This window comes from Paraburkholderia strydomiana (assembly GCF_046030495.1).
Classification (GTDB): domain Bacteria; phylum Pseudomonadota; class Gammaproteobacteria; order Burkholderiales; family Burkholderiaceae; genus Paraburkholderia; species Paraburkholderia strydomiana_A.
The window spans coordinates 1-224467 of the sequence record NZ_JAQQCJ010000013.1 but is presented as its reverse complement, the minus strand read 5'-3'; the positions used below and the strand labels follow the sequence as shown (position 1 = coordinate 224467).

The following is a 224467-nucleotide window of genomic DNA, read 5'->3' as shown; positions in this document are numbered from 1 at the left end:
CCCCGCCTGTTGGGGTGCCTGGCCTGGTTCCCCGCCTCCCGCCCGGCTTTTGCCGGGGCCGTCCCGCTTTGGTGGGAAAGTCGGGAGTTCAATCGTGCGGTTGATTCGAGCAGAGGTGGTCGGCGCGAAGCTTTTAATGCCTGTTGCCATTACACCCAGAGTTGCCGCTGCGCACCATGTTGCGGTTGAATGTCGCGTTCCAGCTTACGCTCCCCACGCGTCGATTCACAGCTTGCGGGTATGAGCCCGTCACGCGTGGCTGCGCATAAGGATAGCGTCGCCTGCGCATTCGTTGGCGACGCCTCGTGCGCATGCATGCCTTCACGAATCTGCATGACGGTGGCCGACGAGACGATCGCCACGACGGCGAGAAATCGCGCGCTTCTGATCTTCTTCATGTAATGCTCCCTGTCGTTATTGCCTGCCCATTGTTTTCAATGCCTTCGGCAAGTCTTGCCCGGCGTCGATGCGTGCACTGCACGACGCGGGCCGAGCCTTGAATGAGCAACCGTCATGCCATCGCGTAAGACCCCTGTCGTATGGGGCTTTCGCGCTCTCGCAGGGGCAGTGTGCCGCGCAACATTTACGCGCGCCTGGCAAGTTTGGCGGCGTGTGATCGTGCACCGCGCCATACGTCGCGTGAACGCAGCGCCGGGCACGGCGCATGCGAGCAGATGGATGAACCCCGTTGCCTGAAGGCCTTTGTGTGGCCCGTGTGCGATCGATGCGTCGCACACGGGCCTCGCGCAAGGCCGGCAGCGGATTCTGCGATCAACGAAACCCGGAGGTATTGAATGGCTACGAACGTTGTTTCCGTGCTGAACGATCTGGTCGAAACGTCGAAGGATGGCGAGAAGGGCTTTCGCAAGGCAGCCGAGGATGCACACGACGCGCAACTGAAGACGATGTTCCTGTCGCGTGCCGACGACTGCACGCGCGGCGCGCGCGAGTTGCAGGATGCGGTGCAAAGCCTGGGCGGCAAGCCCGAAACGGGCGGCAGCATGAGCGGTGCCCTGCATCGCGGCTGGGTCGATGTGAAATCGGCGGTCACTGATCGCAGCGACCACGAAATCCTGGCTGAATGCGAAAAGGGCGAGGACGTCGCGAAGAAGCGCTATCACGACGCGCTCGAAAAGGATTTGCCGGTTGACGTGCGCGCGATCGTCGAACGGCAGTATCAGGGCGTGTTGCAAAATCATGATCGCGTGCGGGATTTGCGCGATCAATATGCGGGCCGTCGTTAAAAGCCAGTAGGCGGCCGGCGTCTGCGGGGGCGCCGGTCTCTATCCCTGAGCACGAACTAGCACGGACTACGCGTGCAAAAAGCAGGCAAACGAAGGCCAAACGAAGCAGCCCAATAAATTAAGCCGTCCGCGATCTGAATCGCGGACGGCTTTTTCATGCTGCGTGGTGACGCCACTGCAAGGAGCTGCCGGCCGCAACCGGCATGCTCCAGGCGACCGGTCTTATTCGGCAGCGACCTTCAGATGGTTCTTCACGCTCGACACGCCCTTCACGGCCTGCACAACTTCTTCGGCTGCGGCCTTGTCGTCAGCCGAGGGCACGGAACCCGTCAGCGACACGACACCCTTGCGGGTTTTCACATGAATGTGGGTCGACTTGACGTTTTTCGCAGCCAGCAGATCTGCCTTGGCCTTGGTGGTGATAGCGGTGTCGTCCACGTGCTGGCCCATCGATTCGGATGCGGCAGCCGGCGCCGGCGCGGCGGTTTGCGCGGTGGCGTTCAGTGCGAATGCGACACAAGCAATGCTGCCGGCGGTCTTCAGAAACTGGATCGTCTTCATGGTTTCTCCTTCGGGTGTTGATGAAAATTGCGGTCTTGTTGCCTGCGGTCGATCGCGGCCGGAACCGCCGATGACTCGCGTGGGGTCGTTGCCGCTACGGTTCCGTCAGGGCCCCGTTATCGACACCGGGCGAAGGTCCGTGCAGTGCGTTGCGAGAGTGCGTTTGCGTGCAAAGAGCCGACGTCCGTCCACACAGGCTGATTCGCAAGTGATGTGCCCGGGGCCCGAGGCGAACGGCTCCCGCGCCGGAAAGCCGTTACCGCACATACATTTAGGCTGATGAATAGGGAGGACGACAGGCGTGGCCGGTGCTTGGGCGAGGTCACGGGAGGGGAACCGGAATTTGCCGGGTATTTGTAAAAAGCGCGCGCCACCACTGCGCAATTGGCGGGCCTGAAAAAACAAAGGGTATAAGAAACAGGGTGTTGGAGGATCTGGTACGACAGTTGCTCTATTGAGGCCACAGTCATTTTCCAGCTCAATTACGGGACCTCACTACAATGCCTTCAATTGAACTACGCACAAGGCAGTCTCTCGCACTCACGCCGCGTCTGCAGCAATCAGTGCGTTTGTTGCAGTTGTCGTCTCTGGAGTTTCAACAGGAGTTGCGCACCGCGCTCGACACCAATCCATTCCTCGAATATGACTCGTCGGAAACGGAAGATGTCGCGCTCGCCACCGCATCGACGGGCGAGGAAACCGGCGAGGCGGTCGCGACGGACACGGTCGCCGCCGCCGAACCCGAGGCGCTGCAGTCAGAAACCGCCGGTAACGACACGCTGGAAAGCGCAGGCCAGGACGACATGCCCGGCGACTTTTCGGGCGACTACAGCACGCGCAGTTCGGCGCGCCAGAACGGCGACTCCGATAGTAGCGATCCCGCCGAATGGGCCCGTTCGCAACCGACCTTGCGCGAGCAGTTGCACGACTCGCTGCGCCTTTACCGTCTCGACGATCGCGACCGCGCGGTGGCCCGCTTTATCATCGAAGCGCTCGACGAGGACGGCTATCTGCGCCAGGAGCTCTCCGATCTCGCCGATAGCGTCGATCTCGAACCGGAACTGACCGAAGAAGAGTTGCTGGTCGCGCTGCGTCTCGTGCAATCGCTCGATCGTCCGGGGCTGGGTGCGCGGTCGTTGTCGGAGTGTCTGTTGCTGCAGGTCCATGCATTGCCTGCCGACACGCCGGGGCGCCACGTCGCACAGCAGATCGTCGAACATCATCTGGAACGTCTCGCGCGCCGCGAGCAGGCTGAATTGCAAAAGCAGATCGGCTGCAGCGCCGATGAATTGCGCGTGGCCTGTGCGCTCGTGCGCAAGCTCGATCCGAAGCCGGGCAACTGCTACGGCCGCACGGAAGACAACTACGTCGTGCCGGACGTGATCGTGCGTCAGGTGCGCAACAAGTGGGTGGTGTCGATCAATCCGGCGGTGCAGCCGCGCGCGCGGATTCATCGCATGTACGCTGAGTTGTTTGCGCAGTCGGCCGGCGCGAGCCGCTCGCCGCTCGCCCAGCAGCTGCAGGAAGCGCGCTGGCTGATCCGCAACGCGCAGCAACGCTTCGACACGATTCAACGCGTCGCCGAGTGCATCGTCGCGCATCAGAAGGCCTTCTTCCAATACGGCGAAATCGCACTGAAGCCGATGGTACTGCGTGACGTGGCCGAAGAACTCGGCCTGCACGAATCGACGATTTCGCGCGCGACCGGCAACAAATATATGGCGACCCCGCGCGGCATCTTCGAGTTCAAACACTTCTTCCCGCGCGAGCTGGGCACTGAAAGCGGCGGCACGTGTTCGGCGGCGGCGGTGCGCGCGCTGCTCAAGGAAATGATCGCCGCCGAAAACACGCGTGACCCGCTCTCCGACGTGACGCTCGCGAAGATGCTCGCGGACCAGGGTGTGCTCGTGGCGCGGCGCACCGTCGCGAAGTACCGGCATCTGATGAAGGTGCCGCCGGCGGAATTGCGCCGCCAGATTTAAGCGCGCCGCGCCCTGTCGGAAAGGGCCGCGCACGAGGGCCACGCGAGGCTGTCCGCTCGCGTGGCCCTTTTTCGTATCTGGACGTTTCGTGCGCGCGCCATTACATTGGCGGCTCAAATCGAAACGGGTGAGCGCAATGAAGTACTCGAATCTGGTCGGGCGCCTGCAAGGCAGACGCACGTCGGCGTGGGAAATCCATCGTGTCGCACAACTGGCCGCCGCCGCGGGCGATGACGTCATCGTGCTGAGCGTGGGCGACCCGGACTTCGCGACGCCCGCGCCGATCGTCGAGCGCGCGATCGACGCATTGCGCGGCGGCGATACGCATTACAGCGCGGTGTCGGGCCGCGAGCCGCTGCGCGAGGCGATTGCCGTCGAACATGCGCGCACGACCGGAAGCGCCGCGAGCGCCGCCAACGTGATTCTGACCGCGGGCGCGCAGAACGGCGTGTTTGCCGTGTCGCTGTGTCTGCTCGAAGCGGGCGACGAAGTGATCGTCCCCGAGCCGATGTATCTCACCTATGAGGCTTGCGTGCGCGCGGCGGGCGCCACGCTCGTGCCGGTGCCGGTCGATCCGGCGCGGGCGTTTCACGTCGACTGCGATGCGCTCGAAGCGGCGCTCACGCCGCGCACCAAGGCGATTTTCTTCGCCACGCCATGCAATCCGACCGGCGTGGTGATGCCGCGTGCCGATCTCGAACGCATTGCGCAGCTCGCCTGTCAGCACGACTTGTGGGTGCTATCCGACGAGGTCTATGCGGAGCTCACATTCGAGCGCGAACACGTGAGCATCGTGTCGCTACCCGGCATGGCGGAGCGCACGGTGACGCTCGGCAGTCTGTCGAAGTCGCATGCGATGGCAGGTTGGCGCGTCGGCTGGGCGGTCGGGCCCACGGAACTGATCGAGCATATGGGGCGCCTCGCGCTGGCAATGCTCTACGGTCTGCCCGGCTTCATCCAGCAGGCCGCGTTGACGGCCGTGCAGAACAAGGCGGCGATCGTCGCCGAAATGCGCGAGATCTACCGGCGCCGCCGCAACGTCGTATTCGAGCGGCTACATCGCGTGCCGGGCCTGCGCTGCCTGTTGCCCGAGGCAGGCATGTTCATGATGGTCGACGTCAGCGGCACGGGGCTCGAAACGGTCGATTTCACCTGGCAACTGTTTCGCGCGAAGGGCGTGTCGGTGCTCGACGCGAGCGCTTTCGGCGAGACTGCGAACGGATTCGTGCGCCTCGGCTTCGTGGTGGATGAAGCGCGGCTGATCGATGCGTGCGAGCGGATCGCCGCGTTCGTGGACGGGTTGCGGGTGCGGTGAGGGGGAGTTGACGTTGCGGCATGTGCCGCGCCTGGAGATTGAGGCGCGTGGCCCGTCGTGCCGCGTGTCGTCCCCGCCGCGCACATTCGGCGCAAACCGTTGAACGGTATAATTCACGCACTGCGAGGTAGTGCTTCGACGTTGCGTGTAGAACGTTGGTGGTCCGCTGCCTGCCAGGCTGTCTTTCGAACCGGCTTCCCTCATCGCTGCCCATGCCATTCCTCCCGATCCAGTCCTTCACGCGCAAACGACTCTCCGACGTGGTGTCCGACCAGATCAAGCAGCTGATCTCCGAGGGCACCTTGATGCCGGGCGACCGGCTGCCGGCCGAGCGTGATCTGGCAACGCAGCTCGGCGTGTCGCGCCCTTCGTTGCGCGAAGCGCTGATCCGGCTCGAGGCGGACGGGTATATCGAAACCTCGGGGCGCGGCGGCTTTACGGTGGTCGACGTGACCGCACCGATCATCTCCAGGCCGCTCGCCGAGTTGCTGCTGCAAAATCCGCGCACCAGTGCCGATATTCTCGAGTTGCGCCAGGGACTCGAATCGATTTCGACGGTGTATGCCGCGCAACGCGCCACCGCCGCGGACCTCAAGAAGATCAGCGCGGCGTTCGACGCATTGAAGGCGGGCTCCTTGTCAGGAGATCGCGTGAATCTCGCTGAACTGGACGCCGCGTTTCACCTCGCGATTGCCGACTCGACGCACAACGTCGCGCTGGCGCACGTGATGCACGGCATCCACACGCTGATTCGCGAGGGTATGCGTCAGTATCATCGGTTGATCGACTACGATGACGCGATGGAAAAGCAGTTGATGAACCAGCATCAGGCTATCTACGACGCCGTGATGGCGCGCGACGCGCAGAAGGCGCGCAAGGCGGCCGAGCGTCATCTTACCTACGTGCGCGAGATGTATAAGGACGATGCGGCGAAACCTTCGGCAAGCGCGATCTCGTGATTGCCTGATTGAGTGAGCGCGCGGCACGGGCCAGTCCGCTCACTCCTGCTTTTCCAGTTCCTGTTCCCCGCTTTCCCCGGATTGACACCCACCGGCGACTTCCTTATATTCTTGGTCAGACCAACATGACCAGTCTTACAAATCACCCCAGTACCGCTCCACCGAACGCAAACCGAGCCGCCATGGCTTCGCAGCCCGATTCCACGGTAGAGTAGGCGAGTCCCCGCCGCCGCTTCGTCATTCCAAAGAGAGTATGAAAGTCGCCCTGTTCATCCCCTGCTTCATCGACGCGTTCTATCCCGAAGTGGGCATCGCCACGCTCGAACTGCTCGAACGCTTCGGCATCGAGGTCGACTATCCGCAGGAGCAAACCTGCTGCGGCCAACCGATGGCCAACAGCGGCGCGCACGCCGAGGCAGCCGGCGCAGAGCGTGTGTTCGCGCGTAACTTCGCGGGCTACGACTACATCGTCGGGCCGTCGGCGAGCTGCATTCATCATGTGCGCGAGCATCTGAGCGCGATCGAGCAGACCGGCGACGTGAAGAAGGTCCGCGCGAATGCCTATGAACTGGTGGAGTTTCTGCATGACGTGGTCGGCGCGCGTGAATTCCCGTGGGCCGAGTTTCCGCATCGCGTCGGCTTGCACAACAGTTGCAGCGCGTTGCGCCATCTGAAGGAAGCGTCGGTGTCGGAAATCGCGGCCACGCCATTTTCGAAGCCGCGCGCGTTGCTCGAAGGCGTGAAGGGCATCGAGTTCGTCAAGCCGGCAAGGCCTGACGAATGCTGCGGGTTCGGCGGCACGTTCTCGGTCACCGAGGAACCGGTGTCGGTGCGCATGGGACAGGACAAGGTGCGCGACCATCTGCAGGCGGGCGCCGAATACATCGTATCCGGCGACATGTCGTGCCTGATGCACCAACAAGGCTGCGCGGAACGCATGAAAGCCGATGCGCGCTTCATCCATATCGCGCAGGTTCTCAACGGAGCACGCGCATGAGTCGGATCGATCACGCGAAAGCGGCGGGCGCTTTCATCAAGAAGACCGAGCACGTTGCGTTTCACGACAAGCGTCTGTGGGATTTGCGTGAGAAGCGCGACGCGCAGGCGCACGGCATCGCCGAATGGGAGACGCTGCGCGAACTGGCATCGGGCATCAAGGAACACGCGTTGTCGCATCTGTCCGACTATCTCGAACAGTTTGCGGCGGCGGCTGAGGCCAACGGCGTGGTGGTGCATTGGGCCGCCACCGCCGAGGAGCACAACGCGCTGGTGCACAAGATCATGTCGGAGCGCGGCATGACCACGCTCGTCAAAAGCAAGTCGATGCTCACCGACGAATGCAAGATGCGCGAGTATCTCGAACCGCGCGGCATCACGGTGATGGAGACGGATCTCGGTGAACGCATCCAGCAGCTCGATCATCAGGACCCGAGTCATATGGTGGTGCCCGCGGTTCATAAACTGCGCGCCGACGTCGCCGAACTGTTCGGCCGCACCATCGGCACCGATCCGAAGAACAGCGACATTCACTATCTCGCTGAAAGCCAGCGGATGAACACGCGTCCTTACTTCGTGCGCGAGAAAACCGCCGGCATGACCGGCTGCAATTTCGCGGTGGCGGAGACGGGCACGGTCGTCGTGTGTACTAACGAAGGCAATGCGGATCTGTCGGCGAACGTCCCGCCGCTGCATATCGCGTCGATCGGTATCGAGAAGATCATTCCCAGGGTGTCGGACCTCGGCGTGTTCGTGCGCATGCTGTCGCGCAGCGCGCTCGGTTCGCCGATCACGCAGTACACGTCGCATTTCCGTGCGCCGCGGCCGGGTACCGAGATGCATTACATCCTCGTCGATCACGGCCGCTCGGAGCGCCTGGCGATGGAGGACTTCTGGTACTCGCTCAAATGCATCCGCTGCGGCGCGTGCATGAATACCTGTCCGGTGTATCGGCGCAGCGGGGGGCTGTCGTATGGCGGCACTTACTCCGGGCCCATCGGCGCGATCATCAATCCGACGTTCGATCTGAAGCGCTATAGCGCGCTGCCGTTCGCGTCGACGCTCAACGGCAGTTGCACGAACGTGTGTCCGGTGAAGATCAACATTCACGAGCAGATTTACAAATGGCGCACGGTGATCGCCGAGCGTCATGAAGTGCCGTTCGTGAAGCAGGAGGTGTTGAAGATGGCGGGGCGTCTGCTCGCGAGTCCGACTCTGTATCGCGCAACGGTGTCGTCGATGGGCGGCGCATTGCGGCATCTGCCGAATTTCATGCTGTACAACCCGCTCAATATCTGGGGCAAACAGCGCGAGTTGCCGGAGGCGCCGAAGCTCACCTTCCATGCCTGGTACAAAAAGAATCGTGGAGGCGGCGATGGCAACGCGTGAGGCTTTTCTGGCGAAAGTACGGCAGGCGCAACCAGCGGCGCGGCCGCGTCCCGACGTGCCGTTGTTCGACGCGCCGGGCGGCGATTTGCGCGCCCGGTTTACAGCGGCATTGCAGATGATGGGCGGCGCCTGCGTCGACGTGGCGGCTGCCGGCGACGTGAGCGTGCTGATTCGCGAGCGCTTCGGCGCCGACGCATCGATTGCATCGGCAACGCCCGAGGTGCAGGGCACGCGCGTGCTCGCGGCGGACACGGAGCCCGCTTCGTTGCAGGACATCGACGTCGGCGTGGTGCGGGCGCGCTTTGGGGTCGCCGAAACGGGCTCGGTGTGGTTCAGCGAGCGCGAGTATGTCGTCAACGCGCTGGGCTATATCGTCCAGCACCTGGTCGTGCTGCTCGATCCGGCGCAATTGATCGACGGCTTGCAGGACGTTTACCGGCGCGACGACTTCCGTGCCGCGCGTTATGCGGCGCTCGTCACGGGACCGTCGGCGACGGCCGATATCGAAGGTGTGCTGATTCGCGGCGCGCAGGGCGTGCGCTCGCTGACTGTGGTGTGGGTCGCGCCCTGACGGGACGATCCATCGAACGCGATCGACTCGGTTCCGTCGAATATTCGTTGGCGAGGGGACGTGCAGCCCAAGCGGGGCGGCGTGCGTGTTTCATTGCTCGGGCGCGCCTACGCGCAGAACCCGCCACGGACTTTGCTATCATCACTGTATAAACATACAGGTTATGCAAAAACCCGTGGCAACCGATGCTCGATCAGAACTCCGCTCTGACGTCCCTTACTACCTGCTGAACTTCGAGCGCGCCCTGGCGTGGCTCGCCGCGCGTTACGACGATCTGATGGACGCGCACGAACTGGCGTTCCTCACCGCGTTCGCCGGCTTGCCGCAAGCATCGCGCGCGCTGCTGGTGCGCATGCTGATGCGCAAAGGCGCGCTGTTTCGCGCGAGCCGTCTGGCGTATGACGAGATCGGCTGCCCGTTGCAGGCGGCCGCGCCAATGGCGGCGCTCGGCTGGGTCGACACCGAACCGCAGCTTTCACTCGACGATCTGTTCGCGCTCAGCACGCGCCCCCAGTTGCAGGACATATTCGCCGAAGCCATCGCTTTGATTCCCGGCGCAAAGAGCTTGCGCAAATCCGATCTGCTGGACACGCTGGGGCCGTTTCATGAAACCGGCGGCGGCGCGGAAAATCCCGCACGTCGCCCGCTTGCCGCGTGGCACAGCGGCGCCACGGACACCGTTCTTCACGTCACGATCGCACCGCTGTGCGAGCGGCTTCGTCTGATGTTCTTCGGCAATTTGCAGCAGGACTGGTCGGAGTTCGTGCTCGCCGATCTCGGCGTGTTCCAGTACGAAAAGGTGGCGTTCGGCCCCTCGTCGCGCGCATTCCGGCAACGCGCGGACGTCGATGTTTATCTGGCGCTGCATGCATGCCGTGAGGCGCTGGAGTGGCTGCCCATCGTCGACAGCGCGAGCGCGATCGACGAACTCGTCGCCACGGTGATCGCGATCGAAACGGGAAACCCGTGGCTCGACATGCGTCGCGCGAAACTGCTGTTCCGTATCGGCTACGAGTGCGAGCGGCAGCAGAACTGGACTGCCGCGCTCGCGGTGTATGAGCGTTGCGCGTGGCCTGGCGCGCGTCATCGGCGTATGCGCGTGCTCGAACGCAGCGAGCGTTTCGACGCAGCGTTCGCGCTGGCCTCGCATGCCGCGGCCGCGCCGGAAAGCGAAGAGGAGGCGCAGCGCATCGCGCGCATGTTGCCGCGTTTGCGGCGCAAGCGTGGCGAGCCGGCGCCGCGCACGCCGGCAGCGCGCCCGGTCGAGCGCAATACGCTGGTGTTGCCGAAGCCCGAGACGCCGCAAGCGGTCGAATACGTCGCGCGCGATCATCTGACGTGCGATACCGCGCCGGTGCATTACGTCGAGAACGCCCTGATCAATTCGCTATTCGGTTTGCTGTGCTGGGAGCCGGTGTTCGCGGCGCTGCCCGGCGCGTTTTTTCATCCGTTCCAGCGCGGCCCGGCCGATCTGTATGCGCCGGATTTCCATGCGCGCCGCGCGGACCAGTTTGCCGCGTGTCTCGCGCAACTCGATAGCGAGGCCTATCGCAAGACGATTCTGCGGCATCTGCACAGTAAGGCGGGGCTGCAATCGCCGTTCGTGTTCTGGGGCCTGCTGACGCCGGAGCTTGTCGCGCTCGCGCTCGACTGTCTGCCCGCCGCGCATCTGAAGCTGTGGTTCGAGCGCCTGCTGCGCGATATTCGCGGCAACCGTTCGGGCCTGCCGGACCTGATCCGCTTCTGGCCGGCCGAGCGCCGCTATGAACTGATCGAGGTGAAGGGGCCCGGCGATCGCTTGCAGGACAACCAGATTCGCTGGCTCGCGTATTGCGCGCAGCACGGCATGCCGGTGCGCGTGCTCGACGTACGTTGGGCTGAAGATTGGCACGATGATGCGCAGATGCACGGCGCAGCCGCGTCGGAGACCGTCGCGACGTTCGACAACGGAGCCGCCACATGAGTTACGTGGTGGCCGTGCGCGCAATGTGCGAATTCACCGCGCGGCGCGGCGATCTGGACCTGCGCTTCACACCCGCACCCACCTCGCTCGAAGGCATGGCCGGTCACGCGACGGTGGCAGGGCGGCGCGCAAGCGGCTACGAAACCGAGATCACGCTGACGGGTGCGCATCGCAGCCTCACCGTGCGCGGCCGCGCCGACGGTTACGATCCGGCGGCGAATCGTCTGGAGGAGGTCAAGACGCATCGCGGCGATCTGGAGCGCATGCCCGCCAATCACCGCACACTGCATTGGGCGCAGGCACTCGTGTACGGGCATCTGCTGTGCCGTGCGCGCGGATTGGCCGAGTTGACGGTTGCGCTGGTGTACTTCGACATCGGCAGTCAGAAGGAGACGCTGCTCGCGCAAACGCATACGGCGCGCGAGCTGGAGATATTCTTCGTCGAGCAGTGCGAGTGTTTTCTCGATTGGGCCGTGCAGGAAGAGGCGCATCGCGCGGCACGCAACGCCGCGCTCGGCGTGCTGCAGTTTCCGCACGAGCAGTTTCGCAGCGGGCAGCGCGAGCTGGCAGTGTCGGTATATCGCGCGGCGCGAGACGGTAAGCCCTTGATGGCGCAGGCGCCCACCGGCATCGGCAAGACGCTGGCGACGATTTTTCCATTGCTCAAGGCGTGTGCCTCGGAGCAGATCGACCGCGTGTTCTTTCTGACCGCGAAGACACCGGGCCGGGCACTCGCACTCGGTGCGATCGACACGCTGCAGCAGAGCGCCGCGTCGTCCGGTGCGCGATTGCCGTTGCGAACGCTCGAACTGGTCGCGCGCGACAAAGCCTGCGAGCATCCCGACAAAGCGTGCAACGGCGAATCGTGTCCGCTCGCACGCGGCTTCTACGACCGGCTCGACGCGGCCCGCGATACGGCACTCAACAGCGCACTCGACCCGGCACTCGCGGGCCCGCGCCTCGATCGCGCGGCGGTGCGCGCAGCCGCGCTCGCGCACGAAGTCTGCCCGTACTATCTGGCGCAGGAACTGGCGCGCTGGGCCGACGTCGTGGTCGGCGATTACAACTACTACTACGACAGCAACGCGATGCTGTATGCGCTCACACAGATCAATCAGTGGCGCGTCGGCGTGCTGGTGGACGAGGCGCACAATCTGCTCGACCGCGCGCGGCGCATGTACACGGCATCGCTCGATCAGGCGGCGTTGCGCAACGCGCGCAAAACCGCGCCGGCCAGTTTGCGCAAGCCGCTCGAACGCTTGCAGCGCGAGTGGAGCGCTGTCAAACGCGCGCAGAGCGGCACGTATCAGGTCTATACCGGGATTCCGGGCAAACTGCTGTCGGCCGCGCAGAATCTGATCGGCGCGGTCACGGATCAGCTTGCCGATGCGCCGCTTTCAATCGACGACACCGCGCTGCGTTTTTTCTTCGACGCGATGCACTTCGTCGCGCTGGCCGAGCAATTCGGCGAGCACTCGATTTTCGACGTGACGTTCAGCGCGGACCGTTACGCGCCGCGCGGCAAAACCGGCGCCACGCTCTGCGTGCGCAACGTGATTCCCGCGCCGTTCCTCGCGCCGCGCTACGCGGCCGCGCGCACCACCGTGATGTTCTCCGGCACGCTTGATCCGCAGCGTTTCTATCGCGACACGCTGGGATTGCCGCAGCAGACTCAATGGCTCGACGTCGAAGGGCCGTTTCGCGCGGAGCAATTGCAGGTGCACGTGGCGGGTAATGTGTCGACGCGCTGGCGCGACCGCGAGCGCTCGCTCGTGCCGATCGTCGATCTGATCGCGCGGCAGTATGCGGCGCAGCCGGGCAATTACCTGGGCTTCCTGAGCAGTTTCGAGTACCTGCAGCGGGTGGTCGAACTGATGCGCGAGCGGCATCCGGGCTTGCCGGTCTGGGCGCAGGAACCAGGCATGGACGAAGCCGCCCGCGACGCGTTTCTCGCGCGCTTTCGCACCATGAATCAGGGGGTGGGTTTCGCCGTGCTCGGCGGGGCGTTTTCAGAAGGCGTCGATCTGACCGGTCAGCAGTTGATCGGCGCATTCATCGCGACGCTCGGCTTGCCGCAAATGAACGAGGTCAACGAGCAGATGCGCCGCACGATGGACGCGAGGTTCGGCAACGGCTACGACTACACGTATCTGTATCCGGGTTTGCGGAAGGTGGTGCAGGCCGCCGGTCGCGTGATTCGCACGGAACAGGATCAGGGCGTCGTGCATCTGATCGACGACCGGTATCGCCGGCCCGAAGTGCGCCGCCTGTTGCCGCGTTGGTGGCAGGTGCGGTAGGGGCGATCGGGCGTCGCGGCGCACGGTGTTGTGTGAGCCGCCTGGCGGGTTGGCATCGGGCAGCAGCCCGCGCTGGGCGCATCACAGCGGCCCGGCGCCGGGGCGAACCCGCGTTGGCCCCAAACACCAGGCGCCGTTCACACGTGCTGGATCATGCATGCGGCGACGGCGTCCCCGGATTGCCGGGCGTTCCCGGACCACCTGCCGGTTTCGGATCGACGGGAATCTGGTCCTCGACCGGCGCATCGCCTTTTCGGGTCGCCGCGCTCGACGCCGCATCGTCAACCGGTCCATCCTTCAACGCCGGCCCGGACGAGCCGCCCCCTTCAACCTTCGCCGCCACGCTCTGTGCATCCCACGTCAGCAGATTGCGCTGCGGATTCGCGATCTCGATGCCGCGTTCGCGGAAGCGCTCGACGATGCGCCGGTTGAATTCGCGCTGCACGCCCCAGCGCGCGGTGTCGCGGCACTGCATCTGACCGGCCAGCGTGACCGCGGAGCCGTCCACCGCATCGACGCCCCAGAACGCGAAGTCCGACAGGATGCCGGCCTGAAATTTCTCGTCCTCGCGCAGCGCGGCGCCGATTTCCTTGAGCGTGTTGATCGCCAGATCGACGTCCTGGCCGAACACGATGTTCACGCGCACCGCCGCATTGCCGAGTCCCCGATTCGTGTTGTTCACCGTCGACACCGAACTGAACGGCACGGTGAAGAGCGAGCCGTCGCTGCCGCGCAGCCGCACGGTGCGGATCGACAGATATTCGACCGTGCCGGACACGCCCGCGAGCGTGACCCAGTCGCCGACCTGCATCGCGTTCTCCATCAACAGGAAAATGCCGGTGATGAAATCCTGCACCAGCTTTTGCGAGCCGAAGCCGAGCGCGACGCCGAAGATGCTCGCGCCCGCGAGCAGCGGCCCGATGTTTACGCCGAGTTCGCTCAGGCCGGTCAGCACCACCACTAGCGCGATCACGCAGAAGAGCGCGCTGCGCAGCATCGGCAGCAGCGTGCGCAGGCGCGCGGCGCGCACGAGGTCGCCGCTGGTGGTCCAGCGCTCGAGCCGCCGTTCGACCGAGACGTTGACGATTTCCCACACGATCAGCGCGATGATCGCAGCTACGCCGATAGTGACGAGCGCCGACGCGAACCGATGGCCGATCGTGCCGGCGCGGAACAGATCGACGACGTCGGCGCCCCACACCTGCAACAGCCCCAACGCGGTGACGACGCCGATGACCCAGCTGATCATCCGCCGCAGCAGCGGGTAATAGCGGTAAGCGTGCTGATGCACGAGTGATTTCGCCGACTCGTCCTGCGCCTGGAAGAGCCGCGCCAGCGCGCCGAAGATCACGATCGACGCGAGCCGCGCGCCGACCAGAATCGCCACGGTCCAGCCGCCGACGTGAAGCAGCGCGTGATAGCCGTTCTGCACGTCGAACGCCCACACGAACCACAGCGCCATCACTACGGCGGCCGTGAACCAGGCCCAGGCATCCGCGAACGCATTGGCGAACATTTCCAGCGAGTCGTGCGTGGCCAAGCGCTGGCGGATCAGATCGCCGACCGGTCTTGCGCATTGCAGGATCAGGATCGAGATCATCACGTGACCGGCGAGCGCCACCATCTTCAACAGCGCGAGATGCGCGGCGTCGTTCAGGCCGAGCGACTGCCCGACCTCGGCGAGCGCCACGCCCGCGCCCACCACGCCGACAATCCGCACGATCCAGCGTTGCACGAAGACGGCCCACGCGTCGCCCATGCGCAGCAGCCGCAGACGCGGCGCGGTGGGTTGCAGAAAGAAGTCGCCGATGATCACGATTACACGGCACAGCGCATAGATGTCGATCAACGAATCGAGCGCGCGGTCCTGCGCGGTGCCATCGCTGGTAAATACCGAGATCAGCGCGCTCGCCGCGCCGACGAACACCACGAGCGGCAGCAGGCGCAGCGCCGTGATCAACAGCGCGCGCGGCAGACGCTGCAGCAGCGTCCAGTGGTGAGTGGCTTTGCGTTTGCCCTGGGCTTCGATGACGCGGTCTTCGGCGGAAGCCGGATCGGCCACCGCGGCAGTGCTGACCGCCTGCACTTCGGCTTCGAGCACCGGCGGCACGGGCCCCGTGGGCAGCGGTAAAGGCAGGGTCGGCGCGGCGCCGGGCGTTTGGGCTGCGGGTGGCGCGGCGTCGGTGGGCGTCGTGGCTTGTGTGGCTTGTGCGTCGTCGTCGTCTTCGTCGTTGAATTCGTCCTGCTCGTTGCGTTCGCGGCGCGCGGCGATCGCATGGTATGCGCGGCGCAGCAGACGCCGCGCGAGCCATTCGACCACCAGTGCGGGCACGAGCGCGGCCAGCAGCGTCCACAGGACGTTGACCAGCAAGGCGCGCGCATGCGGGCTCGTCAACTGCCAGTTCCACCACGCGCGCACCGACGTGACGTCGAGCAGCGCGGCGAGCGAGCCGCGCAGGGACTTGCCGAGGTGCATCGCCCAATGCGCGCCCTGACGGGCCATTTGCGACGCGAGTCCGTTGGATTTGAACGCGTCCGGGACGAGGGTGGCGGGACCGCTGGCCGCAGTCGGGGCCGACGCGGCGGCGGGTGCCGAGGCGGCCACGGGCGGCGCGCTCAGCGCGCCGGCTGCGGCGATCGCTTGCAGCGTATCGGCGACTTGCGCGCGGCGTTTCGGGTCGTTGAGCACGGCGAGGGCGTCGCGCGCCTGCTCGGGCGTCAGGCTGACCGCGCTGCCGGAGACCGGTGTCGCGGGCACGGCTTGCGCGGCGGCGGCAACAGCCGGCGCCGCGCCGATAACGAAGAAAAGGAGAAGCCAGACGTGAAATAGTTTGCGCATAGGGTGTAAGGCGGGATACCGGGTGCGGACATTGTGCCGAAACACGGGATAGGTTCGGCGGCGTGACTATGAACCGACACCGGCCGGGGCGTACAAGTTCCGCGGGGGAATCGTGGTTGGGTAAAGGCGGTCGGCTGGGCCTGGGGCGCAACGCGTGCCCTGCGTGAGGTGCATGACAGGCGTAACGATAGCCGATGACAGCATCCATGCCCGGCGGACGGGCGCGAACGGCCCTGCCGATAGGGGTAGCACGAAGCTTGCCCGCTAGACGGAGCCGGTGTCTTCACGGTGTCTTCAGATTGGGCTTGCGTCGCGAAGTGGAGGGATTTCCGGGGATGCGGCAAGCGGGGAGGCGGGGCAAATGGGGAAATGAGGAAATGGGCCAAACGCGGCGGCAAGCACCGGTTAGCGATCTGGCGCCCGACCCTGAAACAGCCGCGTGATCTTTATCACACGGCGCGCGTCGCTCAAACCGGCGCGAGGCCGAACGTCCCGTCGACCACTTCGGTGAAACTGCGCTCTTCGCGCAGAATGAAGCGCCGCGTCTGCGCGAAGCGGAAGTTCTCGAGCGCTTCGGCGTCGCTTCGCAGTCGCGCCCGATAGGTTTCGTAGGCGGCGAGACTATCGAACGTGATCAAGCCCCACGCAATGTCGTTGGTGCCTTCGTGCGGCAGAAAGTAGCCAGTCAGATGACCGCCGCAGCGCGGAATAATACGCCCCCAGTTGCGGGCGTATTCGTCGAAAGCGGCGCGCTGGAAAGGGTCGATCTGATAGCGGATGAAGCAGGTGATCGCCATAGTGAAGCTCCGGATGATGTGCGGCGGGATGAAACCGCATGGAGATCAGTATGGCGGGCGCCGGCCCGCGATGTTTCACGGCACGATGAAGTGTCGAGCGCAAAGGTCCAGCGCCGCAAGCGTCACGGCTCAAGCCACCGAAGACGTTTGCCGCTCGGCTTCGTCGTCGGCGTCCGGGCCGCCGGTCGCGTTCGACGCGCGGCCCGCCGCGGGCTCCTGATGCAGCCGGTTCGCATGCATCAGCCGGTACAGCGTCGCGCGCGAAATGCCCAGCTCGGCCGCCGCTTCGGACAACTTGTAGCCATGCCGCTGCAGCGCATGTTCGACCGCGTCCCTTTCGGCTTTGCTGCGGATTTCAGCAAGCGTCACCGCCGGGCCGTTGTCCGCTTCCGGCAGACCGAGGTCGCTCGCGGTGATGAAGCGGCCCTCGCTCATCACCACCGCGCGCCGCACGCAGTTGATCAACTCGCGCACATTGCCCGGCCACGGATAGTTCGACATCGCGACGATCGCGTCGCTCGACAGCCCGCGCAGTTTGCGCGCGCCGTCCTGCCGGTACATGCTGAGCGCATAGTTGGCGAGCAGCTTGATGTCGCCGCCGCGCTCGCGCAACGGCGGCTCGACGAGGCGCAGCACACACAGCCGGTGATACAGGTCGGAGCGGAAGCGCCCGTCTTCGACCGCCTTGTCCAGATCGACGTGGGTCGCCGAAATGACCCGCGCGTCGACCTTGATCGGCCCGTTGCCGCCAAGCCGCTCGATCGTGCCTTCCTGCAGAAAGCGCAGCAGGACGGCCTGGCATTCGTGCGGCATGTCGCCGATTTCGTCGAGAAAGAGCGTGCCCTCGTGCGCGCTTTCGATCCGGCCGATCTTGCGTTGCAGCGCGCCGGTGAACGCGCCGCGCTCGTGGCCGAACAGCTCGGCTTGCAGCAGGCTCGGCGGAATCGCCGCGCAATTGATCGCGACGAACGCGCGGCCGGCGCGCGGCGAGCGCTCGTGAATCGCACGAGCGGTCAATTCCTTGCCGGTGCCCGATTCGCCTGCGACGAACACCGGCGCGTCGGTCACGCCGCATTTGTCGATGCGTCGATAGAGCTGCTGCATGGCCTCGCATTGTCCGACCATGCCGTGCCGCCCGAGCGAAGGCTCCGGCGCGTCGGGCGCGTGACGCAGGCTCGACAGCCCGTGCGCATGGCCGAGCGCGAACACGAGCCGGTCGTTCAGCCACGGCCGCGTGACGAAGTCGAAGCAGTAATCGAGGATGAAGCGGCTGACCAGTTCGTCTTCAGCCTGGCCGGGGACGATTTGCGCGACCCAATTGGTTTCGACGCGCCGCATGCACGACGCGAGCGCGGACAGATGCTGCGACGTGCACTCGTCGGGCAGTTGCACGAGGCCGACCTTGATATTGCCGCGCTCGATCATGCGCTCGGCGATGGCCGTGCTCTTGGCGTGCACGGCTTGCCAGCCAGACGCCGCCAGAAAATCGACGAGTTGCTGATCGGGCAAGTTCGACACGTACAGAACGGTGCGTTCCGCGTCGACAGGCGTGCAAGTCGTAGTCATGTTACCCCCGGTTCGATGCTGCTCTCAGGACTGCTGTTCAACACATTGGATACACCGGCGGGCGGCGCCGGCCTTCAGTCAACTAAGCCAGCCCGGTCCGCTTGCGCGGATCGGGCTGGCTTGCGTTCAACGTTCAGGACCGGCCGCAGCAGTCCGGCGACGACGCATACGGCAGTGGCAATGATGGGGCATGAAGCGGGCGGCATAAACCGCGAAATGCTGCATGGTGGACCGATAGCGTGAGCGTTCATTGCTGAAACCGCAGCACGCCTTCATCCCCGAATCACAAAACCGTTTTTTGCCTTGATGACCTGAAAACGGCGCTCTAATTGGCGCATGGCTTAAAGATAAGCGAAAGCGCCTGATAGCGCCATACAAACAAATCTGGATTAAGAAATGATTTTCGTGCAATTGGTGCGCTGAGGACGATTAAACAAATCCGGTCAAGCCCTGTTATGAGAGGATTCCCACATAACCGTGCAATCGCGCCGCGCTAAATCGCGATGTGAATTGCATGTCGGCAACGCGGTTCGTCTCATGGTTGCGACATATCGGGCAGGCCTTTGCCAGCGTGAAGCGACGCTTCGGGCGGTGGGTGCTGCTTACCGGGTACGCCGCGCAAACCATGGCCAGTCATGGCCCGCGCGGGTTTGGCGAAATCGCTGGCGAGCGCCAGTTTTCTTCGCGGCGCGGCGGAACTTGGCGCATGGGCGTGTCACGAACGAATCAACCCCCGGCACGGACGAATCCATACAGGGTTGCCATGCAGTGAGATTCACGGCGGCATAAGGCTTCCGGTGGTCATGGCATAGCCATTGCAATAAGCACCGCACGACAAATACGAATGCGTTGCCGACCGGTCCACAGCACGGGGAAAGCTGAGATTGGAAAAACGCCGGCGGCAACACGGACTTCACAAGCCCGGCCGGGGAAGCCAGGTTTGCGAGGTAGCGGCGGGGCCAACTGAACGGAAGTCGATTAAAACGGCTGAATGACCGATACACAGATTTATCTGCATTCCGAACCGGACGACGTGAAATTGACTCGCTATCAGGTCTCTTTACCGACGGACCTGAAGGGGGACATCAATAACGACGAGTGCCGCATTCGCGCCGTTGGCGAGTGACGCACCACCGAACAAGGGCAGGGGCAGCGCCGGCCAGGACCAGCCGGTGCGAAGAAGCGAGGAGAGGCCACAGTCTCCACAGAGAGACACATGTTACGAGGTGGACTGGGTGCCGTGTCCGTGCAGTTGCACGGACACGGACATCTGGACAAGGAAACCTGACAAAGAGGCTCATCTTTCGGGGGCTGTCATGAAGAAAACGATTTGCGAGCCGGACGCCGTCGCGCGGCCGGACCCTTTCGCCGGCGCGGGCGCAACCGGGCTCTCCTATCGCCGGCGTGTCGCGGCGCGACGGCGCGCGCTGTTCGCCGCGTCGCCCGTCGATGTCATGGCGCTGGTGGTTGCCGAGGCGCTCAGGCGCAAGGCCCAGGCCGAAATCCGGCGCGACGCGTTGCGCGACGCGCTCTATGAAATGCCGGCGTCGCCCGAATGGAATACCGACCACGAGCGCGACGCGCAAATCCGGCCAACAGAGTTCGACGAATAACGACGTACAACAACGAATAACAACGAATGAGTCCGCACGCCGACGGGGAGGTCGGCGTGGCCTCCCCAACTGGCGGCCTCAGACCGATGGAGACCCGACATGATCGACATCTTCCTGATGGCCGCCAGCATCGACCACGCGCAGCAGATCGTCGCGCGGCTCGAGGGAAGCGGCGTGCGTTACCGGTTGCGCACGGCCTACGGCTCGGCCCGGCAACTGCGCGCGCACGCGCGCCTGATCCGCAACGCCGATCTGCTGATCGTCGACGACGCCAGTCTGAACACGCGTGAAATGGATGGTGTCGAGGAGGCGCTCGCCTGCTGGCCGGCGCTCGAATGCATGCTGGTGGTGCGCTCGCCGGCCACCGCGTTGCTCGGCGCGGCGATGCGCGTCGGCGTGCAGCACCTGCTGTCGTGGCCGCTCGATCCGCTGGCGATCGCCGCCGCGCTCACCCGGATCGACGCGAGGAAAACCGCGGCCGGGCGGCGCGCGGGGCGAGTGGTGTCGCTGGCATCGAGCAAGGGCGGCAGCGGCACGACGCTGATCGCGGTCAATCTCGCTTGTTCGCTCGCCGCACAGCGTGACCGGCGCGTGCTGCTGATCGACCTCAGCCAGCAATTCGCCGATGCCAGCCTGCTGATGGCCGACAGACCCCCGCCGACCACGCTCGCCGATCTATGTTCGCAGATCGATCATCTCGACGCCGCGTTGTTCGATTCGTGCGTGATGCACGTGCATGCGAACCTCGACGTACTGGCCGGCGCGGGCGACCCGCTCAAGGCCGCCGAGTTGCAGCCCGCGCAGCTGCAGCGGATTCTCGCGCTGGTGCGCGAACGCTACGATGCCGTGCTGATCGACATCGGCCAGAGCCTGAACCCGTTGACGATCCACGCGTTCGATCATAGCGACGCGATCTGCATGGTGGTGCGGCAGACGCCGCTGTACCTGCATGGCGGGCGCCGCATGCTCGACATCTTCAGGGAACTCGGCTATCCGGCCGCGAAGGTGCGGGTGGTGGTCAATCAATACGACAAGAACGCGCAGATCAATCTGCCGACGCTCGAAAACATGCACCCGCCGCATTCGTAAGCGATCAGCACGTTCTCGCCGATCGGCGTATTGAACAGCTCGTGCCACGAGAACGTCACGACATACCCGTCCTGCCCGCGCGCGACGAACACCGTGCGCTTGAACTCGCCCGGCACCTCGTTCGGCAAACCGGCCTCCGCGATCAAAGTCGTCAGGCGCACGCCACGGTACGCGTCGACGCTGCGGATGAAACGGTTCGTCGTATAGCAACGCAGATCGAAAGCCGTGGCCGTCACGCTGTCGTAACGCCGAAGCGCTTCGAGGCTGAGCGATAGCGGACGCTGAAACCGTCCGCTCAGCACGAGCGCACCGTCGACGGCGGGCGCGGTAATCACATTCACACTATCCATACGCGGTTATCTCCAGCATCGACGCCCTGGCGGCCTGTTCATTCGCTATGTCCGTGTGTATATTACGCTGCGATGGCGGCAGCCGTGTGCATCAACGCGTCAATACGCGGTATACCGCCACGCATATCGGCCGTTTCACCGTCGCCGGCGTGACGCCTGGCATTCGTGCAAACGACGGCATGCGGTCCGCTAAACCGGCCATGTCACGGCAGAACGCAAGGCACCGTAATGGCGTCGTAATGTGACGCTTTCAAATAACGCATCGGGGTTATCGCATGATTCGCAAGCTGCTCGCTTCTCTCGTGGTCGTCACCGGCATCGTGACGGCTGCGCCCACCTTCGCGCAGAACTCGGGGAACAACACGGTCAACGTGCTGTACGCCGGTTCGCTCGTCAACCTGATGGAGCGCAGCATTGGCCCCGCGTTCGAAAAAGCCACCGGTCAGCAGTTCCGCGGCTATGCGGCGGGCTCGAACAAGATCGCCAACGAGATCAAGGGCAAGCTGCGGCGCGGCGACGTATTCATCAGCGCGAGCCCGAAGGTAAACGGCAGCCTGATGGGCGAGGCGAACGGCGATCACGTCACGTGGTACGTGAATTTCGCCGAATCGCCGTTGATGATCGGCTATAAGCCGCAGAGCAAATTCGCGTCGCAATTCAAGAGCAAGCGTTGGGACCAGGTACTGCAACAGCCGGGTATTCGCATCGGCCGGACCGATCCGAAGCTCGATCCCAAAGGCGCATTCACAGTCGAAATGATGACGAAGGCGGCCGAGCTCTACCATCAGCCGGACCTGGTCGAGAAGACGCTCGGCGCGCCGGAAAATCCCGCGCAGGTGCTGCCCGAGGAAACGCTGGTGGGCCGTCTGCAATCGGGCCAGCTCGATGCAGGCTTTTTCTATTCGACCGAGACGTCCGACCTGAAGATTCCGGCGATCCACCCGGCGCCTGAATTGCAGGCCAAAGCCAGCTACACACTGACGATCCTCAACGACGCGCCGAACCGCCCCGGCGCGGTCAGCTTCGTCGACTTCCTGCTGAGCGAGCAAGGCCGCGCCCTGCTCAAGCAGCATGGCGTGGACGTCGTCAAACCCGTCGTGAGCGGCAACGTGCAGTCTATGCCGCCATCGGTGCAAGCCGTCATCGACGCCGCCACGCACTGACGCGGTGAAGCGCGCCGCTGCGCGACCGCTGCTGTGGCTGGCGGCGCTGCTCGCTATCTATCTGTGCGCTCCGTTCGTCGCGAGCGTGCCGCAACTCGGCGCCGCGGATTGGGCGAACGTCGACTGGCGCGCGACGTGGTCGGCGGTCGGCGTGTCGGCGGCGAGCGCCACGGCGGCCTCGTTCGCGATCCTGTTGGGCGGCGTGCCGCTCGGCTATTTCCTCGCGCGGTCGAGTTCGCGCAAGATGGCGCTGCTCGGCTTCGTCGTGCAGTTGCCGCTGGCGCTGCCGCCGCTCACGAGCGGCGTGCTGCTGCTGTTTCTGCTTGGGCCCTATAGCGGCATCGGCCGCCTCACCGGCGGCGGGCTGACGGATTCGTTCGCCGGGATCGTGCTGGCGGAAATCTTCGTGGCCGCGCCGTTTCTGATCATCGCCGCGAAGTCCGCATTCGCCTCGGTCGATCCGGTGCTCGACGACGTCGCCGCCACGCTCGGCCATCATGCCGGCGGCCGTTTTTTCCGCGTGATGCTGCCGGTGGCCTGGCCGGCGATTCGCGCGGGACTCGCGCTCGCCTGGCTGCGCGCATTCGGCGAGTTCGGCGCGACCGTGATGGTCGCCTATCACCCGTATTCACTGCCGGTCTACACGTACGTGGTGTTCGGCGGCCAGGGGCTTCCGGCGATGATGCCATTGCTGCTGCCCACGCTCGCGATCGCGATACTCTGCGCCGCGTTGTCGATCTACAGCCTTCGGCAAAAGCCCGCGCCCGACCAGACCGAAAACGGCGACGACACGCTCGAACCCGGCACGGATCTCACCGCGAGCCGCGGCGACGCCGACGATCGCCGCCTCACGTTCCATCTGCGCCGTCAGTTGGGCGCCTTCGATCTCGACATCGCGTGGACGCCGGCCACCCGGCGTCTCGCGATCATCGGGCCGTCGGGTTCGGGCAAATCATTGGCGCTGCGTCTGATCGCGGGGCTCGAATCGAACGCGTCGAGCACCGTGCGGCTCGGCGCGACCGAGTTGCATACGCTGCCGCCCGAGCGCCGCCAGATCGGCTACATGCCGCAGGATTACGGCCTGTTTCCACACATGAGCGTGGCGCGCCAGCTCAGCTTTCCCGTCGATGCCGACGCCGCCAGCGCACGCTACTGGCTCGATCATCTCGGCCTCGCGCCGCTGGTCGGACGGCTGCCGCATCAGTTGTCGTTCGGTCAGCGGCAACGGGTGGCGCTCGCGCGCGCGCTCACGCGGCATAGCGAACTGCTGCTGTTCGACGAGCCGTTCGCCGCGCTGGATACGCCGCGGCGGCGCCGCCTGCAACAATCCTTGCGGGCCTTGCAGCGCGAGATCGCCGCGGTGACGATCATCGTCACGCACGATCCCGATGAAGCCGCGCTGCTGGCCGACGAGGTGCTGGTGGTCGAACAGGGGCGCGTGTTGCAGGCGGGCGCGATCGCCGACGTGTTCGAGCGGCCGGCTTCGATGCGGGTGGCCGCCCTGCTCGGCTTGCACAACGTCGGCGAAGGTTCGGTGAGCGCGGCGGGCGAGGTGCAGATCGCTCCGGGCTTGACGGTGGCAACGGCCAACCTGCCCTCCCTTGCCGCCGCAGGCCAGCGTGTCATGTGGCGCGTGTCGTCGCATGCGCTGGCCGTGACGCCGCAAGGCGCGCATGCCGGGGTCGTCCAGTCGGTCGAATTGCGGCGCGGCGAGCGCTATGTTCGCGTGAATATCGCCGGGGTGCGCTTCGACCTTGCCAGCGAAGACGCCGGTTTGCGCGAGGGTGCGGCATGCCGGCTCGACATCCGCGCGGCGGGTGTGAACATCTGGGTCGCGGCGTGCGGCTCGCGTCAGGCTTCGTCCGCGTGAGCGCGGTTCCTGATTTCGGCGAGCGAGGCATCGACCAGTAGCTTGCCGGACTCGAACACCGTCACGAGCGCTTCGTCCCACTCGCCCGCGACGGTGTGTTCGTCCCACGCGACGGGCAGCGTGAGCGTCCGGTACTCGCCCGTGCGGCGATGTCTCAGCAACGTCAGGCGTCCTTTCATCGAACGCTTCGCGGCATCCGTGACCGGGTCCTTGCGCACGTCGTGCCACTCGCCGCCAAGACGGATTGCGGAACACTTCATCGCGAAGCGCTGCGTGTCGCGGTTGATCTGCTGCAACAGCGCCCCGCCCATGCCGAATACGATGTTATCGGCCGCGAAGCCGGCCTCGTCCATTGCGGCGAGGATCGTCGCGATCGAATCGGGGTTCACGCCGTCGCCCTGAATCACGCGCACGTTGTTGAGCACGCGCCGGCCCTTGCTGTTCACCACGGAGCCGAACGACGCGTCGAGCGCGCGCAGCGTCTGCAACACGATCGCGCGCGGATCGCCGGAGTCGGGGCGGATCACGAGGGTGGCGCCGGAATCGAGCACGGCCTGTTTCAGCTGCGTGCCCCATACGTCGAGCGCGGCAAACAGATCGTAGGAATCGGACACCACCGAGACGATCGCGCCCGGCTTGCCGAAGCGCGCGATCATGTTGCGGAACGCGTCGGTCTCGCGCTCGCGGCCCCACGACGTGATGGTGCTATGCTCGGCGGCCGGCACGGAAAACGCGGCCATCGTTTCGTTGTAGTAGTGGTTCGCCGCCGCCACGCCGAGCACCGTGTCCGAACCCATGAAACTGACCAGATGCGCGGCGCCGCCGATCGCCGCCGACTCCGCGCTCGACACCCCACGCGCGCCGAAATCGTGCAGCTTGAACGGCAATTGCGTGAGGTCGTCGCTGCTCTTTTGCAGGTAGGCACGGATCGTTTTGCGCAGATGCCAGCTTTGCGTCGCCACCGTGATCGGATACCACACGCGCAGCAGCATCGTCTCCAGATAGGAAGCGAGCCAGAACACCTGCGGGTCGTCGCATTCGACCGTGACCAGCACGTTGTGCGTCGGCACCACCGAGCCTTCCGGCACCGCGCGAATCCGCACCGGCAGATAGCCGCCGCACTGCTCGACGACGTAGCGCCAACCCGCTTCGTTGAACGGCTCGCCATGCGCGCTGAAAAACGCTTTGGCCTGCTCGATCATGGCCGGCGTGACCGGCCGGCACAGGTATTCCTTCAGCAGCATTTGCAGACCGAAGAACAGCGTGCGCTCATAGCGCCCGCCGCGCGACTCGATGTACGAGAACATCGCCGACGCTTCGGGTGGATATTGCAGATAGTGCGAGGCCTTGTACGAATCCGTGTTGAGAATCGGATTGGACAGGATCGACGCGATGTCGCCAGCGCTCACGTGAGTTCCCCGGGGTAATCGAACGGATGCGGTTCTTTTACCATACACCGTCAAAATACCCCTGCAACCGGCCGCTCAAAGCACCGCTTCAAAGCCCCGGCTTCAATTGCGGCGGCAGATTCGGCCACGTGGCCAGCAGCCGGCCGATCACGCCCTTCCGGCGTTCGGCGATAGCCGGCAACAGCATGTCGGCAAGCAGGCCGATGCCGTGGGCGAGCGCGCTGTCGCGCGCCAGCGTGACGAGCGGCACGCCACGGCACAGCGCCTCGTTGACCTGACGGTCGTCGCGCGGAAGCTGATGCGCGACTTTCGCGCCGAGGGTCTCGATGCCGAAGACGGCGCGCCGATTCTGTTCTCCGGCTCGGACCTCCTGCCCGCACCGCGTCACGTCAAACGGCTCGCGCGGATCGAAGCGCGGGTTTTGAGCTGATACGTTGGACCTGACGCGTGTGCGCGGGAGGCTGGCGTAATATGGTCGGCTCTTCATCATCGCGTTGCCGCCATGTCTGACGATCCGCTTGCACGCGCTGCTCGTGCCGCACCGCCTTCGGGGGTTGGCGCGTGCGATGCCGAACCGCTGTCGTTGCCGCTCGACCCGCTGGGCGCCGCGTGCATGGGCAAATGGCTGGATGCAGCGACGGATGCGGCCAGCGCCGACACGCGGCTTTTCGCCAAGCTGATCGCCGCGCGCGACGCGCATGACGAACTCGCCTTGCTCGGGCTACAGCCACGCGAGTGGCATACGCTGTTGGCGCGGCATTTCACGCATGCGGCCGAGGCGGCATTGCCGCGCAACGTTGGCATGAATGCCAACGCCAACGAACACATCGCCTTCGTCCACTCGCTCCACGCACTCCTGCTCACCCACGCACGCCCCACCGTCCACGCCGACGATGCGCACTGGCTCGCCACGATCATCGCCCACGCCTGCCTGCGCCCCGACCACCTATGGCGCGACCTCGGCCTCGCCGGCCGCACCGAGGTCACGTGGATGCTGACGCGCTACTTCCCCACGCTCGTCGTGCTGAATGTCGCTGACCTGCGCTGGAAAAAATTCCTCGCCGCCCAGCGCGCGCTTTCGTTGGGCTTGCAGCCCGGCCCCGCGCCGGGTTGCCCTGGCTGCGAAGCCTACGGATATTGCTTCCCGCCACCACGTTGAAAGCCGTTCGGCCAGGGTGGCAGCGCGAAGCGGTTCGTGTATGCTTTCGCGCATGGCTGACACAGCAAAAACCAAACCCGCAGCGGCTAAGAAATCCCTGCATAAATCCGCGAAGCCGCGCCCCGAAGTGCGCTTCCGGATGCGCATTCGCAGCGCGGATGCCGTCGCACTCGGGCCGGGCAAAGTCGATCTGCTCGAAGCGGTGCGCGAATACGGGTCGATCTCAGCGGCGGCGCGCAGCCTCGACATGTCGTACCGGCGCGCCTGGCTGCTGATCGACGAATTGAACCGTTCGCTCAAGTCGCCGGCCACGCATTCGGAGCAGGGCGGTCAGAGCGGCGGCGGCTGCACGCTCACGCCGGTCGGCGAGTCCATCATTCGCCTGTACCGCGATGTCGAAGAAGAGGCGCAGCGAAGTTGCGCGAAGCAGATCGCCGAGTTGACGCGGCTGATCCGTTCCTGAGCGGCGGCCCTTGGCGGCCCTCGCGATTCTTGACTCAGCGCGCCTCGCGCTCAGCCGTGCCGCAGGCAAAACGCCGACGGCGCAGGGTTGCCGAGTTGAGCGAGATGGTCGGGATGCAGCCGCGCCATCAATTCGACGAAGCTCGCCACGCTCGCGGTACGCACCGGGTGATAATCGATTCGATGGCGCTCGCAGACCCGTTTGAGCGTGTTCATCGAATCGTGATCGATGCAGTCCACCGGGAACACGACGATATCCGCACCGGGCAACGCGGCGGCAAGCAGTCCCTTGCGATCCTCGACGCCGCCGTCGTGCACTACCAGATCGCCGCCGGCCGCTTCCACCAGCCGCTTGAGCGCGGCATTCGAGCCGGGCCGGCCGCCCACATACACGATCCGCTTGCCGTGCACGCTATCGAGGCTCGCGCGGCGCGTACCGGCTCCGCTCGCGGTGTCGGCCGCGTCGACGGTGGCGCGCTCGAGCGCATCACATTCGCTTTGCACCAGCTTGAGCTGCGCCAGCGCCTTGTCGCGGCTCTTGCGTAGTGCAAGCGCCGCGTCCTGTTCCTGAAGCGTGCGCTGTTCCGCCGCTTCGCGGCGGCTGGTGTGCAATGCGACGCGTTGATCGGCGTCGGCCAGCTTGTTGCGCAGCTGCTGGACTTCGGCTTCCAGCCCGGCGGCATCGGCGGCCATGGGGCGGCAGGCTTGCGCGGTGAGTTGCGCGAGCTGGGCGTTCAGCGCGGCGATCGATGCATCGCGCTCCATGCCGAGTTCGTGCAGACGGCCCTGTTGCCGCTCGATTTTCTCCTTCAACGCGGCATTCTCTTCCTCCAGCGCAACCAGCCGGCGAATATCCGCGCGATTGGCCGCGCCCACCAGATGCGACAGCATGTGCAAGTCACCGAACGCCTTCTGGCGCACCGGCATGGTCGTAAGGGGATGCGTCATCAACGCCCAGTAAGCGGGCGGTATGTCGCCGCTTTTCAACGCTTCGCCCCAGAGTTCGAGCAGATCGACGTCGTCGGCGGCTTTGTCGAAGCGGCGGATCGCCGCCGCATAGCGCTCGTCGAGCAGCTTGTGCAGGGCTTTGGCGGCGGGGCCGCCTTCGATCGCGAGTTCGACTGCCGAGTGATGAATCTCGAGATCGCTCGCGTTGCGCCGGTCGAGACCGGTGAATTTGGGCACCAGCTTGCGCAGCTCGTGCGTGCTCAAACAGGTGCCGATGATCGAACAATGCAGATGACTGTCGAGTTCGGTGAGGCGCGCGCGCCGTCTCGTGTTCGGAGGCGAGACGTTGGCGGGCGTGCAGCAAGGATCGACGGCGCGGATGCCGGCGCCGGCAAGCTCGTCGCCGGACAGTTTCAGACGCGAGGGCTGGGCAAGGCGAAACGGGGGCGTGTTCATGGGCATCTCGAATCCGGTTCGGTGTCAGGCAGGCTCGACGCGCACAGATGGCGCGTGGCGCACGCTCCGCTCGCTGCGCGAGCGCGCGTCGCGATATATTCACGAAGATATAACGGTCGACAAAAAAAAGCGCTCATGGGCGGCACCGGCGGATCAATCGTTTGCACGCGCGACGCTCCGCTCCGCGTTCGCTTTGCCTGGAGTGGACGCGGCCGCCGCCGTATTTCGCGCGATACGGCGCCTGCCGGCGATGGCTGGGCCCGTACCGCTGTCAGCACGTGCATGCTGTTCCAGCACATGGCCCACGCACAGACCGATAAAGGCCGCGTCGAGCCGTTCGAGTTCCGCCACCACCTTGCGCAACGCGGCCACGTCGTTGCTGAACACATCGGAGAAAATGGCGTCGCGCAACTGTTCCGCCGGGCGCGCGTCCTCGATGGTCGCCTTCAGTTCGCGCAGACGGGCGAAGCCTGCGGCGCGTGCCTGCTCGGCGAGGATCGACAGCAACTGGTTCAGCGAGTGCGAGCCCGACGTGCCCACCGACGCGAAATTCAGGCGGTCGTCGGTGAGCATCAGGACGAAGCGCTGCACGCTGCCATACAGTCGCCGATAGGCATCGACGACATCACGGATCGATTCGGCCCGGCCGCGCTCGGACGCCGAGCGCACCGCAACGAGGGTCGACGAAATCTCGTTCGCAAAGGGTTGACCACGCTCCGCGAGGTCGGACAAAGGGGATCGGCTGCGCACCGCTGCTGGCTCCTGCTGGTTCGTTGTGCTTCGTCGCATGCGGACGGAAGGCCCGAAAGACGCTTCTCACGCATGTTGCAAAGCCTACCGTGATATTCGACAGGATATAACGAAAGAAGGCCAGCGTGTTGGAACCGGGACCCGCGTCGTGGCTTTATGCGCGGCCTTTGGCGGCTTTGACGTTGCGCGCGAAGGCGAGAAACGCGTTGACCGCGGGCGCCCGTTCATACTTGCGGGACGCGATGGCGATCTCCGAGGCGATCGGCTTCCCGGCGATCTCGCGGTACACGACCCCGGGCAACGCGATGCAGTCGGCGAGCGTATGCGGCACGACGGCCACGTTGCCGCCGAGCGACACGCACGCGAGCACCGCCGCGAGCGTGCCGGGACGCGGTCCGAGCCGGGGCGCGAAGTGTCCGCGCCGCGCCACTTCGAAGGTCCCGGCTTCCTGCTCCGGCAGCACGAAACACTGGTCGCGTAGTTGCGCGGGGCGGATGCTGGCCGCGCCCGCGAGCGGACAATCGGCGGGCAGCGCGAGGACGAAGCGGTCGCGGTGCACGGTGGTGGCCTGAATGCCGTCGGCGAGCGGCATGGGCGGGCGCACATAGGCGGCGTCGAGCTGGCCGTCGCGCAGCATCGCGGCGACGCCGTCCATCGGCACCTCACGGATCGACACGTCGACACCCGGATGCGTACCGCGAAATCCGCCGACCGCTTGTTGCAACACGCCCGCATACGCGGCCGACGCCACATAGCCGACCTCAATCCGCCCGAGTTCGCCGCGCTCGGCCAGCACCGCGCGCTCCTCGCCGCGCGCGAGATGGTCGAGCGCGACGAGCGCTTCGGCGAGATAGGCGCTGCCCGCCGCGCTCAACGCCACCGAGCGCTTCGTGCGATGAAAGAGCCGCACGCCAAGCAACCGTTCGGCATCCTGAATCAATTTGGTGAGCGACGGCGCGGCGATGCCGAGCTCGTCTGCGGCGCGCGAGAAGTGGAGCTGCCTGGCGACACAGACGAAGGCATGTATATGACGGAGTTCGAGTTGCCTCATGTTTTTCTGTCTTGCAAATAACGTTAATTATTTTGTGATTCTATGCCAATGACAGGAAATAGACGCATCGCTACCATGACGTGACTTCGATCCGTCAATGCCTACCCGTACGTCTACCCGTATGTCATCTGTTTCCACTCAACCTGCTACGCCTGCGCAACCGCCTGCCGCCAATCCCGCATTCGTCCTGGCCACCGCGTCGGCCACTTGCGCGTTGATCGTGCTCGATACCAACGTCGTGGCCGTCTCGTTGCCGTCGATTGCACGCTCGTTCCACGCGAGTTTCGCCGACGTCGAATGGGTGGTCAGCGCATATATGGTTGCCTTCGCCGCCTGTCTGCTGCCCGCGGGCGCGCTGGCCGACCGCGTTGGCCGCAAGAAGATGCTGCTGCTCGGGCTCGCGGTGTTTTTCGGCGCGTCGCTCGGATGTGGGCTCGCGCCTTCGGCGGCTGTGCTGAACATCGCGCGCGCGGTCAAGGGCGTGGGCGCCGCGATGTTGCTCACCGCGGCGCTCGCGGTGATCGCCAACACTTTTCACGGCGGGCCCGCACGCGTGCGCGCGTGGGCCGTGTGGGGCGCGTGCATGGGCGTCGCGACCACGGTGGCGCCGCCGCTGGTCGGCGGCGTGGTCACGCAATGGCTCGGCTGGCGCTGGATCTTCCTGCTCAATCTTCCCGTGTGCGCGGTGCTCGCGTGGTGCGCGTCGCGCGTGCTTCGTGAGTCGCGCAATCCCGCGCCCGGTCCGCTCGATGCCGCCGGCAGCCTGCTGTTCGGTCTCGCGCTGGCGCTCGGCATCTGGGCGCTGATCGAAGTGCCGGCCGACGGCCTCGCGAGTTGGGCCACCGGCGCGCGGCTCGTGGCGTGCGCGCTGCTGTTCGGCGCGTTCATCCAGGTCCAGCGGGTGCGCGCGCACGCGATGGTCGACCTCGCGTTGTTCCGCCAGCCGCGCTTCGTCGCCGCCGTGCTTGCGATGTTCGGCTACGCCGCCTGCGCGCAGGTGATGATGACCTTCCTGCCGCTGTATTTGCAGAACGCGTTCGGTCTGTCGGCGGTGGCGGCAGGCGTCGGCATGCTGCCGTTCGCGCTGGCGATGGTGGTGGGGCCATACGTCGGCGCGGCCCTCGGCAAGCGGATTCCGGCGATGACGCTGCTCTCGGCGGGCTTGCTGCTGATCGGCCTCGGCAACCTGCTGACGGCATCGGTGGCGAGCCGCGAACGTTATGCATGGGTCGCGCTCGGGATGATCGTCACGGGGCTCGGCGCCGGCATGCTGAACGGCGACACACAGAAGGCCATCATGGCGTGCGTGCCGCCGGAGCGCACCGGCATGGCGTCGGGCATCAGCACGACAACGCGTTTTACGGCGATCGTCACGTCGGTCGGCGTGCTCGGCGCGGTGCTCGCGGCGCGCACGCATGCGGCCTTCGTCGGCGCCACGCCGCTGACGCCGGGCGTGAAAGCCGCACTCGACGCCGGTTTCATGTCGCGCATGCTGGCCGGCGACACCGCAAAGGCCACCGCGAATCTGCCGCCCGGCCTGCGGGCCGCGCTTATTTCGGCCGCGCACGCAAGCTTCGCCGATGGTTTCGCGGCCGCGCTGTGCGTGGCGGGTCTGCTTGCCGCGGCACTCGCCGCGGGCGTCTGGCTGCTGGCGGGCAGGGCGGAATCGGTGCGGGCAGCAGAGATGGCGTCGAACGGCTAGGGAAATACCGTCGCCCCATTCGCGTCGTTTTCCGCTATCGTGTGCGGCACGCTTGCCGAGGCATCCTCGCGGGCGCTTCTTCGAACGCACGACACGTAAAACAATGAGCCATCCGAACACCGAACTGATCGAACGTTTCTACACCGCGTTTCAGCGACGCGACGCCGAAACGATGATCGCCTGCTATGCCGATGACGTCGTCTTCAGCGATCCCGCCTTCGGCGAGCTGTATGGCGACGAAGTCCGCGACATGTGGCGCATGCTGGTGGCGGGCGCGCAGGAGTTCTCGCTGACATTCGGCAGCATCGAGGCGGACGACCATAAGGGCAGCGCGCATTGGGAAGCCGGCTATCTGTTCAGTCAGACGGGCCGCCCGGTGGTCAACCGGATCGACGCGCGCTTCGTGTTCCGCGACGGGCTCATCACCGAACATCGCGACAGTTTCGATCTGTGGCTATGGATGCGTCAGGCGATGGGCGTGCGGGGCACGCTGCTCGGCTGGTCGCCGCTCGTGCGGCGCATGCTCAGGGCACAGGCGCGCCGTGGCCTCACCTCGTATCGGAACCACCATAGCCGCTCCTGAGGCCGGATCGGGCGCGATGTGCCGCATGGCGCGCTTGCTATGATTCGTTCGGTTGAACCCGTATTTTTCAGGCCGAAGAACAGGCAGTGAGAGGGAGTGCTATGCCAGTAGTGGATGCCGCATGGGAAGAGTGGCTGAACAGCAATGTGGCGCGCGGTTGCAGTCCGGATTCGATGATCGAGGCGATGGTGCAGGCCGGGTTCGCCAGCGAAGCGGCGCACGTTGCCGTGCATCACGCGTTTGGGCAGAAGCCGACGGATTCCGCTTCCATGGCCGCAGCCGTAGCCGCGACCGAGGCCGCGCTCGCCAAAGCCGAACCGCACACGTACCTGTACGACGCGTCGCCGGTCGCGCGCGGCAACGTGATCCGCGCGTACGATCGCGACGTTCGCGTGCTGATGCGCTGCGAACGGCCGCAGGTGATCGTGTTCGCCGATGTGCTTTCGCCCGATGAGTGCGGCGAGATGATCGAGCGCTCGCGTCATCGGTTGAAGCGTTCCACCACGGTCAATCCCGACACCGGCAAGGAAGACGTGATCCGCAACCGCACCAGCGAAGGCATCTGGTATCAGCGGGCCGAAGATCCGTTCATCGAGAAGCTCGACCGGCGCATCGCGAGCCTGATGAACTGGCCGGTCGAAAACGGCGAGGGTCTGCAGATCCTGCACTACGGCATGACCGGCGAATACCGCGCGCATTTCGACTACTTCCCGCCCGATCAACCGGGCAGCGCGGTGCATACCGCACAAGGCGGCCAACGCGTGGCGACGCTGGTGGTCTATCTGAATGACGTCCCTGACGGCGGCGAGACGACGTTTCCTGAAGCGGGCTTGTCGGTCGCGGCGCGGCAGGGTGGCGCGGTGTATTTCCGCTATATGAACGCTCAGCGGCAACTCGATCCGCTGACGCTGCACGCCGGTGCGCCAGTGGTCGATGGCGACAAATGGATCATGACGAAATGGGTGCGCGAGCGGGCTTACGGTTGATGCCGCGCCAGTAGGCCACCGCAGTCAATCAACTCAGTCGATCAACTCAGTCGATCAACTCAGTCGGCCGCCTGACGGCCGGCGGCATTGGCGCTCGAGCCGGCGAACAGTTGCCTGAACGCGTCGCGGCCGGATGCGTAACCCATGCGCAGGATCATCAATCCGATCGCCGCGCCGGCGATGTGATCCAGCATCGGCAGACCGGCCAGGCTGCCTGCGAGACCCAGCGTCGCGACGAGCGCCGACACCGCGTCGACGCGAGCATGCCATGCGCTCGCCTGCAGAAGCGCCGAGCCGGTGCGTCGGCTTTGCGCGCGCAGGTAGCGGAACAGCGTTTCCTTGGCGACCATCACGAAGCCGCTGACAGCGAGCGCGCCGGCATTCATCGCGTCGTTGCCGCTCAGTGTCGCGGTCTGCGCGACGCTGCCCCAGAGCATTTGCACCGCGGTGAAGATCAGGATGACGGCGATAAAAAGCGAGGCCAGCGCCTGCTCGGTGCTGCTGTCGGTGTTGTGAGTGTGTGCGTGATCTGCGTTGCGCGCCCGGGCGCCGAGGTGTTTCGCGCTGAGGTACAGCACCAGCAGCACGATGGCGTCGGAGGCCAGGTCACTCAGTGTGTGGATGCCGTCGGCGAAGAGCCCGTCCGAGTGCGCGGTGATGCCGAGGGTGATCTGCATCGTCGAGAGGAACGCATTGAGCAGCGCGCTGGCGGAGGCGGCCTTAAACAAGACGGCCGCCGTTCAGGATGGAATCGCGATCGTGGCTGTTGCGCTCGATGGGGTGCATGGTCTTTGACGGGTTCTGTTTGTCGCAGCAAGGTAACCGTCGAGCGTGGCACGCACATGACAGCGCCGAAACCGTGGGATTGCCAGGCGAGGCAGGTGCGTGGTGGCGTTGCGTTGCGCGTTGCCAATGAGACAGCGGCGAGGCGTGCTTGCCTGCGCCGCGCTCACGCCGCCTTCAGACCCGCTCAGCTTGTCTCAGGCACTCGTCCTGTAGACGTCCGGGTTATGCAGCTCCATATAGCGCTCTGGATTCGCCAGTGGCGTAAAGCCGTGGGGCTCGTAGACATGATGCGCGTCGGACGTCACCAGCACGATTCTTCGCAGACCCTTCAGCGACGGACTTGCGAACACGTATTTCAGCAACGCGGACGCATAGCCGTTGCCGCGATGCTCGGGCAAGACGAACACATCGCACAGGTAGGCGAACGTCGCTTCGTCGGTGATCAGGCGCGCGAACGCGATCTGCTTGCCGTCGATATAGCCGCCGAAACATAGCGAGCCCGCGACGGCCCGCTTGAACGTTTCGCGTGGCATCCCCTGCGCCCACGCTGTTTGCTGCGAGAGGAACGCATAGACCATCTCGATGTCGAGATCCCCCTTGTTGCTGGAGATCGTCAGTTCGTCTGCTTGCACCGGATGTCTCCTTGTGGGATTGATCGAGAGGTCGAAGGAAGTGGCAATGCGGGAGGGTGCCCGGGCTTCGTCCAGTGTTACCGGCATGGCTATGCCGACGCTTGCATGAGCCGCTCACGCAGTCTTTGCCGCGCAGTCCAGAACTCGTCACTAGCCAACCCTTCAGCCTTTCGCCGGCCCCTCGCTGCCGCGCGAGCCGCCGCCGATGCTCTGCCCGGCGTCGCGTGCCAAACCCATATAACCGAACACGGACACCAGCGTCAGCACACCCGCAAACAGAAACGCGAGACGGAAATCGTCGAGCGTGAAGACGTGGCCGCTCGTCTCGCCGCTCAAGTGCGCCGCCACCCGCAGCGAGACCGCGCCGAATGCGATGCCCAGACCGATCGTCATCTGCGCCGCGGCGCTCCATAGGGTGCTCGCCGCGCTCATCTGCGCCTGCGCGACGTCGGCGTAGGCCAGCGTGGCGAGCGTCGAGAATTGCATCGAGCGCGCGACGCCGTACACGAACACGACGAACAGCACCAGCGCGAGCGGCACGTCCGGCGTCAACAGTCCGCACGCGATGATGAACACGCCGGCCACCGTGACGTCGACGATCGACACCATGCGGAAACCGTAACGCCGCAAAATCCGCGTGGTGAGCGCCTTCATGCCGAGGTTGCCGAGCGCGCTCGCGAGCAGCAGGAGCCCGGATCTGAACGCCGACAGGCCGAAGCCCACCTGGAACAGCAGCGGCATCAGGTACGGCACCGCGCCGATGCCGATACGCGTGAACGAACCCGTCACCACCGTCACGGAGAAGGTCGGGATTTTGAGCGTCGATACGTCGATCAGCGGGTAGGGGTGGCGCTTCGCATGCTGGAACGCGACCACGCCCATCAGCAAGCCGCCGAGCACGACCGCCCCGGCGAGCCACGGATTGGTGCCGGGCTGGCTCGCCAGTTCCGCGCCGTACAGAACCGCCGTCAGTGTGAGGCCGCTCAGCAGCAGGCCGACCACGTCGAGCGGCTTGCGTTCGGCGCCGCGCAGGTTCGGCACCAGCGCGAGCGCGACGGCCATCGCCGCGAGACCGAACGGCACGTTCAGCAGGAAGATCCAGCGCCACGACGCGTAGGTCGTGATGAAGCCGCCCACCGGCGGGCCGACCACCGGCGCGGCGATCGCCGGCCAGGTGATGGTCGAGATGGCCTGCATCATGCGGCTCTTCTCGGTGCTGCGGACCACGATCAGGCGGCCCACCGGCACCATCATCGCGCCGCCCAAGCCTTGCAAAACCCGTGCCGCGGTGAACTCGACGACGTTCTGCGACAACCCGCACAACACCGAGGCCGCCGTGAACACGGCGATCGCGCTGAAGAACACCGTGCGCGCGCCGCAGCGATCGGCGACCCAGCCGCTCGCCGGGATGAAGATCGCCAACGCGAGCATGTACGCCGTCATGCCGAGACTGAGGCTGTTTGGACCAACGCCGAACGAGTGCGCCATTTGCGGCAGCGCGGTGGCGATCACCGTGGTGTCGAGATACTCCATGAAGAAGGTGGCCGCGACGAGGTACGGCAGCCAGCCGACGTGCGCATGGTGAGTGCTGGCGCCGGTCATTGCGCGGTCCTCGCGGCAAGGCGTGGGCGGGCGTCGATGCCGCGGGCGGGCTGGCGCATGGCGCGCGAGGGGTTGGCCTTCATGGTTGTTGCGACTACCTTTCGATTATGTGTTTCCGGCGGTGGGGGATGTCCGGGCGTCTGCAAGAGGCGGACGAGCGACCGGATAGCGAGGGTCGGCGGTGCACGCATGAAGCCGTGATGGATCGCGCGCGCGTCGCCAGCCCTGAATCCTAACGCAATAAATGGCGCCATACCGTTGGGGAGCGCAGCGGGTGGCGTGTCCGGCGAGGCGGGCGCGGGGTGTTGCCGGTGTGCCGATCAGCGGGTGTTGGGCGCATGCGGCGGTGGCACGCGAGACCGACCGGCGCGGGGTGTTGCCAGTGTGCCGATCAGCGGGCGTTGGGCGCATGCGCCGGTGACACGCAAGACCGGCGCGGGCGCCACCGGTCTCCCAATCGGCGGGCGCCGGGCGCTGCCGCCAGCGCGGCGCCCGGGCACTCGCCGTTCAGGCTTTCGCGGCGTACTCGCGATCGAGCTGGTCGTACAGCGGCTTGTTGACAAGCCGCTGGCGCTCGCTGAACGGCGCGACGAGCGTCGCGTCCTCGTCGAGGCGGCCGTTGCTCTTCAGGCTGCCGAGCGCGCGCTGCATACCTAGCACCGCCCCCTGCAGCGCCGCGTTCGCATACAGCACGATGCCGTAGCCGAGCGTCGCGAGCGCCTCGCGCGACTGTACCGGCGTCTTGCCGCCGATCACGATGTTGATCAGCTGCGGCTTGTCGAACAGCCCCGGCAGACGTTCGATGTCGGCGAGCGATTCGGTCGCTTCGATAAACAGGATGTCGGCGCCGGCTTCGATGAAGCGATGGCCGCGCTCGATCGCATCCTCGATGCCATGGACCGCCGCCGAGTCGGTGCGCGCCATGATCTGCAGATTGCCGTCTTCGCGGGCATCGACGGCCGCGCGGATCTTGCCGACCATCTCGCTCGTCGCGACCACTTCCTTGCCGGAAAAGTGGCCACATTTCTTCGGCATCACCTGGTCTTCGAACTGGATCACGTCGGCGCCGCTGCGCTCGAGCACGCGTACGGTCTGGCGCACGTTCAGCGCGTTGCCGAAGCCGGTGTCGGCGTCGACGATCAGCGGCAGCGCGACCGCGTCGCGAATCCGCGCCGTGTGTTCGGCGACTTCGGCAAGGCCGATGAAGCCGAGATCGGGCAACCCGAGCGACATGTTGGTGACGCCCGCGCCTGTGATGTAGAGCGCTTCGAAGCCGGCGTCCTCGATCACGCGGGCGCTCATCGCGTTGAAGGCGCCGGGCACGAGCAGGCCCTGGCGCTGGTTGACTTTGGCGCGGAAGGCGGCGCGGCGAGTGGTGGAAGTGATCATGTGAGTGTCTCCGGGAGGAAGGGGGCGGTATACGATGTGGGCAGTATTTTGCAGGAAGCGTGCCATCGGGGGTGAGGTGCGGGTTGTCCTGAGTAATCAACGGGTTGGGCGATGGTGGTGGTTTCGGTTGTTCGTGGCAGAATACGGTGAGCGTTTCCTGAAACGTTTCATGGAACGTTTCAGGACGCCAGCATCCCAACGTCAGGCAGGAGCGCCGCCGTGTCCACTTTCACCTCATCCCTCGTGAATGCCAATCCCGGCCGCCCCGGCGTCGCACTCGTCAGTATCAGCCGGCTGCAGTCGCTTTGCGAGGCAGTCGCGCCGCGCTACGCCGAACGCGCGCGATTCTTCCCGGTCCGCGAAGGCTACGGCGAGGCCGTCACCGCGTTGCAGGCGTACGTGGACGCCGGCTCGGTCGATGTCGTACTGGCCGCCGGATCGAACGGCGCGTATCTGCGCGAGCACCTGAGCGTGCCGGTCGTCATGGTCAAGGTGAACGGTTTCGACGTGTTCAGCGCGATCACCCGCGCCGCCACCACGTGGCCCGGCGCGCGGATCGGGCTCGTGCTGCATGAAACGATCTCGCACGAACTCGCCGACCTGAGCCCGTGGCTGAATGTCGGCCTGAAACAGCGAGCGTACCGCTCGGTCGACGAAGTGCGTTTCGCGGTCGACACCCTCGCCGCTGAAGGTTGCAGCGTGATCATCGGCCCAGGCATGGCTTGCGATCTGGCGCAGCGGGCCGGGATGGAGAGCGTTTTCCTGTACTCGCTCGGCGCGGTCGAAGAGGCGTTCGAGCGCTCCGTCGAGCTGGCGCGCGTGAGCCGGCAGAAGGAATCGAAGCGCGTGCGGCTGAACACGATCGTCGCCCATCTGCGCGACGGCGTCGCCGCCTTCGACGAAGCTGGCCAGCTCGAGGCCGTCAACCCGGCGATGCTCGAACTGCTCGGCCTTGGTACGACGAAGGACGTCTCCTTGGGCGGCGCCCTGAAGCAGATTTCCCGGGGAGGCACCCCGACTGCCGCAAGACATCCCCGCGGTGAAGAAACCCTCCCGGGCGCCTACCCCGACGACCTTCCCGCGCAGATAACCCGCGCCGTCGGCCCGCTGCTGCGCGAAACGCTCGCGCACGACCGGCCGATCGAGGAACGTATCGAGCAGATCGGCGGCCGCGCGCTGATCGTCAACTGCGTGCCGATCGTCGAGCACGGCGTGCGCTCCGGCTCCGTGGTGACGATGCAGGACGCGCTGGTCGCACAGCGGATCGATCGCTCGCTGCGCACCAGTCAGCGGCCGAGCCATCTGGTCGCGCGGCATCAGCTGGACGATCTGATCGGCGGCTCGCCGGCGCTCGAGCGGGTGCGCCGGCTCGCCCGCGCCGGCGCGGCGCACGACGCGACCGTGCTGCTCACCGGCGCGAGCGGCACCGGCAAGGAACTGGTCGCCCAAGGCATCCACAACGCCAGCCGGCGCCGCGGCAATCCGTTCGTCGCGTTCAATTGCGCGGCGCTGCCGGAGGGGCTGATCGAGAGCGAACTGTTCGGCCACGAGGAGGGCGCGTTCACCGGCGCGCGCCGCGGCGGTAAGCCGGGGCTGTTCGAAATCGCCCACACCGGCACGATCTTTCTCGACGAGATCGGCGAAATGCCGGCCGCGCTGCAGAGCCGGCTGTTGCGCGTGTTGCAGGAGCGCGAAGTGATGAAGCTCGGCTCGGGCCGCGCCACGCCGGTCGACGTGCGGGTCATTGCGGCCACCCACCGCGACCTGCACGCGCTGGTCGAGCAGGGCCTGTTTCGGGCGGATTTGTATTTTCGTCTGAACCTGCTTCAGATAGAATTGCCGCCGCTGCGCGAACGGCGCGCCGACATCGCGCAACTGGCGCGGCACTTGTTGAGCCGCAGCGCGCTCCAGTATGGTTTGACGGAGGCGGCGCAGGCGCGGGTGCTGGCGTTTCTCGCGCCGCTTTTCGAGCACTATGCGTGGCCGGGCAATGTGCGGGAGCTGGAGAATCTGCTGGCGCGTGCGGCAATCTATTCCGGCGATACAACCGCGGGCGCGTCGCAGGATTGGCAGGCGGCGTTCCCCGAGTTGGGTAGGATGAAGCCGGCGACGACGGTCCACGCCACCCTGAATGCGCCCCATGTCGCCATTGGAAACAGTTCCGCCCGTGTCACGCCCACTCGCGAGGACGTCCTGAGCGCCCTCGAACGCTCCGGCGGCAATCGCGCCGCGGCAAGCCGGGCGCTCGGAATCGGCCGAACCACCCTTTGGCGACTACTGAAAACTTAGGCCGATAGTCGGTGGTAGAAAAACAAATAGTGTATGACTATCAACATCATTAAAACAATCCGCTTTACCTATTAAGCGTCGTCTGACATACTGACTCTACTTTCCAACCACTCAGAAAGAGGACTCAGCAAATGCCGATCATCAACAGTCAAGTCAAACCGTTCAAGGCTCAGGCTTATCACAACGGCGAATTCAAGACCGTCACTGAAGAAAGCCTGAAGGGCAAGTGGTCGGTTTTCGTTTTCTATCCGGCCGACTTCACGTTTGTTTGCCCGACCGAACTGGGTGACCTGGCCGATCGCTACGCCGATTTCCAGAAGCTCGGCGTCGAAATCTACAGCGTGTCGACCGATACGCACTTCACGCACAAGGCATGGCACGACACGTCGGACACGATCCAGAAGATCAAGTACCCGATGCTCGCCGACCCGACCCTGGCTATCTCGCGCAACTTCGACGTGCTGATCGAAGAAGAAGGTCTGGCACTGCGTGGCACGTTCGTGGTCAACCCGGAAGGCGAGATCAAGCTGTGCGAAATCCATGACAACGGTATCGGCCGTGACGCAAGCGAACTGCTGCGCAAGGTGCAGGCTGCGCAATACATCGCGGCTCACCCGGGTGAAGTTTGCCCCGCCAAGTGGACGCCGGGCGCAGAAACGCTGACCCCGTCGCTCGACCTGATCGGCAAGATCTAAGAAGGTCGCAAGACCTTCCGCAGTCGGCGCCTCGCGGCGCCTGAGCAGCACCTCGGCAGTACCGTGCGAGCCGTTTCATACAGCGGCTCGCGCGTCCCCGGTCCGCACCGGTCCTATCCGGACAGCGTGCGGCACCGGGACACCAACACCCCTCGTCACGGAATCGAATCGCCATGCTTGACGCCAATCTCAAGACTCAGTTGAAAACGTACCTCGAAAAGGTTAGCAGGCCTATCGAGATCGTCGCCTCTCTGGACGACAGCGCAAAATCGCAAGAGCTGCTGGCTTTGCTGAACGATATCGCGACGTTGTCGGAACGCGTGAGCGTGGTCGAACGCCGCGGCGACAGCGAACGCAAGCCGTCGTTTTCGATCGGCGAACCGGGCAAGGAAACGGGTATCCGTTTCGCCGGTATTCCGATGGGGCATGAATTCACGTCGCTCGTCCTCGCACTGCTGCAGGTGGGCGGCCATCCGGTCAAACTCGACGACGCGGTGATCGAACAGATCCGCAATCTCGACGGCGACTATCAATTCGAAACGTATTTCTCGCTGTCATGCCAGAACTGCCCGGAAGTCGTGCAGGCGCTGAATGTGATGGCGCTGATCAACCCGCGCATCCGCCACGTGGCGATCGACGGCGCGCTGTTCCAGAACGAAGTCGAAGCGCGCCAGATCATGGCGGTACCGACCATGTTCATGAACGGTGAAGTGTTCGGCCAGGGTCGCAGCGGCGTGAAGGAAATTCTCGCAAAGCTCGACACCAACGCTGGCGCCCGTGCCGCGAAGGAACTGGAAAAGAAGCCCGTGTTCGACACGCTGATCGTCGGCGGCGGCCCGGCGGGTGCGGCGGCGGCGATTTACTCGGCGCGCAAGGGCATTGCGACGGGTGTCGTGGCGGAACGCTTCGGCGGGCAGGTGCTCGACACGCTCGCGATCGAAAACTTCGTGTCGGTGACCGAAACCGAAGGACCGAAGTTCGCGATGGCGCTCGAACAGCACGTGAAAGCGTATGAAGTGGACATCATGGACGTGCAGCGCGCCGAAGCGCTGATTCCGGGGCGCATCAGCGAAGTGCGTCTGGCCAACGGCGCGGTGCTGAAGGCGAGGACCATCATTCTGGCGACCGGTGCGCGCTGGCGCGAAATCAACGTGCCGGGCGAACGCGAGTATCGCAACCACGGCGTGGCGTATTGCCCGCACTGCGATGGCCCGTTGTTCAAGGGTAAGCGCGTCGCGGTGATCGGCGGCGGCAATTCGGGCGTCGAAGCGGCAATCGACCTCGCGGGCATCGTGCGCGAAGTGACGCTGTTCGAATTCGGCGCGACGCTGCGTGCCGATGAAGTGCTGCAACGCAAGCTGCGCAGCCTCGCCAACGTGACCATCGTCACGCAGGCACAGACGACTGAAATCACCGGCGACGGCAAGAAGGTCAACGGTCTGGTCTACAAGGACCTGAAATCGGGCGAAGTGAAGACGGTCGAACTGGAAGGCGTGTTCGTGCAGATCGGCCTTGTGCCGAACACCGAGTGGCTCAAGGGCACGGTGGAGTTGTCGAAGCACGGCGAGATTGTCGTCGATGCACGCGGTGCGACCTCGGTGCCGGGCGTGTTTGCCGCGGGCGACGTGACCACGGTGCCGTTCAAACAGATCGTGATCGCGGTGGGTGAGGGCGCGAAGGCATCGCTGTCTGCCTTCGATCACCTGATCCGCAACAGCGAAGAAGTCGAAGCGGTCAGCGAGACGGAAGCCGAAGCAACGGTTTGATGCAGTCAGTGTGAGTGGTGAGCGGCGGCCTGCGGGCCGCCGTTTTCGTTTGTGCATGCGGCGTGGCTCGCGCGAATACGCAGCTTGCAGTTTGCCTCGAACGTATGGCAAAGAAAAGCCGCCCGACATTCTGTCGGGCGGCTTTTTCAGCGGCGTACAGGAAGGCCTTGCGTTACTATCGCCGGTCGATCGAATACTTGCCGGCGCCGGTCACGCACAACAAAAGCAGCCCACCGATGATGCTGATGTTCTTATAGAAGTGAATCATGTTGTCGTACTGCATCGCGCCGGTCATGTTCCAGTAGTGATGGCCGATGATGGCGGCGCCCAGGGTGTAAACCGCGAGCAGCAGGGCGAGCGGTCGCGTAAAAAATCCGACTAGCAGCGCGATGCCAACGCCAAGCTCCATCACCACCGCGATGATCGCCGACAGCTCGGGCACGGGCGCGCCGCTCGACGTCATATAAGCGACGGTGCCGGAGAAGCCCGTGAGCTTCGACCAGCCGAACATCACGAACAGCACCATCAACAGGATGCGGGCGACGAGAATGATCGCGTCTTTCTGGTTTTCAAATAAGGTATAGCGCATGATTTTCCCGAGAGGGTAGAGAAGTCTGGTTCGCCGCCTGTCGTTGTGCGGCGAACCACGTTCAAACGGCCGGGCAGTCCACGCTTCAGGCCCACAACGCCGATGTTTCGATGTTCCGCAGATCGAACACCAGTACTTCCGCGTCATGACCTTGTGCAAAGGTCAGCGCTTCTTCGCCGCGCACTCGCGCGCCGTCACCTTCACCGAGCTCGACTCCGTTCACCGTGACACTGCCGCGCGCCACGTGGATGTACGCGTATCGATCGCTGGCCAGTTCGAGCCGCGCCGTTTCCGCGCCGTCGAACAGTCCGGCGTACACCCGCGCATCCTGCTGCAGCGCCAGCGAACCGTCCGCGCCGTCCGGCGACATCACGAGGCGCAACACACCGCGCTTCTCGTCCGCATTGAAATGCCGCTGCTGATAACGCGGCGCCGTGCCCTTGTCGGCGGGGGCGATCCAGATTTGCAGGAAGTGCACCGGCTCGCTCTTCGAATGGTTGTATTCGCTGTGCGCCACGCCGGTTCCCGCGCTCATCACCTGGATATCACCGGGGACGATTACCGAGCCGGTGCCCATCGTGTCCTTATGCTCGAGCGCGCCTTCCAGTACGTACGAAAAGATCTCCATGTCGCGGTGCGGATGCTTGCCGAAGCCTTGGGCCGGGGCGACACGGTCATCGTTGATCACGAGCAGGTCGGAAAAGCCATTCTGCTTCGGATCGTGATAGTGCGCGAAGGAAAATGTGTGCCGCGAGCTGAGCCAGCCATGTTCTGCACGGCCACGCTGATTGGCTTGTCTGATTTCGAGCATCTTTTTCTCCTTTGGGTTGTGCGATCCGGGCCAGTTGTTTGTCCGCGATCCATGAATGAGAGTGTAGGTCAAGCTGGATAGTTATAATCGTCTAGAAATCGGAAACACTGTCACCACGGAGTGGACAATAGAATGCAACTCGACGACATGCGAATCTTCGTCGCCACGGTCGACGCGCGTAACTTCACCGCCGCTGCCAGCCGGCTGTCGCTGTCGAAGCAGTTCGTCAGCCGCCGGGTAATGGCGCTGGAAGAGGCGCTCGGCGTTCCATTGCTGATCCGCAATACGCGCAAGCTGGCCGTGACCGAACTAGGGCAGGAGTTTTACGAACGCGCCAGACGCATCCTCGGTGAAGTGGAGGACGCCGAGCAGGCCATGTCGCTGCGCCGCGCCGGGCCGCGCGGACTGCTGCGCGTGAGCGCGCCGATGTCGTTCGGCATGATGCATCTGTCGCCGCTGGTGGCGATGTTCCTGCGCGAGCACGGCGAGGTGCGCTTCGACATGGAGTTGAGCGACCGCACCGTCGACGTGGTGGGCGAGGGCTTCGACATGGCGATCCGCATCGGCACACTGGCCGATTCCACGCTGGTCGCGCAAAAGCTCGTCGACGTCCGGCTGGTGGCGTGTTGCAGTCCCGGGTACGTGCGCCGGCGCGGCGCGCCCGCCGTGCCGGCGGATCTGCAACGCCATGCATGCCTGTTATACGGTCATGGCGGCGTGGTCAGTTGGGACTTCGTGGTCGACGGCGTGGTGAAGGGCGTCGAAGTGCGTGGACCTTTGCGGGCCAACAATGGCGATCTGATTCGCGACGCGGCGGTGGCCGGCCTGGGAATTGTTCGGCTTCCTGATTTTATCGTCGCCGATGCGCTCAGGAGCGGTCAGCTCGTGCCGGTCCTCGAAGCGTTCCTGCCTGCTGCGACCAGCGTGTATGCGGTGTATCCGCAGCATCGGCAAAGCTCGGTCACGATTCGGGCTTTCGTGGAATTCCTGCGCAAGCATTTGCAGAAGACGCTGGCGGCGTGACGGGGGGGACATGGGGCTCCGCGCTTGCCGCCCCCAGCCGTTCGCCGCAACACGCCCCCGTCCCGCGCTCCTGCCCGCTTACCCGTTGCGGAAAATAAAGCTATACCCGTTCAACGCCGGCACACCGCCCAAATGCGCGTACAACACGCGTGAGCCTTCCGGAAATTCCCCATTGCGCACCATGTCGATCATGCCGTGCATCGACTTGCCCTCATACACCGGATCGGTCAGCACACCTTCGAGCCGCGCGCACAAGCGAATTGCCTCCAGCGTGCCCTCATTCGGTAAGCCGTATTCCGGACCGCCGAAGCGCTCGTCGAGCACCACGTCCTTCGCGGTGATGTCCCGGCCGAGGTCGACCTGTTCCGCGGTCTGTTTCGCGATCCGCATGATCTGCTCGCGGGTCTGCGCGGGTTTCGCCGACGCATCGATGCCGATCACGCGCTCGGCGCGGCCGTCGGCGGCAAAGCCCACCACCATGCCGGCCTGCGTGCTGCCCGTCACCGAGCACACGACGATGTAGTCGAACCTGAACCCCAGTTCGGCTTCCTGCTGCCGCACTTCTTCCGCGAAGCCGACGAAACCGAGGCCGCCCAGCGGATGATCGGAGCAGCCGGCCGGAATCGCGTACGGCTTGCCGCCGGCGGCGCGCACGCTTTCCAGCGCGTCCTCCCAGCTTTTGCGAAAGCCGATGTCGAAACCGTCGCTCACCAGCCGGACGTCGGCGCCCAGAATGCGCGACATCTGGATGTTGCCGACGCGGTCATAGACCGCATCCGAGTAGTTGACCCAGTTCTCCTGCACGAGCACGCATTTCATACCCAGATGCGCGGCGACCGCGGCCACCTGGCGGGTCTGGTTCGACTGGATCCCGCCGATCGACACCAGCGTGTCGCAACCCTGCGCCAGCGCCTCGGGAATCAGGTATTCGAGCTTGCGCGTCTTGTTGCCGCCGAACGCAAAGCCGCTGTTGCAGTCCTCGCGCTTCGCGTACAGATGCACCTTGCCGCCGAGGTGCTCGCTCAGGCGTTTGAGCGGCTGGATCGGCGTCGGTCCAAAGGTGAGCGGGTAGCGGGGAAATCGTTGCAGGTTCATGGCAGCTCCGTGGTCATTGGGTTGTCGACGCGACCGGCAGGCCGCGTCGCGTTGAATCAATGGTAGGGAAAAGCGGATGAAATGAGCTTGCGAAAAAATTCGCCTCGACGTAATTTTGAAAATATCAGATCCGAAGTTGGATAATAAAAATTCGTACAGGACGCTATGAACGCAACAAAAATTCGCACGGCATCGAAGCCGGCCAGCGCCTCCGCTGGGTACACCGATCCGCTTCAGGCGCTCGACCGCATCGATCGCGCGATCCTGCGGCAGTTGCAAACCGACGCGTCCATTTCCAACGTCGCGCTGGCCGCGAAGGTCAAGCTGAGTGCGCCGGCCTGCTTGCGGCGCGTCGAGCGGCTGAAGGAGTCGGGGCTGATTCGCGGGGTGGTCGCGTTGATCGACCCGAAGGCGGCCGGTGCGGGGATGCTGGTGATCATCGGCGTGGTGCTGGATCGCTCCACGCCGGAATCGTTTGCCGCGTTCGAGAAAGCCGCGCAGAAGGTGCCCGGCTGCATGGAGTGCCACGTCGTGACCGGCGAATTCGACTATTTCATGACGGTGCGCACGCGCGACAGCGACAGCTTCAATCGCCTGCACGCGGAGCAATTGCTTTATCTGCCGGGCGTGAGGCAAATCCGCTCTTTCATGGTGCTCAAGGAAATCCTCTCGACCACCCGATTTCCGCTGTGACGCGAGCCGTTGCGTCCACGCTGGTCCGGTTTCCGGTTTCCGGTTTCCGGTTTCCGGTTTCCGGTTTCCGGGCGGCGACGGCGGCCGGTGCGGGAAGACTTCGCCGGCATGATCGTCCGCATTGAGATTGCCGGACCCACCTCGTCGCCGACTGTCCCTCAGCTGATTCGAGTCCGCTTCCTACCGATGTGGCGCGTATTTTGCACATCTGTGTCGGTCGGCATATCTTTCTCATGAACCGGTTCATACACAAGCCCGCGTGGGCGGCTTTCGGGCCGCACGGGCCGTGAAGCCTGGCCGGGTAGTGCGTGCCGATCCTGGAAAAATTACATGCCGTAAAGTCATTGCGCGGCAGTCGCCCGTTGCTTTTATCCATTGTGGACCTCGGGCGAGAACATAACCCCTTTCGCTATACGCGTGATCGGAGGCTCCTGGTGTTGAACAGCCGTAGAAAGCGGAGCGGCAAGCTTCGCAATAAACACATAAGCATCGCGGCAACGTCTGTGGTCGCCGTGACACTCGGCGGCATTGCCTTCCTGCCGGGCTCGGCGTCGGCGCAGACGCCCTCACCATTGGGCGAGTGGCAGTACTCGGTCGGCATTCCATTGCAGAAGATGTACCAGCCGAACATTCCCGACTGGCAGGTGCGTGTCGGTGTGGCGACTTCGTTCCAGCCGCGCTTCGAGGGCTCGGCCCGCTATCACGTCGTGGCCGGACCGAGTATCGACGTGCGTTACAAGGACCTGTTCTTCCTGTCGAGCGGCGAAGGGTTCGGGGTCAACGTCGCACAGGGCGAGAACTGGCGCGTGAGTCTGGCCGCCGTCTACGACCTCGGACGTCGCGGGCGCGACGATCCCCAGGAGCTGAACGGACTCGGCAACATCAACTTCGCGCCCGGCGTCAAACTGGCGGGCGAATACGTGGTGTCGAAGGACTTCCCGCTCGTATTGCGCGCGGACATCCGGCGCTATTTCGGCGGCTCGAATGGCTGGATCGGCGACTTCGGCGCCTATATGCCGATGCCGGGCAGTTCGAAGACGTTCTTCTGGTTCGCCGGTCCGAACGTGTCGGTCGCAGACTCCACGTACATGAACAGCTGGTTCGGGGTCAACCAGCAGCAGGCGGCGAACTCGCAGTTTTCGCAATACCACGCGAGTGCGGGCGTCAAGTCGGTGGGCTTCGGCGTGAGCGCGGTGTGGCTGTTCAACAAGCACTGGTTCGCGACGGCGGACGGCGCATTCCAGCAACTGGTCGGCAGCGCCGGCAACAGCCCGGTCACGCGCAGCAGGGCCAATGGCGTGGCCGACATTTCGATCAACTACCGCTTCTGACGCAACGTTTCGACGCTCGCGGGAAGGGACGGCGGCGCGGGTTCGCCGTTGCCGTTCCTTCCTCGCTGCGAAAGATTGAAGATGCTCTCGGGTACATCGATTGCTGCTTGCTTGTTTGCGCGTGAGACCGGCCTTTCGCCGGCGCGCCCGAACACAAGGAGCACATCCCCATGGCAGGTAAAACGAACACGCGGACGGCGGCGGCGGCAAGCGCACAGGCGAACGATCCGAAATCGAAAGACCTCGAACAGTTTCGAGTGAGTCCGGACGGCCAGGCGCTGCGAACCAATCAGGGCGTCAAGATCGCCGACAATCAGAACACGCTGCGAGCCGGCCCGCGCGGCCCCTCGCTGCTGGAAGACTTCATCATGCGTGAGAAGATCACGCACTTCGACCACGAACGCATTCCCGAGCGCATCGTGCATGCACGCGGCTCCGCCGCGCACGGCGTGTTTCAGGTGTACGAGTCGCTGAGCGAGTACACCAAGGCCGCGTTCCTGCAGGACCCGTCCGTGAAAACGCCGGTCTATGTGCGCTTTTCGACGGTGCAGGGTCCGCGCGGTTCAGCCGACACCGTGCGCGACGTGCGCGGCTTCGCGGTGAAGTTCTACACGCAGGAAGGTAATTACGATCTGGTCGGCAACAACATGCCGGTGTTTTTCATCCAGGACGCGATCAAGTTTCCGGACTTCGTGCACGCGGTGAAACCGGAAGCACCGAACGAGATGCCGACCGGCGGTTCCGCGCACGATACCTTCTGGGACTTCGTGTCGCTCGTGCCCGAGTCCGCGCACATGGTGCTGTGGACCATGTCGGATCGTGCGATTCCGCGCAGCCTGCGCACGATGGAGGGCTTCGGCATCCACACGTTCCGCTTCGTCAATGCGCAGGGCAAGGGGCGCTTCGTCAAATTCCACTGGCGCCCGGTGCTGGGCTCGTACTCGCTGTTGTGGGACGAGGCGCAGAAACTCGCGGGCAAGGACCCGGATTTTCATCGGCGCGATTTGTGGGAAGCAATCGGGCGGGGCGATTTCCCCGAGTTCGAACTCGGCGTGCAGATCGTCGAGGAAGAAGACGAACACAAGTTCGACTTCGATCTGCTCGATCCGACCAAGCTGATTCCGGAAGAACTGGTACCGGTGAAGATCGTCGGCAAGATGACGCTCAATCGCAATCCCGACAACTTCTTCGCCGAGACCGAACAGGTCGCGTTCCATCCGGGCCATGTCGTGCCGGGCATCGATTTCTCCAACGATCCGCTGCTGCAAGGCCGCCTGTTCTCGTACACGGATACGCAGATCAGCCGCCTCGGCGGTCCGAACTTCCACGAGATTCCGATCAACCGGCCGGTGTGCCCGTTCAACAACAACCAGCGCGATGCGATGCACCGCCAGGCGATCAATGTCGGACAGGCGTCGTACGAGCCGAACTCGGTGAGCGGCGGCTGGCCGAAGGAAACCGATCCGGCGCCCTCGGACGGCGGATTCGAAAGCTATCAGGAGCGCGTGGAAGGCACCAAGATCCGCGTGCGCAGCGAATCGTTCGCCGATCATTTCTCGCAGGCTGCGCTGTTTTACAACAGCATGTCCCAGCCCGAGAAAGACCATATCGCCGCCGCGTATCAGTTCGAACTCGGCAAGGTGACGAAGCCGGAGATTCGCGCGCGCGTGGTCAACGAGATTCTCGCCAACTTCGATGCGGGGCTGGCGGCGACGGTCGCCGAAGGTCTGGGTCTGCCCGCGCCGAAAAAGGGCACGGCGAAGCTTTCCGGTCCTAAGGAATCGCCGGCGCTGAGTCTGCTCAATCGCGTGAAGCCGGGTATCAAGACACGCAAGATCGCGTTGCTGGCCGCGCCGGGTTCCGATGGCGGCGCGATCAGGAAGCTTCAGCAGGCGCTGCAAGGCGAGGGCGCGGCGCCCATGTTGATAGCGCCGACGCTTGCTGCGATCGACGGTCTCGCGCCGGACGCGACGATCGCCGGTTTGCCGTCGATCATGTTCGATGCGGTGATCGTCGTGGGTGGCGACGCGGGCGCGAAGGCGCTGGCACAATCGGGCGATGCGCGGCATTTCGTGCTCGAAGCGTTCAAGCACCTGAAGGCGATCGCGGCGCTCGGCGCGGGGCGTGACGTGCTGGCCGCGGCGCATTTGCCCGACCACGCGGACGGCGTCGTGACCGGGGACGACAAGCAGGTCGCCGACGTGCTGAAGGCTTTCATCAAGGCGGCCGAGCAGCATCGCGTGTGGTCGCGTGCGGCGCAGGCGGAGACGGTGCCTGCGTAGGAGGGGCGGCGAGTGATCATCCGAGGCCCGCGTGAGCGGACTGCTCATCGAGGTATCAGCAAAAATGGCCGGTTAACACCGGCCATTTTTTGCGCGTGTAGCAATGCGTATGCAGTCATTGCAGCACCGGGGCAGCGGCGCGAAGTCTACGGGCTCACCCGCGTGCCATGCAACCGATGCGTGTTCTTCGGCGCCGCCGCAGCGGACGCGGCCGCCGCCGACACACCGGCCGGTCCTTCGGGAATATCGCTCGGGCGGGAGGCCTGAACGGTCTGCGGATAGAGCACGAGTAACGCGCGCAATACACCGTTGGTCCAGCCGAAACCATCCTGCAACGGATATTCACCGCCGCCCGCGGCGACGCCCGGCGTAGCCGCATCGACATCGTATTTCTCGACGAGCTTGCCGGTGTGCTGGTAGTACGCGACGTTGGTTCTGATCCAGCGCGTCGCGATGGTCTGCGCGAGCGCCGGTTCGCTATAGCGCCGCAGGCCGATCACCGCCAGATACTGCAACGGCGCCCAGCCATTGGGCGCGTCCCATTGCTGGCCGCTATTCACCTGGGTGGTCGCGAGGCCGCCCGGCCGCAGCAGTTCCCGCTGCATGGTCGCGGCGACGGTCTTCGCCTGCTGGCGGCTGGCTACACCCGTATATAACGGATACACCGTCGCGGCGGTGAGCCTGTGCGTCAGCGTGCGATGCTCGAAGTCGTAATCGCCGAACGCTTGCAACTGCGGGTCCCACAACACGCGGCGAATCGTGTCGGCGCGCGTCGCGGCGCGCCGCTCCATGTTCTCCGCATGCGTGACGTCGCCGCGCAGCCGGTATGCCTTCGCGAGCGTGCGCTCCAGATCGACGAGCAGACAGTTCAGATCGACCGGCACGAGCGACGTCACGTCCACGGTGGCGAGCGTCTTGCCGTCGGCGAACCAGCGCGAGCTGAAATCCCAGCCTGTTTCGCCGCCCGCGCGCAGATTGCGCCACAACTGCGCGGAGTCTCGCTGCGGCGTCTGCTGCGCGGTAAGCACGTCTTCACGATACGATTCGTCGCGCGGCGCCGCGCGTTCGTCCCAATAGCGGTTGAGCAACGTGCCATCCACAAGCCGCACCACGTGCCGGTTGGCCTGACCTGCGGGCAGGCCGTCGCTGCCGTTCATCCAGTACGCGTATTCGCGCTGCAACTCGGGCAGGTATTGCACGTAGACGCCGTCGCCGTCCTTGTCCGCGACGAGCCGCACCATCTGCGCGAAGAACGGCGGTTGCGAGCGGCTCAGGTAATACGTGCGGTTGCCGTTCGGGATATGCCCGTACCGGTCGATCAGCGTGGCGAAGTTCTTCAGTTCGTCGACAACCAGTTCATGCTGGCCGCTCTGTTCGAGCCCGAGCATGATGAAGTACGAGTCCCAGTAATAGATCTCGTCGAAGCGGTCGCCCGGCACAATGTACGCATGCGGCAACGGCAGTAGCGACGACCACGGACTCGCGGTCGCGTCCGGTTCGCGGCGCAACACGTTCCACAGCGTATCGATATGGCCGACCACATCCTGATTCGGATCGGAGACGTACGTCTTCGCGGTGCGGGAGGGCAGCGTGAAGTTGCGCTTCACGAAGTCGGCGAGACTGAAGTTCGGCTGCTGCTTCGCGGTGTCGTACGTGGCGGCGATCTGCGCGGGCGCCACGAGCGGCACCATGTCCGCGAAAGTCTTGCTGTCGGGAAAGAGATGCGCGAGTTGCACGTCGCGATATAACGCGGCGTACTGCTCGGAGGGCGGCACTGGATCCACAGGCGACGCCTGGCTAGGCGGCTCGACATGCACCGCAACCGTGGCCACGCTGACGGGTGCCGCTTCCACGGAAGCCGGGGTCGGAGCCGACGCGGCGAGCGAGGCATGCCACACGAGCGACGCGGCGAGAGCGCAACGCAGCGAAGCGAGGGGAAGAGCGAGGTGGGCAGAGGGCATCGGCGAATGAATGAAAAAGTGGCAGGCCTTGAACGGTCGTGATAAAGCGGCCTTCATCGCACGATTGACCCGCGCGCGCCACGCAAAGTTGCGTTCGTCGTCAGGAGCCCCGTCCAGCAGGCCTGAGCGAGCCTATGAGCATCTCAAAAACAGTCGTCGTCCTGTATGATGACTGCCGTTGTATCGCTGCAAAACCACCGCGCAAAAAACCCGAAAAAAATTCCGGATCACGTCGATTCGTTATGCCGAAGACAGAAAAAATGACCGCATCGCAGGCCGTCGACCAGAACCGTTTTCGCAACATCATCCGCCGCAATATCGCATTGCCTTTGGGTGTCGGCCTCGTCACGATGGCGGTCTTCGCTGGGCTGATCGCGTATCTCGTCTCCACGATGAACTGGGCCGAGCACTCCGAGCGCGTGATCGGGCAGGCCAACGACATCTTGCGCCTCGCGGTCGATCGCGAATCGTCGATGCGAGGCTTCCTGATCACGGGCGACGAAGCCTTTCTCTCGCCCTACGAAACCGGCGGCCCCAAGTTCAAGACGCAGGTCGAAGCGCTGCAGCAACTGGTGGCCGACAATCCCGCGCAAGTCGAAAGACTCAAGCAGATCCAGGCGATCCAGCAGCGCTGGAGCCGCTTTGCCGAAGACATGATCGATGCGCGCCGGCGCAATCAGGATTATGAAGCCGCGGTGGCAAGCGGGCGCGGCAAGATCGAGTTCGACGAAACACGCCGTGAATTCAGCGATTTTCTCGATGTCGAATTGCGCCTGCGCCAGGAGCGCGCCGACGCGACGCGCCGCGTCACGACCACACTGGTAAGCGTGTTCCTGCTGTTCAGCCTGAGCGTGAGCGCGCTGCTCGCCTGGATGGGCCGGCGCGAACTGATGGGCCTGTCCGCCACTTACGACGGCGCGCTGCGTCAGCAGGCCGAGCAGACCGAAGAATTGCAGGAACAGGTGTGGCTGCGTTCCGGGCAGCGTTTGCTCGCGGAAAAAGTCGTCGGCCAGGCGAGCCCGCCGCTGGTGGGCCGCGCGGTGCTCGATTTCCTCGCGCAGTATCTGGACGCCGTCGTCGGCGCGCTCTATGTGCGCGACAAACAGCACGGCACGCTGCGCCGCATCGCCGCGTATGGCTTCAGCCGCGAAAGCGAGCAGGGCGCCGCGCGCAATTTCGAGGAAGGCGAAACGCTGGTCGGCCAGGCGTCGCTCGCGCGCCGCACGCTCATTCTGCGCGACGTGCCCGCGAATTACGTGCAGGTAGTGTCCGCCACCGGCAAGAGCGCGCCGAAGAACCTGCTGATCATGCCGGTCGTCAACGACGGCCAGGTCAACGGCGTGATCGAACTCGGCTTCATCCGCGAACTGACGCAGCGCGACCAGAGCTTCATGGAGCTGGTCGGCAACAGCATCGGCGACTTCGTCGAAGCCGCGTTGTACCGCGAACGGCTGCAGGACGCGCTCGTCGAGACGCAGCAGTTGAACGAAGAGTTGCAGGTGCAGCAGGAAGAACTGCGCGTCTCCAACGAAGGACTCGAAGAGCGCGGCCGCGCGTTGATGGAATCGCAAACGCGCCTCGAAGCGCAGCAGGCCGAACTCGAGCAGACCAATGTGCAACTCGAGGAATATGCGCAGCGTCTGGAGCGGCAGAAGTCGGACCTGCTGCGCGCGCAGGACGATCTCGCGGCCAACGCGGAACGCCTCGAACAGTCGAGCCGCTACAAGTCCGAGTTTCTCGCCAACATGTCGCACGAGTTGCGCACGCCGCTGAACAGTTCGCTGATCCTCGCCAAGCTGCTGCAGCAGAACCGCACCGGCAATCTGACCGAGGAGCAGGTGCGTTACGCAGAGACCATTCATGCGTCCAACAGCGATCTGCTGGTGCTGATCAACGACATCCTCGACCTGTCGAAGGTCGAAGCGGGTCAGGTGACGGTCGAACTCGAAACGGTCTCGATCGACGCGACGCTGCAGTCGCTCGAAGAAATGTTCAAGCCGCTGGCCGGCGCGAAGCATCTGCACCTCGTGTTCGACCGCTTGCCGGGCACGCCGGACACGTTCATCACGGACGGCCAGCGCGTCACGCAGATTCTGCGCAACCTGCTGTCGAACGCGGTGAAGTTCACCGAGCGCGGCGAGGTGGCGCTCTCGGTGGCGCCGGCCGAAGGCGAGCGGTTGCGCATCGACGTGCGCGATTCCGGTATCGGCATCGCGGGCGACAAGCTGGACATGATCTTCGAAGCGTTCCAGCAGGCCGACGGATCGACCAGCCGTCAATATGGCGGAAGCGGGCTGGGCCTGTCGATCTCGCGCGAGTTTGCGCAGTTGCTCGGCGGCCGTGTCACCGTCGCGAGCGAAGTGGGCAAGGGCAGTGTGTTCACGCTGTGGCTGCCGCTCGATGCGCAAGCGGCGTTGGCGGAAGGCCACGGGGCGGGGGCGTTCGCTTCGGCTCAGACACATGGACATGCATCCACACGTGCGGCCGAAGCGGCAAGCACCACAGCCACTGCGGCCACCGCGGCGGAGCCGCTACCGGTCCATACGCCGTCGAGCAGCGTTCAAACGGCAGTGATCTCGCCGGCCAACGGCCTCTTCGCAGGCAACACGCCGGAGACCGCCGGCGGCTCGATCGCCGACGATCGAGATAACCGCACGCGCCCCGGCCGGCTGATCGTCGGCGTCGAGGACGATCTCGCGTTCGCCGAAATCCTGCGCGATCTCACGCATGAACTCGACTTCGATTTCGTCCACGCGAGCGATGCGGCGAGCGGCCTCGCGCTGGTGCGCGACATGCTCCCGGCTGCGGTGCTGCTCGACGTCGGCCTGCCGGACCGTTCCGGCCTGACCGTGCTGGAGTGGCTGAAGAACGATCCGCTCACGCGCCATATTCCGATTCATATCGTCTCGGCCACCGACCACGCCGACAAGGCGCTGCACCTCGGCGCGATCGGCTATACGCTCAAGCCGACTGCGCGCACCACGATGGAAGCCGCGATCCGCCGTCTCGAAGCGCGTTTGCAGCAGCGCCTCAAACGCGTGCTGGTGATCGAAGACGACGCGCCGATGCGCGAGAGCATCCGCGCGCTGCTGCAAAGCGAGAACACCGAAATCGTCGCGGTTGCGACGCTCGCGGAGGCGCTCGACTATCTGGCGAAGTTCACGTTCGACTGCGTCGTGACCGATCTCGCGCTGCCCGACGGCACCGGCTACGACCTGCTCGAGCGGCTTGCCGCGAACACCGCGCATGCGACGCTGCCGGTCATCGTCTACACGGGCCGCATGCTGTCCGACGACGAAGAGCACCGTCTGCGCCGCTATTCGAAGTCGATCATCATCAAGGGTGCGAAGTCGCCCGAGCGTCTGCTCGATGAAGTCACGCTGTTCCTGCACAGCGTCGAGTCATCGCTCGCGCCCGAGCAGCAGCGCATGCTGCGCACGGTGCGCCAGCGCGATAACGCGTTCGAAGGCCGCACGATCCTGCTGGCCGAAGACGACGTGCGCAATATCTTCGCGCTTTCACACGTGCTGGAGCCGCTTGGCGCGAAGCTGCAGATCGCGCGCAACGGACGCGAAGCGCTCGACGCGCTCGAAAACGGCCCCGAAGTGCATCTGATCCTGATGGATGTCATGATGCCCGAGATGGATGGTTTGACCGCGATGGGCGAGATTCGCCGTAATCCGCGTTTCGCGCATCTGCCGATCATCGCGCTGACCGCGAAGGCAATGGCCAACGATCGCACGCGCTGCCTCGAAGCCGGCGCTGACGACTACGTGTCCAAGCCGATCGACGTCGACAAGCTGGTCGCGCTATGCCGCGTCTGGTTGCGGCAACGGTAGTGGAGGAGAGCCAGTGGACAGCGGGATCACGATGAGCCAGCCGGAATTCGGCGCGCCGCACCGCATGAGCGACTTCGACATCGAGTTGAAGCTGCTGCTGGAGGCCATTTATCTGAAGTATCAGCATGACTTCCGGCACTATGCGATGTCGTCGCTGCGGCGCCGTCTGTCGCAGGCGCTGGAAGAGTTCGGCCTGAAGACGCTCTCGCAGTTGCAGGACCGCATCATGCGCGACGGCGACGAATTCTCGCGGCTGTTCCAGTATCTGACGGTGCAGGTCAGCGACATGTTTCGCGATCCTGCCTATTTTCTCGCGCTGCGCGAGCACGTGCTGCCGCGGCTGCGCACGTATCCGTCGATCAAGGTGTGGGTGGCGGGCTGCAGCACGGGCGAGGAACTCTGGTCGCTGAAAATCCTGTTCGACGAAGAAGGCCTGACCGAGCGCACACTGTTCTACGCGACCGACATCAACCCGGATGCGCTCGCGCGCGCCGAGGCCGGCATCTATGCGCTCGACCGGATCCAGGGCTTCACGCAGAACTACCTGGCAGCGGGCGGCAAGCGTTCGCTGTCGGACTACTACCATGCCGCGTACAACGGCGCGCGTTTCGCCGGTTCGCTCAAGGAGCGCGTGGTGTTCGCCGATCACAGCCTGTCCACCGACGAGGTCTTTCTCGAAGCGCACCTGGTGTCGTGCCGCAACGTGCTGATCTATTTCGATCGCGGCCTGCAGGATCGCGCGCTGGGTCTGTTCGAAAACGCGCTGGTGCGGCGCGGGTTCCTCGGTCTGGGCAGCAAGGAAAGCCTGCGTTTTTCCCGTCACTACGAAGCGTTCGACGAATTCCGTCCAGGCGAACGCATTTACCAGAAGCGCTAGCACGCTCATCATGCCACGCTCAACCGACAAGCCAGCCGTCGATTCCCAAGCCGATGCCGCCACCGCGCGCGGCTACGATCTCGTTGTGATCGGCGGCTCGGCGGGCGGCATCGAAGTGCTGAACATCCTGCTCGGCGCGCTGCCCGTGGGCTTTGCGCCGGCCGTGATGATCGTCACGCATCTGCCGCCCGGATCGCCGAGCTATCTCGTGCACGCGTTCACGCATCGCTGCGCGTTGCCGGTGCTGGAGCCCGACGCCGGTGAACGGATCATGCCGGGCCGCGTGCATGTCGCGCCGCCGGGTTATCACATGCTCGTGGAAGTGGACCGCACCGTTGCCTTGTCGACCGATGCCGCCGTGCGCTTTTCGCGGCCGTCGATCGACGTGCTGTTCGAGTCGGCGGCCACGGTGTACGGCGAGCGTTTGCTGGCGATCCTGCTGTCCGGCGCCAACGACGACGGCGCACAGGGGCTCGCGCAGGTGCGCGCGCAGGGCGGCACCGCCTGGGTGCAGGCGCCCGACACTGCCGTCTCGCCCGAAATGCCGCGCGCCGCGATCGAACGCGGCGCCGCCGACTCCATCTACAATCCCGCAACTATGGCCCGGCGGCTTGCCGCATTGCCGGCCTCTCTCTGATCCGATGCCATGACGAACTCACCTGTGAACATCCTGATCGTCGACGACATCGTCCACAACATCACCGCGCTCGAAGCGTTGCTCGCGCGGCCGGACATTGCCGTGCTGGTGGCCGATTCGGGAACCGCGGCGCTCGACCTGCTGCTCAAACACGAAGTCGCGCTGGCGATTCTCGACGTCAACATGCCCGCCATGAACGGCTTCGAACTCGCCGCGCTGATGCGTGGCAGCCCGCGCACGTCGCACGTGCCGATCATCTTCCTGACGGCGACCGCGCAGGACGCCTCGCGCACGTTCCGCGGCTACGAAGCCGGCGCGGTCGACTTCCTGTACAAGCCGTTCGATCCACGCATTCTGCAATCGAAGGTCGACGTATTCGTTCAGCTCGAACAGCAGAAGCGCCAGCTCGCCGCGCAACTCGTGACCACGCGGCAGATGCTGGAAGCGAACGAGATGCTGATGGCGGTGCTGAGTCACGATTTGCGCACGCCGCTCGGCGCGGTGCTGGCGTCGGCGGAATACCTGATGCGCACGGCCGCCGACGAACAGTCGCTCACGGTAGCCGCGCGCGTGAAGAACAGTTCGCTGCGCATGGCGCGCATGGTCGATCAGTTGCTCAACCTCGCGCGCTTGCAGGGCGGCCGTTTGCCGTTGCAGCCGCGCTCGATCGAACTGGCGACGCTGTGCCGTTCGGTGATCGACGAGTTTGCCTCGCAAAAGAGCGGCAAGCGGATCGTGTTCGAAAGCCGTGGCAACACGGCGGGCGCGTGGGATACGGATCTGGTCTGGCAAGCCGTGTCGAATCTGGTCAGCAACGCGCTGCACCACGGCACGCCGGATGGCGACATCGGTGTCGAGGTGGACGGCGATGCGGTCGAGTCGGTACGACTGAAGGTCTCCAATCGCGGCACGATTCCGGCCGAGGTGTTTCCGCATCTGTTCAAGGCGTTCGGGTCGAACAGCAGCGGGCGTTCGCGCGAAGGCCTCGGGCTCGGGCTGCATATCGTGCAGGAGATCGCGCGGATGCATGGCGGCAACGTCAGCGTCGATTCGAACGAAGCGACGGGGACCATGTTCACGATCGAATTGCCGAGGATGGTGACGTTGCAGCGCGGCTCGTTCACGCGTAAATAAAGGCGCGCTTCGGCGCGCGAGCCGCTGCGGCGCGCGGGCCGCCGGCTGCCGGTCCCGCTGTGCTACGCTTGCCGGACCCGAATCCACGCAGCGCAACCCGAATCCCATCATGCGTTCCTGGCGCATCGCTTCACCTCACCGAAGTGCACAGATCAGCACCGCGCGCGCGACCGACCTCGTCATGTCGATCTCGCACTCCGACGCGGATGCGCTCGCCGCGAGCATGCTGAAAACCGTTGGCGATGCGCTGCCGGTTTCGCAGTGCACCATCTTTGCCTACGAATTCGACGCGCGTCCGCGCACCGTGTCGGCCGCGGATCATCGCGGCGGCCGCTTCCTGCGCGACGTCGCCGACCGCTACGCGACGCATTTCTACGCGCTCGACGGCAATCGCGCGATCATCGGCCGCGCGCCGCGTGCTCAGGCTCGCGACGCGTTGGTGCTGCATCAGCAGCGCAGCGAAGAGATCGAAAACGAAGCCTACCGCGCGGCCTGTTATGCGCAGCCCAACGTGTCCGACCGTTTGTCGTTGTTGCTGCAGCCGGTGGACAGCGTCTGGCTGTCGATCAATCTGTATCGCGACAGCGCGTACGGCAGTTTCGCGGCGGGCGAGCTGGAGTACGTCGAGAGCGTCGCACATCTGTTCGCCCACGCGGCGACAAGCCATTACGCGCTTAACGGACAGCATCAGCAAGGCCCGGCCGCCGCGATGCTGGCGCGCGTCCGGCGCGCATGTCCGCAACTCACCCCGCGTGAACTCGACGTGCTGCGCGGCACGCTCGACGGCGCGAGCGCAGTGGAAATCGCCGCGCAGATGGGCGTGAAGCCCGCGAGCGTCGTCACGTATCAGAAGCGCGCTTATGCACGGCTCGGTATCTCCAGCCAGCGGCAGTTGTTTGCGCTGTGCATGCAGCCGGAACGGGCCTGATCCGCCCGCGGTTCGTCTTGCGTCGGCGCCGTGTCGGCGATCACATCACTGGCCACGCAAAGCGCGCTACGTGCGCTTTGCCCTTGCCTCGGCCTGAGTCTCGCGGTCCCAGCGTTTCAGCCACGGCATGACGAAGTCCGCGAAACCGTCGGCGGGCGGCGATAGCGCGCGTTCCGTCGACCGGTACACGCAAACCTCGCGAATCGTTTCCGGATCGACGATGCGCTTCATGACCAGTCCGAACGTGCGCGCGAGCGGTGCGACGTAAGCCGGCGCGAGCGTGACGGCGAGCCCTTGCGACGCGAGGCCGAATGCGGTGGTGACGTTGTCCACCACGTCCACCGGAATGATGCGGGCTTCGACCGGCAGGTTGGCGAGCATCTGCCCGACAGCGCGCTCGTGGTCGCGGCCGGTGGCAACGATCGGCACGTCGCGCAGATGTTGCCACTGCACGCGGCGCCGCGTGCTCAACGGATGGCTCGGCGCGCACCACATCACCCACGGGCTCGCGAACGCGGGCTCGCAGCGCACGCGCGTGCCGCTTTGCCGGTCCGGGCCGATCGCGAGATCCACGTCGCCGCTCTCGACGCGCTCCACCAGTTGCTCGACCACGGTGTCGAAAATCCGCACGACCACCTTCGGCTTGTCGCGCGCATAGTCGGCGATGGCCGCGGGCAACGCGGTGGCCGCCAGCACGAGCGGCGCGCCCACTCTGACGATGCCGGCGGCGCGGTTGCGGATGTCGTCGGCGGATTGCGCGGCGGCGCGCACGTGGCGCAGCACCGATTCGGCCGACGACAGAAAATCCTGCCCCGCGCTCGACAGGTTGACGCGCCGCGTGGTGCGGTCGAACAGCCGGAAGCCGAGTTCCGTTTCGAGTTCGGCGAGCAACTGGCTGACCGCCGAAGACGTGAGCCCGAGCCGTTCCGCCGCCGCGCCGATGCTATGCAGGTCGACGATGGCGAGAAACGCTTCGAATTGCCGGAGAGTGACGCGCGTGAGTGGCATCTGACGATTCTAAAGAAAAACTTACGAATCGTGAAAAATCGATTGATTGTGCGCGGCGGGCTCGTGGCCGACACTTGCCGGATCGACGCATGAACCGAAACCCGCTTAGACTTCCGCTTGAGCCTGTCGTGCCCACGCGGCGCATCATCCGCACCGGATCAGGCCACATCGAGGCGCCATTCGAGGCCGCATTCAAGGACTTGCCATGTTCGACCACATTCCCGCCTACCCAGGCGACCCGATTCTCAGCCTGAACGAAGATTTTCAACTGGACCCCCGTCCGAACAAGGTCAATCTGAGTATCGGCATCTATTTCGACGACACCGGCAAGCTGCCGGTGATGGACGCCGTGCGCCGCGCCGAAACCGCGCTGCTCGACGCGATCGGGCCGCGTTCCTACCTGCCGATGGCGGGCCTGCCGCAGTATCGCGAGGCGGCGCAGGCGCTGGTGTTCGGCACGCGGAGCGAGGCGCGCGCGGCGGGCCGGATCGCGACGTTGCAGACCATCGGCGGTTCGGGCGCGCTGAAGGTCGGCGCCGATTTTCTGAAGCGCTATTTCCCCGGCTCGCAGATCTGGATCAGCGACCCCAGCTGGGAAAACCATCGCGTGGTGTTCGAGGGCGCGGGGCTGACCGTCAACACCTATCCGTACTACGACGAGCAAACGGGCGGCTTGCGTTTCGCCGACATGATCGACACGATCGAGCGCCTGCCCGAGCGCAGCGTCGTGCTGCTGCACGCGTGCTGCCACAATCCGACCGGCGTCGATCTGAACCCTGCGCAATGGGCTGAACTGGTGCCGGTATTGCTGCGCCGCAAGCTGATCGCGTTCGTGGACATGGCCTACCAGGGTTTCGGCGCGGGTCTCGAAGAAGACGCCGCATGCGTGCGTTTGCTGGCCGACGCGGGCGTGCCGTTGATCGCCGCGAATTCGTTCTCGAAGAATTTCTCGCTGTATGGCGAGCGCTGCGGCGCGTTGAGCGTGGTGTGCAAGAGCGCGGAAGAGGCGGCGCGCGTGCTGGGGCAACTGATGTCGGCGGTGCGCGCGAACTACAGCAATCCGCCCACGCACGGGGCGCGGCTGGTGGCCAATGTGCTCGGCGATGCGTCGTTGCGCGCGTCGTGGGAGGCCGAACTCGCCACCATGCGCGAGCGGATTCTCGCGATGCGCGGCACGATCCACGCGGGACTCGCGGGCCGCGTCGATGAAGTGATGCGCGCGCGTTATGTCGCGCAGCGCGGCATGTTCACCTATACGGGCTTGAGCGAAAGCCAGGTCGAACGTCTGCGCGGCGAATACGCGGTCTATGTGCTGCGCTCGGGACGCATGTGCGTGGCGGGCCTGAATGAACGCAACGCCGGTTATGTGGCGTCGTCGATCGCGGCGGTGGTGGCGGGCGCATAACGGCGACGGCATCACGGCAATTGCATCACGGTATGACCGCACGCACCGGCAGAACGATAACCATGGAGACCCTGATGACGACCGTTGAACAGCAGCCGGCCAGTCCGTCGAAGACCCCCGTCATGCATCCGGACGAATGGCACGCGCGGGTGCAACTCGCCGCGTGCTACCGGATCTTCGACATGCTCGGCTGGACCGAGATGATCTACAACCACATCACGCTGCGGGTGCCCGGGAGCGTGAGCGGCGGCGAGCGGCAGTTCCTGATCAATCCGTTCGGGCTGCACTACAGCGAAGTGACGGCAAGCAATCTCGTGAAGATCGATGCACAGGGGCGCGTACTAGACCGCTCGCCGTATCCGGTGAACCCGGCCGGGTTCGTCGTGCATGCGGCGATTCACGAGGGCTTGCCCGACGCGCACTGCGTGATGCACACGCACACCACGGCGGGCGTCGCGGTAGCGTGTCTGGAAGATGGCTTGCAGCAAACCAACTTCTACAGCGCGCAGTTGCATGAGCGCATTGCGTATCACGACTTCGAGGGCATCACGGTGCATGCGGAAGAAGGTCCGCGCCTCATCGAACATATCGGCGATAAACAGGCGGTGATCCTGCGCAATCACGGCCTGCTTGCGTGGGGCCACACCTTGCCGCAAACTTTCGCGATTCTGTGGACGCTCAATCGCGCGTGCGAAATCCAGATGGCGACGTTTGCGATGGGTCGCGCGCGGCCCGTGCCGGAAGCGGTGGCGATCCGCTGCTCGCGCGACGCGTTGCAGTTCGACCCGAAGCATGGCGCGGGGCAGGATGTGTTCGACGCACTGGTGCGACGGGTGGATCGCATCGATGCGAGCTACAAGGATTGATGCGGGACTAGCCACGAACTCATGCACGAATAACCAGGGATCGAAGCAATGAAAGTTGTTATCTACGGCGCAGGCGCGATCGGCGGCTGGATGGGCGTCAAGCTCGCACAGGCCGGCCACGATGTCGGTGTGGTGGCGCGGGGCTCGACGCTCGCTGCGTTGCGCGAACAAGGCCTGCGTCTGATCGAAGGGGGCGTCACGCATACGGTGAAGGTCGACGCGAGCGACACGCCAGCCGAGCTCGGCGCGCAGGATCTCGTCGTGGTCGCCGTCAAGGGGCCGGCGATGGCGTCGGTGGCCGCGCAGATCGCGCCGCTGCTGGGCCCGCAAACGATCGTGCTGACGGCGATGAACGGCGTGCCGTGGTGGTTCTGCGCAGGCCTCGGCGCCGATTTCACCGGCCGTCGGCTCGAGTCGATCGATCCGGACGGCGCGATCGCCGCCGCGATTCCGACCGCGCAGACCGTGGGTTGCGTGGTGCATGCGAGCTGCCTCGTCGAGGCGCCGGGCCTGATCCGGCATCACCAGGGCAATGGCTTGATTGTCGGCGAGGCGAGCGGCCAGGCGAGCGAGCGCGTCGCGGCGCTCACCGAAGCGCTGGTCGCGGCGGGTTTCAACGCATCGATGTCGGCGCAGATTCAGCGCGACGTCTGGTACAAGCTGTGGGGCAACATGACGATGAATCCGGTCAGCGCAATTACCGGCGCGACGACCGACCGGATTCTCAGTGACGAACTGGTGCGCGGCTTCGTCACGAGCATCATGCTGGAGGCGAAGGAGATCGGCGCGCGTTTCGGCATTCCGATCGACCAGGCGCCGGCGGACCGCCACGAAGTCACGCTGAAGCTGGGCGCGATGAAAACATCGATGCTGCAGGACGTGCAGGCGGGCAAGGCGGTCGAACTCGACGCGCTGGTCGGCGCCGTGCGTGAACTGGGACAACTGACGCAGGTGCCGACGCCGTACACGGATGCACTGCTCGGTCTCGCGCGCCTGCATGCAAGCACGTTGGGGCTGTATCCGCGGCAGTGACGCAAAGCGTTCGACAATCAAGCCGCGGTGCGTTTGGCGCACGGCGGCTTTTTTTACGTCTTCTCGCGTGCGTTATGCGGCGACAGTGGAAGAGACCGGCAGCCGCGCCGCTTCGATCAACGACAACGCGCGCCGCGGGTCGTCGAGTTCGGTCATGCACAGCAACACGAGGCGCGCCAGATAGAGCGGCGTCTGCGCTTCGCCTTCGGCGGTGAGGGTTTTGCAGAGCGTCGTGTAGACGAGGTCGAGATCGCTATCGGTCATGATGATGTCGCTCCTTGTTCGTTAGATCGCCAATACCGCGGCCAGCGCACGCTGCGTGGCCGCCGCGCTGCCGTCGCGCCAGCGCGCCAGCACGTGGCCGTCGGGGCGGATCAGATAGACGGTGCCGGGCCGCGCGTCGAGCATGTCGTGCAGATGGCCGGTTGGATCGATTGCGTACGGCGTGGCTGGGCACGGCGCGTCGCTCATGACCAGCGTGATCGTTCCGAACGGAATACGGCGTTCAGCGAGCGTGCGTTGCAACTGCTGCCACGCCTCGTCCTGCGCCGGGTCCGCGCCGAAGCGCAACGCGGTGAAGCCGGGTTCGAGCAGATCGGTCAGATGAATCGCCACGCTTGCCCCGTCGACGGTGCGCTTGAGCAGGCGGCATTCGGGCAGCACCGTACCGGGCGCAGGGCCACGGCTGAACGAGTCTGACGCGGCGTTGCCTGCGGCCTCATTGAGCGGCGAGCGCAGATACGCAATCGCGTGCGTCTGCCGTGGATTGATCAGGGGCCGCACGGCCGCGTGCTGATGTGCAAGACCGAGCACGGCCGTGCGCATCAGATCGAATGCGAACGACGGCGGTGCCATGAATTCGGTGCTTTTCATCCCATAGCTGAGATTCTCGCGCGCGGCGAATACGCGTTCGTCGCTATAGCTGTCGAGCAGACCAGGCGACGCGATGCCGTTGACCACGCAGCCGAGTTTCCAGCCCAGATTGTCGGCGTCGTCGATGCCGGAATTGGCGCCGCGCACGCCGAAGATCGGCACGAGATGCGCGGCGTCGCCCGCGAACAGCACCGAGCCGTGCCGATAGCATTCAAGCGTCAGCGCGTTGGCCTTGTACACGGTGATCCAGATCGGCGACCACGCGCCCGTTTCAGCCATCGCGTCGAGCACGCTCTGCACGCGCGGCATCACGTTCTCGGGCCGCACGGCGGCATCCGGGTCTTCATCGTCGCGCAACTGATAGTCGATGCGCCAGACGTTATCCGGCTGCTTGTGGACGAGCACCGTCGAACCCGGATTGGATGGCGGGTCGAAATAAGCGAGACGCTCGGTGGCGCGCGCGCTGTCCAGCTCGATATCGACGATGACGTAGCGGCCTTCGTACGTGGTGCCGGTGAGCTTCAGTCCGAGCGCCTCGCGAATCGTGCTGCGCCCGCCGTCGCAGGCGGCGACCCAGTCGGCGCGCATTTGCCAGGCCGTGCCGCTGTCGCCCGTCTCGCCGGTCCTGCCGGTCTCGCCGGTCCCGCCCGTCTCGCCGGTGCGCAGCGCGAGCAGGGCGCCGCCGTCCGGCAACTGTTCGATAGCCGTCACGCGGGTTTGCCAGCGAACCTCGATCAGATCGGGGTGCCGTTCGATCTCGTCGAGCAGCAATTGCTCGATCTGATATTGCGCGATGTTGATCATCGGCGGCAGGGACTGTTCGTCGTCCTGGTGCATCGTGAAGCGGAATACTTCGGTGTCGCGGTAGAAGCTGCGGCCGCCGGTCCACGGCAAGCCTTTTTGCAGGAAGCCGTCGACGACCCCGAGGCGCTTGAAAATCTCCAGGCTGCGCCGCGAAATACAGATCGCCCGGCTGCCGGTGCATACCCTGTCATCGGCTTCGATCAGCACCGAGCGTACGCCCTGTCGCGCGAGCGCTAACGCCAGCGTCATGCCGACCGGCCCGCCCCCGACGATGGCCACGGCTTTCGTTGCGGGGTCGCGTCCGTCGACGAGCGCGGGCACTTCGCCTGGGTAGTGGCGAGGCGAGAACGGATAGGGGGTGAAAGGGCGGGTCATGCGTGTCTCCTTACTCGGGTCCCATGCAAGCGGGCTGCCGGGGCTTCAATGCCGGTAGATTGCCCGCCGCGGCTGGTTGGCTCTGCAAAGGCGGTGCGAATCGATAGGGAAGTATGCAGGAGGGCGCGCGCGAGGCTGTCCTCATTTTGGGTACACGCCGTGCGGGCTGACGACCCCGGCCGCGCCGCAAACAATCCGGCGCAAGAAAAGCCGCGAGGCACTCACGCGCCCCACGGCTTCATTCATTCGCTCATGTGCTCACGCACCTGTTCCACCCGCCCCGGTATGCCTCCCCCTCACTCCGCCCGCGCCACATGCGCTGGCTGCCGCAGATGCTGCGTGCTCAACGCGGCCTGGCATTCCTCGATCATCGCGCGGAAGGTTGGCGACGTGTGCGACGCGCCGGTCGCACCCAGTTCCGTGGCGCCCTCCGGCGGGCCGCCGACGCCCAGCACGAGCGTCGCCCGTGGTCGCCATTCGCGCGTGCGCCGCAACATATTGCGCAAGTACGGCGGCGACTCCGGCGCATCGAGCGAGACGATGCAAATGATCGGCGCGTCCTTGAAGCTCGGCTCGTCGGCGCGCGCGCTGCGGTAGCCCGAATGCGTCGCCATCATCGGCGCGAAGCCGTGGCGGCCGAGCAATTGCACGGCGATCGCCGTCGTCACTTCGTCGAACGCACCGCGTCCGGGCACGCACAGCACGGACGTTCTGTCGATCTCCTGCGTCTCCCGCTGACGGGTCGAAACGTGGCTGTCATGGCGCTCCGACAGATCCGCCGATGCCGACGCCAGCAACGCGCTGGCGCTGTCGGCTGGTTCAGCGCGCGACAGACGGTCCGGCAGGCCGTCCGCGATTTCGAGGTTCTCGACGATATCGACCAGCGCTTCGTTGACCCGCTGCAACTGCTCCGGCATCAGCACGCCGCGCATCGCGTCGTTGCGCGCGAGCTTGAGGCCTTCCAGCGCGACCTTGTCGTAATAGTCGATCAGCGACATCTCGCGCAGCAGGCGCTCCGCCTGCACGATGGCCTCATGCGGATCGTCCGCGAGCAGCCGCTGATAGAAAGTCTGCGCGGGGGTGAGTGCGGGCTGGTCGCCGAGCAGCACGGTCAGGAAGTTCAGCCGGTCGGCGTAGCGCCCGAGCGTGACGACGCACAACGTGAGCGGCGTCGACAGCACGAGGCCGACCGGTCCCCACAGCCAACTCCAGAAGATCGCCGCGACCACCACCGCGAGCGGCGACAGACCCGAGCGATGACCGTACAGCAGCGGCTCGGCAATCTGCCCGGCCACCACGTCGACGACGATGAAGAGGATCAGCGTATAGACCGCCATGGTCCATTGAGGCTGGATCGCGGCGGCGAGGAACACCGCAAGGATCGCGGCGATCCAGATGCCGATGTACGGCACGAAGCGCAGCAACGCCGCGATCACGCCGAACAGCAGCGCACCCGGCACGCCAATGATCGCGAGCCCGATCGCGATGACGCCGCCCGCGCTCAGATTCACGCCCAGTTGCGCGACGAAATAGCGGCTCAGCCGCACGGCCGCGTCGTTGATCGCGGTGGTGGTGCGGTGCAGATCGCGCGAGCCGAACAGACTGATCAAACGGTCGCGCAAATCCTCGCGCTGCAGAAGAATGAAGATCGTCACCACCAGCACGATGAAGGTGGTCTCGATCGGCGCGATGGCCGGCGACAGCGCGCGCTGTGCCAGTTGCATCGGCGTGGGCGACGGCTCGTGCACCTCGACCGGTTGCGGCACGGCGGGCGCGTTGCGCGCCGCGCGCCCGGTCGGGCGCGGCGGGTTCGGCTTGGACGGCGCGACCCGCTGCAGCGTCGCGGCGGCGCGGCTCATCAGCGAGTCCGCGCGGCCGACGGTCTTTTGCTGGACCGTTTCGATCTTCTGCTCGATCGCCTCCTGATACTGCGGCAGGTCGCCGGCCAGTTGCACCAGTTGCGCGCCGATCAGCGCGCCGATCGCAAGCAACGAAGCGAGCGCGAACAGCACGGCGATGAAGATCGACGGCAGTTGTCCCATATGCAGCCGCCGCAGCATCTGCACGAGCGGGGCGAGCAGGAAGCTCAGCAGCACCGAGAGCGTAATCGGGATCAGCACCGCGCGCCCGAAGTACAGCGCGCACACCACCACGACACCGGTAATCACCGAGGCGAGACCATGCAGACTCGGCGTGCCCGGCGGGTAGACGCGGTTCGGCCGCCCAGTCGGCGGTAACGATATTTTCATGAACAGACTTTCCGAGTGAGAAGCGCTGTCTTTTTTTGCTGGCCGCGCGATGACGCCAATCGTGTTGAGTGACGTTGGATTGCGTCGACGGGGCACAGCGCTTCAGCAAGACACATGCCCGAATTGTAGGCGTTTTGGCGGGCCGCGACCCGATTCTCTAGCCGATGTGCAGCCGCAGCAACTCGAACAGCCGCGAACTCGCAAAGAGCAGCAGGCCGATGAAGCCGCCGACGATCGTTCCGTTGATGCGGATGTACTGCAGGTCCTTGCCGATGTTCAGCTCGATCTGCCGCGACATCTCGCGCGAGTCCCAGTTCTTGACGGTATCGCTGATATGACGTGTGAGGAATCGCGCGAAGTCCGGCGCCATGCTGCGGGCCGCGTCTTCGAGGTGATCGTTCAGCGATTGACGCAGCGCCGGATCGTTCGCGAGTTCGCGGCCCACCCATTGGCCCATGGCGGCGACGCGCGCATGCAACGCGGAATCGGCGCGCTGCAGATCGCGCTTGAGCCACGCGCGCAGTTCGCCCCACATGTCCTTCACATAGTTGCTGAACGCGTCGCCTTCGACCAGATAGCGTTTGAGTTCCTCGCCCTGCTGGAGGAACGCGGGGTCGCTCTTGAGTTTGGCGATCAGCTTCTGCGCGGCTTCGTCGAATTTGTGGCGCAGCTGATGCGTCGGGTTCTCGCTGATCTGTTCGAGCATGCGGTTCACCGCGCTGGCGATGGCGTCGGCGCCTTTCTCGCCGAGCCAGGCGGACGGCAGGATCTTTTCCATCTTCGGATACTCGCTCTTCACCCATTCGACGATGCGCTCGGCGATGAACTCGCGCGCGGGCGGCTCGCGCAGCAGCGTCACCACCTGATGAATGCCCGCATCGAGCAATTCCTGATGACGGCCGTCGCGTGTGAGCGTGTCGAGAATGGCGCCGAGCGATTGCGACAGATCCACTTTCGCGAGCATGTCGCGCAGCGCGTCCTTGATGAAGACCTGGATACGCACGTCGTCGGTCAGTTCGAGAATGCCGCTCGTCAGCCTGACGACGTAGTCGCCCAGACGCGCGGTATTGGCCGGCTCGCTCAGCCAGCCGGTGATGCTGCGCGCCGGGTCGTGCTTCTGGATCAGACCGACCAGCGACGGCACGTCGAGGAACTTGTCCTGTACGAACACGGCGAGGTTGTCGGCGATCTTGTGCTTGTTCTTCGGAATGATTGCGGTGTGCGCGGAGACGAGCGGGATCGGCACCCGGCGAAACAGCGCCGCCACCGCGAACCAGTCGGCGAGCGCGCCGACCATCGCGGCCTCGGCGACCGCCTTGATGCCGTCGACCCAGAGGCCGCGCGGCATGAACGCGGTGATCACGAAAACGCAGGCGGCGGCGAGCAGCAATAGCAAGGGCGTGCGCTTGGCCTTCTTCAGTTCGACGGTCTTGTTCATCGGGAACGGGCAATGGGTCCGGTTCGATTGAAATGATGCGGTGCGCTCAAGACACTTAGGGCGCTTTGGGCGCGCGATCGGCAACCGCGAGTGTAGCGCCGCTGACCGGGCGGCGCGCCGTGCAGATGAGGCTCGCTTTGGCGCGCCCGCGCGGTAACATCTGCGGTTAGACTGCGTAGCCGCGCTTGTCGCGCACGCAGTGGCAATGACCCGCAACGCAATGGTAATGAACGCAATGAACACAATGGAGGCGCAGTGATCAGGTTTCTGCACACAGCGGACTGGCAGATCGGCACGCAATTCGGCCAGTTCGAGCCGGACGAGGCGGCACATCTCGCGCAGGCGCGCTTCGACACCGTGCGCCGCATCGCCGACGAAGCGGCCGCGCGCAAGGTCGACGCCGTGCTGGTCGCGGGCGACGTGTTCGATCTGCAAACCGTGTCCGACACGGTGATCCGCCGTTTGTTCGCCGCGTTGCAGGCGTTCTCCGGGCCGTGGATCATGTTGCCGGGCAATCACGACGCCGCGCTGGTGGAAAGCGTGTGGACCCGGGCGCAGCGCCTGAACTGTATCGGCCCGAACGTACGGGTCGTGCTCGAACCCGGCGTGGTGCTGCTCGACGCGTGCCGCACGGCGCTGCTGTGCGCGCCGCTCACGCAACGCATCACCTACGACGACACCACCGGCTTCTTCGATAGCGCCGACACGCCGCCGGGCTATCACCGCATCGGCCTCGCGCACGGCAGCGTCAGCGGGATTCTGCAGGAGGGCATCGACTCGTCGAATCCGATCGCGCCGACGCGTGCGCTCAGCGCGCGTCTCGACTACCTCGCGCTGGGCGACTGGCACGGCCACCTGCGCGTCGACGAACGCACGTGGTACGCCGGCACACACGAGCAGGACCGCTTCCGCGCGAACGATCCGGGTTTCATGCTCGACGTCACGCTCGGTGAGCCGGGCGCGTTGCCGCAAGTCGAAGCGGTGCGGGTCGGTCAATATCAATGGCATCGCTGGGACGAAACGATCTCGGTGCCGACCGATGTGGATGCGCTCAAGGCGCGGCTCGCGGCACTGAGCCATCACGACGTGCTGCGTGTGAACGTGACCGGTACGGCCGCGTTGGCCGATGCCGAAGCGCTGCACGTCGCGCTCGAGGAAACCCGTGCGCGCGTGCGGGCGCTGCGCGCCGACCTGAGCGGCCTGCAGGTGCTGCCCACCGCCGACGACCTCGCCGAACTCGGCGCGCAAAGCGGCTACCTCGCGAAAGTGGTGGCGCGGCTGCGCGGCTTGCAGGAAGACCCGCAAGCCGACCCGCAGCAGGTCAAGCGCGCGGCCGAGGCGCTTTTGCTTCTGGCGCGTTTTCAGCGTGAATTGCCGCGCGAAGCGAGGTCCGCATGAAGTTGCAAAGCATTGCGATTCAGGAATTCAAACAGTTCAGCGGACGGCTTGTTATCGACGATCTGCAGCCAGGGCTCAATCTGTTCACCGGACCGAACGAGGCGGGCAAGAGCACGATCGCCGAAGCGGTGCGCGCTGTGTTTCTCGAACGCTACAAGGCCTCGCATCTGAAGGACTTGCTGCCTTGGGGCAAGGCGAGCGGGCAGCCGTCGGTCGAGGTGAGCTTCGAGCTGGACGGCGCCCAATGCAGGCTGTCGAAGCAGTTCGTCACCCGTCAGCGCTGCGAATTGCGCATCGGCCAGGCCGTCTTCGGCGAAGATGAAGCCGAGGACAAGCTCGCGGCCCTGCTCGGTTTTTCGCGCGCCGCACGCGGACCGTTGAAGGCCGAGAACGCGGGCGTGCCGGGGCTTTTGTGGGTGCAGCAAGGCAGCACGCAGGAGGTGCGCGATTCGACGGGGCACGCCGCGCAGTATCTGCGTGATGCGCTGTCGCAATTGTCGGGCGGCAACGAGTCGGCCGGCGAGGATGCGCTGATCGCCGCCGTGCAGCGTGAGTTGCGGCAACTGCTGACGGCGCGCACGCAGAAGTCGACCGGACCCCTCGCCGAAGCCGAAACGACGCTGGCCGCGTTGATTGCGGAGCGCGACGAACTCGAACAGCAGCGCCAGCAGTTCGATGAAAACATCGAACGGCTCGCCACGCAGCAGGAGGCGTTCGACGATACGCAGCGCAAGCGTCCCTGGGAGCTTCACGAACAGAAGGCCGTGCTCGCGCAGCAGCGCGCCGATGCCGCGGCGGAACTCGAACGCAGTCTGCAGGGACTCGCGCAGTCCTTGCAGGTGAGCGAAGCGGAACTCGCGCTGTCGCTGCAACAGGAGCAGGGTGCAGCCGAACTGGAAGCGGCCGTCGCGCGCGAGCGTCAGCAACTCGATGCGGCGCGGGCCAATGTGTCGGCGGCGCAAACCGAGCATGCGCAAGCATCGGGCGGCGTCGCGCAGTTCGAGCAGGCGTTCGCGGAGGCGAGCCGTGCGCTCGAACTGGCGAACGCAGCGGTGACGGTCGCCGATTTGCGCAGCCAGATCGGCTTCTATCGCACCGAGAGCGAGCGGCTCGAAGCGGCGATCGCCGCCGCGGGCAAGGCGAACGACGCGGTGCTCGAAGCCGCGCGCGAGGCGGCCGCGGTTGAAATCGACGAGGCGAAGCGCAAGCGCCTCGCCACGCTCGATGGCGAGTTGACTCTGTTGCGCGCGCGTACCGAAGCGGCGATGACGCGCATCGAGTATCGGTTGAACGGTGCGCTGACGGTCGACGGCGAGCAGCTCACGGGCGAGGGCGTGCTGCGCGTCGACGACGAGAGGTTGATCGGTCTCGGCGAACTCGGTGAATTGCGCGTGATTCCGGGCGTGTCCGATCTGTCCGCGCAGTTGGCCGAACTCGCGTCGCTCGAAGCGCAGCATGCGCAGTTGTTGCAGGCGCTGGGCGTCGCGTCGCTCGGCGAGGCCGAAGCCCGCTATGAAAAGTGGAAGACGCTGGTCGCGCAGCAGAAGAGCCAGGCGAAGATTCTCGACGTGCACGCGCCGCAAGGCATCGACGCGTTGCGTGCCGCGTTGGCGTCAGCGGCGGCGCGCTTGCAGGCATCGAACGAACGGCTCGCGGGCTTGCCCGATGTGTCCGCCGCGCCGCCGCTCGACGAAGCGCGGCGCAACGCGGACATCGCGCGCGATGCGCTGGAGGCCGCGAGAAAAGTGCTGACCCAGGCCGCCGAGAAACGATCGACCGGCATGGCGACCACCGACTCGCTCGCCGCGCAGTTGCAGCGCAAGGAAGCGCAATTGAACGACGACGCCTACCGCCGCAACCGCGCGCGGTGGCAGACGAAAATCGTCGAACAGCGCGTGCAGGTCGACGCGTTGAGGAAGCAGCGCGAGGGCCGCGAGCGCGAACTGGAGGCGGCGCGTCTCGACGATCCGGCGGCGGAGGCGAAGCGTTATCACGCGTCGGCGGAACTCGCGCGCAGCGAGCAGCATGAGCGGCAGGTGCGGATCACGCACCTGCGCAGCCAGCTGGAGACGGTCGGCGCGTCAGGGCTCGGCGAACGTCTCGCGGCGCTCGACGCGCGGGTCGAGCAGGCGACGCGCCGCAAGGACGAACTCGGCTTGCGGGCGAGCGCGTTGAGTCTGCTCGACGAAGTGCTGGTCGACGAACGCGACGCGGCGGTGGCGCAATTGCGCGCGCCGCTCACCGAGCGGCTCGGGCACTATCTGAAGCGGATTTTCCCGCAGTCGACGATTGAGCTCGGCGACGATCTGAGTCCTGCGACGCTGGATCGTCATGGCCGTGCCGATACGCTCGATGCGCTGAGTTTCGGCACGCGCGAGCAGCTCGGCATTCTGACGCGGCTCGCTTATGCCGACTTGCTGAAGGCGTCGGGGCGGCCGACGTTACTGATGCTCGACGACGCTGCCGTGCATACCGATGCGGCGCGGCGTGATGCGATCAAGCGCGCGTTGATCGATGCGGCGACGCGGCATCAGATTCTGGTGTTCACATGTCATCCGGAGTTGTGGGATGACCTGGGGGTGAGGCAGAGGGCGATTGGGGATTTGAGGGTGGGGGGGTAGACGGTGCTGCGAGAGTAAATCCCTTATTGGCTGTTTTTCTTATTTGCTGACTTGGCGTCGGCTTTCGGACTTGTTTTGCCGGACCGGAAGCGACACCTGAAGAGTTCATCGATGAACTTGAATCGTGGTCATCTATTGATACTTCAGCATGCGCGAGCGCACCGCAAAGGGGGGCGGGGCGTAAGCTCGCGCCTCTATCGCGGCGCCTGATCGGCGGCACGTTCGTGAATGCTCAGGCATTGAACGGCGTTGCTGCTGGAAGCTCGGCACTGGGCATCACTTCATCGGCGCCGTATGGCACAGCGTCCTTGCTCATTCTGATTGCGGCAAGCTGCCGCGACATCCTCCTTCTTGATTTGCAGGGTGTGCCCAAACTATTAATTGTTTCACTGGTTCCGTATCAATTTCGTGAGGCTGAGGCTAATCGATAATTCCAATGTTGTCGGATGCCAGTGAATTTGTGACGTGCTTGGCCTGATGAAATTTCAATCAACTCTGGTGCGCCTATAATGCCTGAATATCTGTTTAATTTTTGATTTGGTAATTTTTATATAAAAAGATTGCGGAGTATTTCAACGAACTTGTTACCATGGAAATTTCATCTCGAAATATTCGAATTGGAAAATTTTGTGAAGTTGTTCGAAAAGGATGATGTGCTATTCACAACCGGGTTGAAAGCGTTTACCTTTGTTCGTGAACATACATGCCGGGTTGTTATTGAAGGCCCCTTAGGTATGCGCGTGCTGCTTCTTATGCAAAGGGAATAAAGAGACAATGGCCGATCTGTCTGAAAGCGTGAAAGAGCTCGCAAATAGCCTGACAGCGCTGACGGGTCGGCAGTCGTATTTTCTGGAAGTGACGGGGCCGGGTAATGGGCGGGAGCTGTCGGTGGTTTCGTTCACTGCAGTTGAGCGCTTGGGTGAGCCGTATCGCGTGACCATCGAGCTCACGCATCCGGAGAGTCTCGCGCGGGGCGACTATCTCGGGCGTGACGCGACGTTCACGATCGATGCTTCTGATGGCAGCGAGCCGCGTGTGTTTGCAGGCTGCATCACGCGCTTTTCGAAGACAAAGACGACGAAGGACTTCAGCAGCTACCGGATGGTGGTCGAGGCGCATATCGCGCGGCTGAGGCTCACGCGTACGAGCCGCATTTACCAGCAGCAGAGCGCGCCGCAGATCATCGAAGCGATCCTGCGGCGTCATGCTTTTACAGGGAACCAGTTCGTTTTCAGGCTGCGGCGTCAGTATCCGCAGCACCCGTTCCGGTTCCAGTATCAGGTTTCCGATCTCGCGTATATCCAGATCCTGATGCAGAAGGAAGGGATCTACAGTTACTTCGTGCAGGGCAAACACGGCGATGTGATCGTGTTCGCCGACGACGTGGATCACTACGTCTATACGCCGGAACTGAAGGTGCCGTACCGCGAGAAGGCAGGGCTGGAATCCGGCATCGAATCGGTCTTCGCGCTGGAGATGCACGCAGAGACGGTGCCGCAGGCGGTGCTGGTGGCCGACTACAACCCGGATCAGGCATGGGAGCGGTTCAGGGCTGATGCGAATGTCGCGAAGAAGGACACGACGACGTACGGGCAGTCGTACGTCTATGGCACGCATCATCTTGACCAGGATGGCGCGCAGTGGGAAGCACAGTTGCGTCATGAGGCGGCGATTGCCTGGCAGGTGATCTACGAAGGCGGGAGCAATGTGCTTGATCTGCGCCCGGCGCGGGTGCTGCGCATGGACGAGGATTTGCCGGATGCGCCCAACGGACAGGTAATCATCGAGGTCACGCATAACGGTGCACGCGACCAGGCCTACCGCAACAGCTACAAAGCAATGCCGGCCGACCGGCGCTTCCGCCTGAAGCTCGAAGAAGACACGTGGCCGAAGATCACCGGCACGCTGAGCGCGCGGGTCACGTCGCCGGGCAGCTACGAGTACGCATACCTGACCCGGCAGGGCTACTACACGGTGCGCTTCGACCTGGACTTCGACGAATGGAATCCGGGTGGTGAAAGCGTGCCGCTACGTCTGGCCAAACCCTTCGCGGGCAGGTTACAGACCGGCTTCCACTTCCCGGCGCTGGACGGTGACGAAGCGGTGCTGGAGTTCCGCGACGGCAATCCGGACAAGCCATATATCTCGCAGTTCCACCATCACAGCCAGGCGGTGGATCTGATCACGAATCAGGACCGCTGGCTCTCGCGCAACGTGATCCGTACGCAGAGCAACAACAAGCTGCGCATGGAGGACTGGAAGGGCTACGAGAGTATCAAGCTGTCAACGGAACACTCAGGCAAGAGCCAGCTGAATCTGGGTTATCTGGTCGGTTCGGGGAAGCAGCGGCGCGGTGAAGGCTTCGAGTTGCGCACGTCCGGGTGGGGGGCGATCCGCGGTGGCAGGGGTCTGTTCATTTCGGCGGACGACCAGCCCAAAGCAGGTGGCCAGCAACTCGACATGCAGGCGGCGCTCACGGAACTGCAATCGGCCCTGAGCCGCGTGACGGCGCTGGTGAATGCCACCACGCAGGCGAAGGCCGTACCGGCCGACAAGGCGACCCAGTCCAGCCTGATGGATGCGCTGGATCAGCTCAGGGGCGCGGGCCTGATCGCCAGCGCACCGGCCGGCATTGCGCTGGTGACGTCACGCTCCATCCAGCAGGCGGCGAGCGAGAACGTGATGCTCAGCGCCGGCAGGCATATCGACCTGGGCGCCGTAAAGCGCCTGACGATGGCCGCAGGCGATCTGATCTCGATGTGCGCACACAAGCTCGGGATAAAGCTGTTTGCGGCGAAGGGCAAGGTCGAGATCCAGGCGCAGAACGATGCATTGGATCTCTTCGCAGAGCAACAGTTGCGCGTGGCAAGCGCGAGCGAGGATGTGCAGGTGGCAGGTAAGACCAAAGTCGTCATGGCTAGCGGCGGAGCATGCGTGAAGATCGAGAACGGTGGAGTGGAAATCATCTGTCCGGGGGACTTCAGGATCAAGGCGGCTTCGTTCAGTTTTGAGGGGCCGGCCAGCCTGAATTCTTCGTTACCTGCGCTCCCGAAGAGCGAGCTGGAGATATCTAATTTTTATCCTGTTTCACGCTAAAACATGATAATCAGCCCCCCATTTCTTCCTACCGCAGGCCTGACGTCCACCAACGACACGCAAACTGATCCGATGATGGCTGCGGTAGCAGAATTTGAACTGGCACACGGTATCTTTCCGATTGCGTTCGACCGGCGCTGGCACTGCGGAGTCCATTTGATGCCGAACGAACAGCACGAGCCTGTGCGAGCCATCGCAGACGGCGAGGTCGTCGCATACCGGATTGCGAAAACGGCGATTTCTGACGGACGAATCGACTCGACTACCGGCTCGCCGGCTCTGAACTCGAATACTGGTTTTGTGCTGCTGAAGCATACAAGCGAAACTGGCGATGGTCGTACGCTCACGTTCTATTCGTTGTATATGCATCTGCTGGACCTGGTTACCCAGAACGGCCTTGCGGCACAGCTTAACAATCCTGACGCTGATAGCTCACCGATAGCGCTGGCAGCGTGGTTGCTGCAGGCATCTAATCCCGATCCCGATGGGAATTACCCGGTACGACCTGGCAACAACCTCAGGGTCTATCGGAAGGATGTGCTTGGTTACTACGGTGCCTGTCACGGCCAGCCGCACCTGCATTTCGAGATTTTCATGACGGAGGCAGACTTCAATGAATACTTCGTGAAGGACAATAGGACCCAGTTGGGGGCAACATCCGCGTTGACTCCAGAATCGAAGGACTACTGGGGGTGCAGCTACTATGTGATTTCGAACGGCCAGATGTTTCACAGTATGCCGCCCGGCCAGACCGACTCGGACTATTTCCCGCGATTGACAGACGGCCAGTTGGCCAGTCAGAGCATCCTGTATGTCCAGGCATACTTTCATAAGGGCGAGCGCTACACACGTTCGTGGATTGACGCAGGCAATGGGCAAATGACGCTCCTCACGCCGACGCCCGTGAAAGACGGTTTCAAACACTATGAGTATCAGTTGTACCGCCGCGCGCTGGAGCTGTATCCAAACTGTCCGAGCGAGGGTTACGAATTGCTGCGCTTTGGTCGTATTCTGAGTACGGACCTGCCAACGCTGCCTGCAGGCGCTGCGCAAAGTACGTGGGTCGCCGTGACTTTCAACGAAAGCGGAAAACAAGGCTATGTCGACATTAGCCAGGAGAGTGTCCAGAAACTTTCCGACGCGGATTTTCCATTTTTTATGGGATGGCAGAAGATCGGTGACGATAACACGCCGTTCGATGCGGATGGCCTGTGCAACTTTGACGAACTCAAGAAGATCCTGCATGACGTTGAACCTGCTGGCGCGCCGGCAAAGGATGAGCCGGAATACAAGCAGGAAGATGTGTTGAGTGCATACGTTAAGGATAAGCAGGCGATCAGGCAAAAATTGCAGGGCTTTGTATGCAAGGCTCCCAGTGAATGGAACAGCAATCACAACGCAACGCGTTATGCCGCGCTGAACGAGGCGGGCGGGTTTTACGCAGAGCAGAAAGACACGAATCCGAACGGCTACGGCGATTTCATAAAGTTTGTTGAGAAGTTTCAATTCTGGGACAAAACGCCGCTTCCATCCAATGAAAAGCTTTGGTTTTTCCATCCTCTCGAATTCCTCCGACATTTCAGGAAGTGCGGATGGTTGAGCGTCAAAGAACTCGCCCAATGCATTCCTCGGAAGGTAATTGATCAGACGAAGAGCGCCGCGTATCAGACTGTTTATCCAACCGGCATTGTCCAATGGAGTACGGCTTTCAACAGAGCCAACAAGTATTGTCGGTATCTGAACTATGCCTTTCGTCTATATGGCATATCTAATTCCGCGGTTCGGCTTTCAAGCTTTCTCGGTAATGCCATTCAGGAGACTACATACCTGTCTCGGACCTCTGAGGCAAATGGTGCCAACCTCAGCTACGCTCCCTGGTATGGTCGAGGCGTAATTCAGCTTACACACGAAGAAAATTACTCCCGTTATGGAAAGTTTCGCGGATGGGTAGGATCGGCTGCGTCGTATAGGGATTCGCTGGAGACTGATCTGGCTCGTGCCTGCGATTCTGCAGGATTCTATTGGGTAAGTTGCGCCAAACCAACCGGTCGCGAACACAATATAAATTCCGATGCTGACGCCGTTCCCGTAATTTTGCAGGCTACGCTTTCTAATGTCTGTGGTGTTTATAATTACCACGCGAAAACATGCAGTATCGCGCTGTCCTCAATGAAATTCAGGGTTTGCAAGCAATTTGAGCGCACTGCGCGAGCTGTAAATAACGGAAATCCAGATTCAACGAATGCGATGTACGGGATTGTTCCGCGTACCAACGTATTTCTGGCATCAATGGCCAAACTATCAGATTTTATTGTTGATTTTAATGAGTCTTATATGCAAAAGGAGTCATAAGGTGGCATGGGCGAACGCGGGTGTGTGTATTTTTGCATTTTTTGTTTCATGCGGTTCGCTGGCGCAGGTTGTGCATGCAGCAGCGCCGGAGATATCAATATATAAAAACAAGGTATATGTTAATTCTCCTTCCGGGGCTAAGCAAGTCATCCTGCTTGACCATGACATTAAACGTGAAGATGTAAGAGTCGAAGATTTGACATTTAATGGCTATCATGATCTGAAGATATTAAATGAACGCGGGGCGGCGCAGGAATTCTATAATGTATACTTATACTCTTCTAGTTTGGGGAAATACGTTTTTAATAAGAAATTGAGTGACATTCCATGTCTTCAGGTTGATGCTGAAAAAAAGCAACTCGTGGGTGCTTGCTTTCATATAAGTGCATGCGAAAACTGGTCAGAGCATTACGCGGTTACCCGCCTCGGCAGAGTGTCTCTCGTAGCGCGGGCCGGCGCGTATTGTGACGCAACCGGGCAAGTTTATTCCTATGTCGATCATTTCAAAAACGGGAAACAAATTTCATCCAAGGTAATTCCTGTTCTGAATGTGCCGCAGCGGTCCCCGGACTGAGTCGCTACATTATTGTCTCTGCCGATCACATCTCTTGGGCAACGCATCGAGAACGGTTTTCGAGATACGGGACAGCAATCATCGGTGTGTGAGCCTTGCCCTCCCTCTCGTAGCGCCCTTTGTATCCGCAGTCCGAAGGAGCACCGGCTCCAGACCGTTACAGCGGGTGGCTCTCACGCAAGCCTCACCAGGATACCCCGAGACAGAGGTAATCCATATTGGAGCGAACCGGAAGCGATTTACGTTTTTGCGTGTTGCTACCTGATATTTGGTGGAAGGGGAAAGGAAATCAACTGCGCGGATGCATATAAGTGCTTTCGGCGGAGAACATCGTTTTAACCAGCGGCGACACGATCGCAGTTGTGAAATGCTTCTTGGCGCTGACAACTGTAGAGGAGGCGATGATCCTACCTTTGCAGCCTCACTCATACCACCGGGGCGTATAAACCCACCCCGCACCTCCGCCCTCACTTCCAAACCTCCGCGTCATCGACGACCCCACGATCACCATCGTCCGCATATCCACATCGGACGAACGCAGTTCACCCAGCGTGAGCGTGCGCAGCGTCCCACCAGGCCGGCCGATATCCCGCCCCAGCACCACCTGGGTCGAGGCCGTGCGATATTCCCGCACGATGTCCAGCGCTTTGTCCAGTTGCCACGGACGCGCGCGGGAAATCGGGTTATAGAACGCCATCACCAGATCGGCTTCGGCCGCGTGCCGCAGACGTGTTTCGATGATCGTCCACGGCTTCAGGTTATCGGACAGCGACAGCATGCAGAAATCGTGACCGAGCGGTGCTCCCGCTTGCGCGGCGGTCGCGAGTGCTGCCGATACGCCCGGCACGATCGCCAGTTCGACCGCAGCCCATGCTGCGTCTTGCGATGCTTCGAGCGCTTCGAGCACCGCGGCCGCCATCGCGAACACGCCAGGATCACCCGACGACACCATCACCACCGACCGTCCTTCGCTCGCCAGTTCGAACGCGTGCTGCGCGCGTTGCATTTCCTCGCGATTGTCGGTGCCGTGCACGCGTTGACCGGCGCGCAACGGACCGGCCATTTTCACGTAGGTGTCGTAGCCGAGAATATCGGTGGCTTCGTCGAGCGCCGCGCGGGCGGCGGGCACCATCAGATCGGCGCGGCCAGGGCCGAGGCCGATCACCGTCAGACGGCCGCGTGCGCGGCCAATCGCGGCGGGGTCGATGGCGAGGGGCGCCAATGCCAGCGCAACGCCTGAGGCAATGTCGTCGTGCAGCGTTTCGTGGGGGATGCGCAATGCGGCGTTTAACAGGTTGGCTGGCGGCTCGCCAACTTCGGGACGGGTTTGCGCGAAGCGCAACGGTACGTTGAAACTGGCGGCGGCTTCGGCAAGCGACGGGTCCGTCATGTCGTCCGGTGAGGCGAGCAACGCGGCAAGCGACAGCGGCGCGAGACCGTGTGCATCGAGCGCCTTACGCACACAGGCGACGATCTCGGCACCCGCGCCCGCGCCCGCACCCGCACCCCTCACCGCCGCGACCACACAACGCGGATGAATCACCAGTTCATCCTCACGCCCATCCCACGCGCGCGGCGTCACGCGAATCGCGAGCCGCGCCGAAGCGGAGCGGGGCAATTGCACATCATCGAGCCAAGGCGCGTCGCCTTCGATGCGCGTGCTTTCCCCCGCCAGCAGATCCGAGACGAAACGCTTGCCTTGCCCGATATCGGCCAGCATGTAGCCCTCGGGCGGATTGAGTACGCAGGTGCCGAAGCGCAACTCGCCGCTCGTCGTAATCGCAGGCGGCACGGCCAATGCGGCGGCGATCTCGCGCGCCATCACGTTGGCGCCGGTCAGTCCGCCGAGCAACGGCACGACCGCGCTGCCGTCCTCGGCGACGGCGAGCACCGGCGGCTCGACGCCCTTGTTCGACAGCAACGGCGCGACGCAGCGAATCACGATACCGGCCGCGCACAACGCGACGATCGGCGTGCCACGCGCATACAGATCACGCAGATGCGCGCCGAGTTCGGTGTAGGACACGTCGGCTTCGACGCGTCCCTGCAAGCCGTGCACCTGGCAGCCTGCGTCAGCGGGGCGATCCACACCGGCCGCACCCTCGGCATACAACGCCTGAATCCTTCGCGCCGTGTCCAACGCCCCCGCGCCGAGAATCACGATCGCGGGCGCGCTCATCCTTGCCATTTTTCCCCCGGCACGACCAGCAGTGAAAAATACGGCGATGCCATCGGATCGACTTCGGCGAGCGGCACGATGCGTTGATTGCCCATCGTCGCGCGTTCGACGTACAGCGCGCGCTGCGCGAGGCCGAGTTCGCCGAGCACGCGCCGCACCTTGTCGAAATTGCGGCCGAGTTTCATCACGACGGCGGCGTCGGCATCGGCGAGACGGCGGCGCAATTCGTCCTCGGGCAGCACGCCCGAGAGCACCGACAGACTTTGATTGCGATACACGAGCGGCGCGCCGAGCACTGCCGCGCCGCCGAGCATCGAGCACACGCCGGGCACCACTTCGCTCTCGTAGCGCGCCGCGAGCCGGTCGTGCAGATACATGTACGAGCCGTAAAAGAACGGATCGCCTTCGCAGATCACGGCGACGTCGCGGCCCGCATCGAGATGACCGGCGACGATCTCGGCGGCGGTGTCGTAGAAGTCGGCGATGATCGCCTCGTACGAGAGCGGTGGTTCGAGCGCTTCGGTCGTGACCGGATAGATGAGCGGCAGATGGGCCTGAGCCTCATGCAAATGCGCCTCGATAATGCCGAACGCGTTGCCTTTCTTCCCCTTCGCGACGAAGTACGCGACCACCGGCGCGGCCTTCAGCAAGCGCAGCGCCTTCAGCGTGATGAGTTCCGGGTCGCCGGGGCCGACGCCGAGTCCGAACAGTCGTCCTTGCGCGCTCATTTATTCGACCTCCGTCGCCAGTGCGTTGACGGCGGCAGCGGCCATCGCGCTGCCGCCGCGCCGGCCATGCACCACCACGTAGGGCACGCCGCGGCTGTCCCCGGCGAGCATCGCTTTCGATTCGGCCGCGCCGACGAAGCCCACCGGAAAGCCGAGAATCAACGCGGGTTTCGGCGCGCCGGCATCGAGCATGTCGAGCAGATGGAACAGCGCGGTCGGCGCATTGCCGATCACGACGACACTACCGGCGAGTTGCGGACGCCACAATTCGAGCGCGGCGGCCGAACGCGTATTGCCGAGTTCGCGCGCGAGCGCCGGCACGTCCGGATGCGTGAGCGTGCAGATCACGTTGTTGTTTGCGGGCAGTCGCGCGCGCGTGATGCCCTGCGCGACCATGCCGGCGTCGCACAGAATCGGCGCGCCTTGCGCGAGCGCCGTGCGGCCCGCGGTGCCCGCGTGCGCGGAAAACTGCAGCGCGTCGATCACGTCGACCATCCCGCACGCGTGGATCACGCGCACCGCGAGTTTTTCGAGGTCGGCGGGGATGCGCGACAGGTCGGCTTCCGCGCGGATCGTCGCGAAAGATTGGCGATAGATCTCCTGACCGTCGCGAATGTAATCAAGCATCTGTGTTACTCCGGGCGAGGCGTTCGAGCGTATCGGCGGCCTGTGCGATCGTCAGTTGGTGCGCGACGCAGTGGCCGAAGCCGGCTCGGCCGTCGCGTCGATAAAGGTCATAGAGGCCGGGGGCGGCGGCCAGCAGCGTGTACGGCGCGCAATGCGCGGCGGCGCACGAGCGCGTGCAGCCGCTCAGGTGCACGTCGACGTCGGCGGGCAGCAGGGCGGCGAGGCGCAGCGCGTCGGCTTTGGTGTCGGCGAGGCCTTTGGCGCAACCGCTCGAACCGGCGCACGCGATCAAACGCGTGATGGGTTGTGCGGCATCGCAGGCGAGGCCCAGGGCGTTCAGTTCGGCCAGCGCGACGGGCAGTGCGTGCGTCGGAATGTCGGGCAGCAGCACGCTTTGCCAGGGCGTCGCGCGCAGCGTGCCGTTGCCGTGGCGTTGCGCGAGCGCGGCGAGGCCGTGCAGCGTGGCGGCGTCGAGGCGGCCGAGCGGCGGCTGGCCGCCCACGTGCCACATGCCGGTTTCGCGTTGAGCGTGGGCGCCGAGACGGAGCGCGGCATCGGCTGTGGTGCTGCGGCGCCATTCGGTGAGCGAGGCGTCGCGTGACAGCGGGAAGTCGACGTAGCGTTGGGCGTGCTGCAACAGTGCGTCGGCGGAATGCGTGGCGAGCAGGTCGCGCATGCGGAGGGCGTCGGCTGGTGCGAGGTCGAGGAACGTATGCAGCAGCGCGCGCACGAGCGCGGGGACTTGCGAGGGGAGGACGGCGGCCAGGGGCTGGTGGCTGTGAGTGTGCGCGGAGGAGTCGGCGCGTGAGATGCGCGTGGTCGTGTTGCCGGTCGGCGTGGCCGGGAGCGGAGGGACAGTAACGACAACACCCGCGGCCGCATGGGTTCGCGCGTTCGTAGCCGCGTCAGCTTTTGCACCTGCACCTGCATCGTCGCACGTAACCGCGTTTGCGTTCTCCTGCGCCTCGACACCCGGACACCCGGCGAAACCGAACACGAACCGCACACCATCATGGCTCAAAGTCGCCGCGAGCCACACATCGTGTGGATGATCGACCCTCGCCAGACGCTCGCCGCCATCCAGCAGCAGCGCGAATTTCGGCGACAGCGCCGCAAAGCGCATTTCGCTTTGCAGCAGCGTGAGCAACTCCGCGCATAGCGGTGTGGTGTCGATCAACGCAAACGGATCGCGTCCCGCAGCGGGGCTGATCATCACGTTGCGCACGTCGTCCGCGGCGCTCATGACGACGGCATTCGAAGCGTGGTTTGCGTGCTTTGCACCTGCTGGGTCCGCGCCACTCGCCGTAGCGGTGTTCGCCACGTCGGCCGCGTTCGCGCCTGGCCGAGGCATCGTCATCGGCCCAAGCCCGGCCTCGACCAGCGCCGCGATCAACGCCGCTTCGTGCCCCGCGCGCACGCCACGCACCTGCAGGTTCGCCCGATTGGTCAACTCGATCACGCCCGCCGCGTGCCGCGTGCTCGCATCGGCAATCACTTGCGCCTCGTCCGCATTCAACTCGCCGCCCGGCAGCTTGATCCGGCAGATGCCACCATCACGCGCGGCGACGATGCGCAGCAGCCCCGGACATGCCGATGGCCGCGGCGTCGAAGCCGCGTGGAGCAAGGCAGTGGAGGGCGAAGCTTGAGTCAAGACGGACACCGGTTTAGCGTCGCGCGACGGCCCGAGCAAGCCGCAAGGCGGATTGCTGCGGCATCGGTACACCCCGCCCGATGTTGGCTGGCACGAACAGTCTCGCCGGCAGGTCTCCTGGCTGGCAGGTCATCGTCCACCGCAGCCTTCCCGGTCAAACCAGTGGCGCGTAGCGCAGGCGGACTCGCTGCATACAGTTGCGGGGGCAGCCACAGTGGCACTGTGTTCCCTCTTCGGCCCCGAAGGGCACCGGCGGCTGTATTATGCCTTTTTTCGAACCGCGCAACGAGGCTGGACGCTTTGACCGGCGTGGCGCGGCGCATTGATTGAAGACACAGAATGAGGATGGTGGCATGCCGGCGTGGCTGACCGTGGTGGGCATTGGCGATGACGGCTTCGCCGGTTTGGGGCGGCCCGCGCGGCGTGCGTTGCTGACGGCGTCGGTGGTGTACGGCGGCGAGCGTCATCTGGCGATGCTGCCCGCGCGCCTCGCCGCGCGCCGCGCCGCGTGGCCGCGTCCGTTCGATCTCGCGCCGCTGCTCGCCGAACGCGACGGCGCCGTGTGCGTGCTGGCGAGCGGCGATCCGATGCTGTTCGGCGTCGGCGCGATGCTGGCCCGGCAGTTGCCTGCGCAAGAGTTGCGCGTGCTGCCTGCGCCGTCGTCGTTGTCGCTCGCGGCCGCGCGGCTCGGCTGGCCGTTGCAGGACGTCGCGACAGTGTCGCTGGTGGGCCGTCCGTTGGCGACGCTGAATGCGTATCTGCACGACGGCGCGCGCGTGTTCGTGCTGAGCGCGGACGGGCACACGCCCGCGACGCTCGCCGGCGTGCTGAACGCACGCGGCTTCGGCGCGACGCGGATGAGCGTGCTCGAACATCTTGGCGGCGAACGCGAGCGCCGCATCGACGCTCGTGCGGATCAGTGGAGCGCGGGCGAGTTGGCCGCGCTGAATCTGATCGCGCTCGAATGCCGGGCGACGGTGGGCGCGCCGCGTTTGCCGCTGACCTGCGGCTTGCCCGACGAGGCATTCCGTCACGACGGCCAGTTGACCAAGCGCGACGTGCGCGCGATCACGCTCGCGCGCCTCGCGCCGACGCCCGGCGAATTGCTGTGGGACGTGGGCGCGGGCAGCGGTTCGATCGGTATCGAATGGATGCGCGCACATCCCGCTTGCCGCGCGATCGCGATCGAAGCGCATGTGGAGCGGCAGGGCTTCATCGAACACAATCGCGACGCGCTGGGCGTGCCGGGGCTGCAACTCGTCGCGGGCCGCGCGCCTGCTGCGCTGGACGGCTTGCCGGTGCCGGATGCGGTGTTCATCGGCGGCGGGGTGACGGTGCCGGGTGTGCTGGACGCGTGTTGGGCGCGTTTGCGCGACGGTGGACGGCTGGTGGCCAATGCAGTCACGTTGCAGGGCGAGGCGGCGCTGGTTGCGTGGCGCGAGCGGTATGGCGGCACGCTCACGCGTATCGCGCTCGCGGACGCGCAACCGCTCGGCGGCTTCGATACGTGGCGGCAGGCGTTGCCGATCACGTTGCTCGAAGTGACCAAAGCGGCTCGCGGCAACGGCGAGGCAAACGGCGTGCGGGCAACGGAGAGTGGCGGCGGTGAAATTGCCATGAATGATGCGAACGCCGGAGACGGCACGAGCAATGCGAACAGCACGAACAGCACTACCGCCCATCACTCCGCTTCACCCCGCCAACCGTAATGCGCGAAGAATCCCCCGAACACGCCGCGCCGCTGCGTAGCGGCTACACGACCGGCAGTTGCGCCACGGCGACGTCGCTCGCGGCGGCGCGTCTGCTGCTCGCGGGCGTGGTCAGCGAGGTCGCGGAGATCGTGTTGCCGAAAGGCCAGCATGTGCCGATGCCGCTCGTGTTCTGCCGCCTGCTCGCCGCTGGCGCCGACGGCGCCGAAGCAGGCACCATCAAGGATGCCGGCGACGACCCCGACGTGACCCACGGCGCGCTCGTGTTCGCTCGCGTGCGCCTGATCCCCGAGCCGGAGGTCGTTTTTCGCGCCGGACCGGGCGTCGGCACGGTGACGCGCGCGGGCCTCACGCTGCCGGTCGGCGAGCCGGCGATCAATCCCGTCCCGCGCAAAATGATGACCGACCATCTGACCGACCTCGCGGCCGAGCACGCGTATCGCGGCGGCTTCGAGGTGACGATTGGCGTTGAAGGCGGCGAAGAGCTCGCGCTGAAAACGATGAACCCGCGCTTAGGCATACTCGGCGGCCTGTCGATTCTCGGCACGACGGGCATCGTGCGGCCGTTCTCGTGCTCGGCGTATATCGCGTCGATCCATCAGGGGATCGACGTCGCGCGCGCCAACGGCTACACGCATCTGGCCGCCTGCACCGGCAACGCGAGCGAAGACGCGATGCGCGCGCGTTATGCTCTTCCGGATATCGCGCTGATCGAGATGGGCGACTTCGTCGGCGCGGTGCTCAAGCATATGAAACGCGCGCCCGTCGACCGGCTCAGCATTTGCGGCGGGTTCGGCAAACTCAGCAAGCTGGCGGCGGGCCATCTCGACTTGCATAGCCGCCATTCGAGCATCGATCTCGAACGGCTCGCGACGTGGGCCGCGGAGCAGGGCGCCGATCCCGCCTTGCAGACGGCGATTCGCGCGGCCAACACGAGTCAGCAGGCAGTGGCGCTCGCGCACGCGCAGCAGGTGCCGCTCGGCGATATCGTCTGCGGGCACGCGTTGGCGGTGGCGCGCGCGATCGTGCCGCCGCAGGTGAATGTCGAGATGTTCGCGATCGACCGCCAGGGCGTTGTGATTGGAGCGGCGCGATGATGCGGGTCCTGTTGCTCGGCGGCACCGGCGACGCGTTGAAGATCGCGCGCCAACTTGGCGCCGCGCACGTGTACAGTCTCGCGGGTCTCGGCAAGGTGCCGGACGATCTCGCGTGCACGGTGCGTGTCGGCGGCTTCGGCGGCAGCGAGGGCCTCGCACGTTATATCGCAAGCGAACGGATCGGCCTCGTGATCGACGCGACGCATCCCTACGCCGCGCGCATCAGCGCAAACGCGTTCGGCGCGTGCCGCGCGGCGCGCGTGCCATGCTGGGCGCTGCGTCGTCCGGGCTGGCAGCCGCAAGCCGGCGACGACTGGCGCATGGTCGGCGACTGGAACGAGCTGATCGCCGCGCTAACGCCGTTCAGGCGACCGCTCTTCACACTCGGCCGTGAGCCGCTTGCACATCTCGACGAGATTCCGCCGCGGCAGTTCTGGACGGTGCGCTGCCTCGATTCGCAGCCGGACACCGCGCGCTCGCGCATCCTCGCGGCGCGCGGCCCGTTCAGCCTCGAAGGGGAGCGCGCGCTTTTCGCACTGCAAGCGTTCGACGTGGTGGTCAGCAAGAACAGCGGCGGCAGCGCGACCGAAGCGAAGCTGGAGGTCGCGCGTGAACGCGGCTTGCCGGTCATCATGTTGCGTCGTCCGGCGTTGCCGCAGGTCGATCGGGAATTCGACGGCATCGCCGGTTTGCTGGATGCGTTACGCGCTCATCGGGTGCCGCTGCGAGCCGAACAGCGCGCCCCCGGCGCCACGGGCAATTGAATCATTGGAGTCTTGAATGACGGTGTTTTTTATCGGTGCGGGTCCTGGCGACCCGGAACTGATCACGGTGAAAGGGCAGCGCCTCGTGCGCAATTGTCCGGTGATCCTGTACGCGGGTTCGCTGGTGCCGGCCGCGGTACTCGAAGGTCACAGCGCGGAGCAGGTCGTCAACACGGCCGAGCTCGACCTCGATCAGATCGTCGCGTTGCTGAGGGCCGCGCATGACAAAGGGCGGGACGTGGCGCGCGTGCATTCCGGCGATCCGTCGCTGTACGGCGCGATCGGCGAACAGATTCGCCGCTTGCGCGAGTTGCGCATTCCATACGAGATCGTGCCTGGCGTGACTGCAACGGCCGCGTGCGCGGCGGCGCTCGGTTGCGAACTCACGCTGCCGGATGTGTCGCAGACGCTGATTCTCACGCGCTACGCGAGCAAAACGACAATGCCCGAGGGCGAACAGCTCGCCGACCTCGCCCGGCACCGCGCGACGATGGCGATTCATCTCGGTGTGCGGCATCTCGCGCGCATCGTCGATGAATTGCGCGCGCATTACGGCGGCGCGTGTCCGATCGCGGTGATCTATCGCGCGAGCTGGCCGGATGAAGAGAAGATCACCGGCACGCTCGACGACATCGTGAGCAAAGTGCAATCGAGCGCGATCGAGCGGACCGCGCTGATTCTGGTCGGCGAGGTGCTGGCCGCCGAAGGTTTCGCGGACTCGACGTTGTACGCGAAGGGCGGTTGAACGGCATGCGTGCGCCAAGCCCATCCGTGAAGGTTTGCATCACGGACAGGCTTGCGAAGATAGTCGAACTAGTGAGCCAATTCGGGCTGCCGCGTCGCCAGCTTCGCACGCAAGGCCTTCGCCGCCCGCACCATATTCGTCAACGCCGCTTCGGTCTCGGGCCAGCCGCGCGTCTTCAGGCCGCAATCCGGATTGACCCACAGGCGCTCGGCCGGGATCACTTCGCACGCGCGCTCCAGGAGCCGCAGCATCGCGTCCGCGCCCGGCACGCGCGGCGAGTGGATGTCGTAGACGCCCGGGCCGATTTCGTTCGGATACGCGAACTCGCCGAAACCGTCGAGCAGTTCCATCGCCGAGCGCGAGGTTTCGATGGTGATCACGTCGGCGTCCATCGCGGCGATCGAGGGCAGGATGTCGTTGAATTCCGAATAGCACATATGTGTGTGAATCTGCGTCCGGTCGCCGACGCCGGCCGCCGAGATCCTGAACACACGCGTCGCCCAGTCGAGGTACGCGGCCCAATCGCTTTTGCGCAATGGCAGGCCTTCACGAAACGCCGGTTCGTCGATCTGGATGATGCGGATGCCGGCCTTCTCCAGATCCACTACCTCGTCGCGGATCGCCAGGGCGAGTTGCAACGCGGTAGCCGAGCGCGGCTGGTCGTCGCGCACGAACGACCACTGCAGCATCGTCACCGGGCCGGTCAGCATGCCTTTCATCACGCGCGGCGTGAGCGATTGCGCGTAACGGGTGGTGTCGACGGTAATCGGTTCCGGACGATAGACGTCGCCGTAAATGATCGGCGGCTTCACGCAGCGTGAGCCGTAGCTCTGCACCCAGCCGTTTTCCGTGAATGCGTAGCCCCACAACTGCTCGCCGAAATATTCGACCATGTCGTTACGTTCGGCCTCGCCATGCACGAGTACGTCGAGTCCCAACGCTTCCTGCCTGCGCACGGCGAATTCGATCTCGGCGCGCATGCGCTGCAGGTAGTCGAGTGCGCGCAATTCGCCGCGCTTGTAGGCCGCGCGCGCCTGACGGATCGACGCCGTTTGCGGAAACGAGCCGATCGTGGTGGTCGGCAGCAACGGCAGGTCGAGCGCTTCGCGCTGCAGGCGATTGCGATCGGCGAACGGGCTATGGCGTTGCGCCATCGCGTCACTCACGGCGGCCACGCGTTTTTGCACCAGCGCATTGACGACCGCGCTCGAATGACGCCGTGCGTCGAGCACGAGGTCGGCGGCGGCGAGCGCCGGCTCGGCCGCTGCGGAGTCGCGTAATGCAAGCGCGAGCGTGCTGACTTCGTCGAGTTTTTCAGTGGCGAACGCGAGCCAGGATTTCAGATCGGCGTCGAGCTTGTTCTCGGCGGCGAGCGAGACGGGCACGTGCAGCAACGAGCATGACGGTGCGATCCACAAACGATCGCCCCATTCGGCATGCAGCTCACGCAACGATTCGACAATGGCGCGCAGATCGGCGCGCCAGATATTGCGTCCGTCGATCACCCCCGCCGACAACACCGCATGCGAGGGTAACGCCGCGCGCCACACGTCGAGCTGTTGCGGCGCACGCACGAGGTCGAGATGCACGCCCGCAATGGGCAAGCGTGCTACACGCTGGGCGTGTTCCGCTGCGGTGTCGAAGCAGGTGGCCAGCAGCACTTTCACTTCCGACGTGCCGAGCACGTCATACACGGCAGAGAATGCTTCGAGCCACGCTGCGGGCAGATCGGCGCACAAGGCCGGCTCGTCAAGCTGGACCCATTCGATGCCGCGCTGCTTGAGCTTCTCCAGAATGCGGCTGTAGCGGTTGACGAGCTTCGGCAGCAACGACAGGCGGTCAAAACCCGGCACATGACTCTTCGACAGCCACAGGTACGTGATCGGCCCGATCAACACCGGCTTGACCGGCACGTTCAGTGCGAGCGCTTCGTCGAGTTCGTCGAACAGCCACTCGACGCCGCCGTCGAACGAGGTCTGCGCGCTGAGTTCGGGGACCAGGTAGTGGTAGTTCGTGTCGAACCACTTGGTCATTTCCATCGCCGGCTGCGCGGCGTTGCCGCGGGCGAGTTCGTAGTACTGCGCGAGCGATAGCCTGCCCGCGTCAAAGCCGAAACGCTCCGGCAATGCGCCAAGCAGTGCGCTCAACGTGAGCATCTGGTCGTAATAGGCGAAGTCGCCGACGGTGATGAAATCCAATCCGGCGTCCTGCTGCAGGCGCCAATGGCGCGCGCGCAACTGACGCGCGAGCTCACGCAATTCGGATTCGCCGGTTTCGCCGCGCCAGAACGATTCCTGCGCGAATTTGAGTTCCCGCTGCGCGCCGATGCGCGGAAAGCCGGAGATGTGCGTGCGGGCCATGTGAAGTCCTCTTGTGCGTGATGTGCGTTGTGATGAATTGGCGCTCAGTGTGAAAGTCGCGCTATGATTCATCAAGCGACATGTTTTCACCAATGTATGAGCCATATTCATATCCGGAAAAATTCTTCCCGCACGGAGCCCCAGCATGCTTGAGCTTCGTCACCTGCGTTCGCTCATCGCGATCGCCGATTCCGGCAAGCTGGTTGCCGCTGCCGAACGCGTTCATCTGAGCCAGTCCGCGCTGTCGCATCAGATCCGCGATATCGAGGCGCACTACGAGGTGTCGCTATTCGAGCGCACCCGGCAAGGCCTGCGCTTCACGGCGGCGGGCGAGCGGCTGCTGGCGCTCGGCCGTGAGACGATCGCGGCGCTCAGCGCGGCGGAGCGTGATCTCGTGCGCCTGAAGGGCGACACGCGCGGCGAATTGCGCATCGTGCTCGAATGCCATACCTGTTTCGACTGGCTGATGCCGGTGATGGACGAATTCCGCCGGCGCTGGCCCGAGGTCGAGGTTGACCTCGTCGCGGGTTTTCATGCGGACCCGCTGCGTCTGCTGAGCGACGCGCGCGCCGACGTGGTGATCGGCTCGAAGCCGGCCACGCGGCGCAGCCTGCATATCGCGCCGCTATTCCGTTTCGAGATTCTGGTGGTGATGGCCAACGAGCACCGGCTGCGCAACAAGCGCCGCGTAGTCGCGGACGATCTGCGCGACGAGACGCTGATTACCTATCCCGTGCCCGAGGCGCGCATCGACCTGATCCGCGAAGTGCTCGAGCCCGCCGGCATCAAGCTCGAACGACGCACGGCCGAGCTGACCATCGCGATCATGCAACTGGTGGCGAGCCGCCGCGGCATCGCGGCGCTGCCGAATTGGGGCGTGAAGAATTACGTCGATCACGACTACGTGCAGGCCAAGCGGGTCGGCAAGCAGGGCTTGTGGAGCGAACTGTACGCGGTGGCCGCGAAGGGCTTCGCGAGCCGGCCTTACTTCGGCGATTTCGTCTCGATCGTGCGGGACACGTGCGCGGCGCAACTGGATGGCATCGAGTTGCTGACGCCCGAAGGGGCGGCGGGCTAAGGGGGCGTTGCACGCACGGCGGCGTGCAATCGGGCTGGCGCGGCAAGCTTGCACCCGCCGCGCGCACCATCCATCCGTGCTGTCAATCCTCGAGCGGCGACAACGCCTCGAGCGGCATCTTCTTCTCCGAACCGATGTGAATCGCCGGCACGAACGCGAGCAGCGCCACCACGAAGATCGCGATCACGAAGATCGAAACGAACGTCAGATGCAGCGACTGGTGCAACACCAGACGGATCATGTCGCTATCGCCGAGGCTCGCCACCTGATTCTGCAGCAGCGCTTTCAACTGGTCCGAGGTGACCACCGCCGTGCCCTGCGAATGACTGAGCCCGAAGTTGAGCACCGCGCCGAACAGCGTCGCGCCGAGCGTGCTGCCGAGATTGCGCGAAAAGATATTCGACGCGGTGGCGCTGCCGCGTTCATCCGTCTTGACGATTTCCTGGATCAGCACCAGCGAACTGACGCTCGACGTACCCATGCCGAAGCCCATGATCAGCGAGCCGAATGCGGCGATCAGCGGCGAGCCGCCCGGCGACAGGAACAGTAGCAGGGCAGCGCCGAGCGGCACGAACGCGCTGCCGCCGATCAGGATGCGCCGCAAGCCGAGGCGGTGGAACGACTTCGCCGCGAGCGTCGCGCCGGTGGGCCAGCCGACCATCATCATCGTGAGCGCGAGACCGGCGACCACCGGCGAGCGATGCAGCACACCCTGCACGTACATCGGCAGGAAGGTGGTCGCGCCCATCAGGATCATGCCGGACAACAGGGTCGAGCCGTTGCACGCGGCAATCGGCCGGCGGCTCCAGAGCGCGAACGAGATCATCGGCTCGGCGGCGCGACGCTCCTGCCGCACGAAGAACAGCACGCACAGCAGGAAGGCGCCGCCCGCGAGCGATGCCTTGGCGAGTTCGTCGTCGCCCGCGTAAGTCAGCGCCATCATCAACGCGGCGATCGCGGCCATGAACAATGCCGCGCCGCCGAAATCGATCGACGGCCGCGCGTGCCGCTCCGATTCGCGCAGGAACGCAATGAAACCCGCAGCCGATGCGAGGCCGATCGGCACGTTCATCCAGAAGATCCACGCCCACGACAGGTTGTGAATGATGAAGCCGCCGACCATCGGCCCGACCACCGCCGACACCGCCCATACGCTGGCGAGATAGCCTTGCACCTTGCCGCGTTCGCGCGCCGGATAGAGATCGGCAACGATGGTCAGCGTGACCGGCTGGATCGCGCCCGCGCCGATGCCTTGTATCAGGCGGAACACGATCATGGCCGGCATCGACCACGCGAAGCCGGCGAGCACCGAGCCGAGCAGGAAGATCGCGATGCCGGCGAGCATCACCGGTTTGCGGCCGTACAGGTCGGCGAGCTTGCCGAACACCACGGTCATCGCGGTTTGCGTGAGCAGGAACGACGAGAAGACCCAACTGTACAGATGCAGGTCGCCGAGTTGCGTGACGATCTGCGGCATCGCGGTGGAGACGATGGTGGCTTCGATGGCGACCATCGCCATGGAAGCCATGACGGCGGCAATGACTAAAGCGCGCGACGATTGAGGGTTGCGGGACATGGAGGCGTTAGTATCGGGGTGTTGGGCGCGTCTGACGGCTTTGCAGGAGGCTTGCCGCGACGCATCAGCGCGGCCGCACGTGGCGGCCGATGTGGAGTATGCACCTTACGGAGAATGCGCGCTCGCCGCGGCACGCTGCGTGAAGACGCCAGCGGCTTGGCACAGGGTTTGCGCGTTCGAAGTTCACTTTCGACACATGGAGGATCATTATGAGGATCGAATTCACCGGACGCCGCGAAGTGGTGGCGGCGGCGCGCGTCGCCTTCGAGGCCAATGTGGACGGGGCGGACGTCTGGTGCAGCGTGTCGCTGGATGCGCTGAACGACCATTTCGGCAACGGCGGCCCGTCGGCCCACGATCTGGTGGGCACTTTCGAGGCAAACCGTGCGCGGATTGAAAATGCTACGCGGCGGGTCCTCGAAAAGAACGGCGGTCGTTCGGTCGAACTCGAAACCGGCGATTTTAATTAGGTTTCGATGATGTTTCTATCGAGGCCGCGTCGGTTGCGGAAATCCGGATAGCAAAAAGCCCGGCGCTTGCGCGCCGGGCTTTGTTTTCCGGTGAGCCGGCAAGTCGTGCGCGGGGCTGTGGTGGGCGCGCATGCCTACGGCGCAGCGGCACATCTTCGATCAACGATCCTATCGGCGACTTCTCCAGATCCGACAACAATCCCTTCGACACCTGGCCATTATTCTATGAAGAAGCGGCGCCTATATTGAGTTCAGCGGTCGCGCAACATGTCATTCGCAACACCGCGGACCATCAATTACTGGAGCTTGTTTTTATCATGAAGTCCTTGATCAAGGCTGTTGTCGTCGTCGCGTCCATCGCCGCATCGGCCACCGTTTTTGCGCAATCGAATACCCGCATCACGCGCGAACAGGTACGTGCGGAACTGGTTCAGCTCGAACAGGCCGGCTACCGCGTCGGCGACGGCGATCAGACCCATTACCCCGAAGCGGTTCAGGCGGCGCAAGCCCGCATTGCCGCGCGGAACAGCAGCGCGAGCGCTTATGGCGGCAGCGTCGCGGGTTCGTCGCAAAGCGGCCGGCCAGCGGTGTCGGCGGCTGACTGGAATGCGATGTATAGCCGTTGATTCAATGCGCCGCACGCTGCCGCGCGGTACGCGATGAAGCGCATCGGCGACTGGCGCCACGTGTCCTGGATTCGCGCCGCGGTGTAACGGACCCTTCCAGCGCCACGTATATATCCGCTGCGTCGACGCAGGTACAGTAGTCATGCACGCACGACTTCCGGTGTGCGAGCGAGAGAGTTGGCCCCGGCTGGAAACAGCCGGGGTTTTTTTCTGATGCCGCGAACGGTGCGCAGGGTTCATCATGAAGGCGCGCCAGTTCGGATTCTTTTTTCTGTTCCTCACTTTGGATATCCGGCACAGGCGTACACGTCGGTTGGACGCAGCCCGCCTTGGGCGGCTACGGTATAGTCACGCCAATCGATAGCACACATGCGGCGGCTCGCCCGCGCATGCACGGCGAACGCAATCCCCGATTGTCTGGAGAACATCGTGCAGGAAATCATCAAAGGGTTCATCCGCTTTCAACGCGACGTCTTTCCGCAGCAGATCGCGTTGTTCAAGCGTTTGTCGGCGGCGCAAAGTCCGAGCACGCTTTTCGTGACCTGCTCGGACAGCCGCGTGGTTCCCGAGTTGCTCACCCAGGTGGAGCCGGGCGCGCTGTTCGTGATTCGAAACGCCGGCAACATCGTGCCGTCCTACGGTCCGGAACCGGGCGGGGTGTCGGCCACCGTCGAGTACGCGGTAGCGGTGCTGGGCGTGCGCGATATCGTGATTTGCGGCCACTCCAACTGCGGCGCGATGACCGCGATCTCGACCTGCATGAATCTCGATCATCTGCCGGCGGTGGCAGGCTGGCTGCGTCACGCGGATGCAGCCAAGGCGGTGAACGCGTCACGCACCTATGATTCGGACGCCGAACGCCTCGATGCGCTGGTCAAGGACAACGTGATCGCGCAGCTCGGCAATATCCGCACGCATCCTTCGGTGGCCGTCGGACTCGCCAATAAGACCTTGCAATTGCATGGCTGGATTTTCCAGATCGAAACCGGTGTGATGCTAGCGCTCGATGGGCGCACCGGCGAATTCCTGCCGCTTGTCGATAACCCGGAAATTTACGCGGGCTAAGGCGTGGGTGGCGTGTGATGTTCCGATGCCGGGTCGGCGCCGTGGGTGCGGAGACAAAGGCGGCTATGACGTCGCATCGAAAACCCTTTAGTGCCCTGTAGCGTCGCGGGAATTCATCCCGGTTGCAACCGCGTCTGCCTGTTGCCGATGTTGGCACAGGCGGCACGCCCCTAATCCCTTCACGCGGCGAAGCACCGAAACGCCAGGCTGATGCGCGGCTCGCTCACGCCCGGCCGCTTGGGAATGCCGTGCTCATGCGTGAACTGGGCCGCATAACTCATGACGAGACAACTGCCCGCCTCCAGATCGACATGGAGCACCCGGCCTGCGCCCACCTTCGGACGGATCGACATCCGGCGGCTCGCGCCGAGCGAGATGATCGCGATCGGCTGCGCAGGCACGAGCCGCTCGGTCTTGTCGCTGTGGAGCGCGACGCTGTCGCTGCCGTCGCGATACAGATTGAGGCCGACGCGATTGAACGGCGCGCCGACGAGTGCGCGCACGGCCTCGAATGCCTCGCCCAACGGCGCTGGCAGGTCGGCGGATTCGCGCAAAAACGTGGCGAGCAGACGCGGTACGGCGACTTCGCGCTCGTACATCATGCGTTGCTGGCTGATCCAGCCGATGTTCTGAAGCGCCTCGTCGAACCACCGCTGCGCGATGGCGGCTGGCACTGCGGCGGGCAGGTAGCGGATGCCGCCTTCCTGATCGTGGAGAACGGACACGGGCTCGGGGGCGAACAGGCTTGGCTGGGACACCATGGCGAGGTTGGGTGGGCGGGGCGGTCAGGGCATTTCATTATACTGTGTTTTTATACAGTGTTTTGGGGCTGCCTTGCCGAACGGCTTATCCGCACGGGTCGCTCACGCGGGCGCGGGCATGGCTCGACGACCACAAATGGCAGCGTCTGCCCGCTTCATGGCCACCGCAGCACACGTGCCACACGCATTTCTTCAAATGGCGCCGTGACGGCGTGCTTACGTGGATTGCCGAAGAACTCGATATTCCCGACGAATCGCTTTGCGCGGTTCCGGCGTCGTCAAAATAACAGGGGTTGTGGCAATGGGCCGTGCCGACAACCGATCCCGCTGAGTGTTCGATTAGCCTTGACTCGCGGCCAGCGCATGCAGCTTCTGCAGTTCCGAACGGCGCCAGTCCGCCGGCGTCATGCCCATGTGCTGAGTAAAAGCGCGCCTGAATGCAGCCACGGATTTGTAGCCGACGGTCTCGGCCACGACCTCGGTGGAAACGCCGGTTTTTTTCAGTTCATTCGCAGCCAACGCCATGCGGACATCGGTCAACAATTCATTCGGCGAGCGTCCTACCTTTTCCTGAAAGTGGCGAATCAGCGTCGCGCGCGACATGCTGCAAAGGTCGGCCAACGTCGACAGCGTCCACGCACCGGCCGGGTCGCCGAATAGGGCCGCCAGTGCGGGGACGAGGCGCGGATGTCCAGCGAGAGCCAGCAGTCCGGTCGGCGCTTCGTCGGACTCGCTGGCCATGCGCAGGGCGAGCGCGAAAAGAGCCGCGGATAGCGCGTTCATCATCGCGTAGCCCCCAAGATTGCCTACGTTCGATTCCCCTCGCATCAGCGCCACGAGACCGTTCAGTTGCGCAGACGTGCCGTCGGCATCCTCGACGCTCGACGTTCGGATCACGAGCCGCGTCGGCAGATAGGCACGAATAAACCGGTCATGAGGCGGCGCCAGAACGATGCGGCCGCAAAGCATGTCGAGACGCTCGCCGGTCCCTGTGTTTTCGCTAATGGTCAGGTTCAAGCCTTCGTGCTGACGCGCACGCTTCGGCCGCGCGCCGCTGCCGTCATGAAGAATGTGCGCGGAGCCGTGCGGAAACATCACGATGTCGCCGGCGCGAAGATCTTGCGGCTTGCCAATGCCGGGCGTCTCCAGGATACCGGAGCCGCTGAGCACGATGTGATAGGGCATCTCGCCGGCATCCGAGTCGCCGTAGATGACTTGCCAGGGAGCGCCATACAGGCAGCGCAGTTCCAGCTGACCGCGCACGGTCATCATGCCGAGCAGACGGCTGAGCCAATCCAGGGGAGGTGACATGTTTTGCCTCGATTGATACTTTCGAGCATGATATTGACAATTTACGGACTCAACAAGCTCACGGGACGTCCCTAAAGTGGAGGCTCCTAACCACCACTGAGTGAGGTCCATCATGAGCCGCATCGCCATCCCTGCTGTGACGAACGCCACTGGCGCGACCGCCGAGGTCTACGCACAAGTCCGCAAAATCGCGGGAGGAAGTGTGCCTAATCTGTTCGCGGCGCTCGGTCATCTCGCGCCCGCAACCTTGAGCGCCGCGTTGAATGCCGAAGGCGCACTGGCAGCCGGCAGTCTGAGCAAGGCGGATCTGGAAACGATCAAGCTGCTGGTCAGCGAGCAGACAGGTTGTGACTACTGTGTGGCCGCACACGCCATGCTGGGGAAGATGGCTGGCCTTTCGCCCGAAGCGCTGAAGCAGATTCGCGCAGGCGAGGCGACCGGCGATGCGAGGCGCGATGCGCTTATCCACTTCGTGCTGAATCTGCAGACGACGCGAGGCACGATCAGCGAAAGCGAATTCGCCGCGATTCGCGCGGCCGGCTATAGCGACACGCAACTGGCCGAAATCTCGCTGGCGATCGCCATGACGATTTTCACCAACACGTTCAACCGCATCAACGACACCGACGTCGATTTTCCGCCGGTGAAGTGACATCGGCGTTGGCGGGCGGTACATCGCGCAGCGACGTGCCGCCCGCTACGTCTAAGTCCTCAGACCGCGGCCCGGATCGCTGCTGCGCTGTACTAACTAACCTGTAGATGAATGGGAGAATGTGATGTCCCAAGTCGAACATGTCGATACGTTGATTCTCGGCAGTGGCCAGGGTGGCAAGCTGCTGGCGTGGCATCTGGCCCGATCGGGGCAACGCGTGGTCGTGGTCGAACGGCAGTGGGTAGGTGGCTCCTGTCCGGCCGTCGCCTGTCTGCCGAGCAAGAACGAAATCTGGAGCGCGCGTGTTGCGCATCTGACGCGACATGCCGGTCAGTTCGGTACGACGACCGGTCCTGTGTCGATCGATATGGCGAGGGTGCGCGAGCGCAAGCGCGGCATGATCGAAAGAGAAGCGGCGTTTCACGTAGAGGCGTATGCATCGAGCGGTGCCGAATTGATCATGGGCCGTGGCCGTTTTGTCGGACCGAAGACGATCGAGGTCCAGCTCAACGACGGCGGCACGCGTACGCTCAGCGGTGACCAGGTGGTGGTGAACGTCGGCACGCACGCCGCGATTCCCGATCTGCCGGGGCTACGCGCGTCAGAGCCGTTGACCCATATCGGCGCGTTGGACCTCGACTATGCGCCGGCGCATCTCGTCGTGCTCGGCGGCGGCTATATCGGCATCGAGATGGCGCAGGCGTATCGCCGCTTTGGCAGCCGCGTGACCATCGTCGAGCGTGGTTCCCGGCTGATGGGTCGTGAGGACCCGGACGTTAGCGAGGAGATGTATCGCATTCTCCGCGCGGAGGGGATCGATATTGTGCTGGGCGCCGAAACGATCAGCGTCGAAGGCCGATCGGGAACGCACGTGCACATTGTCGTGCGCACGGGTTCGGGAGACCGGACGATCGACGGCAGTGACATTCTCGTTGCGGCAGGCCGCGTGCCGAACACGGCGGACATCGGCCTCGTGCAGGCGGGCATCGAACTCGACGAGCGCGGTTACATCCGCGTGAACGACCGGTTGCAGGCGTCGGCGCCCGACGTGTGGGCGATCGGCGAAGTCGCGGGCAGTCCGCAGTTCACGCACGTATCGGTCGATGACTTCAGGATCGTGCGCGACAACCTGGCCGGCGGAAATCGCAGAACGACCGACCGTCTGGTTCCATACACGCTATTCACCGATCCGCCGCTTGCGCGCGTGGGCTTGAGCGAAAGCGATGCGCAGCGTCACGGCGTCGCTGTGCGCGTCGCGACACTGCCGATGAGCAATGTGCTGCGAACCGAAGCCACCGACGAAACGCAGGGCTTCATGAAGGTTCTCGTCGGTGCGAACGATGACCGCATCCTGGGCTTCACGATGATCGGCTCGGAAGCGGGAGAGGTGATGGCGGCGATGCAAACTGCGATGCTCGCTGGGCTTCCGTATCAGACGCTCCGTGATGCGGTCATCTCGCATCTGACTTTTGCCGAGGGGTTTGGGCCGCTGCTGTCGAAAGTGCCTGCGAGAGCGGTGGAATAGGGGCTATTTAGCGGTTGGGGAAAAGCCTTTGTTTTGCGAAGCCCGTCGAAGATCGAGGGGCTTCGCGCCGGACGGCTGTTCAACCCGTTCCATTGCGCCTAACATTTCCGCGAGAGCAAGATGGAGGCGTTATGGACAGCTCAGGTACCGACACTCGCTTCGCCGGCTCGATCCCCGAGCTGTATGACAGTCATCTCGTTGCGCTGATCTTCGAACCGTACGCCGCCGCTCTCGCGAAGCGGGTAGCGGCGCGCCATCCGTCACGCGTGCTCGAGACCGCGGCCGGCACCGGCGTAGTGACCCGCGCAATGGCGGCTGCGTTGCCAACACAGGTCGAGATGATTGCGACCGACCTGAATCAGCCAATGCTCGATCGTGCCGCAGCAATCGGCGCTCCGAGGCCGGTGACGTGGCAGCAGGCGGACGCGACCCGCCTGCCGTTCGACGACGCGAGTTTCGACATCGTCGTCTGCCAGTTCGGCGTCATGTTCTTCGCGGACAAAGCGCGAGCGTTTTCCGAAGCTCGGCGCGTACTTCGGCGCGGTGGCGCGTTGCTGTTCAACGTCTGGGATCGCATCGAGGAAAACGAATTCGCCGATACGGTCACGGCGGCACTTGGGGGTCTCTTTCCCACCGACCCGCCACGTTTCATGGCGCGCACGCCGCATGGCTATTTCGACAGGCAAGTGATTTCACGCGATCTCGCGGAGGCGGGCTTCAGTGCGGCGCCGCGCTTCGAGACGATTGCGGCGCGCAGCCGCGCGGCATCGGCTCGGGTGCCGGCCGTCGCCTACTGCCAGGGAACGCCCTTGCGCAATAAGATTGAGGCCCGTTCGGGCGGAGGTGTCGAGAAGGCTACGTCAGCGTGCGCGACGGCGATTGCCGAGCGATTCGGCACCGGGCCGGTTGAGGGGAAGATTCAGGCGCACGTGGTTGTTGTGGAGCACCGATAGCGGCCGGGGAAGGGCGGCAATGGCACATGCAATCGGCCGCCAGCCTCTGCGGGATTCACGAGATCGTGTACCTGCTCTGTGTGCCGCCGTTATAGAGGTTTCTGGCGAATTCCAGAATCTGGACGCGGCTGCTGTCGAACGCAGCCAGCAGCGCAAGCTCATCCGCAAGTATGTGAGGATTAAGCTTCTTCAGCATCCTGTCGTCGACCAGAAAGGCAATCTCGCGCGAATTGTCGTAGCCCCAGAAGCACACACCGTGTCTGGAAGCGTCGTAGACTCGACTGGGATTAGGAAAGTTGAGCATCACGCCGTCTTTCCGTGCTAATCAACGATGCGGGTATATCGCCACTTGCTTGCGTTGACGTCGATGCGAGCGTCGTTATCGCACCGCTTCTGGGCTCGCTCGCTTTCCGCCTTCGCAAGTGCGGCGGCGCGCTCTTTCTGAGTCGCGATGAAGTCGCTTTGCCTGGCCGGCGACGATGAATAGGCTTTGGTTCGGTTTTGCATGCTGGTTCCAATCGGTTATTCAGAGCGCGCCGCGACGGCGACGACGGCGTCTTGTGATAGGCCTCTCCATGAGACGCGTGAATGACATGATTGAAATCGCTCCATCTCAGACGTCGCTCACACTTCCGAAGCCATTGCGATGAGGCCGCCGTGTAAATTTAACGACCGCGCACATCGAACTCTATGACAATGCGCTCTTTGCCACAGCGATGCAAGGACAATCGCGAAGCACGCTTTCGTGCGTGTCGCCGTTCACCGCATCGACACGGTGCACGCACGATCCGTCATGTCATGCGAGGAATGCTCCGGTATGGGCCGACGCGTACGCACGAGGCTCGCCGTGTTTGATAAGAAACCGAAAAATAAGGACGTTTAAGGTTTTTTCGCCAGTGTATGCTGGGGCACGATATCTGCCAAATCGCACACCCGGGCCGAAACGTTCGGTTGAAACGCTGTGCAGTTCCTTCCTGAAGCGAAGGCCTGATTACCCTGTCACAGCAGTTTTCGGCACCACCAGTGACGCTTTGATCAGGTGAAACCACATGAGTGGGCCGCGATGTCTCACTGTTCGCCATAAGAGTACCTATCGCTATTCGGAGCCAGTGAGTTTTGGCGAGCATCGAATGATGTTTCGGCCGCGCTCCAGCCATGACATGCGCCTCGTGACATCACAATTGTGCATTACGCCCACACCGTCCCGTCTGCATTGGCTGCATGATGTATTCGACAATTCAGTCGCCATAGCCACATTCTCGGGCGAGGCATCGCAACTGCTGTTCGATAGTGCGGTCACCCTCGAACATTACGAGGCCCCATCGCCCGACTATGCTATCGAGCCCTACGCCGCGACCTGGCCGTTCGCATACACGAACGAGGAGGCCACAGACCTCGTGAATGCGCGCAGCCGACGATATCCCGATGCGGGCGTCGACAGTTGGGCGCACGGTTTCATTGCGCGAGCTGGCAACAGATCGACCATGGCGATCCTGCGCGCCATGACGACGGAGATCAAAGACGGGTTTCTGTACGTCCGGCGCGCGGAGAAAGGCGTCTACCGGCCGGCAGATACGTTGTCCCGTCGTAGTGGCAGTTGCCGCGATTTCGCCGTGCTCATGATCGACGCGGCCCGCTCGCTTGGCTTTGCCGCACGCTTCGTCAGCGGCTACATCTTTGTCCCCGATCACGACACCACGCACGGAGGCGGCGCCACACACGCATGGTTGCAGATCTTTCTACCGGGGGCGGGCTGGGTGGATTTCGATCCGACTAACAGCATCATCGGAAACCGGCACCTGATCCGGGTAGCCGTCGCGTGGGACCAGCATCAGGCCTTGCCGCTGTGGGGAACCTGGACAGGGGCGCAAAACTCGTTTCTCGGTCTGGATGTCGAAGTGAGCGTCACCGAGGACCGCTGTTGAATCTTTATAGGGAAGGCCGCCGCAATGAAACTTCGTGTTGGTTATGAACTGATTTACGAGTGCGAGCAGTACACCCCGATGATGCTGATGCTCAATACGCACTTCTCGCGGGCGCAAGATATGTTGCAGGCGGATCTGCTTGTCGTCGATCCGGCGGTGACCATCCTGCAGTATCGGGATGGTTTCGGCAATCTCTGCAGCCGCCTCGTCGCCCCGCCGGGGCGAATCGAAATGTCGACGACCGCGTTACTCGAAATCTCCGGCCAACCCGAAGAACGGGAGCCTTATGGTCACCAGCATCCAGTCGAGGAATTGCCCAACGAATGCATGGTGTTTCTACTAGGTAGCCGCTACTGCGAGACCGATCTGCTGTCCGACGTTGCATGGCAGCTTTTCGGGCAATCGTTGCCCGGGCGCGACCGGGTGCAAGCGATCTGTGACTTCGTTCATCGCCAGATTGTGTTCGGCTACGAGTTTGCCCGACCGACCAAAACAGCGTGGCAGGTCTATCACGAGCGACAGGGCGTGTGCCGCGATTTCGCTCATCTGGCAGTGGCGTTGTGTCGAGCCATGAACATTCCTGCCCGTTACTGCACGGGATACATCAGTGACATCGGTGTGCCTCCGCCCTACAGTGCCATGGACTTCGCGGCCTGGTTCGAAGCCTATGTCGGCGGCTGCTGGCAAACATTCGATCCGCGCAACAACGTGCCGCGCACCGGACGCGTATTGATGGCCCGTGGGCGCGATGCCGCCGATGTCGCGATAAGCAACACTTTCGGGGCGGCAAAGCTCGTGAAATTTGCCGTGCATTGCACGCCGGAGGAGGGGTGAGCGGCGCGGCGGACTTTCGGTAGGCCTCACATGGGCTCGCCAGGTTGGACAGCATGCACCCCTGATTGCCGTGTCGGCGAGCGTGCGACGCAAGCCACGAAGAGCAATAGTAGATACGCCCGGCAAACTCGCACCTAACTGGCCGTCTCCGTTAGCGAACCCATCCCCTCGCGCTCAAGCCACGAGCGGAACAGCACGACCAGTTCATCGTCTGACTTCCCGTCCGCAACGTAAGTGCAATAGCTCCGCGACGGCAGACGGGGACCAGCGAACGGAGCGACAAGCCGGCCGGCCGCGAGATCGTCGGCGACGAGCGCAGTCGGTCCCATCGCGATTCCTATTCCGTCGATGGCGGCTTGCAAGGTCAGATAGAAGTGGTCGAAGGTCAGCGTGGCAGCCGGCCTCAGGGCAGGCATCCTGGCCCGCGCCAGCCAGTCTGGCCAGAGTCGCGGCAGACTCGACGTGTGCAAAAACGTATGCTCCCGCATATCGTCCGGCGTCCGAAGCGGTAGTCGCTGCAGGAGCGCAGGACTACAGACCGGCAGCCTTTCCTCGGCCAGGAAGAGCCGCATCGTGTAGCCATAGAACGTGTCCGGACCGCCCCGGATGATGACGTCGAAGGTCTGCTCCAGGCTCTCCACCGGGTCGTTCGACGTTTCCACCTTGACATCCACGTCCGGATGCTCCGCGCGGAATTGCGCCAGTCTCGGCACCAGCCAACGCAACGTGAATGTCGCGGGAGCGTTGACGGACAGGGTCCGCGAGACCGGTTCCGGGAAACCATATCGGGCGGTGGCCCGCGAGAGCTGCTCGAACAGAGGACCCACTTCCGCGAGGTAGGCCTTTGCCGCCGGAGTCAGCAGCACGCGCCGGTTGTGCCGTTCGAATAACGTTGCACCGAGCCACGCTTCGAGCAGCCGCACGTGCTGACTCACCGCACCCTGCGTGACGTTCAGTTCCGCAGCGGCTTCCTTGAAGCTGCCGAGTCGGCCTGCGGCCTCGAAAGCGCGCAATGCATTCAGTGGCGGCAATACCCGTTTCATTCGAAATAGTTTCTCTAACGCGAACGGTCAATTTATCTGGTTTGCCGGCGGGCCACAAGATAGATATTCTCCCTGAAAACGTGTTTTCCGGGGTCCGTATGCTCAGTTATACCGGCGGTTTCGTCCTCCTCGCCGCCGTGCTCCACGCGAGCTGGAACGCGATGCTCCACGGCAACGACGACCGGTTCCTGTCCATGACGTGGATGAGCATCGCCATCGCGGCCGTCTCCACCCTCGTGATCCTGTTCACGCCGTTACCGGCCAGCGCGGCGTGGCCGTACATCGTCGCATCGGGGCTCGTGCATATCGTCTACAACGCGACCCTCGTGCGGTCGTACCGCCGCAACGATCTCGCGCAGGCGTATCCGATCGCGCGCGGCTCATCGCCGTTGCTCGTCACGCTGGGCGCGGCGCTCTTCACGCATGAGGCGATTGGCCCGTTGCACGTGCTCGGGATCGTGATGATATCGGGTGGCATTATCGCGATTGCGCTCGAGAGGCGTCATGTCTCGCGTGCGGGTTTGCTGGCCGCGCTGACGACCGGTGTGACGATCGCCGTCTACACCGTGATCGATGGCATCGGCGTGCGCTTGTCCGACGGTCAGGCGCTCGCCTATACCGCGTGGATGTTTCTGTTTTATTGGCTGATGCCCGTCCTGTTCGTCGCAACGCGTGGGCTCACGGCGCTGTGGGCGCCGGCAGGGTCGGCGCCAGGGGCAATCGGTTGGTCGCTCATTGGCGGCCTGGTGTCGATCGCGGCGTACGGCATCGTGATATGGGCGCTGCAGTCGGGTGCGATGGGCACGGTATCGGCGTTGCGCGAGACCAGCGTGGTGTTCGCGGTGCTGATCGGGCGAGTGTTCCTGGGCGAAACGGTAAGTGGAAAGCGCTGGCTCGCCTGCCTGGTCGTCGCGGCCGGTGCGGCTTGTCTGGGGTTTTGACATGGCCTGAAGCGCGTCACGTCTCTCCGGTGCCCCCTCACTTGACCGGGCCGGGCGGCTGAATGCAGTGAGCGCACAGCTTGCAACCGCGCGTGGCGAACGCAACGCGCCGTCTAACTGCTCGCCGACGCCAACTCGACGCGCTTGCGCTGCAGGAACCGGCGCACGGCCGGATCGCGTTCGAGCCCGATTGCGAGCTCGTACGCGCCGAGCGCTTCGGCCGTTGCACCGGTGCGCGCGAGCAGATCGGCGCGCGCGGCCCAGTACGGCTGGTAGTCGGCCAGCCGCGGATCGTCCGCGTACGGTTCGAGCGCGTCGAGCGCCGCCTGCGGGCCGTCCCGTTCCGCCAGCGCGAGCGCGCGGTTCACCGCGACCACCGGCGACGCGGCGATCGCGAGCAATGCATCGTAAAGCTGCACGACTTCGTCCCAGTTCGGACAATGGGTCTGGCAGCGGTGCACGTGCGCGGACTGCAGCGCGGCCTCCAACTGAAAGCGTCCGATTGCGTTGAAAGTGTTCGCGCGCCGCAGCAGTCTGTCGGCGGCCTCGAGCATCGGCGCGTTCCATTTCGCCGGATCCTGAGCCGACAGCGGCACGTAGTCGCCCGCCGCATCGCGTCGCGCGTCGCAACGCGCCTGCGCGTACAGCATCAGCGCGTGCAGACCAAGCGTTTCCGGCTCCTCGGGCAGCAGTTCGACGAGCAATTGAGCAAGAAACAGCGCCTCGCCGGTGAGATCGCGCCGTCCGCTATCGCAGCTGACCGGGTCGGTCCACCCCTCCGCATACACGGCATAGACGGCTTCCAGCACCGCAGCCAGCCGGGCGGGCAACTCCTCGCGCTCGGGCACGCTGAACGGAATGCCGGCTTCGCGGATCTTGTTCTTCGCCCGCACGAGCCGCTTGCTCATTGCAGCGGGCGACATCAGGAACGCGGAGGCAATCGTCTTCGCTTCGAGCCCTAGCACCACCTGCAGCATCAGCGGCGTGCGAATCGCGGCTTCGAGCGCAGGGTGGGTACACGCGAACAGCAGCGCCAGCCGCCGGTCGGGCAACGCGCCCGCTTCACGCTCGTCGATCTCGTCGGCGAGGATCGTGAGCTGGTTGACCACGTCGTCGCCGACGCGGCGATGGCGCGCGCCGTCGATCGCCCGGCGGCGCGCCACCGTCATCAGCCATGCTTCGGGATTCGCGGGACAGCCACGCTCCGGCCAGTCGGCGAGGGCGGCCGCAAACGCGTCGGCGAGTGCGTCCTCGGCTGCCGCGACGTCGCGCGTGCGCATTGCCAGTAGCGCGACGAGCTTGCCGTAGCTGCGACGGGCGACCGCCTCGGCAATCGAACGCGCGGCGCCGTCAGCGTCACGGCCGCAGCCGGACGAACTCATGCAGATGGCGCGTCGTAGGGGGCCGTCCAGACCGGGCGCACTTCCATGAGGCCGTGCGCCGCGCCGGGACAGCGCGACGCCCACGCGATCGCCGAGTCCAGGTTGGGCACGTCGATGAGGTAGTAGCCGGCGAGCTGCTCCTTCGAATCGGAATACGGTCCGTCGAGCACCTGCGGCTTGCCGTCGACGAGCCGCACCGTGGTCGCCGCGTTGGTGTTCTGCAGCCGGTTGGCGCCCAGCAGAACCTCCGCTTTTTTCAACGATTCGGTATACGCCTTATATGCGGCGACGCCTTGCTGCCGCTCGCTGTCGGTCATCTGGTTCCAGCCGTTTTCTTCGGAATAAATCATCAGCAGGTATTGCATATGAGCCTCCGTCATGGGTTGAGGCGGGTGAATGACATCGAGCCGCCATCACAATGACGCGCGGGCGGCATGCCGATGGACAGGCGGCTGCGAAAAATCGAGGTCCGCGCGCCGCGTTATTCGTTTGCCTGCGTCGAGGACCGTGCGCGAGGTCGGGTCGGGGGCGCTCACCATCGGCTCCGCGCGGCCTTTAATTTCAGTGGGCCGCTGCAGACTGCATTAAAGCCCGGTTACCGCAGGTATCGCAACCATCCCGGCGAGGATGTCTGACTTGCAACTGTCGTGGCCTCGACTCCCACGCGGCGACGGCAGCGAGCGACCCGCCGGCCGTGCGCTTCGTCGTGCCGCCGGATTGGCGACCGGCCGCCGTCGACCGCCAGTTCGGCGCCCGTCGCATACGACGTGTCGTCGCCGGCGAGGAAAAGGGCGGCTTTAGCCACTTCCATCGCGTTCCCAATCCGCTGAACGGCACCGTCGCGGCAAGGGCTTCACCGGACTGGCGCAGTGCGTCTTCGGGCAGGCCCAGCTTGCTCGCGAAAGGTGTACCGATCGGGCCGGGGCCGACCGCATTGACGCGAATGCCGCGCGGCGCGCCTTCACGATCCGGAAGAGCGCGCTGCATCTGCGCGAGCGCGGCAGCATCGTCGGGTATGCCGCCATCCAGGCCCAAAGAAAAAATATTTCAAACCAGCCACAATATCCGCGCCCCTGAAACGTCTTCAGACGCATGGAACCGCCACCCACCTCGGACACGATGACCGAACGAGACAGCGACATCACCGCGACCGTGGTGCGTGAGCGCACGAGGCTCGTCAACTTCATCCGGCGCCGCATACGCGACCCGAACGATGCCGAGGACATCCTGCAGGATGTTTTCCACGAATTCGTGCGGGCTTACCGGCTTCCCGCTCCGATCGAACAGGCGAGCGCGTGGCTTTTCCGTGCCGCGCGCAACCGAATCGTCGACCGTTTTCGGAAGAAGAAGGAAGAGCCGTTGGCGGATCTCTTCGAGGAGGATGACGCCGACGGTGAGTACCGCCTCGACCTTTCGCTACCGGCGCACGATGCGGGCCCCGACGCCCTCTACGCGCGCGCCGTATTGCTCGACGCATTGCAGGCGGCGCTCGATGAGTTGCCGCCGGATCAACGCGAGGTGTTTATCGCCCACGAACTGGAAGGACGCTCTTTCAAAGACATGGCGGCGGAAAGCGGCGTCACGCTCAATACGCTGCTCGCGCGCAAACGCTATGCGGTCTTGCATCTGCGCGCGAGGCTGCAGGCCATTTATGACGAACTGGATATTTAGAGGAGTCGACGGATGAACTTTCGAATCAGATGTGCAGGTAAGGCGCTGCTCGTGGTGGTCGGGATAGGTGTGCTCGGATGGGCCGTCATGATGCTATGGAACTGGGTCGTTCCCGGCCTGTTCGTGGGCGCCCGTACGATCGATTTTGCGCATGCGCTTGGCTTGCTGGTTTTGAGCCGCATCCTGTTCGGCGGATTTCGCGGACGCGGCGGTTGGCGCGAGCGTCGGCACTGGCGCAAATGGGACGCCATGACGCCGGAAGAGCGGGAACGATTCCAGTCGGCATGGTGCTCGCGGTCGGCGCATCCGGCGCATCCGGCACGGCGAGCGGAAGATTGAACGTGTGCAAAAAAAACCGAATAAAAACCAGCTGATCCGGGAGAACGTATGACGTCAACTGCCACCACGCTTTTGCATCGGCTTCACGAACAGAGCCAGACCGAGGTGATGGCCCGCGCCCAGGCGCAGTTTCGTGGATCGAGTGAAGAGTTTCTGACGCTCGCGGAGGAATACGACACGCTCGCCCCTCGTCTGCGCGGACGGTTCCTCGAAACGCTCGGGCTCTCCAGCGAAGATTTCGACTCCTCGCAAGGCACGGCGCTGTCGTTGGCAGTGTCCGCGGAAACGGGGCGATTTTTACGCAACATGGCGCTCGCGCACAAGCCGGCGCGAATTCTCGAACTCGGCAGTTCCTGCGGCGTATCCACGCTGTATTTCGCCGAGGCGCTTCGTACGCTGGGCAGCGGCGTGGTTGTGGCGACTGAACGCGATCTTGCGAAGTGCGCCCAGCTTCGCGCTCATGTTCGAACGGCGGGCGTAGATGCGTACGTCGATCTTCGGGAGGGCGATGTCTTCCAGACCGTTTCCGAACTGCACGGCACGTTCGACATGGTGTTCATCGACGTTTGGGCCGACACGTATCTGGATCTGTTCAGGCAGACCGAGCGGCTTCTACGCCCAGGAACGATCGTTCTTGCCGACAACATGTACACCGCCGAAGACGCCGTTCGCCCCTACAAGCAGTACCTCGACGGCAATCCGCGCTTTTCGACCACGACGCTGGACTTTGAATCGGGCATCGAGTTTACGGTCGTCGTTTCGTAGGTCGATCAGCAGGGCGCTCTTCTTCGGACAACGACAGCGCTGCGCTCTCAAGCGCCCACGCCCGACCCAGCCGGACAACACTCGCCCGACAAACGAAAACGCGGCGCATCGAACCCGATGCGCCGCACGCCGCGACCGACGGTCCCGAAAGACCGCCGCTCGCGTACCTTCACCCCTCCGTCAATTCGACGTCACGAGCGAATCGGACGGCACGATTCGAAGTGCGCCCGGATTATCCGCCGCCGGGTTCGACCAGCGCAGATGCATGCTGGCCGGCCCCGTGCCGTGCACGTACTCGACCTTGATCGACGCGCGCTGCTTCGCCGCGAGCCAGGCCTTGCCGCTGACGGTCGATTGCGACCCGCTCTTCTTGTCGATCACCTTCACGCCATCGATCCACAGACGCGCCACATTGTCGCTGTCGATCGAGAACGTGTAGTTGCCGTCCTTTGCCGCCTGGATCGCGCCGGTCCACCGCACGCCGTAGCCGGTCGCGTTCACGCCCGCGGAGGCGTCAGGCGAGTCGGTGCCGCGCTCGGTGTTCAGATTGAAATCGATCATCGGCGTAATCGACGTCTTCACCGGGGCGCTCGCGAAGGTCGGATCGTTGTAGTAGCCGACCTGCAGCACCGGCAGCTTCACGCTGAAACCGCCCGTCAACGCCTGGGTCTCCGACGTTTGCCACGGATGGCCGTCCGGGTAGATCGTCCCCTGGAACGGCGTCGCCGGTTCGACCGAGGCGGGCGCGCCCGGCACCTCGCCCCAGTGGAAGCGCGTGTTGGTGCGGCCGATCATCAGTTCCCACACGATGAAGCCCGTCGTTCCGCCATAGTTCGCGACGATGCCCGGCATGGTTTGACCCGCGGTGCCCGTGAAGCCGCGTTGCAGCGTCTCCGAGTTCAACGCGCTGACGTTGCTGCCGTTGGCCGGCGCGCCATACGGATTGCCGTACGGATGGAACGCGTAGAAGTCCGAGAAGTACGTGCCTTCATCCTCCTGCACCTGAGGCGAATTGATCGGCTGCGTCGCGCCCGCATTCAGGATCGCGATGCGCGCGTCGTTCATCATGACCGCGCGGGTGTTCTGCAGCGAGCCGTTGCCGCTGCAGCCCGGCTCGTTCATCGGCTCCCAGAAGATGATGCGCGGGTCGTTGCGGTGCGGCCCCACGAAGTCGGTGATGTAGCTCGCGAGACTCTGCTTGTACGTGACGGCGGAGTTCGATGCGCTCGGCTGGAAATACGCCTGTTCGACCGGCGTGCCCGGCGACTGCACCCATCGGCTGTTATGCACGCCCCAGACCGGCGCCGGCTGCGGACCGTATTGGGGCGTCGCGTTCCAGCAGTCGTCGTAGAAGATCGGCGAGACCTTGATGCCGTGGCGCGCCGCGATCTTCAGCAGGTTTTCGAACTTGCTCAGGAATGCCACGCGATCGTTGGCCCACACGAGGTAGTGCAGGTACACGGCAATCGTGTTCATGCCGTAGGTCTGCGCGTACGTCAGCTCGCGATTGATGATCTCGGGGTCGTAGTTCTCCCAGAAGTCGATCGCGTTCACCGCGTTCGACGGCGTGTAGACCGCGCCGACCACCTTCGAAAAATCGAAGCTCGGCGAGGTCACGGTCGGATACGTGTGGATCGTGATGTTGCTGAACGTCGCGCCGACGCCGAAGCGCCGCAGCCCGAAGCTGCCCGAGCTGAACACGGCGGGCAGGGCGTTGGTGGCGTCGTTGACGCTGATCACGCGCTGGTTGTCGAGGTCGACGGTAATCGCCGTGCCGCTCGTCGTCACTTTCAGATGGTGCGTGCTGCCGCCGACGACCGTGCTCACCGGGTACGAGATGAAGTTCGTCCAGTTGTTGTTCTGGCGTCCCACGACGACCGAGTGCGTGCCCGTATCGAGGCCGATGAAATAGCCGGTCAGGCTGTCGGGGCCGCCGGCCGTCGGGTTGGTGGTGCGCACGATGAAGCCGGCGTTCGCCGCGCCGCTGCCGACCGGCGCGCTGACCGTCACGTCCGCTTCGTACGACGCGGTGGCGTAGGTGCGGGCGAGCGCGACTGTCTTGTCGCCGGCGCCGGTGCCGTTGGTGGCCGGCGCGGGGATCGTGATGCTCGCGTTGCTCGTGCCGGGACCCCAGCCCTCGGTCGAGCCGGGCGCGAGGTAGTTCGTGAAGTCGCCGAACGAGAGGGTGGTCGTGGAGACTGGCGTGGGCGGTGCTGGCGGGGTGTAGGGCGGCAGGTTGAGAGTGGGGTCGGCGAACACGAGCGGCGGTGTCGTCGTTTTCATCCCGAGCGGAACGGTCTTCGCGGCCTTGAATTCGCTCTGGACATTGGCCGCGTCGGCCTGCGCCGCGGCGGAGGCCGCGGCTGCCGCCGAAGCCGATGAATCGACTGCGTTGACCTGCTTGTCCGCCGACGCGGACACGTTCGGCGAACCGTCATTACCGCCGCAAGCGCCCAGCATGGCGAGCGTCGCCAGCACAAAGTAATTGCGCACCTTTATCTCCTGATGTCCCCGCTTAATTGATGGTCATAATTATTATTAACTCTGCATGCGTCCATGGAAGGTGGTCCTGGCCGCATCGATGCGGAAATCGATATGAATAATATTATTAGTTTTGCCGGGCTGTATCAGTACATACCCGCAATTGTCGGATGAAGGCAGCCGGGTTACGCGCGAGAGGCAAGGGCGGTAGATCATGCGCAATGGATCAACTGCGCTTGCCGCTGTCGATCGGTCACGAGGCAGCGGGCATAATCCGTTTTCCAGCCGCTCGCGCGAGCGTTGCGATGTGGTGCTCGCGCGATCCGGCGATGCACTGCTTCGCGCCCCCCAAGGACAACCGTATGCCGCCCTCCGTCGCCATTCGCCCGAGCGCCGTGCCGCTGCGCAGCGTGGCGCTGATCCTCGTGTCGATGTTCTGCTTTGCGGTGGTCGACGCGCTGGCCAAATCGGTGGCGCTCGCGTATCCGGCCAACGAGGTGACGTTCTTCCGCATGCTGTTCGGCCTGTTTCCGGCTGTGGCGGTGTGCCTGCGCGGCAAGCCGCTCGCCGCCCGCCTGAAGCACATGAATGTGCGCGGGCAGACCATCCGTTCGCTGACCTTGCTCGGCGCATCGGGTCTGTTCTTCGCGGGCCTGCCGTACATGCCGCTCAGCGAGGCGGTGGCGATTGTCTATTCGGAGACCTTGCTGGTCATCGTGCTCGCGCCGCTGCTGTTGAAGGAGGCGCTCAAGCCGCGCGATGCGCTTGCGGCCGCGGCCGGTTTTGTCGGCGTGCTGTTTGTGGTGCGCCCGGACGGTGCGCATTCGAGCTGGCTCGGTCCCGTTCTGCTGATCGCGAGCGCGTTGTTCGGCGCGCTGTCGATCATTCAGATCAAGCGCATTCGCGCGACAGACGATTCGGCCACCACCGTGCTGTACTTCACCGTGGTCGGCACGCTCGTCACGGGCGCGTCGCTGTTTTTCGCGTGGCGCACGCCGTCGTTCAACGCGCTCGCGGTGATGGCGCTGCTCGGCGCGTTCGCCACCGCCGGCCAGCTGCTGATGACGATGGCGTTCCGTCAGGCCGATGCCGGCGCGCTCGCGCCGTACAACTACACGAGCATCGTGTGGGCCGCGCTATTTGGCTACCTTGCGTGGGGCGAGACGATCGGCGCCATGTCGCTGCTCGGCATCGCGCTGATCGTCGGCAGTTCGATTGCGGTCGCCATGCGCCGCAAACCGGAAGAGGGGCCGCTGGTGTAGGTGTGCGCGGTTCTGCTTAGCCTCTGGCCGACAATCATCGCGGTTTAGTTCGGAGTCCAACATTCAATCGTCGTAAGAGAACTGGCTTTTCCCGCCATACGGCCTGCCTGATCCGCCGATTCGACATCCGCCAAACATAAACAGAAAATCGGATGCATCCAGTGCGCGTGCGCTTTCGTACGTGGATTGATCGGTCGGAACTTGCAGGCCGTGACGGCGGCATCCATCGTATCGATCGTCGCTAACCCTCTGATCAATCCGGGCGCGTTGCGCACGCCGTCATATGGCATGCGCGGCGTCATGTCCATTATTGGAAGGGGATACGTCTTGTATAGCGAACCTGGAAAGGTGGTGTTCACGGGCATCGTCATCGGCGTCCTGGCGATCGGCGCTCTGTTGTGCGTGTCGGAGTTTGAAGACGACGGGGCGCCGGCGGATGAACTCGAGCTCGCAAGTCGCGACGCGCCGGCGTATTCCGCGCGTGGCGACATCACGAACGGAGCGGTCACGTACGGCGCCGTCAAATCTCGCAGCGATTCGGCCGCGAGCGTAACGGATCGATTGCATGCGGCGCGCAAAAGTCTGCTGCGCGACGATGTCGCCGCTGCGCGCGCGCAACCGGATGCGATACGTGCGGCGCGCCAGAATGACGACCAGACGGTCGAGTTGAAGAAGCAGGTGCAGGCGGATCAGGAGCGGCGTGCGCTTGCGGTGTCGCAAGCAGAGAAGGCTGCGCGGCCGATGGGCAAAGCGGCGCGAACGCCGTCGTCGTCGCAGGTGAAAAGCGCTCACTCGCGCGATAGCCGCATTGCGACGCGCGCGCATTCGAATCATGTGCCGAGCTATACGAAGAACCCGCGCGCGGCCGAAATCGTGACGGCGGTTCCTGGCGGTTATAGCGCACGGAGTGGCAGCCTGTCGGCGGCAAGCACGCTGCCTCATGAAAGTGAGGCGGCCGATGTGCCGCGTGCGGTGAAAGCGGTGGAGAACGCGCCCGCGCCGCGCGATGCGCCCATTGTGCCCATCGTGCCGCTTGCGCAGGCGCCGTTGCAACAGCCGCAGCCTGACGCGCAACCCGCGCTGTCGGGACCGCAGACCGAACCGGTCGCGCAAGCCCTGGTGTCGCCACCGCTGGTTCAGACCATGCCGTCAGGCGGTGCACTGCCGAAACTGGACGGCGGACCGAAATCGCGTGCACAGGTGCGCGCGGAGATCGTTCACGCACGAGAGGACGGCAGCCTTCCCGCGTTCGGCAATCCCGACCCCGCCGGCCCGGGGGGCGCGCCAAGCCTGACGGGCGCGCCGAGTCCCTGAGTGCGCGCGCTGCGCAGTGCAGCGTTTCGCATCGCGATGCCCGCATCGCTGCGCCGACGTACGTCACGGCACATATCGCCCCCACACGATCGCAAGCGCCGAACCGCCGACGCTCAGCGCAGTGACTCGGCCAACCGCGCGAAGGTCGGTTCGTCGGTGCGATCGAACGCGAGCGGGGTGACCGACACGCGGCCCGAGGCGACCACGGCGGTTTCGCTATCGTGATCGTTCGCACGCGTGCCGCGCTGAAAACGTAGCCAGTGATAAGCCATGCCGCGAGGGTCGACTTGCGGCAGCACGTCGATATCCTCGACGAGACCGACGCCTTGGCGGGTTGGCGTGAGCGGGCCTGCGGCGGCCGCGTCGACATCGGGGAAATTGATGTTCAGGCAGGTCGGCGCGGCATGCTCGATGGCGAGCAACTGACGGATCACCCCGGGGGCGAGGGCACGTGCGGTATCCCAGCGCACGTTGTCGCGATTGCTGAAGGTCTGGCTCAGCGCGAACGACGGCAGCCCGAGCAGCAGGCCGGTCATTGCCGCGCCGACGGTGCCCGAGAACATCGTCTCGACGCCGAGGTTGCCGCCGCGATTGATGCCGGAAAGCACCAGCGTGGGCGGCGCGTCGCGCATCAGATGGCGCACGCCCATCACGACGCAGTCGCCCGGCGTGCCCGTCACGCCGAAACGCCGCTCGCCCTGACGGCTGACGCGCAGCGGCGAATGCAGGCTGATCGAATGCGAGGTGCCGCTCTGATCGTGCTCGGGCGCGACCACCCAGACTTCGTGCGCGAGTTCGGCGGCAACGGCTTCGAGCACGGCGAGGCCGGGCGCGTCGATACCGTCGTCGTTCGTCAAAAGCACTCGCGGCACTTTGGATTCGTAGGTGGACATCGCGGCAAACTCCTCTTGGTGGATAAGGAAACGGAACGCTCATTATCGGGCTATCGGGGCTCGCGTGGCGCGAGCGGCGAGGCGGCGCACATTCGCTACGGATGTCTGGCGGCTATGCAAAGGTTTATTGGCGGATTTTAAAATTAGCAAAGACTATTTGCTGTTAATGAAATAATGGTGGAATTGATTGATGAGTCTGACATTTCAATTACGACTGGTTTCGATGGAAAGCTAATGGAATGAAAAGTGGTTGCGTGGCGTTGTGTCACGCAAGACAGTGTATGGTTTTGCGCCGCGCCTGAACCCATGAAAGGCCAATAAAATCAGATGCTTTTGGAAAATCATGAAGGGCGGGGCAGCTATTTTTGATTCCTGCTCTATCCAGAAATGCATGTCCTGGTCAACGAAATAAACGGAAAGCAAAAAACCATCGAAGTCGCAAAAACACAACGCCGTAATTAACTGAAAAATAGTTTTTCAATTTGTCGGCTATTCTCCGCCGCTCGATGGCATCCGCCATTCGAATCTGGAGAGAAATCAATGAAAAAATTCGTACTGTCGAGCCTCTCGCTCGCGCTCGTCGGCGCTGCGGGCGCCGCTCACGCACAAAACTCCGTCACGCTGTACGGGCTGATCGATACCGGTCTCGCCTACACGAACAACTCCGGCGGCAGCAACAACTTCCAGCAGGCGAGCGGCCTGCTCAACGGTAACCGCTGGGGCCTGCGCGGTTCGGAAGATCTGGGCAACGGCCTGAAGGCGATCTTCGTGCTCGAAAACGGCTTCAACCTGTCGACCGGCAAGTTGGGCCAGAACAGCCGTATGTTCGGCCGCCAGTCGTTTGTCGGTCTGTCGAGCGATCAATACGGCGCGGTGACGCTCGGCCGTCAGTACGACAGCGTGGTCGATTATCTCGGCCCGCTCGCGCTGAACGGCACGCAATACGGCGGCACGCTCGCCTCGCACCCGTACGACAACGACAACCTGAACAACTCGGTGCGTATCAACAACTCGGTCAAGTACCAGAGTGTCGATTACGGCGGCTTCAAGCTCGGCGCGCTGTACGGTTTTTCGAACGCGGCGGGCAGCTTCGCCGACAGCCGCGCTTACAGCGTCGGCGCGTCGTACACGTTCGGCGGCCTGAAGGCGGCGGTGGGTTATCTGCAACTGAACGGCGGCGGCTCGACCACCAATTCGAGCGGCGCGGTGGCCTCGGGCGATTCCACCTTCACGGCGGCGCGTCAGCGCACCTATGGTGCGGGTGTCAACTATGCGTTCGGCGCGGCGAATGTCGGCCTCGTGTTCACGCAGACGCAACTGAGCGACGCGAGCGCGATCGGCACGTCGGCGTCGGGCACGACGAGCGGTCTGACGCTCAACGGCGGCAGCGCGCGTTTCACGAACTACGAACTGAACGGCCGTTATGCGTTGACGCCGGCGTGGACGGTGTCGGGCGCGTACACGTTCACCGACGCGCGTCTGAACGGCGCGAGCCCGAAGTACAACCAGCTCACGTTGCAGACCGACTACGCATTGTCCAAGCGTACCGACGTCTATGCTGAGGCGGCCTATCAGCATGTCGGCAGCACCGGCAACTCGGGTGTCACGGCCGATATCGTCGGCGTGAGCGCTTCGTCGACCGATACGCAGGTGGTCGGCACGGTCGGTATCCGTCATCGCTTCTAAGCGAACGCTTTAGCGGCACGCTGCGAAAAAGCCCGTCTTTCACGGGCTTTTTTCACTTCTTCCTTGCGTCTTCTGATTTCGTTGCCGGGCGCGTACCATGCAGACTGCTTCGTGCGCCGGTCTCGATCGCGACCCCGACCCGGCGCAAGCGGACTTCGTCGGCGCGTGATCGAGCTGGCAGCGCGCGTCACCCATCACCTCGTGCCGGATGAGCAGACATGCAGATAGAACCGTTTGAGATCGCCATTCCCGATCGTGACATCGACGATCTGCGCGAGCGCATTCGCGCCACGCGCTGGGCGCCGGGCACGCCGTCGCCGGCATGGCAGCAAGGCGCCGACCCCGCGTGGCTGCGCGAACTGGCGGCGTATTGGGCCGAACATTTCGACTGGCGCGAGGCCGAACGCAAGTTGAACCGGCAGGCGCAGTTCATGACCGGGATAGGCGCTCAGCGCGTGCATTTCGTTCATCGGCGCGGCGAGGGGCTCTCGCCTTATCCGCTGGTGATCACGCATGGCTGGCCTGGTTCGTTCTTCGAGTTTCACACGCTGCTCGATCAGCTCTGCGACCCGGCCGCGTTCGGCGCCGATCCCGCCGACGCGTTCGATGTCGTCGTACCGTCCTTACCGGGCTTCGCGTTTTCGCCGGCCCCCGCGCAGCCCGGCACGTCCGCGTTTCAGGTCGCGGACCTGTGGGTGTCGCTGATGCGCGGTCTCGGCTACCAACGCTTCGGTGCTCAGGGTGGCGACCTCGGCGCGGGCGTGTCGATCGCGCTCGCCGCGCGGCATCCGCAAGCCGTCGACGGCATCCATCTGAACTTCCTGCCCAGTTCGTATGAGCCCGCGATCGGCGCGGCCCGGCAGCCGCTCACCCCCGAAGAGGAAAAATTCCTGAGCGATAAAGCCGAATGGGCCGCGCTCGAAGGCGGTTATGCGCACATGCATACCACCAAGCCGCAGACGGCGGCCGCGTCGCTCAATGATTCGCCGGTGGGGCTTGCCGCATGGATCGGCGAAAAGTTTCGCGCGTGGAGCGATTGCGGCGGCGATGTCGAGCGGGTGTTCTCGAAAGACGAGCTGCTCACCAACATCTCGCTCTACTGGCTCACGCAGAGCATCGGTTCGTCGATGCAGATGTATTGGGAAAACCGCTTGCAGCCGATGCGTTTCATCGACGGGCAGCGGGTCGTGCCCCCGGTCGGCTATGCGCATTTTCCGAAGGAGCTGAGCCATCCGCCGCGCAGCTGGCTCGAAAGAACTTTCGACGTGACGCAATGGACCGACATGCCGAGCGGCGGGCATTTCGCGGCGATGGAAAAGCCTGGCTTGCTCGCGACCGAGATCAGGCGGTTTTTCAGGCCGTTGCGGGAGAGGAGGGGCTAGCGAGGCGCACGCTGCGGCTATTGCGGCACGCTTGTAACCGGGCAAAATCTTAAGGTGGATCCACGACGAGCCAAACAACGCGCCGACAATCTCCCGAATCAGAGGCGCCTTCGCTGCAGCCGGTATTATTTCTTCCGCAGCGTTGCATTGGCGGCGATAGTTGACCTGCTGGCCGAAGCGGCACGCAATGCACCCGGGGCAATGCCCGGTATAGCGCAGCAAAAAGCGACGCGCGAAGAAGCAGGGGCGCAGACCGTTTCCACCTCTCGCTGATCCTTCGCATCAACCATAAAAAGGCGCGATGATTTCGCGCCTTTTCTATTGTGTCGTCGTAGAAATATGCATAAGAAATAGACCGACACCTGACGTGTGTAAAGAATTGTTATGTCACCCTCATCTCGATTTGTTCTGGTTGCAGTGCCGTCGCGCTGAATGTTCAATGCATTCGACAGGAAACCAAAGCAAATAAGGTGGGGTATTGATGGGTTCAGTAGTTGAGCATCAGGATACATTTCAACGCAGCGACGATCACGGGAAGTATTACCTTGAAGTATTGGGAAAGGAACGGCTTTCGGGCCTTTCGGTGGTGTCCTTCTGCCTTGTTGAAAGAACGGGCGAGCCGTACCGCATCGACATCGTTGCGACGCATCCGCTCAAGCTGACACGCGAAGTTATTCTCGCGAATGAGGCCAGATTCAGCATGGAGCCTGGCGACGGAAGTGAGGCGCGTCTGTTCTGCGGGCGTATTACGCGCTTCTCCCACACGAATACGACACATGACCTGAGCAGCTATGAGATTGTTGTCGAGCCACACATCGGCTGTCTCACGCCCCGCACGACGCAGACGTACCAGAACCAGTCGGCGCCAGATGTCATCAAATCGATCCTGCAACGCAATGGCCTGAACGGCCATCAATTCAGTTTCAGGTTGCGCCGGCAGTACCCGAAACACCCATTCAGATTCCAGTACCAGACGGGAGACTGGAGGTACATCAATATCCTGATGCAGCAGGAAGGGATCTACAGCTACATCGCGCGGGGTAAGGTTGGCGATGTGGTGGTGTTCGGTGATGACATTGACCACTACGTGTACACGCCGATCCTGACCGCGCCAGCCCGGGCCCTCTCGGGTCTGATGACAGGCGACGAGTCCGTGTCGATCCTGCGCACACATACCGAAATGGTTCCCGAATCATTCGTCGTTGCCGATTACAACCCGCAACAGGCATGGGAACGGCTCAAGGACGAAGCCAACGTCGCGCCGCAAGACTCCACGACCTACGGCCGGCCGTATGTCTATGGGACGCATCATCTTGACCAGGACAGCGCGCGGTGGGAAGCCCAGTTGCGGCACGAAGCGGCGCTTGCATGGCAGGTCGTCTACGAAGGCGAAAGCAATGTTCACGAGCTGGGTGCTGGCCGCATTCTGCGCACGGATATCGACCTGCCGGACGCGCCGCACGGAATGGTGATGATCGAGGTCACGCATACCGGCGCGCGTGACAAGCCCTATCACAACGCCTACAAGGCCATCCCGGCTAACCGGCGTTTCCGCCTGAAGATCGAGGATGACAGATGGCCGAAGATCACCGGCACGCTAAGCGCGCGCGTCACTTCGCCAGGCAAGTACAAGTATGCGTACCTGACCCGGCAGGGCTACTACGTCGTACGCTTTGATTGCGATTTCGGCGACTGGCCAGCGGGCGCGGAGAGTGTCCCGCTGAGGCTCGCGAAACCTTTCGCGGGCGGTTTGCAGACCGGCTTTCACTTCCCCGCGCTCGACGGTACAGAGGCCGTTATCAGCTTCCACGAAGGCAATCCGAACAAGCCTTTCATAGCCGCATTCCACCACGACAGCCAGCACGTCGATCTGATTACCAGTCAGGAACGCTGGCTGTCGCGCAACGTGATTCGCACGCAGAGCGACAACAAGGTCGAGTTCGAGGATTGGAGAGGCGAGGAACACGCCAGGGTCTCCACCCCGCATTCGGGAAAAAGTCATCTTGTCCTGGGGCACATCGTTAGTGGCAAGCGTGAGCATCGCGGCAGCGGTTTCGAGTTACGCACGTCAGGTTATGGTGCAGTCCGCGGCGGTAATGGCCTGCTCCTGACGGGCTATAACCGGCCTCAGGCGAGCGGAAAGCAACTGGACATGCAGGAGACAATTGCCCAGCTCAGGGAGATGCTGACACTGGCCGAGTCCCTGGCCCAGTCGGCGCAGGCCTCAAAGGCGACGCCCGCGGATACAGTCGCCCAGAAGTCGATCAACGACGCGCTGGACGAGCTTGAACAGCCTGGCGCGCTTGTGACTGCGCCGGGGCCTGTGGGCGTTGTATCGGGCGATGGCGTGCAGCTTGCCGCCGATGGCTCGATCATCGCGACGGCAAAAAAGGGCATGCATTTCAGCACGCTTAAACGCTTCACCGTGGCGGCGCGCGACGTGGTGTCGGTCTTCACACAGAAAGGCATGAGCTTGATCGCAGCGGCGGGCGCGGTCGTCGTGCAGGCCCAGCGCGGCTCGATGCAGCTTGCGTCGCAGGAGGATATGTCTGTCGAGTCGGTCAACGGTGTGGTTCACGTGAAGGCGGCGAAGGAAATCATCCTGAACGTGAACGGCACCTACGTGAAGATCAGCGGGGGCGGCGTCGAGATCGGTTCGCGTGGCGGCGTGTTGTACCGCACGGCCGGCGTGAAGGGAACCGGGCCTGCCCAGATGGACCTGAGTGGCGCGGCTTTCGCTCCTGCGTTCGTGCCGTACACGACGGCGTGTGAAGTGTGGCGCACTAATCCGGGCTTCGTGCCGCCGCCTGCGGCAGCGCCCGCACCGGACGCGTTGCAGTGGCAGTCGCTGGGTAACACCGGTGCTGTGGCGCCCGCCCCCGCGGCGGATGGGTGCACAACAGTGCCGCCATCATTCCTCGGGGACATGTTCAGTGGGAAATCGGGCGCGAAAGCAGAGCCGTCAAGCAATGGTGGTCTGACGATTCACGATCCGGACAATGCGCCAACTGAGGGCTCGTCAGCAAATCCAGAACCGATCGAGCTCGAAAATCCTGCCTCATGTAACTGGCAGCTTTCGGATTTCACAGCGTCGGCGACGATGCAGCGGGAGACGCCGACGTACCAGAAATACGGCTGGACGAGGACTGAACGGCTTGTGAAGGACGGAAGACCGGTGATGTGTGCCGGGACGGCGCCGACCACATGCCAGTTCACCTATGACTCCAGTACCAGGACTCTCACGGCAAAAGTTGTGACCGCATTGATCCCCCGATTGCTAGTGAAAATGAATCCGGCAACGAGAGAGCCGATGCGCGATCAGCAGAATAACTATGTCGTTGTGCAGTATGAGACTTTTGGAAACGGAGCTAATTCCGGCAAGTCGTTTGCCGAACAGGGTTTGATGCTGGTTGAGCGTGACCCGAGAGAAATCGATGCATCCACGTACAAGAACATGACCGAAAAGACCCTGAATCAAGGGAACTACAAGCTGATCCTTGATGGCTGCAACAAAGGTGCGGCTTGTGGTTGCCGGGTTGCGGTCAAATTTTGTGCCGATGTGCATGTGGTGAGAGCCGCTGATGCTCCGGCGCTTAACCCGAACATCATTATTAACCTGTACCCGACTACTGAACGGGCCGATGCTGCTAATTGGCCGGAAAAAGAATATGTGAAAGCGGCAACAACGGGACGATATACAGAAAGAGTTACGCAAACGAAGGTACATGAAACTGGACATTTGTTTAATTTCCCTGACGAATATTGGGAGCAAGGTGGGTTCGTGCATTCGATGTATGTCAAGGATGGCAGAGACATAGACTTTTCCCTCGCAGACGCCCACAAGGCGACGAATAAGGTTTGGGTGATTGAAACCGAAAATAATCTTATGGGGGGCGGCTGCCTTAAGCCAACGGCTACTACTTCACCTTATTACCTTGAATATATTCGCAGGTGGTTTTCTGCTCAAACCAACAAGCTGTGGCGGGTGGGTTACAACGCTCCTGTTGTAACCGCCACGAAAGCTGAAACAAGCGGCGCAAACGCTGCGGCAAAGACTGGGGCGGACCATGTCAAGAAGTGACGGTGATCCGAAATTCCGAAAGATATGGCCGGTGGCTTTTTTGTCCCTGATGACCCTATGGATAGGAGGTAGGTGCGCGATGGCGAATGATTCGAATAGTGGTGTCCAGCGACCCGGTGCGTTTTCTCTTTCCTGGTCGGGCGGCCTTGAATATGGTTCGAGAGAGATGACTTTCGACGGAGAAGGCAAGTTCTATTTTTCCAACGGGGACACCATCAACGATGACACGCAAACCGGCGTGGGGGTTTTTGTACTTAGTCTGCAAAATCGCGACATGGAGGAGCTGAAAGGGGTGGCGCAGACTTTGTGCGACAAAGATATCCAGACTGGCGGCCCTGAAACGCATGATCCTGCTGCAACATTCAATGTTGCGTGTACGGATGACGGGAAAGTTATAAGCAGATCGGGTTCCCTCCGTCTGATTCCTGAGCAATTCAGGCACAAGATTTTTGATGCTCCCTTCAGATTATCGAAGCAGGCACGGACGGATGGCAGAAAACTCATAAAACTGGACTTCACGACGGAGAGCGTCGAGCATAAAAACGGGAACTATATTGTTTCTGTGCGGTTTATTAATTCCGGGGATCGTTGGATAAAGTTCAAGACGCCGGATCATTGGTCCGGTGACAGTCGGAATGGTGGGCTTGCTGTTGCACCGTTTAGCGAACTTGGGAAAATACAGCCTCGTGATGATTGGGGATTTAACTTGGCTGGCAAAAAAATATTCAATAAGAATGAATTTCCAGAGGGGGAAATTTTCCTCAATCCTGGTGAGAGTAAAATTTTGAACCTGGAAGCCATTCCAGACAACAAAATCCAGAAAGGTGTGTACGAGATTTCAGGTGTGGCCTATATGAATATTCAATATGAAGGCGATGGTTGGGGACTGTCAACGCACGTCGATTTCTGTCCCATTAAAAGCCGTATAACTTTCGACCACGACTACCCCTCTACACCGGAAGAGCGCGAGCAATGGGAAGCAACGCATCGCGCCAGCATGTCGTCCCACCCGGTGAAGCCTGGTGAAACATTCGCGGAAGATGGCCTATACCGCGCGGTGACGCTGATTTCCGGTGTCCGCTACCGCAGCCTTCAGGTCACACCGTTCAAGGCCGGCGACGTGGCGACCACGGAAAACGTGAAGATGCCGATGGACGGCGGCAACGGCGTCAACATCAACGGGCCGGTGCAGTGGGAGTGGGAAGCCACCGCGCCGACCCCTGTGGAGCAGTGGTCGTTCGACATGATCGATGACACCCGCCAGTTCTGCGAGGCAGGTTCGACCTGTCCGCGCAGCGGGCGCTGGGTGGCCCGCCGCTATGCGGGACCGGATTCCCTGCGCCCGGAATACCGTCATGACTCGTCGAGCCTCGTGACGCTGCGGCGCGGCCAGCCGATGCCCTCCATCCGGGATGCGGGCGAACGGGCCGATTGGGAATGGGTGGGCGCCTGAGATGGGAGCACGCGCCCATATTTACGAAGGCGACCGCACCACCGCGCGCGGGACCGTGGCCGATGGCATCGATGGCACTGGCTACAACGGACGCAGGATGGGCTATATCGGCGCACCCGTGACCTGTCCGGCCTGTGGCACGACCGGCAGGATTGGCCGTAACGGCGAGCGCTTCGACCAGGACTGGTACGGCCAGGTGCCCGCGCTGGAGGGTGACTTCTGCCTGTGCGCCTGCAATCCGAAACCCCGCCTGCTTGCCTCGCAGCACGAATGGACAGTTGACTGACAGGAGGCTGGATGAATTTTCGCTGGAACCCGCAGTTCCCGTCCGAGCGGGTGTCATACGAGCCGTTATCCATCTGGTTCTATCTCGTGCTGTACTTGATTGTGGAGGGTTTCGCCCTCGCCCTGGTGGTGCCTGGCCTGCCGAAGTACGGCTCCATACCCTGGGACAGAGTCCTGCATTACGCGGTTGCGGTGCCGTTCTTCTGCTGGCTGGCACTGAGTTGTGTTGTGTACTGGTTTGCGTATGACATCCCGGCGACGCAGGCCGCGGAACATAACTCGGCACGCTGGCACCAGATAACCGGCTGGCAGCAGCAAAGCCGCCTGGGCATGGCGGTGCTCGACAGCGTGATCCTCACGCCCGAGCCGGACCTGGCCGAGCGCATGCTGGCACTCGAAGGCACACCGCCCGAGAATCCCGGCAAGGTGATGGCGCTGGAAAGCATCGATGCGGCGGATGACGGCTCGCGTCTGAACCGCCTGCTGGATGCGCTGCTCACGCCGCTGGCCGCGAGGCTCGCGCAGGCGACGAAAGGCGGGTCATTCGAGATCGTGATGCAGTGCGATCACGAGGCGCTGTCCAGCGAGGTTCTGGCAGCCTGGGGCAGGCTGGAGCTACCGGGCAAACCGCTGGTGCGGTGGCTGGATAACGGTCGCGACGTTGGCTTTGCGGACAGGTGGTTCGAGAGCGAGGCCCGCTCCTATGGCCGGTACGTACAGGACAGGATGCCGAAGTACCGTCTGCTGTTGGCCTGGCATCTGAACAAAAGCGGGCTGAACGCTGAACATAGGGACTCCGAAGCAGCGGTGGCACTGCTGCTGGGATCGCCTGCACTCATGGTCGAGAAGCCGGAGCTGAAGCGTCAGGCGTGGCTGCTGCGGCAGATTGTCGGCGACGCCGATCAGGCGGACAGACTGCTTGCCTCGCTGCTCAAGGCCGAACAGGTGCCCAGCGGGCGTATCCGTCACTTCTGGCACAGCGGACTCAAGGGGCTGGCACAGCATGCCACGCTTGGCGCTGTGAGGGAGTCGGGCCTGAAGGTGGAAGCGTACGCACTCGATCCCGCCATCGGCCCGCAGGCGCCCGTGGCGCGCTGGGTGATTCAGGCGCTGGCCGCGAAGATGGCCCATTTCGGCCAGGGGCCACAGCTCATTGCACTGCCCCACGAGCAGGGTGTCGCGCTGAATCTGGTGGTGAAGGAACCGGCGCCGGTGGACGTGCCATGGAAAGAGGAATACGGCTACAAGCCGCTATTGGGTCCTGAATTCGGCGTACTCACGTCGTTCTGGGTGGTCAGCATGCTGCTGTTACCGGACGAGGGCTGGAGTACAACGGACACGCTCGTTACGTGTCTCACCATCCTTTTCATGCTGATGTCTTTCATCATCCGTCATCCTGGACTTATCTCACGGATGGCGGAATCGACAGCGGAGTTTGTGGCGAGCATTATTGGTTGATAAAAAGGACACCTGATCCGCAAGGTGGCGGCGACCGATGCGCCGGTCTTCATCGCGGGCGAGTCCGGCACCGGCAAGGAGTTGACCGCCGCCGCGATCCACACGCGCTCGCCGCGCCGCAATGCGCCGTTCGTCGCCATCAATTGCGGATCGATTCCCACGCATTTGCTGCAATCGGAATTGTTCGGCTACGAGCGCGGCGCGTTCACCGGCGCGAATCAGCGGCGCATAGGGCGTGTCGAAAGCGGGCACGGCGGCACGCTGTTTCCCGATGAAATTGGCGACCTGCCGTACGAGAGCCAGGCGAGCCTGCTGCGTTTCCTGCAGGAGTGCACGATCGAGCGCCTCGGCGGCCGGGCGCCGATCGACGTCGACGTGCGCATCATCTGCGCCACGCATGTGGATATGGAGGCCGCGATCGACGCCGGCCGGTTCCGCGCGGACCTCTACCATCGTCTGTGCGTGTTGCGGCTCGACGAGCCGCCGCTGCGCACGCGCGGCAAGGACATCGAACTGCTCGCGCTGTATGCGCTCGACCGCTACCGGAATGACGCGAGCCGACGACTGTACGGCTTTTCGCCCGACGCAATTGCGGCGATGCATGGATACGAGTGGCCCGGCAACGTGCGCGAGCTGATCAACCGGGTGCGGCGCGCGATTGTGATGTCGGAGGGCCGCACGATTACCGCAGCCGATCTCGAACTCCCCACGTACGCCGTCCCGGCTCCGCTGACGCTCGCTCATGCGCGCGAAGCCGCCGAGCGGCAGGCGATCGAACTGGCGCTGCTGCGCCATCGCGGCCGCCCAGGCGACGCCGCGCGCGAACTGAGCATTTCGCGCGCGACGCTGTATCGGTTACTGGCCGCGCACGGCATGCGTGATATCGACGTGAGCGTGGCTCGGGAGGGAGATCTATCGTCAGATTGGAGATGCTAACGCATACGTGCCGGTAAGCAGGTTGATAAGTCGACCTTATCAATTCGCTTGACAACATTTTCAGCCACATTGGCACGATGCAACGGCTGAAAAAGAGAAGCGCTTCGGCGAATCTGCGCCGAACCGCTTCTAGCGCCACCTGCTTGTCGCGCATCTGCGCGGCCGGTTGCGCCGCGCGGTGAAGCAGATCGTCAGCGCCTTGAACATGGAACGCCTCGCGCCGCCGTCCGCTCATGAGCACGCGCGCCACGCTTCACATTTTCAGGTCGATGCGTCCGTAGACTCCGTTTGTTTCGTCATTCGGCCCGGCGGTGAAGAACAGTGTGTTGACCGGCTGATTGTCGAGCCCATTGCCGAACGCGATACCCCACAAGCCGTTTTGTGAGAACGCCGAGCCGTTCGGCAGATTGATCGAGCCGTGCGGCTGGCCGCTCGCGGGATCGAATGCGTTGATCGTTCCGTCGCCGAAGTTGCCGATCAGCACGTCACCGCTGAAGTGGCCGAAATTGGCCGGCGCCTGCGTGACGCCCCACGGCGCGTTCAGCGCGCCCGCCGAAGCGAAGCGCTGCATCAGATTACCCGCCGTATCGAAGACATCGACGAAACCCAGGCCGGCACCGTCGACGTTGTCGTGCGCGTCGGCATCCTGTTTCGCGTATGTCACGAAGATCTTCGCACCGATCGCCTGAATGCCGAACGGCGCGAATCCGGCGGGCAACGTCGAGTCCTGAAACTTGCCCGGCATCGCCACCTTCGCGAAGCTGCGGTCGAACACGTCGATCCTGTTGTTGTGAAAGTCGGTCGCATAAAGGAAGTTGGCGCCGCCGTTGTTCGCCAGCGCGAGTCCTTTGTAGACCGCGCTGTCATTGCCGCCGTCGAACACGACGAATGCGACGGTAGGCGCGACTGCGGGCGCCCACGCGGTGATCGTGCCGCCTTCACCCGCGAAGATGAATGCGGCGACGCCGGTTTTGCCGCCTTGCGTGACGTTGAAATCGCTGGTGCCGTTGAACACGATGCCGGTCGGATTGGCAGATCCGGCAGTTCCATTCGGAATACTGACGACAAGCGATTGCGGCGTGCCGTTGCCGTCATACAAGGTCGCCACCGACGTGGCGTTGTTGGCCACCCAGACGAAGCCCTTCGGGTTGAACGCGACGCCCCACGCGTTTTTGAGGTTGGAGTCCGTGTGCGCCGCCGCGACGGAGCCGTCGGACACCAGCATCGTCGAAACAAACGATTGCGGGGTGAGCGAATCGGAACTCCCTCCGCACGCGACAAGACTCGTCAACGCTGCGCCGCCCACGACGGCGCCCAATACCTTAAGCACGGACTTCATGGCTGCTCCTCTCTGATGACCGATGGTCATTGCGCCTATTGAACGCATTGCGTCGCGGCTTTATTCCCTGGCTCGAAGGGATTTTTGAATGGCATTGGCGAGGCGTTGGCGCAAGCAGCGCGAGTTGCGGTTGTCCGCCGATTGCATCGGCCTATCAGACTCCGCATGTGGTTCGAATGTTTGGCTCGCATGCATATTCGGGCGCCGCGTTCGGTGCGGCGAACCGGCGGCGCGGAGCTGTCTTCGCTGTCTCGAACCACTCGGCGTGCACGCGGAGAAAACGCCTTTCGTCGACGACTTCGACGCGCAATATGAACGACGCGGTCGCTGGCGGTGTGCATGGCACAGGTTGGTCAGTGCCGCCGGATTGTCGGATGAATCGCAGCATCACGCCGTTGATATCGCCTCGACGTCCACGATCGCCTGTGCAAAAAAAACTTGACGCAGCGCGCTCAGCGTTTATAGTTCACCATATGGTGAAGTCTCCAGTCAGTCAACTCGATCGTACGTTTTCCGCCCTCGTGGACCCTACGCGGCGGGCCATCCTCGCGCGTCTCGAGCGTGAGCCCGGCCTGTCGGTGACGGAAATCGCGCGTCCGCTGCCGCTCAAGCTGCCGGCGGTCATGAAGCATCTCGACGTGCTGAGCGAGGCGGGTCTGATCGCTCGCACGAAGAGCGGCCGAACCGTGTCGGTCGAACTCGTCGCCGCGCCGATGGAAGAGGTGATGGCCTGGCTGCGACGCTATGAACGTTTCTGGTCCGCGAGTCTCGACCGGCTCGCCGATTTTGTCGAAGGGGAAGAGCAATGATGGAAGAGAAGCCCAGCCTGACGATCGTGCGGCGCCTGAAGGCGCCGCCAGCGAAGGTCTACGCGGCATGGACGCGTCCCGAGTTGATGGCGCGCTGGTGGGGACCCGACGCCGGGCCGGTGCTGAGCGCCGAAGCGGATCCACGCGTGGGCGGCCGCTTTCGCGTGGTGTTTCAGACACTGGATGGCGAAACGCACGACTGCCGCGGCGAATACCAGCAGGTCGAGGCTGATCGCAAGCTCGTCTTCACGTGGCAGTGGGTCACGCTGCCCGAGCGGCGCTCTCTTGTGACGATCCAGTTTCGACCGATCGAAGCAGGCACCGAAATGACGTTCACGCACGCGCAATTCTTCGACGAAGCCGCGCGCGACGGTCACCAGGCCGGCTGGAGCGGCGCGTTCGAGAAGCTGGACAGTCTCATCACCGACCTGGAAAGCACGGTCGATAGCGATTGAATCTATCGCTCGCCAAACCCGCACGATGGCTTTTGTTGCGGACGGGCGCCCGCAAGCGTGCCGTCATGCGAAGTATTTCGTTTGCGAATTGAAGGTAGCGGAGCCTGACCTTTAGCCGGCGCGTTTTTTTGCGAAGGTTTCGGCCCGTCATGCCTTGGCGAAAACCATGGCAAATGCGGTAACAACCGGGAGTCACCATGAGCTTCATCTTTGCCCTGCTCCAAAAGGTCAGCGACCTCTTTGCGTCACCCCATCTGCCGCTGGATTCGGACTACTCGTTCGAAGCGCGTAGCCGCGAATCGAAGCGCATGCGTAAAGCACTCGCTACGTTGTTCCGCATCGAGCAGAGCGACAAGAACTAGTTGAACCGGCCCTGGCGCGGACCACCGCGTAAGGAAGCGCAGTGCAGGTGCGCAACGTCGGTCACCCCCCCACGATGTCAATGCATACCGAGGTGGAACATGAAGCTCTACTATGCTGAAACGCTCGCGCCCCGCAAGGCATGCGCGGTTGCCAAATACTTAGGGTTGCAAATCGACTATGTGTTCGTCGATCTGCGAAAGGGCGAGCAAACGCGTCCCGACTATCTCGCGATCAATCCGAACGGCAAGGTGCCGAGCCTCGTCGACGGTGAGAAAAATCTCTGGGAAGCTGATGCGATCCTCTGCCATCTCGCGCAGCGTGCGGAATCCGGACTCTGGCCGCGCAGCGCGCAGCAGCAGATCGATGTGGTGCGCTGGCTGAGCTGGAACAGCCAGCATCTCTACCGGCAGGGAGGCTCGCTTTATTTCGAGCATCTGGTCAAGCCGTGGATCGGCCTCGGCGAGCCCGAGCCGTCGACGGTCGCGCAAGCGCAGGGATTTTTCCGCCAGCACGCGAGCCTGCTCGATCAGCATCTCAAGGGCCGTAAGTGGCTGCTCGGCAACGACCTGTCGATCGCGGATTTTTCCGTTGCGGTGACGTTGCCGTACGCGAAAAGCGCTGCGATGCCAGTGGACGAATTTCCGGAGGTACAACGCTGGCACGACCAGTTGAACGCATTCGACGCATGGCGCAACCCGTTTCCCGCGCGGCCCGCGCACACTGTGACACAAGCATGACGGCCGGATCATGTGCTGCGCGATCCTCGCGCTGACGATGACCTTGCTGACCGGCTGGCGAAGCGTCTCGCGCACGCTCGACGGCCGCAGCGCACGCGTGCGCCGGACGGCGATCGTGGTCATCGCAATCGGCGCGGCGGCCGGCTCCGCGACGGCGACGGATCGGTTCGCGGTGGAGGGCCGGGCGCCGTCGCGGCTCACGCGACTCGACGGCATGCCGATTTGCGGTGGGCGTTTCATCCGGTAGCGGCAGGGGCTGCCGCGTCGCAAAAGCAGGGGTCTTGCACAGCGCGCAGTGCGAAAACCGCAAGGCTCTGTTCGAGCGCGGCTCCCGAACTCAAACACATCTCGCCGAATTGCCGTATCGTACGAACTCACGCGTCTGGTTGCGGATCGAGGGTACGTCATGGCACTTTCGTCGAAAAACGATGGACGTCGCATCGCCAGGCGCCGGTTTCTGCGCGCGGCAAGCAGCGCTGCAATCGGCTTGCCGGTTTCGCTTTCGCTGCCCCGGCCGGCAGCGGCGCAATTGCAAACTCAGCCGCAGTCCCAATTCCAATCCGAACCCGCCACGCCGCTGCCGCGCATGACGCAACGCGTGATTCCCGCCACGGGCGAACGTCTGCCGGTGGTGGGCTGTGGCACCTGGCGCACCTTCGATGTCGGCGACGACCCCGCTGCGCGCGCGCGACTCGCCGACGTGCTGCGCATCCTGTTCGAAGCAGGCGGCTCGGTAATCGACTCGTCGCCGATGTACGGCTCGTCGGAAGTCGTCGCCGGCGCGCTGCTCACGCAACTCGGCGCGCACGGCAAAGCCTTCGTCGCCACCAAAGTCTGGACCGATGGGCGCGAGGCGGGCATCGCACAGATGGAAGAATCGCTACGCCGCTTTCAGCAGCCGCGCGTCGATCTGATGCAGGTTCATAACCTGCTCGACTGGCGCACGCAACTCGCGACGCTGCGCGACTGGAAAGCGCGCGGCCGGATTCGCTATATCGGCATCACGCACTACACCTCGAGTGCATTCGGCGAAGTGGTGTCCGTGATGCGCGGCGAAAAGCCCGACTTCGTGCAGATCAACTACGCGGCCGACGACCGCACCGCCGAAGAACGCGTCCTGCCGCTCGCGGCGGAGCTGGGCATCGGCGTCGTGATCAATCAACCGTTCGGCGGCGGGGGCTTGCTCGCGCGCGTCGCCAAAACGCCGTTGCCCGCATGGGCGGCGGAAATCGGCTGCACGAGTTGGGCGCAGATTCTGCTGAAGTTCGTGCTCGCGCATCCGGCGGTAACGGTGGTGATTCCGGGCACAGGCCGTCCGCAATACATGGCCGACAATGTGCGAGCCGGTTCGGGTCCGTTGCCCGACAAGGCGATGCGGGCACGGATTGTCGCGGCGGTGAACGGCTAACGAGCGGAACACAGTGGAGCGCCGCTTCCGGCTAATCCGGCCGTGAACTCAATAGCTAGTTAAAATTAAATCCCATTCGAATGGCTATTGGCAATGGCGACGCGCCTTAGCACAATCGTGCGGCAGAGAAAAATAAAATTTCCCGTAGTAAATCTCTAAATCGCGTTTGCGGACGCGTTTAACTCCGCCGATTACCTCTTCCATTCGAAGTGCATACGAAAAGCACGTTCGCAGGAAAGATTGTGAAAGGAAGTTGACACGGGAACGTTTGCCAAACTAGGCTACGCACTGTCGTCCAAATCGATCTCGCTATGTTCACCTGCCCGCAGACGTAGGTGTGGCTTCGTTTCGCCGGTCGGTCAGGCGTCGCATGGATGTCTTGTAAAGCGATTCAGGCAGTTGATTTGAAAGCATTGTAATAAAAACGGTGTGCAATTAAAAAATCAGCCACAAGTGCTGAGGCGTCAACACGTCTATTCATTCTCACTAGCAATTCGGTGCTAGTGCGGGAGACCTTTTTCGCTGAAAAACAGAGAAACACAGCTGAAGTACTCAACGCACTTTCTTTAAGCCGATATTGTCAGTCGAGGATTAAAATGCGTATAAATTTCCGATTGCAGATACAGTGCCTGACGCTAGCCGGAATCGTGGTTCTGGCGGGCTGCGGCGGCAGTGACGGCTCGTCCGCCTTGTCGAGCAAGTCCGCGCAGACGCCGGCAGCCGCGTCCGAACCTGCGCTCACACCGCCGGCCGCGCCCCCCGTCGCGAACACATCGATCGACAAGACCGTGCCGCCAGTCGAATTGCCCGACACGGTCACGCCGGTCAACTACAAGCTGTGGTTCCGGCCGAACCCGGCGCTGTCTTCGTTCGATGGCCGCGCGGATGTGCAGATCAAGGTGCTGAAGGCGGTCAACGCGATTACGATCGCTGGTCATCGCGTCAAATTCACCAACGGCACGATCACGCTTCAGCCGGGCAACATCCAGTTGATCGCCACGCCGCAGGACGACGGCGATTTCTACCAGCTGCGTCCGGTGAGCGGCCAGATCGCCGCAGGCAACTACTCGCTGCACATGGAGTGGAGCGGCATCATCAACTTCAAGACCTATGACGACCCGGTGGCGAAAACCGGCGGCAGTTGCGGCGACGATCCCTACCCGGGATGCTCGGCGGCGGAGGGCGTGTTCCGCGTCGATTTGAAATCGACTGACGGCACCACGAGCGGCGCGATTCTCACGCAAGGCGAATCGAACCTCGCGCGTCAATGGTTCCCGGGCTGGGACGAACCGGCTTTCCGTCCCACCTACGAGGTGAGCGCGGAAGTCCCGCAGAACTGGAACGTCGTCTCGAACGCGGCCGAGAAACCGGCGGTGAACGTGGATAGCGGCTACAAGCTGGTGTCGTTCGAAAAGACGCCGCCGATGCCGTCGTATCTGCTCTTTTTCGGCGGCGGCCAGTTCGACATTCTCGAAGACGATTTCACGAGCCCGCTGCCCGACGGCAAAGGCCTGCATCTGCGCATCTTCACGCCGCCCGGCATGCGCGACTGGGCGAAGCCCGCGATGCAGCAGACCAAGCAGGCGCTCGACTACTACTACCGCTACACGGGCATCGCGCTCCCGCTCACCAAGTTCGACACGATCGCGGCCAACGACGCGTTCAAGGAGCAGAAGGACCTGAACTTCGGCGGCATGGAGAACTGGGGGGCGATTCTGGAATTCGCCGACGACATCCTGCCGGCGCCGGGCACCACGATGTCCGACTACGGCGTGACCGTGCTGACGCACGAAGCCGCGCACCAGTGGTTCGGCGATCTGGTCACGCTCGACTGGTGGGACGACGTGTGGCTCAACGAATCGTTCGCGACGTTCTTCGAGAACAAGACCAAGGTGCGCTTCTTCCCGGACCGCTTCAGCTGGGTCGACGACGTGAAGAACAAGTATGCGGTGATCAACGCCGATCTGAAGTCCACCGCGTTCCCGGTGCAGCCGAACTTCAACGGCTGGGCGTCGAACGACTTCGTGCTGAGCGCAAGCGCGTTCACGTACGACAAGGGCGGCCACGTGCTGAAGATGATCGAGAACTACCTCGGCGAGGAAACGATGCGCAAAGGCTTGCAGTCGTATCTGGCCGACTACTCGCTCGGCAACGTCACGCCGAAGCGCCTGTGGGACGAACTGGCGAAAGCGAGCGGCGAGCCGATGGTGGCGATCGGCGACAGCTTCGTGCGGCAAACCGGCGTGCCGCTGATCTCGCTCGACACGCAGTGCGATCTGACGACGAACCAGACCGTGGTTACGCTGAAACAGTCACCGTTCCCGAATCAGAACGCGTATCCGGGCACCCAGTGGACGATTCCGTTGACGCTCGCTTATGGCGACGGGCTGACCTCGCGCAAGACGGTCGCGATGAAGGACATGCAAACCCAGGTCCGTCTGAACGGCTGTTCCGCGGTGCTTGCCGATCCGAGCGGGCTCGACTACTACGTGACCAACTACAGCAACAACGCGTGGAGCCAGTTGCTCGCGCAGGGAAGCGCGCTGCAGGATCCGGTGCTGCTGGCCAGTCTGCAACTCGAAGCGAAGCTGCTGGTGACCAACGGACTGGCTGACCCGTCGCGGCAAACCAGCATCGGCTCGCTGAGTCCGGCGGTTACGCCGCTCGCGCGTCAGTTGCTGAGCACCGTGCCGACGACGCAGTCGCTGCGTCCGGCGATCCGCTATCAGGGCAAGCTCAAGCAGAAGCAGCAGACGCAGTGACATAGTGGATGGCAGTGAGGCGGCCCGCATCGCAGGATTCTGCGATGCGGGCCGTTTTTTTTCGAGGGTGGCTGCACGACCCAGGAATAAAACCGGCGCGACGCCAGTCATGCCTCATGAACCGAGTCGCAAAGGCCGCCGCGCGATCGCGCGGTGCGCCTGCGAATCCTTATCGTGAGGTCACCATGTCGTCACATTATCCAATTGATCCGGCGCGTCGCGGCGCGCTGAAATGTCTTGCGTTCGGCGGGCTGGGCACCGTGTTCATGCTGGCGGGCGGCGTGCTCACGCCGGTGGAGCTGGCGCTCGCCGCCGACGGTAAAACACCCGCGGCCGCCAAGGGCACGCCGCTCTTCCTGCAGATCAGCGACACGCATATCGGCTTCAACAAGGAAGCCAATCCGGACGTGGCGGGCACGCTGAAGCAGACCATCGAGTTCGTCAACGCAATGCCGCTCAAGCCCGCCCTGGTCATCCATACCGGCGACATCACGCATCTGTCGAAAGCGTCGGAGTTCGATCTCGCGGCGCAGCTGATGTCGGGCCTGAGCGTCACCGAGCTGCACACCGTGCCCGGCGAGCACGATGTGACGGACGGCCCCGGCACCGAATACTTCAGCCGTTTCGGCCAGGCGTCGGATAACAGGGGCTATTACAGCTTCGACCATCAGGGCGTGCATTTCGTCGGCCTCGTCAACGTGATGCACTTCAAGCCGAACGGCCTCGGCGGTCTCGGCGACGAGCAGCTCGCCTGGCTCGAAAACGATCTCAAGGGGCGCTCGTCGAGCACGCCGATCGTCGTGTTCGCACACATGCCGATGTGGACCATCTACGAGCCGTGGGGCTGGGGCACAGGCGATGCCGGCGCGGCGATGAGCTATCTGAAGCGCTTCGGCTCAGTGACGGTGCTCAACGGCCACATTCATCAGATCGTATCGAAGGTGGAAGGCAACATCACCTTCCATACCGCGCGTTCAACGGCCTATCCGCAGCCGAGCGCCGGCATCGGCGAGGGCCCCGGGCCGCTGAAAGTGGCCGGCGACCAGCTTCCCAGGATGCTCGGCGTCACCAGCATCAGCATCGCGCACCATCCGCTGAAGGCGACGCTGGCCGATGTGACGCTGGTTTGAGACTCAATTCTTCGCAAGCACGGAAATCACTCAGGAGATCAGTCATGCAAACTAATCGGCCAGGCCGCGCGCTTTCGATTCTGTTCGGCAGCGCCGCGTTGATCGTGGCATCGGCCGGGTTTTATGCGGCGCATGCCGAAACGCCCGGCGCGGTGGTCATCAAGAACTTCATGTTTTCGCCGATGGCGCTCACGGTCAAGGCCGGTTCGACCGTGACCTGGAAGAACCTGGATGGCGAGCCGCATACGGTCGTCAACGATGCCGGCATGTTCCGTTCCGCGGCGCTCGATCAGAACGACTCGTATCAGTTCAAGTTCGACAAACCCGGTGTCTACCACGTGTTTTGCGGCATTCATCCGAACATGAAGGAGACGATCACCGTGCAATGACCGCCGCGAGTAAGGGGCGGTACGTTCAGGCCGTATGCAGCTCGCTGAGGCGGCAAAGCAGAATGCCGTAGCCGGTCAGATGGCCGAGATACACGCTCGTGAAGACGCTGGAACCAGGCAGGTCTTCGATCAGATGCCGCAGCTCTTCCATGTGCAGCGGCGGCATCGGCAACGGCGGCCGTTCTTCGCGCAGGTCCGCCGCTTCGGCGAGTTGCCGGTGCGCCGCGACGAGCTTGCCGAGGCGTTCAAGGAAGGCTTCGCGCCACGGCGCATCGAGTGCCGCGAACTGATCGTGGAAGGTGTTCATGGTCTCCAGAAAGTTGACGAGCGAATCGAACACTTCCTGGTAGCACGCGAACAGCGGCAGCCGGGCTTGATTGCGGTTCAGATGCGGCGAGACCCATGCCTGCTCGATATCCGTTTTCAGCAGCTGGTGCGCCTGTTTGAGGTTGGTGCTCAGCGCGCGCAGTTTGGCGGTTACGGGTTTGATCTGCGCGCGGTCCAGTTTTCCGGCGGCCAGTTGCGCAAAAGCGTCGGTGGACTGCTCGTTGCCGTCGTTCACGAGCGTGTTGGCCCAGTAGCCGTGATCGGGCGGAAAGGCCACCTGCTGGAGGATGAAGCCGAGCAGCATGCCCAGCACCACGCCGATCAGGCTCTGTTCGAGCAAGGGAAGATGTTCGCCGGTGTAGAGCACGAGCGTCATCGGCACGGTGACGCTGGTCATCTGGAACAGCGACGGCCTCAGTCCGACAATGCCGAAGATCACCACCGGCAGCAGTAACGCGCCCAGCCAGAGGTGGGGCGCGGTCAGCCAGATCAGCAAGGTGCCCAGCGGCATGGCGACGACGTTGGACAACACGCGCTTGTAGAAATAGCTTCTGGCCGCCGAAATCGAGCTTCCCAGCGCCAGGGTGAGCATGGCCGAACCCGCGAGCGAGACGGCGGCGTCGGGATAACCGAGCAGCGAAGGGATGAAGAAGCCGATCCACAGGCCCAGCGTCAGCTTCGTGTATTTCGCCGTTTCGGACAAAGAGAAGCGCGCGAATGCGCGGCGAAACGGCGTGAGCGGCTTGTGGGTGTAGACGTTGGACATGTTGTTGGTGGACCGATGACGTTAAGCCCGATGCGGTAACAGGTGGACGTGACCTTACCACTGCTCCCGCACTATTTAGGGACTCGGAACAGTAGCAGGTACGGTCCGAGGAAACGTGGCGTTCAACGCGTTTCAAACGGCGCGCGCGCGGCGCACTACGATGGTTGGATGGCGTGGTTGTTGCGTGACGGAGACCACACAGGATGGCTGCGTGGCGGACCCTCGACAGACGCTTGCCCAGACGACAGCCCGGGATCGTCGGAGGGTCGCCCGCGCCATGCGCTCTTGTATCTTTTACCTGTTCAACGCTGCGAGCACGGCCTGTCGCAGCGGCATTTAAAGCGGCGGCGTCGTGTTGTCGACGGGGGAGGAGCGGCGTACATTCTTTCCTTGCATCGACCTTGCGACGTCGTGTGGCCGAAGTCTGATGATGGCTTGCGAGCCAGAAGTAGGACGTACTCCGGAGCAATTGCGATGGCTAAAGTTTCCGACTTGCCTCAATCCGAAGCAGAGGGCCGGGACCGCCGCTTCGACATCCGCGGCCCGCACCGGACGAATGCCTCGCCGCCCGGCTTCGGCCGTTTCACGCTCTGCGTGGCCGCTGCCGGCGCATTGGCGTGCGGCGTGCTGGCCACGGTCGCTTACGGCGTCTGGTTTAATCACGATCAGCAGGCGTATGCCGAGGCCATTGCGAGCGCGCGGCAGGCGCTTGGGATTCCCGTGTCGTCGCTCGTGGCGGCGGGAGCGGCGGGCGGACCGGTAAAATCCGTCGTGTTGCTGGAGCCGGCAGTGTCGCCGGCTGCGCCGGGCGCTGCTATGAGACACATGATGACGACTGCGCCGGCCGCATCGAGGCCGGTTACAAGCGAAGCCCTCGGGTCCGCCGCGCCTGCGCCGGCAATGACGGCGCCCGCCTCGAACTCACCCGCAACGAACACGCCGCCCGGCAGCCAGACGATCGCGAGCGAATCTTCAAGCGGTCGAACGTCTCCGGTACCGGTCGGCGAAGAGGGCAGCAAGCAGGCGGTCTGGTCGGGACAGGTCGTACGGGTGCCGCTCGAGGCTGCCGCCCCAACCGTGCTCGCCGACGCCACCCCGCGTACGCCACCCCCATCGTCACCGTCACCCCGTCCGGCCCGCCGCGTTAGCACATTCGCCGACCCCGCCGCCCAACAGTCCGCAGCGGCACGCTCAGGCAGGCAGGCGCGGACCGCGCAAGCCGAGCGCCGCGCTTCAGCGCCCGACACGACACACGAGGACAGCCTGTTCGCGCGAATCGGGCAGTTCTTTCGACGCGTGGACTACCGGCAACATGACAGCGGACGCCAGCAGCAAGACATCTACTCGCATCCCTGAGCCGCTCGGGAGCCGGCGCGCGGATCGTGAAGGCGTCCCGGCGATGCGCTTCAGACCAGGTCCCGCGACGCTCGCCGTGGCGTCGCTGCTGTGTCTGCTGATCGGCCTGCTGTATCTGGCGATGCAGATCAGGACGGTCTTTTCCGATCAGTTGAAGCAGGAGTACGCCGGGCTCGTGCTCGATGCGGCTGCCCATGCGCAAAGCGCGCTTGAACAGGCCGGCATGTGGCGGCAGACGTCGGGCGAGAGTCCCGCCGCCGCGCTGAACTACCGGCGCGCGCGCGCCGAACTCGCGCAACGCCTCACGTCGCTCGCGGCGCTGGTCAACGCGAGCCCGTCAACGGCGCCGCATATTCCGCCGGCGGCGTTCGGCGCGGACGCAAGCCTCGACGACACCGACACCTTACTAAGCAACGTATCGACCTATTGGCGCGTGCAACGCGACGCCGACAGCGCCGACGTGCGCGTGCGGATCACGCACGTCGCGCGTACGCTGATCGCGTTGGCGGCGCTGCTGTTCTGCATGCTGATCACGGCCTTGGGTATGTACGCCCGGCGCAATCGCCAGTTGGCGGGGCAGTCGCACGAGTTCGAGTACGCGTCGCTGCACGATTCGATGACCGGCCTGCCGAACCGGCGCAAACTGCTGGCCGAGCTCGACGAGGCTGCGACCCGGGGGCGCGCGGCGTCTACGGCTCACAGGCTTGCGATGCTGTACATCGATCTGGACGGCTTCAAGCAGGTCAACGATTCGCTCGGGCATCGCGCGGGCGATGATTTCCTGATCGCGGTGTCGAAATGCTTTCGCGAATCGGTGCGCAAGACCGATCTGGTCGCGCGGATCGGTGGCGACGAATTCGCGGTCCTCGTGCGCACGTTCGCGAGCGACGCGGAACTCGCCGAGATCGCCCGGCGGCTGATCGCGTGCGTGGTGCGCACCGACGAGCAGAGCGGCATCGGGGTAGTGCGCGCGAGCATCGGCATCGCGAGCTTTCCAGAACCGGTGGATGACTATCGCCGCCTCGTCGCCGCCGCCGACGACGCGATGTATCAGGTCAAGCGCAGCGGCAAGAATGGCTACGCATTCGTCGCACCGGCGGGACGGGCGGCTGCTTCGTGAGTTTGTTTCATGAGCTTTGCGGCGCAGTGGTGAGCGTTGCCTCGGAGGGCAGCTTCGCTCTGCGCTGGGCCAGTTCGTCGAGCACTTCCTGACGCCGCTCATCGGGCATGCCTTTCCATTCGCGGATTTGCGCGCGGGTGCGCAGGCAGCCGACGCAGAACCCCGAACTGCCGTCGATTCTGCAAATGTCGACGCACGGTGACTGGATTGTCATGTTCAGATCTTCACTTCCGGTGGATCGATGTCGATGGTCAGGCATGAACGCCCATCGGATCGTTATATCAATGCGTGATAGAAAGCGCGAGTCGCGGCGGCCCTGGCCGGCCGCAGCGTGATCGAGGTTGCCCATGGGCGACAGCCTCGACGCGCGTTCCAGATACCGCGAGGGCGACGAGTATATCCAATCCGCAAGTGAGGTGAACGCACGCGGCGTTTTGTTTCGTGTTAAAAAAACGTAGCCCGCCGATACGGCACGAGACGCATCGGCGGGCTACGTTATTCCGGATTCATCCGCAGCGGAAGGGGCAATGTCCAGATATTCGTCGATGCGCGCCGTCGGGCGCATAAGCCGGGCCGTGGGGCTTGTTACTGTCGCGACGGCGGCGTTGGCAGCCTGTGCGCCGTTGTCGCCGGACGCGAGTCACGGCCTCGCCCAGCCGCAAAGCGCCGCTCAGTTCTCAGCCCAAAGCACCGCACAAGCCACGGCGCCGCAAGCGGCACGTTCCGCCGACGGCCCATTGCCCGTCCCGCCCAACCTGATCCCGTTGGCGCGGCCCGCGGGCCAGAAGCGCCTGACGTCCACGCCATACGGCCAGTCGTACTGGCCGCTCTCGCAGTACTTCGAGACACAGCGCAGCGAAAGCTGGTGTTCGGTCGCGGCCTCGGTCATGGTGCTCAACGCGTTGGCGGTTCGTCGTCCGGAGTCGAGCCTGTATCCGGACTTCCCGTTTTTTTCGCAGCAGGATTTCTTTCGCGGCATCGATCCCCAGGTGGCCGACCCCGCGCGGGTATCGAAAGAGGGCATGACGCTCGATCAACTCAGCGCGGTGCTACGCACGTTCCCGCTCGACGTCACGACGTGGCACGCGAGCGACATGACGCTCGATCAGTTCCGCGAGCGGATTCGTGACACCACGGTTCGTCAGGATCGTTTTGCGCTGCTGAACTTCCGGCGCGTGGAGATCGGCGAGAAGGGTGGCGGGCACTGGTCGCCGCTTGCCGCTTACGACGCCGCGAGCGATAGCGCGCTGCTGCTCGATGTCGCGCGGTACAAGTATCCGGCCGTTTGGGTGCCGGTCGCGCAACTGTACGCGGGCGCGCTGGCGGTCGACAATGTGAGCGGCCTGTCGCGGGGACTGGTGATCGTCAGCGGGGGCGCGCACTGAGGCGCACGCTGCGTCCTCGATACGAAGAACGAAAAGCGCGCCGCAGCGCGCATTGCTTGCCGAATCCGTCGCACCCGCTATTCCTGACGAAGTATCACGCGCTGCGCGTCATCTCCCCGGCGACGTTCGCAAAACTTTCCTCCACGCGAGCCCTGCGCGGGCCGGTAGTGACAGCAGCGCCACTTGCCGCGCGTCCCCGAACGGCTGTCTTGCGAACACGCGCATCGCGCAGCGCCGGCCTTGCATCGACGAGTTGCGCATACAGCGCCAGATAGTTCGCAGTCGACGCATCCCAGCCAGATTCGCGGTTCATCGCATTACGCTGCAACGCGTGCCACGACGACGGCTGCCCGAACGCCGTCAACGCACGTCCGAGCGCATGCGCCACGTACTCCGGCGTCTCGCCGTCGAACAGAAAGCCGGTTGCGCGATCCTCGTCACGGCCGTCTTGCGGCGCGTAATCGACGATCGTATCGGCGAGTCCGCCCACGCGCGACGCCACCGGAATCGTGCCGTAGCGCATCGCATAGAGTTGCGTCAGCCCGCACGGCTCGAAGCGGCTGCCGTGCAGCAGGATATCCGCGCCCGCATGCAGCATGTGGGCGCGCCGCTCGTCGTAGCCGATCTGCACGCCGAGGCGTCCCGGCCACGCGGCAGACAAGGCCTGCACCGCCTGTTCGAGATCGCGCTCGCCCTGGCCGAGAATCGCGAATTGCAGCCGCGCATGCCGTTCGAGCAAGGCCGGCAACGCGCGCACGACCACATCGGCGAGCTTCTGGTCGGTGAGCCGGCTGCCGATGGCGACGAGCGGTGCGAACGGCTCGCGCGTGAGGCCGAATGCCTGCTGCAGTTCGCGCTTGCAGGCCTGCTTGCCGGCGGTGTCGTCGACACCATAGCGGCGTGCGATGGTCGCGTCGGTGGCCGGATTCCAGTTCGCCGTATCGATGCCGTTGACGATGCCCGACAGCTTGCCGGCTTGCGCCTGCAGCACGCCTTCCATGCCGTACCCGAAGCGCGGCGTCAGAATCTCGCGGGCGTAGCGCTGGCTCACGGTCGTCACGCGATCCGCATGCACGATGCCGGCTTTCATCATGCTCAGCGAGCCGTAGAACTCGATGCTGCGCTCATCGGACAGGGCCGGCGCGAGCAGTTCGGGCGGTATGCCGATCCAGCCACCCATCGCGAGTGGATGGTTGCCCTGGAACGCGAGGTTGTGAATCGTGAAGACGCTTTTTGCGGCCACGCCGGCAAGCCGCATATAGAGCGGCGTGAGTCCCGCATGCCAATCGTGCGCGTGCACGATGTCGGGGCGCTTCACGTGGCGCACGCCGCGCGCCACTCGCGTCGCGGCGGCCGCGAGCGAGGCGAAGCGCGTGAGGTTGTCGAGGTAGTCGCGGCCTTGCGGATCGCGGTACAGGCCTTCGCGGGCGAACAGGTGATCCATCTGCAGGAGCAGGACCGGCACGGCGGTGTCGGGCATCCGGCCGCGCAGGAGTTTCGCGTCGCCGCCGGGCAGGCCGGTCATGCGCGCGATGGGCGTGACATCGAGCGCGCGTTCGAGCGCGGCGGGATACGCGGGCATCAGGATCGAGACGTCGGCGCCGGCATCGCGCAACGCGGCGGCGTAGGCGCTGACCATATCGCCGAGGCCGCCGGATTTGGCGAGCGGCAAGGCTTCCGAAGCGACGAGAAGAACGTTGAGCGACAAGTTGGCCCCCGGAGATGGGATTTTTGCACTTGCACAGTGCGAGGCGGTTCGCAAGCGCGAAGCATCAGCAAGGGGTGTGCCTGTCGTTTTACGTTTTTGAAGCGTGCCGGAGCCGGTTTGTGTTGCAGTGCGCAGCGACTGGGAAAGGCGCGGTTTGCATCAACGCGCATGTCGTACGCTGGGCGTTTTTTTCATTCATGTGTAGATTTGACTTTGGTGCACGGGCGCTCCGTTTGCGCGCGGGACGCTCACATGAATGTGCGGGACATAAAACAGTGAAGGGGTTGCCGCTGACGCGGGCAACCCCTTCGAGCACTCAGACTGAACGAAGCCGGTACGCGCTCAGTGCACCGATGCGTGCGTCTGTTCGACCGGCCGCGGCTGGGTCACCGCGCTCACCACCACGAACACGACCACGTTCACGGCCAGCGCAAGGAAGCCGATGTTGACGTCCTTCAGCGTGTCGGGGAGGAACGGCAGCAACTGGCCGACGCTCCAGTGCAGCGTGGTCGTCAGCGTGACCACCGCCACGCCGGCCAGGATCCCGCAGAACGCGCCCTGTTTGGTCGCGCGGTTATGCGGGAACAGGCTGCAGATCACCGCGGGGAAAAGCTGGGTGACGAAGCTATAGCCCATCAGCAGCAACGCGACGATGGTCTCGCCGCCGTTCAGCGTGAAGCCGACCGCGACCAGCGCCACCAGCGGCACGAGGAAGCGCGCGAGCAACGCGACCGAGGCGTCCGATGCGTTGCGGTTCACCATGCCGCGATAGACGTCGTTGGCGAGCAGCGTCGATGCCGAAGTCAGGATCATCGAGCCCGGCACCAGCGCGGTCAGAATGCCGGCCGCGCCGATCACGCCGACGAACCACGGGTCGAAGGTCTGCAACGACAGGCGGAACAGCGACAGGTCGATGTCGCCGCCTTTGAGGCCCGGCACCCGCAGCGTCGCCGCGAAGCCGACGAAGAACACGAACAGCAGGATCAGCTGATACAGCGGCAGCACCATCGCGTTGCGGCGGAAGATGCGTTCGTCCTTCGCGGTGAAGATCGAGCCGAACGTGTGCGGCCACATGAAGAAGCCGAGCGCCGTCAGCAGCACGGTCGACTGGAACCACGTCACGCTCGAGCCGCGCGCCGGGAAGGCGAGGAAGCCGGGGCGGGCGGCGTCGATCGCGCGGAACATGTCGCCCAGACCGCCGTAGTAGTGCAGCGGCAGGTAGATGCCGAGGAACAGCACGATCGCGAGGATCAGCAGGTCCTTCACGACCGAGTTCCACGCGGAGCCGCGCACGCCCGAGACGATCACGTAGGCGGTCACGACCGCGGCGCCGATCCACACGGCCGCCGTCGACGAAATCGCGCCATACGACGCCGTCGCGACGATGATGCCGAGCCCCTTCAGTTGCAGCACGAGGTACGGAATCAGCGCGGCCACGCCCACGAGTGCGACCAGCGTGCCGAGTGCGGGGCTCTCGTATTTGCGCGTGAAGAAGTGCGGTTGCGACACGAGGCGGTGCTTCTTCGCGTAACGCCAGATCGGCGGCAGCATCCAGTACGAGAGGATGTACGCGAGCGTGCCGTACGCAAGAATGTAGTAGACCGGTGCACCCTTGCCGTACGCGAAGCCGCTGCCGCCGAGGAAGGTGAAGGTCGTGTAGATCTCGCCCGCCATCAGCAGGAACACGAAGGCGGTGCCGAAGCTGCGGCCGCCCACGCTCCACTGTTCGAGGTTCATGTCGTGGCCGCGCCGCGCGCGTACGCCGAGATAGAGGGCGAACAGCGTGACGGCCGCGATGATGACGAGTGCGCTCATGAGCGTACCTCCTCGGCCTCGGCCACGAAGTTGCGGTTGGCCGGGTCCAGACGGTAGACGAGCGCCATCAGGATCGAGCTCAGCACCACCCACATGACGATCCAGGCCAGCACGAAGGGCATGCCGAGCACCAGCGGCTCGACGCGATTCACAAACGGGACGCCGAGCAGGATGCCGATGAACGGCAACGCGGCGAGTACACGAAGCAACATGGGGGCAACTCCTCGAACCGGTTGAGTACGTCTCGTTGAAAGTGCGGCTTCGCTGAGGACTGTATGCCGGATACTTTGGTTACGTAAAGGTGGTCAAAAAAGTGTAGGCTTTCTGAAAGTTGCGGATGCACCTTTCGGCCGGCGCTTGTTGCGCTGCAAGGCGCTGCGCAGACGGCGGCGCGCCGCGCGATACCTCGTGTTGTGAGGCTTTTTGCGGCCGGGCTGGCGCGCCGCGATATGATTCTCGCCACGCAGTGCGAGCATGGTCCGGATCGCGCATGACGCTCCGGCTTCATCAACATGACGCGGCGCTCCGGGTGCGCGGGCAGAACGTCCGGCCACCGGGAGCTGCCGCCCGACACGGGTCGCATATGGTCGCCAGTCTGATCTCGGACATTCTGTTTGGCTTTACCGGGCTGATCAGCATCATTAATCCGATCGGCATTGCTTTCGTGTTCCTCGACCGGACCGCGGCGCTGACCACCGAAGAGCGCACCGCGCTCGCGCGGAAAATCGCCATCAACGTGGTGTGCGTGCTGCTGGTGGCGTTCTTCATCGGCACGCCGATCCTGCATTTCTTCGGCATCTCGATGGAGGCGTTGCGCATCGGCGGCGGGCTCGCCGTGGCGGTCGGCGGCTGGCAGATGCTCAACGCACCGGACACGCAACCGGCCGAGCCGTCGGCCGTCAAGCGCGTCGATGCGGACAACGCGATGTCGAAGGCGTTCTTCCCGCTCACCATTCCGCTGACTACCGGGCCAGGCTCGATCGCCACCGCGGTCGCGCTGACCGCGAACCGCACGCACAAGCTGTCGGAGTTCGTGCTGTCCAGCATCGCGTCGGTGGTGATCTCGTTCGCGGTGGCCGCTACCGTTTATCTGATCTACAGCCGTGCGGTGATTTTTGCGAAGTATCTCGGCGTCGAAGGAACCAAGGTCGCGATGCGTGTATCTTCGTTTTTGCTGCTGTGCATCGGCGTGCAGATTATGCTGACTGGCTTCTCCGAATTCCTGATTCCGATTGCGACCTTGCAGCCGGTGGGCAAGTAGTGTGGAGCGGGTGATGGGGTGTGCCGGGGAGGTGGGTTGTGGCTGAGAGCAAGTGTCTTGCATGGGACCAGGGCAAGCGCTAAAGGGCTAACTCTGATCTGGTCGATAGCAATGTCTTGCATGGGACCAGAGTAAGCGCTGAAGCGCTAACTCTGGTCGACCGCAAGTGTCTTGCATGGGACCCGAGTAAGCGCTGAAGCGCTAACTCTGGTCGACAAAGGAGAGCATTCATGTGTCGCTGGCTCGCTTATACCGGCAATCCGCTTCAACTCGAAACGGTGCTGTTCAACGCCAAACATTCGCTCATCGACCAGAGCCTGCATTCCCGGCTCGGCCACACCACCACGAATGGCGACGGCTTCGGAATCGGCTGGTACGGGCATCCCACCGACATCCCGTTTCGCTACCGCTGCATCCAGCCCGCATGGAGCGACCGCAATCTGCGCGAAGCCGCCCGGGCGATTCGGGCGCCGATGTTCGTCGCGCACATTCGCGCGGCGACCGATACGCCGTCCCAGGAAACCAACTGTCATCCGTTCCGTCATGGCCGCTGGTTATTCGCGCACAACGGTCTGGTGCGCAACTATCCGGCGGTGCGCCGCGATCTGATGGTCGCGATCGACGCCGACCTGTTTCCGTCCATCGAAGGATCGACCGATTCCGAAGTGCTGTTCTTTCTCGCGCTGAGCTTCGGCCTGGAGTTGGCGCCCGTCACCGCGCTGGAACGGATGGTCGCGTTCGTCGAGGCGACCGGCCAGAAGCACGGCGTCGATGAACCGCTGAACATGACGGTGTGCGCGACCGACGGGGAGCAGGTCGTCGCCGTGCGCTATTCGAGCGAAGGGCAATCGCGGTCGCTATTTCACAGCACGTCGTTTCGTCACCTGCTGGAACTCTATCCCGACGATCCGCGCATCAAGGCGGCCGGCGAGAATGCGTTCCTGGTGTTGTCGGAGCCGCTCGCGGACTTGCCCGGCTGGTGGCAGGAGATTCCCGAAAGCACGGCGGTGGTCGCGCGCGGCGGCGAGATCGAGCACTATCCGTTCAAGCCGCAACTGGCCTGAGCGGCGTAGCGGGGATGGCGTTCACAACCATACAAACCACTGTGCGCGAGGGCGCCGATGGCCCGCAACGAGGAGCGCGTGCGTTGCATCGCAGCGCCGCGATCCCTCATGCAGGATTGCGTGGACCGACCTCGAGACGACCATGACACCTCAGATAGAAGCGTTCTACGATGTCACCACCGGCACCTTCACGTACGTGGTCCACGCGGGCGACGGTTCGGCCTGCGCGGTGATCGATCCGGTGCTCGACTATGACCCGAAGTCCGGCCGCACGTCGACGGCTTGCGCCGAACGTGTCGTCGCGTTCGTGCGGGAGCATGGCTTGCGCGTGGTGTGGCTGCTGGAAACGCATGCGCATGCCGATCACCTGTCGGCAGCGCCTTATCTGAAGGAGACGCTGGGCGGCCGGATTGCGATCGGCGCGAGCATTCGCATCGTGCAGGGCGTGTTCAGGCGCATCTTCAATCTCGGCGAGGATCTGCCGACCGATGGCCGTCAGTTCGATCATCTGTTCTCTGCCGGCGAGCGCTTCAGCATCGGCGAACTGAGCGGCGAAGCGCTGCACGTGCCGGGCCATACGCCCGCTGACATGGCGTACCGGATCGGCGATGTGGTGTTCGTCGGCGATACGCTGTTCATGCCGGACCTCGGCTCGGCGCGCTGCGATTTTCCGGGCGGCGATGCGCATACGCTGTACGAGTCCGTGCGCAAGCTGCTGACGTTGCCGCCGGACACACGGCTGTGCATGTGCCACGATTACCCGCCGCCGTCGCGCGAGCCGCGCTGGCAAACCACCGTGGCCGAGCAGCGCCGCGACAACATCCATCTGAACGACGCGGTGAGCGCGGCCGAATTCGTCGCGATGCGCACCGCGCGCGATCGCACGCTCGGCATGCCGACACTGATCCTGCCGGCGATCCAGGTCAACATTCGCGCGGGCGCGTTGCCGGCGCCGGAAGACAACGGCGTGCGCTATCTGAAGATTCCGTTGAACGCGTTCTGAGGCGGCGGTGAAGGCGCGCGGCTCAGCGCGTCAGCAGCATCGAGCTCAGCACCGAGAACACGATCGACGGCAATTCGGCGAGACGGCTCACCACCACGTTGCGCGGATAGAAGTCCTCGACCGCGTCGGTCAGCACGCCGACGCCGACCAGTTCGATGCCGCGCTTGCCGATCGCCGCCACGCGTTCGCGCAGATCGCGGCGCAACACCCGCGGGTCGCCATCGCCGGTCGATGGATAGCCGTCGGAAAACACCATCAGGATGCGCCGCGCGGCGTGATGATCGGCGAGCCGCGTCGCGGCCCACGCGAGCGCTTCACCGTCGGGGTTTTCGTGACCGCAGTCGATCGCGGTGATCCCGCTCAGATCCGTCGCGCCAAAACGTTTGTACACCTTCAGATCGAGCCGCTCGACAAAGCGGTTATAGCGCCGCAGATCCGCGCCGGCAGCAAGCTGACGCTCGTAGAGCGCGCGCATCGGCGCGGATTCGAGCGAACAATAGCCGAGCACTTCGCAATCGAACGACAACTGCGTGAGCGCGTCGCATAGCGCGCTCGCGCACAGGCGCGCGAGTTCGATCTTGCGCCCGGCCATCGAACCGCTGCGGTCGATCAGCAGCGTCACCGCGACGTCGCGCCCCTTGGCCGCGCGCTGCGTGCGAAACGGCGTGCGGTAGCCGGGCGAGGTCGCGAGCCTGGCCAGCGCGGTGCGGTCGATTTCGCCGCGCTCCTGCTCGCGGCGCCAGCGGATGCGCTCGTCGGCGCTCAGCGCGCGTTCGAGTTTCTCCTTCAGCGGCGCGGTGTCCGCGCGGGCTTGCGCGCGCAGCGCGCGCCACGCGGCGCTGTCGCCCTGGCCCGTGAGGTCGGCGATCACATCGAATTCGGTCGCGAGCGGGATCGACAGCGTGGCTGGCGAGGCATGCGTGGCCGCCGTGCCCGCTGCGCCGTCGGCGTGGCTGGACGGCTCTTGCGCGTCGGCGAGCGATTGCCCCATGCCGGTCGCGTCATCGGCCTGCACGCCGCCGCTTCGCTCGGCGGGCGGCGCGGCCGCGTTGTCGTGATCGGGCAGGACGGTGTCGTCGTCGAAGGATGAGGGCGCGGCCTCGGCCTGGGCCGTTTCCGTATCGATGTCCTCGACCGGATCGGCGGTGAACATCATGCTGTTCACGTCGCCTGCCGACAAGGCCCGTACGCGAGCCACCAGGGCTTGCGCCGTCGCGATGCTCCGCGCGGTCGAGCCGCTCGCGCGCGCCTCCTGCAGCAGATCCTGCGCGGCATGCAGCGCGGCCAGCAGCGAATGGCTCGCTTCGGTGCGGCTCGGCGGTTCGTCCCACAGCGCGCGCTCGATCAGCCACACGAGCCGCTCGCGCCAATGCAATTGCGGCCAGCGTTGCGCGACCCGCCCGGCGGCATGTGCGCGTAGCTTGCCGATGAACCAGTGCGCGCCAGGATATTCGTCGAGCAGTTGGCCGCACACGCGACGGTCTTCGATCACCTGGGCGAGATTCGACACGACCCCCGCGGGCAATGCGTCGAGCTGCGCGAGCGACGCATGCTTCGCGCGCGCCACCAGCAGATCCAGATAGCCGATCAGCACGTCGCGTTCGACGCCGCCGTTCAGCTCATAGTCTGGAATCACGATGCGGCCGGGTTCGACGCGCGGCCCATCGGGGCTGAACACGACCGTCACGCCGTATTGCCCGGTGAGCACGCGGGCCACCTTGCCGAGCGTCGATTCGAACGCGAAGCCGCGCGTGTCGCGTGGGGCGCCTGGCAGGTGCGTTCTCGCGTTCATGCGTGCGCTCCCGCTCAGCCGGCCGGTGCGATGTGGTGGCGAACGATGCCGCGAATCAGCGCGGCGTCCTCGGGGCTCACCTTCGCGTAGATGGCCGGCGCGGCGGCGCGTTCGGGGTCGCCGGTGCGCAGCATCAGCTCGGCCCAGTCGAGCAGGCGGCGCGTCGAGAACGCGCTCGACAGGTCCTCGCGGGCGAACGCCGCGCGGCAGTCGGCGGCGACCGCGGCGAGCGTCGTGGCGAGTGCGCGCGTCATATTCGGCGCTAGCGTTCGCATCAGCACGTCGGCTTCTTCGGCGGGCGTCAGATAGTCGAGCAGGTACACACGCCAGCGATCGAGAAACGCCTCGTTCATCAGATTCGCGCCCTGATACAGATGGCGGAACTGACTCATCGCGCCCACTGCGTTCGCCGTCGCGAAAAGCCGGAACGAGGGATGCGGCGCGACGATCTCGTTGCCTTTCTCCTTCAGCACGAGGCGGCCATGCGGTTCGAGCACGGCGGTGAGGGCGGCGAGAATCGACGGCTCGGCAAAATCGATTTCGTCGACGATCAGCCACAGGCCGTCGCGCATCGCCGTGGGCAGCACGCCGTCGACCCACAAGGTCTCGCCGCCCTTGACGGTCCAGAAGCCGACGAAATCGCCGACCGTGGTCTGCCCGTTCATGTTCGAGCGCAACACGCCGTGACGCGAGCGCGCCGCGATCTGTTCGATCAGGCTGGTTTTGCCCGCGCCGGTGTGGCCGATCAGCATCACGCGGCGATTCTCGGCAATGTCCTGGATGATGTCGTTAAAGCGCGCGGGAAACAGATAGGCGGGATTGACCGGCGGCACCAGCGCACCGCCGACGCCGCACGGCACCTCGACCTCGGCAATACGCACGGTCTCGCCGGTGCCTTCGCGCGGCAGTTCCCTCGCCGCCGACATCAGCGCCGCGACCCGCCGCAACTCCGGCATGAAGGCGATGCGCGCGTTTGCAGCGGAATCGTTTGCGGTATCGTCCGCGTCGATCGCGAAGCCTTCACGGCGCCATTTCTTCAGCTTCGCGCGCAGATTTTCCGCGTCGACCACCAGATCGATATCCACCGTACCCGTGCCGTCGGCATCGTCGGCACCATGTTCGAGGCGATAGGTTTCGGGCCGGTCGGCCAGGCTGACGCGCCACCATTCCGCGCCGGTTTCCGTCACGCGTTGGTAGAGGCCAAGGTGTTCGTCCTCATTGTCGTATTCGGTCAGTTCGGGCGCGTCGTTCATGGCGAGGAAGAATGGTCGATAAACGGAAATGTATTTCGATTTGGCTCAAGCCGAATGACCGACTATCTTATCTTGGGCGGCTTTCGATCTCCTGTGAATTATCGGGCGTGGCGCGCAGTGTGTTTTCGGTTTCATCCGCCGTCCGCTTTGCCACCGCTTGAGCCCCTATCGCGACAGAAAAAAACCACGGCAAAACAATGAGACTATCCACCCGATTGATGACCGCTCTGGCACTCGTCAGTCCGCTGGCATATGGCCAAACCAGCGTGTCGTTATATGGCCGCCTCGACGGCGGCATCGAATACCTGAATCACATCAACGATGGCGCGGGCGGCAGTGCGAGCCGCTGGCGCGCGGAAGGCGGCAACTGGGGCACCAGTATGCTGGGCCTGAAAGGCAATGAAGATCTGGGCGGCGGGCTCAATGCGATCTTCAACCTCGAAACCGGTTTGCAGGTGATGGACGGTACGACCAGCGGCGGGCGGTTGTGGTCACGTCGTGCGTTCGTCGGTTTGAAGAGCGAGCAGTGGGGCACGCTGCAGGCCGGGCGCAATCTGTTCATCGATAGCGACGGCGTGTGGGAATTCGATCCGTTCGTGCAGCAGGCGTTTTCGTCGGCCTCGCTCGTACGCGGGCGCAACTGGCAGCAGACCAACAACAACATCGAATATAAAAGCCCGGTGTTCTGGGGCTTCGACGTGCAGGGGCAGTATTCGCTCGGCAATCAGGCGGGTGCGTTCAACAGCGGCGCGCCGGGCGAATTCGGCCGCTCGGACGGCATCATGCTGACCTATCACTCGCCGCTGTTCGACGTGCGCGGCATCTACGACGAACTGCGCGACAGCAACGGCCACTTCAGCAACATCTTCCAGGCGTCGCGTGAATATTTCGTCGGCGCGAACGTGCATTTTGATGCGATGAAGATTCAGGCCGCCTATACCCATTACTCGGCGCCCGACTCGCCGGCCGGCGTCGCCGATACCGCCGATCACTACTGGTTCGGCGCCACCTACAACGCACAATCGCGCTGGGCGGTCACGGCGGGTGGCTACTACATCAAGGTCGGCGACGGCGGAGGCGACGTCGCGCACGATCCGTCCGGGCACGCGATGATGTACGTGCTCGGCACGACCTACAACCTGTCGAAGCGGACCTTCCTGTACGGCACGGTCGGCTATGTGCGCAACGGGAGCAACTCGAACTTCTCGCTCGAAGCCGCGCCGCGCGATTCGACCGGCAATACGAATCCGCTCGTCGGCGAGTCGCAAACCGGTGCTTACGTTGGGATGATGCATCAGTTCTGATGCGCTTTGACGTGGCGCTTTCGGCGCGTCGTCGTCAGTTCGCGTGTCGGCTCGATCCACGCCTGCGAGTTCGACTGAGTTCTCCACCGGCAGATTGCATCGGCGGCGGCTTGGCAGGCGGATCGCCTTCAGGCTCGCGAGAAGGATCGCTGGTCGGATCGTCGGGCTCCGGATCGGGATCGGTGGCCGGTGGCGGGGGTGCGTCGGGCTCGATCTCAGGCGGCATCGGCGTATGCATGCACAGCCCGCGCACGTGACGGGCGTCGCGGATACGAACCCGCGTACTCGCTGAATTCATCGCGTCGTTCTCCATGTGGATCACCTGACACGGACCCACGCAACTCTCATGCCTTCTCCGGCGATTCCGCACCAGACGCGGGTTCACGTCGCGTGGAACGGCTATTGCTCGATTCCGGCACACGCGTTGCCATCAAAACGGGCGCGCATCGCATACGACACATCTGGCGCACTGAACGTGCAGGAACGAGGACAACCCATGGCGCGACACAAGGCCGACGTCGCTGACGATGACTTCGAGATTTTTGCCAGCTATCACGGAACAGGCGACGGCCGTTACGTAGGTGGACTGAAGGTAGTCAGAAAAGCGGACAGAAAACTTCTGTTTCCATTCGACGGTGCACCGGAAATCGGGCCCTACGCGACCGCGGACGAGGCGCGGCGGGCCGCGATCGACTACGGGCGCGAGATTGTCGCTGCGGACCGCGCAGCGCCGGAAAAGTGAGGGGCGCGGATTGAGCGCAGGCGGCGTGTGGGCGCTGCAGGTGGGTAAGGGCGGACGAGAGGGCGGACGAGAGGGCGGACGAGAGGGCGGACGAGACGCAGACTGCATCCCGCTTGCACCCGCGCCTCAAGGCATGCCGCCAGGCGACGGCGAAATCGTGCTGCCGCGGCCTGGATCGTCCGGATGCTCGTCGGGTAACGTGGGCTGCGCGGCCAACGGCGGATGCGATCGATAGCAACTATCGATCGATGTATCGACGAGACAGCGTTGGAATGCGTCCGCGTCGTTCTTTTGCGCGAAGGTGTAGAGCGTGCGTTCCACCTGCACTTCGGTGTCGGACACGCGAATTGTCGTGATCGTCATGACGTTCTCCTTTTTACAAAAAACTGGCTCAGACCTGCAGCCTTGGCGCCGCAACGGCTGTGCCCAATGGAGGCGCTCGTGCGGCCGGCGCTGGCCTTGCGCGTTCGATGCGGTTCGATACACAGAGGGACCGGATGTTGCTGCATCGAACATGTGCCCCAATCAAAAGGAGAGTGCCATGCAGGACGCCAACCCGACCGAACGCCCCGACACACCGGCCATGTCGCCGGAAACGAAGGCGCGTAACAAGCCGAGCGGCACTCACTACGTCGAACCGAGTCCGCTTGGTATCGAGCCGGTTGAGCAAACCGGCGTGGACGAACAAACCAATCCGCCGCGCTCGGGCGATCGGCCGGCGCAGACCGCGGAAGTGCCGCTCGGCACGGGCGCACATGCGGAGCCGCCGGGCGGTGGCGGCCGCGAATCGCAACGCAAGCGCTGACGCGGCGCGCTGTGTTCACGTTGCTCACGTTCATACACCGCAGTCCGTGTGGAAAACCGAAACTAGGAGAGCCGTATGCAAGCGGATAACGAAGCCAGCAACCCCGGCGACGAAGGGCCCGGCGATGCGCCCGGCGTCGGCGAAGACCTTTGCGCAGCGTGTCACGGCACCGGCAAAGTGGAGGGCAGCCGCTGCGCGGTGTGCGGCGGCACGGGCAAGGTGCTGCAAGGGATCGGCGGCGGTTGAGCGTTCGCTGACCGCGTAGCGCTTCGTCGCAGGCGATATTTCCTGCAGGCGATATATCCTGCGATACCGTACGCGCTGCGCGAAAGGCACTGAGCGGACAGTCTGTCTGCCACGTGTTTCCTGGCGAGCATCATGCGATAGATACACACGCGTCCGGCGCTCGTATGGCACCTCATGGAGGTCTGCATGAACGCGCCCGTGCGGGGCAGGCGCGTTTTATGCTGCACCACTTCAGGATGCGCTGACGCTGCCGCCGGCCCTGAGGCATTCACAACCGTCTCGCGAGTTTCCCCTGCGACGAGACCCATCGGCGGCAGCCTCACCCACACACGCGACCCCTCACCACCGGCGCCGCAAGCATCAGCAAGCACAGGAGCCAACATGTTCAATGATTCGAAACACGGATTCGATGCGGCTCGGACCGGGTACCAAGTCTTCATGCTCGAGCCGCACGACTGGGTGCCGAACAACCGCAAGCTGCCGGTCGTGGTTTACCGCCGCGCACTGGCGCCCGACAGCGGCAATCTGGCCGATGCATTCGAAATGCTGTTCGAGCGCAACGACTGGCCGCCGCAATGGCGCGACGGCATTTTCGATTACCACCACTTCCATGCGACCGCGCACGAAGTCCTTGGCGTATGCGGTGGTTCCGCTCAAGTGATCGTCGGGGGGCCGGGCGGCAGGGTGGTGACGATTTCGGCGGGCGATGCGCTATTGCTGCCCGCAGGAACCGGCCATTGCCTGCAATCATTCGAGCGGCATTTTCAGGTGGTGGCCGGTTATCCGGAGGGGCAGCAGTGGGACATCCGCCGCGAAGCGCTGTCGCCGGAAGAACTCCGGGCGATGGAAGCATTGCCGTTCCCGCCGCTGGACCCGATCGACGGTAGGCAGGGGCCGCTCGTCGAGCACTGGCTGCATGCGGCCTGAGGTTCGAGGCTGATGCGAAGCGCCGCGCGCGTTGCGATTTCGGTACGCGTTTTGCTGCGCCTGCGCGGTGAGGCAAAGCGCGCATGCGGTCGGCACCACGCGCGAAAAAATGAGCCGCCCTCGCAGCGCCCTCGCAAGGCCCCTGAAAGATCCGCCGCCTCCCACGCAACCGCATACACGATCCCGCATGTAAAGCCCCGTGCAGAGTTGCGTACATCGGTGCATCATCGGTAAGCCTCGCTGCGGTTCCTCATGCGTCATTCCGTTCCATCCCCCCGGTTCGCCGGCACGCTCGGTCAGTGCGTCGCGGCCTCTTTCCACCGCCAAACAAGGAGTGTTCCATGCAAAACGATCCCGCCCTCGATCAGCTGTGCATCAACACGATCCGCACGCTATCGATGGACGCTGTGCAGAAGGCCAATTCCGGGCATCCCGGTACGCCGATGGCACTGGCCCCGGTCGCCTATCATTTGTGGCAGAACCATTTGCGCTACGACCCGGACGAGCCGCTGTGGCCGAATCGCGACCGCTTCGTGCTGTCGGTCGGACATGCGTCGATGCTGCTGTATTCGCTGCTGCATCTGGCGAGCGTCAAGGCCGTGGACCACGACGGCAAGCTGACCGGCGCGCCCGCCGTCTCGCTCGACGACATCGAGCATTTCCGCCAGATCGACAGCAGGACGCCGGGCCATCCCGAGTTCCGGATGACGACCGGCGTCGAAACCACCACCGGTCCGCTCGGCCAGGGCCTTGGCAACAGCGTCGGCATGGCGATGGCCGCGCGCTGGCATGAGAGCCATTTCAACCAGGCGGATGCGCCGCTGTTCGACTACCGTGTCTATGCGCTCTGCGGCGACGGCGACATGATGGAAGGCATCTCGCACGAAGCGGCGTCGCTGGCCGGTCATCTGAAACTGTCGAACCTGATCTGGATTTACGACAGCAACCGCGTGACGATCGAAGGTCACACCGACCTCGCGTATAGCGACGACGTGGAAAGCCGCTTTCGCGGCTACAACTGGCACACGCTGCATGTGGACGACGCGAACGACGCCGCCGCGCTCGAAGCGGCCGTCGTCGAAGCGAAGCGCATCACCGACCGGCCGACGCTGATCGTGGTCCACAGCATCATCGGCTGGGGCGCGCCGAACAAGCAGGACACGTCGGCTGCGCACGGCGAGGCGCTCGGCGTCGAGGAAGTCGCGCTCGCGAAGAAGGCCTACGGCTGGCCCGAGGACAAATTCTTCTACGTACCTGATGGCGTGCACGAACGTTTTGCCGCGGGCATCGGTGCGCGCGGCAAGGCGGCGCGCGCCGAATGGCAGGCGAAGTACGACACATACAGGAAAAAGTATCCGGACCTCGCGCGCGAATTCGCGCAGATGGAAGCGCATGAATTGCCGGCAGGTTGGGATAGCGACATTCCGGCTTTCGACGCGGACCCGAAGGGTGTCGCCTCACGCGAATCGTCGGGCAAGGTGCTCAATGCGATTGCCGCCCGCGTTCCCTGGATGATCGGCGGCGCGGCCGATCTCTCGCCGTCCACCAAAACGAATCTGAAATTCGAAGGCGCCGGCAGTTTCGAAGCCGATAACTACGGCGGCCGCAATCTGCATTTCGGCATTCGCGAACATGGGATGGGCGCGGTGGTGAACGGGCTCGCGTTGTCGAACCTGCGGCCCTACGGCTCGACCTTCCTGATTTTCAGCGACTACATGAAGCCGCCGATCCGGCTCTCGGCGATCATGGAAGTGCCGGCCATTTACGTGTTCACGCATGATTCGATCGGCGTCGGCGAAGACGGTCCGACGCATCAGCCGATCGAACAACTGGCCTCGCTGCGCGGTGTGCCTGGGTTGACGGTGCTGCGTCCGGGCGATGCGAACGAAGTCGCCGAGGCATGGCGCGTGGCGCTGTCCGATGCGAAGCGGCCGGCGTGCATCGTCGTGTCGCGCCAGCCGTTGCCGACGCTCGACCGCAGCCGCTATGCCGCTGCCAGCGGCGTGCGCAAGGGCGCCTATGTGCTCGCCGATGCGCCGGCCGGACAGAAACCGCAGGTGATTCTGATTGCGACGGGCAGCGAACTGTCGCTGTGTGTCGACGCGTATGAGAAGCTCAAAGGCGAGGGCATCGCGGCGCGCGTGGTGTCGATGCCGTCGTGGGATGTGTTCGAGCGTCAGGACGAGGCGTATCAGGAGTCGGTGCTGCCCGCCGACGTGGACGCGCGGGTGGCCGTCGAACAGGCGGGCACGCTTGGCTGGGACCGCTATGTCGGCCGGCTCGGCGCTCAGGTGGTGATGCATACGTTCGGCGCGTCCGCGCCGCTTGCCGATCTGAAGAAGAAGTTCGGTTTCACGCCGGAGAAGGTCTATGAAGCGGCGAAGCAGCAGATTGCGCGGGTTCAGTCGAAGCGGGGTTCGGCGTAACGTGCGAGCAGGTGCGTGAGGCGGGATGAGTGGCGAGAGGAACCGGCGGTGCGGCAACCATCCACCGCCGGTTCTTTATTTGCAGCGGCCCGCCGCCGCATTTTCCTTATTACACGCTCGGGGTTCGTGACGCGCGATCCATTCGGCGCCCGTCAATTGGCCGGAATCGTCACCACCGGCGCTTTGCTGCTCGTATCGGCTTCCGCCAAAGCCATCAGATTCTGCACGACCGTGAATGCATATTTCGAGTCGAAGTCGTTGCGCTCGACCCAATACATCGACGACCCATAGGCGATCGTCACATACGCATTGTCGGGCGCGTTCTTGCCGGAGTGGATGATGATCGTCGGCCGGGTCTCGCCGCCGATCAACCCGACGGTGGGTTTGGTCGAGCCGTCGCTGATGCGCTCGAGCGGCACCTGCACCTGCGCGCCGAGATCGGTCAGGATGCCGAGCACCGAGCGCGTCACCATCGGAATGCGGTCGCCTTTTTGCGAGGTCGACGACGGCCCGTAGACGATCTGATAAGTCCGCGTATTCGACGACAGCCGCAGCAGCTTGCGCACGCGCGCCACGTCGGCGGCAGTTTGCGACGACTCGCCGCTGGTGGTCGCGCCCATCACGAGGAACACGCCCATCGGCCCGCTCTGGCCGTCCTTGCCTTCCGCCTGACGTGACTCGACGTTCAGCTCGCCCGCCAGTTGCAAACGGCGCAGAGCCTGCAGCAATTCGAAGAAGCCCGGCGCGCCCGCGCTGTTCTCGCCGCCGAGCGCATTGCCGTTCTGCAGCCCGCCCACCGATTGCGCGGTGATGCGCAACAGCAGATCGATCGGAATGCCGCCTTCGGCAAGCGGCAGTACCAGCGCCGGCGCGAGTGGCCGGATATACGCGGACGCGAACGCTTCGCCGGTGGTCGGCGTGAAGGTGAAGGTCGGGTGGTTCGAATAGGACACGCTGCCGGATGCAAGCGCATAGTTCGGCATGCTGCCGGAACCGGCGTTGGCGGTGGCGCCGCCGGTGGTGTCGAAGGTATACGCGGCGATGATGTTGCTGACGGTCAGAAAGGCCGGCGCGTCGCCGTAACGCAGGCCGATCACGGCGGCGAGTATCGTGCGTTTCTTCGCATCGCCGAGCGCGCGCGCGTAGTCGACCTGATCGGCCTTGAGGCGGGAGGGCCCGATGTGCACGCACGCGGAAGTGAGGCACGCGGCGCACAACGCGACGGCGACGGAAGCTGTTCTGATCATGGCGGCGAAAAGGGCGGACGGCAATCCGCTGAAGAATGGGCCCGCAACGGCGGTAGCAGGGCGCATTCCCGCGTGAGCCGCGCACGGGGTCGTTTTTCCGTTTGAGCCGATGAGCAGGCGGATTGCGCTAGCATGCGGCCCGTGAATCGCCACCCAGGATTGGCCGGCAACGTGCAAGATTTGCACGAACGCTCCTCGGATACATCGTCAGGCACGACGCGGACGGCTTTCGACGCGGTGGAAGGGAGGTGCTTTCCCACGGTATATCGATCAACCGTGTTGTCGCATCAGGATCCGATCGCGTCCTTCGCCGCGGCGTGATCGCCCGCTTCGAGTGTGCTGTGATAGGCGCGCGACTGCATTTCCGCAAGCCGGCTCAGCGTGCGCGACAGATCATGTGCGCCTTCGAGTCCGCTGAGCGCCGCCGCGAGCGGCTGATCGGAGGCGATGAACAGCGTGCGTTTGCGGTCGTAGAAGATATCGATCAGCCAGACGAGCCGCTGCAGCGTATGCGCTTGCGTGAGCCGGGAGGTGTGCAGGTTATCGAGAATCAGGCCGCGCCATTGCTCGGCGAGGTCCAGATAGTCGAGGTGCGAGCGGCTTGCCACGCACAGAGTGTCGAAGTCCGCCCACAGCAGCGCCGCACCCGCCGCGCGTGCCGCGAGCGGCCGGCCCGCCGCGCTCAGCGTGATCGGTTCGACACTGCGATCGCCTTCGTGGCGCGTGAAAATGTGCCGCAGCGCGTGCTGACTGGCCGTGTCGAGTGGCGCGAAGAAACGCGGCACCTCGGCTTCTTCTCCACCGAAGCGGTAGTCGCGCGCGCCGTCGAAATGAATCACCGTGAAAGAGCGTTTGATCTGTGCGATGGTCGGCAGAAAACGCTCGTGAAACTCGGGGTCGGGCAGCAGCGCGTCCGGTGCGTAGTTCGAGGTGAGCACGATGCGCGTGCCCTGGGCGATCGCGGTATCGAGAAAGCGGCCCATCAGGAACGCATCGGCGATATCGTGCACGTGGAATTCGTCGAAACACAGCAACTCGACGCCGTCGAGCCATTGCCTCGATACCGAGCCGAGGCGGTCGTCGCCGCGCGGTTCGCTCACGAGCCGCCGGTTCATCTCACGCAGAAATTCGTGGAAATGCAGACGCCGCTTGCGGCAGTTCGCCAATTCGAACGCCGTATCGACGACGAGACTCTTGCCGCGTCCGGGCAGCCCATGGCAATAGACGCCTTGCGGTGCGGATGCGCCGCCGGCGTTCGCTTGCCGTGCTCGCTGAGTGCCGGCTAATGAGACGAGTGCCGCAATCGCGTCGCGCTGGCGAGCGTCGGGCGTGATGCCGCGAGCGGCCAGCTTGCGCGTAATCCGGGCTTCGTCAAGCATGGGCGAGAGTGCCGGTGCGCGGCGCGGCGAATGGCGCGGCCAGCCGCGTGGCGGCCGATGACGGGAAAACTGCGGCGATGTCGTTGAGCATGACGTGACGGCGGGCGATGAGCGCGCCATTTTAGCAGTCATGTCCGCGGACACCTGCCGCCGTCAAACCTGCTGCCGGCTCAACACGCGCTGCAATTCGCGCGGATCGACCGGCTTCGTGAAGTGATGATCGAAGCCGGCGTCGATCGCGGTCTGCTTGTCCTGCTGCTGCCCCCAGCCGGTGACGGCAATCAGCAGAATGCCGGCCTCATGGTGATCGCGCCGCACACGCCGCGCCACTTCATAACCGTTCAGAAGCGGCAAACCGATGTCGAGAATCACCGCGTGCGGCTCGAATTCGGCGATCAACGCCAGACCGGCGATGCCGTCGCCCGCAGTGCGCACTTCGTGACCTTCGAGTTCGAGCACCATCGCGAGGCTGTCGGCGGCATCGGCGTTGTCGTCGACGATCACAACACGCATGCCGCCCGCGTGGGTAGTGTCGGGCGCGGGGTGGTCGGTGGGCGCCGCCGCGCCGCCCGATAGCGGGAGCCTGATCATGAACTCGCTGCCCGTGCCCGGCCCGGCGCTGAATGCGGCGACAGTGCCGCCATGCAACTCCGCCAGCCCGCGCACCAGCGCGAGGCCAATGCCGAGACCGCCCTGCGAACGATCCAGTGCGGGTGCCAGTTGAGAGAACATTTCGAACACGCTGTTCAAGTGTTCGCGCGGAATGCCGATGCCGGAATCGCGCACGACAATGACGGCTTCATTGCCCTCGCGCTCGGCCGCGAGCGAGATGTTGCCGCCGGCCGGCGTGTATTTGGCCGCGTTGTTCAGCAGGTTCAGGATCATTTGCGAAAGACGGGTGGGATCGGCATCGAGATAGAGCGGCTCGCGCGGCAGCGTCACGCTCAAGTGGTGCGACGAAGCCTGCACGGTGGGGCGCGCCGCTTCCATCGCGGATTGCATCGCGCGCGCGAGTTCGAGCCGCTGCTTGCGCAGTTCGAGCTTGCCTTGCGTGATGCGCGACACTTCCAGCAAATCGTCGACCAGATGCGTCATGTGCTGCAATTGCCGGTCGAACACGTCGCGCGACCAGCTCAGTTGCGGATCGGCGAATTCTTTCAGACGCAGAATTTCGAGCACGTTGCGCATGGGCGCGAGCGGATTGCGCAATTCGTGCGCGAGCGTGGCGAGGAATTCGTCCTTGCGGCGGTCGGCCTTCGAGAGTTCGAGATTGAGCCGCTGTAGCTGCCGCTCGGCGCGCCGGCGTTCGGTGGTGTCACGGCTCACGCAGACCGCGCCGTAGATGTCGCCGCGCGCATTCGCGAGCGGCTTGACGACGGTGTCGCACACGCCGCGCGTGCCGTCGCGCCGCACGAAGGTGAGTTCGCCGCGCCATGTGCCGTCGGCGGAGAGTGCGGCGAGCGCTTCGCGGCGGATGCGCAGCGCGTCTTCCGGCGGATGGAAGATGGCGATGGGCTTGCCGAGAATCTCGCGCATGCGATAACCGAGCATGCGCTCGCCGCCGACGTTGAAGTCGGTGATGTTGCCGCGCAGATCGGTGATGACGATCGCGTCGCTCAGATGCTCGAAGATCGCGGCCTGGCGCAGCAGCACGGTTTGCGCTTCCTTGCGCTCGGTGATGTCGAGGCCGAGCCCGTAGATCGTCAGCGGTTCGCCGTTGCGGTCGTAGGTGGCGCGCCCGCGGCCTTCCATCCAGCACCAGTCGCCGCTCGCATGCATGAAGCGGAATTCGGCGACGTAGTCGTCCGCACTCGCTACCGCACGGTCGACGGCTTCGTTGAGTCCGGCCAGGTCGCCCGGGTGAATCAGTTCGAAAAAACCGCCGGGCATGTTCGCGAAGCGGCCTTCGGCGTAACCGGCGAGCGCTTCGAGTTCGCGGCTCCACCAGAACTTGCCCGACTTCGGCTCGTGCGACCACGCACCCATGCGCGCGCCGCGCATCGCGAGACTGAGCACGTCGCGGCTTTCCTGCAACGCTTTCTGCGCCAGTTGATGCGCGGCCACCGACGCCTCGGCATTGCGCCGCGCGAGCAGCAGTTCCTGTTCGTACTTGTGACGATCCGCGACGATCAGCACCGCCACTTCGAAGTAGCTCGTCTCGCCATGACGGCGGCTCACCGCGTTGAGCAGCATCGGCACCATCTGGCCGTCGCGGTGGATCATGTTCAGCTTGACCTCGGCCACCGAACCCTGCATTTGCAGCAGCGGCGCCCAATGGGTCTGATAGAACACCTTGCCGCCCGCGCTCAGCAGGTCCTGAATGTGCTTCACACCCGCGAGCTCCGTGCCGCTATAGCCGAGCCAGCCGCAGAAGGTCGCGTTGACGCGTTGTATACGGCCGTTGGCGTCGGTCACGAGCAGGCCGCACGCGGCGTGCTCGTAGAGCGTGTCGGCTGACGGCTGCAGGTGGTCCGTGCTGTGCATCGCGTTACAGGCTCAGCGGCTCGAGAAAGGCGCTCACGGCCGCCGAACTGGCGCCGGGCGAACTCAGGTGCGGACAGTGGCCGACATTGTCGATCACATGCAGCGTGCTGCGCGGCATCACCCGGTGCATATATTCGCCGACCGCCTGCGGCGCGATGATGTCGTCACTGCATTGCAGGATCAGCGTGGGCGCGGTGCTGCGCGCGAGCAGCGCGCGGTGATCGGACAGAAACGTGACGCGTGCGAATTGCCGTGCGATTTCCGGGTCGGTGCGGCAGAAACTGTTGGTCAGTTCGATGCCGAGTTCCGGTTGCTCCGGCGTACCCATGATGGCCGGCGCCATCGTGCTCGACCAGCCGAGGTAGTTGCTCTCGAGGGTGTGTAGCAGGTCTTCGATATCGTCGCGCGTGAAGCCGCCGATGTAGTCGCCGTCGTTCACATAGCAGGGCGACGGGCCGACCATCACATGCGCGGCGAAGAGCTGCGGCGCCTTGAGACTCGCAACGAGGCCGATCATCGCGCTCACGGAATGGCCGACGAATACGACCGGCTCGTCGGCCACTTCTCGGATGATGCCGATCAGGTCGTCGGCGTAGCCATCGAGCGAATCGTATTTGTCGACGTCGTAAGCGGCGAGATCCGACGAGCCGCTGCCGACGTGATCGAACAGCACGGTCCGGTAGTCGTCATGAAACAACGGCGCGAGGTATCGCCACATGGTCTGATCGCAGCCGAAGCCATGTGCGAGCACCATGATCCGTTTGCCGTGACCCGAAATATGTACGTTGTTGCGCTGGATGATGCTCATTGTCGAGTCCTGAGGTCCGCGGGGAATGACGCGGCGAAGGAGCCCGCGACGGCGCCGGGCCCGCATCCATGGATGTTACCGCAGTCTCGCCGTCAGACCCAGTGCGAGAGGCGTGCGGGATACGTTTCGCGCCGCCCTGCACGCAGTGCGCCGGGTTGGTGCGAGCGGATTCAACCGGTTTCGATTTTCGGCTGCAGCGCCTGAAGCGGTTCGCGGCCGAATCGTTCGTATTGCGAAATCACCTGAGCGCCGAACAACAGCAGCGTAGCGAGCCATTCGAGGCTGAGCAGCAGCACGATCGCCATGGTCAGCGACCCGTACACCACGCTGACCTGAGACAGTGTCGCGAAGTACCACACCAGCACGTGCCGTGTGATTTCCCACAACAGGGCCGCGACCACGCCGCCCAACAGCGCATGTTTGACCGAAGGCCGCCCGACCGGCATGACCAGGTAGATGGACGTCAGCACGAAGATCTCGCCGGCGAGTCCGAGCAGATACAGCGCCACCCGCGACGGCCCTTGCAACGAGACATGCAGGCCGAACAATTCGACGCCCTCGGCGCCGAGCGTTTCCAGCGCGCTCGACACGCACGTGACGATCAGCAGGCCGATGCCGAGAAACAGGATGTAGCAGTACGGCAGCAGCGCCGAGATCAGGAAGTGCCTGCGCCGGATCACGACGCGGTGGACGAAGATCAGCGACATCGCGTTTTCGAGGACGGTGAAGGCGAGCGAGCTGAAGAAGATCATGGTCAGCAACAGCACCCAGCCGATCACCGCGCGATGGTCAAGGAAATTGGCGAGTTCCTGCACCAGCGCATTCGACTGCCCGGGCACCAGCCATCGAAGCAGATGGGCGAGCGACGCCAGCAGCAGGTGTTGCGGCACCACCCGTGACAGCGCGATGACGATCAGGATCAGCAGCGGTACGATCGACAGCAATGCGTAATACGCGACCGCGCCCGCGAGCAGCAAACCCTGGTTCGCCCGGAATGCCTTGAGCGTTTGCAGGACGAAGCGGCCGGGGTGTTTCGCGATATACAGCGCGTGCGGGTCGAGGATGATGCGCATGGGGCCTCGCGGTGCGAGTCGGGCTCTGCCGGCTGGCAGCCAGTATCGACGCGCCTGCTTGCTCTATATACCGTAAGCAGGCACGCAACGCAAACCATGCGCGCGTCGGGCGCGTGTCAGGAATGCAGTTTGCTTGGTGTTCGGGCCAACGTGAGCCAATCCGAGTCGACGCGCACGATGGCGCTCATGGCGCTTTACATCAGCAAGCGACCGGCCCGCCACTCGCCGGACTTCAGGAACTCCTCGATGAACCTGCCGGAATATCAATCGAACCTCGGGTTGAGCAAAACGGACCTCGTCGTCGCGCGGCCGGAGGGGCTCTATTGCGAGGCCGGCGATTTCTATATCGATCCGTGGCGGCCGGTCGAGCGTGCGGTGATCACGCATGCGCACTCCGATCACGCGCATTTCGGGCATCGGCATTACCTCGCTTCGCAAGCGGGGGCGAACGTGTTGCTGTCGCGTTTGCCCGGCATCTCGCTGCAGACGCTCGCGTATGGCGAGGCGCTCGCGATCGGCGGCGCGCGCGTGTCGCTGCATCCGGCCGGGCATGTGCTCGGCTCGTCGCAAGTACGGATCGAACACGCGGGGCGCGTGTGGGTCGCATCGGGCGATTACAAGCTCGACGCCGATCCGACCTGCGACGCGTTCGAACCCGTGCGTTGCGATACCTTCATCACCGAATCGACCTTCGGCTTGCCGATCTATCGATGGGACGCGCCGCAGACCGTGTTCGACGGCGTCGATTCATGGTGGCGTCACAATGCGTCCGAAGGACGCGCGTCGGTGCTGTTCTGCTATTCGTTCGGCAAGGCGCAGCGCGTGCTGGCGAGCGTCGATGCGGCAATCGGCCCGATCTTCTGCCATGGCGCGGTGGAACCGCTCAATCGCGCGTATCGCGCGGCCGGTGTGCGCTTGCCGCCGGTCGGCCTGGTCGGCGAGATACCCGCCAAAGACAAGGTGGTGTTCAGGCAGGCGTTGATCGTGGCGCCGCCTTCGGCGCAAGGCAGCGCGTGGCTCAAACGCTTCGGCGACTATAGCGACGCGTTCGCGTCGGGCTGGATGCGCCTGCGCGGCGCGCGCCGCAGACGCGGCGTCGATCGCGGTTTCGTGCTGTCGGATCATGCGGACTGGCCGAGCCTGCAAACGGCGATTCAAGCGAGCGGCGCGCCACGCGTGATCGTCACGCATGGTTCGGTCGAGCCGATGGTGCGATGGTTGCGCGAGCAGGGCCTCGAAGCGGGCGCGTTCGACACGCAATACGGCGACGACAGCGTCGAGGCCGACGCCGCGGGCGCTGACGAAACCGCTGCGGCGCGCAGCCCATGAAACGCTTCGCCGCCCTCTATACCGCGCTCGATGCCACCACGTCCACGCATGACAAACTCGAAGCGCTGACCAACTACTTCGCCGTGGCCGAACCGGAAGACGCCGCGTGGGCGTCGTATTTCCTCGCGGGCGGCAAGCCGCGTCAATCGGTACCCACGCGCCTTCTGAGCGAGATTGCCCGCGAGCGCGCCGGCTTGCCGCCATGGTTGTTCGAGGAGTCGTATCACGCGGTGGGCGACCTGGCGGAGACCATCGCGCATATCTTGCCGCCCGCGCAACGTACGTCGGAGCTGGGCCTCACGCAATGGATCGAGCAGCGCGTGCTGACCCTGCGGGGCGTCGCGCCGGAAGAGCTGCGCACGCGCTTGCTCTGCTATTGGGACGAACTCGATTGGGGCGGCCGCTTTTTGCTGACCAAACTGATCGGCGGCGGATTCCGGGTCGGCGTCGCACGGCAACTGGTGGTCAGGGCGCTCGCGGAAGTGGCGGGCGTCGATCACAAACGGATCGCGCAACGCATGGTCGGCTGGACCGATTCGCGGCAGAAGCCGGACGCGGCGCGCTATCTGCGACTGATCGCGCCGGAAGCGGGTAGTGGCCATCGGCACGACGCGCAACCCGGCGAGCCTGCACTCGCGCAGCGTGACAGCGATCTCGGCTTGCCGTATCCGTTCTTTCTCGCGCATCCGTTGCAGGCCGCTCCGGCGACACTCGGCGATCCATCGCGGTGGTTGATCGAATGGAAGTGGGACGGCATTCGCGCGCAACTCGTCAAACGCGGTGGGCGTGTCTGGTTGTGGTCGCGCGGCGAGGATCTGATCACCGATCGCTTTCCCGAAGTGGCGGCATTGGGGGAAGCATTGCCGGACGGTTATGTGATCGACGGCGAAATTCTCGCGTGGGAGCCGGGCGCCATCGCGCCATTGCCGTTCGCGCGTCTGCAACCGCGCATCGCCCGCAAAACATTGACGAAAAAAATCCTCGCCGATTCACCCGCCACGTTGCTCGCTTACGATCTGCTCGAAGCGCAAGGCGAGGACTTGCGCATGACCCCGCTCGCCGACCGGCGTGCACGGCTCGATGCATTGGCCGCTACCGTCGACGGCACGCTCGCGCGCGATCTGTTGCGGGTGTCGCCGCTCGTCAGCGCGCCGGATTGGCAGACGCTCGCGGCGTTGCGTGAAGAGAGCCGCGCGCGCGGCGTTGAAGGGCTGATGGTGAAGGAGCGCGAGTCGATGTACGGCGTGGGCCGCACCAAGGCATCGGGCACATGGTGGAAATGGAAAATCGATCCCTATGCGGTGGATGCGGTGCTGGTTTATGCGCAACGCGGTCATGGCCGCCGTGCGAGTCTTTACACCGACTTCACGTTCGCGGTGTGGGACGAAGCGAATGGCGTGCGCACTCTCGTGCCATTCGCCAAGGCCTACTCGGGTCTCAACGACGAAGAGATGCGCAAGGTCGATGCCATTGTCCGTAAAACCACCATCGAAAAGTTCGGTCCGGTGCGTAGCGTGACGCCTACGCTCGTGTTTGAAATCGGCTTTGAAGGCATTCAGGCAAGTTCGCGCCACAAGTCGGGCGTGGCGGTACGTTTTCCACGCATGCTGCGCTGGCGTACCGATAAACAGATCGACGATGCCGATACGTTGAGCATGCTCAAAGGCTTCATCGACGATCGTGCGGGATAACCCGCTGAGCGCAAACCCCTAAAACGTTGCCGCTTTTTCGGCGCGCTTCCTCGCTTATTCTGTGTGTATGCCGACGCTGCCGCTGCGAGTGACAAGCGCGCAGCGATTTTTCGTCAAGGCTGCAGCGTCGCATTCAGCCGAATAAATCAAACGGCCGAAGAAGTGTCGTGTGATGCACGCGCCAAGGGCGGCATGCACGAGAGAAGTGCGCTGTATCGACGGCGCGCACGTGAGATCTCCGCGCGCTCGTGTCGGATGGGCCTGATCGAATTGTCAAGCGCTGCCAGGCATCATGAGCGATGACGGGCGCCAGGCCGCCTCCAGCGGCGCTTTGACGACAGCGCGACATCGATCGCGGCTCTCGCGTGGCAAGCGATGCGGTTTCTTCGCGCCGTGGGAGCGGATCTTGCGCTGGCGTTCCGACGTGCTCATCGGTGGCACACGAAAAAGCCAGGGAGAACAGGATGATGGTCGACGACAGAATGGACGAAAACGACGATGTCGTAGTGTGGCGGGCTATCCAGTATGCGATGGCCTCGCATCGTCGGGTGCTGGTGGTGGACGACTATCGTGAAGCGGCGGACGCATTACAGATGCTGCTCACCACCGATGGATTCGAATGCCGTGCGCTCGACGATCCGTTTGCCGTCTGCGACATGGCCTGCGAGTGGCAACCGTTCGCCGTGGTGCTGGACATCAAGATGCCGGGGCTGGACGGGCTCGAATTGGCGCGTCGTCTGCGGGCTCATGCGGCGACGTCCCATATGCTGCTGATCGCCTGCACGGCTTTCGCTTCGAGGGATGACCGCGCGCGTGCCAGGGCCGCCGGTTTCGATGCGCACTGCGCCAAGCCGTTGACGCCCGAGCGCCTGTTGCGTGTGCTCGAATCGGCGGCCGCGTTGCATGTTGCCGGGCCGCCGTGACGCTTGCGGGGCAGTGGCACAAGTGCTTAATGCAGTAGACCCCGGCAGTGAACCCCGGCAGTGAACCCGCCCCTTCAACGCCTCGCCTGATGTGCGTGAAGTCAACGGAATGGGCATACATGCCCGCTATTTTTTTCAACTCCCGCCTGCAACTTCCGAACCGGAAAGCTCCTTCCTCACACCATTCCCTACTTGTCTGCACAACCTGCCGATAGTCACCGTTGGATATAACGGGACCGGTGAATTAAACATCAGGCTTTCGTCCGCGAAAACCCGAAGCTTTCCCGGCCCGGCCACGTAACGCGCTCAATCCGGGGCGTACTTGAACTCCGGCAGCGCGGCGAGCGACTTCCTGGTCGCATCCGGTAAGACGACGCGGCGGTTATCGATTTGCAGATCGTTGAACGGCACGGCGACGAGGTGTTTGCCCATGCCGAGAAAACCGCCCACGGACAGGATCGCATACGTGCCGCGATCGCCACCGGGCGAGACGATCAGATCGTCGAGTGTGCCGATTGCGTCCTTGTTCCGGTTGTACACGTCAGCGCCGCTGAGCTTCGACGCACGATAACCGCTCGCGAGCTGAACCACGTCCGTGCGTTTTTCCGTGATCGCCTGAGGGGCGCCCTGTGCATATGCGTTGCCGTATGACCCCAGCGCGGCAAGAAGCAGGGCGGTTGCGATGGACGGTTTGACCGGCATGTTGCGCATGATGTTCTCCCTGTTGTGTCTGACCCGGTGGCGCATACCCATTGCGAGTCCGGGGATCAGCGCACGAGTTCGGTCAGCTTTCAGCTTGCAGGCTGCAAGAGTTGTGCCGCGATCTTGACGATCCTGCCGCCGCAACGCCATGACATGGGCATGGTCGCCTCAGGTCCGGATTTTGCTAAACCAGCGGGCCGATTGTTCGACGGCAGACAGATCATGTCCGGGCGCCGCTCAAGCGGAACCCCCTGCATGCCCGATCCACTGCCTACACTAGAAGACGCGCGCAAGCGCCCTTGCTTCCACAGGAACCCCTATGTCAACCCAGGCCAGCTACTCAACGCGCATCTCGGAAGGCACGCCTTTTCCGCTTGGCGCGACATGGAACGGAAGCGGCGTCAACTTCGCGCTGTTCTCGGCACACGCCACGCGAGTCGAATTGTGTCTGTTCGATGAAACCGGCGAGAACGAAATAGAACGCATCGAACTGCCGGAATACACCGACGAGGTCTGGCACGTGTTCGTGCCGAATCTCAAACCGGGTGCGGTCTACGGTTATCGCGTCCATGGTCCGTACGAGCCGGAAAACGGTCATCGTTTCAATCCGAACAAACTGCTGCTCGACCCGTACGCGAAAGCGCACATCGGCGAACTCAAATGGGCGCCTGAAATATTCGGCTATACGCTCGATTCGGAGGAGGGCGATCTGTCGTTCGATGAACGCGACAGCGCGCCCTTCGTGCCGAAATGCAAAGTGGTCGATGCCAATTTTTCGTGGAGCCATCCTGAGCGCAACGCGTTGCCGTGGGAGCGGGTGATTTTTTACGAAGCCCATGTACGCGGGCTGACGAAACGTCATCCACAGGTGCCCGAGAATCTGCGCGGCACCTTCGCGGGACTTGGGCAGCAGGTCGTGCTCGACTACATCCGCAACCTCGGCGTGACGTCGGTCGAATTGATGCCGATCCAGACTTTCGTCAACGACAGCTATCTGCTCGACAAAGGCCTCACCAACTACTGGGGCTACAACACGATCGGCTTCTTCGCGGCCGATCCGCGCTTCTTCGCGTCGTCGTCGGATTCGGTAGCCGAGTTCAAGGAGATGGTGGACCGCTTTCATCAGGCGGATCTCGAAGTCATTCTCGACGTCGTGTACAACCACACTGCCGAAGGCAACGAACGTGGTCCGACAATTTCGTTCAAGGGCATCGACAATGCCTCGTACTATCGGCTTATGCCTGACGAGCCGCGCTACTACATCAACGACACGGGTACGGGGAACACGCTGAACCTGTCGCATCCCCGCGTGCTGCAAATGGTGACCGACAGCCTGCGCTACTGGGTCACTGAAATGAAGGTCGACGGTTTCCGTTTCGACCTCGCGACGATTCTGGGCCGCGAGACGCACGGCTTCGACGAAGGCGGCGGTTTTCTCGACAGTTGCCGGCAGGACCCGGTGCTCTCCAGCGTGCGGCTGATTGCCGAGCCATGGGATTGCGGCCCGGGCGGCTATCAGGTGGGCGGTTTTCCGCCGGGCTGGGCCGAATGGAACGACCGCTTTCGCGACACGGTGCGTGAATACTGGAAGGGCGACGAAGGCAAGGTCGCCGATCTCGCCACGCGCCTGACCGCGTCGGGCGACAAGTTCAATCACCGCGGACGGCGTCCGTGGGCGAGCGTGAACTTCATCACCGCGCACGACGGCTTCACGCTGAACGATCTCGTCTCGTACAACGACAAGCACAACGAAGCCAACGGCGAGGACAACAACGACGGCCACTCCGACAACAAGTCCTGGAACATGGGCGTGGAAGGGCCGACCGACGACCCCGAGATTCGCCAGCAACGCGAGCGGCAAAAGCGCAATCTGCTGGCCACGCTGCTGCTGTCGCAAGGCACGCCGATGCTGCTCGCGGGCGACGAATTCGGCCGCACGCAGCGCGGTAACAACAATGCGTATTGCCAGGACAACGAGATCAGCTGGGTCGACTGGGAAGCGATCGACGACGACGGCCGCGCACTCACCGAGTTCGTCAGGAACCTCACCACGTTGCGTCACCGTCTGCCGGTATTGCGGCGCGGGCGCTTTCTGATCGGCGAATACAACGAAGCGTTGGACGTGACGGACGCACGCTGGCTCTCGCCCGACGGCACGGATATCTCGCCCGAACAATGGGACGATCCGTCGATGCGCTGCTTCGGGCTCGTGATCGACGGACGCGCGCAGGCGAGCGGCATTCGCCGCCTCGCGTCCGATGCGACCCTGCTGCTGGTGCTGAACGCGCATCACGACGTGGTGAATTTCACGCTCCCCGACGTGCCCGAGGGGGCGAACTGGACGTGCCTGCTCGACACCAATATGCCGGTGCGCGCCGAGTTGCCGCAGTTCAGCGCGGGCGACGCGTACCAGGTGACAGGGCGCTCGCTCCTGCTGTTCGCGCTCGAAGCGCCGAGCCGTGCGACGCAGCGCGTGTTCGACCGGCTTGAAGAGCAACTGACGTCAGATGAAGGCGAATCGCCTGCCAGTTCCTGATGACCTTTTACGAAGCGCCGGCTTCGAGCACGCGCTGCCGCAATAGCCCGGCGTAGCCAGATATAGCCCGCTACTGCCAGGTATAGCGCTTGCTCGATCGCTGATGACTGCGCGCGAATTGCCACGGCGACGAGCGCGCGGCACAGCCGATGTCGGTCTTCGCGAGGTCTAACCAAGGGTGATCAAATGGAACACGAAACAACCGCTCAAGAGGAACAGATTCGCACGCGCGCCTACTATCTGTGGCAACAGGCTACGGACCCCAAGGGCACGCCCGACGAGTATTGGGATCAGGCACGCGCCGAGATAGAGAAGGAAGCGCCGCCGATCGAAAGCGGGCCCATTGCCGAAGACCCCGCACGCTAAGGCATCTGACGGGCGGGACAGCGGGACGATGCGGCGCGTAAAACTGGACGTGGGGAGGTAAGCGGTAACAGCGCTACGTGCTCGCTTCAGGTATTGCGCGCAAGTCATGAAACACAAAACGACCGGCATTGAACCAGCCGACGAAGCGCCGAAGTGCAGTAGTGAATCGTCACGCCGATGCTCCCGCGCCCTGCACGCCGCGAAGCCATCGGCGTGCGTTTGAGAACTCCTGACCTTATCGACGATCCCACGCAACCGGACAGATCCGCGACATGAAGGACATACCCGACCCGCGCGGCGGAAGACCCGCCACGCGCATTCAGGCGCCAGCCGCCGCATTCGGCATCGACGGACTGGTCGCGCTCGGTGTCGGCGTCACCGTGGTCGCGTGCCTGTACTTCGCGAGCGCCGTGCTGATTCCGATCACGCTCGCGATTCTGCTCAGCTTTCTCGTGGCGCCTCTCGTCGATTCACTGGCCCGGTTGAAGCTCGGGCATGTCGCGTCCGTGTTTGCGGCCGTCGTCATGTCGGTGTCGGTCATCGCGATGCTCGCCGCCGTGATCGCCACGCAATTGACCGATCTGGCCGCCGGCATGCCGCGCTATCAGGCCACCATCGAACGCAAGATGGAAACGGTGCATAGCGTGACGATCGGCAAGCTGGACCGTATCGCCGGCGCGGCCGGTCAGGCTTTGCAGCGCGCGACCGTCGAGCCGCCGCAGGCCGCTGCGCCGCGCGGCGCGGTGGCTGCCTCCGGCGCTCATGCACCGGCCGCCGTGCCCGTCGAAGTGCGTGAGCCGGTGCCGACCCCATTCGAACTCGCACGGCGCGTGCTGTCGCCGGCCATCAGTCCGCTCGAAACCGCGTTCATCGTATTCGTCGTGATGGTGGTCATCCTGCTGCAACGCGATGATCTGCGCGATCGCGCGATTCGTCTGTTCGGCTCGCGCGACCTGCACCGCACGACCACGGTAATGGACGAGGCCGCGCGGCGCCTGAGCCGGTACTTCGTGTCGCAACTCGGGCTGAACGCGGGCGTGGGCCTCGTGATCGGCAGCGGGCTGTTTCTGATCGGCGTGCCGAGTCCGATTCTGTGGGGCATTCTCGCTGCGTTGTTGCGGCTCGTGCCGTACGTCGGCATCTGGATTTCGGCCACGCTCGCGACCGCACTCGCCGCCGCCGTGAGTCCTGGCTGGGCGATGGCGATCTGGTCGCTGGCGTTGTTCGTCACCGTGGAGCTGCTGGTGGGGCAAGTGGTCGAGCCGCTGCTATACGGACGCAGCACGGGACTGTCGCCGTTCTCGGTGGTGGTGGCGGCGATTTTCTGGAGCTGGATCTGGGGGCCGATAGGGCTGATCCTGTCGACGCCGTTGACCTTGTGTCTGCTCGTGCTCGGCCGGCATGTCCGGCGCCTGGAGTTTCTCGACGTATTGCTCGGCGACCAGCCGGCGCTCACGCCCGTCGAAAACTTCTACCAACGGGCGCTGGCCGGCGACCCGGACGAAGCGGTCGAGCAAGCCGAGGCGTTGTTGCGCGACTGCTCGTTGTCGTCGTATTACGACGACGTGGCGATCAAGGGCCTGCAGCTCGCGGCGAACGACGTGATGCGCGGCAGCGTCACCGCACCGCAATTGGCGCGGATCGAAGCGACGATCAACGATCTGGTCGACGGTCTGGACGGCTACGAGGACCGCGAGCCGGTGCCGCTCGCGGTGGAGGACAACTGGAGCGCGGTGGGGCCGATGGCGCCCTCGGATATGGAGGCGCAGCCGAAGCTCGAACTGCAGCGCACGCTTGCCCCGGTGGGGACGGCGCGAACGATGCCGGACAGCGGCGCCGCGAACGAGCCTCCCGCGGCATTTCACGCCGTCAATAGCCGCGTCTTATGCATTCCCGGACGCGGGCCGCTCGATTCGCTGGCAACGACGATCTTGTTGCAGTTGCTGGGCAAGCATGGGTTTGCGGCACGCTCGCTGCCGCACGAGGCCGCATCGCGTGCGTCGATCGACACGCTCGACGCGGACGATGTGGGGATCGTCTGCATTTTCTATTTGCAGATCGATGGCATTCCTTCGCATTTGCGCTATCTGGTCAGGCGCATTCGCGCGCGCTTGCCGAAGGCGTCGATCGTGGTCGGCTTGTGGGCGGCAGAGGACACGGAGAAGTGGAGCGCCGATCTGCAGAGCGCGATAGGCGCGGCGAGTTATGCGACATCGTTGCAGGAAGTGCTGGCGGCTTGCCGACGGATCGATGCGGCGAAGGTGGTGGAAGAGGAGGTGGTGATGGCAGACGGTTGACGGCCTGGTGCGCTCGCCGCGCCCGGCCTGGACATGGGTAAATCAAACCGCACATGCATAAGCGCAAAAAAATGCCCGCCGACGCAAGGGCGGCGGGCAGTGACGACGCGCTACGTCGAGTCCGACGCGCAACGCTTCAATGGCGCGCTGGTTTGCCAGCCGACGACTTGTCCTTCGCAGCCGCCTCCTTGTCGGGAACGATCCTGGTGGTGCCGCCGGTGGACGGCGGATCGCTGGCGGGAAAGCTGTCCTCGACCTCCTTGTCGATCTGCTTTTCGCTCTTGTCGGCGTGCGGGTGCTTTTCCTTATGTGCTGTCATAGCGGCTTCTCCTTCAGGTAATCAATCCGATGCCGCAAGTGGCGCGGCATCGCGGTCATCGACGCGCGACCGGTGCTCCGCCGCGATCATCGCGAGCGCTGCGTCACGCGACAGTTCCTGCCCCATCGCGTCGATCAAACGCGCGGTGAGCGCTTCGCGTTCGCACGCGAGCACGGCGGCCAGCTTGCCGTCTTTCAGATACAACGCGACGAATTGCTGATGCTCCAGTTCGCCATCGACGAGGATTTCATCCCACTCGTTCGCATGGCCAAGATATTCCAAGCGCTTGCCGTAGTGATAGGTCCAGAAATAGGGCACGCCGGTATAGCGCTTGCGCGCGCCGCACATGTTCCTGGCGGCGATCCGCGCATGCTGTTGCGCGACGCGCCAGTGTTCGACACGCAACGGCTCCTGATTCTCGTGCAACGAAAAGACCGCGATATCGCCTGCCGCATAGAGACCCGGCGCGGCCTGCATGCCCGCGTTGACGATCACGCCGCCATCCTTCTGCAACGGCAAGCCTTCGACAAAGCCGGTGGCTGGTGAGACGCCTGTCCCCAGCAACACCACGTCGGCGGCGACGTGCTCGCCGCTTTCGAGCATCACCTGATGCACATTGCCTTCATCGCCTTCGAGCGACACGACCTTCGCGTCCAGATGAAACACCACGCCATTGTTTTCGTGCAATGCGCGGAACATCGCGCCCGCGCGCTCGCCGAACTGTTTCGCGAACGGCACCTTGTCGGGCGAAATCACGGTGACTTGCGTGCCGCGCTTGCGCAGCGCGGACGCCGTCTCGAGGCCGATGAAACTACTGCCGAGGATCGCCACCTGGGTGGGTTGCGCGTCGTCGCCGAGCGCGTCGATCAATGCGGCGGCGTCGTCGAGATTGCGCAGCACGTGCACGCCGCCCAGTTCACAACCGGGAATCGCAGGGAGCGTCGGTACGCTGCCGGTGGCGAGCAATGCGGTGTCGTAGGCGAGCGATCCGCCGGTTTCGAAGTGGATCATGCGCCCCGGCACGTCGAGCCGCGCAACCCTGGCGACGATCCGTTCGATGCCGTGCTGCTCCAGCCAGTCGGGTGCGAGAAGCGGCGGTACATCGGCGGGCGCCATCTCGGAAGAAGGTACGAACTTGCTCAGCACGGTGCGATCGTAGGGCGCATGCGACTCGTCGCCGATCAGCGTAATGCGGCCGTCGAAGCCGCATTCGCGCAATGCAGCGCACGCTGCGGCTCCCGCCGCCCCCGCGCCGATCACGACGTAATGCGGCTCGCGCGCCGCGGCGCGCCGTACCGGTTGCGAGAGTTTGTGCGGCGTGACCATCACGTCGTCGCCGCTCACCGCGACCGGATAACGATCGAGCGCGACGAGCGCGGGCGGTTCGAGCAAGCTGCCGGTGGCCGCGTCGAAGCTCGCCTTGTGCCACGGACAGATGATCCGCCCGTTGCAAAGCGCGCCTTCTTCGAGCGGACCGCCCGCGTGCGGGCAATCGGCGGCGTACGCGTGAACCGTGTCGCCGTCGCGCACCAGCAGGATGGCCTCGCCATCCACCACGACGCGCTCGGCGTGGTCCGCGCGCAATTGCGATAACTGGGCGACATGGCGGGCAGTCGTGGGCATGGTCGGTCTCTCGCGCAACGGGTTGGGCCCACGTGCTGGCATCGAGTGTCTGCATGCGGGGCGAAGGTGGGCGAGTTGCCCCGCCGCGCCGCAATAGGCCCTCGAATGCGTGGGATGCATGTGGTTCAGCAATCCATGTGCCTGCGGGGCGCTCATGCAACGACGCCGGCTGCGCCTTCAACACGCTTTGGAAGAACCGCGGAAGTGCTGTAAATTCCAGACAAGGGGACATAGCGCTCGAGCACGTGCGCGGTGCAGCGCGTGCAAAACCGCCTGTACGACGCGCATGAGCATGATGTTTTCTGACTGTTTTCAAATTTTCATGGAGATCGTGCCGTGCAGCGTGTGGAACGTGTTGCAGTCGATTTCCCGATGCCGTCACGCAATTTCGCGGCGACGCGGCGCATGCTGCTGATCGTGCTAGCCGTTTCGATTGTGTTTCCGCTTGCCTGCCTCGTGGGTTACGGCTACTTCGACTACCAGCGCCGCGTTGCCGATTCGAACGATATGATCGACCGGCTCGCGCGCGTGACCGAAGAGCAGGCCGTCAAGGTGATGGACCTGAACCGGCAGATGGCTTCGCGTGTCGTCGAATTGCTGGGCAGCGCGGACGACGCGCAGATCCGTGCGCGCGAAGCCGAATTGCACGAACGCCTGCGCGAAGTCGGCAGCGACTTTCCGCAGGTGTCGTCGATCTATCTGCTCGGCGCGCAGGGCGACCTGCTGGTGTCGAGCCTCGCGTATCCGGCGCCGGCGATGTCGATCAGTCAGCGCGAAGACTTCATGGCCGCGAGAGCGATGCGTCCGCAGCCGTATTTCTCGATGCCGATGTTCGGTCCGTTGTCGAAGACTAATGTGTTCACCACGATGATCGGCCGCTCGGGCGCGGACGGGCAGTTCATCGGCGCGGTGTCGGTGGCGCTGCGCAACGAGTACTTCTCGCGCTTCTATCGCGAACTGACCGAGGGCGATCCGTCGCTCGTGCTGGCTCTGTATCGCCAGGACGGCAGTCTGCTGGTGCGCTATCCACCGTGGCCGGCGGGCGCGAAGCCGACCTCGCGCAGCGCGTTCACCGCGGCGCTGCGCGACAAGCAGCTGTTCGGACACGTCCGTTTGACTTCGACCGTGGATGGCGTCGAGCGGCTGCTCGCGTTTCGCCGCGTGGGCGACTATCCGCTCTATGTGGTGAGCGCTTATGCAACCTCGTCGATCGCGAGCGCCTGGCGCCGGCATTTCGCGCTGATCGCAGCGCTGACGGCCGTGCCTTGCCTCGCGATCTGGCTGCTGGTGTTCCATTCGCTGCGGCAACTCGCCGGCGAGCGCCGCGCGTGGGAACGTTGGCAAGGCGAAGTGGCGATGCGCCTGTCCGCCGAGGCGTCGAGCCGTCAACTGCAACGCATGGGTGCGCTCGGCAATCTGGTCGCCAACGTCGCGCACGACTTCAACAACCTGCTGATGGTGGTCTCCGCGAACACGGAGCTTGCGCGGCTCAAACACTACAACAACCTCGAAAAAGAGGTGCTCGCGGTGGAGCGCGCCACCACCACCGCCGAAGCGCTGACGCGGCGCCTGCTGAGCGTCGCGCGCAAGCAGCCGCTCAAACAGGAGGCGGTCGACCTCGCGCGCTGGCTGCCTGCCGCTGCGCCGCTGATCGACGCGGCGCTCGGCGACACCGTCGAGTTCGCGCTGAAGATGGTCGATAACGTGTGGCCGGTGCTGGCCGATCCGACCGACCTCGAATTCGCGATCGTGAACCTGGCCGTCAACGCGCGAGATGCGATGCCGCGCGGCGGCCGCTTCGTGATTCGTTGCCAGAACAACCGGCTGGTCGGCAGCGATACCTTGCTGCCCGATGGCGAATACGTGCTGATCGCCTGTTCCGACGACGGCGAGGGCATGCCCGAAGCCGTCGTGCGCCGCGCATTCGAGCCGCTTTTCACCACCAAGCTGCACGGTTCGGGCACCGGGCTCGGTCTCGCGCAGGTGCTCTCGATGTGCGAGCAGGCGGGCGGCACCGCGAAGATCGACAGCGTGCCGGGCAGCGGCACCACGGTCCGGCTTTATCTGCCGCGTCATCGCGAGCGCAAGGCGACGGCGGACGAGCTGCTGCAGCAGCCGGCGCAGACGCCGTCCGGCGTCGTGTTGCTGGTGGAAGACAACGAAGACGTGGCGGCCGGCGTGACGGCGGTGCTGGAGACCTTCGGCTGCGAGGTGCGCCATGAGCCGACCGCCGACCAGGCGCTCGATGTGCTGAGCGGCGGTGCGCGCTTCGAACTCGTGCTCTCCGATATCCAGATGCCGGGCAAACTGAACGGCATCGATCTCGCGGAAAAAGTCCGCAGCGCGTGGCCGTCGCAGAAGATCGCGCTGATGACCGGCTACGCCGACGAACTCGAACGCGCACGCCGCCTTGGCGTGGCGATTCTCGCCAAGCCGTTCAATATCGACGAACTGCACGCGCTGGTGGCTTGCGAACCGTAAGCCCCCGCGCGCGCCGCGCCGCTCGCGGCAGGTTCGAAACGACTCATGACTTGCGGCATAGCCCTTGCTGAAAAGCAGGCGAGGTTTGCGTATCCGGTTGGCGCAACCGGCGCGGCCCACTTACTTTCCGCACAGGAGAACAGTCATGAAGATCAGACACGCACTGCTCGTTTCGACGATGCTCGCCGCTTCCTCTCTCGCGATGGCCCAGGCAGGCGGCGGTGGCGGCGGCCCGGCGGGCAACGACCCGAGCGGCGGCACTACGGCAGGCACCACGCGCGAGGGCGGCGACACGCAGGCGCCCGGCAGCACCACGCATTCGAAGAAGCATCAGATGAAGCATTCGAAGACCACCAAACCGGCGACCGACTCGACCAACATGCCGGGCGCGAATGCCAGCAGTGACACGAAGGGGCAGTAAAACCGGCGGCGCGGCGAAGACGCTTACCTGTGGCACGACGCTCGGTTGCGGCTGATCGTTGCTCGTGGTGCGAGGCGTTCTTCGCCTTTGCTCGTTGCTTGCGGGGTGCCGGGTCTGACGGACCACTCGTTGCCGCACCGCTGCGACATGTATCGACGGGTCGACGGGTATAGCGCTTGCTGAAATCGATCGCATGCACGGCGTCGAGCGCAGCCTTCAAAGCCTCCGATGGGATCGTGCGTTCATCCCTCAGGAGCTTTTCCATGACACTCGGCGACACCATCAAAGGTATGGTCGGGCTGGACCCCACGGGCCACGCCGATCCCGACATGAAAGCAGTGCTCGACGCGCTCAAGGGCCTGAAGCCGAAACCGATCGAAGAGTGTTCGGTCGATGAAGCAAGACAGCAGCCCACGCCCGCCGACGCCGTCCGCAAACTGATGAGCGATCCTACGTATAGTGCGAGGCCGTCGCTGGAACTGGAGGCGGTGCGCACGACGGACATCGAGATTCCCGGCGCGCCCGGCACGAATCCGGCGCGCGTGTACACGCCGCAAGGCGAGGGACCGTTTCCGGTGATCCTCTATTTTCACGGCGGCGGCTGGGTGATCGGCGATCTCGATACCTACGACGCCGCGCCGCGCGCGATGGCCGCGCAAAGCAAGGCCATCGTCGTGTCCGCGCATTATCGCCAGGCGCCCGAGCACCGCTTGCCGGCCGCGCATGACGATGCGTTCGCCGCGTGGCGCTGGCTGGTCGGCAACGCGGCGAGTCTCGGCGGCGAGCCGGACAGGATCGCGGTGATGGGCGAGAGCGCGGGCGGCAATCTGGCGATCAACGTGTCGATCCGCGCGCGCGAAACGGGCACGCGCATGCCGCTTCATCAGGCGCTGATCTATCCGGTGGCGAGCAACAACATCGTGTCGATCTCCTACGAGGAGAATCGCAACGCGAGGCCGCTGAACAAGCCGATGATGCTGTGGTTCGTGCATAACGTGATCAACAGCGAGAGCGATCTGACGAGTCCGCTGATCGATGTGGTCAGCGCCAATCTGTCGGGCCTGCCGCCGACGGCGATCGTGACCGCGGGCATCGATCCGCTGCGCTCCGATGGCGAGAAGCTCGCGCAGAAACTGCACAGCGCGGGCGTGGCGGTCGAGCACCGCAACTATCGCGGCGCGACGCATGAGTTCTTCGGCATGGCGGCGGTGGTGCAGGCGGCGCGCGACGCGCAGGCGTTCGTGTCACTGATGCAGCGACAGGCGTTTGGTGGGGCGCCGATCTAGAAGCACGGAGTTCCGGCTTTCACGCGGCGAGTCGCGAGCGCCACGAATTGCCAGAGATCGCATTCGATCGCTTCGGTTTGCGGTTCACCCGGTGTTCACTCACCCATCAGATGCAGCACGACATCACGATGCTGCGTCTGCCGGCGATGTTCGAACAGATATAACCCTTGCCATGTGCCGAGCACCATGCGTCCATGCTCGACCGGCACCGACAACTGCACCTGGGTGAGCGCCGTGCGTAGATGGGCCGGCATGTCGTCGAGGCCTTCGGCGTCGTGTTCGTAACGCTCGGCGTCCTCGGGCGCGAGGCTCGCGAAGTAGCGTTCCAGATCGCGCTGCACCGAGGGGTCGGCATTCTCCTGAATCAGCAGCGAGGCTGACGTATGGCGGCAAAACAGCGTCAGCAGGCCGGTGTCGATGCCCGTGCCGGAGACAAAGCGGCGCGCTTCGTCGGTGAACTCGGTGAGACCGCGCGTGCGGGCCTTGATGCTCAGATGATGGATTGCCTGTCGCATGATGGGTAATCGAGGGGGGGCGTGTGGCGGCGCGAAGTGCTTGAGGCGCTCCGGCTTCGATGCGGGGAAGCGGCGCGTGAATCAGAAGATACGTGAATCAGAAAAGCGGACGCGAACTCAAACTCGATCGACCATCACGCGTTGCCCGCAGCTTCAGATCGACGTCAAGGCATGCTCGATTTCCGCGGCGCCGGTTGGCCGAACCACGCGCGCGACTTCAGCGCCGTCACGCATGACCACCAGCGTCGGCCACAGCTTGACCTTGAACGAGCGGCCGAGCGGCCGTCCGGGACCATCTTCGATTTTCAGATGCCGGAGGCCGGCATGCGGCGCCAGCGCCTTGACGATCGACGGCTGTGCTCCCTGGCAGTAACCGCACCAGTCGGTGCCGAATTCGACGACGGTGACGCCCGGCAGCGCGTCGAGTTCGGCACGCGAAAGGGCTTTGGATGAATAGGCTGTCTGGGTTGCCATGCGTGCTCCGATGCTGTTCAGGCCGTTCAGTGCGGGGACTTTGCCCGGCGCCGCGGTCCCCGCGCGGGGATTCGCCAAGAGTAGCAGCAATGCCTCGGATCGTCATCGACGCCGGCTTGCCGCGCACGCGCCGCGACGGCCTGCGCGCTCGCGCGGTTTTCACGCCAATTCACATGCGTGGCGCGTTGACGTGTTAAACATCTTCCCTGCGCCGTCACGAGGCGGCGAGTCATCGCGTTTGGAAAGGGAAATGGGAGCAAGGATCTATCTGCAACATCCGGCCACGGACGACACCGTCGCGGTCGCGACCGGCTTCAGTTGGGGCGCGTGTCTGCTGGGTTTCATCTGGGCGTTGTCGAAGAAGATGTGGTTTGCCGCCTTCGTCATGCTGGGGGTCAGTCTGATCCTGTTCGGCATGGGCCTGTGGGGCGAAACGGCCGACCTGATCGGACTCGTGCTGTCGATTCTGTTCGGCGTCGCCTGTGGCGCTTATGGGAATCGGTGGCATCGCTGGACGCTTGAGAAGCGCGGCTACGTCGTGCTCTGAGGCGGCGAAGGGGCGATGACGTCGCGTTGCGCAGCGGATCGTCGAAAGGATTTCAATCGGATTACCTAAGGGAGGTTCTTCATGCACTTTGCATTTTCAGCCGCCGTAAGCAGGTCGATCGGAAACGCGAGGCGGTTTCGCCGGGACGCGCTGTGCATGGCACTGGCGGCGTCGCTCGCCGTCGCGCCGCTCGCGTGCGGTGCGCAGTCCACCGCTGCGCCCGCGGCCGGCGCACCTGACACACCGGCCATAGCGAAGGCCCCGGGCACCTCGGCCGCGCCATCGACACCCGCCGCCGCACCCGCCGCCGACGACACCTTCCTGCTCACCATCTTCCTGCGCCACGACGAATCCAAACCGCTGCCGAAGATCAACGACCAGCTTCGCGCGCAAGGCTTCTTCAAGACCTTTCCGCCGCCCGGCATCGAAGTCGTGTCGTGGTACGTGATGATGGGCATCGGCCAGGTGGTCACGCTGCGCGTGCCCGCGAGCCGGCTGCGCGAAGTCAACCGCGCGATCGAGTCGACCGCGTGGGGTGGCTATCACACCGAGTTTTATCCGACCTACGACTACAAGGCGCAAGCGCAGCAAATGCGCGCAACCGACGGCAAGTAGCGGCGAGCGTGCATTCAGTTGGTCGTCAACGCGCCGCCATCGTTCTAACGACGCGGTGCAACATGCATGTGGGACGGCGCGGCGCGGGTTTACGCGCCCGCGAGCTAGGTCGATAATGCCCCGGTCGTTCCGGCCCCGAACTTACGGCGCACGTTGTGCCGACCCGGCTCGCTCCATCTGACCCACCGCCCTCGTGTTGAAAACTTCGCGTTTTTTCGACCTGCTGCGTATCCCTGGCTTCAAGCCGCTGGCCGCCGCCACCCTCATGCTCGGTGTGGCGATGTCGTTCACCGCTCCGTATCTATCGCTGTTCGGCGTCGAGCGCGCCGGCATGACACCGTTCAGGCTCGGCGTCTTCATGACGCTGATCGCCGCGAGCGGGGTGCTCGCCAGCACGCTCGCCGGCCGTTGGACCGATAAGAGCGGACAGCATCGGCCCTTGCTGCTGGCGGCGCTGGTGGCCGCTGCGCTCGGCTATCTGTGTCTGTGCGTCGTGCGCGATTACCGGCTGCTGCTGCTGGTCGGCATCGTCTTCATCGGCGCGGGCGGCTCGGCCATCTCGATGGTGTTCGCGTTCAGCCGTGCGGCGCTGCCGGTGCCGGACCCCGGCGAGCGCGTGTTCGCGAGCGCGACGTTGCGGACCATCCTGTCGGCGGCGTGGGTGTTCGGGCCGTCGGTGGGCGCATTGGTGCTCGCGGCCACCAGTTTCTACGGACTGTTCCTGTTCGCGGCCGCGAGCTTCGCGACCTGCGCGTTCATCGTCTGGCGGATGCGCGAGCCGCAAGGTCATCTGGGCGATCACACGGTGGAGGACACCGCGTCCGAGCCGTCGGCGTCGATCACGGTGCCGCCGCTGACCGCGCCGGGCGAAGACGCGCACGAAGACCTGCCCGGCGTCGCGTCGGCCAACGACATCAGCCGCGCGGTCGCCGCGCTCACGCTGCTCGGCCTCGCCGCGAACGCGACGATGATCGTGCTGCCGCTCTACATCGTGCATGGCTTGAACGGCTCGCATCTGGACGTATCGGTGATGCTCGGCCTCGGCGCGCTGATGGAAATTCCGATGATGCTCGCGCTCGGCGCGAAGTCGTCGGCGCTGCACAAGCCGAACTGGCTGGCCGCGTGCGCGGCGGTGCATGCGGTGTACTTCGTCGGGATGTCGCTGGCGGGCAACGTCAACGTGCTGATCCCGATGCAGATGCTCAATGCGTTCGTGGTCGCCGTCACCTCGTGTCTCGGCATGACCTACGTGCAGGATCTGATGCCGCACTCGCCCGGGCGCGCCACCGCGCTGTTCTTCAACGCGGCGCGGGTCGGCTCGATTCTGTCGGGCGTGTTGTCGGGCCTGCTGGTGCAGGCGTTCAGCTATCGCGGCACGTTCCTGTTCTGCGGCTTGCTGGCGCTGTGCGCGCTGGTGCTGTTCGCGGTGCCCGGGTATCGTTATCCGTTGATGTGGCGTGCGGTGAAGCGCTTCGCGCGCGAGCAGTATGCGAAGCGGCGGGCGAAGCGGCGGCAACAGGTGACGGGGCGTGGCGAGTGAGGCGAAGCTCGCGAACGCGACGCGGCACACAGGCAGCCGCATGCGTGTCCGGCGCGCATATATACGTGCATAACACACACGCCAGGAACTTTACGTTACGCCACGCCTCTGCAAAGAGGCGTATCGTCTTTTGACGCGCGCGGCGATACGCGCTGCGCAGGCAGGAATGAACCGGACGGCTACGGTGTGTCCGGCATTCGTGTATCGACGCGGCTAAAGTGGTCTGCGTGGGCCACGCGATGCTGCCTGCCTCGCCGCTGAATGGGCGACTGCCGAATTAGCGACCGAATTCACTGTTGAGTTCATCACCGGGGCACAACGAAGCAACGACGAAGTAGCAACCAGCGCCACCGCCGGCATAACACCCGGCGCAACACCCGCATCGCCGCAACACGCCGAACCCCCATCGGGCAGCGCAACGAGCCACCTTCCGGAGCGAGATATGCAGCTAGGCATGATTGGATTAGGGCGCATGGGCGCCGACATGGTGCGACGCCTGACCAAAGGTGGTCAGCAATGCATCGCCTACGATGTGCAGTCCGCGGCGGTGGACCGGCTGAAACAGGAAGGCGTGGCGGGCGCGGCGACGCTGCAGGACCTCGTCGCGCAACTCGAGAAGCCGCGCGCCGTATGGCTGATGGTGCCGGCCGCCGTCGTCGACGCGACGCTCGAAAAACTCGTGCCCTTGCTGGAACCCGGCGACGTCGTGATCGACGGCGGCAACTCCTACTATCACGACGACATCCGCCGCGCCAACGAACTCGGCGCACGCCAGCTTCACTATGTGGACGTCGGCACGAGCGGCGGCGTCGCGGGCCGCGAGCGTGGCTACTGCCTGATGATCGGCGGCGAGCCAGAGGTCGTGAAGCGGCTCGAACCGATTTTCGCGACGCTCGCGCCGGGCGCCGCCGCGGCGCCGCCCACGCCGGGCCGCACCGCGACGAGCGGGAGCACCGCCGACCAGGGCTTCCTGCATTGCGGAGCGCAAGGCGCGGGGCACTTCGTGAAGATGGTCCACAACGGCATCGAATACGGAATCATGGCCGCCTATGCCGAAGGCCTGAACATTCTGCGCCACGCCGACGCCGGCAAGCACGCGCGCGAAGCCGACGCGGAAACCTCGCCGCTGCGCCGTCCCGAGCTGTACCAATACGATCTGAATCTCGCCGAGGTCACCGAAGTCTGGCGGCGCGGCAGCGTGATCGGTTCGTGGCTGCTCGACCTGATCGCGGGATCGCTCGTCACGGACGCCGATCTGCAGAACTACACCGGCCGCGTTTCCGATTCGGGTGAGGGCCGTTGGACGGTGGCGGCCGCGATCGACGAAGGCGTGCCCACGCCGGTGCTGAGCGCGGCGTTGTTCGCGCGCTTCAGTTCGCGCGGCGAAGCGGACTTCGCGAACCGCGTGCTATCGGCAATGCGGCATGATTTCGGCGGCCACGTCGAAAAAACGGCCGAGCCGGGCAGTGCGTCAAAGGGCTGAGCGAGCCGCCCACCAAAGAGCTCACTGCAACCCTCCACGAAGCGCGCCCACTTTCAGCCAAGGACCCTGCGATGCAAGCCACTCCCTCCACGCCGCACGACGTCGTGTTTCTGTTCGACTGCGACAACACCCTGCTCGACAACGATCACGTGCTGGCGGATTTACGCGCTCACATGACCCAGTCGTTCGGCGCGGAGAACAGTACGCGCTACTGGGAGATTTTCGAGACCTTGCGCGCGGAGCTCGGCTATGCCGACTACCTGGGTGCGCTGCAGCGTTACCGGCTGGAGCATCCGCGCGACACACGGCTGCTGTTGATGTCGTCGTTCCTGATCGAGTATCCGTTTGCGAACCGGCTGTATCCGGGCGCACTGGATGCGTTGCGGCATCTGGGCACGCGCGGGCCCACGGTGATTCTCTCCGACGGCGACGTGGTGTTCCAGCCGCGCAAGATTGCGCGTTCGGGCTTGTGGGACGAAGTCGAGGGACGCGTGCTGATTTACATCCACAAGGAGCTGATGCTCGATCAGGTGATGGAGTGCTACCCGGCGCGCCACTACGTGATGGTCGACGACAAGCTGCGAATTCTCACGGCCATGAAGAAGGCCTGGGGCGGAAAGCTGACGACGGTCTTTCCACACCAGGGGCACTATGCTTTCGATCCAAAGGAAATTGCAAGCAATCCGCCCGCGAATGTGAGCATCGAGCGGATTGGCGAGCTGGCCGATTTCGACGTCGATGCGTTGATGGGCGAGAAGGGGTAGGCGGTTGGGCGGAGCGCGAGCGCCGCCATCAGGAACACGGACCTGCTTACGGCGCGCACGCGGACAAAGACCCAAACCGACACGCGCACGCGCAGAACCCGGCGCGTCAGGCGCCCAACTCTTTCAACCGGGCCTGCGCATCGCCGGCTCCCATGCGCGCGGCTGCGTCGCTGGCCTTCACGCCGTTGACATCCTGAGCATTCGGGTTCGCGCCGTGCGCAATCAGCAAGTCCACGATCGCGGTGCGATTGAACATCGCGGCCACCATCAACGCGGTGCGGCCGTCCGGCGATGCGCCTTCGACGTCCGCGCCGTGCGCGAGCAACGTTTCGATCACCTTGTCGAAACCCTTGAACGCGGCACCGGCGATCGGCGTCTGGCCGTTATCGTTGCGCAGATCCGGATCGGCGCCGCGTTCGAGCAGCGCGCGCACCGCATCCACGTGACCGTGGTAGCTCGCGAGCATCACGAGACTGTCGCCCTTGTCGTTACGCAGATTGGGCGGCACGCCTTTTTCGAGCACGGCGGCGAGCATCGATGCATCGCCGCGCCGCGCGAGGTCGAACACCTCCTGGGCGAGTGCGAGCAGTTCGGGATCGATCTGCGCTCGGGATGGCGGGGTGGTATCGGCGGGGTCCGTCAATGAAATCTCCTTGCTATCGACGAGGGCGGCGCCGCGGCGCCAGGACAGCAATCAGAATACACATTTTGTCCCGCGGATGCCCGCGCGGCGGTGCGCTAGCCGGCGCCGAACAGTTTGACGAGGAGGCCGAAAAGGCCGATCAGGACGGTCAGGCCCGCGCACAGCAGCACGATCGTCAGGACAAGGGTCACGAATACTTTGGCGGAGCCGGGTTTGGACATGGCGGTCGTTATAGTCGGAGGCGAGGCAAGCGCGGCGCGTCAGACGCGTGCCGCCGCTGCGCACTCGGTTCGGGTGGTGTCGAACGAACGCGCCAGTTCAGCCAGCGCGCCGGGTTCGATCGGGACGTGTTCGGAGTCTAGCGCAAGACGGCCTTCGCGCATCGATCCACGGCAGCCCGCGACACATTGCGCGAAAACGTCGAACGATGACGCGCGCCGTCTGTCACACCCGCGTGACGAACGCGGGCGACACTCGGGAAATCGCGGTGAAATGTCGGCTGAGGGCGCTGCACCGATCGGTCCGCGCCGCTTGTGCCACGCCGCTTGTGCCGCGCGCATGACGCAGCAGCCTCGCTGGCGATTTCATGGGCCGTAGCGACGCGATTGACGCGATCGGCACCATCCGCATAACGACGCCTCATCACGCCACCATCACGAACACCCGCAGCAGCACCCGCTAACCTGCCTGACAGTCCTTTTCGAGGAATGACGCCATGGTTCAAGCAAGCTCGCATCCCGCCCCGTCCCAAACTCTGGACCCCGACACGCTGCGCAAGATGGATCGCTATTGGCGCGCGTGCAATTATCTGTCGGTGGGCATGATCTATCTGCGCGACAATCCGCTGCTGCGCGAACCGCTGAAACCCGAACACATCAAGAACCGGCTGCTCGGCCACTGGGGCTCGGACCCGGGGCAGAGCTTCGTGCTCGTGCATCTGAACCGGCTGATCCGCAAGCTCGATCTGGACGTGATCTATCTGTCCGGCCCCGGCCATGGCGCGCCGGCGAGTCTCGCGCACTGTTACCTCGAAGGCCACTACTCGGAAATCTACCCGGACCGCAGCGAAGACGAGGCCGGCATGCGGCGCTTCTTCCGGCAGTTCTCGTTTCCCGGCGGCATCGGTTCGCATTGCACGCCGGAGACGCCGGGCTCGATTCACGAAGGCGGCGAACTCGGCTATAGCCTGTCGCACGGCTACGGCGCCGCGTTCGACAACCCCGGGCTGATCGTCACCGTGATGATCGGCGACGGCGAAGCGGAAACCGGACCGCTCGCCACCTCATGGCATTCGAACAAATTCCTCAACCCGATCCGCGACGGCGCGGTGCTGCCGGTGCTGCATCTGAACGGCTACAAGATCGCCAATCCGACCATCCTCGCGCGGATTCCCCGCGAGGAACTCGAAGCGCTGCTGATCGGCTATGGGCATAAGCCGTTTTTCGTCGAAGGCGACGATCCGGACACGATGCATCAGCAGATGGCCGCCACGCTCGAACAGTGCATCGGCGAAATCCGCGCGATCCAGCAGCATGCGCGCGCCAATCACGATGCGACGCGGCCGCGCTGGCCGATGATCGTGCTGCGCTCGCCGAAAGGCTGGACCGGCCCGAAAGAAGTCGATGGTCACAAGGTGGAAGGCTCGTGGCGCGCGCATCAGGTGCCGGTGCTCGATCCGGTCACCAATGGCAAGAGCCTGAAGCTGGTCGAGGGCTGGCTGCGCAGCTACGGGCCCGAGTCGCTGTTCGACGCGGGCGGCCGTCTGGTCGACGAACTGCGCGAACTCGCGCCCGAGGGCGCGCGCCGTATCAGTGCGAATCCGCATGCGAACGGCGGCCTGCTATGCAAGGCGCTCGACATGCCGCCGTTTCGCGACTACGCGGTGACGGTGAAGAAGCCGGCCGCTTCGTACACGTCGCCGACCGGCGTGCTGGCCAAGTTTCTGTGCGACGTGATGCGCAACAACATGACGAACTTCCGTCTGTTCGGTCCCGACGAAACCGCGAGCAACAAGCTCAACGCGGTCTATGAAGCGTCGCCGAAAACCTGGCTCGCCGATACCGAACCCAGTGACGCGGACGGCGGCGACCTCTCGCCCGACGGCCGCGTGATGGAAATGCTCAGCGAACACACGCTCGAAGGCTGGTTCGAAGGCTACGTGCTGACCGGCCGGCATGGCCTGTTCGCGACCTACGAGGCGTTCGTCCACGTGATCGACTCGATGTTCAACCAGCACGCGAAGTGGCTGGAGAAAGCCAAGCGCGAACTGGGCTGGCGCCAGCCGGTGCCGTCGATCAACCTGCTGATCACGTCGCTCGTCTGGCGTCAGGATCACAACGGCTTCACGCATCAGGATCCCGGCTTTCTCGATGTCGTCACCAACAAGAGCCCGGACGTGGTGCGCATCTATCTGCCGCCGGATGGCAACTGCCTGCTGAGCGTGGCCGATCATTGCCTGCGCTCGCGCGATTACGTCAACGTGATCGTCTCCGACAAGCAGCCGCATCTGCAGTATCTCGACATGGACGCGGCCGTCACGCATTGCACGAAGGGCATCGGCATCTGGGACTGGGCGTCGACCGATCAAGGTGTCGAACCGGACGTGGTGATCGCCTGCGCGGGCGACATCGCGACGATGGAAGCGCTCGCCGCCGTGCAGATTCTGAAGGAGCGCTTCGCCGCGCTGAAGATCCGCTTCGTCAACGTGGTCGATCTGTTCCGCTTGATGCCCGAGCACGCGCATCCGCACGGATTGTCCGACCGCGATTTCGATTCGCTGTTCACCACCAGCAAGCCGGTGATCTTCAACTTTCATTCGTATGCGTCGCTCGTGCACAAGCTCACCTATAACCGCGCGAATCACGAGAATCTGCATGTGCACGGCTATCACGAGAAAGGCAATATCAACACGCCGCTCGAACTGGCGATCGTCAACCAGGTCGACCGCTTCTCGCTCGCGATCGACGTGATCGATCGCGTGCCGGCCTTGCGCGGCGTCGGCGATCATGCGAAGGAATGGCTGCGCGGGCAGGTCATCGAGCATCTCGCGTATGCGCATGCCGAGGGTATCGACAAGGAAGAGATCCGCAACTGGACCTGGAAGAACTGAACGAGGACGACGATGCATACTGAGGACGCCGCGGCGAAGCAAACGATTCTGGTGCTCAACAGCGGCTCTTCGTCGCTGAAGTTCGGGCTGTTCGCGCAGGCGCGGGACGACGAAGCCCTGCTGCTGGAGGGTAGCGCCGAAGGGATCGGCCGCGGCGACGGCAGCTTGCGGATCAGCGCGCCCGACGGCAGCGTGCTGGTGCAGCGGGAGCACGTGCTGGAGTCGCAAACGGATGCGTTGCGCGAGCTCTCGCAGGTGGTGGCGCAACAGCATCACGCGCAGCCTGCGGCACTCGGGCATCGGGTCGTGCATGGCGGGCCGCATCTTCGCGCGCATCAGCGCATCACGCCCGAGGTGCGCCGCCGTTTGCAGGACGCGGAGCACTTCGCGCCGCTGCATATTCCACCGGCGCTCGCGCTGATCGACGAGGCAACGAAGATTTTCGGCGGCGCGGCGCATTTCGCCTGTTTCGACACCGCGTTCCATGCGACGCTGCCGCCGCGCGCGGCGCAACTCGCGTTGCCGCGTCGCTATGCGCAGGCCGGCGTGATCCGCTACGGCTTTCACGGGCTATCGTACGAATCGCTGGTGACGCAACTCGGCTCGCAACTGCCTTCACGCGCGGTGTTCGCGCATCTCGGCAACGGTTCGAGCGTGTGCGCGTTGCGCGATGGCCGATCGATCGATACGTCGATGGGTTTGACGCCGACCGGCGGCGTGCCGATGGGCACGCGTTGCGGCGATCTCGATCCCGGTGTGCTGCTGTATCTGATGCGTGTCGAGAAGCTCGATGCGGATGCATTGGAGACGCTGCTCAACCGTCACAGCGGCCTCGCCGGTTATGCCGATGGCGAGAGCGATATGCAGGCGCTGGAAAAACGCGCGGCGGCAGGCGATGTGAACGCGTCGCTCGCGCTCGACGTGTTCGCGAGCGCGGTGCGCAAGACGATCGGCAGCTATGCGGCGTTGCTCGGCGGGATCGATCTGCTGGTGTTCACCGGCGGGATCGGTGAACACAGCGCGACGATTCGCCGGCGCGTGTGCGACGGGCTCGCTTTCATGGGGCTGACGGAAGGCGATCCGGCCGGCAAGGTGAGGGCGCTTCACACCGAAGAGGAAAAGCAGATTGCGCGGCATTGCCGGGCACTGTTGCGAGCCGAGGCCGGCTAACGCTGTCATTGCCCGCTATGCCGCGTTATTTCGCCTTGACGACCGTGTGATCCAACACGCCTGTCACGCCGAACAGGCGCGCCACGTCTTCCAGCGCGGCGGTTTTTTGCTGCGGGCGTTGCAGCTCGCCGTGCAGCGTGATGCGGCCGCGTGAGACCCTCACCTTGACGCAGTGTTCCGGGACAGCCGCGTCCCACGCGAGGCGGCGGGTCGCTTCCGCGGCGATTTGCGCATCGCTCAGGCGCGCGCCGGTGCCGGATTCTTTGCCCGCCTCCCAGCCTGCGCCGGGTAGCCTGCGTTTCGCGACGCGAGCCGATGACATGGGTCCTCCACGGAATGAACGGCGATTGAACAACACTAGCAGATGCGTGGAATTTTGCAGGCGGGGCCGCCATGCATCAGCGATACGCCGCCTCGCATGGCAAGTGCTTATCCGTGCAGCGGCGGACCCGCCGCCGCTCCTTTGAACGCCCACCCGTTGAACAATGCGCCGCCGAGCATCGATCCGCTCGTGATCAGAAACACCGCAGGCATGCCGAAATGCGCGCCGACGAAGCCGCCCGCGAGCGGCCCCGTCACCTGTCCCGCGTAATTCGCCGAGGTCGCATAGCCGAGGATGTAGCCCGCGGAGCGATCCGGCACGCTGTGGCGGATCACGCTCGTGATCGACGGCAGCAGGCCGGCGAGCGCGAGGCCCATCAGAAAACGCAGCACCACCAGCTGAACGCCGTTCGTGACGAACGCCTGCGGCACCAGCAACGCCGCGCACACGGCGAGACACGCGATGATCACCTTGGGCGCGCCGATGCGGTCCGCAAGACGGCCCACCCGCGACGCCGCCAGCACGCTGCCGAGCGCCGACGCCGACATCACGAAGCCCGACACCAGCGTCACGTGCCGCGCGTCGCGCACGAGCTGGCTCACGTAGACGGTGATGATCGGCTCGATCGACATGTTGGCGAACATCAGCAACGCGGCCGTGAAGAGCATGGCGAGCACCGGCCGCAGGTTCGGCACGCTGGCCCAGCCGGTCGATGTGTCTGCTGCCCCGGTCACGCCGGCCGCGTCGGCGGCGCGCGACTTCGCGCTCGCGCGCTCGACCGGCTGTTCCTTGACGAGCCACGTGGTCGCGATGAACGCGCAGAAGATCATCGCCCCGGCGATGAAGAACGTGTTGCGGATGCCGATCAGCGGCGGCAGCGCGCCGCCCACCAGCGGGCCGACCAGATTGCCCGCCATCACACCCGAGGCGAGCGTGCCGAGCGCCCAGCCGGTGCGTCCGCGCGGGGTCTGCGTGGCGATCATCACGGTCGCACCCGACGCATAGCCGCCGACGAGTCCCGCCAGAAAGCGCAACCCGACCAGTTGCCAGACGTTTTGCGCCAGCCCGAGCAGGGACATCACAATGGCCATGCCGAGGCTCGCGCGGATCAGGATCAGCTTGCGTCCGTAACGGTCGGCCATGCGCCCCCACAGCGGCGACACCAGCGCGGCGGCGAGAAAGGTCGCGCCGAATGCGATGCCCGACCACTGCACGGCGGCCTTCGCCGAGCTCACGCCGAGCTGCTGCACGTAGAGCGGCAGGAACGGCAGCAGCAGGGTCATCGCGACGATGGTCGAGAACGAGCCGAACAGGCAAACGTACAGGTTGCGCCGCCAGTGCGGCGCGGCGTCGGAGGGCGCGGATGAACTCATCGGGACAGGAGGTGACGCGGCACGCGAAAACGTTGGCAGCCATCGGAGCAAAAACAGGATTGTGCCTGAGCGCACGGAAACCTGGCCGATACCCCACACCGAACGCTAGTATGCTGACGGCTCATGACCGGCGCACCCGCCGCTCGCGCGTCGCACCTTCCTTACCCTGAACAGCAAAGGCTTCGACCATGTCCGACTTTCCCATCGACAACCCGTTTCTCGAATCGCTCGGCGTGCGTCTGACGCAATGGCGCGACGGCTACGCGGAACTGGTCATGCCGATCGACGCGAGCAAGCTCAATCGCCAGGGCGTGCTGCAAGGCGGTGCGATCGCGACGCTGCTCGATGCGGCGGCGGGCTATGCGGGCCTCCATGCGCCGGCGGGACAACCGGCGCGGCATGCATTCACGTTGTCGCTGACCACCAACTATCTCGACAAGGGCCTGGGCGTTTCGGTGACGGCGAAGGGCTTTCTGGAACGCCAGGGCCGTTCGATTTTCTTTTCGCGCGGCGAAGCGTGGGTGGACGGCAAACTGCTGATCGCGAGCGCGCAGGGCACGTTCAAATATTCAAAGACGGCCTGATGGCCGATGCCTGCCGCAAGCGCCACGCAGCAATTCACAGCGCTTTGTACATGATGGTGGTGGCGTCGAGCCGGCCTTCATCGTGCGAGGCTTGCGCATAGCCCGGAATCACGCCGGCGGTTCTGTAGCCAAGCGCGGAATAGAGCGGTTCGGCGTGGTCGCCGGTGCGGGTGTCCAGCGTGAGCAGGCTGCGCCGCAAGTGCCGCGCATGGCGCTCCAGTTCCGTCATCAACGCCCGCGCGATGCCCCGGCGGCGAAACGCGGGATGGACCAGCAGCTTGCGCACCTCCGCGCGATGGCGCTGATTCGGCATCGTGTCGCAATCCAGTTGCACGGTGCCGGCAATCGCGTCGCCCTCGCGCGCGACGAACAGCATCAGTCCGCCCGCGCGCAACGAGGGCAGCACTTTGCCGCGCCAGAACGCTTCGCTGTCGGCGACGCCGTAGGGCATGACGAAGCCGACGCTCGCGCCGTCATGCACACAGGCATGCAGCAGCGCGCCGAGTTCGGGCAGATGCCGAACGAGGTCGTCGGCGGAGAACGGCGTGATGGTGATCGCGCTCATGCTGGCTCACACGATGAAAAGAAGATAGCGGGCCGAACTATCGGCTGGCGTCACGAAGGCGCTCGGGCCGAACAGCAGATAGCGCAGGCAGTCGCCGGGGACGAGGTCGTGGCGCTGGCCGTCGACGGTGATCTGGAGCCGGCCTTCGAGCAGGATCAGATGATGTTCGAGCCCGGGGCGCGGCGAGGCGTCGTACGCGATGCACGCGCCCGCGTCGAGTTCGCATTCCAGCGCCTCGCCCGCGAGCGCTTGCGCGGGCGGCGACACCGAGCGGCGCCGGAAGCCTGCGCCGGCGTCGCTCCAGACCGGTTGCGCGGTGCGCGGCACTCGTGGTGCGAAGTCCTCCTCGACCATGCGCATCAAGCGCGACATAGGCAGGCCGTACGCGACGCAGAGCTTGCCGAGCACGCTCGCGGTCGGACTCACAGCAGCGTTTTCGAGGCGCGACAGCGTGGCGCGGCTGACGCTGCTGCGCGTGGCGAGTTCGTCGAGCGACCAGTTGCGCTCCGCGCGCAAGGCCCGCAAACGCTGCGCGATGCGGCGGTCGATGAGCGTATCGTCGGTGGCCATATTTTCCATATCAGGGAAACTATCTCTAATATGAGAATCGGTCAATGGAAAAAAATGGCGCGCGGGCGGCGCCGGGCGACTCGTCCGTCATCACGGAGATTCGTGCGACTTCGCAACCGCGTGCGTTTATCATAGTGGCCACCAACCAGAACGCGCCGCCTCGCTACGCAACGGTAACGCGCATCATCCACGAGACCCGGCGACTCATGCCGCACCATCATCTATGAACACCACTCCCGACGTTTCCTCCCGTCCCCCGATCCGTGAACTGACGCTGCTCGAGGGGCGCGTGCTCGGCGTGCTCGTCGAAAAGCAGCACACCGTGCCGGACAGTTATCCGCTTTCGCTGAACGCGCTGACGCTGGGCTGCAATCAGAAAACCGGCCGCGCGCCGGTGATGAACGCGACCGAAGCCGAGGTGCTGACCGCCATCGACGGCCTGAAACGATTGAGCCTCGTGATGGAAGGCAGCAGCAGCCGCGTGCCGCGCTTCGAGCACAACATGAATCGCGTGCTTGGTTTGCCGAGCCAGTCGGCGGCCTTGCTGACCACCTTGCTGCTGCGCGGCCCGCAGACGGCAGCCGAATTGCGCCTGAACAGCGCGCGTTTCCATGGCTTTGCCGACATCTCGTCGGTCGAGGCGTTTCTCGATGAACTGGCCGGCAATGAGCCGCCGCGCGTCGTGAAGCTGGCCCGCACGCCGGGAGAGCGTGAGCATCGCTGGATGCATCTGCTGTGCGGCGAGGTGAGTGCAAGCGAGATTGCGCCACCGGGCGGCGAGGACGACACGGTGCCGTTGTCCGCGTTCGAAGCGATCAAGGCCGAGCAGAAGCGGCTCGCCGACGAAGTGGGCCGGCTCCAGGCGGTCGTGCGGCGGATGGCGGCGGAGTTGGGGATCGGTGTCGACGATCTTTGAGTCGATGCCGGAGAGCGGCCGTGCGGCGGTCTTGCGGGAAGACCACGCCCGCGCAATAGACTGTTCGACGCAAGCGATCGTCAGTACGGCATGCAGGCGCCTCAGCGGCGATCGCTCAAGCCGACGGCTCATGCATCGCGGCTGCGCTGAGTGTTTGCCGACAGCATGCGTTGCGTGCGATAGAAGATGCGCGGCGGCACGTTCGGCGAATCCTGAGCAAGCCGGTCGAGCTCGTCGCGAATCGCGGTGAGATAGTGACCGTTGCGTGCGTCGGCGTCGCCGGCGAATACGGCTTCGAGCCTGCGGCGCACGGCGCCATAGCGTGCGCCGGCCGCGCGGTGTTTCTCCGCGCGCTCCGCGTAGCGCAGGAACAGTTTCAACGCGGCGGAGACGGCGGCCGCGACGCTCACGAGTCCCACGAAGAGCCGCTGTTCAATCGACACTGCGCTCAACGTCAAGGACGCGAACACGGCGGTGCCCACGAAGGCGCTCAAGGCGGTCACCAGCCAGCCGACCTGACGGTCGCGCGCCGATAGCAGATCGGCCATGTCGTAGTGGCTCATCTGGGATTCGCGCGCGCGGCGAATCCATTTCAGCAGAAGCTGGTTTTCGTCGATCGGGGGCTCGTAACCGGGCAGTGTCGTCATGGCGCTTGTCGGGGCGGGTCGGCTGCGCAGCATAAGGCGTGCGCCAGACGACACTGTGCCACATCGAAGCATCGAGCCGGACATCGCGCGTAACCGTGGCGGCAGGTCAGCCGTTCAGCGAGTCAGGCGCCGCACGCGCGGCACCACTTCTTCCGCAAAGCTGCGCATGTCGTGCTCGAACGGCTGGAATTGCAGCATGAACAATTCGATCCCCGCGCGGTGAAAACGGGCGATGCGCTCGGCGACCGTGTCATAGCTGCCGACCAGTCCCGCTGCCGTGCCGCCGTTCGAGCCGACGCGCGGCGTTTGCGCGAAAGTCTGGAACATTACCGCCTTCGGGTCGATGTTCGATTTCTGTTGCGCGCGCAGCGGCGCATCTCTCGCGGCCAGTGCGAACAGATGATCGAGGTGCCGGGTTGCGTCGTCGTCGGTTTCGCGGGCGATCACGAATGCCGACAGGCCGAAACGCAGCGGCGCTTGTGCGGTGGGCCGCTTGCGGGCGCGCAGGTCGGCGATCAACGCTTCGACGTCCGGCAACGGCTGGCCGTTGATGAACCATACGTCGCCTTTGTCGGCGACCAGTTGGCGCGCCGGCTCCGATTCGCCGCCCACGTAGATGAGCGGCCGTTCGCGATACGGATCGGCGGGGCGCAATAGATAGTCATCCACATTAAAGTGTTCGCCGTGAAAACGCGTGCGCTCGCCGCGCAGCAACGCGTCGACCACGGTGATCCACTCGCGCCCATACGCGTAACGCGCGTCGTGCTCCGCGAAACCGATGCCGGCGCGCTCCAGCTCCGGGCGATTCCACGCATTGACGAGATTGATTGCAAAGCGCCCGCCGCTGATGTGCTCGATCTGCTGCGCCATTTTCGCCAGCACGACCGGGTGATACAGATAAGGCTTGATGGCCGCGATGATTTCGATGCGTTCGGTCAACGCCGCGAGCGCGGCCGACGCGGTCCACGCTTCGAGCTGATCGAAGTCGGGATTGTGCGGATTGATCGTGTGTTGCGCGACGAGCACCGAGTCGTAGCCGAGGCGCTCGGCTTCGAGCACGAGGGCTTTGTTGCGCGCCCATGACGCGTCGTACGGTTCGTCGGGGTCCTGCAGTGCGGCGCGGCTGCCATGAACCAGCGCCCAGACGCCGAAGCGCGGAGGCAGTGTCGACATAAAGCGGAAATCTCCACGAAAAAGCGGTACTTGCGATTCGTTGCGACTCGCATCAAAGCTTTGAATGATGCGCGATGCTGCCGCCACGCGTTCCAATTTCTGTCTATATCGTTCGATGAAATCGGTCTATGGACGTGCCGCGAACTTTTATATATTCAGCGATTGCGCCTACCTTCATGGAATTCGATCGATGCATTTCACTTTCTCCGGCTCTCGCCGCCTGCGGCACCTTTGCGTGTCATTGACGTTGATCGGCGGGGTGCTGTCCGCCGGCCTCGCGCAAGCCAACGAAACGGTTTCGATCAGCTATCAGCGTTCGTCGACGCTGTTCATTCTGCTCAAGCGCACCGGTGCATTGGAGAAGAAGCTCAAACCGCTCGGCTATGACGTGAGTTGGCACGAATTCTCGACGGGCCTGCTGCAATCGCTGAACGCGGGCAGTGTGGATCTGCATGCGGACGTCGCTGACGCGTTCGCGCTTTTCACGCAGGCCGCCAACGCGCCGCTGACGTACTACGCGGAGGAAACCTCGGCACCGACGGCCCAGGCGATCATCGTGCCGCCGGACTCGCCGATCCGCTCGATCGCGGACCTCAAGGGGAAACGCGTCGCGGTGGCGAAGGGCTCGGGCTGCAATTACCTGTTGCTGAGCGCATTGGCCAAGGCGGGAATGACGATCAACGATATTCAGGTGCGCTATCTGGAAGCGCCCGACGCGCTCGCCGCGTTTCGCGGCGGCAACATCGACGCATGGGCGATCTGGGATCCGTTCCTCGCGGCGCAGCAGCGTGATGCGCAGGTGCGCGTGATCGCCGACGGCACCAGCGGCGTGGCGCAATACAACCGCTTCTATACGGCGACCACCGCGTTCGCGGACAAGCATCCGGACGTGTTGCGCGTCGTATTCGACGAACTGCACACGACCGGCAAATGGGTCAAGGCGCATCCCCAGGACGCCGCGCAGATTCTCGGTCCGATGTGGGGGAACATTCCCGCGCCGACGGTCGAGCTGGCCAATAGCCGCCGCAGTTACGACATCGTGCCGGTGCAGCGCGATCAGTTGGCGGAACAGCAGCGTATCGCGGATACGTATCGCGCGGCCGGACTCATTCCCGCTGCACTGAAGGCGACGGATATCCGGATCTGGACATCGCCAGCGAAGTAACGGAGAGCATTGTTCGGCACATTCCTGTGCCGAACAATGCACGCGTGTCACTCAGTCGAGTGCATTAAGCGGGCGAGACTTCACGCGCGACGCCGAACCGCTCGTTGTGCGCCTTCCCGTTCAGATAGAAGTCACCGATCGCGGCCTCGCGAATGATCGCCGGATTGTGCGACGCGAGCACCCGCGCATTGCGCCAGTAGCGGTCGAAGCGCCGCGATTCGCTGGTGGCCGATGCGCCGCCCACTTCGAACAGCAGCGTGGCCGCCTGCAGCGTTTGCTCGATGACGATCTGCTGCGCCTGAAAGGTCTGGATATCGAGGCGAATATAGGTTTGTTCGTCGGTGCGGCCTTCGGCACGCGCGACGGAAACCTCGTCGATTGCACGCGCCAGCGACGCGCTGATGCTCTGCGTCGAGTAAGCGAGACTCGCGAGGCGGCCGACCACGCGATGCACGAGCGGATTGTCGCGCGGACTCGATTCGCCTGGGACGCCGAAGGTTCTGGTTTTGGCCTGAGTGAAGGTCACTGCGTCGCGCAGCGCCGCACGGCTGATACCCGCGAGGTTCGCGACGTGCAGCGCCTGGTAGTACGCGGTCAGCAGGCTGTTGCGGCGCGGTTCGGACGCCTGGTAGCGGCGGTACAGATTGTCGGGTGAAACCGGCACGCGCTCGAAACGTGCAGTCCCGCTGCCGGTCAGACGCTGGCCGAAACCGTCCCAGTCGTCGATGCGTTCGACGCCCGGCGTATCGGCCTTGACGAGCACGCGCACGTCGCTCTGGCCGTCGTGCGCGGTGACGTCCACCCAGTCGGCGTAGAGCGTGCCGGTGGTGTAGTACTTCTCGCCGTCGAGATGCCACGCGCCGTCGGTCTGCGTAAGACGCACGCTGTTGTTGGTCACGCCGGTGCGCTCGGACACCGCGCCGCCGACAATCTGCCCTTGGGCCACACGCGTGAGCCAGCGGTCGCGCAGCGCCGCGTCGCTGTTTTCCAGCAGCGATTCGATAAAGCCGCCATGCACACGCAGGATTTGCGGCAGATTCGAATCGGCTTCGCCGAGGCGCGTGACCAGCGCGAAGAACTGCGTGAGCGAGATGCCTTCGCCGCCGTATTGTCGCGGCACGCGCAGCCGCGTGTAGCCCGCTTCGCGCAGCCACTCCACCGGATCGTAGGCGAGTTCTCGATGTTGCTCGCGCTGCACCGCGCCTTCGGCGATGCGCGCGAAGACCGGCGCGAAGCGGCGGGTCAGCGGGTCGTCGCCGAACAGTTGAGCGGCGTCGGCGACGGGATGAAGCGGGCTGTGTTGCGATTGAACGGCTGACATGTGTTCTCCGAAATGAAGCGCGTACGCGGCGCGATCGGAGTACGGTACGGGAGGACGCAGGGCGCCAGCAACGAAGTATTTCGCCGATTCTTAGCAGAGCGCGTGCAATGGATCTCGCATGCACGGCGACGCCGCTTCTACTTCAACGCCGCCACCGTACGCCGGCGTGCCAGCAGCTTCACCGCAAGCAGACAGGTGCCCATCACCGTGAACGACAACACGGTCGTCATCGTGCCGAGCGCGTAGATGACCGGCGTCGTCACCGACGTCGTGAGGCCCTGCAATTCGAGCGGCAAGGTGTTCTGGTCGCCGATCGCCTGCGAGGTGCGGGCGATCTCGTCCCATGACAGCGTGAAGCCGAACATCGCGACGCCGACCACCGAGGGCCCGATGATCGGCAGCACGACGTGCCGGAAGCTCTGCCACGGCGTCGCGCCCAGATCGCGCGACGCTTCCTCGTAAGCCGGATTGAAGCGGTTGAACACCGCGAACATCACCAGCAGGCCGAACGGCAGCGTCCACGTCAGATGCGCGCCGAGCGCGGACGTGAAGAGGCCCATCGAGGTCGTATAGCTATCGGCGAACGATTGATAGCCCCATGCCGACGCGAGGTACTTCACGCCGTTATCCAGCAGCCGGAACGTCAGGCCGATGCCGAGCGAGACGATGATCGACGGCATGATCAGACTCGCCACCGACACATAGAACACCGCCGTATCGCCGCGAAATTTTCGACGGAACGCGAGACCCGCCGCGACCGAGAACACCACCGTCAGCACCGTCACCACCAAAGCGAGCCGCACGGACCGGCCGAATGCGGCCCAGATGTCGATGTCGGCCACGCCGTTGCGCAGCACCGCGAACCAGTGCAGCGAAACACCACGCATCGGGAACGTCAGACCGCCCTCGGGGCCCTGAAACGACAGAATGAAAATCGTGATCACCGGTCCGTACAGGAACAGCACGAACAGGCCGAACAGCAGCGCGAGCCAGTAGAAGCTGGCCGGCCGGCGTTCCCGATGTTTGACGCGAATGGTCTGCATCTTCACAGCTCCTTGCGGATATCGACGACGCGCGTCAAAGCCCACACGATCATCAGCACGACGGCGAGCAGAATGATCGCGTTGGCCGCCGCGGCGGGAAATTGCAGGTAGCCGGTCTGCACCTGAATGATCTTGCCGACCGACGCGATCTGCTGCCCGCCCATCACGCCGACGGTCAGGAAGTCGCCCATCACGATCGTGATCACGAAGATCGAGCCGATCACGATACCGGTCTTCGACAACGGCAGGACCACGTCGCGCACCACCTGCCAACCGCTCGCGCCGGCATCGCGCGCGGCTTCGAGCAACGACCGGTCGATGCGCATCATCGCGTTGAAGATCGGCACGATCATGAAGAACGTGTACAGATGCACGAACGCGAGCACCACCGAAAAGTTCGAATACAGCAGCCATTCGAGCGGCTGATCGATCACATGCGCGCCGAGCAGCGCCTGATTCACGAGGCCATTGCGGCCGAGCAGCGGCATCCACGAAATCATCCGGATCACGTTGGAGGTCCAGAACGGAATCGTGCAGACGAGGAACAACACCGTCTGCATGCTCGTCGTGCGGACGTGGAACGCGAGGAAGTACGCGATCGAAAAGCCCAGCAGCAAGGTCACGGCCCACACGATCGCGCAGAACTTGAGCGTCGACCAGTAGGTCTTGAAGGTCACGCAGACGTCGGTCATCGACGAACAGCCGTCGAAGATCGCCGCGTAGTTCTTCAGCGTGAACGCGGGAATGATCTGGTACTCGTTGAAGTCCCAGAAGCTGACGATCAGCGTGATGACCAGCGGCACGATGAAAAACAGCAGGAACGTCAGCGACAGCGGCGTCGCCTGCAGCCATGCCGGCGCGCGGCGATGTTTGACGGGCGCGTCCTGCGCGAGCGAGGGAAGGTCGATCGTTGCCATGGGCGGGTGTCTATCGAATGACGCGCGCGGCTCAAGCGCCGCGCGCGGGGAAATCTCTACGCGACGAGCGGGCGCCGTGTTTGCCGACGTGTTCGCCGGCGCGTCATGCACCGGCAAACACAACGCACGGCGTGACGCTCGATCACGCTGCGATGAACTCGTTCCACTTCTGCACCATGTAGATGTTCTCGTCCATCACCGCGTTCCAGCACGCAATCGCGCTCATGCGCTGCGTGTAGGAGCCGCCGTCGCGCACCGCGCCGGCCTTTTCGAGCAGTTGGCCGTCCGGCGCCTTGATGTCCTGCGCGGCGGCCTTGCCTTCGATCCAGTAGTCCCATTCGTACGGCTGCATGTGCGTCTTCGCGGTTTCGATCACGCCGGGGTAATAGCCCTGGCGCATCAGGTAGGCGCCGGCCCAGCCGTCCTGGAACCAGTTGACGAACTCATAGGCGGCGTCGAGCTTCTTGCCTTGCAGCGAGCGCGGAAAGCCGAAGCCCGAGGCCCACGAACGATAGCCTTCCTTGAGCGGCTGGAATTTGCACGCGATGCCCATCGTGCGGACCTTCGTCACCGCGGGCGACCACATCGACTGGATCACGACTTCGCCCGACGCCATCAGATTCACGCTCTCGTTGAAGTCCTTCCAGAACGCGCGGAACTGGCCGGCATGCTTGGCCTCGATCAGGATCTTGATGGTCTGGTCGATCTCGGCCTTCGTCATGTTGCCTTTGTCGCCGTATTTCACGTGGCCCATCGCCTCGATCGCCATCGCCGAATCCATGATGCCGATCGCGGGAATGTTCAGCAGCGCCGCCTTGCCCTTGAATTGCGGATTGAGCAGCTCCGCCCAGCTGTCCACCGGCCGCTTGATCAGATCGGGACGAATGCCGAGCGTGTCCGCGTTGTAGGTGGTCGGGATCAGCGTCATCCATTCGGTCGGCGTTGCCGAGAATTGGGTCGAGCGCGGGCCGGTAAGGAACATTACCTTTTTCGGCGCGGTGCCCTGGTCGCCGATCTTCTTGCCGTTGACTTCGCCGCGCGTGAGCACGGGCGTGATCTTGTCGGCGAGCTTGATGCGTTTGGCGTCCATGCCCGCGAGCGTACCGGCCGGAATCAGTTTCTTCAGCGCGAAATATTCGGTGTCGACGATATCGAACGAGTTGGGCTGCGTGATGATGCGCTTGGCGACGTCGTCGGTGGTGACCGGCACGTATTGAATCTCGATGCCGGTGTCCTCCTTGAATTTCTTCGCGATGTCGGCGCTCTGATTGACCGCCGTGCCGAGGTAGCGCAACGTGATCTTTTCCTGCGCATGCACGTACGGAAAACCGGCAATGCCGGCCGCCGCCACCGCACCCTTGATGAACGTGCGGCGCGACAGGCCCTTTTCCTTCACATCCGTTGCATCCACTGCCACCGCTGCCGGACTCCCGTTCGTTTCGTTCATTGCTTTCTCCTCAGTTGACGTTCGATTGACGCTCATTCGATGTTTTGTTCACTGCGCCGCGCTGGCCGCATTCAAACGCTCAGGCCGCCAGCGGATGCGCATCCTGCTCGTTCCACCAGACCACCACGCGCGCCTCGGGGCCGAGCCGCGTCGCGTCGTAGTCGCCGTCGCTCACGAGCGAGATCAGTTCAGGCGAGCCGTCGAGCGGATCGAGCGTCATGCGCAGATGCGTGCCCTGGTACTCGGCTTCACGGACCTTGCAGGGCACGCCGCCGATGCGGGGCAGGCCGCTCTCGCCGCCGGCGTTGTGCACCGGCGTGACGCCATGCGGCAGCACGCGCAGATGATCGGCGCGCACGGTAAACGAGCGGCCATTCGTGTTGAAGACGTTGTGTCCGCCCAGAAAGCGCGCGACAAACTCGGTACGTGGCCGGTTGAAGACTTCATGCGGCGTGCCGCTCTGTTCGATGCGGCCGTGACTCATCACCACGACGAGATCGGCGAGCGCCATCGCTTCTTCCTGCGAGTGCGTGACGTGGACGAAGGTGATGCCGAGTTCTTTCTGCCAGCGCTTGAGCTCGGCGCGCATCTGCACGCGCAGGAACGGGTCGAGCGCGGAGAGCGGTTCGTCGAGCAGCAGGCAGCCGGGCTGATTCAGCAAGGCGCGCGCGAGCGCCACGCGTTGCTGCTGGCCGCCGGAGAGTTGTGCCGGCTTGCGCGCGGCATACGCGGACATGGCGACGAGTTCGAGCAGTTCGGCGGCGCGCTTGCGCCGCACGTCCTTCGCGACGCCGCGCATCTTCAGGCTGAACGCGACATTGTCGAGCGCGCTCAGATGCGGGAACAGCGCATAGTTCTGAAACACCATCGCAGTGCCGCGCGCGGCGGGTTCGGCGCGCGTGACGTTGCGGCCCGCGATCAGAATGTCACCGTCGGTGACGGATTCATGCCCGGCGATCATGCGCAAGGTCGAGGTCTTGCCGCAGCCCGACGGTCCGAGCAGGCAGCAGTATTGGCCACCGGCGATGCGCAGGTCGATCGCGTCGACGGCCAGCGAATCGCCGTATTGCTTCGACACGTGAACCAGTTCGATATCGGCGGCTTGAGTGTCGAGCACCGTTGAAGCAGGCTGAATCATGAAGGAAGTGTCCTCGTGAACGGCGAACAGTGGGGCACGCGCCAAAACAGCTACGCCACCTATGCGAAGCGATGCAAATGCAAGACATGTGCCATCCATCGCATCGCGGCGCTCGCGCAATGCCGACGTACCGATGGGCCTAACGTCTACGAGTTGGCGCACATATTGCAAACGATCTGCTGCGTCGATCGTTAGCGATCAGCAGGATGGATTCGCGCGATCACGGTGCGTCAGCGGTCCGTCTCGGGGCATGAACCGGCCAATCCGGTTCATGCATGACGTGACGCGGCGTTTTTCGTCATCCACGGTTTCTTCTCATGAACGACACACGGAACATGCCCGCAATAGAGAACCGCGCGCGTCAATCGCTCGCGACGCATGGACGTTTTGCATACAGGCCGATCACGGATAGCGACGCCTACCGCTGGCCAGGCGGAGCGGGGCTCGCGGTCTATCTCGGCTTCAACATCGAGCACTTTGCGTTCGGTGAGGGACTCGGTGCGGCGCTCGGGCCGCTTTCACCGCAGCCGGATGTGCTGAACCATAGCTGGCGCGAGTACGGCAATCGCGTCGGCGCGTGGCGCTGCATCGAACTGTTCGATCAACTCGCTTTGCCGTCCGGCACGCTGATCAACACCGCGCTTTACGATCACTGTCCTGAACTGATTGCGGCTTGCGTCGCGCGTGGCGATGAACTGATTGGCCATGGCCACACGAATGCGCACCGGCAGAGCGAGCTCGACGAAAGCGGCGAGCGCGAGTTGCTTCTGCATTGCCGCGAACGGATCGCGGATGAGTCCGGTACACCGCCGCACGGCTGGCTGTCGCCGTGGATTTCGGAGTCGCATCTGACGCCCGATCTGCTGGCCGAGACCGGCTATCGCTACACGCTGAACTGGTGTCACGACGACCGCCCCGTGCGCATGGCCACGCGCGGCGCGCCGCTCTGGTCGATTCCGTATCCGCAGGAACTCAACGATCTGCCGATGATGGTGGGCCGGCACATGGACGGCCGTGCGTTCGCCGACATGATCGTCGACCAGTTCGACGAGATGCTCGAACAGGCCAATCGCGGTTCGCAACCGCAGGCCCTCGTCATGGGCATCGCGCTGCATCCGTATCTGGTCGGGCAGCCGTACAGGTTGCGGCATCTGCGCCGCGCGCTCGAACATATCGCCGCGGCGCGTGCGCGAGGCGATGTGTGGATCACCACACCGGGCGCGATCGCGAATCATATGGACGATCTGGAGCGGGACGGCATCGTGCGCCCGGCTACGGTATGAGCGCGAGAGACGGTGCGGCCACCGCGAAAAAGGCCCGTGGTGAGGAGGCCGATATCGATGCGCGCATCTACCAGTCGATTTTCGACGGCGTGCTCAATCATCGTTTGACGCCCGGCACGAAGCTGCCCGAGCCCGAGTTGTGCCAGCTGTTCGGCGTGGGCCGCGCGGTCGTGCGTCGCGTGCTGGAAAAACTCGCGTATGACGGCATCGTCGTGTTGCGGCCGAACAAGGGCGCAGTGATCGCCGAGCCCACGCCCGAGGAAACTCGCGAGATTTTCGAGGCGCGGCGTTCGGTCGAGCGGATGCTGGTCGAGCTTGCCGTGCAGCGTGCGAGCGCGCGAGACATCAAGGTGCTGCGTCAGCAACTCGCGAACGAGCACGAGGCGATGCATCGCTTCGACCAGCCGTCGTGGGCGACGCTCGCGAGCGGCTTTCATATGCGCATCGCCGCGCTGGCGGGCAACTCGATCCTGCAAAACTATCTGAAGGAACTGGTGTCGCGTTGTTCGCTGATTGTCGGCGTATACGAACCGCCGGGGCATGCACCGTGCGAGCACGCCGAGCATGCGGCCATCGTCGATTGCATCGAGGCGCGCGATGCGGCAGGCGCGATCGTGCATATGGAAGCGCACCTGCGCGATCTCGAAGAGCGCATTGAAACGTCGCGAATGCGTGGCGAGAAGAGCCTCGGCCAATTACTCGGCATCATTGGACAAGCGACCACGAACCAGGCGGACCGACATGGAAATTGATTTCGAGGCGATCACCGAATACCAGCGCTACAAGCTGATGGCGAGCCTGATCGTGCCGCGTCCGATCGCGCTCGTCACCACGCTCGGGCCCGACGGCACGATCAATGCCGCGCCGTTCTCGATGTTCAACATGCTCGGCGAAGAGCCGCCTATCGTGATGATCAGCGTGAACCGCGGGGCGGACGGCACGCTCAAGGACACGGCGGTCAATATCGTGCGGACCGGCGAGTTCGTCGTGCATCTCGCCGACGAAGCCATCGCCGAAAAAATGCATCGCTGCGGCGAAAGGCTGCCGCCTCATGTGAGCGAACTTGCCGAGGTCGGCTTGACGCCGGTGCCAAGCTCGCACGTCGCGCCGCCGCGCATCGCCGAAGCGCCGGTCGCGTTCGAATGCACGATCTGGGAGACGCTGGAGACGAGCAGCCGGCAGATTTTTATCGGCCGCGTGCATCGGCTGCATGCGCGCGACGAATTGATCGACATCGAGACGTGGCGCGTGCGCTTGCAGCACTACTTTCCGGTGGGTCGATTTGGTGCGAGCGATTATGTGACGACACGTGACCGGTTTACGCTGGGGTGACGGCGCTCGGCCGCGCAGTCCCAGCACCACCCCGCTCACACACCCAGCGCGCGCCCGTCGCTGCGCGGATCGTGCGCGCCTGAAACCGTGCCGTCGGCATCGATGCGAATCACGCCTGGGTGACCCGCCAGCGGACTCTGCGCCGCGATCGTGCTGACCTCGTGGCCGCGCGCGGCCAGCGCCGCGAACACGTCGGCGCCCGCGTCTTCTTCGAGCTTCAACGCATCGCGCGCGTCGGAGAACGTCTTGCCGAGCAGAAAGCGCGGGCGGGCGAGGGCGGTGAGCGGGTCCATCCCGTAGTCGATCAGCCGCGTGAGAATCGCGGCGAGCGTTTGCGGCTGACCGTCGGCGCCTTGCGTGCCGAACAGCAACGCCGGGCGGCCGTCTTTCAGATACATGCCGGGGTTCAGCGTATGAAAGGGGCGCTTGCCCGGCTGCACGACGTTGTGATGCGCGGGGTGTGGGCTGAACGAGGCGCCGCGGTTGTGCCACAGAATGCCGGTGTCGCCCGCGACCACGCCGCTGCCCCAATCGAAGTAGACCGTTTGCAGCACGCTGACGCTGCGGCCTTCGCGATCCGTCGCGCCGATGAACACCGTATCGCCCGGGCGGAACACGTGCGGCCACGCGCGGGCCTGCTGCAAGTCGATCGAAGCGGCATGCGCGTCGAGTGTCGCACGCGAGAGCATCTGCTCGAGCGGCACGTCGTTGAACTCGGGATCGGAAACGAAACGGTCGCGATCGACGAACGCGCATTTCACGGCTTCCACCAGCAGGTGGTAGTAATCGGCGCTGCCTTCGCGAATCGAGGCGACGTCGAAGCGATCCAGCGTACCCATGATCTGCAGCGTCGTCACCCCTTGCGTGGGCGGACGCAGGCTCACCAGCTCGCCGCCGCGATACGCGACCCGCAACGGCGCTTCGTCGCGCGCGCGGGTTCTGGCGAGGTCGCTCGCGGTGAGCGGCGAGCCGGCCTGCTGCAAACCGCGTGCGATTCGCTCGGCCAGCTCGCCTTCATAAAACTCGCGCGCGCCGAAACGGGCAATCCGTTCGATGCTTTTCGCCAACGCCGGTTGCGCGAAGCGCTCGTCGATGGCGGGAATCCTGCCGTGCGGTGCGAAGGCCGCCGCGAAGCCGGGTAATGCGCTCAATTCGTCGGCGCGCAGGCTCTGCCAGAAATGTTGGGACGGCGTGACCGGAAAACCGTTGCTCGCATAATCGAGCGCACGCTCGAACAGCGACGACCACGACTGCGTGCCGCCCCATGTGCTTTGACTGATCTCGTAGGCCTGATGCCATGTATCGACAGTGGCGGCAGTCGTGAGCGCGGACGCCGCGCCGCGCACGGGAATCGCGGCATCGAACGCGGGCAGTTCAGCCGCGGCCTGGCCGATGCCCGACAGCGTGCGCAATGTCCCCGCGCGGTCGCCGATCACCCAGAAGGCGTCGCCGCCGAGTCCGGTGAAATGCGGATACGTCACGCACAGCGCCGCGCCGATCGCGATGGCCGCTTCGATCGCATTACCGCCCGCACGCAATACATCGCGGCCGGCCTCGCTCGCCAACGCATGAGGGCTGGTGACCATGCCGTCGATGGCACAGGCGAGTCGAGAGTCGTGCATTCTTGCTCCGCTACGGGGGATGAGTTGCGCATGAGCGCGCCGGAGTCGGAAGTATAAGTTCGCGCGCGGCGCCGAAAATAATCAGTGCGGCGCCGCAACACGCATGAGGCCGCGCGCGCAGGTAGCGCGTGATCAGTGTGCAATGAGACACACGGCGTAATCCCTCACCGCCGCACGCGTTCATTCATAAGAGAAGAAGCCGCCGAACTTCTCGATCCGTTCGAGCGCCATGCCCGAGCCGCGCACCACGCAGGTCAGCGGCGCTTCGGCGACGAACACCGGCAGCCCCGTTTCTTCCGCCAGCAGCCGGTCGAGGTCGCGCAGCAGCGCGCCACCGCCCGCCAGCATGATGCCGCGCTCGGCGATATCGGCGCCGAGTTCGGGCGGCGTCTGTTCCAGGGCGATCTTCACGGCCGACACGATCTGGTTCAGCGGATCGGTCAGCGCTTCGAGAATTTCGTTGCTCGACACGGTGAAACTGCGTGGTATCCCTTCGGACATATTGCGGCCCTTGACTTCCATCTCCTTGACTTCGGAGCCGGGAAACGCGGAGCCGATTTCCTTCTTGATCGCTTCGGCGGTTTGCTCGCCGATCAGCATGCCGTAGTTGCGGCGGATGTAGTTGACGATCGCATCGTCGAACTTGTCGCCGCCCACGCGCACCGAGCCCTTGTACACGATGCCGCCGAGCGAGATCACGCCCACTTCGGTCGTGCCGCCGCCGATGTCGACCACCATCGAGCCGGTCGCGTCCGACACCGGCAGCCCCGCGCCGGTTGCCGCGGCCATCGGCTCCTCGATCAGATAGACCTGCGATGCGCCCGCGCTATGGGCGGCTTCCTTGATCGCGCGGCGCTCGACCTGGGTCGAACCGCACGGCACGCAGATGATGATGCGTGGCGACGGCGCGAACATCCGCGATTCGTGCGCCATCTGGATGAAGCGCTTGATCATCTGCTGGGTGATGTTGAAGTCGGCGATCACGCCGTCTTTCATCGGGCGGATCGCCTCGATGTTGCCCGGCACTTTGCCGAGCATCTGCTTTGCTTCCTTGCCGACGGCCAGAATGATCTTCTTGCCATTCGGGCCGCCTTCCTGGCGGATCGAAACCACCGAGGGTTCGTCGAGCACGATGCCTTTGCCACGCATGTAGATCAGCGTGTTGGACGTGCCGAGGTCGATGGCCAGGTCGTTGGAAAAATAGCCGCGCAGAAAACCGAACATGCAAATTCCTGTCTCTGTGAGGTCGGGCGCGTGAGCGCCGCTGGGGGAGTGCCGCGCCATGGCGCCAGGCGACCGGTTGACGGTCGGGAGAGAGGGAAGAATAACAGTTTCGGATGCGGCGGCAATGCCGGTGGCTGAGCTGGCGCAAAATCAGTCCTGCTTGGGCTTATCCGTGCGCTCGCCACGCGGGTGCACGAGCAGCCTCGCGGCTTCGCAGGAAGTGGACGACGCAGGCCGGGCTTGCGTACGGAGGCGCGAGCGGGCGAACGGACCGGCCCTGCGCAGGCACGCTCGCGCGGGTTCGCCGGCCACGGGCACGGCCGCTTCAGACCTCGGCGACGGTTGCTCAAGGCAGCGCGGCGGCGTGACGCGCAACGCGCCGGGCGGCCGAAGCCGCCCGCCGGCCGGTTCTTCACGGGATGCTGCGCGGACGAACATTACTGAATGGTAATCGTCGACCCGAGCGCCAGACGGTATGATTTCAGCGTCAACGCAAAGCGGAGTAACCAATGCGAATCCTGGTGATCGAGGACGAGCTGAAAACAGCGGCCTATCTGAAGAAAGGTCTGGAAGAATCCGGCTACGCGGTTGACGTCGCGAACGACGGCCCGCAGGGACTGCTGCTCGCCCAGGAGGAAGAGTACGACGTGATCGTGCTCGACGTGATGCTGCCGGGCATGGACGGCTGGAGCGTCGTCAGGAGCTTGCGCAGCACCCGCACCACGCCCGTGCTGTTCCTCACCGCGCGCGACGACGTCGACGACCGCGTGCGAGGGCTGGAGCTCGGCGCGGACGACTACCTCGTCAAGCCTTTTGCCTTCGTCGAATTGCTGGCGCGCGTGCGCACGCTTGGGCGCCGTGGGCCGCCGCGCGAAAGCGAGCTGATCAAGGTAGGTGATCTGGAAATGGACGTGAATCGCCGGCGCGTGAAACGGGGCGGCACGCGCATCGATCTGACGCCGCGTGAATTCTCGCTGCTGCAGCTGCTCGCGCGCCGCGAGGGTGAAGTGCTGAGCCGCACGCAGATCGCCTCCTATGTATGGGATATGAATTTCGACAGCGACACGAATGTCGTCGAAGTCGCGATCCGGCGTCTGCGCACCAAGATCGACGATAATTTCCCGGTCAAGCTGATTCACACCGTGCGCGGCGTCGGCTACGTGCTCGAAGTGAAGGACCTCGGCTGATGCGCGGCCGTTCGCTTGCCGCCACGCTCGCCTTTGCTTTTGGCGTCACCACGCTGGCGGTATTCGTGCTGGTCGGCAGTTTCCTGTACCTCGCGCTCGAAAAGCAGATCAAGGCGCAGGACAATCTCGACATCGTGCTGGCCGCGCGTCACGCACGGCGCCTCGCCGAAGAACTCGAATCGGCGCAGGGCATTCGCGAACACGGCGAGCGCCTTGCGAGCATCGTGCTCGGCAACGAGGCGATGTCGATGGAAGTGTTCGGCCCCGACGGCAACAAGGCGATCGACCACAACATCGCCGCTGCGCTCGCCGCGCCGGACGCGGCCAGCGGCGCGGCGAGCCTCGCCGCGCTGCCGCCGCTCGCGCGCGTGGCGGCCACCGCGCGCATTACCGAGGCCGACATCGGCGACTGGATCGGGCGCAATGGCGCCCCGATTCGCGGCATTCTCACCGATGTGCGGCTGCGCAACGGCGACACCGCGAGCGTGCTGGTGGCGCGCAACATGAGCGACCGCTGGCTGCTGCTGGACCGTTACCGCGACAAGCTCCAGATGGCGGGCGTGGCCGGCGTGCTGCTGGCGATGCTGCTCGGCTATGTGCTGATTCGCGTCGCGCTGCAGCCGCTGCGCGACATTGCGGCGAGCGCGGGCCTCGTCACGATCAACCGCCTCGATACGCGGGTCACCGTCGAGCGTGTGCCGAGTGAACTGGCGGCGCTGGTGGTGTCGTTCAATGCGATGCTCGAACGGGTCGAGCAGGGTTTTCAGAGGCTGTCGCGTTTCACGGCCGATCTCGCGCACGACATGCGCACGCCGCTCGGCAACATGCGCGGCGCCGCCGAGGTGGCGCTCGCCCGTCCGCGTTCGGTCGATGAATACGAGTCGCTGCTCGCGTCGAATCTCGAAGAGTGCGACCGTCTGTCGAGAATGATCGAGAACGTGCTGTTTCTCGCGCGCGCCGAGCATCCGCAGTTCGTCAAGCACATGCGCGAGTTCGACGCGGGGCAGGAACTGAGCCACATCGCCGACTACTTCGAAGGCATTGCCGAGGAGGCGGGCGTGCGCGTGCGGGTCGGCGGCGCAGCCAGCCTGACGGCGGATCTCGAACTGTTTCGCCGCGCGCTCGGCAATCTGCTCGCGAATGCGATCCGCTATACGCCGCCGGGCGGCGAGATCGCGCTGGACGTCGGCGAGTCGCCCGAGGCGGTGCGGGTCAGCGTGTCGAATCAGGGCACGCCGATCGCGGCCGAGCATCTCGAACGCATCTTCGACCGCTTCTATCGCGTCGATCCGTCACGCAGTTCGCTGCCCGCGGCAGACGTCTCGCAAGCGTCGACGGGATCGACGGGACTGGGCCTCGCCATCGTGCGCACCATCATGGAGTTGCATGGCGGCACGGTGCATGCGGAGAGCGATGCGCGCGGCACACGCTTCGTCCTGACTTTCAAACGGGCAGGGTGAACGCCCGAGGCCCAGGCGGGGCGCTCGGCAACGCTATCCATGCGCGGGCGTGTTCGCTGCGCCTGCCTGCCACGGTCCGCCCAACGCCTTCAGCAACAGCACACTCGATTCCAGTTGGCGCGCGGCGATCTGATCGGCGACGCGCTGATTCGTCAGCGCGATGGTCTGTGCGGTCACGACGTCGAGATAGCTCACGGCCCCCGCATTGAAGCGGTTCGTCGTGAGGCGCAGCGACAGATCCGCGGCCGTCGTGGCGCGCTGCTGGCTGGCGGCTTCGTCGGCGAGCGCGTGCAGCGCGGACAGGCTGTCCTCGACTTGCTGGAACGCCACCAGCACCGACTGGCGATAATCGGCGACCGCGCCGTCATATTGAGCGACGGCGCCGTGCAGGCTCGCGCGGCGCTTGCCGCCGTCGAACAGCGTACCGGCCAGTTGCGGGCCGAGTGACCAGAACAGACTGGGCGCGCTCAGCCATGGCGCGAAGAAGGTGCTCTCGAGGCCCACGCTCGCCGACAACACCAGGTCGGGGAAGAACGCCGCGTGCGCCACGCCGATCTGCGCATTCGCGGACGCCACACGCCGTTCGGCGGCGGCGATGTCAGGGCGGCGCTCCAGCAGCTGGGACGGCAAGCCCACGGGAATCGCCGGCGGCGCCGCGGCGGAGCCGTTCGGCGGCAGCGTGAAGCTCGAGGCCGGCTCGCCGGTCAGCGTGGCAATCGCATGCTGCATCTGCGCGCGCGTCACGTCGATATCGGTCGCCTGCGTGCGGGTGGCTTCGAGTTGCGTCGTGGCCTGGGCGACGGCGGAAGCATCGATCGCGCCGTTGTTCAGTTGCTGTTGCAGCAGCTTCAACGCGGCGGCGTAGGCGCTCACGCTGTCGTCGAGCAGTTTCTTCTGGGTATCGAGCGAGCGCAGCGCGAAATAGTCGACGGCGAGATCGGCGCTCATCGACAGGCGCACGCCTTCGAGGTCCGCTTCGCTGGCCTGGGCGTCGGCGTGGGCGCCGTTCACGCTGTCGCGGATGCGTCCGAACAGATCCGGTTCCCAACTCGCCGAGACGCCCGCCGCATAGTCGGGCACGGTCTTGCCCGCCAGCGATTTGCCTTCGACGTTCTGCGAGGTCCGCGACCGGTCCTGCGCGAGGCCGGCGGTAATCGTCGGAAAAAAACCGGCGCGCTGGTAGTCGACCAGCGAGCGCGCCTGCTGGAGCTGCGCGACCGCCTTGCGCACGGTCTGGTTCGACACGTCGATGCGCGCTTCGAGCTGGTTGAGAACCGGATCGTCGAAAGCGGTCCACCACGGACCGCGCGGCGCCGCGTCAGCCGGCGCGGCCTGCGTCCAGCCGGGCGCCGCGCCCGCATAGTGCGCGGGGACTTCGGCGGTGGGGCGCTGGTAAGGCGGCAGGGTCGAACAGGCGCCAAGCAGCGCGGAGCACAGCGCGGCGAGCAGCGTGGCGAACGGGGCGCGGCGCGGCAGCGGCCTTGCCGGAGAGCTTGAAAACATCGGCGATTCCTTTCTGTGACGGTGGCTCAGCTATGCATCGCCGGTGTGATCTGAACGACCTGGCCCGTGCTCAGCGAATCGCCGGGGTTGTCGATCACGCGATCGGTCGAGGCGAGCCCCGTCGTGATTTCCACATGCGTGCCGAAATCGCGGCCGATCTGCACGGTCTTCAGCACCGCCCGGCCGTTGCCGTCGACCACCGCTACCGTCACACCGCCGGGGCGGAACAACAGCGCGCTGACCGGCAGGTCGAGCGCGGGTCTCGTCGCCTGCAACTGCAGATGCACCTGCCCGTAGGCGCCGGGCATCAGCGCGCCATCCCGGTTGTCCACGTCGACTTCGACGCGCAGCGTGCGGCTCGACGGGTCGATCGCGCCGCTCGTGCGGGCCACCTTCGCGGGGATCTGGCGGCCCGGATACTGCTGGGTGCTCAGATACACGCCGATGCCGGGCGTGACGTAAGGCGCGTCGTTCTGCGGCACGTCGACGAACACGCGCAGCGTGCCGGTCTGCTGAATGTGGAACAGCTCGCCTGACGCGCCGGCCGTGCCGGGCGAGCCGCCCGCCGTCACCAGCGCGCCGACGTCGACGTTGCGCGCGGTGATCACGCCGTCGAACGGCGCGGTGACCTTTTCGTACGAAACCAGCTCGGCGAGATGCGCGACATTGGCCTGCGCCGACGCCAGCATCGCGCGGCGCGCTTCCATCTCGCTGACCTTGGTGTCGGCATCCTGCTGCGCGACCGACTGGGTTTGCAGCATCGCCTGCCAGCGCTGCGCGGTGGTCTTCGCGAAGTCGAAATTGGCCTGCGCGGTGGCGGCGTCGGCGCGGGCCTGGCGCAGTTGCGCGTCGAGCTCCGGCGCGTCGATCGTCGCGAGCGTCTGGCCGTTCTTCACCTGCGCGCCGAGGTCGGTGTTCCAGTGCGCGAGATAACCGCTCGTGCGGGCATAGATCGAGGCTTCCGCGAACGGCGTAATTGAACCGGGCAGCACGAGTTCACGGCTGGCCGGTGCGGCGCGCGGCGTGACGACGGAGACGCTGAGCACGCTTTGCGCGTCGGTCTGGCGAGTCAGCGCGGCGCTGGCATGCAGGCGCGGCACGATGCCGAGGAGCAGCAACGCGACGGCGAGGCCGGCGGGCACGAGCGGCCAGAGGCGGCGGCGCTGCCTCGCGTCAGGGGAAACAGTGGCGCTGGTGGCTGTGTCGCTGTCGGTCCCGGCGTGTTCGCGGTGATCGGCGCTCGCGGGTTCTACGGGCGAAGCGCTGCTTCTGTCGGACATGTGCGCGCGTGAGCCGCCGTCCGTCTGCGATGCTGACGCCGCCCCCCGATGCGGCTCGGCAGCGCGAGCCGCATCGGGGGGAGTGCCGGTTTCAGCGGCGTGCGCAGACTGGCTAGCCTGCTCGCCCAGTTCGGGCGGAAATGATGAGTCGTTCATGGGCCAGGTCCTGTCGGAATCAAAGAGTGTGGGCCGGCTCGCGGACTTGCTGGGCGGCGTTGCGCGCCGCGCGGCGCCGATCGAGCCACGCGTGCACGGTCCCGTAGACCACCGGGACGAACAGCAAGGTCGACAGCGTGCCGAGCGCGAGGCCGCCGATCACGGCGCGTCCGAGCGGCGCGTTCTGTTCGCCGCCGTCGCCGAGGCCGAGCGCCATCGGCAGCATGCCGATCAGCATCGCCAGCGCGGTCATCAGCACCGGACGGAAGCGGCTGAAACCGGCGTCGAGCGCGGCGCGCAGCGGCGGTGTGCCGCCGTGGTGCAATTCACGGGCGGTGTTGATGACGAGAATGCTATTGGCCGTGGCAATGCCGATGCACAGAATCGTGCCCGTGAGCGCCGGCACGCTCAGGCGAGTGCCGGTGCTGAACAGCATCCACGCGATGCCCGCGAGCGAACCCGGCAGACCGGTGACGATGATGAGCGGATCGAGCCACGACTGGAAATTGACGACCATCAGCAGATAGACGAGTGCGATCGCGAACAGCATGCCGCTTGCGAGGCCGGTGAACGAGTCGTGCATCGCCTGCACCTGGCCGCGCACCACGATCGACGCGCCCGGCGGCAACTGCGGCCTGATCTGGTCGACGAGCCGGGTCACGTCGGCCGCCACGCCGCCGAGATCGCGCCCTTGCGCCGACGCGAAAATATCGAGCACCGGCTGCACGTTGTAGTGCGACACCACGGCTTGCTGGGTGCCGCGCGTCAGCGTGCCGAGCGCGCCGAGCAGGTTCTGCGGTGCGGGGCCGGTCGCCGAGCCGGATGCGCCGCCTTGTGCGACCGGAATATTGGCGAGCGCCTGCAGCGAGTTCACGTCGTACTGCGGCATCATCGCCAGAAGTGGGTAGCTGACGCCGTTGCGCGGATCGAGCCAGAAGTTCGGCGAAGTCTGCGAACTGCCGGACAGCGCGATCAGCAGATTCTGCGAGACGTCGCGTTGCAGCAAACCGGCCTGAATCGCTCGCGTGCGGTCGACGTTGACGTTGATCGCGGGGGCGTCGCCCGGCTGCTGGATACGCGCGTCGACGAGACCGCGCACGCCGCGCAGTTGCGCGAGCAGTGTGTTGGCGACGGCGCGGTTCGCATTGAGCTTGTTGCCGACGATCTGGATATCGATCGGCGCGGGCAAGCCGAAGTTGAGAATCTGGCTGACGATGTCGGCGGGCAGGAACGCGAACGTGACGCCGGGGAAATCCTTCGTGAGCATCGTGCGCAGCGCCGCCACATACTGCGCGGTGGGCCGGTGTTTCGCCGCGAGCGTGATCATCACGTCGGCGTCTTCCGGGCCGATCGGGTCCGACGAGTCGTAGGTCAGATTGATGCCGCTCACCGGCACGCCGATGTTGTCCAGCATCGCGGCCAGTTCCTTCGGCGCAATCGTGTCACGCACGCGGGTTTCGACCTCGTCGGTGAGACGCGCGGTGTCTTCGATACGCGTGCCGGTCGGCGCCCGCAGATGCAGGCGGATCTCGCCGGTATCGACAGCAGGGAAGAAATCGCGGCCGGCGAACGGCACCAGCGCGAGCGAGCCGACGCACGCCAGCAGGAACACCGCAATGAAGCGACGCGGGCTCGCGATCGCCGCGCCGAGCGCGCCGCGATAGGCTTCGCGCAGCCGCTCGAAGCGTCGCTCGAACGCTGCCTGAAAGCGGATCAGACGCGCAATCGGGCCGTTGCCGTTGCCGCTGAGCGGCGCATGGCTGCGCGCGCGCATCAGATACATGGCGAGGGTCGGCACCAGCGTGCGCGAAAAGAAGTACGACGCGATCATCGCGAACACGACGGCTTCGGCGAGCGGCACGAACAGATAGCGCGCGACGCCGGAGAGCAGGAACATCGGCACGAACACGATGCAGATCGAGAGTGTCGAGACGAAGGTGGGCACGGCGATTTCGCCGGAGCCGTTCAGGATCGCGTCGTGCAGCGGCGCGCCGTTTTCCAGATGATGCGTGATGTTTTCGATCGCGACGGTGGCGTCGTCGACGAGAATGCCCACCGCGAGCGCAAGCCCGCCGAGCGTCATGATGTTGATGGTCTGGCCGAGCGCGGAAAGCGCGATCAGCGAAGTCAGCACCGCCAGCGGAATCGACACCGCGATGATGAGCGTGGCGCGCCAGCTGCCGAGAAACAGCAGGATCATCAGCGCGGTAAGCGCGGCGGCGATCAACGCCTCGCGCGCGACGCCCACTACGGCCGATTTCACGAACACCGACTGGTCCGAGAGCGCGGTGATGTGCAAGGCGCTCGGCAAGCCGGCCGCGATGTGCGGCAACAGCGATTTGACCTGCTGGATGATCGTCAGCGTCGAGGTATTGCCGGATTTTTCGACGGTCAGCAGCGCGGCGCGTTTGCCGTCGCTGCGTACGATGTTGGTCTGCGGCGCGTAGCCGTCGCGCACATGGGCGACGTCGCGCACGTACACCACGCCGCCCGCCACTGTTTTGATCGGCAGATCGTTGAGCGCGGCGACGGTGTCCGTGCTGCCGTTCATCTGCACGTTGTATTCCTTCGCGCCGATCTTCGCCGTGCCGCCCGGCAGGATGAGGTTCTGCGCGTTGATCGCGTTGACCACGTCGAGCGGTGCGAGGCCCTTGGCCTGCAGCGCGCGCGGGTCGATATCGACCATGATCTGCCGCACCTTGCCGCCGAACGGCAGCGGCACCGCCGCGCCTTGCACCGTCGCCAGCTGCGTGCGGATCGCGCTATTGCCCAGGTCGTAGAGCTGCTGCTCGGACAACGTGTCGCTGGACAGCCCGAGTTGCAGGATCGGCACCGTCGAGGCGTTGTACGTGATGATGTTCGGTGGCAGCGTGCCAGGCGGCAGCACGCGCAGAATCGACGCGGAATTGGACGCGGCCTCGGCAATCGCGCGATTGATATCCGCACCCGGATGAAAAAAGATCTTCACTACCGACACGCCATTGAGCGATTGCGATTCGATATGCTCGATATCTTCGACGTCGGAGGTGAGCGCGCGTTCGTAGTTCGACGTGATGCGGTTGGCCATGTCCTGCGCGGAAAAGCCGTTATACGTCCAGACGATGCTGACCACCGGGATATCGATGTTGGGGAAGATATCGGTCGGCGTGCGTAGTATCGCGAGCGGGCCGACCATAAAGATCAGCACGGCGAGTACCACGAAAGTGTAGGGGCGGCGCAGCGCGAGCCTGACGATCCACATATCGGATTCCTGAAAATGACAAAGGAGGCGCGCGTCGGGGCGGCGCTGCGATGAACGCGCGACGCGGCTTCGTGAGTCAGGAGTGTGGCGGCGGGGCGCTTACGCGCTGCGGTCGGCTAGATTACCGTTCTGTTATCTGACGGACCGAGGGGAGGGGCGAGGCGCGCGGCGGGCGAGCGCGGGCTCGCCATGGATAACAAAACGGTAATGTCCGGGTCAGTGCTCCGACAGCTGAAATAACAAGAATGGGAAGCGTGGTTCAGGCCACTTCCTTCTTGCCCCTACCCGGAGATTCATCATGAAACTGCTTACCGCTCTTGCCGTTGCCGCCCTCAGCCTGCCGTTCGGCGCGAATGCCTTTGCTCAAACCACCTCGTCGGGCTTGACGCGGGCCGACGTGATGGCGCAGTTGCAGCAGGCGCAAGCCGAAGGACTGGTCCCGACGCCGACCGGCGACTATCCGCCGTCGGCGGCGACGATTGCGCGAAACCGCGAAATTTACGCGATCCAGCACGGTACTGATCACACCGGCGCGCTCAGCACGGCAGACGCACCCGCCATGCAATCGCGCACGGCGTCGAATTGAGAACGGCTTCAGGCCGGATTGCTTGCGGGCGCGGCGGCCCAATCCACCGCCGCATCGAACAGGCTCGCGCCCGCCGCAGACAGATTGCCGAATGTGTCGTTGTTCAGAAAGAACATCACGCGCCGCGCGGGCGCCAGCGACTCATAGTCCATGGTCGCGCCTTTTTCGTACGCGAAAATCGCCGCTTTCTCCGGTTGACCGTACAGCGTCGCGATGATCGCCGCGCCGAGCCCGGGCTTGCCCCAACTCATCGCGGCCTGCCTGCCGTAGACATTCGTCACGCCCGCCGGCAAACCGGCGGCCATCGGATGCGGCGCATTGACGAGCCACAGGTAGCGCTCTTTTTGCGCTTCGCCGAAATCGACGTCGTGGCGTTTGCCGGTCATCGCGAAGTCGTCGAGCAGATCGTTTTCCCATGTGAGTAGCGGCCTGGCCAGATAGCGCCAGCCGCTCGCCACCAGTTTCGACGACACAGTCGACGAGATCAGCACCAGATCGGCGTCGCTCGCCGCTTCGGGCGGCTGTGCCTGATCGAGCATGCGAACGCCGTAACCGCGCGCGATGAGATGTGCGGCGATCTTCTGGTCGGCGCTCTGGTCCGGGCCGCTTTTTTTCTCACCTGTTTGCGCGTTTGCCTGCACGACCATCACCACCTTCCTGCCCGTGCCTGTGGCGTTCGATACCGCGTAGGCTGCGGGCGCGCCAAACGCCAACCCCGCACCGAGGCTCGCTGCCGCAGTGAGAAAAGTTCTGCGGTTCGCGCGCGGCGCGAGGGCGGGTTCATTGCGGTGCTTGTGAATTTTCATGGGCCTTCCTGTCTCGTTCAGGTGGATAGTGCGAACGGCGGCGCGTACCGCGCCCGTGCGGTTCAAAACTCGAGCGTCGACAGCAGCGACACCTGGCGCGCGTCGCCAATCGACACGAAGTACTTGTTCACGCTCGACGGGTAGTACGTCTTGTTGAACAGGTTCTTCACGTTGAGCTGGAAAGACAGATGACGGTTGCCGATTTTCGTGTCGTAGGTGGCGAACGCATCGGCGACCGTATAGGACGGCAGCGTGAAGCTGTTCGCCGAATCGCCCGGCCGCGCGCCGACGTAATGCGCGCCGGCGCCCACGCGCAACTGGTCGCCGCCGAGGACCGCGCCGAAGTCGTACACCGCCGCGAACGACGCCGTGTTCTGCGGCGCGTTCCACAAGCGGTTGCCGGCATAAAGCGGGTCTTCCGTGGTCTTCGCGTCGATATACGCGTAGCTCGCGATCACGCTCCAGTGCTCGCCGATCTGACCGGCGACGTCGAGTTCGACGCCGCGCGAGCGCGCCTTGCCGGCGGTGCGCCAGTCGGTCTGTTTGGTCGCATCGTTGTACTGCTGCACCAGCACGTTTTTCTTGTCGATGTTAAAGAGCGCGAGCGTGCCGGTCAGCCCGGCGGGCAGCGCCATTTTTGCGCCGAGCTCCCATGAGGTGGCCTGCTCGGGCTGCACCGACGAGCCGATCACCACGCCGGTGGAGAGCGGCGCGATCGTCGAGGTCGGCTTCAGCGACTGCGTATAGCTGCCGTACAGCGACACCGTGTCGGTCCATTTGTAGACCACGCCCGCGCGAGGCAGCCATCTCGTGCCGTTGATGTCGGTGTTGGCGACGAACGGCCGGCCCTTGCCCGCGACCTGGTTGTAGCTCAGAAAACGTGCGCCGCCGATCAGTATCCACTTGTCGGTCAGATGCAGACTGTCCTGGAAGAACAGCGAGCGGTCGTGCAGCGTGTCGGTCTGATCGCTGTCGCTCGCGGACACCGTGGTGGACGGACTCTCCAGGCCGTAGACCGGATCGAAATAGTTGAACGGATACTTCGTCGCCTGACGCAGCAGGTCGCGGCGATAGATGCGGCGATACTCGGCGTCGACGCCGACCTGCAGATCGTTACGCAATCCGGCGACGTTGAAATGGCCGTCCACATACGCGATCGCGTAACTATCCGTGCTCAGCGCGCCATGCGTCGCATCGTTGCTGCGCGACACGGCGCCTGTCGTGCTGTTGATGCCCTGCACGCGCAACTGGTTCGCGTCGTAGGTTTCGCGGTTGTAGCTGTAGCCGACATGCGCCTTCCAGTCGGCGTTGATCTGATGATCGACGCTGATTTGCGCGAGGTGCGATTCGCCGTCCATCTCGTTGAACGGCTCGTCGAGACGGCGGCGGCTCGGAATCGCGAGTGGCTCGTTGGTCTTCGGATCGAGCGCGGTGCCGCGGTCGAACGGATAGAGGAAGTTCCGGTATTCGTACGAGACCACCACCTGCGTATCGCGTCCATACCACGCGAGCGACGGCGCGACCAGCGTCTCGCGATGCTCGCCGAAATTGCGCCAGTACTGTTCGTTGGTTTGATCGACGACGAGCCGGTACGCGAGGCCCGAGTCGCCGATGGGCCCGGTCGTATCGAGCGTCGTCTCGGCGCCGTTACGGCCGTGCCCGTATGTCGAGCCGAGCACGGAGATCGCGTGATAAGGCGTGAGCAACGGCTGCTTGCTCACCACGTTGACGACGCCGCCGGGGTCCATGATCCCGTACAGCAGCGAAGTCGGGCCCTTGAGCACTTCGACGCTGTCGGCGGCCGCGTTCAGGCCGCGCCCCTGCACGAGCGGCATGCCGTTGTGCATGATCGAGCCGTCGCGATTGCCGCCGAAGCCGCGCTTGAGCAGCGTGTCCTGCGTGCCGGCGAGCGTATTGCCCTGCACGATGCCGCTCACGTTCGCGAGCGCGTCGTCCAGATTGCGCGGACGCTGGTCGCGCAGCACCTGTGACGGCACCACGGCGACGGCCTGCGCGGTGTCGAGTATCGGCGTGTCGGAGCGGGTCACGCCCGCTTCGGCGGGCGGGCGATAGCTGCCAGCTTGCACCAGCCGCGACGTCACGGCGACCGTGGGCAGGGTGGCGTCGCTCGCGCCGTCCGCGCCTGGCCGTTCCTGCTCGATGAGCGTGTAGCTGCCGTTCGACTGCTGGCGTGCGGCGAGGCCGGTGCCATGCAGAAGGTGGTCGAGCGCCTGTTGCACGCCGTACTCGCCGTGCAGGCCTTCGCTGTTGCGCCCGGCTGTCAGCTCAGCCGGGAACGACAGCAGCAGCCCGGCTTCGCGGCCGAAACGATTGAGCGCGCCCTCGAGCGGGCCGGCCGGAATGTCGTAGCGCTTGCGCGCCGGCGCTTCGGCGGCGGCGCGGGTGTCGGCCGAGGGTTCGGCGGCGAGCGCCGCGTTGGACGGCAGCCCCGCCGAGATCAGCGCGGCCGTTGCGATATGCCGCGCGAAGTGCGCCGCCGGCCGTGGGCGCAACACGCCACGGCCGGCGCCGGGCTTTAGATAATGTGCCCGGTTAAAAGG

The 224467-nt window shown here is 64.3% G+C and carries 190 protein-coding genes, 2 pseudogenes and 1 riboswitch; of the genes and pseudogenes, 113 read left to right on the top strand and 79 right to left on the bottom strand.

The annotated features are described in order from the left end of the window. Nucleotides 1-149 precede the first annotated feature (149 nt). Nucleotides 150-398, bottom strand: a complete 249-nt coding sequence (locus tag PQQ53_RS19205) for a hypothetical protein (RefSeq protein ID WP_408325328.1) — start codon at nucleotides 396-398, stop codon at nucleotides 150-152. 396 nt (nucleotides 399-794) lie between these two features. Here PQQ53_RS19205 and PQQ53_RS19200 point away from each other — a divergent pair, with 396 nt between their 5' ends. Then, on the top strand, nucleotides 795-1244 hold the full coding sequence (locus tag PQQ53_RS19200; RefSeq protein ID WP_408144897.1) for a PA2169 family four-helix-bundle protein: 450 nt from the start codon (nucleotides 795-797) through the stop codon (nucleotides 1242-1244). Nucleotides 1245-1466: 222 nt separating this feature from the next. Here PQQ53_RS19200 and PQQ53_RS19195 read toward each other — a convergent pair whose 3' ends face one another. Continuing rightward, entirely contained in the window at nucleotides 1467-1805 is a 339-nt protein-coding gene (locus PQQ53_RS19195) for a BON domain-containing protein (protein ID WP_408144899.1), read from the bottom strand. A 500-nt stretch (nucleotides 1806-2305) separates the two neighbouring features. Between PQQ53_RS19195 and PQQ53_RS19190 the strand changes: the two genes are divergently transcribed. From PQQ53_RS19190 to PQQ53_RS19155, 8 genes are all read left to right on the top strand, one after another. Then, nucleotides 2306-3787, top strand: coding sequence for an RNA polymerase factor sigma-54 (locus tag PQQ53_RS19190; protein ID WP_408325325.1), 1482 nt, complete (start codon nucleotides 2306-2308; stop codon nucleotides 3785-3787). Between the two features lie 136 nt (nucleotides 3788-3923). After that, nucleotides 3924-5102, top strand: a complete 1179-nt coding sequence (locus tag PQQ53_RS19185; protein WP_408144903.1) for a pyridoxal phosphate-dependent aminotransferase — start codon at nucleotides 3924-3926, stop codon at nucleotides 5100-5102. A gap of 212 nt (nucleotides 5103-5314) precedes the next feature. Beyond that, complete coding sequence (locus tag PQQ53_RS19180; protein ID WP_408153223.1) at nucleotides 5315-6061, top strand: FadR/GntR family transcriptional regulator; 747 nt, start codon at nucleotides 5315-5317, stop codon at nucleotides 6059-6061. Between the two features lie 253 nt (nucleotides 6062-6314). Next, nucleotides 6315-7058, top strand: coding sequence for a (Fe-S)-binding protein (locus tag PQQ53_RS19175; RefSeq protein ID WP_408144907.1), 744 nt, complete (start codon nucleotides 6315-6317; stop codon nucleotides 7056-7058). Beyond that, nucleotides 7055-8446 (top strand): lactate utilization protein B, encoded by a 1392-nt coding sequence (locus tag PQQ53_RS19170; protein ID WP_408153225.1) that lies wholly within the window; start codon nucleotides 7055-7057, stop codon nucleotides 8444-8446. Before PQQ53_RS19175 ends, PQQ53_RS19170 begins: the two co-directional genes overlap by 4 nt. Beyond that, complete coding sequence (locus PQQ53_RS19165; protein ID WP_408325322.1) at nucleotides 8433-9017, top strand: LutC/YkgG family protein; 585 nt, start codon at nucleotides 8433-8435, stop codon at nucleotides 9015-9017. Before PQQ53_RS19170 ends, PQQ53_RS19165 begins: the two co-directional genes overlap by 14 nt. Nucleotides 9018-9192: 175 nt before the next feature. Then, complete coding sequence (locus PQQ53_RS19160; RefSeq protein WP_408325348.1) at nucleotides 9193-10980, top strand: VRR-NUC domain-containing protein; 1788 nt, start codon at nucleotides 9193-9195, stop codon at nucleotides 10978-10980. Beyond that, nucleotides 10977-13277, top strand: a complete 2301-nt coding sequence (locus tag PQQ53_RS19155; protein ID WP_408325320.1) for an ATP-dependent DNA helicase — start codon at nucleotides 10977-10979, stop codon at nucleotides 13275-13277. Before PQQ53_RS19160 ends, PQQ53_RS19155 begins: the two co-directional genes overlap by 4 nt. A 151-nt stretch (nucleotides 13278-13428) precedes the next feature. Here the strand turns inward: PQQ53_RS19155 and PQQ53_RS19150 are convergent, their stop codons facing one another. The 3 genes from PQQ53_RS19150 to PQQ53_RS19140 form a co-directional block, all read right to left on the bottom strand. After that, nucleotides 13429-16116 carry a mechanosensitive ion channel family protein gene (locus PQQ53_RS19150; RefSeq protein ID WP_408325319.1) on the bottom strand — a complete coding sequence of 896 codons (2688 nt, stop codon included), beginning with the start codon at nucleotides 16114-16116 and terminating at the stop codon, nucleotides 13429-13431. Between the two features lie 467 nt (nucleotides 16117-16583). Next, complete coding sequence (locus tag PQQ53_RS19145) at nucleotides 16584-16913, bottom strand: NIPSNAP family protein (RefSeq protein WP_408144917.1); 330 nt, start codon at nucleotides 16911-16913, stop codon at nucleotides 16584-16586. 129 nt (nucleotides 16914-17042) lie between these two features. Next, entirely contained in the window at nucleotides 17043-18479 is a 1437-nt protein-coding gene (locus PQQ53_RS19140) for a sigma 54-interacting transcriptional regulator (protein WP_408144919.1), read from the bottom strand. 991 nt (nucleotides 18480-19470) lie between these two features. On the opposite strand from PQQ53_RS19140, the gene PQQ53_RS19135 reads away from it, so the two are divergent. The 3 genes from PQQ53_RS19135 to PQQ53_RS19125 all read left to right on the top strand — a co-directional run bounded on the left by PQQ53_RS19135 (nucleotide 19471) and on the right by PQQ53_RS19125 (nucleotide 21181). Beyond that, the gene (locus PQQ53_RS19135; RefSeq protein ID WP_408144921.1) at nucleotides 19471-19605 is read left to right on the top strand and encodes a hypothetical protein; all 135 of its coding nucleotides are present in this window, start codon (nucleotides 19471-19473) and stop codon (nucleotides 19603-19605) included. Nucleotides 19606-19795: 190 nt separating this feature from the next. Next, nucleotides 19796-20092 carry a hypothetical protein gene (locus PQQ53_RS19130; protein WP_408144922.1) on the top strand — a complete coding sequence of 99 codons (297 nt, stop codon included), beginning with the start codon at nucleotides 19796-19798 and terminating at the stop codon, nucleotides 20090-20092. Nucleotides 20093-20191: 99 nt separating this feature from the next. Beyond that, complete coding sequence (locus PQQ53_RS19125; protein ID WP_408325316.1) at nucleotides 20192-21181, top strand: CpaE/TadZ family protein; 990 nt, start codon at nucleotides 20192-20194, stop codon at nucleotides 21179-21181. On the opposite strand, the gene PQQ53_RS19120 is transcribed toward PQQ53_RS19125, so the two are convergent. Then, complete coding sequence (locus PQQ53_RS19120; RefSeq protein WP_408325314.1) at nucleotides 21115-21531, bottom strand: molybdopterin-dependent oxidoreductase; 417 nt, start codon at nucleotides 21529-21531, stop codon at nucleotides 21115-21117. The two genes, PQQ53_RS19125 and PQQ53_RS19120, sit on opposite strands and share 67 nt — an antisense overlap. A 275-nt stretch (nucleotides 21532-21806) precedes the next feature. Here PQQ53_RS19120 and PQQ53_RS19115 point away from each other — a divergent pair, with 275 nt between their 5' ends. Together PQQ53_RS19115 and PQQ53_RS19110 are read left to right on the top strand one after the other, a co-directional pair. Beyond that, complete coding sequence (locus PQQ53_RS19115; protein ID WP_408325311.1) at nucleotides 21807-22694, top strand: extracellular solute-binding protein; 888 nt, start codon at nucleotides 21807-21809, stop codon at nucleotides 22692-22694. Nucleotides 22695-22698: 4 nt separating this feature from the next. Continuing rightward, complete coding sequence (locus PQQ53_RS19110) at nucleotides 22699-24564, top strand: ABC transporter ATP-binding protein/permease (RefSeq protein ID WP_408325308.1); 1866 nt, start codon at nucleotides 22699-22701, stop codon at nucleotides 24562-24564. On the opposite strand, the gene PQQ53_RS19105 is transcribed toward PQQ53_RS19110, so the two are convergent. Together PQQ53_RS19105 and PQQ53_RS19100 are read right to left on the bottom strand one after the other, a co-directional pair. Further along, a complete protein-coding gene (locus tag PQQ53_RS19105) occupies nucleotides 24546-25973 on the bottom strand; it encodes a nicotinate phosphoribosyltransferase (protein ID WP_408153228.1) in 1428 nt (475 codons plus the stop codon). The two genes, PQQ53_RS19110 and PQQ53_RS19105, sit on opposite strands and share 19 nt — an antisense overlap. 88 nt (nucleotides 25974-26061) lie before the next feature. Beyond that, entirely contained in the window at nucleotides 26062-26223 is a 162-nt protein-coding gene (locus PQQ53_RS19100) for a hypothetical protein (RefSeq protein ID WP_408325306.1), read from the bottom strand. A gap of 72 nt (nucleotides 26224-26295) precedes the next feature. Here PQQ53_RS19100 and PQQ53_RS19095 point away from each other — a divergent pair. The 3 genes and pseudogenes from PQQ53_RS19095 to PQQ53_RS19085 form a co-directional block, all read left to right on the top strand. Continuing rightward, nucleotides 26296-26403, top strand: a pseudogene (locus tag PQQ53_RS19095) (molybdopterin-dependent oxidoreductase); the annotation flags it as partial. A 183-nt stretch (nucleotides 26404-26586) separates the two neighbouring features. Further along, entirely contained in the window at nucleotides 26587-27132 is a 546-nt protein-coding gene (locus tag PQQ53_RS19090) for a nitrogen fixation protein NifQ (protein ID WP_408325345.1), read from the top strand. 52 nt (nucleotides 27133-27184) lie between these two features. After that, nucleotides 27185-27595, top strand: a complete 411-nt coding sequence (locus PQQ53_RS19085; RefSeq protein ID WP_408325303.1) for a winged helix-turn-helix domain-containing protein — start codon at nucleotides 27185-27187, stop codon at nucleotides 27593-27595. 50 nt (nucleotides 27596-27645) lie between these two features. Here PQQ53_RS19085 and PQQ53_RS19080 read toward each other — a convergent pair whose 3' ends face one another. From PQQ53_RS19080 to PQQ53_RS19070, 3 genes are all read right to left on the bottom strand, one after another. After that, nucleotides 27646-28998, bottom strand: coding sequence for a DUF2325 domain-containing protein (locus tag PQQ53_RS19080; RefSeq protein ID WP_408153233.1), 1353 nt, complete (start codon nucleotides 28996-28998; stop codon nucleotides 27646-27648). A gap of 153 nt (nucleotides 28999-29151) precedes the next feature. Further along, the gene (locus PQQ53_RS19075; protein ID WP_408153234.1) at nucleotides 29152-29748 is read right to left on the bottom strand and encodes a hypothetical protein; all 597 of its coding nucleotides are present in this window, start codon (nucleotides 29746-29748) and stop codon (nucleotides 29152-29154) included. Between the two features lie 154 nt (nucleotides 29749-29902). Beyond that, a complete protein-coding gene (locus tag PQQ53_RS19070) occupies nucleotides 29903-30799 on the bottom strand; it encodes a LysR family transcriptional regulator (protein ID WP_408153235.1) in 897 nt (298 codons plus the stop codon). 121 nt (nucleotides 30800-30920) lie between these two features. Here PQQ53_RS19070 and PQQ53_RS19065 point away from each other — a divergent pair, with 121 nt between their 5' ends. The 3 genes from PQQ53_RS19065 to PQQ53_RS19055 all read left to right on the top strand — a co-directional run bounded on the left by PQQ53_RS19065 (nucleotide 30921) and on the right by PQQ53_RS19055 (nucleotide 34070). Further along, nucleotides 30921-32501, top strand: coding sequence for an MFS transporter (locus PQQ53_RS19065; protein WP_408325300.1), 1581 nt, complete (start codon nucleotides 30921-30923; stop codon nucleotides 32499-32501). Nucleotides 32502-32604: 103 nt separating this feature from the next. Beyond that, nucleotides 32605-33084 (top strand): nuclear transport factor 2 family protein, encoded by a 480-nt coding sequence (locus PQQ53_RS19060; protein WP_408144942.1) that lies wholly within the window; start codon nucleotides 32605-32607, stop codon nucleotides 33082-33084. A gap of 101 nt (nucleotides 33085-33185) precedes the next feature. Continuing rightward, nucleotides 33186-34070, top strand: coding sequence for a 2OG-Fe(II) oxygenase (locus PQQ53_RS19055; RefSeq protein ID WP_408153237.1), 885 nt, complete (start codon nucleotides 33186-33188; stop codon nucleotides 34068-34070). A 59-nt stretch (nucleotides 34071-34129) separates the two neighbouring features. On the opposite strand, the gene PQQ53_RS19050 is transcribed toward PQQ53_RS19055, so the two are convergent. The 4 genes from PQQ53_RS19050 to PQQ53_RS19035 all read right to left on the bottom strand — a co-directional run bounded on the left by PQQ53_RS19050 (nucleotide 34130) and on the right by PQQ53_RS19035 (nucleotide 38479). Beyond that, complete coding sequence (locus tag PQQ53_RS19050) at nucleotides 34130-34798, bottom strand: cation diffusion facilitator family transporter (protein ID WP_408153238.1); 669 nt, start codon at nucleotides 34796-34798, stop codon at nucleotides 34130-34132. A 252-nt stretch (nucleotides 34799-35050) separates the two neighbouring features. Further along, complete coding sequence (locus PQQ53_RS19045) at nucleotides 35051-35488, bottom strand: GNAT family N-acetyltransferase (RefSeq protein WP_408325297.1); 438 nt, start codon at nucleotides 35486-35488, stop codon at nucleotides 35051-35053. 162 nt (nucleotides 35489-35650) lie between these two features. Continuing rightward, nucleotides 35651-37090, bottom strand: coding sequence for an MFS transporter (locus PQQ53_RS19040; protein ID WP_408325294.1), 1440 nt, complete (start codon nucleotides 37088-37090; stop codon nucleotides 35651-35653). A gap of 507 nt (nucleotides 37091-37597) precedes the next feature. Beyond that, complete coding sequence (locus tag PQQ53_RS19035; RefSeq protein ID WP_408325291.1) at nucleotides 37598-38479, bottom strand: isocitrate lyase/PEP mutase family protein; 882 nt, start codon at nucleotides 38477-38479, stop codon at nucleotides 37598-37600. A gap of 219 nt (nucleotides 38480-38698) precedes the next feature. Here PQQ53_RS19035 and prpR point away from each other — a divergent pair, with 219 nt between their 5' ends. The 3 genes from prpR to ahpF all read left to right on the top strand — a co-directional run bounded on the left by prpR (nucleotide 38699) and on the right by ahpF (nucleotide 43229). Further along, entirely contained in the window at nucleotides 38699-40768 is a 2070-nt protein-coding gene (prpR, locus tag PQQ53_RS19030) for a propionate catabolism operon regulatory protein PrpR (RefSeq protein ID WP_408325289.1), read from the top strand. 131 nt (nucleotides 40769-40899) lie between these two features. Beyond that, the gene (ahpC, locus tag PQQ53_RS19025; protein ID WP_408144954.1) at nucleotides 40900-41463 is read left to right on the top strand and encodes an alkyl hydroperoxide reductase subunit C; all 564 of its coding nucleotides are present in this window, start codon (nucleotides 40900-40902) and stop codon (nucleotides 41461-41463) included. Nucleotides 41464-41636: 173 nt separating this feature from the next. Next, a complete protein-coding gene (gene ahpF / locus PQQ53_RS19020) occupies nucleotides 41637-43229 on the top strand; it encodes an alkyl hydroperoxide reductase subunit F (protein WP_408144956.1) in 1593 nt (530 codons plus the stop codon). A gap of 175 nt (nucleotides 43230-43404) precedes the next feature. On the opposite strand, the gene PQQ53_RS19015 is transcribed toward ahpF, so the two are convergent. Then, nucleotides 43405-43818, bottom strand: coding sequence for a DoxX family protein (locus PQQ53_RS19015; protein WP_408153243.1), 414 nt, complete (start codon nucleotides 43816-43818; stop codon nucleotides 43405-43407). A gap of 85 nt (nucleotides 43819-43903) precedes the next feature. Beyond that, a complete protein-coding gene (locus tag PQQ53_RS19010; protein ID WP_408325286.1) occupies nucleotides 43904-44629 on the bottom strand; it encodes a pirin family protein in 726 nt (241 codons plus the stop codon). A 132-nt stretch (nucleotides 44630-44761) separates the two neighbouring features. Here PQQ53_RS19010 and PQQ53_RS19005 point away from each other — a divergent pair, with 132 nt between their 5' ends. Next, on the top strand, nucleotides 44762-45652 hold the full coding sequence (locus tag PQQ53_RS19005) for a LysR family transcriptional regulator (RefSeq protein WP_408153245.1): 891 nt from the start codon (nucleotides 44762-44764) through the stop codon (nucleotides 45650-45652). Between the two features lie 78 nt (nucleotides 45653-45730). Here the strand turns inward: PQQ53_RS19005 and PQQ53_RS19000 are convergent, their stop codons facing one another. Beyond that, complete coding sequence (locus PQQ53_RS19000; protein WP_408325284.1) at nucleotides 45731-46747, bottom strand: 1-aminocyclopropane-1-carboxylate deaminase; 1017 nt, start codon at nucleotides 46745-46747, stop codon at nucleotides 45731-45733. Nucleotides 46748-46912: 165 nt separating this feature from the next. Between PQQ53_RS19000 and PQQ53_RS18995 the strand changes: the two genes are divergently transcribed. The 3 genes from PQQ53_RS18995 (at nucleotide 46913) to katE (ending at nucleotide 51053) form a co-directional block, all read left to right on the top strand. After that, nucleotides 46913-47440 (top strand): Lrp/AsnC family transcriptional regulator, encoded by a 528-nt coding sequence (locus PQQ53_RS18995; RefSeq protein ID WP_408325281.1) that lies wholly within the window; start codon nucleotides 46913-46915, stop codon nucleotides 47438-47440. A 434-nt stretch (nucleotides 47441-47874) separates the two neighbouring features. After that, nucleotides 47875-48771 carry a MipA/OmpV family protein gene (locus PQQ53_RS18990; protein WP_408144968.1) on the top strand — a complete coding sequence of 299 codons (897 nt, stop codon included), beginning with the start codon at nucleotides 47875-47877 and terminating at the stop codon, nucleotides 48769-48771. A 170-nt stretch (nucleotides 48772-48941) separates the two neighbouring features. Next, nucleotides 48942-51053 (top strand): catalase HPII, encoded by a 2112-nt coding sequence (katE, locus tag PQQ53_RS18985; protein WP_408325278.1) that lies wholly within the window; start codon nucleotides 48942-48944, stop codon nucleotides 51051-51053. Between the two features lie 146 nt (nucleotides 51054-51199). Here katE and treF read toward each other — a convergent pair whose 3' ends face one another. Further along, nucleotides 51200-53014, bottom strand: a complete 1815-nt coding sequence (gene treF, locus PQQ53_RS18980; protein ID WP_408144971.1) for an alpha,alpha-trehalase TreF — start codon at nucleotides 53012-53014, stop codon at nucleotides 51200-51202. Nucleotides 53015-53274: 260 nt separating this feature from the next. Between treF and PQQ53_RS18975 the strand changes: the two genes are divergently transcribed. The 5 genes from PQQ53_RS18975 to PQQ53_RS18955 all read left to right on the top strand — a co-directional run bounded on the left by PQQ53_RS18975 (nucleotide 53275) and on the right by PQQ53_RS18955 (nucleotide 60429). Beyond that, nucleotides 53275-56853, top strand: coding sequence for a response regulator (locus PQQ53_RS18975; RefSeq protein ID WP_408144973.1), 3579 nt, complete (start codon nucleotides 53275-53277; stop codon nucleotides 56851-56853). Nucleotides 56854-56884: 31 nt separating this feature from the next. Continuing rightward, entirely contained in the window at nucleotides 56885-57730 is an 846-nt protein-coding gene (locus PQQ53_RS18970; protein WP_408145021.1) for a CheR family methyltransferase, read from the top strand. A gap of 10 nt (nucleotides 57731-57740) precedes the next feature. Then, complete coding sequence (locus PQQ53_RS18965; RefSeq protein WP_408144975.1) at nucleotides 57741-58367, top strand: chemotaxis protein CheB; 627 nt, start codon at nucleotides 57741-57743, stop codon at nucleotides 58365-58367. A gap of 9 nt (nucleotides 58368-58376) precedes the next feature. Next, nucleotides 58377-59501, top strand: a complete 1125-nt coding sequence (locus tag PQQ53_RS18960) for a hybrid sensor histidine kinase/response regulator (protein ID WP_408144977.1) — start codon at nucleotides 58377-58379, stop codon at nucleotides 59499-59501. A 109-nt stretch (nucleotides 59502-59610) separates the two neighbouring features. Then, entirely contained in the window at nucleotides 59611-60429 is an 819-nt protein-coding gene (locus PQQ53_RS18955) for a helix-turn-helix transcriptional regulator (RefSeq protein ID WP_408325275.1), read from the top strand. Nucleotides 60430-60495: 66 nt separating this feature from the next. On the opposite strand, the gene PQQ53_RS18950 is transcribed toward PQQ53_RS18955, so the two are convergent. Continuing rightward, nucleotides 60496-61437 (bottom strand): LysR family transcriptional regulator, encoded by a 942-nt coding sequence (locus PQQ53_RS18950; protein WP_408325272.1) that lies wholly within the window; start codon nucleotides 61435-61437, stop codon nucleotides 60496-60498. 205 nt (nucleotides 61438-61642) lie between these two features. On the opposite strand from PQQ53_RS18950, the gene PQQ53_RS18945 reads away from it, so the two are divergent. From PQQ53_RS18945 to PQQ53_RS18935, 3 genes are all read left to right on the top strand, one after another. After that, a complete protein-coding gene (locus PQQ53_RS18945) occupies nucleotides 61643-62842 on the top strand; it encodes an amino acid aminotransferase (protein ID WP_408325269.1) in 1200 nt (399 codons plus the stop codon). A gap of 74 nt (nucleotides 62843-62916) precedes the next feature. Beyond that, nucleotides 62917-63708, top strand: a complete 792-nt coding sequence (locus tag PQQ53_RS18940; RefSeq protein ID WP_408153251.1) for a class II aldolase/adducin family protein — start codon at nucleotides 62917-62919, stop codon at nucleotides 63706-63708. 48 nt (nucleotides 63709-63756) lie between these two features. Next, nucleotides 63757-64740, top strand: coding sequence for a 2-dehydropantoate 2-reductase (locus tag PQQ53_RS18935; RefSeq protein WP_408325267.1), 984 nt, complete (start codon nucleotides 63757-63759; stop codon nucleotides 64738-64740). A 72-nt stretch (nucleotides 64741-64812) separates the two neighbouring features. Here PQQ53_RS18935 and PQQ53_RS18930 read toward each other — a convergent pair whose 3' ends face one another. The 4 genes from PQQ53_RS18930 to PQQ53_RS18915 form a co-directional block, all read right to left on the bottom strand. Next, nucleotides 64813-65004 (bottom strand): hypothetical protein, encoded by a 192-nt coding sequence (locus PQQ53_RS18930; protein WP_408325265.1) that lies wholly within the window; start codon nucleotides 65002-65004, stop codon nucleotides 64813-64815. A 21-nt stretch (nucleotides 65005-65025) separates the two neighbouring features. Next, nucleotides 65026-66792: an FAD-dependent oxidoreductase gene (locus PQQ53_RS18925; protein WP_408325263.1), complete on the bottom strand. Its 1767-nt coding sequence runs from the start codon at nucleotides 66790-66792 to the stop codon at nucleotides 65026-65028. A 296-nt stretch (nucleotides 66793-67088) separates the two neighbouring features. Beyond that, nucleotides 67089-69041 carry an AI-2E family transporter gene (locus tag PQQ53_RS18920; protein ID WP_408144993.1) on the bottom strand — a complete coding sequence of 651 codons (1953 nt, stop codon included), beginning with the start codon at nucleotides 69039-69041 and terminating at the stop codon, nucleotides 67089-67091. Nucleotides 69042-69198: 157 nt separating this feature from the next. After that, nucleotides 69199-70479 (bottom strand): DUF445 domain-containing protein, encoded by a 1281-nt coding sequence (locus PQQ53_RS18915; RefSeq protein ID WP_408144995.1) that lies wholly within the window; start codon nucleotides 70477-70479, stop codon nucleotides 69199-69201. A 255-nt stretch (nucleotides 70480-70734) separates the two neighbouring features. Here PQQ53_RS18915 and PQQ53_RS18910 point away from each other — a divergent pair, with 255 nt between their 5' ends. From PQQ53_RS18910 to PQQ53_RS18885, 6 genes are all read left to right on the top strand, one after another. After that, on the top strand, nucleotides 70735-71877 hold the full coding sequence (locus tag PQQ53_RS18910) for a metallophosphoesterase family protein (RefSeq protein WP_408325261.1): 1143 nt from the start codon (nucleotides 70735-70737) through the stop codon (nucleotides 71875-71877). Beyond that, nucleotides 71874-74498 (top strand): AAA family ATPase, encoded by a 2625-nt coding sequence (locus PQQ53_RS18905; protein ID WP_408325260.1) that lies wholly within the window; start codon nucleotides 71874-71876, stop codon nucleotides 74496-74498. The genes PQQ53_RS18910 and PQQ53_RS18905 overlap by 4 nt, the downstream gene beginning before the upstream one ends. Before the next feature lie 224 nt (nucleotides 74499-74722). After that, nucleotides 74723-74929 (top strand): hypothetical protein, encoded by a 207-nt coding sequence (locus PQQ53_RS18900; protein ID WP_408145001.1) that lies wholly within the window; start codon nucleotides 74723-74725, stop codon nucleotides 74927-74929. A 343-nt stretch (nucleotides 74930-75272) separates the two neighbouring features. After that, nucleotides 75273-77594, top strand: coding sequence for a type VI secretion system Vgr family protein (locus PQQ53_RS18895; RefSeq protein WP_408325258.1), 2322 nt, complete (start codon nucleotides 75273-75275; stop codon nucleotides 77592-77594). A 3-nt stretch (nucleotides 77595-77597) separates the two neighbouring features. Next, nucleotides 77598-79946: a hypothetical protein gene (locus PQQ53_RS18890; RefSeq protein WP_408325256.1), complete on the top strand. Its 2349-nt coding sequence runs from the start codon at nucleotides 77598-77600 to the stop codon at nucleotides 79944-79946. Nucleotide 79947: 1 nt separating this feature from the next. Then, a complete protein-coding gene (locus PQQ53_RS18885) occupies nucleotides 79948-80520 on the top strand; it encodes an XAC2610-related protein (RefSeq protein ID WP_408145004.1) in 573 nt (190 codons plus the stop codon). A gap of 421 nt (nucleotides 80521-80941) precedes the next feature. On the opposite strand, the gene cobJ is transcribed toward PQQ53_RS18885, so the two are convergent. The 4 genes from cobJ to PQQ53_RS18865 are packed head-to-tail and all read right to left on the bottom strand — an operon-like array spanning nucleotide 80942 to nucleotide 85714. Next, nucleotides 80942-82699 carry a precorrin-3B C(17)-methyltransferase gene (gene cobJ, locus PQQ53_RS18880; protein WP_408325254.1) on the bottom strand — a complete coding sequence of 586 codons (1758 nt, stop codon included), beginning with the start codon at nucleotides 82697-82699 and terminating at the stop codon, nucleotides 80942-80944. After that, complete coding sequence (locus PQQ53_RS18875; protein ID WP_408145007.1) at nucleotides 82696-83427, bottom strand: precorrin-2 C(20)-methyltransferase; 732 nt, start codon at nucleotides 83425-83427, stop codon at nucleotides 82696-82698. The genes cobJ and PQQ53_RS18875 overlap by 4 nt, the downstream gene beginning before the upstream one ends. Further along, nucleotides 83428-84054 (bottom strand): precorrin-8X methylmutase, encoded by a 627-nt coding sequence (locus tag PQQ53_RS18870; RefSeq protein ID WP_408325253.1) that lies wholly within the window; start codon nucleotides 84052-84054, stop codon nucleotides 83428-83430. It abuts the gene before it with no gap. Next, on the bottom strand, nucleotides 84047-85714 hold the full coding sequence (locus tag PQQ53_RS18865) for a ferredoxin-like domain-containing protein (protein WP_408153260.1): 1668 nt from the start codon (nucleotides 85712-85714) through the stop codon (nucleotides 84047-84049). The genes PQQ53_RS18870 and PQQ53_RS18865 overlap by 8 nt, the downstream gene beginning before the upstream one ends. Nucleotides 85715-85795: 81 nt before the next feature. Then, nucleotides 85796-85974, bottom strand: a riboswitch (cobalamin riboswitch). Nucleotides 85975-86058: 84 nt separating this feature from the next. On the opposite strand from PQQ53_RS18865, the gene cbiE reads away from it, so the two are divergent. Genes cbiE through cobM form a run of 4 tightly spaced genes read left to right on the top strand, consistent with a single transcriptional unit; the run spans nucleotide 86059 to nucleotide 90020 of the window. After that, nucleotides 86059-87414, top strand: a complete 1356-nt coding sequence (cbiE, locus tag PQQ53_RS18860) for a precorrin-6y C5,15-methyltransferase (decarboxylating) subunit CbiE (protein WP_408325342.1) — start codon at nucleotides 86059-86061, stop codon at nucleotides 87412-87414. Then, entirely contained in the window at nucleotides 87414-88511 is a 1098-nt protein-coding gene (locus PQQ53_RS18855) for a cobalt-precorrin-5B (C(1))-methyltransferase (RefSeq protein WP_408150179.1), read from the top strand. The genes cbiE and PQQ53_RS18855 overlap by 1 nt, the downstream gene beginning before the upstream one ends. Further along, on the top strand, nucleotides 88508-89275 hold the full coding sequence (locus tag PQQ53_RS18850; RefSeq protein ID WP_408325251.1) for a cobalt-precorrin-6A reductase: 768 nt from the start codon (nucleotides 88508-88510) through the stop codon (nucleotides 89273-89275). The genes PQQ53_RS18855 and PQQ53_RS18850 overlap by 4 nt, the downstream gene beginning before the upstream one ends. Nucleotides 89276-89291: 16 nt before the next feature. Continuing rightward, nucleotides 89292-90020, top strand: a complete 729-nt coding sequence (gene cobM, locus PQQ53_RS18845) for a precorrin-4 C(11)-methyltransferase (RefSeq protein ID WP_408325249.1) — start codon at nucleotides 89292-89294, stop codon at nucleotides 90018-90020. 68 nt (nucleotides 90021-90088) lie between these two features. Here cobM and metE read toward each other — a convergent pair whose 3' ends face one another. Next, entirely contained in the window at nucleotides 90089-92380 is a 2292-nt protein-coding gene (metE, locus tag PQQ53_RS18840) for a 5-methyltetrahydropteroyltriglutamate--homocysteine S-methyltransferase (protein WP_408325247.1), read from the bottom strand. Nucleotides 92381-92525: 145 nt separating this feature from the next. Here metE and PQQ53_RS18835 point away from each other — a divergent pair, with 145 nt between their 5' ends. Beyond that, nucleotides 92526-93458, top strand: coding sequence for a LysR family transcriptional regulator (locus tag PQQ53_RS18835; RefSeq protein WP_408150170.1), 933 nt, complete (start codon nucleotides 92526-92528; stop codon nucleotides 93456-93458). 82 nt (nucleotides 93459-93540) lie between these two features. On the opposite strand, the gene PQQ53_RS18830 is transcribed toward PQQ53_RS18835, so the two are convergent. Beyond that, the gene (locus PQQ53_RS18830; RefSeq protein WP_408150168.1) at nucleotides 93541-95034 is read right to left on the bottom strand and encodes an MDR family MFS transporter; all 1494 of its coding nucleotides are present in this window, start codon (nucleotides 95032-95034) and stop codon (nucleotides 93541-93543) included. A gap of 209 nt (nucleotides 95035-95243) precedes the next feature. Here PQQ53_RS18830 and PQQ53_RS18825 point away from each other — a divergent pair, with 209 nt between their 5' ends. The 3 genes from PQQ53_RS18825 to PQQ53_RS18815 all read left to right on the top strand — a co-directional run bounded on the left by PQQ53_RS18825 (nucleotide 95244) and on the right by PQQ53_RS18815 (nucleotide 97195). Then, complete coding sequence (locus PQQ53_RS18825; RefSeq protein ID WP_408150167.1) at nucleotides 95244-95504, top strand: DUF1488 family protein; 261 nt, start codon at nucleotides 95244-95246, stop codon at nucleotides 95502-95504. Nucleotides 95505-95821: 317 nt separating this feature from the next. Then, on the top strand, nucleotides 95822-96130 hold the full coding sequence (locus tag PQQ53_RS18820; protein ID WP_408150165.1) for a DUF4148 domain-containing protein: 309 nt from the start codon (nucleotides 95822-95824) through the stop codon (nucleotides 96128-96130). Between the two features lie 429 nt (nucleotides 96131-96559). Then, nucleotides 96560-97195, top strand: a complete 636-nt coding sequence (locus PQQ53_RS18815; RefSeq protein WP_168664147.1) for a carbonic anhydrase — start codon at nucleotides 96560-96562, stop codon at nucleotides 97193-97195. A gap of 179 nt (nucleotides 97196-97374) precedes the next feature. On the opposite strand, the gene PQQ53_RS18810 is transcribed toward PQQ53_RS18815, so the two are convergent. Continuing rightward, nucleotides 97375-97956 (bottom strand): alpha-ketoglutarate-dependent dioxygenase AlkB family protein, encoded by a 582-nt coding sequence (locus tag PQQ53_RS18810; RefSeq protein ID WP_408153264.1) that lies wholly within the window; start codon nucleotides 97954-97956, stop codon nucleotides 97375-97377. A 339-nt stretch (nucleotides 97957-98295) separates the two neighbouring features. Beyond that, nucleotides 98296-99267, bottom strand: coding sequence for an AraC family transcriptional regulator (locus PQQ53_RS18805; RefSeq protein WP_408150177.1), 972 nt, complete (start codon nucleotides 99265-99267; stop codon nucleotides 98296-98298). A 112-nt stretch (nucleotides 99268-99379) separates the two neighbouring features. Here PQQ53_RS18805 and PQQ53_RS18800 point away from each other — a divergent pair, with 112 nt between their 5' ends. From PQQ53_RS18800 to PQQ53_RS18790, 3 genes are all read left to right on the top strand, one after another. After that, nucleotides 99380-99919 carry a carboxymuconolactone decarboxylase family protein gene (locus PQQ53_RS18800; protein WP_408325245.1) on the top strand — a complete coding sequence of 180 codons (540 nt, stop codon included), beginning with the start codon at nucleotides 99380-99382 and terminating at the stop codon, nucleotides 99917-99919. 124 nt (nucleotides 99920-100043) lie between these two features. After that, on the top strand, nucleotides 100044-101444 hold the full coding sequence (locus tag PQQ53_RS18795; protein ID WP_408325244.1) for an FAD-dependent oxidoreductase: 1401 nt from the start codon (nucleotides 100044-100046) through the stop codon (nucleotides 101442-101444). Nucleotides 101445-101575: 131 nt separating this feature from the next. Beyond that, nucleotides 101576-102397, top strand: a complete 822-nt coding sequence (locus PQQ53_RS18790) for a class I SAM-dependent methyltransferase (protein WP_408325340.1) — start codon at nucleotides 101576-101578, stop codon at nucleotides 102395-102397. 55 nt (nucleotides 102398-102452) lie between these two features. Here PQQ53_RS18790 and PQQ53_RS18785 read toward each other — a convergent pair whose 3' ends face one another. Continuing rightward, nucleotides 102453-102701: a DUF1488 family protein gene (locus PQQ53_RS18785; RefSeq protein WP_408150155.1), complete on the bottom strand. Its 249-nt coding sequence runs from the start codon at nucleotides 102699-102701 to the stop codon at nucleotides 102453-102455. 745 nt (nucleotides 102702-103446) lie between these two features. Between PQQ53_RS18785 and PQQ53_RS18780 the strand changes: the two genes are divergently transcribed. Further along, entirely contained in the window at nucleotides 103447-104322 is an 876-nt protein-coding gene (locus PQQ53_RS18780; protein ID WP_408150153.1) for a transglutaminase family protein, read from the top strand. 24 nt (nucleotides 104323-104346) lie between these two features. Then, complete coding sequence (locus tag PQQ53_RS18775) at nucleotides 104347-105156, top strand: transglutaminase-like domain-containing protein (RefSeq protein ID WP_408153266.1); 810 nt, start codon at nucleotides 104347-104349, stop codon at nucleotides 105154-105156. Nucleotides 105157-105290: 134 nt separating this feature from the next. Here the strand turns inward: PQQ53_RS18775 and gcvA are convergent, their stop codons facing one another. Further along, on the bottom strand, nucleotides 105291-106199 hold the full coding sequence (gcvA, locus tag PQQ53_RS18770) for a transcriptional regulator GcvA (protein ID WP_408325242.1): 909 nt from the start codon (nucleotides 106197-106199) through the stop codon (nucleotides 105291-105293). Nucleotides 106200-106297: 98 nt separating this feature from the next. Between gcvA and PQQ53_RS18765 the strand changes: the two genes are divergently transcribed. Continuing rightward, nucleotides 106298-107140 carry an EamA family transporter gene (locus tag PQQ53_RS18765; RefSeq protein ID WP_408150149.1) on the top strand — a complete coding sequence of 281 codons (843 nt, stop codon included), beginning with the start codon at nucleotides 106298-106300 and terminating at the stop codon, nucleotides 107138-107140. Nucleotides 107141-107253: 113 nt separating this feature from the next. Here PQQ53_RS18765 and PQQ53_RS18760 read toward each other — a convergent pair whose 3' ends face one another. The 3 genes from PQQ53_RS18760 to PQQ53_RS18750 all read right to left on the bottom strand — a co-directional run bounded on the left by PQQ53_RS18760 (nucleotide 107254) and on the right by PQQ53_RS18750 (nucleotide 109333). After that, complete coding sequence (locus PQQ53_RS18760) at nucleotides 107254-108522, bottom strand: RNA polymerase sigma factor (protein ID WP_408325240.1); 1269 nt, start codon at nucleotides 108520-108522, stop codon at nucleotides 107254-107256. Continuing rightward, nucleotides 108519-108887, bottom strand: coding sequence for a YciI family protein (locus tag PQQ53_RS18755; protein ID WP_408153270.1), 369 nt, complete (start codon nucleotides 108885-108887; stop codon nucleotides 108519-108521). Before PQQ53_RS18755 ends, PQQ53_RS18760 begins: the two co-directional genes overlap by 4 nt. 230 nt (nucleotides 108888-109117) lie before the next feature. After that, nucleotides 109118-109333, bottom strand: coding sequence for a hypothetical protein (locus tag PQQ53_RS18750; RefSeq protein WP_408153271.1), 216 nt, complete (start codon nucleotides 109331-109333; stop codon nucleotides 109118-109120). A gap of 281 nt (nucleotides 109334-109614) precedes the next feature. Here PQQ53_RS18750 and PQQ53_RS18745 point away from each other — a divergent pair, with 281 nt between their 5' ends. The 3 genes from PQQ53_RS18745 to PQQ53_RS18735 are packed head-to-tail and all read left to right on the top strand — an operon-like array spanning nucleotide 109615 to nucleotide 111297. After that, the gene (locus PQQ53_RS18745) at nucleotides 109615-110193 is read left to right on the top strand and encodes an RNA polymerase sigma factor (RefSeq protein ID WP_408153272.1); all 579 of its coding nucleotides are present in this window, start codon (nucleotides 109615-109617) and stop codon (nucleotides 110191-110193) included. A gap of 12 nt (nucleotides 110194-110205) precedes the next feature. Next, a complete protein-coding gene (locus tag PQQ53_RS18740) occupies nucleotides 110206-110532 on the top strand; it encodes a hypothetical protein (protein ID WP_408153273.1) in 327 nt (108 codons plus the stop codon). A gap of 48 nt (nucleotides 110533-110580) precedes the next feature. Beyond that, complete coding sequence (locus PQQ53_RS18735) at nucleotides 110581-111297, top strand: O-methyltransferase (protein ID WP_408325238.1); 717 nt, start codon at nucleotides 110581-110583, stop codon at nucleotides 111295-111297. 180 nt (nucleotides 111298-111477) lie between these two features. Here the strand turns inward: PQQ53_RS18735 and PQQ53_RS18730 are convergent, their stop codons facing one another. Next, nucleotides 111478-113790, bottom strand: coding sequence for a PA14 domain-containing protein (locus PQQ53_RS18730; protein WP_408325236.1), 2313 nt, complete (start codon nucleotides 113788-113790; stop codon nucleotides 111478-111480). A 350-nt stretch (nucleotides 113791-114140) separates the two neighbouring features. Here PQQ53_RS18730 and PQQ53_RS18725 point away from each other — a divergent pair, with 350 nt between their 5' ends. Together PQQ53_RS18725 and PQQ53_RS18720 are read left to right on the top strand one after the other, a co-directional pair. Further along, nucleotides 114141-115040 carry a DMT family transporter gene (locus PQQ53_RS18725; protein ID WP_408325337.1) on the top strand — a complete coding sequence of 300 codons (900 nt, stop codon included), beginning with the start codon at nucleotides 114141-114143 and terminating at the stop codon, nucleotides 115038-115040. A 327-nt stretch (nucleotides 115041-115367) separates the two neighbouring features. Continuing rightward, nucleotides 115368-116354, top strand: coding sequence for a hypothetical protein (locus tag PQQ53_RS18720; protein ID WP_408325235.1), 987 nt, complete (start codon nucleotides 115368-115370; stop codon nucleotides 116352-116354). A 113-nt stretch (nucleotides 116355-116467) separates the two neighbouring features. Here the strand turns inward: PQQ53_RS18720 and surE are convergent, their stop codons facing one another. Then, complete coding sequence (gene surE, locus PQQ53_RS18715) at nucleotides 116468-117247, bottom strand: 5'/3'-nucleotidase SurE (protein ID WP_408153276.1); 780 nt, start codon at nucleotides 117245-117247, stop codon at nucleotides 116468-116470. Nucleotides 117248-117787: 540 nt separating this feature from the next. Between surE and PQQ53_RS18710 the strand changes: the two genes are divergently transcribed. The 7 genes and pseudogenes from PQQ53_RS18710 to PQQ53_RS18680 form a co-directional block, all read left to right on the top strand. After that, nucleotides 117788-118933 carry a porin gene (locus tag PQQ53_RS18710; protein WP_408150137.1) on the top strand — a complete coding sequence of 382 codons (1146 nt, stop codon included), beginning with the start codon at nucleotides 117788-117790 and terminating at the stop codon, nucleotides 118931-118933. A 218-nt stretch (nucleotides 118934-119151) separates the two neighbouring features. Beyond that, entirely contained in the window at nucleotides 119152-120315 is a 1164-nt protein-coding gene (locus tag PQQ53_RS18705) for an epoxide hydrolase family protein (RefSeq protein WP_408150135.1), read from the top strand. A gap of 481 nt (nucleotides 120316-120796) precedes the next feature. Then, nucleotides 120797-124396: a type VI secretion system Vgr family protein gene (locus PQQ53_RS18700; protein WP_408325233.1), complete on the top strand. Its 3600-nt coding sequence runs from the start codon at nucleotides 120797-120799 to the stop codon at nucleotides 124394-124396. A 79-nt stretch (nucleotides 124397-124475) separates the two neighbouring features. Further along, nucleotides 124476-125849: a hypothetical protein gene (locus PQQ53_RS18695; RefSeq protein ID WP_408325231.1), complete on the top strand. Its 1374-nt coding sequence runs from the start codon at nucleotides 124476-124478 to the stop codon at nucleotides 125847-125849. A 1-nt stretch (nucleotide 125850) separates the two neighbouring features. Then, nucleotides 125851-126135: a PAAR domain-containing protein gene (locus PQQ53_RS18690; RefSeq protein ID WP_408150127.1), complete on the top strand. Its 285-nt coding sequence runs from the start codon at nucleotides 125851-125853 to the stop codon at nucleotides 126133-126135. An 11-nt stretch (nucleotides 126136-126146) separates the two neighbouring features. Next, nucleotides 126147-127592 carry a KPHS_23130 family T6SS system protein gene (locus PQQ53_RS18685; protein ID WP_408325230.1) on the top strand — a complete coding sequence of 482 codons (1446 nt, stop codon included), beginning with the start codon at nucleotides 126147-126149 and terminating at the stop codon, nucleotides 127590-127592. 15 nt (nucleotides 127593-127607) lie between these two features. Further along, nucleotides 127608-128528 (top strand): annotated as a pseudogene (locus tag PQQ53_RS18680) (sigma-54 interaction domain-containing protein); the annotation flags it as partial. Nucleotides 128529-128781: 253 nt separating this feature from the next. Here the strand turns inward: PQQ53_RS18680 and PQQ53_RS18675 are convergent. Then, nucleotides 128782-129867 carry a TIGR03118 family protein gene (locus PQQ53_RS18675; protein WP_408325228.1) on the bottom strand — a complete coding sequence of 362 codons (1086 nt, stop codon included), beginning with the start codon at nucleotides 129865-129867 and terminating at the stop codon, nucleotides 128782-128784. A gap of 473 nt (nucleotides 129868-130340) precedes the next feature. On the opposite strand from PQQ53_RS18675, the gene PQQ53_RS18670 reads away from it, so the two are divergent. The 9 genes from PQQ53_RS18670 to PQQ53_RS18630 all read left to right on the top strand — a co-directional run bounded on the left by PQQ53_RS18670 (nucleotide 130341) and on the right by PQQ53_RS18630 (nucleotide 137920). Further along, entirely contained in the window at nucleotides 130341-130676 is a 336-nt protein-coding gene (locus PQQ53_RS18670) for an ArsR/SmtB family transcription factor (RefSeq protein ID WP_408150121.1), read from the top strand. Beyond that, on the top strand, nucleotides 130676-131131 hold the full coding sequence (locus PQQ53_RS18665; protein WP_408325334.1) for an SRPBCC family protein: 456 nt from the start codon (nucleotides 130676-130678) through the stop codon (nucleotides 131129-131131). The genes PQQ53_RS18670 and PQQ53_RS18665 overlap by 1 nt, the downstream gene beginning before the upstream one ends. Nucleotides 131132-131328: 197 nt before the next feature. After that, nucleotides 131329-131493: a hypothetical protein gene (locus tag PQQ53_RS18660; RefSeq protein WP_408148188.1), complete on the top strand. Its 165-nt coding sequence runs from the start codon at nucleotides 131329-131331 to the stop codon at nucleotides 131491-131493. 99 nt (nucleotides 131494-131592) lie between these two features. After that, on the top strand, nucleotides 131593-132231 hold the full coding sequence (locus PQQ53_RS18655; protein ID WP_408148186.1) for a glutathione S-transferase family protein: 639 nt from the start codon (nucleotides 131593-131595) through the stop codon (nucleotides 132229-132231). A gap of 37 nt (nucleotides 132232-132268) precedes the next feature. Then, a complete protein-coding gene (locus PQQ53_RS18650; protein ID WP_408325227.1) occupies nucleotides 132269-132478 on the top strand; it encodes a hypothetical protein in 210 nt (69 codons plus the stop codon). Between the two features lie 159 nt (nucleotides 132479-132637). Further along, on the top strand, nucleotides 132638-133639 hold the full coding sequence (locus PQQ53_RS18645) for an aldo/keto reductase (RefSeq protein ID WP_408148182.1): 1002 nt from the start codon (nucleotides 132638-132640) through the stop codon (nucleotides 133637-133639). A 596-nt stretch (nucleotides 133640-134235) separates the two neighbouring features. Continuing rightward, entirely contained in the window at nucleotides 134236-136401 is a 2166-nt protein-coding gene (locus PQQ53_RS18640; RefSeq protein ID WP_408325225.1) for a M1 family metallopeptidase, read from the top strand. A gap of 185 nt (nucleotides 136402-136586) precedes the next feature. Further along, the gene (locus PQQ53_RS18635; protein WP_408325224.1) at nucleotides 136587-137531 is read left to right on the top strand and encodes a metallophosphoesterase family protein; all 945 of its coding nucleotides are present in this window, start codon (nucleotides 136587-136589) and stop codon (nucleotides 137529-137531) included. Nucleotides 137532-137575: 44 nt separating this feature from the next. Then, nucleotides 137576-137920, top strand: coding sequence for a cupredoxin domain-containing protein (locus PQQ53_RS18630; RefSeq protein ID WP_408153282.1), 345 nt, complete (start codon nucleotides 137576-137578; stop codon nucleotides 137918-137920). A 25-nt stretch (nucleotides 137921-137945) separates the two neighbouring features. On the opposite strand, the gene PQQ53_RS18625 is transcribed toward PQQ53_RS18630, so the two are convergent. Continuing rightward, nucleotides 137946-139013, bottom strand: coding sequence for an aromatic acid exporter family protein (locus PQQ53_RS18625; RefSeq protein WP_408325222.1), 1068 nt, complete (start codon nucleotides 139011-139013; stop codon nucleotides 137946-137948). 474 nt (nucleotides 139014-139487) lie between these two features. Between PQQ53_RS18625 and PQQ53_RS18620 the strand changes: the two genes are divergently transcribed. Beyond that, a complete protein-coding gene (locus PQQ53_RS18620) occupies nucleotides 139488-140369 on the top strand; it encodes a hypothetical protein (RefSeq protein ID WP_408325220.1) in 882 nt (293 codons plus the stop codon). Next, nucleotides 140326-141489: a diguanylate cyclase domain-containing protein gene (locus PQQ53_RS18615; RefSeq protein ID WP_408148171.1), complete on the top strand. Its 1164-nt coding sequence runs from the start codon at nucleotides 140326-140328 to the stop codon at nucleotides 141487-141489. Before PQQ53_RS18620 ends, PQQ53_RS18615 begins: the two co-directional genes overlap by 44 nt. Before the next feature lie 7 nt (nucleotides 141490-141496). Here the strand turns inward: PQQ53_RS18615 and PQQ53_RS18610 are convergent, their stop codons facing one another. Next, complete coding sequence (locus PQQ53_RS18610; RefSeq protein ID WP_408325218.1) at nucleotides 141497-141838, bottom strand: DUF1289 domain-containing protein; 342 nt, start codon at nucleotides 141836-141838, stop codon at nucleotides 141497-141499. Nucleotides 141839-142064: 226 nt separating this feature from the next. On the opposite strand from PQQ53_RS18610, the gene PQQ53_RS18605 reads away from it, so the two are divergent. Continuing rightward, nucleotides 142065-142874, top strand: coding sequence for a phytochelatin synthase family protein (locus PQQ53_RS18605; protein WP_408325216.1), 810 nt, complete (start codon nucleotides 142065-142067; stop codon nucleotides 142872-142874). Nucleotides 142875-142968: 94 nt separating this feature from the next. Here PQQ53_RS18605 and glgA read toward each other — a convergent pair whose 3' ends face one another. From glgA to PQQ53_RS18590, 3 genes are all read right to left on the bottom strand, one after another. Then, entirely contained in the window at nucleotides 142969-144582 is a 1614-nt protein-coding gene (gene glgA, locus PQQ53_RS18600; RefSeq protein ID WP_408325215.1) for a glycogen synthase GlgA, read from the bottom strand. Nucleotides 144583-144924: 342 nt separating this feature from the next. After that, nucleotides 144925-146397 (bottom strand): sodium:solute symporter family protein, encoded by a 1473-nt coding sequence (locus PQQ53_RS18595; RefSeq protein ID WP_408148163.1) that lies wholly within the window; start codon nucleotides 146395-146397, stop codon nucleotides 144925-144927. Beyond that, nucleotides 146394-146609 carry a DUF3311 domain-containing protein gene (locus tag PQQ53_RS18590; RefSeq protein WP_408148161.1) on the bottom strand — a complete coding sequence of 72 codons (216 nt, stop codon included), beginning with the start codon at nucleotides 146607-146609 and terminating at the stop codon, nucleotides 146394-146396. The genes PQQ53_RS18595 and PQQ53_RS18590 overlap by 4 nt, the downstream gene beginning before the upstream one ends. A 371-nt stretch (nucleotides 146610-146980) precedes the next feature. On the opposite strand from PQQ53_RS18590, the gene PQQ53_RS18585 reads away from it, so the two are divergent. The 3 genes from PQQ53_RS18585 to PQQ53_RS18575 all read left to right on the top strand — a co-directional run bounded on the left by PQQ53_RS18585 (nucleotide 146981) and on the right by PQQ53_RS18575 (nucleotide 149725). Further along, a complete protein-coding gene (locus tag PQQ53_RS18585; RefSeq protein ID WP_408148159.1) occupies nucleotides 146981-147658 on the top strand; it encodes a MarC family protein in 678 nt (225 codons plus the stop codon). Nucleotides 147659-147888: 230 nt separating this feature from the next. Continuing rightward, a complete protein-coding gene (locus PQQ53_RS18580; RefSeq protein ID WP_408148157.1) occupies nucleotides 147889-148722 on the top strand; it encodes a class II glutamine amidotransferase in 834 nt (277 codons plus the stop codon). 142 nt (nucleotides 148723-148864) lie between these two features. Then, complete coding sequence (locus PQQ53_RS18575) at nucleotides 148865-149725, top strand: MBL fold metallo-hydrolase (protein WP_408325213.1); 861 nt, start codon at nucleotides 148865-148867, stop codon at nucleotides 149723-149725. A 22-nt stretch (nucleotides 149726-149747) separates the two neighbouring features. Here the strand turns inward: PQQ53_RS18575 and PQQ53_RS18570 are convergent, their stop codons facing one another. Both PQQ53_RS18570 and PQQ53_RS18565 read right to left on the bottom strand, forming a co-directional pair. Further along, the gene (locus PQQ53_RS18570) at nucleotides 149748-151517 is read right to left on the bottom strand and encodes a cobaltochelatase CobT-related protein (protein ID WP_408325211.1); all 1770 of its coding nucleotides are present in this window, start codon (nucleotides 151515-151517) and stop codon (nucleotides 149748-149750) included. A 14-nt stretch (nucleotides 151518-151531) separates the two neighbouring features. Continuing rightward, a complete protein-coding gene (locus tag PQQ53_RS18565) occupies nucleotides 151532-152770 on the bottom strand; it encodes an AAA family ATPase (protein ID WP_408148151.1) in 1239 nt (412 codons plus the stop codon). A gap of 197 nt (nucleotides 152771-152967) precedes the next feature. On the opposite strand from PQQ53_RS18565, the gene PQQ53_RS18560 reads away from it, so the two are divergent. Then, on the top strand, nucleotides 152968-154074 hold the full coding sequence (locus PQQ53_RS18560) for a porin (protein ID WP_476119397.1): 1107 nt from the start codon (nucleotides 152968-152970) through the stop codon (nucleotides 154072-154074). Nucleotides 154075-154108: 34 nt separating this feature from the next. Here the strand turns inward: PQQ53_RS18560 and PQQ53_RS18555 are convergent, their stop codons facing one another. Then, nucleotides 154109-154387: a hypothetical protein gene (locus PQQ53_RS18555; RefSeq protein ID WP_408325209.1), complete on the bottom strand. Its 279-nt coding sequence runs from the start codon at nucleotides 154385-154387 to the stop codon at nucleotides 154109-154111. Between the two features lie 183 nt (nucleotides 154388-154570). Here PQQ53_RS18555 and PQQ53_RS18550 point away from each other — a divergent pair, with 183 nt between their 5' ends. Next, nucleotides 154571-154816, top strand: coding sequence for a DUF6723 family protein (locus PQQ53_RS18550; RefSeq protein ID WP_408148194.1), 246 nt, complete (start codon nucleotides 154571-154573; stop codon nucleotides 154814-154816). Nucleotides 154817-154942: 126 nt separating this feature from the next. Here PQQ53_RS18550 and PQQ53_RS18545 read toward each other — a convergent pair whose 3' ends face one another. After that, nucleotides 154943-155179 carry a hypothetical protein gene (locus PQQ53_RS18545; protein WP_408153291.1) on the bottom strand — a complete coding sequence of 79 codons (237 nt, stop codon included), beginning with the start codon at nucleotides 155177-155179 and terminating at the stop codon, nucleotides 154943-154945. 178 nt (nucleotides 155180-155357) lie between these two features. On the opposite strand from PQQ53_RS18545, the gene PQQ53_RS18540 reads away from it, so the two are divergent. The 4 genes from PQQ53_RS18540 (at nucleotide 155358) to tkt (ending at nucleotide 159220) form a co-directional block, all read left to right on the top strand. Further along, the gene (locus tag PQQ53_RS18540) at nucleotides 155358-155621 is read left to right on the top strand and encodes a hypothetical protein (protein ID WP_408148144.1); all 264 of its coding nucleotides are present in this window, start codon (nucleotides 155358-155360) and stop codon (nucleotides 155619-155621) included. 75 nt (nucleotides 155622-155696) lie between these two features. Further along, the gene (locus PQQ53_RS18535; protein WP_408148142.1) at nucleotides 155697-155867 is read left to right on the top strand and encodes a hypothetical protein; all 171 of its coding nucleotides are present in this window, start codon (nucleotides 155697-155699) and stop codon (nucleotides 155865-155867) included. A gap of 381 nt (nucleotides 155868-156248) precedes the next feature. Then, complete coding sequence (locus PQQ53_RS18530; RefSeq protein WP_408325208.1) at nucleotides 156249-156794, top strand: cupin; 546 nt, start codon at nucleotides 156249-156251, stop codon at nucleotides 156792-156794. Between the two features lie 341 nt (nucleotides 156795-157135). After that, nucleotides 157136-159220, top strand: a complete 2085-nt coding sequence (gene tkt, locus PQQ53_RS18525; RefSeq protein ID WP_408325206.1) for a transketolase — start codon at nucleotides 157136-157138, stop codon at nucleotides 159218-159220. Between the two features lie 152 nt (nucleotides 159221-159372). Here the strand turns inward: tkt and PQQ53_RS18520 are convergent, their stop codons facing one another. The 5 genes from PQQ53_RS18520 to PQQ53_RS18500 all read right to left on the bottom strand — a co-directional run bounded on the left by PQQ53_RS18520 (nucleotide 159373) and on the right by PQQ53_RS18500 (nucleotide 166211). Then, nucleotides 159373-160467 (bottom strand): hypothetical protein, encoded by a 1095-nt coding sequence (locus tag PQQ53_RS18520; protein ID WP_408148136.1) that lies wholly within the window; start codon nucleotides 160465-160467, stop codon nucleotides 159373-159375. Between the two features lie 287 nt (nucleotides 160468-160754). Next, nucleotides 160755-161846, bottom strand: a complete 1092-nt coding sequence (gene zapE / locus PQQ53_RS18515; protein WP_408325204.1) for a cell division protein ZapE — start codon at nucleotides 161844-161846, stop codon at nucleotides 160755-160757. Between the two features lie 153 nt (nucleotides 161847-161999). Then, nucleotides 162000-164330, bottom strand: coding sequence for a hybrid sensor histidine kinase/response regulator (locus PQQ53_RS18510; protein ID WP_408148132.1), 2331 nt, complete (start codon nucleotides 164328-164330; stop codon nucleotides 162000-162002). 4 nt (nucleotides 164331-164334) lie between these two features. Further along, a complete protein-coding gene (locus PQQ53_RS18505; protein ID WP_408148130.1) occupies nucleotides 164335-165138 on the bottom strand; it encodes an alpha/beta fold hydrolase in 804 nt (267 codons plus the stop codon). A 170-nt stretch (nucleotides 165139-165308) separates the two neighbouring features. After that, on the bottom strand, nucleotides 165309-166211 hold the full coding sequence (locus tag PQQ53_RS18500; RefSeq protein ID WP_408148128.1) for a YihY/virulence factor BrkB family protein: 903 nt from the start codon (nucleotides 166209-166211) through the stop codon (nucleotides 165309-165311). Between the two features lie 246 nt (nucleotides 166212-166457). Here PQQ53_RS18500 and PQQ53_RS18495 point away from each other — a divergent pair, with 246 nt between their 5' ends. The 3 genes from PQQ53_RS18495 (at nucleotide 166458) to PQQ53_RS18485 (ending at nucleotide 170154) form a co-directional block, all read left to right on the top strand. After that, nucleotides 166458-167540 carry a ligase-associated DNA damage response exonuclease gene (locus tag PQQ53_RS18495; RefSeq protein ID WP_408325203.1) on the top strand — a complete coding sequence of 361 codons (1083 nt, stop codon included), beginning with the start codon at nucleotides 166458-166460 and terminating at the stop codon, nucleotides 167538-167540. After that, the gene (locus tag PQQ53_RS18490; protein WP_408325201.1) at nucleotides 167537-169231 is read left to right on the top strand and encodes an ATP-dependent DNA ligase; all 1695 of its coding nucleotides are present in this window, start codon (nucleotides 167537-167539) and stop codon (nucleotides 169229-169231) included. Before PQQ53_RS18495 ends, PQQ53_RS18490 begins: the two co-directional genes overlap by 4 nt. A 464-nt stretch (nucleotides 169232-169695) precedes the next feature. Beyond that, complete coding sequence (locus tag PQQ53_RS18485; RefSeq protein WP_408148122.1) at nucleotides 169696-170154, top strand: response regulator; 459 nt, start codon at nucleotides 169696-169698, stop codon at nucleotides 170152-170154. Between the two features lie 306 nt (nucleotides 170155-170460). Here PQQ53_RS18485 and PQQ53_RS18480 read toward each other — a convergent pair whose 3' ends face one another. Next, complete coding sequence (locus PQQ53_RS18480; RefSeq protein WP_408148120.1) at nucleotides 170461-170865, bottom strand: PRC-barrel domain-containing protein; 405 nt, start codon at nucleotides 170863-170865, stop codon at nucleotides 170461-170463. 310 nt (nucleotides 170866-171175) lie between these two features. On the opposite strand from PQQ53_RS18480, the gene glgX reads away from it, so the two are divergent. The 3 genes from glgX (at nucleotide 171176) to PQQ53_RS18465 (ending at nucleotide 176055) form a co-directional block, all read left to right on the top strand. Further along, nucleotides 171176-173392, top strand: a complete 2217-nt coding sequence (glgX, locus tag PQQ53_RS18475) for a glycogen debranching protein GlgX (RefSeq protein ID WP_408148118.1) — start codon at nucleotides 171176-171178, stop codon at nucleotides 173390-173392. 186 nt (nucleotides 173393-173578) lie between these two features. Next, nucleotides 173579-173758 (top strand): DUF2934 domain-containing protein, encoded by a 180-nt coding sequence (locus PQQ53_RS18470; protein ID WP_408148116.1) that lies wholly within the window; start codon nucleotides 173579-173581, stop codon nucleotides 173756-173758. Between the two features lie 272 nt (nucleotides 173759-174030). Continuing rightward, complete coding sequence (locus PQQ53_RS18465) at nucleotides 174031-176055, top strand: AI-2E family transporter (protein WP_408325199.1); 2025 nt, start codon at nucleotides 174031-174033, stop codon at nucleotides 176053-176055. 136 nt (nucleotides 176056-176191) lie between these two features. Here PQQ53_RS18465 and PQQ53_RS18460 read toward each other — a convergent pair whose 3' ends face one another. Both PQQ53_RS18460 and PQQ53_RS18455 read right to left on the bottom strand, forming a co-directional pair. Continuing rightward, nucleotides 176192-176374: a hypothetical protein gene (locus PQQ53_RS18460; protein ID WP_408148112.1), complete on the bottom strand. Its 183-nt coding sequence runs from the start codon at nucleotides 176372-176374 to the stop codon at nucleotides 176192-176194. Nucleotides 176375-176395: 21 nt separating this feature from the next. Then, the gene (locus PQQ53_RS18455; RefSeq protein ID WP_408325197.1) at nucleotides 176396-177997 is read right to left on the bottom strand and encodes an FAD-dependent oxidoreductase; all 1602 of its coding nucleotides are present in this window, start codon (nucleotides 177995-177997) and stop codon (nucleotides 176396-176398) included. A 336-nt stretch (nucleotides 177998-178333) separates the two neighbouring features. Between PQQ53_RS18455 and PQQ53_RS18450 the strand changes: the two genes are divergently transcribed. The 3 genes from PQQ53_RS18450 to PQQ53_RS18440 all read left to right on the top strand — a co-directional run bounded on the left by PQQ53_RS18450 (nucleotide 178334) and on the right by PQQ53_RS18440 (nucleotide 182185). Beyond that, the gene (locus PQQ53_RS18450) at nucleotides 178334-180478 is read left to right on the top strand and encodes a hybrid sensor histidine kinase/response regulator family protein (protein WP_408153303.1); all 2145 of its coding nucleotides are present in this window, start codon (nucleotides 178334-178336) and stop codon (nucleotides 180476-180478) included. A 145-nt stretch (nucleotides 180479-180623) separates the two neighbouring features. Continuing rightward, entirely contained in the window at nucleotides 180624-180899 is a 276-nt protein-coding gene (locus tag PQQ53_RS18445; protein WP_408148106.1) for a hypothetical protein, read from the top strand. 263 nt (nucleotides 180900-181162) lie between these two features. After that, on the top strand, nucleotides 181163-182185 hold the full coding sequence (locus tag PQQ53_RS18440) for an alpha/beta hydrolase (protein ID WP_408325195.1): 1023 nt from the start codon (nucleotides 181163-181165) through the stop codon (nucleotides 182183-182185). Between the two features lie 95 nt (nucleotides 182186-182280). On the opposite strand, the gene PQQ53_RS18435 is transcribed toward PQQ53_RS18440, so the two are convergent. Together PQQ53_RS18435 and PQQ53_RS18430 are read right to left on the bottom strand one after the other, a co-directional pair. After that, nucleotides 182281-182700, bottom strand: coding sequence for a secondary thiamine-phosphate synthase enzyme YjbQ (locus PQQ53_RS18435; RefSeq protein ID WP_408153306.1), 420 nt, complete (start codon nucleotides 182698-182700; stop codon nucleotides 182281-182283). 153 nt (nucleotides 182701-182853) lie between these two features. Further along, complete coding sequence (locus tag PQQ53_RS18430) at nucleotides 182854-183174, bottom strand: thioredoxin family protein (protein WP_408148100.1); 321 nt, start codon at nucleotides 183172-183174, stop codon at nucleotides 182854-182856. Between the two features lie 250 nt (nucleotides 183175-183424). Here PQQ53_RS18430 and PQQ53_RS18425 point away from each other — a divergent pair, with 250 nt between their 5' ends. From PQQ53_RS18425 to PQQ53_RS18405, 5 genes are all read left to right on the top strand, one after another. Further along, on the top strand, nucleotides 183425-183721 hold the full coding sequence (locus tag PQQ53_RS18425; protein WP_408148098.1) for a DUF2628 domain-containing protein: 297 nt from the start codon (nucleotides 183425-183427) through the stop codon (nucleotides 183719-183721). Nucleotides 183722-183877: 156 nt separating this feature from the next. After that, the gene (locus PQQ53_RS18420) at nucleotides 183878-184336 is read left to right on the top strand and encodes a hypothetical protein (protein ID WP_408325194.1); all 459 of its coding nucleotides are present in this window, start codon (nucleotides 183878-183880) and stop codon (nucleotides 184334-184336) included. A gap of 193 nt (nucleotides 184337-184529) precedes the next feature. Next, complete coding sequence (locus PQQ53_RS18415; RefSeq protein ID WP_408148094.1) at nucleotides 184530-185876, top strand: sugar efflux transporter; 1347 nt, start codon at nucleotides 184530-184532, stop codon at nucleotides 185874-185876. Nucleotides 185877-186318: 442 nt separating this feature from the next. Beyond that, nucleotides 186319-187359 carry a phosphogluconate dehydrogenase (NAD(+)-dependent, decarboxylating) gene (gene gnd / locus PQQ53_RS18410; protein WP_408325192.1) on the top strand — a complete coding sequence of 347 codons (1041 nt, stop codon included), beginning with the start codon at nucleotides 186319-186321 and terminating at the stop codon, nucleotides 187357-187359. A gap of 71 nt (nucleotides 187360-187430) precedes the next feature. Then, on the top strand, nucleotides 187431-188123 hold the full coding sequence (locus tag PQQ53_RS18405; RefSeq protein WP_408325190.1) for an HAD family hydrolase: 693 nt from the start codon (nucleotides 187431-187433) through the stop codon (nucleotides 188121-188123). A 106-nt stretch (nucleotides 188124-188229) separates the two neighbouring features. On the opposite strand, the gene PQQ53_RS18400 is transcribed toward PQQ53_RS18405, so the two are convergent. Both PQQ53_RS18400 and PQQ53_RS18395 read right to left on the bottom strand, forming a co-directional pair. Further along, nucleotides 188230-188766, bottom strand: coding sequence for an ankyrin repeat domain-containing protein (locus tag PQQ53_RS18400; RefSeq protein WP_408153309.1), 537 nt, complete (start codon nucleotides 188764-188766; stop codon nucleotides 188230-188232). 95 nt (nucleotides 188767-188861) lie between these two features. Further along, the gene (locus PQQ53_RS18395; RefSeq protein WP_408148087.1) at nucleotides 188862-188987 is read right to left on the bottom strand and encodes a hypothetical protein; all 126 of its coding nucleotides are present in this window, start codon (nucleotides 188985-188987) and stop codon (nucleotides 188862-188864) included. 494 nt (nucleotides 188988-189481) lie between these two features. Between PQQ53_RS18395 and PQQ53_RS18390 the strand changes: the two genes are divergently transcribed. Beyond that, entirely contained in the window at nucleotides 189482-191875 is a 2394-nt protein-coding gene (locus PQQ53_RS18390) for a phosphoketolase family protein (RefSeq protein WP_408325188.1), read from the top strand. 12 nt (nucleotides 191876-191887) lie between these two features. Beyond that, entirely contained in the window at nucleotides 191888-193045 is a 1158-nt protein-coding gene (locus tag PQQ53_RS18385) for an acetate/propionate family kinase (protein ID WP_408325187.1), read from the top strand. 25 nt (nucleotides 193046-193070) lie between these two features. Here PQQ53_RS18385 and PQQ53_RS18380 read toward each other — a convergent pair whose 3' ends face one another. Then, the gene (locus PQQ53_RS18380; RefSeq protein ID WP_408148081.1) at nucleotides 193071-193367 is read right to left on the bottom strand and encodes a BON domain-containing protein; all 297 of its coding nucleotides are present in this window, start codon (nucleotides 193365-193367) and stop codon (nucleotides 193071-193073) included. A gap of 107 nt (nucleotides 193368-193474) precedes the next feature. Then, on the bottom strand, nucleotides 193475-194740 hold the full coding sequence (locus tag PQQ53_RS18375; RefSeq protein ID WP_408325186.1) for an MFS transporter: 1266 nt from the start codon (nucleotides 194738-194740) through the stop codon (nucleotides 193475-193477). A 188-nt stretch (nucleotides 194741-194928) separates the two neighbouring features. On the opposite strand from PQQ53_RS18375, the gene PQQ53_RS18370 reads away from it, so the two are divergent. Then, nucleotides 194929-195324: a PaaI family thioesterase gene (locus PQQ53_RS18370; RefSeq protein ID WP_408148077.1), complete on the top strand. Its 396-nt coding sequence runs from the start codon at nucleotides 194929-194931 to the stop codon at nucleotides 195322-195324. A 34-nt stretch (nucleotides 195325-195358) separates the two neighbouring features. On the opposite strand, the gene PQQ53_RS18365 is transcribed toward PQQ53_RS18370, so the two are convergent. Together PQQ53_RS18365 and PQQ53_RS18360 are read right to left on the bottom strand one after the other, a co-directional pair. Continuing rightward, the gene (locus PQQ53_RS18365) at nucleotides 195359-195889 is read right to left on the bottom strand and encodes a GNAT family N-acetyltransferase (RefSeq protein ID WP_408153313.1); all 531 of its coding nucleotides are present in this window, start codon (nucleotides 195887-195889) and stop codon (nucleotides 195359-195361) included. A gap of 6 nt (nucleotides 195890-195895) precedes the next feature. Beyond that, on the bottom strand, nucleotides 195896-196468 hold the full coding sequence (locus tag PQQ53_RS18360; RefSeq protein WP_408148073.1) for a helix-turn-helix domain-containing protein: 573 nt from the start codon (nucleotides 196466-196468) through the stop codon (nucleotides 195896-195898). Between the two features lie 214 nt (nucleotides 196469-196682). Here PQQ53_RS18360 and PQQ53_RS18355 point away from each other — a divergent pair, with 214 nt between their 5' ends. Next, nucleotides 196683-197375 carry a YceH family protein gene (locus tag PQQ53_RS18355; RefSeq protein WP_408148071.1) on the top strand — a complete coding sequence of 231 codons (693 nt, stop codon included), beginning with the start codon at nucleotides 196683-196685 and terminating at the stop codon, nucleotides 197373-197375. A 128-nt stretch (nucleotides 197376-197503) separates the two neighbouring features. Here the strand turns inward: PQQ53_RS18355 and PQQ53_RS18350 are convergent, their stop codons facing one another. Both PQQ53_RS18350 and PQQ53_RS18345 read right to left on the bottom strand, forming a co-directional pair. Next, nucleotides 197504-198022 carry an SLATT domain-containing protein gene (locus tag PQQ53_RS18350; RefSeq protein ID WP_408148069.1) on the bottom strand — a complete coding sequence of 173 codons (519 nt, stop codon included), beginning with the start codon at nucleotides 198020-198022 and terminating at the stop codon, nucleotides 197504-197506. Nucleotides 198023-198136: 114 nt separating this feature from the next. Then, complete coding sequence (locus PQQ53_RS18345; protein WP_408148067.1) at nucleotides 198137-199195, bottom strand: LLM class flavin-dependent oxidoreductase; 1059 nt, start codon at nucleotides 199193-199195, stop codon at nucleotides 198137-198139. Nucleotides 199196-199430: 235 nt separating this feature from the next. On the opposite strand from PQQ53_RS18345, the gene PQQ53_RS18340 reads away from it, so the two are divergent. Then, a complete protein-coding gene (locus PQQ53_RS18340; RefSeq protein WP_408325184.1) occupies nucleotides 199431-200360 on the top strand; it encodes an aliphatic sulfonate ABC transporter substrate-binding protein in 930 nt (309 codons plus the stop codon). Nucleotides 200361-200424: 64 nt separating this feature from the next. Here the strand turns inward: PQQ53_RS18340 and PQQ53_RS18335 are convergent, their stop codons facing one another. From PQQ53_RS18335 to PQQ53_RS18315, 5 genes are all read right to left on the bottom strand, one after another. Further along, complete coding sequence (locus PQQ53_RS18335) at nucleotides 200425-201681, bottom strand: acyl-CoA dehydrogenase family protein (protein ID WP_408325182.1); 1257 nt, start codon at nucleotides 201679-201681, stop codon at nucleotides 200425-200427. 137 nt (nucleotides 201682-201818) lie between these two features. Further along, nucleotides 201819-202724, bottom strand: coding sequence for an ABC transporter permease (locus PQQ53_RS18330; protein WP_408148061.1), 906 nt, complete (start codon nucleotides 202722-202724; stop codon nucleotides 201819-201821). A gap of 2 nt (nucleotides 202725-202726) precedes the next feature. Then, entirely contained in the window at nucleotides 202727-203641 is a 915-nt protein-coding gene (locus PQQ53_RS18325; RefSeq protein ID WP_408148059.1) for an ABC transporter permease, read from the bottom strand. A gap of 142 nt (nucleotides 203642-203783) precedes the next feature. Beyond that, the gene (locus PQQ53_RS18320) at nucleotides 203784-205088 is read right to left on the bottom strand and encodes an ABC transporter substrate-binding protein (protein WP_408325180.1); all 1305 of its coding nucleotides are present in this window, start codon (nucleotides 205086-205088) and stop codon (nucleotides 203784-203786) included. Nucleotides 205089-205167: 79 nt separating this feature from the next. Next, nucleotides 205168-206226, bottom strand: coding sequence for an ABC transporter ATP-binding protein (locus PQQ53_RS18315; protein ID WP_408153318.1), 1059 nt, complete (start codon nucleotides 206224-206226; stop codon nucleotides 205168-205170). Nucleotides 206227-206543: 317 nt separating this feature from the next. On the opposite strand from PQQ53_RS18315, the gene PQQ53_RS18310 reads away from it, so the two are divergent. The 3 genes from PQQ53_RS18310 to PQQ53_RS18300 are packed head-to-tail and all read left to right on the top strand — an operon-like array spanning nucleotide 206544 to nucleotide 208841. Further along, nucleotides 206544-207509 (top strand): polysaccharide deacetylase family protein, encoded by a 966-nt coding sequence (locus tag PQQ53_RS18310; RefSeq protein WP_408153319.1) that lies wholly within the window; start codon nucleotides 206544-206546, stop codon nucleotides 207507-207509. Then, entirely contained in the window at nucleotides 207506-208261 is a 756-nt protein-coding gene (locus PQQ53_RS18305; RefSeq protein WP_408148051.1) for a GntR family transcriptional regulator, read from the top strand. The genes PQQ53_RS18310 and PQQ53_RS18305 overlap by 4 nt, the downstream gene beginning before the upstream one ends. Continuing rightward, complete coding sequence (locus tag PQQ53_RS18300; RefSeq protein ID WP_408148049.1) at nucleotides 208251-208841, top strand: flavin reductase family protein; 591 nt, start codon at nucleotides 208251-208253, stop codon at nucleotides 208839-208841. The genes PQQ53_RS18305 and PQQ53_RS18300 overlap by 11 nt, the downstream gene beginning before the upstream one ends. 35 nt (nucleotides 208842-208876) lie before the next feature. Here the strand turns inward: PQQ53_RS18300 and ggt are convergent, their stop codons facing one another. Both ggt and PQQ53_RS18290 read right to left on the bottom strand, forming a co-directional pair. Then, nucleotides 208877-210463, bottom strand: a complete 1587-nt coding sequence (ggt, locus tag PQQ53_RS18295; RefSeq protein WP_408325178.1) for a gamma-glutamyltransferase — start codon at nucleotides 210461-210463, stop codon at nucleotides 208877-208879. Nucleotides 210464-210643: 180 nt separating this feature from the next. Then, the gene (locus tag PQQ53_RS18290) at nucleotides 210644-211687 is read right to left on the bottom strand and encodes a rod shape-determining protein (RefSeq protein ID WP_121322348.1); all 1044 of its coding nucleotides are present in this window, start codon (nucleotides 211685-211687) and stop codon (nucleotides 210644-210646) included. A 509-nt stretch (nucleotides 211688-212196) separates the two neighbouring features. Between PQQ53_RS18290 and PQQ53_RS18285 the strand changes: the two genes are divergently transcribed. Together PQQ53_RS18285 and PQQ53_RS18280 are read left to right on the top strand one after the other, a co-directional pair. Next, nucleotides 212197-212874, top strand: a complete 678-nt coding sequence (locus PQQ53_RS18285) for a heavy metal response regulator transcription factor (protein ID WP_408148045.1) — start codon at nucleotides 212197-212199, stop codon at nucleotides 212872-212874. Further along, nucleotides 212874-214334 carry a heavy metal sensor histidine kinase gene (locus PQQ53_RS18280; protein ID WP_408158092.1) on the top strand — a complete coding sequence of 487 codons (1461 nt, stop codon included), beginning with the start codon at nucleotides 212874-212876 and terminating at the stop codon, nucleotides 214332-214334. The genes PQQ53_RS18285 and PQQ53_RS18280 overlap by 1 nt, the downstream gene beginning before the upstream one ends. Nucleotides 214335-214367: 33 nt before the next feature. On the opposite strand, the gene PQQ53_RS18275 is transcribed toward PQQ53_RS18280, so the two are convergent. From PQQ53_RS18275 to PQQ53_RS18265, 3 genes are read right to left on the bottom strand one after another with little or no spacing between them, the layout of a single operon-like run. Beyond that, nucleotides 214368-215837, bottom strand: a complete 1470-nt coding sequence (locus tag PQQ53_RS18275; RefSeq protein WP_408148041.1) for an efflux transporter outer membrane subunit — start codon at nucleotides 215835-215837, stop codon at nucleotides 214368-214370. Between the two features lie 26 nt (nucleotides 215838-215863). Further along, nucleotides 215864-217273 carry an efflux RND transporter periplasmic adaptor subunit gene (locus tag PQQ53_RS18270; protein ID WP_408325176.1) on the bottom strand — a complete coding sequence of 470 codons (1410 nt, stop codon included), beginning with the start codon at nucleotides 217271-217273 and terminating at the stop codon, nucleotides 215864-215866. A gap of 19 nt (nucleotides 217274-217292) precedes the next feature. Continuing rightward, entirely contained in the window at nucleotides 217293-220514 is a 3222-nt protein-coding gene (locus PQQ53_RS18265) for an efflux RND transporter permease subunit (RefSeq protein WP_408325174.1), read from the bottom strand. Nucleotides 220515-220812: 298 nt separating this feature from the next. On the opposite strand from PQQ53_RS18265, the gene PQQ53_RS18260 reads away from it, so the two are divergent. Continuing rightward, nucleotides 220813-221100: a DUF4148 domain-containing protein gene (locus PQQ53_RS18260; protein ID WP_408325172.1), complete on the top strand. Its 288-nt coding sequence runs from the start codon at nucleotides 220813-220815 to the stop codon at nucleotides 221098-221100. A gap of 8 nt (nucleotides 221101-221108) precedes the next feature. Here PQQ53_RS18260 and PQQ53_RS18255 read toward each other — a convergent pair whose 3' ends face one another. Together PQQ53_RS18255 and PQQ53_RS18250 are read right to left on the bottom strand one after the other, a co-directional pair. After that, nucleotides 221109-221906 (bottom strand): hypothetical protein, encoded by a 798-nt coding sequence (locus PQQ53_RS18255; RefSeq protein WP_408325170.1) that lies wholly within the window; start codon nucleotides 221904-221906, stop codon nucleotides 221109-221111. Between the two features lie 62 nt (nucleotides 221907-221968). Continuing rightward, a complete protein-coding gene (locus PQQ53_RS18250) occupies nucleotides 221969-224422 on the bottom strand; it encodes a TonB-dependent siderophore receptor (protein ID WP_408325331.1) in 2454 nt (817 codons plus the stop codon). Nucleotides 224423-224467 lie beyond the last annotated feature (45 nt).

Excerpts from the sequence above, each read along its gene's own strand:
- PQQ53_RS19205 (WP_408325328.1), bottom strand. The coding sequence starts at position 398 with ATGAAGAAGATCAGAAGCGCGCGATTTCTCGCCGTCGTGGCGATCGTC.
- PQQ53_RS19200 (WP_408144897.1), top strand. The coding sequence starts at position 795 with ATGGCTACGAACGTTGTTTCCGTGCTGAACGATCTGGTCGAAACGTCG.
- PQQ53_RS19195 (WP_408144899.1), bottom strand. The coding sequence starts at position 1,805 with ATGAAGACGATCCAGTTTCTGAAGACCGCCGGCAGCATTGCTTGTGTC.
- PQQ53_RS19190 (WP_408325325.1), top strand. The coding sequence starts at position 2,306 with ATGCCTTCAATTGAACTACGCACAAGGCAGTCTCTCGCACTCACGCCG.
- PQQ53_RS19185 (WP_408144903.1), top strand. The coding sequence starts at position 3,924 with ATGAAGTACTCGAATCTGGTCGGGCGCCTGCAAGGCAGACGCACGTCG.
- PQQ53_RS19180 (WP_408153223.1), top strand. The coding sequence starts at position 5,315 with ATGCCATTCCTCCCGATCCAGTCCTTCACGCGCAAACGACTCTCCGAC.
- PQQ53_RS19175 (WP_408144907.1), top strand. The coding sequence starts at position 6,315 with ATGAAAGTCGCCCTGTTCATCCCCTGCTTCATCGACGCGTTCTATCCC.
- PQQ53_RS19170 (WP_408153225.1), top strand. The coding sequence starts at position 7,055 with ATGAGTCGGATCGATCACGCGAAAGCGGCGGGCGCTTTCATCAAGAAG.
- PQQ53_RS19165 (WP_408325322.1), top strand. The coding sequence starts at position 8,433 with ATGGCAACGCGTGAGGCTTTTCTGGCGAAAGTACGGCAGGCGCAACCA.
- PQQ53_RS19155 (WP_408325320.1), top strand. The coding sequence starts at position 10,977 with ATGAGTTACGTGGTGGCCGTGCGCGCAATGTGCGAATTCACCGCGCGG.
- PQQ53_RS19150 (WP_408325319.1), bottom strand. The coding sequence starts at position 16,116 with ATGCGCAAACTATTTCACGTCTGGCTTCTCCTTTTCTTCGTTATCGGC.
- PQQ53_RS19145 (WP_408144917.1), bottom strand. The coding sequence starts at position 16,913 with ATGGCGATCACCTGCTTCATCCGCTATCAGATCGACCCTTTCCAGCGC.
- PQQ53_RS19140 (WP_408144919.1), bottom strand. The coding sequence starts at position 18,479 with ATGACTACGACTTGCACGCCTGTCGACGCGGAACGCACCGTTCTGTAC.
- PQQ53_RS19135 (WP_408144921.1), top strand. The coding sequence starts at position 19,471 with ATGACCGATACACAGATTTATCTGCATTCCGAACCGGACGACGTGAAA.
- PQQ53_RS19130 (WP_408144922.1), top strand. The coding sequence starts at position 19,796 with ATGAAGAAAACGATTTGCGAGCCGGACGCCGTCGCGCGGCCGGACCCT.
- PQQ53_RS19125 (WP_408325316.1), top strand. The coding sequence starts at position 20,192 with ATGATCGACATCTTCCTGATGGCCGCCAGCATCGACCACGCGCAGCAG.
- PQQ53_RS19120 (WP_408325314.1), bottom strand. The coding sequence starts at position 21,531 with ATGGATAGTGTGAATGTGATTACCGCGCCCGCCGTCGACGGTGCGCTC.
- PQQ53_RS19115 (WP_408325311.1), top strand. The coding sequence starts at position 21,807 with ATGATTCGCAAGCTGCTCGCTTCTCTCGTGGTCGTCACCGGCATCGTG.
- PQQ53_RS19090 (WP_408325345.1), top strand. The coding sequence starts at position 26,587 with ATGGGCAAATGGCTGGATGCAGCGACGGATGCGGCCAGCGCCGACACG.
- PQQ53_RS19085 (WP_408325303.1), top strand. The coding sequence starts at position 27,185 with ATGGCTGACACAGCAAAAACCAAACCCGCAGCGGCTAAGAAATCCCTG.
- PQQ53_RS19080 (WP_408153233.1), bottom strand. The coding sequence starts at position 28,998 with ATGAACACGCCCCCGTTTCGCCTTGCCCAGCCCTCGCGTCTGAAACTG.
- PQQ53_RS19070 (WP_408153235.1), bottom strand. The coding sequence starts at position 30,799 with ATGAGGCAACTCGAACTCCGTCATATACATGCCTTCGTCTGTGTCGCC.
- PQQ53_RS19065 (WP_408325300.1), top strand. The coding sequence starts at position 30,921 with ATGTCATCTGTTTCCACTCAACCTGCTACGCCTGCGCAACCGCCTGCC.
- PQQ53_RS19060 (WP_408144942.1), top strand. The coding sequence starts at position 32,605 with ATGAGCCATCCGAACACCGAACTGATCGAACGTTTCTACACCGCGTTT.
- PQQ53_RS19055 (WP_408153237.1), top strand. The coding sequence starts at position 33,186 with ATGCCAGTAGTGGATGCCGCATGGGAAGAGTGGCTGAACAGCAATGTG.
- PQQ53_RS19040 (WP_408325294.1), bottom strand. The coding sequence starts at position 37,090 with ATGACCGGCGCCAGCACTCACCATGCGCACGTCGGCTGGCTGCCGTAC.
- PQQ53_RS19035 (WP_408325291.1), bottom strand. The coding sequence starts at position 38,479 with ATGATCACTTCCACCACTCGCCGCGCCGCCTTCCGCGCCAAAGTCAAC.
- ahpC (WP_408144954.1), top strand. The coding sequence starts at position 40,900 with ATGCCGATCATCAACAGTCAAGTCAAACCGTTCAAGGCTCAGGCTTAT.
- ahpF (WP_408144956.1), top strand. The coding sequence starts at position 41,637 with ATGCTTGACGCCAATCTCAAGACTCAGTTGAAAACGTACCTCGAAAAG.
- PQQ53_RS19015 (WP_408153243.1), bottom strand. The coding sequence starts at position 43,818 with ATGCGCTATACCTTATTTGAAAACCAGAAAGACGCGATCATTCTCGTC.
- PQQ53_RS19010 (WP_408325286.1), bottom strand. The coding sequence starts at position 44,629 with ATGCTCGAAATCAGACAAGCCAATCAGCGTGGCCGTGCAGAACATGGC.
- PQQ53_RS19005 (WP_408153245.1), top strand. The coding sequence starts at position 44,762 with ATGCAACTCGACGACATGCGAATCTTCGTCGCCACGGTCGACGCGCGT.
- PQQ53_RS19000 (WP_408325284.1), bottom strand. The coding sequence starts at position 46,747 with ATGAACCTGCAACGATTTCCCCGCTACCCGCTCACCTTTGGACCGACG.
- PQQ53_RS18995 (WP_408325281.1), top strand. The coding sequence starts at position 46,913 with ATGAACGCAACAAAAATTCGCACGGCATCGAAGCCGGCCAGCGCCTCC.
- katE (WP_408325278.1), top strand. The coding sequence starts at position 48,942 with ATGGCAGGTAAAACGAACACGCGGACGGCGGCGGCGGCAAGCGCACAG.
- treF (WP_408144971.1), bottom strand. The coding sequence starts at position 53,014 with ATGCCCTCTGCCCACCTCGCTCTTCCCCTCGCTTCGCTGCGTTGCGCT.
- PQQ53_RS18975 (WP_408144973.1), top strand. The coding sequence starts at position 53,275 with ATGACCGCATCGCAGGCCGTCGACCAGAACCGTTTTCGCAACATCATC.
- PQQ53_RS18970 (WP_408145021.1), top strand. The coding sequence starts at position 56,885 with ATGAGCCAGCCGGAATTCGGCGCGCCGCACCGCATGAGCGACTTCGAC.
- PQQ53_RS18965 (WP_408144975.1), top strand. The coding sequence starts at position 57,741 with ATGCCACGCTCAACCGACAAGCCAGCCGTCGATTCCCAAGCCGATGCC.
- PQQ53_RS18960 (WP_408144977.1), top strand. The coding sequence starts at position 58,377 with ATGACGAACTCACCTGTGAACATCCTGATCGTCGACGACATCGTCCAC.
- PQQ53_RS18955 (WP_408325275.1), top strand. The coding sequence starts at position 59,611 with ATGCGTTCCTGGCGCATCGCTTCACCTCACCGAAGTGCACAGATCAGC.
- PQQ53_RS18950 (WP_408325272.1), bottom strand. The coding sequence starts at position 61,437 with ATGCCACTCACGCGCGTCACTCTCCGGCAATTCGAAGCGTTTCTCGCC.
- PQQ53_RS18945 (WP_408325269.1), top strand. The coding sequence starts at position 61,643 with ATGTTCGACCACATTCCCGCCTACCCAGGCGACCCGATTCTCAGCCTG.
- PQQ53_RS18940 (WP_408153251.1), top strand. The coding sequence starts at position 62,917 with ATGACGACCGTTGAACAGCAGCCGGCCAGTCCGTCGAAGACCCCCGTC.
- PQQ53_RS18935 (WP_408325267.1), top strand. The coding sequence starts at position 63,757 with ATGAAAGTTGTTATCTACGGCGCAGGCGCGATCGGCGGCTGGATGGGC.
- PQQ53_RS18930 (WP_408325265.1), bottom strand. The coding sequence starts at position 65,004 with ATGACCGATAGCGATCTCGACCTCGTCTACACGACGCTCTGCAAAACC.
- PQQ53_RS18925 (WP_408325263.1), bottom strand. The coding sequence starts at position 66,792 with ATGACCCGCCCTTTCACCCCCTATCCGTTCTCGCCTCGCCACTACCCA.
- PQQ53_RS18920 (WP_408144993.1), bottom strand. The coding sequence starts at position 69,041 with ATGAAAATATCGTTACCGCCGACTGGGCGGCCGAACCGCGTCTACCCG.
- PQQ53_RS18915 (WP_408144995.1), bottom strand. The coding sequence starts at position 70,479 with ATGAACAAGACCGTCGAACTGAAGAAGGCCAAGCGCACGCCCTTGCTA.
- PQQ53_RS18905 (WP_408325260.1), top strand. The coding sequence starts at position 71,874 with ATGAAGTTGCAAAGCATTGCGATTCAGGAATTCAAACAGTTCAGCGGA.
- PQQ53_RS18895 (WP_408325258.1), top strand. The coding sequence starts at position 75,273 with ATGGCCGATCTGTCTGAAAGCGTGAAAGAGCTCGCAAATAGCCTGACA.
- PQQ53_RS18890 (WP_408325256.1), top strand. The coding sequence starts at position 77,598 with ATGATAATCAGCCCCCCATTTCTTCCTACCGCAGGCCTGACGTCCACC.
- cobJ (WP_408325254.1), bottom strand. The coding sequence starts at position 82,699 with ATGAGCGCGCCCGCGATCGTGATTCTCGGCGCGGGGGCGTTGGACACG.
- PQQ53_RS18875 (WP_408145007.1), bottom strand. The coding sequence starts at position 83,427 with ATGAGCGCGCAAGGACGACTGTTCGGACTCGGCGTCGGCCCCGGCGAC.
- PQQ53_RS18870 (WP_408325253.1), bottom strand. The coding sequence starts at position 84,054 with ATGCTTGATTACATTCGCGACGGTCAGGAGATCTATCGCCAATCTTTC.
- cbiE (WP_408325342.1), top strand. The coding sequence starts at position 86,059 with ATGCCGGCGTGGCTGACCGTGGTGGGCATTGGCGATGACGGCTTCGCC.
- PQQ53_RS18855 (WP_408150179.1), top strand. The coding sequence starts at position 87,414 with ATGCGCGAAGAATCCCCCGAACACGCCGCGCCGCTGCGTAGCGGCTAC.
- PQQ53_RS18850 (WP_408325251.1), top strand. The coding sequence starts at position 88,508 with ATGATGCGGGTCCTGTTGCTCGGCGGCACCGGCGACGCGTTGAAGATC.
- cobM (WP_408325249.1), top strand. The coding sequence starts at position 89,292 with ATGACGGTGTTTTTTATCGGTGCGGGTCCTGGCGACCCGGAACTGATC.
- metE (WP_408325247.1), bottom strand. The coding sequence starts at position 92,380 with ATGGCCCGCACGCACATCTCCGGCTTTCCGCGCATCGGCGCGCAGCGG.
- PQQ53_RS18835 (WP_408150170.1), top strand. The coding sequence starts at position 92,526 with ATGCTTGAGCTTCGTCACCTGCGTTCGCTCATCGCGATCGCCGATTCC.
- PQQ53_RS18830 (WP_408150168.1), bottom strand. The coding sequence starts at position 95,034 with ATGTCCCGCAACCCTCAATCGTCGCGCGCTTTAGTCATTGCCGCCGTC.
- PQQ53_RS18825 (WP_408150167.1), top strand. The coding sequence starts at position 95,244 with ATGAGGATCGAATTCACCGGACGCCGCGAAGTGGTGGCGGCGGCGCGC.
- PQQ53_RS18820 (WP_408150165.1), top strand. The coding sequence starts at position 95,822 with ATGAAGTCCTTGATCAAGGCTGTTGTCGTCGTCGCGTCCATCGCCGCA.
- PQQ53_RS18810 (WP_408153264.1), bottom strand. The coding sequence starts at position 97,956 with ATGGTGTCCCAGCCAAGCCTGTTCGCCCCCGAGCCCGTGTCCGTTCTC.
- PQQ53_RS18805 (WP_408150177.1), bottom strand. The coding sequence starts at position 99,267 with ATGTCACCTCCCCTGGATTGGCTCAGCCGTCTGCTCGGCATGATGACC.
- PQQ53_RS18800 (WP_408325245.1), top strand. The coding sequence starts at position 99,380 with ATGAGCCGCATCGCCATCCCTGCTGTGACGAACGCCACTGGCGCGACC.
- PQQ53_RS18795 (WP_408325244.1), top strand. The coding sequence starts at position 100,044 with ATGTCCCAAGTCGAACATGTCGATACGTTGATTCTCGGCAGTGGCCAG.
- PQQ53_RS18790 (WP_408325340.1), top strand. The coding sequence starts at position 101,576 with ATGGACAGCTCAGGTACCGACACTCGCTTCGCCGGCTCGATCCCCGAG.
- PQQ53_RS18785 (WP_408150155.1), bottom strand. The coding sequence starts at position 102,701 with ATGCTCAACTTTCCTAATCCCAGTCGAGTCTACGACGCTTCCAGACAC.
- PQQ53_RS18780 (WP_408150153.1), top strand. The coding sequence starts at position 103,447 with ATGAGTGGGCCGCGATGTCTCACTGTTCGCCATAAGAGTACCTATCGC.
- PQQ53_RS18775 (WP_408153266.1), top strand. The coding sequence starts at position 104,347 with ATGAAACTTCGTGTTGGTTATGAACTGATTTACGAGTGCGAGCAGTAC.
- gcvA (WP_408325242.1), bottom strand. The coding sequence starts at position 106,199 with ATGAAACGGGTATTGCCGCCACTGAATGCATTGCGCGCTTTCGAGGCC.
- PQQ53_RS18765 (WP_408150149.1), top strand. The coding sequence starts at position 106,298 with ATGCTCAGTTATACCGGCGGTTTCGTCCTCCTCGCCGCCGTGCTCCAC.
- PQQ53_RS18760 (WP_408325240.1), bottom strand. The coding sequence starts at position 108,522 with ATGAGTTCGTCCGGCTGCGGCCGTGACGCTGACGGCGCCGCGCGTTCG.
- PQQ53_RS18755 (WP_408153270.1), bottom strand. The coding sequence starts at position 108,887 with ATGCAATACCTGCTGATGATTTATTCCGAAGAAAACGGCTGGAACCAG.
- PQQ53_RS18750 (WP_408153271.1), bottom strand. The coding sequence starts at position 109,333 with ATGGAAGTGGCTAAAGCCGCCCTTTTCCTCGCCGGCGACGACACGTCG.
- PQQ53_RS18745 (WP_408153272.1), top strand. The coding sequence starts at position 109,615 with ATGGAACCGCCACCCACCTCGGACACGATGACCGAACGAGACAGCGAC.
- PQQ53_RS18740 (WP_408153273.1), top strand. The coding sequence starts at position 110,206 with ATGAACTTTCGAATCAGATGTGCAGGTAAGGCGCTGCTCGTGGTGGTC.
- PQQ53_RS18735 (WP_408325238.1), top strand. The coding sequence starts at position 110,581 with ATGACGTCAACTGCCACCACGCTTTTGCATCGGCTTCACGAACAGAGC.
- PQQ53_RS18725 (WP_408325337.1), top strand. The coding sequence starts at position 114,141 with ATGCCGCCCTCCGTCGCCATTCGCCCGAGCGCCGTGCCGCTGCGCAGC.
- surE (WP_408153276.1), bottom strand. The coding sequence starts at position 117,247 with ATGTCCACCTACGAATCCAAAGTGCCGCGAGTGCTTTTGACGAACGAC.
- PQQ53_RS18710 (WP_408150137.1), top strand. The coding sequence starts at position 117,788 with ATGAAAAAATTCGTACTGTCGAGCCTCTCGCTCGCGCTCGTCGGCGCT.
- PQQ53_RS18705 (WP_408150135.1), top strand. The coding sequence starts at position 119,152 with ATGCAGATAGAACCGTTTGAGATCGCCATTCCCGATCGTGACATCGAC.
- PQQ53_RS18700 (WP_408325233.1), top strand. The coding sequence starts at position 120,797 with ATGGGTTCAGTAGTTGAGCATCAGGATACATTTCAACGCAGCGACGAT.
- PQQ53_RS18695 (WP_408325231.1), top strand. The coding sequence starts at position 124,476 with ATGGCGAATGATTCGAATAGTGGTGTCCAGCGACCCGGTGCGTTTTCT.
- PQQ53_RS18690 (WP_408150127.1), top strand. The coding sequence starts at position 125,851 with ATGGGAGCACGCGCCCATATTTACGAAGGCGACCGCACCACCGCGCGC.
- PQQ53_RS18685 (WP_408325230.1), top strand. The coding sequence starts at position 126,147 with ATGAATTTTCGCTGGAACCCGCAGTTCCCGTCCGAGCGGGTGTCATAC.
- PQQ53_RS18675 (WP_408325228.1), bottom strand. The coding sequence starts at position 129,867 with ATGAAGTCCGTGCTTAAGGTATTGGGCGCCGTCGTGGGCGGCGCAGCG.
- PQQ53_RS18670 (WP_408150121.1), top strand. The coding sequence starts at position 130,341 with ATGGTGAAGTCTCCAGTCAGTCAACTCGATCGTACGTTTTCCGCCCTC.
- PQQ53_RS18665 (WP_408325334.1), top strand. The coding sequence starts at position 130,676 with ATGGAAGAGAAGCCCAGCCTGACGATCGTGCGGCGCCTGAAGGCGCCG.
- PQQ53_RS18660 (WP_408148188.1), top strand. The coding sequence starts at position 131,329 with ATGAGCTTCATCTTTGCCCTGCTCCAAAAGGTCAGCGACCTCTTTGCG.
- PQQ53_RS18655 (WP_408148186.1), top strand. The coding sequence starts at position 131,593 with ATGAAGCTCTACTATGCTGAAACGCTCGCGCCCCGCAAGGCATGCGCG.
- PQQ53_RS18650 (WP_408325227.1), top strand. The coding sequence starts at position 132,269 with ATGACCTTGCTGACCGGCTGGCGAAGCGTCTCGCGCACGCTCGACGGC.
- PQQ53_RS18645 (WP_408148182.1), top strand. The coding sequence starts at position 132,638 with ATGGCACTTTCGTCGAAAAACGATGGACGTCGCATCGCCAGGCGCCGG.
- PQQ53_RS18640 (WP_408325225.1), top strand. The coding sequence starts at position 134,236 with ATGCGTATAAATTTCCGATTGCAGATACAGTGCCTGACGCTAGCCGGA.
- PQQ53_RS18635 (WP_408325224.1), top strand. The coding sequence starts at position 136,587 with ATGTCGTCACATTATCCAATTGATCCGGCGCGTCGCGGCGCGCTGAAA.
- PQQ53_RS18630 (WP_408153282.1), top strand. The coding sequence starts at position 137,576 with ATGCAAACTAATCGGCCAGGCCGCGCGCTTTCGATTCTGTTCGGCAGC.
- PQQ53_RS18625 (WP_408325222.1), bottom strand. The coding sequence starts at position 139,013 with ATGTCCAACGTCTACACCCACAAGCCGCTCACGCCGTTTCGCCGCGCA.
- PQQ53_RS18620 (WP_408325220.1), top strand. The coding sequence starts at position 139,488 with ATGGCTAAAGTTTCCGACTTGCCTCAATCCGAAGCAGAGGGCCGGGAC.
- PQQ53_RS18615 (WP_408148171.1), top strand. The coding sequence starts at position 140,326 with ATGACAGCGGACGCCAGCAGCAAGACATCTACTCGCATCCCTGAGCCG.
- PQQ53_RS18610 (WP_408325218.1), bottom strand. The coding sequence starts at position 141,838 with ATGGGCAACCTCGATCACGCTGCGGCCGGCCAGGGCCGCCGCGACTCG.
- PQQ53_RS18595 (WP_408148163.1), bottom strand. The coding sequence starts at position 146,397 with ATGAGCGCACTCGTCATCATCGCGGCCGTCACGCTGTTCGCCCTCTAT.
- PQQ53_RS18590 (WP_408148161.1), bottom strand. The coding sequence starts at position 146,609 with ATGTTGCTTCGTGTACTCGCCGCGTTGCCGTTCATCGGCATCCTGCTC.
- PQQ53_RS18585 (WP_408148159.1), top strand. The coding sequence starts at position 146,981 with ATGGTCGCCAGTCTGATCTCGGACATTCTGTTTGGCTTTACCGGGCTG.
- PQQ53_RS18580 (WP_408148157.1), top strand. The coding sequence starts at position 147,889 with ATGTGTCGCTGGCTCGCTTATACCGGCAATCCGCTTCAACTCGAAACG.
- PQQ53_RS18575 (WP_408325213.1), top strand. The coding sequence starts at position 148,865 with ATGACACCTCAGATAGAAGCGTTCTACGATGTCACCACCGGCACCTTC.
- PQQ53_RS18570 (WP_408325211.1), bottom strand. The coding sequence starts at position 151,517 with ATGAACGCGAGAACGCACCTGCCAGGCGCCCCACGCGACACGCGCGGC.
- PQQ53_RS18565 (WP_408148151.1), bottom strand. The coding sequence starts at position 152,770 with ATGAACGACGCGCCCGAACTGACCGAATACGACAATGAGGACGAACAC.
- PQQ53_RS18560 (WP_476119397.1), top strand. The coding sequence starts at position 152,968 with ATGAGACTATCCACCCGATTGATGACCGCTCTGGCACTCGTCAGTCCG.
- PQQ53_RS18555 (WP_408325209.1), bottom strand. The coding sequence starts at position 154,387 with ATGGAGAACGACGCGATGAATTCAGCGAGTACGCGGGTTCGTATCCGC.
- PQQ53_RS18550 (WP_408148194.1), top strand. The coding sequence starts at position 154,571 with ATGGCGCGACACAAGGCCGACGTCGCTGACGATGACTTCGAGATTTTT.
- PQQ53_RS18545 (WP_408153291.1), bottom strand. The coding sequence starts at position 155,179 with ATGACGATCACGACAATTCGCGTGTCCGACACCGAAGTGCAGGTGGAA.
- PQQ53_RS18540 (WP_408148144.1), top strand. The coding sequence starts at position 155,358 with ATGCAGGACGCCAACCCGACCGAACGCCCCGACACACCGGCCATGTCG.
- PQQ53_RS18535 (WP_408148142.1), top strand. The coding sequence starts at position 155,697 with ATGCAAGCGGATAACGAAGCCAGCAACCCCGGCGACGAAGGGCCCGGC.
- PQQ53_RS18530 (WP_408325208.1), top strand. The coding sequence starts at position 156,249 with ATGTTCAATGATTCGAAACACGGATTCGATGCGGCTCGGACCGGGTAC.
- tkt (WP_408325206.1), top strand. The coding sequence starts at position 157,136 with ATGCAAAACGATCCCGCCCTCGATCAGCTGTGCATCAACACGATCCGC.
- PQQ53_RS18520 (WP_408148136.1), bottom strand. The coding sequence starts at position 160,467 with ATGATCAGAACAGCTTCCGTCGCCGTCGCGTTGTGCGCCGCGTGCCTC.
- zapE (WP_408325204.1), bottom strand. The coding sequence starts at position 161,846 with ATGCTTGACGAAGCCCGGATTACGCGCAAGCTGGCCGCTCGCGGCATC.
- PQQ53_RS18510 (WP_408148132.1), bottom strand. The coding sequence starts at position 164,330 with ATGCACAGCACGGACCACCTGCAGCCGTCAGCCGACACGCTCTACGAG.
- PQQ53_RS18505 (WP_408148130.1), bottom strand. The coding sequence starts at position 165,138 with ATGAGCATCATCCAGCGCAACAACGTACATATTTCGGGTCACGGCAAA.
- PQQ53_RS18500 (WP_408148128.1), bottom strand. The coding sequence starts at position 166,211 with ATGCGCATCATCCTCGACCCGCACGCGCTGTATATCGCGAAACACCCC.
- PQQ53_RS18495 (WP_408325203.1), top strand. The coding sequence starts at position 166,458 with ATGAACCTGCCGGAATATCAATCGAACCTCGGGTTGAGCAAAACGGAC.
- PQQ53_RS18490 (WP_408325201.1), top strand. The coding sequence starts at position 167,537 with ATGAAACGCTTCGCCGCCCTCTATACCGCGCTCGATGCCACCACGTCC.
- PQQ53_RS18485 (WP_408148122.1), top strand. The coding sequence starts at position 169,696 with ATGATGGTCGACGACAGAATGGACGAAAACGACGATGTCGTAGTGTGG.
- PQQ53_RS18480 (WP_408148120.1), bottom strand. The coding sequence starts at position 170,865 with ATGCGCAACATGCCGGTCAAACCGTCCATCGCAACCGCCCTGCTTCTT.
- glgX (WP_408148118.1), top strand. The coding sequence starts at position 171,176 with ATGTCAACCCAGGCCAGCTACTCAACGCGCATCTCGGAAGGCACGCCT.
- PQQ53_RS18470 (WP_408148116.1), top strand. The coding sequence starts at position 173,579 with ATGGAACACGAAACAACCGCTCAAGAGGAACAGATTCGCACGCGCGCC.
- PQQ53_RS18465 (WP_408325199.1), top strand. The coding sequence starts at position 174,031 with ATGAAGGACATACCCGACCCGCGCGGCGGAAGACCCGCCACGCGCATT.
- PQQ53_RS18460 (WP_408148112.1), bottom strand. The coding sequence starts at position 176,374 with ATGACAGCACATAAGGAAAAGCACCCGCACGCCGACAAGAGCGAAAAG.
- PQQ53_RS18455 (WP_408325197.1), bottom strand. The coding sequence starts at position 177,997 with ATGCCCACGACTGCCCGCCATGTCGCCCAGTTATCGCAATTGCGCGCG.
- PQQ53_RS18445 (WP_408148106.1), top strand. The coding sequence starts at position 180,624 with ATGAAGATCAGACACGCACTGCTCGTTTCGACGATGCTCGCCGCTTCC.
- PQQ53_RS18440 (WP_408325195.1), top strand. The coding sequence starts at position 181,163 with ATGACACTCGGCGACACCATCAAAGGTATGGTCGGGCTGGACCCCACG.
- PQQ53_RS18435 (WP_408153306.1), bottom strand. The coding sequence starts at position 182,700 with ATGCGACAGGCAATCCATCATCTGAGCATCAAGGCCCGCACGCGCGGT.
- PQQ53_RS18430 (WP_408148100.1), bottom strand. The coding sequence starts at position 183,174 with ATGGCAACCCAGACAGCCTATTCATCCAAAGCCCTTTCGCGTGCCGAA.
- PQQ53_RS18425 (WP_408148098.1), top strand. The coding sequence starts at position 183,425 with ATGGGAGCAAGGATCTATCTGCAACATCCGGCCACGGACGACACCGTC.
- PQQ53_RS18420 (WP_408325194.1), top strand. The coding sequence starts at position 183,878 with ATGGCACTGGCGGCGTCGCTCGCCGTCGCGCCGCTCGCGTGCGGTGCG.
- gnd (WP_408325192.1), top strand. The coding sequence starts at position 186,319 with ATGCAGCTAGGCATGATTGGATTAGGGCGCATGGGCGCCGACATGGTG.
- PQQ53_RS18405 (WP_408325190.1), top strand. The coding sequence starts at position 187,431 with ATGCAAGCCACTCCCTCCACGCCGCACGACGTCGTGTTTCTGTTCGAC.
- PQQ53_RS18395 (WP_408148087.1), bottom strand. The coding sequence starts at position 188,987 with ATGTCCAAACCCGGCTCCGCCAAAGTATTCGTGACCCTTGTCCTGACG.
- PQQ53_RS18390 (WP_408325188.1), top strand. The coding sequence starts at position 189,482 with ATGGTTCAAGCAAGCTCGCATCCCGCCCCGTCCCAAACTCTGGACCCC.
- PQQ53_RS18385 (WP_408325187.1), top strand. The coding sequence starts at position 191,888 with ATGCATACTGAGGACGCCGCGGCGAAGCAAACGATTCTGGTGCTCAAC.
- PQQ53_RS18380 (WP_408148081.1), bottom strand. The coding sequence starts at position 193,367 with ATGTCATCGGCTCGCGTCGCGAAACGCAGGCTACCCGGCGCAGGCTGG.
- PQQ53_RS18375 (WP_408325186.1), bottom strand. The coding sequence starts at position 194,740 with ATGAGTTCATCCGCGCCCTCCGACGCCGCGCCGCACTGGCGGCGCAAC.
- PQQ53_RS18370 (WP_408148077.1), top strand. The coding sequence starts at position 194,929 with ATGTCCGACTTTCCCATCGACAACCCGTTTCTCGAATCGCTCGGCGTG.
- PQQ53_RS18365 (WP_408153313.1), bottom strand. The coding sequence starts at position 195,889 with ATGAGCGCGATCACCATCACGCCGTTCTCCGCCGACGACCTCGTTCGG.
- PQQ53_RS18360 (WP_408148073.1), bottom strand. The coding sequence starts at position 196,468 with ATGGAAAATATGGCCACCGACGATACGCTCATCGACCGCCGCATCGCG.
- PQQ53_RS18355 (WP_408148071.1), top strand. The coding sequence starts at position 196,683 with ATGAACACCACTCCCGACGTTTCCTCCCGTCCCCCGATCCGTGAACTG.
- PQQ53_RS18350 (WP_408148069.1), bottom strand. The coding sequence starts at position 198,022 with ATGACGACACTGCCCGGTTACGAGCCCCCGATCGACGAAAACCAGCTT.
- PQQ53_RS18345 (WP_408148067.1), bottom strand. The coding sequence starts at position 199,195 with ATGTCGACACTGCCTCCGCGCTTCGGCGTCTGGGCGCTGGTTCATGGC.
- PQQ53_RS18335 (WP_408325182.1), bottom strand. The coding sequence starts at position 201,681 with ATGTCAGCCGTTCAATCGCAACACAGCCCGCTTCATCCCGTCGCCGAC.
- PQQ53_RS18330 (WP_408148061.1), bottom strand. The coding sequence starts at position 202,724 with ATGCAGACCATTCGCGTCAAACATCGGGAACGCCGGCCGGCCAGCTTC.
- PQQ53_RS18325 (WP_408148059.1), bottom strand. The coding sequence starts at position 203,641 with ATGGCAACGATCGACCTTCCCTCGCTCGCGCAGGACGCGCCCGTCAAA.
- PQQ53_RS18320 (WP_408325180.1), bottom strand. The coding sequence starts at position 205,088 with ATGAACGAAACGAACGGGAGTCCGGCAGCGGTGGCAGTGGATGCAACG.
- PQQ53_RS18315 (WP_408153318.1), bottom strand. The coding sequence starts at position 206,226 with ATGATTCAGCCTGCTTCAACGGTGCTCGACACTCAAGCCGCCGATATC.
- PQQ53_RS18310 (WP_408153319.1), top strand. The coding sequence starts at position 206,544 with ATGAACGACACACGGAACATGCCCGCAATAGAGAACCGCGCGCGTCAA.
- PQQ53_RS18305 (WP_408148051.1), top strand. The coding sequence starts at position 207,506 with ATGAGCGCGAGAGACGGTGCGGCCACCGCGAAAAAGGCCCGTGGTGAG.
- PQQ53_RS18300 (WP_408148049.1), top strand. The coding sequence starts at position 208,251 with ATGGAAATTGATTTCGAGGCGATCACCGAATACCAGCGCTACAAGCTG.
- ggt (WP_408325178.1), bottom strand. The coding sequence starts at position 210,463 with ATGCACGACTCTCGACTCGCCTGTGCCATCGACGGCATGGTCACCAGC.
- PQQ53_RS18290 (WP_121322348.1), bottom strand. The coding sequence starts at position 211,687 with ATGTTCGGTTTTCTGCGCGGCTATTTTTCCAACGACCTGGCCATCGAC.
- PQQ53_RS18285 (WP_408148045.1), top strand. The coding sequence starts at position 212,197 with ATGCGAATCCTGGTGATCGAGGACGAGCTGAAAACAGCGGCCTATCTG.
- PQQ53_RS18280 (WP_408158092.1), top strand. The coding sequence starts at position 212,874 with ATGCGCGGCCGTTCGCTTGCCGCCACGCTCGCCTTTGCTTTTGGCGTC.
- PQQ53_RS18275 (WP_408148041.1), bottom strand. The coding sequence starts at position 215,837 with ATGTTTTCAAGCTCTCCGGCAAGGCCGCTGCCGCGCCGCGCCCCGTTC.
- PQQ53_RS18270 (WP_408325176.1), bottom strand. The coding sequence starts at position 217,273 with ATGAACGACTCATCATTTCCGCCCGAACTGGGCGAGCAGGCTAGCCAG.
- PQQ53_RS18265 (WP_408325174.1), bottom strand. The coding sequence starts at position 220,514 with ATGTGGATCGTCAGGCTCGCGCTGCGCCGCCCCTACACTTTCGTGGTA.
- PQQ53_RS18260 (WP_408325172.1), top strand. The coding sequence starts at position 220,813 with ATGAAACTGCTTACCGCTCTTGCCGTTGCCGCCCTCAGCCTGCCGTTC.
- PQQ53_RS18255 (WP_408325170.1), bottom strand. The coding sequence starts at position 221,906 with ATGAAAATTCACAAGCACCGCAATGAACCCGCCCTCGCGCCGCGCGCG.